The 207,493-nt window shown below is 71.4% G+C and carries 174 protein-coding genes, 2 tRNA genes and 1 pseudogene (1 of these 177 only partly in view); 103 read left to right on the forward strand and 74 right to left on the reverse strand.

What is annotated here, in order from left to right; all coding sequences use genetic code 11:
• Positions 1 to 696, forward strand: partial view of a CCA tRNA nucleotidyltransferase gene (locus tag ACFT2C_RS00780; protein WP_377205093.1) — the 3' end only. The gene continues 741 nt to the left of window position 1, outside the view; the window shows 696 of its 1,437 coding nt (coding positions 742–1,437); the start codon falls outside the window, past its left edge; it ends in the stop codon at positions 694 to 696.
• On the opposite strand, the gene ACFT2C_RS00785 is transcribed toward ACFT2C_RS00780, so the two are convergent.
• A complete protein-coding gene (locus tag ACFT2C_RS00785; RefSeq protein WP_377205094.1) occupies positions 697 to 1,647 on the reverse strand; it encodes a ribose-phosphate diphosphokinase in 951 nt (316 codons plus the stop codon).
• Between the two features lie 61 nt (positions 1,648 to 1,708).
• Here ACFT2C_RS00785 and ACFT2C_RS00790 point away from each other — a divergent pair, with 61 nt between their 5' ends.
• Positions 1,709 to 3,016, forward strand: a complete 1,308-nt coding sequence (locus ACFT2C_RS00790) for an SMI1/KNR4 family protein (protein WP_377205095.1) — start codon at positions 1,709 to 1,711, stop codon at positions 3,014 to 3,016.
• Positions 3,017 to 3,103: 87 nt separating this feature from the next.
• Here ACFT2C_RS00790 and ACFT2C_RS00795 read toward each other — a convergent pair whose 3' ends face one another.
• The 9 genes from ACFT2C_RS00795 to ACFT2C_RS00835 all read right to left on the reverse strand — a co-directional run bounded on the left by ACFT2C_RS00795 (position 3,104) and on the right by ACFT2C_RS00835 (position 13,819).
• Positions 3,104 to 4,552: an MDR family MFS transporter gene (locus ACFT2C_RS00795; RefSeq protein WP_377205096.1), complete on the reverse strand. Its 1,449-nt coding sequence runs from the start codon at positions 4,550 to 4,552 to the stop codon at positions 3,104 to 3,106.
• A 243-nt stretch (positions 4,553 to 4,795) separates the two neighbouring features.
• Positions 4,796 to 6,097 carry a M23 family metallopeptidase gene (locus tag ACFT2C_RS00800; RefSeq protein WP_377205097.1) on the reverse strand — a complete coding sequence of 434 codons (1,302 nt, stop codon included), beginning with the start codon at positions 6,095 to 6,097 and terminating at the stop codon, positions 4,796 to 4,798.
• Entirely contained in the window at positions 6,094 to 6,720 is a 627-nt protein-coding gene (locus tag ACFT2C_RS00805) for a hypothetical protein (protein WP_377205098.1), read from the reverse strand. Before ACFT2C_RS00805 ends, ACFT2C_RS00800 begins: the two co-directional genes overlap by 4 nt.
• Positions 6,720 to 8,684 (reverse strand): hypothetical protein, encoded by a 1,965-nt coding sequence (locus ACFT2C_RS00810; RefSeq protein ID WP_377205099.1) that lies wholly within the window; start codon positions 8,682 to 8,684, stop codon positions 6,720 to 6,722. Before ACFT2C_RS00810 ends, ACFT2C_RS00805 begins: the two co-directional genes overlap by 1 nt.
• On the reverse strand, positions 8,681 to 11,212 hold the full coding sequence (locus tag ACFT2C_RS00815; protein ID WP_377205100.1) for an ATP-binding protein: 2,532 nt from the start codon (positions 11,210 to 11,212) through the stop codon (positions 8,681 to 8,683). Before ACFT2C_RS00815 ends, ACFT2C_RS00810 begins: the two co-directional genes overlap by 4 nt.
• Positions 11,213 to 11,218: 6 nt before the next feature.
• Complete coding sequence (locus ACFT2C_RS00820; protein ID WP_377205101.1) at positions 11,219 to 11,944, reverse strand: hypothetical protein; 726 nt, start codon at positions 11,942 to 11,944, stop codon at positions 11,219 to 11,221.
• A gap of 113 nt (positions 11,945 to 12,057) precedes the next feature.
• Positions 12,058 to 12,342, reverse strand: coding sequence for a hypothetical protein (locus ACFT2C_RS00825; protein WP_285100538.1), 285 nt, complete (start codon positions 12,340 to 12,342; stop codon positions 12,058 to 12,060).
• Positions 12,343 to 12,356: 14 nt separating this feature from the next.
• Positions 12,357 to 13,493 carry a hypothetical protein gene (locus ACFT2C_RS00830; RefSeq protein WP_377205102.1) on the reverse strand — a complete coding sequence of 379 codons (1,137 nt, stop codon included), beginning with the start codon at positions 13,491 to 13,493 and terminating at the stop codon, positions 12,357 to 12,359.
• Entirely contained in the window at positions 13,490 to 13,819 is a 330-nt protein-coding gene (locus ACFT2C_RS00835) for a hypothetical protein (RefSeq protein WP_377205103.1), read from the reverse strand. Before ACFT2C_RS00835 ends, ACFT2C_RS00830 begins: the two co-directional genes overlap by 4 nt.
• A gap of 229 nt (positions 13,820 to 14,048) precedes the next feature.
• On the opposite strand from ACFT2C_RS00835, the gene ACFT2C_RS00840 reads away from it, so the two are divergent.
• The 11 genes from ACFT2C_RS00840 (at position 14,049) to ACFT2C_RS00890 (ending at position 26,848) form a co-directional block, all read left to right on the forward strand.
• Positions 14,049 to 14,906, forward strand: a complete 858-nt coding sequence (locus ACFT2C_RS00840) for a sigma factor (RefSeq protein WP_377205104.1) — start codon at positions 14,049 to 14,051, stop codon at positions 14,904 to 14,906.
• Positions 14,907 to 15,371: 465 nt separating this feature from the next.
• Positions 15,372 to 16,136 carry an SAF domain-containing protein gene (locus tag ACFT2C_RS00845; protein ID WP_377205105.1) on the forward strand — a complete coding sequence of 255 codons (765 nt, stop codon included), beginning with the start codon at positions 15,372 to 15,374 and terminating at the stop codon, positions 16,134 to 16,136.
• A 5-nt stretch (positions 16,137 to 16,141) separates the two neighbouring features.
• A complete protein-coding gene (locus ACFT2C_RS00850) occupies positions 16,142 to 17,050 on the forward strand; it encodes a hypothetical protein (protein WP_377205106.1) in 909 nt (302 codons plus the stop codon).
• Positions 17,047 to 18,687: a CpaF family protein gene (locus ACFT2C_RS00855; RefSeq protein WP_377205107.1), complete on the forward strand. Its 1,641-nt coding sequence runs from the start codon at positions 17,047 to 17,049 to the stop codon at positions 18,685 to 18,687. The genes ACFT2C_RS00850 and ACFT2C_RS00855 overlap by 4 nt, the downstream gene beginning before the upstream one ends.
• Positions 18,684 to 19,562 carry a type II secretion system F family protein gene (locus tag ACFT2C_RS00860; RefSeq protein ID WP_377205108.1) on the forward strand — a complete coding sequence of 293 codons (879 nt, stop codon included), beginning with the start codon at positions 18,684 to 18,686 and terminating at the stop codon, positions 19,560 to 19,562. Before ACFT2C_RS00855 ends, ACFT2C_RS00860 begins: the two co-directional genes overlap by 4 nt.
• 1 nt (position 19,563) lies before the next feature.
• Positions 19,564 to 20,484: a TadC protein gene (locus ACFT2C_RS00865; RefSeq protein WP_377205109.1), complete on the forward strand. Its 921-nt coding sequence runs from the start codon at positions 19,564 to 19,566 to the stop codon at positions 20,482 to 20,484.
• An 86-nt stretch (positions 20,485 to 20,570) separates the two neighbouring features.
• Positions 20,571 to 20,870 (forward strand): hypothetical protein, encoded by a 300-nt coding sequence (locus tag ACFT2C_RS00870; RefSeq protein WP_377205110.1) that lies wholly within the window; start codon positions 20,571 to 20,573, stop codon positions 20,868 to 20,870.
• 11 nt (positions 20,871 to 20,881) lie between these two features.
• On the forward strand, positions 20,882 to 21,256 hold the full coding sequence (locus ACFT2C_RS00875; RefSeq protein WP_377205111.1) for a TadE/TadG family type IV pilus assembly protein: 375 nt from the start codon (positions 20,882 to 20,884) through the stop codon (positions 21,254 to 21,256).
• Positions 21,256 to 21,690 carry a TadE/TadG family type IV pilus assembly protein gene (locus ACFT2C_RS00880; protein ID WP_377205112.1) on the forward strand — a complete coding sequence of 145 codons (435 nt, stop codon included), beginning with the start codon at positions 21,256 to 21,258 and terminating at the stop codon, positions 21,688 to 21,690. Before ACFT2C_RS00875 ends, ACFT2C_RS00880 begins: the two co-directional genes overlap by 1 nt.
• Complete coding sequence (locus ACFT2C_RS00885) at positions 21,687 to 22,169, forward strand: pilus assembly protein TadG-related protein (RefSeq protein ID WP_377205113.1); 483 nt, start codon at positions 21,687 to 21,689, stop codon at positions 22,167 to 22,169. The genes ACFT2C_RS00880 and ACFT2C_RS00885 overlap by 4 nt, the downstream gene beginning before the upstream one ends.
• A complete protein-coding gene (locus tag ACFT2C_RS00890; protein WP_377205114.1) occupies positions 22,169 to 26,848 on the forward strand; it encodes a LysM peptidoglycan-binding domain-containing protein in 4,680 nt (1,559 codons plus the stop codon). The genes ACFT2C_RS00885 and ACFT2C_RS00890 overlap by 1 nt, the downstream gene beginning before the upstream one ends.
• Positions 26,849 to 27,036: 188 nt before the next feature.
• Here the strand turns inward: ACFT2C_RS00890 and ACFT2C_RS00895 are convergent, their stop codons facing one another.
• The gene (locus tag ACFT2C_RS00895; RefSeq protein ID WP_377205115.1) at positions 27,037 to 28,281 is read right to left on the reverse strand and encodes an asparaginase; all 1,245 of its coding nucleotides are present in this window, start codon (positions 28,279 to 28,281) and stop codon (positions 27,037 to 27,039) included.
• A gap of 269 nt (positions 28,282 to 28,550) precedes the next feature.
• Between ACFT2C_RS00895 and ACFT2C_RS00900 the strand changes: the two genes are divergently transcribed.
• Together ACFT2C_RS00900 and ACFT2C_RS00905 are read left to right on the forward strand one after the other, a co-directional pair.
• On the forward strand, positions 28,551 to 29,060 hold the full coding sequence (locus ACFT2C_RS00900; protein ID WP_377205116.1) for a DUF6318 family protein: 510 nt from the start codon (positions 28,551 to 28,553) through the stop codon (positions 29,058 to 29,060).
• On the forward strand, positions 29,057 to 29,938 hold the full coding sequence (locus ACFT2C_RS00905) for a PKD domain-containing protein (protein WP_377205117.1): 882 nt from the start codon (positions 29,057 to 29,059) through the stop codon (positions 29,936 to 29,938). Before ACFT2C_RS00900 ends, ACFT2C_RS00905 begins: the two co-directional genes overlap by 4 nt.
• A gap of 20 nt (positions 29,939 to 29,958) precedes the next feature.
• Here ACFT2C_RS00905 and ACFT2C_RS00910 read toward each other — a convergent pair whose 3' ends face one another.
• Positions 29,959 to 30,486, reverse strand: a complete 528-nt coding sequence (locus ACFT2C_RS00910) for a PDDEXK nuclease domain-containing protein (protein WP_377205118.1) — start codon at positions 30,484 to 30,486, stop codon at positions 29,959 to 29,961.
• The gene (locus tag ACFT2C_RS00915; protein ID WP_377205119.1) at positions 30,483 to 30,704 is read right to left on the reverse strand and encodes a hypothetical protein; all 222 of its coding nucleotides are present in this window, start codon (positions 30,702 to 30,704) and stop codon (positions 30,483 to 30,485) included. Before ACFT2C_RS00915 ends, ACFT2C_RS00910 begins: the two co-directional genes overlap by 4 nt.
• A gap of 239 nt (positions 30,705 to 30,943) precedes the next feature.
• Between ACFT2C_RS00915 and ACFT2C_RS00920 the strand changes: the two genes are divergently transcribed.
• The gene (locus ACFT2C_RS00920; RefSeq protein ID WP_377205120.1) at positions 30,944 to 31,615 is read left to right on the forward strand and encodes a hypothetical protein; all 672 of its coding nucleotides are present in this window, start codon (positions 30,944 to 30,946) and stop codon (positions 31,613 to 31,615) included.
• Positions 31,609 to 32,601, forward strand: a complete 993-nt coding sequence (locus ACFT2C_RS00925) for a hypothetical protein (protein WP_377205121.1) — start codon at positions 31,609 to 31,611, stop codon at positions 32,599 to 32,601. Before ACFT2C_RS00920 ends, ACFT2C_RS00925 begins: the two co-directional genes overlap by 7 nt.
• A 52-nt stretch (positions 32,602 to 32,653) precedes the next feature.
• Here ACFT2C_RS00925 and ACFT2C_RS00930 read toward each other — a convergent pair whose 3' ends face one another.
• Positions 32,654 to 33,556, reverse strand: a complete 903-nt coding sequence (locus ACFT2C_RS00930; protein WP_377205122.1) for an HNH endonuclease — start codon at positions 33,554 to 33,556, stop codon at positions 32,654 to 32,656.
• 114 nt (positions 33,557 to 33,670) lie between these two features.
• On the opposite strand from ACFT2C_RS00930, the gene ACFT2C_RS00935 reads away from it, so the two are divergent.
• Both ACFT2C_RS00935 and ACFT2C_RS00940 read left to right on the forward strand, forming a co-directional pair.
• Positions 33,671 to 34,066 (forward strand): hypothetical protein, encoded by a 396-nt coding sequence (locus tag ACFT2C_RS00935; protein ID WP_377205123.1) that lies wholly within the window; start codon positions 33,671 to 33,673, stop codon positions 34,064 to 34,066.
• Between the two features lie 107 nt (positions 34,067 to 34,173).
• Positions 34,174 to 34,509: a hypothetical protein gene (locus ACFT2C_RS00940; RefSeq protein WP_377205124.1), complete on the forward strand. Its 336-nt coding sequence runs from the start codon at positions 34,174 to 34,176 to the stop codon at positions 34,507 to 34,509.
• Between the two features lie 38 nt (positions 34,510 to 34,547).
• Here ACFT2C_RS00940 and ACFT2C_RS00945 read toward each other — a convergent pair whose 3' ends face one another.
• The 3 genes from ACFT2C_RS00945 to ACFT2C_RS00955 all read right to left on the reverse strand — a co-directional run bounded on the left by ACFT2C_RS00945 (position 34,548) and on the right by ACFT2C_RS00955 (position 41,449).
• Positions 34,548 to 35,339 carry a response regulator gene (locus ACFT2C_RS00945; protein WP_377205125.1) on the reverse strand — a complete coding sequence of 264 codons (792 nt, stop codon included), beginning with the start codon at positions 35,337 to 35,339 and terminating at the stop codon, positions 34,548 to 34,550.
• A gap of 115 nt (positions 35,340 to 35,454) precedes the next feature.
• Positions 35,455 to 38,079: a helicase-associated domain-containing protein gene (locus ACFT2C_RS00950; protein ID WP_377205126.1), complete on the reverse strand. Its 2,625-nt coding sequence runs from the start codon at positions 38,077 to 38,079 to the stop codon at positions 35,455 to 35,457.
• A 94-nt stretch (positions 38,080 to 38,173) separates the two neighbouring features.
• Complete coding sequence (locus ACFT2C_RS00955; RefSeq protein ID WP_377205127.1) at positions 38,174 to 41,449, reverse strand: SNF2-related protein; 3,276 nt, start codon at positions 41,447 to 41,449, stop codon at positions 38,174 to 38,176.
• Between the two features lie 115 nt (positions 41,450 to 41,564).
• Between ACFT2C_RS00955 and ACFT2C_RS00960 the strand changes: the two genes are divergently transcribed.
• On the forward strand, positions 41,565 to 42,407 hold the full coding sequence (locus ACFT2C_RS00960; RefSeq protein WP_377205128.1) for a hypothetical protein: 843 nt from the start codon (positions 41,565 to 41,567) through the stop codon (positions 42,405 to 42,407).
• A 22-nt stretch (positions 42,408 to 42,429) separates the two neighbouring features.
• Here the strand turns inward: ACFT2C_RS00960 and ACFT2C_RS00965 are convergent, their stop codons facing one another.
• Both ACFT2C_RS00965 and ACFT2C_RS00970 read right to left on the reverse strand, forming a co-directional pair.
• On the reverse strand, positions 42,430 to 42,834 hold the full coding sequence (locus ACFT2C_RS00965; RefSeq protein ID WP_377205129.1) for a hypothetical protein: 405 nt from the start codon (positions 42,832 to 42,834) through the stop codon (positions 42,430 to 42,432).
• 107 nt (positions 42,835 to 42,941) lie between these two features.
• Positions 42,942 to 44,243, reverse strand: a complete 1,302-nt coding sequence (locus ACFT2C_RS00970) for an MFS transporter (RefSeq protein ID WP_377205130.1) — start codon at positions 44,241 to 44,243, stop codon at positions 42,942 to 42,944.
• A 182-nt stretch (positions 44,244 to 44,425) separates the two neighbouring features.
• On the opposite strand from ACFT2C_RS00970, the gene ACFT2C_RS00975 reads away from it, so the two are divergent.
• From ACFT2C_RS00975 to ACFT2C_RS00990, 4 genes are all read left to right on the forward strand, one after another.
• Entirely contained in the window at positions 44,426 to 46,072 is a 1,647-nt protein-coding gene (locus tag ACFT2C_RS00975; protein ID WP_377205131.1) for a polymorphic toxin-type HINT domain-containing protein, read from the forward strand.
• The gene (locus ACFT2C_RS00980; RefSeq protein ID WP_377205132.1) at positions 46,069 to 46,464 is read left to right on the forward strand and encodes a hypothetical protein; all 396 of its coding nucleotides are present in this window, start codon (positions 46,069 to 46,071) and stop codon (positions 46,462 to 46,464) included. The genes ACFT2C_RS00975 and ACFT2C_RS00980 overlap by 4 nt, the downstream gene beginning before the upstream one ends.
• A gap of 130 nt (positions 46,465 to 46,594) precedes the next feature.
• Positions 46,595 to 46,978: a hypothetical protein gene (locus tag ACFT2C_RS00985; protein ID WP_377205133.1), complete on the forward strand. Its 384-nt coding sequence runs from the start codon at positions 46,595 to 46,597 to the stop codon at positions 46,976 to 46,978.
• Positions 46,975 to 47,424: a hypothetical protein gene (locus ACFT2C_RS00990; protein ID WP_377205134.1), complete on the forward strand. Its 450-nt coding sequence runs from the start codon at positions 46,975 to 46,977 to the stop codon at positions 47,422 to 47,424. The genes ACFT2C_RS00985 and ACFT2C_RS00990 overlap by 4 nt, the downstream gene beginning before the upstream one ends.
• A gap of 383 nt (positions 47,425 to 47,807) precedes the next feature.
• Here ACFT2C_RS00990 and ACFT2C_RS00995 read toward each other — a convergent pair whose 3' ends face one another.
• From ACFT2C_RS00995 to ACFT2C_RS01005, 3 genes are all read right to left on the reverse strand, one after another.
• Complete coding sequence (locus ACFT2C_RS00995) at positions 47,808 to 49,247, reverse strand: alpha-amylase family protein (protein WP_377205135.1); 1,440 nt, start codon at positions 49,245 to 49,247, stop codon at positions 47,808 to 47,810.
• 154 nt (positions 49,248 to 49,401) lie between these two features.
• A complete protein-coding gene (locus ACFT2C_RS01000) occupies positions 49,402 to 49,590 on the reverse strand; it encodes a PspC domain-containing protein (RefSeq protein WP_377205136.1) in 189 nt (62 codons plus the stop codon).
• A gap of 90 nt (positions 49,591 to 49,680) precedes the next feature.
• Positions 49,681 to 49,878, reverse strand: coding sequence for a PspC domain-containing protein (locus ACFT2C_RS01005; protein WP_377205137.1), 198 nt, complete (start codon positions 49,876 to 49,878; stop codon positions 49,681 to 49,683).
• A gap of 671 nt (positions 49,879 to 50,549) precedes the next feature.
• Here ACFT2C_RS01005 and ACFT2C_RS01010 point away from each other — a divergent pair.
• Complete coding sequence (locus tag ACFT2C_RS01010) at positions 50,550 to 52,484, forward strand: hypothetical protein (protein WP_377205138.1); 1,935 nt, start codon at positions 50,550 to 50,552, stop codon at positions 52,482 to 52,484.
• A gap of 53 nt (positions 52,485 to 52,537) precedes the next feature.
• Here ACFT2C_RS01010 and ACFT2C_RS01015 read toward each other — a convergent pair whose 3' ends face one another.
• Positions 52,538 to 57,274, reverse strand: a complete 4,737-nt coding sequence (locus tag ACFT2C_RS01015) for a DUF3418 domain-containing protein (RefSeq protein ID WP_377205139.1) — start codon at positions 57,272 to 57,274, stop codon at positions 52,538 to 52,540.
• A gap of 123 nt (positions 57,275 to 57,397) precedes the next feature.
• Positions 57,398 to 59,047, reverse strand: a complete 1,650-nt coding sequence (locus ACFT2C_RS01020; protein WP_377205140.1) for a glycoside hydrolase family 76 protein — start codon at positions 59,045 to 59,047, stop codon at positions 57,398 to 57,400.
• Positions 59,048 to 59,333: 286 nt separating this feature from the next.
• Between ACFT2C_RS01020 and ACFT2C_RS01025 the strand changes: the two genes are divergently transcribed.
• Positions 59,334 to 59,876: a hypothetical protein gene (locus ACFT2C_RS01025; RefSeq protein WP_377205141.1), complete on the forward strand. Its 543-nt coding sequence runs from the start codon at positions 59,334 to 59,336 to the stop codon at positions 59,874 to 59,876.
• Between the two features lie 131 nt (positions 59,877 to 60,007).
• On the opposite strand, the gene ACFT2C_RS01030 is transcribed toward ACFT2C_RS01025, so the two are convergent.
• Positions 60,008 to 60,541 (reverse strand): hypothetical protein, encoded by a 534-nt coding sequence (locus ACFT2C_RS01030; protein WP_377205142.1) that lies wholly within the window; start codon positions 60,539 to 60,541, stop codon positions 60,008 to 60,010.
• A gap of 184 nt (positions 60,542 to 60,725) precedes the next feature.
• Positions 60,726 to 60,998, reverse strand: coding sequence for a hypothetical protein (locus ACFT2C_RS01035; protein WP_377205143.1), 273 nt, complete (start codon positions 60,996 to 60,998; stop codon positions 60,726 to 60,728).
• Positions 60,999 to 61,315: 317 nt separating this feature from the next.
• On the opposite strand from ACFT2C_RS01035, the gene ACFT2C_RS01040 reads away from it, so the two are divergent.
• From ACFT2C_RS01040 to ACFT2C_RS01095, 12 genes are all read left to right on the forward strand, one after another.
• Positions 61,316 to 63,343, forward strand: coding sequence for a D-alanyl-D-alanine carboxypeptidase family protein (locus ACFT2C_RS01040; protein ID WP_377205144.1), 2,028 nt, complete (start codon positions 61,316 to 61,318; stop codon positions 63,341 to 63,343).
• Positions 63,344 to 63,445: 102 nt separating this feature from the next.
• Positions 63,446 to 63,673, forward strand: a complete 228-nt coding sequence (locus ACFT2C_RS01045) for a DUF2087 domain-containing protein (protein WP_377205264.1) — start codon at positions 63,446 to 63,448, stop codon at positions 63,671 to 63,673.
• 86 nt (positions 63,674 to 63,759) lie between these two features.
• Positions 63,760 to 64,227: an aminoacyl-tRNA deacylase gene (locus ACFT2C_RS01050; protein WP_377205145.1), complete on the forward strand. Its 468-nt coding sequence runs from the start codon at positions 63,760 to 63,762 to the stop codon at positions 64,225 to 64,227.
• 297 nt (positions 64,228 to 64,524) lie between these two features.
• A complete protein-coding gene (locus ACFT2C_RS01055; protein WP_377205146.1) occupies positions 64,525 to 64,872 on the forward strand; it encodes an STAS domain-containing protein in 348 nt (115 codons plus the stop codon).
• A 62-nt stretch (positions 64,873 to 64,934) separates the two neighbouring features.
• Complete coding sequence (locus ACFT2C_RS01060) at positions 64,935 to 66,194, forward strand: FAD-binding protein (protein ID WP_377205147.1); 1,260 nt, start codon at positions 64,935 to 64,937, stop codon at positions 66,192 to 66,194.
• Positions 66,195 to 66,429: 235 nt separating this feature from the next.
• A complete protein-coding gene (locus tag ACFT2C_RS01065; protein ID WP_377205148.1) occupies positions 66,430 to 67,356 on the forward strand; it encodes an ABC transporter substrate-binding protein in 927 nt (308 codons plus the stop codon).
• Entirely contained in the window at positions 67,356 to 68,342 is a 987-nt protein-coding gene (locus ACFT2C_RS01070; protein WP_377205149.1) for an amino acid ABC transporter permease, read from the forward strand. The genes ACFT2C_RS01065 and ACFT2C_RS01070 overlap by 1 nt, the downstream gene beginning before the upstream one ends.
• Entirely contained in the window at positions 68,339 to 69,154 is an 816-nt protein-coding gene (locus tag ACFT2C_RS01075; protein ID WP_377205150.1) for an amino acid ABC transporter ATP-binding protein, read from the forward strand. The genes ACFT2C_RS01070 and ACFT2C_RS01075 overlap by 4 nt, the downstream gene beginning before the upstream one ends.
• A gap of 198 nt (positions 69,155 to 69,352) precedes the next feature.
• A complete protein-coding gene (locus ACFT2C_RS01080; RefSeq protein WP_377205151.1) occupies positions 69,353 to 69,928 on the forward strand; it encodes a SigE family RNA polymerase sigma factor in 576 nt (191 codons plus the stop codon).
• Positions 69,925 to 71,334: a hypothetical protein gene (locus ACFT2C_RS01085; RefSeq protein WP_377205152.1), complete on the forward strand. Its 1,410-nt coding sequence runs from the start codon at positions 69,925 to 69,927 to the stop codon at positions 71,332 to 71,334. The genes ACFT2C_RS01080 and ACFT2C_RS01085 overlap by 4 nt, the downstream gene beginning before the upstream one ends.
• A gap of 208 nt (positions 71,335 to 71,542) precedes the next feature.
• Positions 71,543 to 72,430 (forward strand): SigE family RNA polymerase sigma factor, encoded by an 888-nt coding sequence (locus ACFT2C_RS01090; protein WP_377205153.1) that lies wholly within the window; start codon positions 71,543 to 71,545, stop codon positions 72,428 to 72,430.
• Positions 72,431 to 72,432: 2 nt separating this feature from the next.
• Positions 72,433 to 73,779 carry a hypothetical protein gene (locus tag ACFT2C_RS01095; protein ID WP_377205154.1) on the forward strand — a complete coding sequence of 449 codons (1,347 nt, stop codon included), beginning with the start codon at positions 72,433 to 72,435 and terminating at the stop codon, positions 73,777 to 73,779.
• 138 nt (positions 73,780 to 73,917) lie between these two features.
• Here the strand turns inward: ACFT2C_RS01095 and ACFT2C_RS01100 are convergent, their stop codons facing one another.
• The gene (locus ACFT2C_RS01100; protein WP_377205155.1) at positions 73,918 to 75,090 is read right to left on the reverse strand and encodes an excalibur calcium-binding domain-containing protein; all 1,173 of its coding nucleotides are present in this window, start codon (positions 75,088 to 75,090) and stop codon (positions 73,918 to 73,920) included.
• Positions 75,091 to 75,235: 145 nt separating this feature from the next.
• Here ACFT2C_RS01100 and ACFT2C_RS01105 point away from each other — a divergent pair, with 145 nt between their 5' ends.
• Positions 75,236 to 79,300: a TM0106 family RecB-like putative nuclease gene (locus ACFT2C_RS01105; RefSeq protein WP_377205156.1), complete on the forward strand. Its 4,065-nt coding sequence runs from the start codon at positions 75,236 to 75,238 to the stop codon at positions 79,298 to 79,300.
• A 109-nt stretch (positions 79,301 to 79,409) separates the two neighbouring features.
• On the opposite strand, the gene ACFT2C_RS01110 is transcribed toward ACFT2C_RS01105, so the two are convergent.
• Together ACFT2C_RS01110 and ACFT2C_RS01115 are read right to left on the reverse strand one after the other, a co-directional pair.
• Positions 79,410 to 80,186: a hypothetical protein gene (locus tag ACFT2C_RS01110; RefSeq protein ID WP_377205157.1), complete on the reverse strand. Its 777-nt coding sequence runs from the start codon at positions 80,184 to 80,186 to the stop codon at positions 79,410 to 79,412.
• Positions 80,187 to 80,380: 194 nt separating this feature from the next.
• Positions 80,381 to 80,584 (reverse strand): cold-shock protein, encoded by a 204-nt coding sequence (locus ACFT2C_RS01115; RefSeq protein ID WP_036971009.1) that lies wholly within the window; start codon positions 80,582 to 80,584, stop codon positions 80,381 to 80,383.
• 225 nt (positions 80,585 to 80,809) lie between these two features.
• On the opposite strand from ACFT2C_RS01115, the gene ACFT2C_RS01120 reads away from it, so the two are divergent.
• The 8 genes from ACFT2C_RS01120 to ACFT2C_RS01155 all read left to right on the forward strand — a co-directional run bounded on the left by ACFT2C_RS01120 (position 80,810) and on the right by ACFT2C_RS01155 (position 90,320).
• Positions 80,810 to 81,664: an aldo/keto reductase gene (locus ACFT2C_RS01120; RefSeq protein ID WP_377205158.1), complete on the forward strand. Its 855-nt coding sequence runs from the start codon at positions 80,810 to 80,812 to the stop codon at positions 81,662 to 81,664.
• A gap of 257 nt (positions 81,665 to 81,921) precedes the next feature.
• Positions 81,922 to 83,202: an ABC transporter substrate-binding protein gene (locus ACFT2C_RS01125; protein ID WP_377205159.1), complete on the forward strand. Its 1,281-nt coding sequence runs from the start codon at positions 81,922 to 81,924 to the stop codon at positions 83,200 to 83,202.
• A gap of 367 nt (positions 83,203 to 83,569) precedes the next feature.
• Positions 83,570 to 84,976 (forward strand): branched-chain amino acid ABC transporter permease, encoded by a 1,407-nt coding sequence (locus ACFT2C_RS01130; RefSeq protein WP_377205160.1) that lies wholly within the window; start codon positions 83,570 to 83,572, stop codon positions 84,974 to 84,976.
• Positions 84,977 to 84,989: 13 nt separating this feature from the next.
• Positions 84,990 to 85,976 (forward strand): branched-chain amino acid ABC transporter permease, encoded by a 987-nt coding sequence (locus ACFT2C_RS01135; protein ID WP_377205161.1) that lies wholly within the window; start codon positions 84,990 to 84,992, stop codon positions 85,974 to 85,976.
• Complete coding sequence (locus tag ACFT2C_RS01140) at positions 85,966 to 86,958, forward strand: ABC transporter ATP-binding protein (RefSeq protein ID WP_377205162.1); 993 nt, start codon at positions 85,966 to 85,968, stop codon at positions 86,956 to 86,958. Before ACFT2C_RS01135 ends, ACFT2C_RS01140 begins: the two co-directional genes overlap by 11 nt.
• A complete protein-coding gene (locus ACFT2C_RS01145; protein WP_377205163.1) occupies positions 86,955 to 87,755 on the forward strand; it encodes an ABC transporter ATP-binding protein in 801 nt (266 codons plus the stop codon). The genes ACFT2C_RS01140 and ACFT2C_RS01145 overlap by 4 nt, the downstream gene beginning before the upstream one ends.
• Positions 87,756 to 87,821: 66 nt before the next feature.
• On the forward strand, positions 87,822 to 88,982 hold the full coding sequence (locus ACFT2C_RS01150; RefSeq protein WP_377205164.1) for a threonine aldolase family protein: 1,161 nt from the start codon (positions 87,822 to 87,824) through the stop codon (positions 88,980 to 88,982).
• 60 nt (positions 88,983 to 89,042) lie between these two features.
• Positions 89,043 to 90,320 (forward strand): glycoside hydrolase family 3 N-terminal domain-containing protein, encoded by a 1,278-nt coding sequence (locus tag ACFT2C_RS01155; protein WP_377205165.1) that lies wholly within the window; start codon positions 89,043 to 89,045, stop codon positions 90,318 to 90,320.
• A 75-nt stretch (positions 90,321 to 90,395) separates the two neighbouring features.
• Here ACFT2C_RS01155 and ACFT2C_RS01160 read toward each other — a convergent pair whose 3' ends face one another.
• Together ACFT2C_RS01160 and ACFT2C_RS01165 are read right to left on the reverse strand one after the other, a co-directional pair.
• Positions 90,396 to 92,705 (reverse strand): S9 family peptidase, encoded by a 2,310-nt coding sequence (locus ACFT2C_RS01160; protein WP_377205166.1) that lies wholly within the window; start codon positions 92,703 to 92,705, stop codon positions 90,396 to 90,398.
• Between the two features lie 100 nt (positions 92,706 to 92,805).
• Entirely contained in the window at positions 92,806 to 94,059 is a 1,254-nt protein-coding gene (locus ACFT2C_RS01165) for an endonuclease/exonuclease/phosphatase family protein (protein ID WP_377205167.1), read from the reverse strand.
• 300 nt (positions 94,060 to 94,359) lie between these two features.
• On the opposite strand from ACFT2C_RS01165, the gene ACFT2C_RS01170 reads away from it, so the two are divergent.
• Positions 94,360 to 94,908 carry a septum formation family protein gene (locus ACFT2C_RS01170; RefSeq protein WP_377205168.1) on the forward strand — a complete coding sequence of 183 codons (549 nt, stop codon included), beginning with the start codon at positions 94,360 to 94,362 and terminating at the stop codon, positions 94,906 to 94,908.
• On the opposite strand, the gene ACFT2C_RS01175 is transcribed toward ACFT2C_RS01170, so the two are convergent.
• Positions 94,889 to 96,121 carry an MFS transporter gene (locus ACFT2C_RS01175; RefSeq protein WP_377205169.1) on the reverse strand — a complete coding sequence of 411 codons (1,233 nt, stop codon included), beginning with the start codon at positions 96,119 to 96,121 and terminating at the stop codon, positions 94,889 to 94,891. The two genes, ACFT2C_RS01170 and ACFT2C_RS01175, sit on opposite strands and share 20 nt — an antisense overlap.
• 258 nt (positions 96,122 to 96,379) lie before the next feature.
• Here ACFT2C_RS01175 and ACFT2C_RS01180 point away from each other — a divergent pair, with 258 nt between their 5' ends.
• The gene (locus ACFT2C_RS01180) at positions 96,380 to 98,686 is read left to right on the forward strand and encodes an immune inhibitor A domain-containing protein (RefSeq protein WP_377205170.1); all 2,307 of its coding nucleotides are present in this window, start codon (positions 96,380 to 96,382) and stop codon (positions 98,684 to 98,686) included.
• Positions 98,687 to 98,813: 127 nt separating this feature from the next.
• Positions 98,814 to 99,794: a Gfo/Idh/MocA family protein gene (locus ACFT2C_RS01185; RefSeq protein ID WP_377205171.1), complete on the forward strand. Its 981-nt coding sequence runs from the start codon at positions 98,814 to 98,816 to the stop codon at positions 99,792 to 99,794.
• Between the two features lie 6 nt (positions 99,795 to 99,800).
• On the opposite strand, the gene ACFT2C_RS01190 is transcribed toward ACFT2C_RS01185, so the two are convergent.
• Positions 99,801 to 100,124: an ArsR/SmtB family transcription factor gene (locus tag ACFT2C_RS01190; protein WP_377205172.1), complete on the reverse strand. Its 324-nt coding sequence runs from the start codon at positions 100,122 to 100,124 to the stop codon at positions 99,801 to 99,803.
• Between the two features lie 64 nt (positions 100,125 to 100,188).
• Between ACFT2C_RS01190 and ACFT2C_RS01195 the strand changes: the two genes are divergently transcribed.
• Complete coding sequence (locus ACFT2C_RS01195) at positions 100,189 to 101,379, forward strand: MFS transporter (RefSeq protein WP_377205173.1); 1,191 nt, start codon at positions 100,189 to 100,191, stop codon at positions 101,377 to 101,379.
• On the opposite strand, the gene ACFT2C_RS01200 is transcribed toward ACFT2C_RS01195, so the two are convergent.
• The 5 genes from ACFT2C_RS01200 to ACFT2C_RS01220 all read right to left on the reverse strand — a co-directional run bounded on the left by ACFT2C_RS01200 (position 101,376) and on the right by ACFT2C_RS01220 (position 105,653).
• Complete coding sequence (locus ACFT2C_RS01200; protein WP_377205174.1) at positions 101,376 to 102,224, reverse strand: amino acid ABC transporter ATP-binding protein; 849 nt, start codon at positions 102,222 to 102,224, stop codon at positions 101,376 to 101,378. The genes ACFT2C_RS01195 and ACFT2C_RS01200 overlap by 4 nt on opposite strands.
• Positions 102,211 to 102,870 (reverse strand): amino acid ABC transporter permease, encoded by a 660-nt coding sequence (locus tag ACFT2C_RS01205; protein WP_377205175.1) that lies wholly within the window; start codon positions 102,868 to 102,870, stop codon positions 102,211 to 102,213. The genes ACFT2C_RS01200 and ACFT2C_RS01205 overlap by 14 nt, the downstream gene beginning before the upstream one ends.
• A 41-nt stretch (positions 102,871 to 102,911) precedes the next feature.
• The gene (locus ACFT2C_RS01210) at positions 102,912 to 103,709 is read right to left on the reverse strand and encodes an amino acid ABC transporter substrate-binding protein (protein WP_377205176.1); all 798 of its coding nucleotides are present in this window, start codon (positions 103,707 to 103,709) and stop codon (positions 102,912 to 102,914) included.
• Between the two features lie 80 nt (positions 103,710 to 103,789).
• Positions 103,790 to 104,728 (reverse strand): helix-turn-helix domain-containing protein, encoded by a 939-nt coding sequence (locus ACFT2C_RS01215; RefSeq protein WP_377205177.1) that lies wholly within the window; start codon positions 104,726 to 104,728, stop codon positions 103,790 to 103,792.
• A 1-nt stretch (position 104,729) separates the two neighbouring features.
• The gene (locus ACFT2C_RS01220) at positions 104,730 to 105,653 is read right to left on the reverse strand and encodes a cation diffusion facilitator family transporter (protein ID WP_377205178.1); all 924 of its coding nucleotides are present in this window, start codon (positions 105,651 to 105,653) and stop codon (positions 104,730 to 104,732) included.
• 222 nt (positions 105,654 to 105,875) lie between these two features.
• On the opposite strand from ACFT2C_RS01220, the gene ACFT2C_RS01225 reads away from it, so the two are divergent.
• Positions 105,876 to 106,589, forward strand: a complete 714-nt coding sequence (locus ACFT2C_RS01225) for a class I SAM-dependent methyltransferase (RefSeq protein WP_377205179.1) — start codon at positions 105,876 to 105,878, stop codon at positions 106,587 to 106,589.
• Between the two features lie 31 nt (positions 106,590 to 106,620).
• Here ACFT2C_RS01225 and ACFT2C_RS01230 read toward each other — a convergent pair whose 3' ends face one another.
• Positions 106,621 to 110,070 carry a S41 family peptidase gene (locus ACFT2C_RS01230; protein ID WP_377205180.1) on the reverse strand — a complete coding sequence of 1,150 codons (3,450 nt, stop codon included), beginning with the start codon at positions 110,068 to 110,070 and terminating at the stop codon, positions 106,621 to 106,623.
• 273 nt (positions 110,071 to 110,343) lie between these two features.
• Here ACFT2C_RS01230 and ACFT2C_RS01235 point away from each other — a divergent pair, with 273 nt between their 5' ends.
• Together ACFT2C_RS01235 and ACFT2C_RS01240 are read left to right on the forward strand one after the other, a co-directional pair.
• A complete protein-coding gene (locus ACFT2C_RS01235; RefSeq protein WP_377205181.1) occupies positions 110,344 to 111,669 on the forward strand; it encodes an O-acetylhomoserine aminocarboxypropyltransferase/cysteine synthase family protein in 1,326 nt (441 codons plus the stop codon).
• Positions 111,666 to 112,148: a CoA-binding protein gene (locus ACFT2C_RS01240; RefSeq protein ID WP_377205182.1), complete on the forward strand. Its 483-nt coding sequence runs from the start codon at positions 111,666 to 111,668 to the stop codon at positions 112,146 to 112,148. The genes ACFT2C_RS01235 and ACFT2C_RS01240 overlap by 4 nt, the downstream gene beginning before the upstream one ends.
• On the opposite strand, the gene ACFT2C_RS01245 is transcribed toward ACFT2C_RS01240, so the two are convergent.
• Positions 112,123 to 112,806, reverse strand: coding sequence for a hypothetical protein (locus ACFT2C_RS01245; protein ID WP_377205183.1), 684 nt, complete (start codon positions 112,804 to 112,806; stop codon positions 112,123 to 112,125). The genes ACFT2C_RS01240 and ACFT2C_RS01245 overlap by 26 nt on opposite strands.
• Before the next feature lie 305 nt (positions 112,807 to 113,111).
• Between ACFT2C_RS01245 and ACFT2C_RS01250 the strand changes: the two genes are divergently transcribed.
• Together ACFT2C_RS01250 and ACFT2C_RS01255 are read left to right on the forward strand one after the other, a co-directional pair.
• Positions 113,112 to 114,719: an RNA-guided endonuclease InsQ/TnpB family protein gene (locus ACFT2C_RS01250; protein WP_377205184.1), complete on the forward strand. Its 1,608-nt coding sequence runs from the start codon at positions 113,112 to 113,114 to the stop codon at positions 114,717 to 114,719.
• 31 nt (positions 114,720 to 114,750) lie between these two features.
• On the forward strand, positions 114,751 to 115,416 hold the full coding sequence (locus ACFT2C_RS01255) for a uridine kinase (RefSeq protein WP_377205185.1): 666 nt from the start codon (positions 114,751 to 114,753) through the stop codon (positions 115,414 to 115,416).
• A 56-nt stretch (positions 115,417 to 115,472) separates the two neighbouring features.
• Here ACFT2C_RS01255 and ACFT2C_RS01260 read toward each other — a convergent pair whose 3' ends face one another.
• Both ACFT2C_RS01260 and ACFT2C_RS01265 read right to left on the reverse strand, forming a co-directional pair.
• Positions 115,473 to 116,210, reverse strand: a complete 738-nt coding sequence (locus ACFT2C_RS01260; protein WP_377205186.1) for a VOC family protein — start codon at positions 116,208 to 116,210, stop codon at positions 115,473 to 115,475.
• Positions 116,211 to 116,446: 236 nt separating this feature from the next.
• Positions 116,447 to 116,812 (reverse strand): ArsR/SmtB family transcription factor, encoded by a 366-nt coding sequence (locus tag ACFT2C_RS01265; protein WP_377205187.1) that lies wholly within the window; start codon positions 116,810 to 116,812, stop codon positions 116,447 to 116,449.
• A 103-nt stretch (positions 116,813 to 116,915) separates the two neighbouring features.
• Here ACFT2C_RS01265 and ACFT2C_RS01270 point away from each other — a divergent pair, with 103 nt between their 5' ends.
• A complete protein-coding gene (locus ACFT2C_RS01270; RefSeq protein ID WP_377205188.1) occupies positions 116,916 to 118,532 on the forward strand; it encodes an FAD-dependent oxidoreductase in 1,617 nt (538 codons plus the stop codon).
• A gap of 140 nt (positions 118,533 to 118,672) precedes the next feature.
• Here ACFT2C_RS01270 and ACFT2C_RS01275 read toward each other — a convergent pair whose 3' ends face one another.
• The 6 genes and pseudogenes from ACFT2C_RS01275 to ACFT2C_RS01300 form a co-directional block, all read right to left on the reverse strand.
• Complete coding sequence (locus tag ACFT2C_RS01275; RefSeq protein ID WP_377205265.1) at positions 118,673 to 119,344, reverse strand: aquaporin; 672 nt, start codon at positions 119,342 to 119,344, stop codon at positions 118,673 to 118,675.
• A gap of 119 nt (positions 119,345 to 119,463) precedes the next feature.
• The gene (locus ACFT2C_RS01280) at positions 119,464 to 119,922 is read right to left on the reverse strand and encodes an arsenate reductase ArsC (RefSeq protein WP_377205266.1); all 459 of its coding nucleotides are present in this window, start codon (positions 119,920 to 119,922) and stop codon (positions 119,464 to 119,466) included.
• 39 nt (positions 119,923 to 119,961) lie between these two features.
• Positions 119,962 to 121,659, reverse strand: a pseudogene (locus ACFT2C_RS01285) (FAD-dependent oxidoreductase); the annotation flags it as partial.
• 16 nt (positions 121,660 to 121,675) lie between these two features.
• Positions 121,676 to 122,800 (reverse strand): metalloregulator ArsR/SmtB family transcription factor, encoded by a 1,125-nt coding sequence (locus ACFT2C_RS01290; RefSeq protein ID WP_377205189.1) that lies wholly within the window; start codon positions 122,798 to 122,800, stop codon positions 121,676 to 121,678.
• Positions 122,801 to 122,837: 37 nt separating this feature from the next.
• Positions 122,838 to 123,872, reverse strand: a complete 1,035-nt coding sequence (locus ACFT2C_RS01295; RefSeq protein WP_377205190.1) for a glycoside hydrolase family 5 protein — start codon at positions 123,870 to 123,872, stop codon at positions 122,838 to 122,840.
• An 84-nt stretch (positions 123,873 to 123,956) separates the two neighbouring features.
• Complete coding sequence (locus tag ACFT2C_RS01300; RefSeq protein ID WP_377205191.1) at positions 123,957 to 125,318, reverse strand: NAD(P)/FAD-dependent oxidoreductase; 1,362 nt, start codon at positions 125,316 to 125,318, stop codon at positions 123,957 to 123,959.
• Between the two features lie 158 nt (positions 125,319 to 125,476).
• Between ACFT2C_RS01300 and ACFT2C_RS01305 the strand changes: the two genes are divergently transcribed.
• Positions 125,477 to 126,718 carry a metallophosphoesterase family protein gene (locus ACFT2C_RS01305; protein ID WP_377205192.1) on the forward strand — a complete coding sequence of 414 codons (1,242 nt, stop codon included), beginning with the start codon at positions 125,477 to 125,479 and terminating at the stop codon, positions 126,716 to 126,718.
• Positions 126,719 to 126,757: 39 nt separating this feature from the next.
• Complete coding sequence (locus tag ACFT2C_RS01310; RefSeq protein ID WP_377205193.1) at positions 126,758 to 127,534, forward strand: MOSC domain-containing protein; 777 nt, start codon at positions 126,758 to 126,760, stop codon at positions 127,532 to 127,534.
• 38 nt (positions 127,535 to 127,572) lie between these two features.
• Here the strand turns inward: ACFT2C_RS01310 and ACFT2C_RS01315 are convergent, their stop codons facing one another.
• Positions 127,573 to 128,037: a DUF6194 family protein gene (locus ACFT2C_RS01315; RefSeq protein WP_377205194.1), complete on the reverse strand. Its 465-nt coding sequence runs from the start codon at positions 128,035 to 128,037 to the stop codon at positions 127,573 to 127,575.
• A 42-nt stretch (positions 128,038 to 128,079) separates the two neighbouring features.
• Between ACFT2C_RS01315 and ACFT2C_RS01320 the strand changes: the two genes are divergently transcribed.
• A complete protein-coding gene (locus tag ACFT2C_RS01320; protein WP_377205195.1) occupies positions 128,080 to 128,967 on the forward strand; it encodes a MerR family transcriptional regulator in 888 nt (295 codons plus the stop codon).
• Here ACFT2C_RS01320 and ACFT2C_RS01325 read toward each other — a convergent pair.
• Genes ACFT2C_RS01325 through ACFT2C_RS01335 form a run of 3 tightly spaced genes read right to left on the reverse strand, consistent with a single transcriptional unit; the run spans position 128,954 to position 130,852 of the window.
• Positions 128,954 to 129,445 (reverse strand): PH domain-containing protein, encoded by a 492-nt coding sequence (locus ACFT2C_RS01325; protein ID WP_377205196.1) that lies wholly within the window; start codon positions 129,443 to 129,445, stop codon positions 128,954 to 128,956. The genes ACFT2C_RS01320 and ACFT2C_RS01325 overlap by 14 nt on opposite strands.
• A gap of 33 nt (positions 129,446 to 129,478) precedes the next feature.
• Positions 129,479 to 130,219, reverse strand: a complete 741-nt coding sequence (locus ACFT2C_RS01330) for a histidine phosphatase family protein (RefSeq protein ID WP_377205197.1) — start codon at positions 130,217 to 130,219, stop codon at positions 129,479 to 129,481.
• Between the two features lie 45 nt (positions 130,220 to 130,264).
• Positions 130,265 to 130,852: a hypothetical protein gene (locus ACFT2C_RS01335; protein ID WP_377205198.1), complete on the reverse strand. Its 588-nt coding sequence runs from the start codon at positions 130,850 to 130,852 to the stop codon at positions 130,265 to 130,267.
• A 162-nt stretch (positions 130,853 to 131,014) separates the two neighbouring features.
• Between ACFT2C_RS01335 and ACFT2C_RS01340 the strand changes: the two genes are divergently transcribed.
• From ACFT2C_RS01340 to ACFT2C_RS01360, 5 genes are all read left to right on the forward strand, one after another.
• Positions 131,015 to 132,079, forward strand: a complete 1,065-nt coding sequence (locus ACFT2C_RS01340; RefSeq protein ID WP_377205199.1) for an AraC family transcriptional regulator — start codon at positions 131,015 to 131,017, stop codon at positions 132,077 to 132,079.
• 81 nt (positions 132,080 to 132,160) lie between these two features.
• Positions 132,161 to 133,990 (forward strand): FAD-dependent oxidoreductase, encoded by a 1,830-nt coding sequence (locus tag ACFT2C_RS01345; RefSeq protein ID WP_377205200.1) that lies wholly within the window; start codon positions 132,161 to 132,163, stop codon positions 133,988 to 133,990.
• Positions 133,983 to 134,882 carry a dioxygenase gene (locus tag ACFT2C_RS01350; protein WP_377205201.1) on the forward strand — a complete coding sequence of 300 codons (900 nt, stop codon included), beginning with the start codon at positions 133,983 to 133,985 and terminating at the stop codon, positions 134,880 to 134,882. Before ACFT2C_RS01345 ends, ACFT2C_RS01350 begins: the two co-directional genes overlap by 8 nt.
• Positions 134,883 to 135,099: 217 nt before the next feature.
• Positions 135,100 to 135,240 carry a hypothetical protein gene (locus tag ACFT2C_RS01355; RefSeq protein ID WP_377205202.1) on the forward strand — a complete coding sequence of 47 codons (141 nt, stop codon included), beginning with the start codon at positions 135,100 to 135,102 and terminating at the stop codon, positions 135,238 to 135,240.
• A gap of 522 nt (positions 135,241 to 135,762) precedes the next feature.
• Entirely contained in the window at positions 135,763 to 137,262 is a 1,500-nt protein-coding gene (locus tag ACFT2C_RS01360; protein ID WP_377205203.1) for an adenylosuccinate lyase family protein, read from the forward strand.
• Positions 137,263 to 137,347: 85 nt separating this feature from the next.
• On the opposite strand, the gene ACFT2C_RS01365 is transcribed toward ACFT2C_RS01360, so the two are convergent.
• Positions 137,348 to 137,956 carry a ribonuclease H gene (locus ACFT2C_RS01365; RefSeq protein WP_377205204.1) on the reverse strand — a complete coding sequence of 203 codons (609 nt, stop codon included), beginning with the start codon at positions 137,954 to 137,956 and terminating at the stop codon, positions 137,348 to 137,350.
• A 144-nt stretch (positions 137,957 to 138,100) separates the two neighbouring features.
• Between ACFT2C_RS01365 and ACFT2C_RS01370 the strand changes: the two genes are divergently transcribed.
• The 4 genes from ACFT2C_RS01370 (at position 138,101) to ACFT2C_RS01385 (ending at position 143,902) form a co-directional block, all read left to right on the forward strand.
• A complete protein-coding gene (locus ACFT2C_RS01370) occupies positions 138,101 to 139,327 on the forward strand; it encodes a VIT1/CCC1 family protein (RefSeq protein ID WP_377205205.1) in 1,227 nt (408 codons plus the stop codon).
• Positions 139,328 to 139,552: 225 nt separating this feature from the next.
• Positions 139,553 to 140,995, forward strand: a complete 1,443-nt coding sequence (locus ACFT2C_RS01375; protein WP_377205206.1) for a hypothetical protein — start codon at positions 139,553 to 139,555, stop codon at positions 140,993 to 140,995.
• An 81-nt stretch (positions 140,996 to 141,076) separates the two neighbouring features.
• A complete protein-coding gene (locus ACFT2C_RS01380; protein WP_377205207.1) occupies positions 141,077 to 142,309 on the forward strand; it encodes a hypothetical protein in 1,233 nt (410 codons plus the stop codon).
• A gap of 288 nt (positions 142,310 to 142,597) precedes the next feature.
• The gene (locus ACFT2C_RS01385; protein WP_377205208.1) at positions 142,598 to 143,902 is read left to right on the forward strand and encodes an MFS transporter; all 1,305 of its coding nucleotides are present in this window, start codon (positions 142,598 to 142,600) and stop codon (positions 143,900 to 143,902) included.
• Between the two features lie 146 nt (positions 143,903 to 144,048).
• Here ACFT2C_RS01385 and ACFT2C_RS01390 read toward each other — a convergent pair whose 3' ends face one another.
• Positions 144,049 to 145,266 (reverse strand): MFS transporter, encoded by a 1,218-nt coding sequence (locus ACFT2C_RS01390; protein ID WP_377205209.1) that lies wholly within the window; start codon positions 145,264 to 145,266, stop codon positions 144,049 to 144,051.
• A gap of 108 nt (positions 145,267 to 145,374) precedes the next feature.
• Between ACFT2C_RS01390 and ACFT2C_RS01395 the strand changes: the two genes are divergently transcribed.
• Together ACFT2C_RS01395 and ACFT2C_RS01400 are read left to right on the forward strand one after the other, a co-directional pair.
• Entirely contained in the window at positions 145,375 to 145,683 is a 309-nt protein-coding gene (locus ACFT2C_RS01395) for a GNAT family N-acetyltransferase (RefSeq protein ID WP_377205210.1), read from the forward strand.
• Positions 145,684 to 145,955: 272 nt separating this feature from the next.
• Positions 145,956 to 147,623 carry a glycoside hydrolase family 10 protein gene (locus ACFT2C_RS01400; RefSeq protein ID WP_377205211.1) on the forward strand — a complete coding sequence of 556 codons (1,668 nt, stop codon included), beginning with the start codon at positions 145,956 to 145,958 and terminating at the stop codon, positions 147,621 to 147,623.
• Between the two features lie 3 nt (positions 147,624 to 147,626).
• On the opposite strand, the gene ACFT2C_RS01405 is transcribed toward ACFT2C_RS01400, so the two are convergent.
• Positions 147,627 to 147,962, reverse strand: coding sequence for a rhodanese-like domain-containing protein (locus ACFT2C_RS01405; protein WP_377205212.1), 336 nt, complete (start codon positions 147,960 to 147,962; stop codon positions 147,627 to 147,629).
• 72 nt (positions 147,963 to 148,034) lie between these two features.
• Here ACFT2C_RS01405 and pgm point away from each other — a divergent pair, with 72 nt between their 5' ends.
• Complete coding sequence (gene pgm, locus ACFT2C_RS01410; RefSeq protein ID WP_377205213.1) at positions 148,035 to 149,726, forward strand: phosphoglucomutase (alpha-D-glucose-1,6-bisphosphate-dependent); 1,692 nt, start codon at positions 148,035 to 148,037, stop codon at positions 149,724 to 149,726.
• Positions 149,727 to 149,919: 193 nt separating this feature from the next.
• The gene (locus ACFT2C_RS01415; RefSeq protein ID WP_377205214.1) at positions 149,920 to 150,888 is read left to right on the forward strand and encodes a glycoside hydrolase family 6 protein; all 969 of its coding nucleotides are present in this window, start codon (positions 149,920 to 149,922) and stop codon (positions 150,886 to 150,888) included.
• A 15-nt stretch (positions 150,889 to 150,903) separates the two neighbouring features.
• Here the strand turns inward: ACFT2C_RS01415 and ACFT2C_RS01420 are convergent, their stop codons facing one another.
• A complete protein-coding gene (locus ACFT2C_RS01420) occupies positions 150,904 to 151,599 on the reverse strand; it encodes a TetR/AcrR family transcriptional regulator (RefSeq protein WP_377205215.1) in 696 nt (231 codons plus the stop codon).
• 126 nt (positions 151,600 to 151,725) lie between these two features.
• Here ACFT2C_RS01420 and ACFT2C_RS01425 point away from each other — a divergent pair, with 126 nt between their 5' ends.
• Together ACFT2C_RS01425 and ACFT2C_RS01430 are read left to right on the forward strand one after the other, a co-directional pair.
• Complete coding sequence (locus ACFT2C_RS01425) at positions 151,726 to 154,560, forward strand: MMPL family transporter (protein WP_377205216.1); 2,835 nt, start codon at positions 151,726 to 151,728, stop codon at positions 154,558 to 154,560.
• Complete coding sequence (locus ACFT2C_RS01430) at positions 154,557 to 156,812, forward strand: hypothetical protein (protein ID WP_377205217.1); 2,256 nt, start codon at positions 154,557 to 154,559, stop codon at positions 156,810 to 156,812. Before ACFT2C_RS01425 ends, ACFT2C_RS01430 begins: the two co-directional genes overlap by 4 nt.
• A gap of 59 nt (positions 156,813 to 156,871) precedes the next feature.
• On the opposite strand, the gene ACFT2C_RS01435 is transcribed toward ACFT2C_RS01430, so the two are convergent.
• The 3 genes from ACFT2C_RS01435 to purB all read right to left on the reverse strand — a co-directional run bounded on the left by ACFT2C_RS01435 (position 156,872) and on the right by purB (position 160,225).
• On the reverse strand, positions 156,872 to 157,246 hold the full coding sequence (locus tag ACFT2C_RS01435) for a hypothetical protein (RefSeq protein WP_377205218.1): 375 nt from the start codon (positions 157,244 to 157,246) through the stop codon (positions 156,872 to 156,874).
• 83 nt (positions 157,247 to 157,329) lie between these two features.
• A complete protein-coding gene (locus ACFT2C_RS01440; protein ID WP_377205219.1) occupies positions 157,330 to 158,700 on the reverse strand; it encodes a M20 family metallopeptidase in 1,371 nt (456 codons plus the stop codon).
• 37 nt (positions 158,701 to 158,737) lie between these two features.
• Positions 158,738 to 160,225, reverse strand: a complete 1,488-nt coding sequence (purB, locus tag ACFT2C_RS01445) for an adenylosuccinate lyase (protein ID WP_377205220.1) — start codon at positions 160,223 to 160,225, stop codon at positions 158,738 to 158,740.
• Positions 160,226 to 160,563: 338 nt separating this feature from the next.
• Between purB and ACFT2C_RS01450 the strand changes: the two genes are divergently transcribed.
• Positions 160,564 to 160,731 carry a hypothetical protein gene (locus tag ACFT2C_RS01450; protein ID WP_377205221.1) on the forward strand — a complete coding sequence of 56 codons (168 nt, stop codon included), beginning with the start codon at positions 160,564 to 160,566 and terminating at the stop codon, positions 160,729 to 160,731.
• On the forward strand, positions 160,728 to 162,431 hold the full coding sequence (locus ACFT2C_RS01455) for a hypothetical protein (protein ID WP_377205222.1): 1,704 nt from the start codon (positions 160,728 to 160,730) through the stop codon (positions 162,429 to 162,431). The genes ACFT2C_RS01450 and ACFT2C_RS01455 overlap by 4 nt, the downstream gene beginning before the upstream one ends.
• A gap of 11 nt (positions 162,432 to 162,442) precedes the next feature.
• Here the strand turns inward: ACFT2C_RS01455 and ACFT2C_RS01460 are convergent, their stop codons facing one another.
• Positions 162,443 to 162,850 carry a phage holin family protein gene (locus ACFT2C_RS01460; protein ID WP_377205223.1) on the reverse strand — a complete coding sequence of 136 codons (408 nt, stop codon included), beginning with the start codon at positions 162,848 to 162,850 and terminating at the stop codon, positions 162,443 to 162,445.
• A 14-nt stretch (positions 162,851 to 162,864) separates the two neighbouring features.
• Here ACFT2C_RS01460 and hisC point away from each other — a divergent pair, with 14 nt between their 5' ends.
• Positions 162,865 to 163,953, forward strand: coding sequence for a histidinol-phosphate transaminase (gene hisC / locus ACFT2C_RS01465; RefSeq protein ID WP_377205224.1), 1,089 nt, complete (start codon positions 162,865 to 162,867; stop codon positions 163,951 to 163,953).
• Between the two features lie 86 nt (positions 163,954 to 164,039).
• On the opposite strand, the gene ACFT2C_RS01470 is transcribed toward hisC, so the two are convergent.
• Positions 164,040 to 164,936, reverse strand: a complete 897-nt coding sequence (locus tag ACFT2C_RS01470) for a helix-turn-helix transcriptional regulator (protein WP_377205225.1) — start codon at positions 164,934 to 164,936, stop codon at positions 164,040 to 164,042.
• A 101-nt stretch (positions 164,937 to 165,037) separates the two neighbouring features.
• Between ACFT2C_RS01470 and ACFT2C_RS01475 the strand changes: the two genes are divergently transcribed.
• A complete protein-coding gene (locus ACFT2C_RS01475) occupies positions 165,038 to 166,597 on the forward strand; it encodes an MFS transporter (RefSeq protein WP_377205226.1) in 1,560 nt (519 codons plus the stop codon).
• A gap of 10 nt (positions 166,598 to 166,607) precedes the next feature.
• Here ACFT2C_RS01475 and ACFT2C_RS01480 read toward each other — a convergent pair whose 3' ends face one another.
• Positions 166,608 to 167,591 (reverse strand): acetylxylan esterase, encoded by a 984-nt coding sequence (locus tag ACFT2C_RS01480; RefSeq protein WP_377205227.1) that lies wholly within the window; start codon positions 167,589 to 167,591, stop codon positions 166,608 to 166,610.
• A 303-nt stretch (positions 167,592 to 167,894) separates the two neighbouring features.
• Between ACFT2C_RS01480 and pdhA the strand changes: the two genes are divergently transcribed.
• From pdhA to ACFT2C_RS01495, 3 genes are all read left to right on the forward strand, one after another.
• Positions 167,895 to 169,064 carry a pyruvate dehydrogenase (acetyl-transferring) E1 component subunit alpha gene (gene pdhA / locus ACFT2C_RS01485; RefSeq protein ID WP_377205228.1) on the forward strand — a complete coding sequence of 390 codons (1,170 nt, stop codon included), beginning with the start codon at positions 167,895 to 167,897 and terminating at the stop codon, positions 169,062 to 169,064.
• Positions 169,065 to 169,069: 5 nt separating this feature from the next.
• Complete coding sequence (locus ACFT2C_RS01490) at positions 169,070 to 170,101, forward strand: alpha-ketoacid dehydrogenase subunit beta (protein WP_377205229.1); 1,032 nt, start codon at positions 169,070 to 169,072, stop codon at positions 170,099 to 170,101.
• A 64-nt stretch (positions 170,102 to 170,165) separates the two neighbouring features.
• On the forward strand, positions 170,166 to 171,614 hold the full coding sequence (locus tag ACFT2C_RS01495; RefSeq protein WP_377205230.1) for a dihydrolipoamide acetyltransferase family protein: 1,449 nt from the start codon (positions 170,166 to 170,168) through the stop codon (positions 171,612 to 171,614).
• A 195-nt stretch (positions 171,615 to 171,809) separates the two neighbouring features.
• On the opposite strand, the gene ACFT2C_RS01500 is transcribed toward ACFT2C_RS01495, so the two are convergent.
• Entirely contained in the window at positions 171,810 to 172,091 is a 282-nt protein-coding gene (locus ACFT2C_RS01500) for a WhiB family transcriptional regulator (protein ID WP_377205231.1), read from the reverse strand.
• Positions 172,092 to 172,249: 158 nt separating this feature from the next.
• On the opposite strand from ACFT2C_RS01500, the gene ACFT2C_RS01505 reads away from it, so the two are divergent.
• Positions 172,250 to 174,298, forward strand: a complete 2,049-nt coding sequence (locus tag ACFT2C_RS01505; RefSeq protein ID WP_377205232.1) for a cytochrome c oxidase assembly protein — start codon at positions 172,250 to 172,252, stop codon at positions 174,296 to 174,298.
• A gap of 96 nt (positions 174,299 to 174,394) precedes the next feature.
• Positions 174,395 to 176,578, forward strand: coding sequence for a prolyl oligopeptidase family serine peptidase (locus ACFT2C_RS01510; protein WP_377205233.1), 2,184 nt, complete (start codon positions 174,395 to 174,397; stop codon positions 176,576 to 176,578).
• A gap of 87 nt (positions 176,579 to 176,665) precedes the next feature.
• Here the strand turns inward: ACFT2C_RS01510 and ACFT2C_RS01515 are convergent, their stop codons facing one another.
• Entirely contained in the window at positions 176,666 to 177,010 is a 345-nt protein-coding gene (locus ACFT2C_RS01515; protein WP_377205234.1) for a hypothetical protein, read from the reverse strand.
• A gap of 274 nt (positions 177,011 to 177,284) precedes the next feature.
• Positions 177,285 to 178,343: a hypothetical protein gene (locus ACFT2C_RS01520; RefSeq protein WP_377205235.1), complete on the reverse strand. Its 1,059-nt coding sequence runs from the start codon at positions 178,341 to 178,343 to the stop codon at positions 177,285 to 177,287.
• Between the two features lie 259 nt (positions 178,344 to 178,602).
• Here ACFT2C_RS01520 and ACFT2C_RS01525 point away from each other — a divergent pair, with 259 nt between their 5' ends.
• Together ACFT2C_RS01525 and ACFT2C_RS01530 are read left to right on the forward strand one after the other, a co-directional pair.
• Positions 178,603 to 178,818, forward strand: coding sequence for a hypothetical protein (locus tag ACFT2C_RS01525; protein WP_377205236.1), 216 nt, complete (start codon positions 178,603 to 178,605; stop codon positions 178,816 to 178,818).
• 10 nt (positions 178,819 to 178,828) lie between these two features.
• Positions 178,829 to 180,799 carry an NHL domain-containing thioredoxin family protein gene (locus ACFT2C_RS01530; protein WP_377205237.1) on the forward strand — a complete coding sequence of 657 codons (1,971 nt, stop codon included), beginning with the start codon at positions 178,829 to 178,831 and terminating at the stop codon, positions 180,797 to 180,799.
• 94 nt (positions 180,800 to 180,893) lie between these two features.
• On the opposite strand, the gene ACFT2C_RS01535 is transcribed toward ACFT2C_RS01530, so the two are convergent.
• Together ACFT2C_RS01535 and ACFT2C_RS01540 are read right to left on the reverse strand one after the other, a co-directional pair.
• The gene (locus ACFT2C_RS01535) at positions 180,894 to 181,538 is read right to left on the reverse strand and encodes an HAD family hydrolase (protein ID WP_377205238.1); all 645 of its coding nucleotides are present in this window, start codon (positions 181,536 to 181,538) and stop codon (positions 180,894 to 180,896) included.
• A 62-nt stretch (positions 181,539 to 181,600) separates the two neighbouring features.
• The gene (locus ACFT2C_RS01540; protein WP_377205239.1) at positions 181,601 to 182,296 is read right to left on the reverse strand and encodes a hypothetical protein; all 696 of its coding nucleotides are present in this window, start codon (positions 182,294 to 182,296) and stop codon (positions 181,601 to 181,603) included.
• A 60-nt stretch (positions 182,297 to 182,356) separates the two neighbouring features.
• Here ACFT2C_RS01540 and ACFT2C_RS01545 point away from each other — a divergent pair, with 60 nt between their 5' ends.
• Positions 182,357 to 182,524, forward strand: a complete 168-nt coding sequence (locus tag ACFT2C_RS01545) for a hypothetical protein (protein WP_377205240.1) — start codon at positions 182,357 to 182,359, stop codon at positions 182,522 to 182,524.
• Between the two features lie 267 nt (positions 182,525 to 182,791).
• On the opposite strand, the gene ACFT2C_RS01550 is transcribed toward ACFT2C_RS01545, so the two are convergent.
• Entirely contained in the window at positions 182,792 to 183,313 is a 522-nt protein-coding gene (locus tag ACFT2C_RS01550) for a PTS glucose transporter subunit IIA (protein ID WP_377205241.1), read from the reverse strand.
• A gap of 170 nt (positions 183,314 to 183,483) precedes the next feature.
• On the opposite strand from ACFT2C_RS01550, the gene ptsP reads away from it, so the two are divergent.
• From ptsP to ACFT2C_RS01565, 3 genes are all read left to right on the forward strand, one after another.
• Positions 183,484 to 185,133 (forward strand): phosphoenolpyruvate--protein phosphotransferase, encoded by a 1,650-nt coding sequence (ptsP, locus tag ACFT2C_RS01555; protein WP_377205242.1) that lies wholly within the window; start codon positions 183,484 to 183,486, stop codon positions 185,131 to 185,133.
• Between the two features lie 58 nt (positions 185,134 to 185,191).
• Complete coding sequence (locus tag ACFT2C_RS01560) at positions 185,192 to 186,070, forward strand: sugar phosphate isomerase/epimerase family protein (RefSeq protein ID WP_377205243.1); 879 nt, start codon at positions 185,192 to 185,194, stop codon at positions 186,068 to 186,070.
• 344 nt (positions 186,071 to 186,414) lie between these two features.
• Positions 186,415 to 187,551: a magnesium and cobalt transport protein CorA gene (locus ACFT2C_RS01565; RefSeq protein ID WP_377205244.1), complete on the forward strand. Its 1,137-nt coding sequence runs from the start codon at positions 186,415 to 186,417 to the stop codon at positions 187,549 to 187,551.
• Between the two features lie 75 nt (positions 187,552 to 187,626).
• Here the strand turns inward: ACFT2C_RS01565 and ACFT2C_RS01570 are convergent, their stop codons facing one another.
• Both ACFT2C_RS01570 and ACFT2C_RS01575 read right to left on the reverse strand, forming a co-directional pair.
• A complete protein-coding gene (locus ACFT2C_RS01570) occupies positions 187,627 to 189,012 on the reverse strand; it encodes an MFS transporter (protein WP_377205245.1) in 1,386 nt (461 codons plus the stop codon).
• A gap of 68 nt (positions 189,013 to 189,080) precedes the next feature.
• Positions 189,081 to 189,692 (reverse strand): TetR/AcrR family transcriptional regulator, encoded by a 612-nt coding sequence (locus ACFT2C_RS01575; protein WP_377205246.1) that lies wholly within the window; start codon positions 189,690 to 189,692, stop codon positions 189,081 to 189,083.
• Positions 189,693 to 189,961: 269 nt separating this feature from the next.
• Here ACFT2C_RS01575 and ACFT2C_RS01580 point away from each other — a divergent pair, with 269 nt between their 5' ends.
• The 3 genes from ACFT2C_RS01580 to ACFT2C_RS01590 all read left to right on the forward strand — a co-directional run bounded on the left by ACFT2C_RS01580 (position 189,962) and on the right by ACFT2C_RS01590 (position 195,231).
• Entirely contained in the window at positions 189,962 to 190,975 is a 1,014-nt protein-coding gene (locus ACFT2C_RS01580) for a hypothetical protein (RefSeq protein WP_377205247.1), read from the forward strand.
• A gap of 508 nt (positions 190,976 to 191,483) precedes the next feature.
• The gene (locus ACFT2C_RS01585; RefSeq protein ID WP_377205248.1) at positions 191,484 to 192,536 is read left to right on the forward strand and encodes a pirin family protein; all 1,053 of its coding nucleotides are present in this window, start codon (positions 191,484 to 191,486) and stop codon (positions 192,534 to 192,536) included.
• A gap of 94 nt (positions 192,537 to 192,630) precedes the next feature.
• Positions 192,631 to 195,231, forward strand: a complete 2,601-nt coding sequence (locus tag ACFT2C_RS01590; protein ID WP_377205249.1) for a hypothetical protein — start codon at positions 192,631 to 192,633, stop codon at positions 195,229 to 195,231.
• Positions 195,232 to 195,315: 84 nt separating this feature from the next.
• On the opposite strand, the gene ACFT2C_RS01595 is transcribed toward ACFT2C_RS01590, so the two are convergent.
• A complete protein-coding gene (locus tag ACFT2C_RS01595) occupies positions 195,316 to 196,065 on the reverse strand; it encodes a GntR family transcriptional regulator (protein ID WP_377205250.1) in 750 nt (249 codons plus the stop codon).
• A gap of 113 nt (positions 196,066 to 196,178) precedes the next feature.
• Here ACFT2C_RS01595 and ACFT2C_RS01600 point away from each other — a divergent pair, with 113 nt between their 5' ends.
• Both ACFT2C_RS01600 and ACFT2C_RS01605 read left to right on the forward strand, forming a co-directional pair.
• Positions 196,179 to 196,478: a hypothetical protein gene (locus ACFT2C_RS01600; protein WP_377205251.1), complete on the forward strand. Its 300-nt coding sequence runs from the start codon at positions 196,179 to 196,181 to the stop codon at positions 196,476 to 196,478.
• Entirely contained in the window at positions 196,466 to 196,843 is a 378-nt protein-coding gene (locus tag ACFT2C_RS01605) for a hypothetical protein (RefSeq protein WP_377205252.1), read from the forward strand. Before ACFT2C_RS01600 ends, ACFT2C_RS01605 begins: the two co-directional genes overlap by 13 nt.
• Positions 196,844 to 196,914: 71 nt before the next feature.
• Here ACFT2C_RS01605 and ACFT2C_RS01610 read toward each other — a convergent pair.
• Positions 196,915 to 196,988: transfer RNA gene (locus ACFT2C_RS01610), tRNA-Gly, on the reverse strand.
• Positions 196,989 to 197,143: 155 nt separating this feature from the next.
• Here ACFT2C_RS01610 and ACFT2C_RS01615 point away from each other — a divergent pair.
• From ACFT2C_RS01615 to ACFT2C_RS01625, 3 genes are all read left to right on the forward strand, one after another.
• Positions 197,144 to 197,599 carry a TM2 domain-containing protein gene (locus ACFT2C_RS01615; protein ID WP_377205253.1) on the forward strand — a complete coding sequence of 152 codons (456 nt, stop codon included), beginning with the start codon at positions 197,144 to 197,146 and terminating at the stop codon, positions 197,597 to 197,599.
• Between the two features lie 70 nt (positions 197,600 to 197,669).
• Positions 197,670 to 198,245, forward strand: a complete 576-nt coding sequence (gene dcd, locus ACFT2C_RS01620; RefSeq protein WP_377205254.1) for a dCTP deaminase — start codon at positions 197,670 to 197,672, stop codon at positions 198,243 to 198,245.
• Positions 198,246 to 198,343: 98 nt separating this feature from the next.
• Complete coding sequence (locus ACFT2C_RS01625; protein ID WP_377205255.1) at positions 198,344 to 199,462, forward strand: hypothetical protein; 1,119 nt, start codon at positions 198,344 to 198,346, stop codon at positions 199,460 to 199,462.
• Positions 199,463 to 199,479: 17 nt separating this feature from the next.
• Here the strand turns inward: ACFT2C_RS01625 and ACFT2C_RS01630 are convergent, their stop codons facing one another.
• Complete coding sequence (locus ACFT2C_RS01630) at positions 199,480 to 200,139, reverse strand: bacterial proteasome activator family protein (RefSeq protein ID WP_377205256.1); 660 nt, start codon at positions 200,137 to 200,139, stop codon at positions 199,480 to 199,482.
• 94 nt (positions 200,140 to 200,233) lie between these two features.
• Complete coding sequence (locus ACFT2C_RS01635; protein WP_377205257.1) at positions 200,234 to 201,211, reverse strand: NAD(P)H-quinone oxidoreductase; 978 nt, start codon at positions 201,209 to 201,211, stop codon at positions 200,234 to 200,236.
• Between the two features lie 142 nt (positions 201,212 to 201,353).
• Between ACFT2C_RS01635 and ACFT2C_RS01640 the strand changes: the two genes are divergently transcribed.
• The 5 genes from ACFT2C_RS01640 to ACFT2C_RS01660 all read left to right on the forward strand — a co-directional run bounded on the left by ACFT2C_RS01640 (position 201,354) and on the right by ACFT2C_RS01660 (position 207,439).
• Positions 201,354 to 205,505, forward strand: a complete 4,152-nt coding sequence (locus ACFT2C_RS01640; RefSeq protein ID WP_377205258.1) for an ATP-binding protein — start codon at positions 201,354 to 201,356, stop codon at positions 205,503 to 205,505.
• Positions 205,506 to 205,547: 42 nt separating this feature from the next.
• Positions 205,548 to 205,997 carry a roadblock/LC7 domain-containing protein gene (locus ACFT2C_RS01645; RefSeq protein ID WP_020017525.1) on the forward strand — a complete coding sequence of 150 codons (450 nt, stop codon included), beginning with the start codon at positions 205,548 to 205,550 and terminating at the stop codon, positions 205,995 to 205,997.
• 10 nt (positions 205,998 to 206,007) lie between these two features.
• On the forward strand, positions 206,008 to 206,418 hold the full coding sequence (locus ACFT2C_RS01650; protein ID WP_020017526.1) for a DUF742 domain-containing protein: 411 nt from the start codon (positions 206,008 to 206,010) through the stop codon (positions 206,416 to 206,418).
• Between the two features lie 172 nt (positions 206,419 to 206,590).
• Positions 206,591 to 207,229 (forward strand): ATP/GTP-binding protein, encoded by a 639-nt coding sequence (locus ACFT2C_RS01655; protein ID WP_377205267.1) that lies wholly within the window; start codon positions 206,591 to 206,593, stop codon positions 207,227 to 207,229.
• A 125-nt stretch (positions 207,230 to 207,354) separates the two neighbouring features.
• Positions 207,355 to 207,439, forward strand: a tRNA-Ser gene (locus ACFT2C_RS01660).
• Positions 207,440 to 207,493 lie beyond the last annotated feature (54 nt).

The following is a 207,493-nucleotide window of genomic DNA, read 5'->3' on the forward strand; positions in this document are numbered from 1 at the left end:
CCCGCGCTCCAGCTCGAGATCGACGAGCACCACCGGCACAAGGACGTCTACCAGCACTCGCTCACCGTGCTGGAGCAGGCCATCGCCCAGGAGACCGGGCCCGACGGCGCAGTGCCCGCGCCGGACCTGGTGCTGCGCCTAGCGTCGCTGCTGCACGACATCGGCAAGCCGGCGACGCGCCGCTTCGAGCCCGGTGGCGGAGTGAGCTTCCACCACCACGAGGTGGTCGGGGCCAAGCTCACCGCCAAGCGGCTCCGGGCGCTGAAGTACGAGAAGCAGGTGGTGAAGGACGTGTCGCGGCTCGTCGAGCTGCACCTGCGGTTCCACGGGTACGGCGAGGGTGCGTGGACGGACTCCGCCGTCCGCCGCTACGTGACCGACGCCGGCCCGCTCCTCGAGCGGCTGCACCGGCTCACCCGCGCCGACTCGACGACGCGCAACAAGCGGAAGGCCAAGCGGCTGTCCGACGCGTACACCGACCTGGAGAACCGCATCGCCACACTGCGCGAGCAGGAGGAGATCGACGCGATCCGGCCCGATCTGGACGGCACGCAGATCATGGCGATCCTCGGGATCTCGCCGTCGCGCGAGGTCGGCGAGGCCTACAAGTATCTGCTGGGCCTGCGGATGGAACGTGGCCCTCTGGGCGAGGACGCGGCGACGGAGGAACTGAAGAAGTGGTGGGCTGAGCGGTAGTCAGACGTGGGTCGGGTCGAAGAGGGCGCTGACCGACTCGCCGCTGTGGATGCGGCGTACAGCCTCGGCGAACGCGGGAGCGACGCTGATCACCGTCAGCTTGTCGTGCGCCAGCAGCCCCGCCGTCGGCACCGTGTTGGTGGTGACGATCTCGAGCACGTCCGGGTCGGCGGCGATGCGGTGGACGGCGTCGTCGGCGAAGATGCCGTGCGTGCAGGCGATCCGCACGGTGCGCGCGCCGTGCTCGCGGAGCAGGTCGAGGATGGCGATGATCGTGGACCCGTGGGCGATCTCGTCGTCGAGCACGATGATGTCGCGGCCCGCGACATCACCGATCAGCGACGTGATCTCGACGCGGTCGCCGTCGAACCGCTCCTTCGCGGCCGCAGCCACCGGGACCCCGAGCATCTTGGCGAACGCCGACGCGCTCTTCGCGTTGCCGAGGTCGGGGGAGACCACCGTGGCCTTGGAGAGGTCGCTCGGCAGGAAGTGCGCGGCCAGCTCACGCAGCGCGTTGAGCTGATCGGTCGGCACCCGGAAGAACGAGTGCACCTGCGGGGCGTGCAGCGTCATCGTCAGGATGCGATTCACGCCCGCCGTCTCCAGCAGGTCCGCGACGAGGCGGCCGCCGAGCGAGATGCGCGGCGCGTCCTTCTTGTCCGAGCGGGCGTACGCGAAGTGGGGCATGACGGCGGTGATCCGGGCCGCCGAGGCGCCCTTGGCGGCGTCGATCATCAGCAGGAGCTCCATCAGGCTCTCCTGCGCGGGACGCACCACGGACTGCACCAGGTAGACGTCGCGCTCGCGGCAGTTCTCGAGAAGCTGGACCTGCAGGCAGTCGTTCGCGAAGCGCTGGATCTTGATCGGGCTCAACGGAACGTCGAGATCAGCGCACATCTCGTGAGCGAAGCGCTGACCTCCGGTACCAGCAAAGACCCGCACCTCGGCCATGCCCGAAGTCTACGGAACGTCCGGCCGACATGCCTAGCCATGAACCGGCATCATGTGAACCGTGAGCCTCACCGATTGGCAGTCCTGGAAACCGTACGTCAAGGCGTTGCGCCGGTCCGCGCCGCCCGGGACGGAGGTCAGCGAGTTCGTCGGTACGGTCGGTCGCGGCGCCTGGCAGGGCACCTACCTGGACGACGGCGACGCCGACGTCCGCCGCGAACACTTCCGCACGCTCGCGCGCGAGGCGGCGAAGACAGGCGAACGCGGTCCGAGGGCCGAGCTCGACGACGCGCTGCGGGCGATCGCCGAGCTCTCTCCCGACGCCGAGCAGCTGGTGCGGGTCCGCGCGGGCGCCCGGTCGGACGACGACGTGGTCGAGCTGATCGCCCTGCCGCCCGCCGTCGTCTCGGGCCCGTCCGCCCCGGTGCTCGAGGTCGTGCTGGAGCCCGGGGCACTTCCCGCGCAGTATCGGGCGACGATAGCGCCGGCACCCGGCGTGGCCCCGGCGCCGTCGGCCGACGCGGACGCGGTGCGTCAGGTGATCGCGGACCGGATGCCCGACGCGGTCGGCGCGGCACCCGAGGAGATCGTCGCTGCCGAGGCCGCGCTGCCCGACAGGGCCCGGCTGCCGGACGAGGTACGCGCCCTGTATACCGCGGCCGGGTCGGGCAATCTGAAGCTCGCCGCCAGGGACGGCCAGTTCGGCGGGTTCGAGATAGTGCCGCTGAGCGGCAGCTTCCTCCGGGAGGCGTTCCTGCCCGGCGCGCGCTTCAGCACCTGGACCGCCGACGCCGGGACGTTCGCTCCGGAGGATCCCGCCGGCCGGGTGCAGGCCGCGATCGGCTCGCCGCTCTGGTTCCCCGTCGGGACCGATGGCGCCGGGAACGTCTACGCCGTCGACCTCGCGCCGGGGGCGAACGGGAACCTCGGACAGGTCGTGTTCCTGGACCACGAGCTGCGCGCGGGGGCGGTGTACCGGGCGGAGAGCCTGGCCGCGCTGCTCGCCGGGCGGACGGCGGGCTCGTCGGAACCGTCGCGTGGGCTGCCCGTCGACCAGCCCGGGGCTTCCTCGTCCGAACCGGGTCTCGACAGGCTCGACCAGGGGGACGACCAGCTCAACCAACGGAGCGACCCGGAGTTCCTGAACCTTCTACCCGCCGCCTGGGCGGAGCTGCTCGACGCCGGGACGGTCCCGACAACCCTCAAGGCGGCCGGCCTGCTGCCCGACCGCGCGAACCCGCCGGCGCTGCCCGACGCGATCTCGGTGGCGAACCGGCTGCTCGAGCTCCGCGGCCTGCCGTTGATCACGGTGTCCCGGTTGACCCGTCCCGAAGGCAAGGGACTGCTCGGCCGCCTCTTCGACAAGTAGGGGTCCGCGAAGTAGAGCGCCTGTCCGGTCTCGCTGGTGACACCAGGAAGACCGGACAGGCGCTCTACTTCGCGGACCCTTGTGCGGCTAGTGGCCGCCGTCGGGCGCCGTGTCGACCCGCTTGATCAGCATGGCGAGGACAACCGCGACGACCAGCACGCCCGCGGCCACGGTGAACGCGAGCCGGGCTCCGCCGGTCAGGGCGTCGGCGGCCCCCGCACCGGCGTCCGCCAGCGACGTGGAGCGGATGGTGAGCAGCGCGACGAACAGTGCGGTGCCGGCGGCGCCCGCCACCTGCTGCACCGTGTTGATCGTGGCGGAGCCGTGCGAGAACAGATGCGGCGCGAGCTCGCCCATCGCTGCGCTGAACAACGGAGTGAACGTGCAGCTCAGGCCGAGCATCAGCAGGAACTGGGCGACGACGATCACGTACCAGGGCATCGCCGGGTTGAGGAACGCCAGCATGGCCGTGCCCGCGACGACGCCGATCAGGCCGGGGACCATGATCGGCCGCGGGCCGTGCCGGTCGTACAGCCGCCCGACGATGGGACCGGACAGGCCCATAGCCAGCCCGCCCGGCAGGATGACCAGGCCGGACTGAGTAGGTGTGTAGCCAAGGGCATCCTGCAGCACCAGCGGGAGCATGACCAGGGTGCCGAGCATCGACAGCATCGCGATCGCCATGATCCCGATCGACAGGCTGAAGTTCCTGGAGCGGAACGTGCGCAGGTCGAGCAGGGCGGAGTCGGTGCGCTGCCGCGCGAGCTGGCGCCACACGAACAGGCCGAGAACCAGCACGCCGACGCCCAGCGGCACCCACGGGTTGACCGCCGCCTCGCCGCGCGCGGACTCGCCGAGCTCGGACAGGCCCCACACCACGCCGCCGAAGGCGACGAGCGCGAGGAGCAGGGACAGGGGGTCGAGCGGGTGGTTGTCCTTCTCGGACACGTCCCTGATCCACAGCACCCCCGCGACGAGTGCAGCGAGGGCGATCGGCAGGACGATGCCGAACACGTACCGCCAGCCCAGCGCGTCGCCGATGATCCCGGACACGGTCGGGCCCAAGGCCGGGGCGAGCGCGATGACCAGGGTGATGTTGCCCATGATCCGGCCGCGCAGGTGCGGCGGCACGATTGTCATGATCGTCGTCATGAGCAGCGGCATCATGATCGCGGTGCCGGTCGCCTGCACCACGCGCCCCGTGACGAGGAAGCCGAACGACGGGGACAGGAGCGCGATCAGCGTCCCCGTGCTGAACAGCGTCATGGCGGCGAGGTACGCCCACCGCGTGCCCAGCCGGTTGATGAGGAAGCCCGTCGCCGGGATCACGACCGCCATGGTGAGCAGGAACGCCGTCGTCAGCCACTGGCCGACGGTGGCGGTGATGCCAAGGTCCTCCATGATCAGCGGAAGGGCCACGCCCATGGTGGTCTCATTGAGGATTACCGTGAACGCGCTCGCCATGAGCAGCGCGATGACGCGGAAGTGGGCGGGGCTGAGCTTGTTGGTGCGTTCCTCGACTGCATCGCTCGGCACGGCGCCTGGTTGCGGTGGGGTATGTGGTGGGTCGTTGAGCTGATCAGAAGTGTCAATGGTTTCGGTACTCATAACCTTGCCCTCTCGGTACGGTGCGCGCGGGCCGAGATCGGGGGCGACGCTGCACACGACCTACGTCTAACGACGCCGGACCATCGTCGGGTATTCCCGGTGACGATCGCGACCTGTTTTTATCGACGTCTGCGGTGAGCAGAAATCATCGGTCCGGGGGAATACGGGCGGTCAGTTCCCCGTCGCGTCCGCGGGTTCCACGTCGTCCGTCGCGTCGCCGGGGGAGACCGACTCCATGACCTGCGCGGCCACGCCGAGCGTCACGCCCTGCCCGGCCATGAACGGCTCAGGGTCCACCGCCTGCCCGTTCATCCGCACCTCGTAGTGCAGGTGGCAGCCCGACGACGTGCCCGCGCCCGCCGGGTCGATCCGCGAGTCGCCGCCCATCGAGGCGATCTGCTGCCCGGCCTGCACCGTGTCGCCGACCCGCACCAGGTTGGTGCCGGTGAGCAGGTGACCGTACAGCGAGTCGAGACCCATGCCGTGATCGATGCGGATCGTGTTGCCGGTGCCCCAGCCGGTCGCGCCGGAGATCACCACGCGCCCCGCGGCGGCCGCGTACACCGGGGTGCCGCACGACGCCGCGATGTCCTGGCCCAGGTGGTAGGTCGACGCCCCGGCGATGCCGGTGCTGCGCGGCCCGAAGCCCGACGCCTTGGTCCCGACGGCCGGGTTGGCCCATCCGCCGGCGCCGACGGCGGCGTGGCCGATCGATCCGGTCAGGCAGGGCGCGCCTGCCGCGGCGCCCTGGATGGACTGGGACAGTGCCGCGAGGTCCTCGTCGTCCGCCCCGCTGACGAGCTGCATCACCTGCAGCGCCTGGTCCCAGTACTGCTGATAGTGGTACGGGTCGGCGTTCCGCTGCGCCTTGTGTGCGGCGATGGTCGGCTCGAGCGTCTCCCAGCCGGTGATCGCGAGCAGCCGGTCGTAGAACCGGCCCGACGACTGCACCGGGTCGAGGCGCTCCTCGACCGTGCCGTACCACTTCTGCTCCTGGAACATGCCGATCGACGAGGTCAGTGTGCCGTCGGGGTTGCGCACGCCGAACCGGTCGTCGCCGTAGGACAGGTTGCGCATGCCCGACTCGCCCAGGGCTGTCATCACGGCGATGGCCTGGGCCCGGCCCGGGACGCCACGCTCCTGCCCGACCTGCAGGATCACCGAGGCGTTCTGCAGCTGCTCGCCGGTGAAGCCGCCCGCCGCGGCGGCCTGGCCGCCCGCGGGCACCACCGACGCCGACATGCTGCAGTCGTTCTGCGACTGGTTCTCGCTCACGGCGCCGCCGACCAGCACGACCATCGCGATCACCGCGGCGGGCACCGCCAGGACGGCGGCGGCCAGCACGGCCAGCACGAGCACCGCGCGCCTGGTCGAGTCGTCCTTCTTCCTGCCGTTGCCTGGCCGCCCTCCTCGGGACCGGACGGCCTGCGCGGCGACGCGCGTCGCGATCCCGGCGGCGCCTCGCCCGCTCACGACCCCTCCGGCGGCCTGATCTGCTCGGCCAGCCAGGGCGCCGCGCCGTCGGCCCGGGTCAGGAGGACCGTGTAGGGGCCGATGTCGGTGGGCACCGCCACCTCGGCGAGCAGCGTGGACGTCTCGTCGGTGACCTTCGGGTCGCCGGTCACCTCGGTGACGGGCACGAGCCGCGGGTCGACGTCCTGGTAGACCGGCTGCGCCTGCGGCGTGAGCAGGGGCTTGAGGCCGTCCCACCAGGCCGCCGCCGTCTGGTCGGTGGCGGCGAACGCCAGCATGGTCGCGCGGGCGGCGTCGCGCGCGGCCGTGCGGACGGCGTCGTCCCACGTCGCCTCGACCGGCTCGCTGGGAGCCGTCTCGTCGAACTCCGGCTCGGCCGTCACCTCGACGGCGGGCTCGCCGGCCTCCGGCCGGCCCTCGACCTCCTCGGTGGCCGTCGCACCGTCCGTGTCGCCGTCCGGCGTGCCCACGGGATTGCCGAAGTCGTCCTGCCCCCGCGGGGTGACGACGCCGGAGCCCCCCTGCGCGGTGGGATCGACCGGACCGCCCTCGCGGGGCCAGCCGATCCAGGTCCCGATCGCGAGGGCGACCACCGTGATCGCCACGATGACTGCACGTTTCATCAGCGGCCCAGCCCTCGCATCTGTCGCCGTCCCGGGTTGTGCACGATGGCGGACGGCTGCGGCGCGCCGGCCTGCGGCGCCCCACTCCGGCGTGCGGCGTTGAGCGACTCGGCCAGGCGGGCCGCGCTCTGCGACCGCTCGCCGCGCCGGCCGAGGCCGCGTACCGCGCCGAGCATCTGCTGGGCCTGCTTGGCCTTGCGCACCGCGCCGAGCGCCTTGGAGGCACCGGCCGCCGCCGCGGACGTGCCGCTGCTCGCGACCATGGCGCCCGCCTGCAGCGCTATCGACGTCCCCGCCCGGCGCGCGCTGCCCAGCCGGTCGCTGAGACGCTCGCCGGCCGTGGGCGGCAGATGAGGGCTCGGCTCGTTCGACGTCTTCTCGCCGGCGTTCGTCCCGTCCGCCAATGGCTCGGTGCCCGCGCGCCCGACGTCGGGCGAACCGTCCTGGACCGTGCGGGCCGCCGCCGTCCAGGCGTTGCCGCCGCCGCCCGGGGTGCCGTCGGACCCGGCGGGACCGCCGGAGCTGTCGACCGGGATGGGCATGGTGCGGTTGCCGTCGCCTCCCGTGCCGCCGGTGGTGCTGCCGACCGAGCCGCCGCCCGGCGTCCCGTCCATCGTGGACGGGCCCGCGGCGGGCAGGTCGTCGCGGTCGACGTCGACGGCGTTGCCGTGCGGCTGCACGGGTGCCGGGCCGAGGCCGACGCCGGCCCACTCCCTGGCCTTGTTGTAGCGGTCGCGCCACTTCGCGGTGCCGTCCCACGGCATCGCGGCCGGCTCGCCCACCTGGGAGGGGACGCCGGCGGCCGCGAGCTTGTCGGCCAGCGCCCGTAGGCCCTGCCGCACGCTCGCCCCCATGAGCACGTAGAAGACGGCGCCCGCGATGACGAGCGTATTGAAGAGGTACAGGCGCACGAGGAACGGCAGGCCGCTCGTGGCGTCGTAGAAGCCGAGCAGCATCTTCATCCACGCGACCAGGAACATCGTGGCCATCGCGACGAGGACAGCGCCGAAAGCGACGCTCGCGAACGTGCGGAACAGCTGGGCCCGCGTGCCGCTGGAGATGACGCCGACGGGCAGCTGCCACAACAGCTTAATCGCCGACCAGCCCAGCAGCAGCACCGCGAAGATGGTGCCGCCCACGATCACCACGGACAGCAGCAGGAACACGAACCCGGTGGTGAGCAGGCTCAGCGTGGAGACGACGGTGCCGGCGTCGACCGTGGAGGCCGCCTCCTGGTACGCCTCGTCGCAGCCCCCTATCGCGTCGACGGCGTTCTCCCGGCCGACGTTCTCGGTGTACGTGTCCTCGCAGCCCGTGCCGTCGATGACCGAGCCGTAGTTGATGATTTGGTGCGGCGAGCGCAGGAGGGTGTCCACGAGCTGGCCCTTGAGCCCGTCGCGGATTGCCGTGGAGTCCCGCTCGAACGACGCGCCCTCGGTGGCGAAGCCGGTGGCGATGTCCATGCCGGCGTTGCGCGACTGCATGATGACGCCCTGCTCGCCGCCGATGGTCGCCATCGGGTTCGCGAGGAACGTGGTGGCCAGGGCAGCGATCAGGCAGCCGATGAGCAGCTCCATGAACCCGCCCGCGAACCGGCCCTTGAGCAGCCAGAAGCCCACGACGAACGCCAGGATGATGAGCATCAGGTTGAGCAGGCCGATCTGCGCGATCATGCCCTGCACGATGATGCTCAGCCCGGCCAGCGGCGCCAGGATGTAGCCCAGCCAGTCCATGCCGAGCACCCAGTCGAGCACCCAGATCTGGACCGCGACCATGTCCCGGTACCAGACCCAGAACATGCCGGCGAGAGTCGAGAAGATCTCGGAGTCGACGTTCAGCGGGTTCCACGGCGAGCCCGTGTCCCACTGGAGCGTGAACCGGTTGTAGTCCACGCCCTGGGTGTCCTGCAGGTTCAGCCCGCCCTGCGGATCGGCTGCCGTCAGGAGGGGTCCCAGCCGGATCATGACCCGATCACCGCACCGGTAGAGCTGGTCGGGGTGGTCTTCACGGTCTCGGCGCGCTTCTCCACCAGCGGCGCCATGACCTTGGCGCGGCCGTACCGGGCTTGGAAGTCCCGGATCAGGCACTCGCCGCGGCGCTCCTCGACCACGCCGACGGCGGCGTCCGTCACCGGGGCGGTGCCCTCGGTGATGAGCTTGACCAGGCCCTCGTCGACCGGCGCGTCGTGCGACAGGCCGTGCAGCCAGCGCAGGCCGCGGCGGGCCAGGTTCGCGTCGCGGTGGCGCAGCAGCACCCGGAACGGGATCAGCCCGCGCACCACCTCGTTGCCGAAGTCCTCCTCGGCGTCGTGGCTGCCGAGCAGGAGCGCCGCCTTGTGCTTACGGCCGTCCCGGATGAACATGCCGATCTCCTCGGCCGCCTCGGGCGACGACATCGTCTTGGACGCCTCGTCGGCGGCGAAGATGTCGAGCCGCGAGCGGTCCGCGAAGCAGCGGTATCTGGCCAGGGCCGCGATGAGCGCGAACGTGGCACGGCCGAAGACCTTCTCGGCCTTGAGCTCGGCGAACAGGTGGCCGTGCTCCAGGTCGGCCCTCGACGGCAGCTGCATCTTGTGCGTGTGCAGCACTATCGCTGGAGATCTGAGGTCGAGCGGCGGCAGCGTGTCGTCGAAGAGAGCCCGCCCGAAGTCGAGCTCGGAGAAGATCCGCATCTCGTCGGCGAGCAGCTTGGCGCCCGCGTACTCGCAGTCCGTCTCGAGGTGCCGCGCGAGTGAGCCGAGCGAGGTGATCTCGTGCCGCCACATGTACTCGGTCTGCAGCACCTTGGACAGCAGCACGTTCTGCTCGGACTTGGTCTGCACCGACAGCAGCACCGTCAGGAACGAGCGGGCCACGCGTGGCGCCTGCGCGGGCGGCAGGATCCGCAGCGGGTCCATGGAGACTGTGGCGTCCTCGGAGATCTCCACGACCGCTGAGCCGGGGATCTCGGACACGGCGATGCCCCACTCGCCCATCTCGGTGTGGTCCACCGCCATGAGCGTGGCGCCCATGTCGACGTTGTCCATGGCCACGGTCTTCATGGAGACGCTCTTGCCGGAGCCCAGCTCGCCCACAAAGCCCATCGCAAGAGCGACGTCCAGCTTGTCCGTAGCGCCCGCCAGGTTCACGAATACCGGGTTCGGCCGGGCCGCCCCGTTCGAGATCTCCAGGGCGAACAGCGCGCCCGAGGTGTCGCCCAGCTCCGTCGTCGCGAACGGCACGGCCGCCGAGAACGCCCGCGCCGTCGTGATCTGCGAGTACTCCCGCACGGCGCGCGGCGTCGGCATGCCGGGAAGGGTGGCCTCGAAGAGGGTGGGCTGGATCGTGGGGTCCGTGCGCAGCGAGAACTGCATGGCCGCGAAGTACTTGGTCAGGTCGCGGGCGTCGTCGAGCGCCTGCTCCGGGGTGCTGCCCGAGACCGTGAACATCGTGGTTGCGTCGACCTCGACCTCGAGCTCGTCGGCGTCCATCACCGCCTGGTACTCGCCCAGGGCGCGCGCCGTCGTGTCCAAGGACGACCCGGCGCGCTCCTCCTCGGAGCGCTGGTCGAACTGGTCGTTCAGGGTGCGCACCGCGCGCCGGTTGCGGTTGGTCACCTCGTCGCGCGAGCGCACGGTCATGCGGATCGCCCAGTCGCAGGGCACTCCCGACTCGTCGACACGCCCGATCCACTCGCACCCCGGGTAGATGATCCCGCCCGACGGCGTGTCGCTCACCACGAGCGTCGTCTGGTACGAGGCGAGATCGGGGCTGGTGGGGTCGAGGACCTTCACGTAGGGCCGCTTCAGGATCTGCAGCGGGCCCAGCTTCTTCTCCGAGTCGGTCTGCCCGGCCGGGTCCACCAGCGAGGACGGCAGCACGGACGGCCCCGACAGGTGCATCTCCGCGTCCAGCGACCCGTCGACGGGAACCGCCGTGTCCAGCCCGAGGCCGCGCTGCATTGCGTGGCCGAACATCCAGGCCATCTCGGCCACCGTCGCAGGCTGCGGGTCGAACGCCGAGGGCATCTCCTTGCGGAGCGCCTCCGCCTGCGCCGCACGCTCGCCGATCGCGTGCCGGCCCGGCACGGAGCGGGGCATCATCAGGGTGTCCTGGAGCGTGGTCCAGCTCGCGTGCAGCGGCTCCATGAACGCCTTTGCGCCCGGATTGGCCAGGGGAGCGGCGATCCAGTGGACGCGCCGTCCGATCGGGATCTGCTCCAGGAAGTCGAGTGTGGCCTCGCACTCCGCGGCCCACGCCTCGCGCTCGGTCAGGTCGACGCCCTCGATCATCGAGAGCACCACCGACGCCGGGTCGGTCGCCGCCGTCAGGCCGAGGTGCAACGACTCGCCGCGCAGCGCGCGGTACAGCGCGGTGTGGTGGCGCCGGGCGGCGTGCTTCTTGTCGTCGGGCTGGAATGCGTAGGGCACAGGTGACACGCGCCAGACCGCCCACACGGTCCCGGTGCGGGTCCACATGAGGCCGTCGGTCAGGGCCGAGATGTGGCTCAGCATTGGGGCTCAGTCCTCTCGCGGGGTGGTGGGTGGTGCGGTGTCGGTGGTGTGGTCGGTCTTCTGCAGGTTGCCGGCGAGCAGCTGCCCGACGCCGGTCAGTTCGGCGCCCTTGCGGTCCGGCGCGGTGGCCGCCACCTTGGCGGCTGCCGCAGCCCAGTCCGCGGGCGAGCGCTTGTCCGGAGCCGGCTGGGGTTGCGGCTCGGGTGTCGGCTGGAGCTGTCTGCCCTCGTAGGTGGCGTCCGCGGGGCCGCGACCGGTCAGCTCCGGCAGGAGCTCGGTCGGGATCGGCCGGATCTCGGCGGGGCGCGGTGGCCCGGCCGCCGGGCCCGTGGGCGACGTCGGGCCGGGCGACGGCGGAAGGACGACCATGACCCGGTGGGTCATCAGGCGCGGCTTGGGCAGGGCGACCTGCCCGCCGGACAGGCGGCCCGGGCTGGAGGTCAGGTTCATCGCGTCCATGACGAACGCGACGGGGTTGCGGCCGCTGCTCGGGAGCTTGCCCGTGGCCCAGACGACGCCGACGACCACGCCGACGGCGACCACGATGTTCATGAAACCGCCCAGCTGCGCCCACAGCGGAGCCGTCTTCCACAGCGCGAACGCCACCACGGCGCCCGCTCCCACCTGGGTGATCGTGTACGGGCCGCCCCAGATGCGCCCGCCGCTGGGTAGCTTCCCCACCAGCATGGGGATGCGTCGGGCCTTCGTGTAGAACTTCGCGGTCTCGGTCACCGGACACCCTCCTCACCACATGCCGGGCGCGCGAGCGCGCCCACCTGACCAGCCCTGTGTCGTGCCCTCGGCGTCATGCCCATCTGCCTGGCCCTGTCGGCCCCAGCGCTCCGTCAGAGAACTGTCTGCGTGTTCACGATCGCCGGAGCCGAGTCGAACTCGTCCCGTGCAAGCTCGGACGTCACGTTGATACCGCCGTTCACGAGCCACAGGACGATGCCGCCGACGATCGCGGACATCAGGATCGCCGCGATCGACATCTTGGTCTTCACCGCCGTGATGACGACCATGAGGATGACGACCACGAAGGTCACCGACTCGATGGCACTCTTCACCTCCTCCGACTTCACGGTGATGAGGTCGAGGAAGCCGTCGGCCATAACGATCTCGCTGATCATGGTTCTCTCCTTCGCTACTCCCCGGCGGTGCCGGAGTCGATGGTGCCGGGTGGCGTCGTGTCGATACGGACGGCCGGCTCGAGGCCGGCAACCTCCCAGCGGCCGTCACGCCCACGGAGCGTGAGGACGTACTGGGCGGTGGTCTTGTTGCCGTCGAGCCGCGTGAGCTCGGCGGTGATCAGGGCGTGCGTACCGGCGTCGTCGGCCGGGTCCTCCGTGACCTCGTGCGAGCCCTTGATGCCCGTCACGGCCACAGCCGAGTACGGGGCGGGGGTGATCGCCGAGATGGAGGTACCGGGGCGCAGGTAGCGCGAGATCTCGCCGTCGCCCGCGACCAGGGCCGCGAGGAACCCGGCGGCGGACTGGCCCGCGGCCGACGTCGGAGAGATGGTCTCGGGGTAGTCGAGGTCTGGCGGCTCGGCGGCGGCGGGGCCCGGCACGGGGGCGGGCAGTGCGAGAGCGGTCACGGCCAGCTCCGGCCCGGAATACTCGGTGTCCGTGCGGTCCACCAGCACCGGCACCTGGAAGTAGCGGCGCACCCACACGAGCGGCACCTCCGCCTCTTCGCCCGCCTTGCCCGTGCCCGACGGCGCCGGCGTCGAGCCGGGTGCCGGCTCGGCGACGTCGACGCCGACCGTCACCGACCACACGTCGTCCTCCGCAGGCTCGACCTGTGCCACCTTCGAGTCGCGGATGGTCAGACCCTCCTGGGGGAGAGAGCCGACCGGGGCGCTCGTCAGGGACGCGATGAGCTGCTGGTCGTCGCTGTCGGCCCGCAGCCAGGTCTCGACGAGCTCGACGGCTCGCTCACTGGCGGCGGCGGTCTCGGCCGTGTCCGCCGCGTCGGCGGACGCGGAGACCGGGGCGGGCTCGGGCCGCAGCGCGGTCCACACCAGCGCGGCGGGACCGGCCAGCAGGGCCAGCGCGAGCAGGGCGCCCCAGGCCTTGGTCACCAGGGCCGGCCCGTTGGACCACTCCACCACCTGCGGGGGCGGGTTCTCGCCGTCGCCACCGCCGCCCGACGACGGGGGCGTCGCGGGCTGGTCGGGTCCGCCGGCCCAGGGCGCCGCGGGGCCGGAGGCGCCCGGGGCGGGCAGCTCGGCCGGCTTGGCCGCCTTCTTGCCGCGCCGACGGACGAGGAGCGAGCTCATCGCGTACGCACCTCGTTCTGCAGGTCTGCGCGGATGCGCGCGCGGGCCTCGCGGGCGCTGCGCACCCGGGGGCTGTCGAGCGCCTCGGTCAGGCGGACGGTCGTGTCCTCCTCGCCGAGCGGATCCTCGGAGAGGGAGGCGATGAGGTCGGCGACCATGGGCGCCACCTCGCCGCGGGCCGCGTGCACCTCGGCGGTATCTCGGAGCAGGGACCACGTGCGGTCGAAGTCCGGGGCATCGGGATCCGCACTGCGGACGCCCGCGCTGCCGAGGTCGGTGCTGCCGAGTCCGGCGCCGGGCGCCTGGTCGAGCTCGTCCTTGCTCATCTCGCCTCTCCCGTTTCTCCGTCTCTTGCGTCTGCTGAGCACAAATGGCAGGTCCGGAGTTCGTGTGACATCGGTCTGTCCCGGGTTTTGGCCGACTGTGACGCAGGTCACACATGGCTCGACAGAGCGGGCAACAGTGGCGGGCAACACCTCCTCGGTGGACTCGGGGCTGACGGAGGGGGGAATCGCCATGCCTGCACGAACACCTGTACCGGCATCAGGAACGCTGATGCGAGAGCTCGACCATGACTGGGCCGACCTGGTCCGCACGCGGTCGTTCGCGATGGAGATCGGGCGCCTCGTCGGACGGTTCCCGCAGCTCGCCGGCCTGCGCACGGGTGGCACCGTACGGCTCGCCCCGGACGAGGCCGACAAGGTGCTGTACGCGCTCATCGTGGAGCATGCGAGCGGCAGCTTCGCCGCCGGCCGCGCGGTGCTGCAGTGCATGCTCCCCGCGGTGCGCACCATCGTCCGCCGGTCGCGGCGGCACTATCCCGACGTGCAGGACCTCGAGCAGGAGGCCGCCGCCGCGATGTGGGACGCGATCACCCACTACGACCTCGAGCGCAGCAGCCGGGTCGCGATGTGGCTGCAGGGGCACACGCTGACGCGCGTCGTCGGCGATCGCGCCCCGCACGCGCAGGGCGGCCGGGCCAGCCGCGGACCCCGGGTCGCGGAGATCCCCACCGACACGGACACGCTGAGCGTCCTCGAACGGCCGACGACGCCCGAGCCCGGACCCGACGCGGTCTACTCGCTCGCGAGCATGTCGCTCGGCACCACGGGCGAGGTCCTCGACGTCATCGCGTGGGGGCTCGACCAGGGCGTCCTGACGCAGGACGAGTCAGCTCTTCTGGCGCGGCTGTACGCGCCGGACCCCGATCTCCCGGAGTACGCCGAGCTCGGCTCGGGTCGCGGGAACTATCAGCGGCGGGTGGCCCACGAGCTGGGCATCTCGCACGCAGCCTTGCGCCAGCGGGCGAGTCGCGCAGTGCGACGGCTGGCGGAAGCCGTTCAGTCCGGTGGTCTGTCTGGGGGACAGCCGGGCGAACGGGACGGTGAGGGACGACGACGGCCGGCGGGCTGAGCACTGGGGGGTGCGTGACGCCCTGAAGTCGTCGGAAGTTCACCTCATCGCGAGAGGGCCCCACCGCCAGCGGGGCCCTCTCGTTCTACCCGGAGACCCGCGTCGTGCCGGTGCCTCTCCTGGTCACACGGGGAACGTAAAGGCCGTCCCCGGACCGCACGCACGCGCGCCGCGCGATGTGGGAGTCTTTTCTCACGGCTGACCTGCGAAGTCAACACCACAGCTGTGGTTCTGACGCGTAAGGGCCAGATGGTTTGAGGGTCACTCAATATTCAAGCCATCTCCACAACTTTGAAGTCTCCTTGACCTAGCGGGCATCATGAACCCTGATTAGCGTTCAACCTGCCGGGTCCGCCCGCGTAGTCGAGGATTACCTGCGGTGTCACATGCACGACGCCCCGCAGGACATCCTCGGTCAGCACGGGCAGGAGCACGGTGGAGACAGACGCACGCAATGGAACCTCGATGGGTCCCGCACCGGGGGAGCCCGAGGCGGACTCCGCCGACGGGCTCGGAGGAGACGGCACGGTGAGCAGTGGTACGAAGGTCGCGAACCAGGACCAGCACGCCCGGTCCGCGACAAGACCCCAGCGACCCGCACCCCCCGGGCCGCTCAAGCCGACGCGCGCCCGACGCCGCCCGGCGCTCATCGCCCTGGGCCTCGCGCTCGTGGCCCTGAGCGTGCTCGCCTCCGTGTACCTGGCCAGCTCGCTCGGCCGGACCCACCAGGTCCTCGCGATCAAGGCCAACGTCGCGCGCGGCGCCGTGATCACCGCCGCCGACCTCGCGTCCGTGGACCTGCCCACCGGGCCGACCCTGCTCAAGCCGATCGAGGCTGAGCAGCTCGACCAGATCGCCGAGCTCAAGGTCGCGACGGTCGACCTCAAAGCGGGCCAGCTCCTGACGCAGGACAGCATCGCGGACGAGCTCCAGCCCGCCGCGGGACAGTCGATAGTCGGTGTCGCGCTCGCGCCCAACCAGATGCCCGCCACGGGAGACCTCCGGGCCGGCGACGCCGTGCGCGTGGTCGAGACGCCCGCGACCGGCGGAGAGCCGCCCGCCGGGACGCCGTTCACCATCGCCGCCACCGTGGTCGGCACGAAGTTGTCCCCCATCGGCGACCAGACGATCGTCGACGTGCAGGTCACCTCGGCGAACGCCGCGGCGCTCGCGGCCCGCGCCGCGACCGGCCGCGTCGCCATCGTGATCGACTCCGCCGGGCAGGGGTGATTCGCGTGGCCCTCGTCGCTCTCGCCAACGCGAAGGGCTCGCCGGGAACCACGACGGCGGCCCTCGTGCTCGCGCTCCAGTGGCCCCGCCCGGTGCTCCTCGTGGAGGCCGACCTCGCCGGATCGTCGATCCTCGCCGGGTACTTCCGCGGGCAGCTCCCGCACGACCGCGGCCTGCAGCCGCTCGCCATCGCGCACTCGCACGGCGACCTCGAAGCCTCGTTCTGGGAGCAGACCATTCCGCTCGTGCGAAACGATCCGGACAAGAAGCTGCTGCCCGGGATCGTCAGCCCGCACACCGCGCCCGCCGTCGCGAACCTCTGGGCGCCGCTCGCCAACCAGCTCGTCGCGCTCGAGCGCGGCGGCGTCGACGTCCTGGTCGACCTCGGCCGGCTCGGCACGGGCGGCGTCGTCCGCGAGGACCGGGAGCCGATAGTCCGGCTCGCGGACCAGGTGCTGATCACCACCGGATCGCGCCTGCCCGACATCGCGGTGACGCGGGAGCTCGTCAAGTCCCGCACGTCCGTGATCGACGCCGCGGCCCGCGATCTCACCAACCTGACCGCCCTGACCATCGGCCCCGGGCGGCCGTACGACGCCAACGAGATAGCCCGCACGCTGGGCCTCGGGACCGTGGGCTCGCTGGCCTGGGACCCCGTGAACGCCGAGGTGCTGTCCGTGGGCGCGCCCGCGGGGCGCCGGTACTCGACGTCGCCGCTGGTGCGGTCGGCCGGGCCCGTGATCTCGCGGCTCCAGGACCGCACCGAGAAGCGGCGCGCCCGGTTCTCCACCGGCCCTCGTGACATCGGCCCCGGGTCCGGCCCACGGCGTCCGCCTGCGCAGTGGGGCGCCGACGCCGGCCCGCGCCCGGTGCAGGCCGGACCGTGGCGCGGCGACAGCAGGGGAGACGCATGAGCACGCCGGAATTCCCCGACCTGTCCTCACTGCCGATCTTCCACGAGTCGGGTGCCCAGGCGCCCGCACCGCCGAAGCGGACCCCCGGAACCGGGGCCGGGCCCGACCGCCGTCCGGCGTCACCGCAGCGCACCTGGGCGCCGCCGGCCGAGCCGGCCGAACAGGGCAACGGCGCGCCGCGCACCACCGGTTCCGGCGCGCCAGGGGGGCGCGGCGGCACGCCGTCGGGCAACGGGGCCTCGCCGTGGGTCGGGGCCGTAGCCCGGGCCGGCCGGGAGTACCACGGTCAGCCCGGCAACCCGCGGCTGCGCGACTCCGAGTTCTGGCGCCAGGTCAACAGCCTGCGCGGCGAGGTCTCCTCGCGGCTGACGACGGCGCTCGCGACCCGGGAGCTGGACGAGGAGCAGCGCGAGGCGCTGGGTCAGGAGCTCATCCAGCAGGTGGTGCGCGACCACAACGACGCCCTGCTCTCCGGCGGCCAGCGCAACTGGACCACGGAATACCAGGTCGAGGTCACGCGCGCGCTGTTCGACGCCCTGTTCCGGCTCGGCCGGCTGCAGCCGCTCATCGACACCCCGGACGTGGAGAACATCGAGATCACGGGCACCGCGCCCGTGCTCATGCTGATGGGCGACGGACGCCGCACGTACGCGGAGCCGATCGCGGACTCCGACGCCGAGCTCATCGACTTCCTGCAGTTCCTCGCGGCGCGCGACCCCGCCAACGAGCGGTCGTTCACGCGCGCCAACCCGTTCCTCAACCTGGACCTGCCCGGCCGGGTGCGGCTCGCCGCCGTGGGCTGGGTGGTGCCGTGGCCGCGCGTCACGATCCGGCTGCAGCGCCTGCAGTCGGTGGACCTGGAGCTGCTCCGCCGGAACAACACCATCGACGCGGTGCTGGCCGAGTTCCTGACGGCGGCGGTCCGGGCGCGCAAGTCCATCGTCGTCTCGGGGCAGGGCCAGGGATCTGGAAAAACCACACTGTTGCGGGCGCTCTGCGCCGGCCTGGATCCCTGGGAATCCATCGCCACCATCGAGACCGACTACGAGCTCTACCTGCACCTCGAGCCCGAGAAGCACAAGCGTGTCGTGGCGCTGCGCACCCGCGAGGGCTCCGGCGAGATGAACACGTCGGGCCGCCGCGTGGGCGAGATCAACACGAACGTCAACGTGTACGAGTCGCTGCGGCACAACATCTCCCGCGTCATCGTGGGCGAGGTGCGCGGGCCCGAGATCGTGTCCATGTTCCAGGCGATGCAGATGGGCAACGGCTCGCTGTCGACGGTGCACGCCGACGGCGCGCGCGACGTCGTCGAGCGACTGGTCGGTATGGCCGTGCAGGACTCGACGCTCTCCGAGACCTACGCGTACCGGCAGGTGGCGCAGTCGGTCGACCTCATCGTCTTCCTCCGGGTCGATTCCGAGGCCGACGGCCGCCGCAGCCGGTACGTCTCCGAGGTGATCGAGGTGACGCGCGGCGAGGCCGGCAACCCGGTGGCGATCACCGACGTGTTCGAGCCGGGCCCGAACGGCCGCGCGGTACCGAAGACGACGCCGTCCTTCCTCGCCGACCTGGAGGACGTGGGCTTCGACGCAAGCCTGCTGAACTACCGGGACGGGCTCTGGGGGCACGCATGACCACGCTGATCGCGGTGCTGACGGGGCTCGGCCTGGGCCTGGGGGTGTGGTTCGTCGTCGTCGGCGCGCAGAAGTACGAGCCAACGCCGAAGCCCGTGCGCTCCACACCGCCCTTCCACGGGCTGCTCCGCCTGCTGGGGCTGACCAAGGGCGGGCCGCTCTACGCGCAGCGCCGGATGCTGGGGATCGGCGCGGCCGCGGGTCTCGTCGTTGGGCTCGTGACGGGCTGGTGGTCCCTCATCCTGATCGTCCCGGTGCTGATCGTGGGCCTGCCGTCGCTGTTCCGTACCACCACGCAGTCCAACGAGGTGGAGAAGCTGACCGACCTGACCGCCTGGGTGCGCTCGCTGATCGGCGTGCTGTCCGGCGGAGCCGTCGGTTTGGAGCAGGGAATCGCGGCAACCCTGCACAGCGCGGCACCGTCCGTTCGGCCGTCGCTCGCCCGGCTCGTGGCGCGCCTGGAGGCGCGCCAGCCGATCAAGCCGGCCCTGTACCGGTGGGCGGAGGAGATGGACGACTACTCGGCGGACATGATCGCCTCGGCGATGATCCTCGAGTCCGACAACCGCACCGGGGCCGTGGCGCCCGCGCTGCGGCAGCTCGCCGAGTCGCTGTCGGCGCAGGCCAAGGCGCGGCGCGAGATCGAGACCGAGCGCTCGACCGGCCGCGCGACGGTGCGCTGGGTGACGATCGTGACGCTCGTGGTGCTGGCCGCCACGGCGATGTCCGGCTACCTCAGCGGGTACGACTCGCCGCTCGGCCAGGTCATCGCGGTGGTCCTGTTCTGCGCGTACGTGATCTGCCTGCTGTGGATGCGCAAGATCAGCCTCGGGCAGCCCATCCCGCGGTTCCTGCCCGACGAGCGGGGGGCCTGACATGTGGCCATGGGCAGTGGGCAGCGGCCTGGTCGCCGGGCTCGGCCTGTTCCTCGTCGTGCGCGAGCTCCTGCCGTCGACGCCGCGGCTCCAGTCCGCGCTGGACCGGCTCAGCGGTGACGACAAGGTGGAGCCCATCACCGTGTCCGACGGCGGTGAGCTCACCTCCACCCAGCGGTACACGCAGGTGTTCGGGGCCTGGGCGCAGCGCCGTCTGCCCGTCGCGGTGCTGGGCCGCGGGGGCCCGAGCCACGCGGACCTCGATCTCATCGGCAAGACCGCCACCGACCACTACGGCGAGAAGGCCCTGGGCGCGGTCATCATGCTGGTCGCGGTGCCGTTCCTGGGACTGTGCGTGGGGCTGCTGAACCTCGGCATGCCCGTGTCGGTGCCGCTCGGGGGTGCCCTCGTGCTCGCCCTCGGTGCGTGGTTCCTGCCCGACCTCGACGCGAAGACCAAGGCCAAGCGCGCCCGGCAGGAGTTCTCCCGGGCCGTGTCGACGTACCTGGAGCTGCTGGCGATCGAGCGCATCTCCGGCGCCGGCGCCACGCAGGCCACGTTCGCCGCGGCGCAGGTCGCCGGTTCGTGGCCGTTCCGGCGGATCGCCGCGGCGCTCGAGCGCAGCCGGTGGGAGGGGCAGGCGCCGTGGGTGGCGCTGCGCGAGCTCGGCGAGGAGGTCGAGGTGGACGCGCTCGGCGAGGTCGCCGCGATCGTGGAGCTCGCGGGCACCCAGGGCTCGGCCATCCACGACCAGCTGCAGTCGAAGGCGGCGGCGATGCGCGACGCGCAGCTCGACGTCGAGCAGCAGCTTGCCCACGATGCGACGGTTCGCATGACGGTGCCCGGAACCCTTACAGTCTTTGTGTACTTTTTGATGCTTATATTCCCCATCGGGGTCACTATGTTTCAGACTGCACCCTGAACCGGCTCGCCCCCAGTGGCACCCGGATGTCACACGAGCCGCTTCTTACCCATTTGTTGAAGTCGACAGCACCCCCAGGAGTCAACATGAACCAGCACCTGAGCCAGGGCCGGTCGGCGGCGTCGCACGCCGCCGCACGGGCGTCGTTGCGCGTGGCTGCGGCACGCGGTCGCGTCGACGCCCTGAACGCCCGCTTCGCCGAGCGTTCGGCCGAGCTCCGCCGTCGGCTGGCCGCGGGGCGCGACGGCGAGCCCGACGAGGCCGGACTGGAGTCCATCGAGGTGGTCGTGCTGTCCGTGATCGGCCTCGGCATCGCCATCGCGCTCGGGGCCGCGATCCAGGGTCTGGTCAGGCGCTACATGGCGCAGCTCGGCGAAGGCGGCTAGGGGACGATGGGATGAACGAACGCGGTGCCGCCTCGCTTCAGACCGTCCTGACGTACCCGATCGTTCTGATGCTCATCTTCGCGATGGTGCAGGGCGTGCTCTACTTCCACGCGCAGAACACGGCCCAGTCCGTGGCCAACGGGGCAGTCCAGGCCGCGCGCGTCGAGGGCGGCAGCATCGACTCGGGATACGCGGAGGCGGCAGCGCGCCTCGCGCGCGGGGGCGACGCGTTCGCGTCGGTCAACGTGTCGGTGACCCGTGGGGAAGAGACGGCCACCGCGCGGGTGGTCGGGCTGGCGCCGTCGATCGTGCCGGGGTTCCGGGGGCTGCGCGTGGAGCAGTCGGCCACCGGGCCGGTGGAGCGGTTCACATCGGGGGCGGGCTGATGAACGGCTCCGAGAACGGTTCCGAGGGCGGCAATGTCGCCATCAACACCGCGGTCGTCTTCCCGATGCTGCTGCTCATCGGGCTGCTGCTCGTGATGGCGGGGCGGCTCGTGCTGGCCGAGGGCGTGGTGCAGTCGGCGGCGAACGAGGCCGCGCGGGCGGCGTCGATCAGCCGGACGGCGACAGTGGCCGGCGCGCAGGCGACGTCGACCGCCACCTCGACCCTGCTGAACTCCGGGGTGCGCTGCGCGCAGACGTCGGTCACGCCGATGACCGACGCGTTCGACCTGCCGCTCGGGACCGTCGGGACCATCACGGTCGAGGTGGAGTGCGTGGTGCCGCTGCGCGATCTCGGCTTGCCGGGTGCACCCGGCTCGCGGACGATCAGCGCGACGGGGACGTCGGTGCTCGACGCCTATCGGGGGCGGTCATGACCAGGGGGGCTGGGCGGATGTGGGTGCGGCGCGGGCGGACGGCGGGGTCGCCGCCGCGTGCCCGGAGGCTCCGGGAGCGCGGCGAGGTCAACATCCTCGCGGCGGGCATGGTGCCCGCGCTCATCATCGCCATCGGCCTGGTGGTCGACGGCGGCGGGCGGCTGCACGCCGAGGACGAGGCCGAGTACGCGGCCGACCAGGCCGCACGGGCCGCCGCGCAACAGATCCGGATCGATCGCGCGCAGCTGGGACTGCCCCCTGAGGTGGATCCCGCGCGCGCGACACAGGCTGCCGCCGACACCCTCGGCGCGCTGGGCGTGCAGGGCGGCGTGACCGCCGTCAACGGCGCCACCGTCGACGTGGGTACCGAAGTCACCTACGAGACCACGTTCCTCACGTTGATCGGAATCAGCTCGCTCACCGTCACGGCCGACGCCGAGGCGCGAGCAGTCCGCGGGATAGGACAGGAGGAATCCTGATGAGCACCTCGACAGTCCAGGGCCGTGCGGTGACCGGTGAGCCGGGTGGACCGCAGCGGGGCACGGGCGCACGCGTGGCGAAGGGGCTGGGCGCGGCGTTGCTGCTGGTCGCGCTCGTCGTCGGGATTCCGATCGGCCTGTGGATCCTCGGCGGGCCGGTGTGGACAGGCCCGGTCAGCCTGAACCGGGTCATCTCGACGCTGAGCAGCCCCGACGTGACGGGTTCCGTGCTCCTCGGGCTGGTCAAGGCCGTGGGCTGGATCGCGTGGCTGACGTTCGCGATCGCCGTGGTGATCGAGGTGGTCGCGGCGCTCCGCGGCCGCCGCTCGCCTCACGTGCGCGGGCTCGGGGCGCAGCAGCGTGCCGCGGCGGTGCTGGTCGGAGCGGTGATCACGATGCTGGTCGCCGCGCCCGCGGCGACGCCCGCGATGGCGGCGCCGTCGCCGGTCGAGGCCGGTCAGACCGGGACGGTCGCGGCCGCGGCGGTCCTGCCGGGTGCCTCCGTGGTGGCGGGTGCGCCCACCGAGAAGGTGGGCAGGCACGCCCAGGCGGACGAGGCGCCGTCGGCCACCTATACGGTGCAGCCGGGCGACTCCCTGTGGCGGATCGCCGAGCGGACCCTGGGGGACGGCGCGCGGTTCAAGCAGATCGCCGACCTCAACTACGGCGTCCCGCAGGCCGACGGCGGTGCGCTCGACGCCGGGAACTGGATCGAGCCGGGCTGGGTCTTGCGGCTGCCGGCGGCGTCGGGCGCCTCGGGGGCGTCGGGGGTCGACCAGGCCGGCTCCGGCGACTCGGACGGCACGGTGAACGTGCGCAACCGCGGAGGAGCGACGGAGTCCGCCGAGGTCGTCGTCGAGTCGGGCGACACCCTGTGGGGCATCGCCGAGGAGGAGCTCGGTGACGGGACCAAGTACCCGGAGATCTACGAGGCGTCGCGCGCCACGGAGCAGCCGGGCGGGGATCGGCTCACCGATCCCGACCTTATCTACCCGGGCTGGACCGTGACGGTTCCCGGTGCGGGGGAGTCGACGTCGGACGCCGGTTCGCGCGCCGACGATGCGGCGCAGCGCACGCCGGACGCCGACAAGCCGGCGGAGGAGCCTGGCGATTCCGCTGGGTCGGACGCGTCGGCGGGTTCGGATGCGTCAGACGAGGTGACGCCGGACGCCGGGGCCGAGAAGCCGGACGCCGAGAAGCCGGACGCCGAGGAGCCGAGCGCCGTGGAGTCCGCGGCCGGTGCCGCCGGTGCCGCCGGGGCGGCGGGAAGGCCTGACGAGTCGGCTCCCGCGGAGTCGGCGCCGGAGGAGACCGCGCCGTCCACCGAGGTGACGCCCGGGGGCGCCGCCGAGGTCGAGCCGGACGACATCGACGCGCAGGGCGGCTCGGGCAACGACGTCGTGGAGCAGCGGACGCCGGCGGGCGAGCAGCCTTCCGGCGAGCAGCCGGCGGGGTCACCCGCGGCGCCGGAGCCGAATCGGGCGGCGCAGAACGCGCCGCCGAAGGAGCGCGCTGACCAGGGCGGGGCCGGTCGGGGCGGCGAGCAGCAGGGCAGCGGTACGCCCGACCCTGCCGACGTCGGGACCGGAGCCGCCGGCATCGGCGGGCCCGATGCCGAGGACGACAAGGAGCCCGCGCCCGAAGCGACCGCGGACGGCAACCTCGTCCCGGAGGCGCCGCCCGCCCCGCGGGAGACGGCCGAGCCCGAGTACGACGAGGTCACGCCCGAGGACCTCCGGAACGATCCCGACCTCGCGCCGGACGAGTCGGCGGGGCAGGGCGGCTCGACGGAGACGATCCCCGGGGAAGGCCTGATCGCAGACGAGCTCCTGCCGCAGGACGAGCCGGATCAGCCCGCCAAGGAGACGGCGTCCGGCAGCGGCACGATGTGGGGCAGCGACCCGGCGTCGGACCGCGTCGCCGAGAACGGCGCGGAGGGGCTTACCGGGGACCTGAGCGGGATCGTCCCGGACTCCGACGTGACCGCGACGCGGGGCGGCGCGGTGACCGAGGAGGTCCTGCCTGACGAGCTGGCTGGGGACGAGCCGGTCGTCGGAGAGAGCGCGCCGGAGGTCGCCGTCGAGGCGTCGGCGCCAGTGGAGGAGCCGGCGCCGGTCGCGTCGGGGTCCGAGTCAGCCGAGGGGGCTGCTCGCGCCGAGGAGTCGGCTCGCGCCGAGGGTTCCGCTCGCGCAGACGGACCTGCGGAGGCGGGGGCCGCAGCCGAGACCCGGCCGGGATCCGATCCCGTCGAGGTGGCAGGCGCCACGACTGCTGCCACCGCAGCGGCGGGTACGACGGCCGGCGGCGCGTCCCTGCTGGACTCGGCGACCGACGTCGTCTCCGAGGTGGTCGACGATCTCGACGAGTCGGTGGGCGTCCGGACGGCGTCCGGCGTCGGCGGACTGCTCGCCGCGGGGCTGCTCGCGCTGGTCGCCGTGAAGCGGCGCCGGGCGCGCAAGGGCCGGGTGCCCGGCGAGACTGTCGTCGTGCCGGGACCGGAGACGCCGGCGGGCGCGCTCGAGCGCGACCTGCACACCGTCGAGGACCCGTTCGGGCGCAACCAGGTCGACCGCGCGCTGCGCAGCCTCGCGCAGTGGCACCGCGAACGCGGCCTGCCGCTGCCCGGGGTGCGCGTCGCGCGGCTGAAGAGCGGCGAGTTCGTCGAGCTCTACCTCGACCGGGCCGCCGACCTGCCCGAGCCCTGGGCCAGCACGACCGACCGGTTCGTCTGGCAGCTTGCGGCGGCCGACGCCGACGCGGCGTCGCAGGTCGCGCCGGTTGAGCCTGTCGAAACCGGTGAGCCTGTCGAAACCAGGGTCTCGACGAGCTCGACCACCGGATCGGGGGCCGAGCCCGTCGAGACCGACGGCGAGGCGCCCTACCCGGCCCTCGTCACCGTCGGGCACGACGACGAGGACACCCACCTCATGCTCGACCTCGAGAACCTCGCGTGCCTCGACATCCGCGGCTCGGACGCCGCGGCGCAGGCCACGCTTGCGGCGCTCGCGATCGAGCTGGCGACGAGCCTCTGGGCGGACGACCTGCAGGTGACGGTCGTCGGCACCCTCGGCGAGCTGCCCGGCGTCGTCGACACCGGCCGGGTCCGGCACGTGCCCAGCCTGGCGGGCATCATCCGCGAGCTGGAGGCGCGCGCCGCCGACGTCGACCGCACGCTCGCGCAGGTGGGCGCCACGTCCGTCGCCGACGCGCGCGGCCGCGGGCTGGCGACCGACGCCTGGACGCCCGAGATCCTGCTCGTGGGGGAGCGGCTCGGCGTGGTCGAGCGCGCCACGCTGGAGGGCCTGGTCGAGCGGGTGCCCGGCGTGGGCATCGCCGCCGTGACCTCCAGCGCGGAGGTCGGCGACTGGGTGCTCGACCTCACCGGCGACCTCACCAACGGCGACACCACCCGCGGCATCCTCATGCCCGCCTACATCGCCGTGCGTCCGCAACAGCTCGACGGCGCCACGTACGCGCAAGCCCTGGCCTTGCTGGCCGACCCCGAGACCGCACCCGGCCCCGCCTGGAGCCGTTCGATCAACCGCACCGAACCGACGCTGGAGGAGATCCCGATGGATGTTGTCCGCGCTGGTGCCGCGGATTCGGACGTCGCGGCGAGCGAGGCGGCGGGCCTCGCGCCGTCGGCCGGCTACGCGACGGGGACGGCGGTCGGCGGCCCGACGTCGGGCACCCTGCCCGGGAGCTTCGCGCCGTGGGCGAACGCCGCGGTGAGCGTGGCGACGCCGCCGCTGGGCACGCCGGTCGTCCCGGGGAGCTCCGGGCGCGGGTCCATGGTCGGGACCGTCGAGCCGGGTTCGCCGGTCGAGCCGGGCACGCCGGGTGCGCCTGGGTCGCTGGTCGAGCCTGTCGAGGCCCCGCGCCTCGAAGCCCCGGTCGTGCGCGTGCTGGGGAACGTGGAGCTCGCCGGGACGACGGGCGTCGAGCTGCCGTCCACGCACCAGCGGCAGGCCACCGAGCTGATCGCGTTCCTGGCGTTCAACCCGGGCTCGCGCGGTTCGGACATCTCGAACGCTCTCTGGCCCTCGCGCGAGCCGAACCTGGCGACGCGGCGCTCCGCGGTCTCGCGGGCCCGGCGCTGGCTCGGCACCGACGCGAGCGGCCACGAGTACCTGCCGCGCTACTGGTCCACGGACGACGGCGGCCAGGCCGACCTCGAGTCCGCCGGCTACCGGCTGCGCGGGGTCCGCACGGACTGGCACCTGTTCTGCGACCTGGTCGGCGCGGACCTCTCGCAGACGCCGACGCCGGACCTGCTCGCCGCGCTCGACCTGGTGCGCGGCCGGCCGTTCGAGGGCGTGCCGCTGCGCAAGTACGCGTGGGCGGAGCAGCTGATGCACACCATCTCGTCCGGGGTGGTGGACGTGTCCCACGAGGTGGCGCGGCGCGCGCTCCTGGCGGGAGACGTCGCGATGGCCCGGCACGCCTCCCAGGTGGGGCGGCTCGCCGACCCGGTGGACGAGCGGTCGTGGCGCAACGGCATCCGCGCGGAGATCGCGTCGGGACGCCGGGACGCCGTCGGGCGGCTCGTCGACCGCCTGCGCGACCACCTGGAGCAGCTCGCCATGGAGCCCGAGCCGGACACCGAGGAGCTGCTGGCCCAGGTGGACGAGCAGGACCGCCGCCGCGCGGCGGACGCGGGAAGGGCGCCGCGCGGCTGACGCCGTCGGGCCGCCGCTGGTCGGGCGGCTTCGCTGGTCGAGCTGCTCCGCTGGTCGAGCCTGTCGAGACCTGGTTCCCGCTGGTCGAGCCCTCCCACGCTGGTCGAGCCCGTCTCGCTGGTCGAGCTTGTCGAGACCCTGGAACGGGCCTCGACAAGCTCGACCAACGAAGCGGGCAACCGACCCCGTCAGTCCCGGGCGAACGTCGGCGTCCCGTAGTCCACGAACCAGTCGCGCGCCTCGTCGATGTCGTCGGTGAAGGCGCGCGACAGCAGGAGCATCAGCCGGGCCTTGACCGGGGTGAGGTCGCCGCCCGCGATCACGCCGTCGCCGGTCCCGTACGAGCCGCCGGAGCCGGTGCGCGTCGTCGAGACGAACCAGACGCCGTCGGCCACGGCGGCCGAACGGGCGGTGCCCATCGCGCGCGAGATGCCGCCCGCCCCGGTGCCCGCCGTGACGATGCCGGTAGCCCCGGCCTCGTGGAACCCGGTGATCGCCTCGCTGCCGGCGCCCTGGTAGGACATGGCGATCTCGACCTTCGGCAGGTCCTCGGGAGCGACGTCGGACAGGTCGAAGGGCGTGTACCAGCGGCGGCTGTCGCAGTCGAGCACACGGGCGGGCGCCCGGCCGAGGGTGATGGTGTCGCCGTCGATCCAGCCGAGGACGCCGTACTCGCGCGACTGGAAGGTGTCCGTGCGGTAGGAGTTGGTCTTGGTGACGTCGCGGGCGGCCTGGATCTCGTCGTTCAGCATGAGGACCGTGCCGAAGCAGTAGGTCTGCTGTGAGGCCGCGATCTTGATCGCGTTGTAGAGGTTGGCGGGCGCGTCTGTGCCGAACACGAGGTCGGAGTCCGGGCCGTCACCCGCGCCCCAGGGGCGCATGGAGCCCGACGTGATGACGGGCTTCTTGGACCGGACCGTCAGGTCGAGCCAGTAGGCGAACTCCTCCTGGGTGTCGGTTCCGGTGGTGACGACGACGGCGTCCGCGTCCTCCAGCGCCTCCTCGACCGTGAGCGTGAGCTCGTGGAACTGGGCGATCGTGTAGCCGGACGAGCCAGCGTTTCCGAACTGGATCGCCGAGACGTCGGCGACGGCGTCGAGCTCGGGGCGCAGGGTATCGAGCATGTCCTCCATGAGATAGGTCCCGGCCCGGTAGTCGGTGAAGGTGTCGCGGCCCGCCGCCTTCCCGGCCATCGTGCCGCCCGTCGCGACGACGACCACCTTGGGCGTGCGACTCTTCGGCGCCGTGGCCTGCTCATACGCCGCGGACTGGATCCCAAGCGGATTGGTCCCCGCGGCCTGGATGCTGACGGGCGCGGGCGCGCGGTCCGCGGCGATATTCCAGCCGACGGCGCCGGCGAGCGTCGCTGTCCCGACGACAGCGGCAGTGGCGAACGCGATGGTGCGCCTGGTCAGGGCGATGACTGTGGGCATGGGTACTTCCCCTTCGGTCGGCTTGCGGCCGACGCTAAGGGCCGGGAGTTTCGAGGGGATTGCCCGGATGTTGACAGTTATCCACAGGACCCACTTTCCGGATCCGCTGGGCCGGGCTAGCGTCATTCTCGGCCGTTGCGGATACGCAACGGTGGGGCGTGAGCGGCAGGGGGACGCGGATGAGTGGCGCGGCGATGCGCGTGGCGGGGCTGATCGTGGCGGTCGGCTTCGCGCTTTCTGCTTGCACGGGCTCGACGCCGGATCCTGGCGTGAGCGAGTCCTCGGGTGATGAGTCGACGCCGGTGGCGTCCGAGTCCGCGAGCCCGACGCCGTCGGCGCCGGCCAAGCCGGAGCGGCCCGAGGCGATGAAGCGGGACGACGCGGAGGGTGCGGCGGCGGCGGCGGAGTACTTCTTGTCTCTGTACGCCTACACAAGATCTACCGGCGACACCAAGGACTGGGACGCGATGTCGCATCGAGCCTGCGACTTTTGCAAGGACGGGAGTAACCGGGCCAAGGAGATGGCGGCAAACGGTGAGTCCCTCCGTGGCGGCGGACTCGAGGTGGAGATCCTGCAGGCATACCAGCGAGACGACTTGACAGGCATCTACCCGCTGGATGCTCGAGTTACGCAGCAGGCTTACGAGACTCGAGACGCAGGGGGTGACGTGACCGACTCTGGTGAGCGTGAAGTCGTCGATCGTCGAATTGAGATGGGGCGCCGCGACGGTGACTGGGTTGTCGTGACAATCGCGCCGATCCCTGGAGGGGAAGGGTGATCGGCCCTTTCGCGCTGGTCCTGGCGAGCCAGCTTCTATTGGCGGGTCCCGAGATGTGCGGCGAGAACTTCGCCTGTCAGACGGCATCCGACGCAGTTCATGTCACGGCAGAACTGCCAGCTAGCTCGCCCGTCCCGCCGAAGGCCGACGTGGCTGGTGTGCGTGGGTACTCACCCCAGAATCCGCCCGTACGCCAATGGCGTGTCACACCTGCGATGTGTTTTCTCCGAGATATTGGCGGTGCCACAGCGTTTGCCCAGTCCTGCCAGGAGGGTCGCCAGCTCGCCTACGCCGGCATCGAATGCGAGGAGGACGAGCAGGCTGTCGGTGCCCTGTTCGAACAGCGTCGAGAGTCGGGCGGCTGGTCGGACGCCGCGATGGTCGAGGAGGAGTCCTGCCTGGCCGAGCAGCGGCAGCAGGTCGACATCCCCGCGGCCGCGGCGCGGGCGTTCCAGGAGATGCAGATCGCACCGTCGGAGGTGAACGTCCAGCCGCCAGACGGTTGGACCCTCGTGAACGTCGACACGATCGCCTTCACCGAGAACCAGCCACGCACGATGAGCACGAGCCTGTTCGGTATGCCCGTAGAGATCCGGGCTCTGCCGACCAATTACTCGTGGAACTTCGGCGACGGATCGACTCCGTTGGTCACCACGGATCCCGGCGCGCCGTACCCAGCACACACGGTGGCCCACGCCTACGCGAAGCCGGGATCAGCAACCATCTCGCTCACGACGACCTGGCACGGCCAGTTCCGGCTGGCCGGCGAACCGACCTGGCATGACGTGGCGGGAGAGGGGACCACGGTGTCGTCGTCGGGCAGCCTGGAGATCCTGGAAGCGCGAGCGCGACTGGTGGAAGACCTGTACGGCGGCTGACCCTCGACGGGCCTGCGCAATCAGGGTGTCTGGCTCCTGACGGCGGTGGTGTCGAGGCAGCGATCGATCAGGCCGGTCAGCTCCAGCGAGAGCGGGAGCTCTGCCTGCTGGGCGGGACTTACGCCGTCGTAGAGCGTGATGGCGACCGGGCCGGGTTCCTGGTCGGCAGCGGCATCCGTGCAGAGCAGGATGCCCACGCTGGGGGCGTGGACCGCGGGCACGCGGACCAAGTCGTCCACGAGGTCGAGGGTGTAGCGGGCGCGGGCGACGAGCGCTGGGTCGAAGCGGCCGGCCTGGACCTGGATGGCGATGTAGCGCATCTGGGTGACGTGGAAGAGCAAGAGGTCGACGGTGTAGTCGCGATCGTCCTCGGTCATGGTCACGTGGCGATCGACCAGGCACATGTGGCGATGTGGCACAGCCAGCAGGTCCTCGAGATGGTCCACGACGATGCCCGTGAAGGACCGCCGGATCGAGTCGACGAGCTCGCCGACCACGTCTTCGAAGCCCTCAGGCTGGAACTCTTCGGTGCGCTGGAAGAAACTCATGAGTCGATCCTCGCGATCTCGTCGGTAATGACGGCTTGACGTTCGGTCGCGCTGGGTAGTCCTACAGCTTGTTGGACGAACTCGGGCCGGAGCGGCTCGGTGTCGACGATGCGGGTTGTGCGGAACTGGGCAGCGCCGACGCGTGACTTGAGAGCCGTGATGAACTCGGTGTGGCCAACCGGCTCTGCATCTGAGGGCGGAGTAGCGGGATCGCTCATGGCTCAACCCTGTAGAGGGATTCCAACATCCGCCACCCGAGTTGCGTATACGCAACGAAACCGCACGAGCATCCGCTGCAACTAGGTGATCTCATGGCGAGATCCAGGACCATCGTTGTCCTAGTTTGGCGGGATGTTGTGAATTATCACGGAGGCGCCTTGCTGCGAAGACGGATATAGCGCACCCTTGCTTACGGCCGTGTTCACTGAGTTCTGCCCGAAGTTGAGGGAGTCGCCCGATGGTCTCGTCCGCCATCACGCCCACGCGCACCATCGCCGTCCTCATCGGGATCGCAGTCGTTGCGGTGGCCGGGTTCGCGGTCGTGCGCTCGGGAGTGTTCGAGCCGGAGACGGTCCAAGGCGCGATCCCCGGTCCGGGTGCGTCGTCGCCCTCGGCGTCGATCTCAGAGTCGGCGAGTCCTTCGGCTTCGTCGTCGCCGAAGGCGTCTCCCAAGCCGACGACGCCGGAGCAGATCAAGGCGAAGAACATCGCTGACGCGAAGGCGCGGCTCGTGGGGTACTACGAGACGACGGCGTCGGTCGCTAACAATGGATACGCGGATTGGGAGAGCGACTTGCTGCCGTTCTGGGGCAATCCCGATATCTGGGGCCCCACAGGCGATGCGTTTGAGCAACTTGCTGTTGAAGGTAGGTATACGACTGGTGCTGCCGAGGTGGTCACTTCAAGAGTGACCGAGTACAAGCCGAATGAGAATGGGTTTGAATCCGTCGGGTTGGAAGCCTGCATAGACTTCAGCGGCGTCACAAATTTCGACAAAAGCGGGGATCGAATCGACCGGCAAGAGGGCGCGCCCAGTCGATATCGGTTCTCATACCTTATCCGGCATCAAGGCCCGAACACGGCTTGGACGATCAATGTTGAGACTCCGCATCCGGAGCAGGCATGCTGACGGGCCGAGTTAATTTGAGCACCAGAAGGGCCCTGGCGGCAGTGGTGCTGGCAGCAGTGATGGCACTCATTGCGCTGGTCCAGGTACCAGCCGCTATCGCGGACGAATGCATCCCGGTAACTTTGCCGGACGGTGTAGTGATCCCTTGTGAAGGTGGCGGTGGTGGTGGCGACGAAGGAGGCGGGGGTGGAGATAACCCTGGCGGTGGCGGCGCCGAAGGCCCGCAAACCTGCGAGTTTAAGGGCGAGGAGATTCCTTGTTCCTCACCGTATGGTTCTTGGAATGGCCGCTGTTATGAGCGTGTATTTTCTGACAACCCTCAGGACGGCAACGACTGGGAGGGCCACGACGACGGGTTCCTAGTGGAATGCACCCCGCCGGAATGTGCACAGAACAATACGCCCCCTGACAACTGTGACGGTTACGCCGTCTACTGGCGTCCAAGTGCACCGGCAGCAGCCGGTCCGTCCGCCGAAGAACTCGCCCGGCGCGCCGTCGCCGCGATGAACCTCACGATGGGCCAAATCGGTTCCACACCGCCGGCAACCACGAGCAACCCGAACGCCGTCGGTGCCATCGGCTTGCCGATTTGGCTGTGGATTGCCAACCGCGCGGAGAACACCATCGGCCCGATCACGCGCACCGCGGGCGGCGGTGGTCTGTCGGTCAGCGCCACAGGAACACTCGACCGAGTTGAGTGGACCCTGACCTCAGCGAACGGCACAACGGTGGGCGCGATTACCTGCGACGGTGCCAACGCACCGGGCACGCCGTATGACGGCCGCGACAGTGCGGAGCCGTCCCCCACCTGTGGATTCGGGCCCGACCTGAACAACAGCCCGGGCAACCTCACTCTTACCGGCACGGCCTACTGGGTCGTCGAGTGGCAGAGCAGTGGGGGGCAGGGCGGCCAGATCCCCTTTACCTCACCGCCCAACAGCACCCAGATTCGTATTGGTGAACTTCAGGCACTCGTGCGGGATTGACCGACTCGCGCCGCCTCGGCCAGGTGGACGCCACGGCGCTCAAGGAATCCGCTTAACACTGCGTAGAGGTCACTTTCCCGAATCGCTCGTGTCTCCAGGCGAGAAATTCCGAGCTTGGGCGATCGGCCCGTCGTGTCGGGAGCTGGATTGAACGACCGTGCATCTCTTGGAGCCCATGCTTGAGCATCGGTCCGTCAATTCCCTCGAGCAGTTCATTTGCGATCCGCACCTGAAAGTCTGGTGTAATACCAAGCATGTTCTGGTCGTATGCAGCGTGGTGAATCTTGCATAAGGCGAGGCCATTGTTCACCGTGGGAACACCGAGTTCATCCGAGTCTGGAACAATATGCGCCGCATCGAGCAGGGATCCGTATCGGAGCTCACACACGGCGCACCGGGTCTCGTATGCAACCAGCACGCGTGTGCGGAACGCCGGCTGATGCAGCCGCTGCTTCGCAAGGCGACGTGCATACTCGCGCTCAGGCTCCGGCATGTTCTTGATGTCCTGAACGAGGCCGAATGACTCGTCGAGGGCGATGATGAATGTACGGTCCTCTGGGTAGTCCTCCACCACGTACACAGGCGCCACTGGCGTGTAGATATTGGGTACTTCCTTCCGAAAGAGAATCAGAGGCGCGCCAGTCGCCATTGCGTTGCGGAGCTTTCGATTGTCCCCGGACCATGGGTCACCATCACGGTAGGCGTAGTGGAGTAGGCCATCCTCCGATTCTGTGTCGTCATATGGTCCATGAGTTGCGCTCACGATCGACAAGGTTGACTCGAAGGCGGCGGGGTTACGGATCCCGCGGGAGTAATCGATGATCGGAAGCTTCTGGTCGTCGATCCTGAAGCCCAGGAGTTCATCTCGGCGAAGATAGCCCCCATTGGCTTCGGCCTGGTTCTGAACCCAGGAGATGATGCGGGTACGCAGGGCACGCTCAACGGCAGAGTCCATGAGTACACCTCATCAGATGCAGTCCGTTCGTGATACCCCCGAGGGAGTGAGTTGCGCGAGGCATCGATCTGGTGACCAGGAAGACCTTCTGCCAGCTGGAGCATGATGGACCTCATGGCGACCACCGGAAGCATCATCCGCGGCATCGGCCAAGTGGCCCTTGGCGCCTTCCTCCTCACCGCGGGCATCGGCCACATGACTCGGTCCCGCAAGGAGTTCCGGGCTCAAGTCCCCACCTGGGTCCCGGTCGATCCTGACATCGTCGTGGTCGGGTCGGGGATCGTCGAGATCAGCCTCGGGACTGCGCTCGTCGCCACCTGGAAACAGCCCGCGCGACGCCGGCTGGGTGCTCTCGTCGCAGCGTTCTTCGTCGCGGTCTTCCCTGGGAACATTGCACAGCTTGTGGAGCACCGGGACGCGTTCGGTCTGGACACGGATCGGAAGCGCACGCTGCGGCTACTGGGTCAGCCGGTGTTGGTCGCTTGGGCGTGGGCTACTACGCGTCGGTAGGGGTCTCGACAAGCTCGACCAGCGGGTCTCGACAAGCTCGACCACCGGAGTGGCTCGGTCAGTAAAGCTTTGTTGGACAGAGGGTCGCCGTCCACCATCCTTCTCCCATGCCGTTCTTCCGCTGGTTCCTCCGCGCCGTCCGCATCCTTGCGGGGATCCTCGCCATCCCGTTCGGACTCCTCGCGATCCTCAGCCTGGTCTGCGCGGTGGTCGGCGCCGTCATGGTGTTCACGCGCGACGAGTCGTGGTCGACGACAGGCATCTTCGCGGTCGTCGGCATTGTCTCGGCGCTCACCACCTGGGGTCTGCTCGCAGCGACGACCCCGGGCACCCGGGACAAGCTCAGCGGCGTGCTCGACATCCTGGAGCTGCTGCACGCCATCGGCAGCCTTGGCAGCTGGATCTTCCGCGGTGTCGGCATGCTCTTCCGCGTGTTCGACTGACGAGAAGCGGGCAGGATCACAGGCCACCGCCCAGCCACTCACACCCCGTCGAGCAGCCCCAGCCCGGTAGCGAAGTCCACCAGCTCGAACGTCGAGTCAGTCACCTTCGTGGCACCAGCCGCTCGCACGTCGTCCGCGAACGACCCGGTGTTCCCGTACAGCACGAACGGCAGCACCGGGTTCGTCTCGCGGACCTTCGTCAGCAGCCGGAGGCCGGCGTCCGGCACGTCGACGTCGGCCTCTCGTCGTCCCACGTCTGAGATGACCAGGCCGTACGTCCGTCCGCCGAGCATGCGAAGCGCCTCGCTGGTCGAGCGCGCGGTCTCGATCTCGACGCCGTCACGCCGCCAGGACTCCGCGAGCATCGCGTTGTTCTCGGGGTGGTCGTCGACCCAGAGTATGGAGCGGGGCGCAGGCACCGAGATCCGCCTCTCCTGTTCCTCCTGCATCCAGGAGGTGTCCGAGGAACGTGGAACGGCGCCACCAACAAACTCCTCAGACGTCGCCCCGGGATCGTCCCCCGACATCGCGCGCTCGGCCTCTCCGGACTCAGGCCGCCGGACGGCGCCGTCCCCCCACGGCACGCTGTCCACGTAGTCCAGCCGCCGCTTCAGCGACGCCACCTCGCGCTGCAGGTCAGTGATCATGTCCGATTGCTGATCCGTCGCCTGCTTGAAGTTGAGCCGCTGCCCACCGATCTCCAGGGTGACGTCGTCAGAATTACGAAGCTTCGACAGCAGTTGCCGCCCGAACACCAGCAGCACGACGATCACGAGCAGGGGCCACAGGAGGCTGGCGACAGCCCCGATCAGGTCAGCGACGGCAGGCACGGGAGCAAACGTACAGGTCAGCGCGTGCGGGGTGAATCGCGCGAGACTCACTCAAGCAGCACGTCGACTACCGAACCGCGCGCCATACTCCCGCAGCACCACCGACCCCCGAGCCTCACTCCCGCAGCACGTCCACTACCGACCGGATCGGGATCTCCACGGCCGTGTGGTCCTCGTCGGAGCACCCGTACAGCGCGTCCTCGTCCACGTTGGCGCTGTGCAGCCCGGTCTGCCGCACCGCGCCGACCCCGCTCACGTGCCTGACGAGCACCGGGCCGTCATCCTGGACCGCGTCCGCCAGGACGACGGCGGCGTCCGGCGTGAGCCGCGGTGCCACGGCTCGGATCAGGGCGATCAGCGCCCCACGGTCGGGCCCGACCGGCCCGTCCCAGGCCTCCGGCTCGTCCGACCATTCCCCGCCCAACACGGCCGATATTCCGTCGGGCCGCGGCCGGGGGCGTTCCGTCATCCCCGCCGGCCGCACCCCGGCGACCAGGCGCGCAGCCGCCTCATGCACGGGTTCGTCCCGGGACTCGTGGAACGCGAGCTCGTCCACGCCCACCCCGTCGAGCCCCGCCAGATCCAGGCTGTCCGACGCCGCCAGCTCACCCCCCGCAGGAATGCCCGCCCGGGCGACGCTCACGACGGGCTCCCCAGCGTCGTCGTGCGAGATCGGCATGAATCCCGCCGCGCGCAGCGCGGCGAGCACGCCCTCCCGTCCCTGCGCGGCCGAGACCAGCACGGTCGGAGCGACCGCGCGCAGCCCCAGCTTCTTCAAGGCTTTGTGCGCCAGGATCTCGGCGAGCAGCGCCAGGTCGTCGCTCGTGATCACCGCCAGCGCAGGAGCGACGGCCGCGCGGCCGTGCCTGCGTGCCACGTCGCCGATCAGGTAGTCCATCGCCTGCGGGATCTTCCCGCCCGACACCTCGTGGAGGGCGGAGCGGATCGTGTCGGCCGCCCAGCCGTCGTCGAACGCCTGCCGCAGTGACTCCGGTGTCAGGCGCCACGTGCTCGCGACGCCCCGGGCCTCGCGGCCGGCGATCGCGTCCAGCACGTCCACCAGGGCCGCGGACGGGCTCCCCGTCACCATGGCGGTGAGGTCGCTGCCCAGCAGCACCGACCCCTGCTCGCTCGGCACGAACGACTCGGCGGTGTCGCGCACGCGCGAACCGTCGCCCGTGCTGAGCGAACGTCCGAGGTCGGTCTGCGCGCCCAGCGCCACCAGACCGAGGTGCTCGGCCTCCGTCACCAGGTGCGGCACCACCGCGTGGGCGTCGCCGGCCAGCGGGGAGGCCCAGGCAACGGCGTCGGCGAGGGACTCGGCAGAGGTGACCCCGGCGTCGTCGGGCAGGGCGCGGAGCATGGCCATGGTGACGCCCCGCAATACCGCGGGCAGCTCGATGGACCCGTACGACTGGGGCCGGTCCGGGCGGGCCGCCGGGAGGGTCTTGCCGTCATGCCCGACGGTGCGCAGCGGGACGATCGGGATCTCCAGCCACCACGCCACGAGGTCGGTCGCGCGCTCCGCGGGCGTGCGGCGCCGCCACGGATCGAGGTAGGGCGTGGCTTCGAGGTGGCCGGCGTCGTGCTGCGCCTCGTCGTCGTAGGCGACGAGCTCGCCGTAGGCCGCGAGGTCCAGGGCGAAGCGGGCCAGCTCGGCCGACACACCCGTGCGCTTCGCCAGCCGGGTCAGCTCGCGGACGCCCACGCCGCCCGCCTTGAGCAGCGGGACCGGCGTCCGGGCCACCTGCTCGAGGACCGACATGACCGCCGACAGGGTCTCCGTCAGCGCGGCCGCCGCCGTGCGTTCCACCTGTTCGGGCGCCACCGGCGCCGTCATCGGGCGGGGGAGGACGACGTCGAGCGGCACGACGGCATCGGGGTCGGCCAGCGCGAGGATCACTTCGCGCGGGATGAACGCCTGCTGCGACCCGTAGACGCTGCGCACGGGCAGGACCAGTCCGCTCCGCAGCACCCAGGCGGCGTCCGCCCTGCTCAGCGACTCGATGCCGGAAAGGATGGCGCCCACCTTCCACGGGCCGGGCCGGTCCTCCGGGTTGAAGCGCTCCGGCAGGGTCTCGGAGAGCCCCTCGGTGAGGGCCAGGCCGGACATCCGCAGCATGTGCCGCAGGACGGCGTCCGGCGCGTCCGCGAGAACCCGGCGCACCTGGTCCGGGCTGTTGATCCCGTCCCGGACGGCGACCAGGAGGTCCTCGTTCTTCCTGGGCACCGCGACCTGCCACGTCGTCAGGATCGCGCGGAGCGTGGTCGTGTCGACCGAGGGGACGAGGCGCCCGGCCTCGGCTCCCAGGCCGAGGGGGTTCGCGAGCAGCATGAGCACCGCCGGCGCCGTCACCAGCGGTGCCGTCGCGCGGTCGCGCAGCCAGACGGTCGGGTCGAGCGGCCAGGCGAGCCCACCCGCGACGAGCCGGTCGACGACGTCGGCCACCTGCTCGGCCGTGCCCGACATCCGGTGGGCGACCTCCTGCTCGGTCGCCGCGTGTCCCAGGGCGACGACCACCTCGAGCACCTGCAGCTGCGCCAGGTCGGACTGCAGCAGCACCTCGCCGACGCTCGACGGCTGCAGCAGCCGAGCGGCCAGGTCCTCCAGGTCGAACAGCGGGACGTCGTCGTTGACGTCCGGGCGACGCAGCAGGAGCTCTTCGAGGGCACCCGAGTCGAGGGTGCGCAGGTGGTCGTGAAGGCTGGATACGGCGGGATCTGCGGCCGGCGAAGTCACCGCACCATACTTGCGCACACCGGGCGTGGGACAAACCGGAGGGTCTCGACAAGCTCGACCAGCGAGGGCCAGCTCGACCAACGGCGGGAAGCGGCTACCCCTCCAGCAGCCCTCGGATGTCGTCCGCCCCCAGCGCCCCCGCGAACGCACCGGCGTCATCGCTGAGCACGGCGTCGAAGAGCCGTGCCTTGCGGGCCTTGAGCGCCATCACCTTGTCCTCGATGGTGTTCTCCGAGACCATCCGGGACACCATCACGTTCCGCGTCTGCCCGATGCGGTGGGTCCGGTCGATCGCCTGCGCCTCCGTCGCCGGGTTCCACCAGGGATCGAGCAGGTAGACGTAGTCGGCCTCGGTCAGGTTGAGTCCGAACCCGCCGGCCTTGAGGCTGATCAGGAACACGGGAGCCTTGCCGTCCTTGAACCGGCCGATCACGTCGGACCGCTTGCGCGTGGACCCATCGAGGTATTCGTACGGGATCCCGAGGTCCGTGCACACCTCGGCTGCCTTGGCCAGGAACGACGTGAACTGGGAGAACACGAGCGCGCGGTGTCCCTCGGCCGCGACCTCCGCAAGCTGCTCGGCGAGCAGGCTCAGCTTCGCCGACGGAACCCCCTCGTACTCCGGGTCCACCAGGGAGGCGTCCAGAGCCATCCGCCGCAGCGTGGTCAGCGCCCGGAAGACGGCGACCCGGTTCTCGTCGAAGCTCTCCAGCAGCCCCAGGAGCCGAGAGCGCTCGCGCTGCAGGTGCGTGTCGTAGATGCGGCGGTGCTGGGCGCCCAGGGTCACCCGGAGCACCTGCTCCTGCCGCTCGGGCAGCTCGGGCGCCACCTGTTCCTTGGTGCGGCGCAGCAGCAGCGGCTTGATCCGACGGCGGAGCCGGGCCAGCAGCGGCGTCGAGTCGCCCTCGCCGGCGACCGGCTTGACGTAGTCCTCCCGGAACTTGGTCGCCGACCCGTACAGCCCCGGCGCCACGATCGCGAGCATCGCCCACAGCTCCATGAGGTTGTTCTCCATGGGCGTGCCCGTGATGGCCAGCTTGAATGGCGTCTTCAGGCGGCGGGCAGACTCGTTGGCGCGCGTCTGGTGGTTCTTCGCGAACTGCGCCTCGTCCAGGATCAGGCCGCTCCACCCGACGTCGGCGAACGCCTCGAAGTCCAGCCGGAAGATCGCGTACGACGTCACGACGATGTCCGATCCGGCCGCGACCTCGGCGACCGAGGTGCCCGCCTTGCGCGCCGTGGTCGTCAGTGTCGCGACCCTCAGGTCAGGCGTGAACTTCGCCGCCTCCGCCGCCCAGTTGCTCACCACGGAGGCTGGCGCGATGACCAGGAACGGCGGCCGGTCGCCGTCGGGCATCTCCTGCCGGGCCTGCGCGACGAACGCGAGGGTCTGCACGGTCTTGCCGAGGCCCATGTCGTCGGCGAGGATCCCGCCCAGCCCGTGCCGCCACAGGAAGGTGAGCCACTCGAAACCGTGCTGCTGGTACGGGCGCAGCTCGGCCTTCAGGCCCACGGGCGGCGGCAGCGGCTCCGGCCCGCCGACACCCTCCGCGGTCAGGGAGACCAGGTCGCTCACCGAGCGCCGCCACCGGTCCGACTGCTCGACGACGTCGGCGACCTGCTCCAGCTCCGCCCACAGGCCGGCGTTGAACCGGCTGATCCGCAGCTTGCCCGGCTGGTCGGACAGCCGCTGCGCCTCCTCGATCAGGGTCCGGAGCTGGGCGAACACCGGCAGGTCCGTGCGCAGCCAGGTGCCGTCGGTCAGCATGAACCGCTTCTTGCCCCGGGCGAGGGCGTCGAACAGCGGCCCGAACGGGATCTCGCGCCCGTTGACCGTGACCAGGACGCCCAGGTCGAACCAGTCCAGGTCGCCGCTGTCGGACGCGCGCATGCTGACCACAGGCGTGGCCTCGAGACCGGGGTACTCGGGCAGCTCGTCGCCCTCGACGCGCACGTCCGGCAGCTCCCTGAGCACGGGCAGCACGGTGGTCGCGAAGTCCATGGCCTGCAGCCCGCGGAACACCTCGGGCACCACCCGGAAGTGCCCGAAGCCCGGCACGTCGCGCACGGCGGTGACGGCCCGGCCGAGGGTCGCGGCCTCCGCCGCGAGGTCGCGCAGGTCCGCACCCGTCTCCAGGTCCGTGGTCAGCGGGTATTCCTTGTCGGACGGCGGGTACGCCCACCGCCACGCCACGCTGATCTCCGCGGGCGACGCGGCGTCGACGGTCGCGACGAGCTCCGGCCGGGGCAGCTCGGGCAGCTCGACGCCGGCGTCGGCGCGGACCTGCACCTCGCGGCGCAGCAGCGGCAGGTAGTCCGCCATGAACTCGTCGACGGCGTCGGCCGGGATGGCGACGTCGGCCAGGTGGACCGCCGCGTGCTCCTGGTCGGTGAGCGGCGCCGCCGTCGGGCCCAGGGCGATGGTGCGGCCGGAGGGAGAGTCCTCGACCGCGAACAGGCCGTGATGGCCCAGCGCGCCCACGGAGGTCGCGAGGGTGACCGTGCCGTCGAAGGCGACCGTCCGCTCGAGGCGCGCGCCGCCGTCGGGCAGGGAGAGGTCCAGGGCGATGGACGCCTCGCCCGCCAGGCGGAGCGACTCGCGCTTGGACTTGCCCACGAGCTCGATGCCGAGGCTCGCGGCGTCGGCGAGATGGCGCCAGAACGGGCGGGGGAGCACGTCGTCCAGCCCGATCCAGTCGCCCGTGCTGAGGTATCCGTAGCCGTGCGGGCTGGTGGCGCGCAGGGCGTCGAGCGTGGTGAACCACTCTCGGACGCTCGGGTCGAGGCCGCGTAGGAACCCGTTGCGGATGTAGTTCCACGACGCCGAGCCGCCGACCCACGTGCCACGGTCGTTGCGCTGGACCGGCCGGATCGACAGGGACAGGCTGTTCGCCGGCGCCGCGCCGTCCACCCGGAACTGCAGCGCGAGCTCCGGCTGGGTGTCGGACGCCGACGGGGCCGCGGCGGGCGCCGTCGGGACGAGCTGCTGCACCGCCGCCTTCCACTCCGGGACCTGCGGCGCACGCTTCAGCGACGACGCGGGCCGGACCAGCGAGGCCAGCCCGTCCGACCCGGCCTCGATCAGCGTCGCGGCGATGTGCTTGCAGGCTGACCTGACCGGGCACGTGCAGTCCGAGCCGACGACGACGGGCGGGCCGGGCACGTTGGTCTTGAACTCGATGGAGCACGAATACGTGCTGCGACCGCTGCCGCGCACCCACGAGACGAGCAGGAGATCGTCCGGCAACCACTCCCACGAGATGACCCGGCCCTGCTTCTGGTAGTCCTCGCCGCGCAGGAACGCGCCGCTACCCACCAAGAGCTTGATGGCCGCGGGGTGGACGCGCGGGGCGGGGATCGACGTGGGCACGGCTCCTATCGTTCCACGCCCCACCGACACGCCCGCGGAGTTATCCACAGTGTGCCGTCATTCCCACGGTGCCGTTCATTCACACGGTGTCGGTGACCTCTGGGAGAGTGTCCGCATGAAAAGCCTCCCCGACGCCGGACGGCGGCCCGCCGCGCTCAGCATCCTCGCCCTCGCTGTCGCCGCGTGGATGTCGGTGCCGTTGCGCCTGCTGATCCCCGGCATCGAGCTCAACTTCGGCTTCACGATGGACAACGCGATCTTCGTGATCGAGAACGCGGCGATGGCGGGGACTGTCGTGCTCGCGGTCGGCGCCACGGCGCTCCGGGGTCGGCGGGTCCTGACCGCGGCGATCGTCGTGGCCGGGCTGCACCTGGTGTTCCAGCTCGGCACGGTCGTCGTGCAGCTGGCGAACGGGGCCCGGCCCGAACTGGTCCTCGGCACCCTCGTCGCGCTCCTCGTGCTGACTGCGGTCCTCGGAGGTGCCGTGCTCGGTCGCGTCCTGCACGCTCCGGCGTCCGCGCGCCGCACCGGCGTCATCACCGTGCTGGTCGGCGCGTTCATCCACACCCTGTGGACAAACGTGCTGCTCCCGATGGTCGCGATCCTGCCCTACGGCGGTCCGCCGCCCGGCATGGCCGGTTCCTTGGTGCTGACCATGGCGCTGAGCCTGATCGTTATCGCCGTGCCGGTGCTGTGCGGCTGGGCCTCACCGACGACGCGGCGGATCGGCGCGTTGCTGGGCGCCGTCGTCGGCGTGCTCGGGATCGCCTCGGTGACCGGCACGCTCGGCGCCTACGGCGGCGCGTACGCGGCGGTGCAGGTCGTGCAGGGGCTGGTGACACTCGCCGCTGTGGCGCTCGCGGCGGTCGCGGGCCGACGGCTGGCGGCGTCCCGGCAGGCCACGAGCCCTGCGGACGCTCAGCCCCAGGCGGAGGCACAGCCCTCTGCAGAGGCCTGAGCCCGGGGCCGACGTGTCGGCGCTACTTCGCGGAGCTCGCCCGGATCTCCTCGAGCGCGACGATCTCGAGGATCTGCTTCACGATGATCGGACCGACCGACTCCCAGGAGAGCATCTCGGCGATCACCATGTAGGACAGGTCGTCCCCGGTGAAGCAGCCGCCGCGGTGCAATGCGTTGAGTAGCCGGTGCTTGGGCCAGTTGAGCTCGTCGAGGCGCTCGACCCGCCGCACTGCGGGAAAGAGGCGGCCGACGGGCAACGCCTTGAGGCGTGTCACAGCGGCGTCCGCGAGGCGGGCCAGGCCGACGTCGGTCTTGTTGTCGACCTGGCCGACGTACCAGGCGTCGTCCTCGGCCATGACCTCGCGGAACCATGGGAACACCTCGCCCCAGGTGGGTGTCGGGGTGACGGCGGGTGCGTCGGACATGAACGGATACCTCCAGTCCCTGTGTAGGTAAGTGCATCAATCCTTGCACCGTTCTACCTGGGAAAACAGGCACGATAGGTATCAGGGACCCGACCTCATCCAGAACTTCACCCGCCCTGCGTTTGCACCATGAGCCTTGCTGTGCGACTGCCCCGCGTACCGAACAGGATCGCGGCCGCTACGTATCCGACGGAGAGGGCGGCGAAGAGCCCGGGGGACCAACCGGCGTCGGGCACGAGGTAGGCGGCGAGAGCCGCTGCGCCCACGAACGCAGCGTTGTAGAGGACGTCGTAGAAGGCGAATGCGCGACCCCGGTAGGCGTCCTCCGAGTCGCGCTGCACGATCGTGTCGACGGCGATCTTCGCCCCCTGCGCCGCCATGCCCAGCAGCGCCGACGCCGTGACGACGCTGACGAGGCCCGGCTCCGGCACGAGGATGAGCTGCGAGATCCCCGCCACCGTGAGCATCATGGCGATCCAGGACTGCGGGGCCATGCGCCGGGCGAGCACGGCGGTGAACACGATCGCGAGCAGGCCGCCGACGCCGGTAGCGCCGATGACCGTGGCGAAGGTCGCGAGGCCGGCGGTGCGGTCGCCCGGTGCGGCCAGCAGGTTGCGCGACATCAGGATCGCCGCGATGAATACGACCCCGTAGAGGAAGCGGTGCGTCGCCATCACCAGCAACGCCTGGCCGGGCGTGCGGCGGGCGGCGAGGTAGCGGGCGCCGTCGACGAGGCCACGGGTCACCACCACCAGCTCGTTGCCGATCGAGCCCACGGCTGGGCACACGGGGCCCAGCAGCGTGCGCGACATCCGCAGCCCCAGGAGCGCGGCGCAGCCCATGACCACGCACGCGCAGGCCAGCGCCGTGGCGTCCTGGATGCGGCCGGCCGGCATCGCGAGGCTCAGCACGAAGCTGAGGCCGCCCCCGAGGAACGCGGCGCCCGCGCCGAGTGTCGGCGTGAGCGCGTTCGCGGTGAGCAGCAGGTCGCCCTGGACCACGCGGGGCAGCCCCGCCGACAGGCCCGCGAGGAGGAACCGGTTGATGCTCAGGGCGGCGAGCCCGAGCACGTAGATCGCCGGGGTGACGCCCTGGGTGAGCATGAGCACCGCCATCGTGGCGGTGATGAGCACGCGCACCGCGTTGCCGTACACCAGGACCTGGCGTCGCTGCCACCGGTCCAGGAAAACGCCCGCGAAGGGACCTACCACGGTGAACGGCGCGAGCATGATGGCGAACGCGCCGGCGATCGCCGCGGCCGACCCCTGCGACTCCGGACTGAAGAACAAGAGGTTGGCGAGGCCCACCTGGAACATGCCGTCGCCGGCCTGGGAGACGAGGCGCACCGTGAACAGCTTGCGGAACCCGGGAAGGCGCAGCAGGGCGCGTAGTTCGGCAAGGACTGTCACTCGTTCACAGTAGTTGTGCGGCGCGCTGCGGGTGCGGTGGGACGACGACCGCGGGCTGGGTGCCATGGGGAGTGCTATCCATCGCGGGGGCGGAACCTGTTGGATATTCTGCCTGGTCAGGGGAGTCACTGTCCGTTTTGCGAAGGGGTGCGCCGATGTCGAGGCCGTCTGATTGGTCGCCCGTGGGGTTGGATTCCGACCCGACGCCGGGTGATCCGGTGCTGGTGCTGTCGGGTGGGCAGGAGTATCAGGAGGTCGCCCGGTCGATCGACAACGCGGCGTCGGCGATGTCCCGGTTGGATGTGGACGGGACGATCTCGCAGGCCGTGGATTCCCTGATGGAGGCCAAGGAAGACACCATCGGTGAGATCCGCAAGGCGCACTCCCGGTACGTCGCGGCGGGTGACGCCTTGATCGGGTATGCGTCGGCGTTGGAGCGGGTGCAGGGCGAGACGTTGGCGGCGTTGGAGCGGGCGCGGGATGCGCAGGACGCAGCGCAGTCGGCGTCGGGGTCCAAGGACCGGTGGCAGGAGCTGGCCGACTCGGCGAAGGACGAGACGGAGAAGCAGGAGTACCAGCAGAAGGCTGATCAGGCGGGTGGGGACGCCGACGAGGCGGCCGGGACGATCTCCAGCGCGAAGGGCACGGTCGAGTCGGCTGTCTCGGACCGGGACCGTGCCGCCGAGCATGCGGTCGACCGCATCGAGGAGATCACGTCCTCGGATGATCTGAACGATGGCTGGTGGGACAACTGGGGTTCCAAGCTTGTCGCCGCGATCGCGGACATCGCCGACATGATCTCCACCATCGCCGGCATCCTCGCGATCGTGGTCGCGTTCATCCCCGTGGTGGGTACGGCCCTGGCCGGGGTGTTGATCGTGATTGCGGCGGTGGCGGCGATAGTCAGTGCGGTAGCGAACATCACCCTGGCGGCGACCGGCGAGCGCTCGTGGGCGGAGGCCGGGATCGCGGTCGCCGGCGCCGCGTTGTCGCTCATTGGTTTGGGTGGTGCGGCCAAGGCTGCGACCGGACTGGCCAAGGGAATCGGCAAGGGCGCGTTCAAGCAGGGCATGAAGAAGGGGTGGTGCAAGTTCGGGTTCGGCAAGTGCTTCGTCGCCGGCACCCTGATCCACACCCCCGACGGACCGCGGCCGATCGAGGACATCCGGATCGGCGACAAGGTCTGGGCGCACGACCTGGCGACCGGCAGGGATGAGCTGCAGCTGGTGGTCGAGACGTTCGTCCGGCGCACCACCGAGCTGTTCCACCTCACCGTCAACGGCGTGGTCGTGTCCACGACGGCGGAGCACCCGTTCATGGTCCAGGGTCGTGGCTGGCTGGATGCCGCGTTCCTGAATGTGGGCGACCTGCTGGTCACCCCCGAGGGCACCACGACCCCGGTCGAGGCCATCGAGACCGAGCAGCGTGACGAGGCGGACGCGGAGACGGTCTACAACTTCCACGTCGAGACCCGCTCCAACTACTACGTCTTTGCCGGCGACACCCCGGTCCTGGTGCACAATGCCGACCACACGCACGGAGGACTGACGGACTCGGACCGTATCGAGGATGCTATGGACATCGCCCGCGGTCACGCGGACAGCAAGCATGCCTCGGAGTTTCCTGGGATGTCGGCCGATGACCTCGGGAGACATGTCGAGGACGTCATGACGAATCCTGCACGATCTAAGGACCTGAGCCGCTTGCGCAGGGCCTTTCAGGGCAGCGACGGGTCGACCGTCGTGGTCCACGACCCGATGCACGCCGACGGCGGGACGGTCTTCAACCGCAGCAACGACATCGATGATTACTGGGAGACGCTGACGTGACAGATTCTGGACCGGTTGCACCCCGCAGCCTGCTCGAGCAGAACGAGATCGGGCTGCTCGTTCGCGCATTGCTTGAGTGGGGCGGTCCGGCCCATGCCAGCGACGAGCTTGCCCGCGGTATGGGATTTACTGGAGCTGACGGGCTTCTGGAACGGGGCCGCTCGTACAGGAATGACCTCAAGAACGATGTGCCGATCGGGGGCGCCGATTGGGCACGCATCCTCCTGGCGACCGAGATCGTGTTCGCCAGCGACCTCATGGGCTCGGGCACTGAATGGCGCACCACGACCGGTATGACCGACGAGGAAACCATCAAGCTGCTCCGAGGAATCCAGCGGAAGCTCGGAGGGGTATTGCGTCCCTATTACGGTCGGACTCCCACGAGCTCCTGAGGCGAAGGTTTCCTCGAGCGCGCGCCGTCGTCTCGACCTCGGCGGAGCACCTGTTCATGGTCCATGGCCGAGGCGTGGACCTGGTGGACCGAGCCGAACAGCCGCCTCGTTATTTGGGGAGCGCATCAGGATGAACGGCGCCTTCATCGTCTCTGAGGACGACGATCTGTTCCAGCAGATCGAACGATTTCTCGTGGCGCGCGGCGGATCGTCCGGCGACAGCGTCGCGCAGGTCAGCAGTTTGGATGGAACGCTGTTCACCGTGTACGGGGACCTGGGCAAGGAGTTCGAGTACGACCTGAGCGAGGAACCCGAAGAGGTCAAGGGCGACGTCGCTGGCGTTCCCGAGTTCAGCACGGCCACGTCGTGCTGGGCCGAGTGCCGCTCTGTGGAGAAGTTCGTGGAGTGGGTGCGGGTGATCGCAGAGGCACGGTCGAGCACGACGTGGGTACTGGACGGGAACGGTGTTCTGTGGCCGGATGCCGCTCTTGACGCGGCCCAGGTGTCCTTGTGAGTGACGACCTGCCTCGCTCCGCGCCCAAACCGATTGAGCTGATTGATCGGGCCGGGCTTACCCGGCTCGGCGAATTCGGCACGCCCGAGGACGTTCAGTCAGCGTGGAAGGCGTTCTCCTCCGTGAGCACCGCGCCTCTCGAGCGGATCTCGGATGCGCTGGAGGAGGTCTCGCTCTCGACCCTGGAACAGGCGTGGAATGCGCTGGCGGCTGAGCTGGGCGTCATCTCCAGCACCGGGGACTTTCTGCTCACTGTCAGCGGCGAGGGGACATTCGGGCTGCCCTGGTTCCACGTCCGCACCGCGGGACGCCTCGCCATCCGTGATCTGGGCATGTACCCCGGCGAGCCGGAGTTCATCGCATCCAGCTTGGACCGCTCGGCCAGCATCGCCGTCAGCACCGAGGAATCCGACTACTGGATTCTCGTGGCACGGAACGAGGCATAACCGGTGTGATTCACGTGGCTGGAAGGCGTGCGTAGCCTTGAGGCTTGTCCGTATGCGAGGGGGTCGCTGATGGCTGGTCTGTGGGGTAGAAAGTCTCGCGCGAAGAGCTGGAAGCGCGGCCTGTGGGGAAGTACGACGAAGGGTCGTAGCAAGAACCTGGCCAAGAGATTGTGGGGGAGCAGCAAGCGGCGCAAGGGCGGCGGCCTGTGGTGAACGCATGCGGGTCCAAGGGACGGCCGGCCGCGCACACCGGGCTCAACCTAACGCTGCTCCAGGGACCGGCGGGGTGACCGCAGGTCCGCGGGGTGGGTTGCTGCGAGTAGACAAGATCTACTCGCAGCAACCCACCCCCGCGGACGTGTAGTCGCTCCGAGGAAGTGCACTCAGCCCCGGGCTCCGACGTGGAGCGCCAGCGCGCCGTATGCCGGGATCGACGCCGTGAACCAGCCGTCGCTGCCGACGGTCCGGGTCACCGAGCAGTCCGCGGCCGCGACGACGTCGCAGTACGTGCCCGCCGGGAGCGACGTCTGGAACGAGCGCTGCACGGCCGACGACGTGTTGTTCAGCACCACGTACCCCCGGCTGCCGCGACCGTACGCGACGAGGTTGCCGCCGTCGTCCCACCAGTTCGTGACCTCCGTGCCGGACACGGCGTTGTGAAAGCCGACCATGCCGCGGACCTCCGTCCAGCGTTGGGTGCAGGTCCAGCGGCCGGCGCCGCAGGTCGCGTCGGGGACCGTGGTCTCGGTGGCGCCGGGCGCACCGGCGTCGGCGCTGGAGAACTCGTAGCCCGAGTACACGGTCGGCGACCCGTACGGCCACGACAGCAGGAACGTGTTGGCCAGCACGTACTTGGCGCCCCATTTGTAGTTCATCGACTCGCCGTTGCGCTCGGTGTCGTGGTTGTCGACGAACACGCCCGCCCGGTCCGACTGCAGCTTGCCGTCGCCGATGAACCGCAGGTTCTTGATCTGCCCGTCGAAGTCGCTCTTGAGCTGCCGCGCGTAGTTGAACTCGTGCGAGTCGCCGCTGCCCAGGTACTCGGACGGCTGGATCGGCTCGCCCGCGCCGCCGATCACCTCGTGCACCCAGAACACGTTCGGGTTGCTCATCCGCGACTTGATCGCCTCCAGGTCCGACGCCGGGATGTGCTTCGCGGCGTCGATCCGGAACCCGTCGACGCCGAGGGAGACCAGGTCGTCGAAGTAGGCGGCGAGCCGGCCGCGCACGTAGTCGGAGCCGGTGCGCAGGTCCTGGAGCGCGACCAGGCGGCAGTTCTGGACCTCGTAGCGGTTGGTGTAGTCCGCGATGTTCGTCCGGCAGTCGTTGAAGTCCTGCGCGCCGTACGTGCCGGTGAAGTTGTCCTCCGAGTACGCGGTCCCGGCGACGCCGGTCCCCGACTGGCCGGCGCCCGCCATGTGGTTCACGACGGCGTCGGCGATCACGCCCACCCCGGCGGCGTCGCAGGTGGCGACCATGTTCGCGAACTCGGCGCGGGTGCCCAGCTTGGACTCGATCCGATAGCTCACGGGTTGGTACGACGTCCACCACTGGGAGCCGCGGATGTGCTCCATCGGCGGGGAGACCTGCACGTAGCCGAACCCGGCCTGGCCGATCACGGAGGAGCACTCGGCGGCCACGGAGTCCCAGGTCCACTGGAACATGTTCAGGATGACGTCCCCGTCGCCGTGCGCCGGGGTCGCGGCCCGGGCCGGTTCGGCGGTAGGGGTGGCTGTGGTCGCGACCAGGCCCAGGGCGAGGGCGGTGGCGAACGTCGTCAGGGTGGTGAGCAGGCGTCGGGGCACGTTCGGATGGCGCGTCATGGCGGCTCCTTGCGGCGTCGTCCCGGGCTGAGGCGCGTGCGGCATTGCGCGGCCGTTTCCGGATCTTGCTGCAAGAGTTGCAGAGCCGTACGACGACACGCCAGGGGCCCGGGTGAAAAAGTCCGGGGCCCTGGCGTGTCGGAGCTATATGGACTCAGTCCTCGTTGGGCATGAGGACCCAGAATGCGATGTACGCGAGAAACTGCGGACCCGGGATGAGGAACGAAGCGACGGTGAGGACCCGGACCAGCGTGGGGTCCCAACCGAATCGGCGAGCGATTCCGGCACAGACGCCGGCGATCATGCGCCCCTGACGCGGACGAGAGAGTGTCTGTGTGCTCATGTCATTGACAGTACGTGCGTCCCTGACCCCGCGGCATCCGGTGATGCCCGGGCCGGCCCCTGATCCTGCCCTGGGAGATGCCAGGGTCGGTCAGGCCGCCTGGCGCTCGTTCGGGATGACGACCCAGCAGATCAGGTAGGCAAGGACCTGCGGTCCCGGGATGAGGATCGAGGCGACGGCGACCACCCGCACGGTCGTGGGGTTCCAGCCGAAGCGGCGGGCGATGCCGGCGCAGACGCCGCCGATCATGCGGCCCTGACGAGGGCGGGAGATTGTCTGTGTGCTCATGCACTCGACAGTATTTCCATCGCCAACCGGCAGCCATCCGGTAAACCCCCGGGCCGGCCCTGATCCTGCCCCCGGGACGTCCCGGACAGGTGACCACCGAAAGGCCAGGAAAGAACCCGGGTGAACTTCGCCGGAATGGTCCGCCGGCGTATTCGGGGCCTCCTAATCTTGGTCCGCTCGTACGACGACCGGAGGCCGCTGTGGTTGCAGTTCCATCCCTTTCCGCACGGCTCCGGAGCAGGGTGATCCGCGCCGGCGCTGCGCTCGCACGCGGCGCGCTCGTGACGTCCTTGGCGCTGGTGCCAGCGGCCCCGGCGGTCGCTGATGTTGCGGAACTGCCGCCGCCGTCGGGCATCGCGATCGAAGACCAGGCCTGCGGCGCGGACCCGATCACAGTCGTCGTGGAACGGGAAGACTCGGTGCAGATGCGCTTCAGTGCCACATTCGACGACCCGACTGTTACGCAGGCGAGGGTCGAGACTCTCAACGCCGCAGGCGAGCTACGCAGCACGCAAGTCTTGCCAGTGGTGGACGGTGCACTGAGCAGTGTCGCCAGGGCGGACTCGCTCACTGACAATGAGGCGAACACGCTCGCCATCCGTGCCCAGAGTGCGGACCGAGCTGAGGCGGGGCCCGCGGTCGCGTGCCAGTTCCTCCTCCACCAGGCACCGATGGCCAGTCTTTCGATCCTCCCGGTGCTCGGCGCGGAGGCGGTCTATCCCAGCAGCATTCTTCCGCGCGGTGGTGTCGGGGTGCCTGGCGCGTTCGTAGTCGAGTCTGCGCCGACCGCCGATACGGTCTCGTTCTCCTACGGCTATTCAGCCACCGTCGGTTTGGAGCCCACCGAGTGGACGACCGTGCCCGCGGCGGAGAATGTCGTGATCCCGTTCGTCCCGACCTCGACAGGGGTGCAGTACCTCTGGGTGGTAGAGGTAGACGGGACCGGACTTATGGGAGTGGCTGCGACTCGCTCCATGAACGTTGCCGAACCGGGCACCGCCCTGAAGGCCCCGCCGGTCGTGTCGGTTATGGAGCCGGAGGACGCGCTACCCAACGACGGGATGATCCCGCTCAAGCTCACCCTGACGGAAGACCTCCGTAAGCGGAATGGGTGGCCGGTGCCCAGAGGCGCTGTCACACTGTTCGACGGCACCACGGAACTCGCCCGCGTGTCATTCGACATCCGGGTGAAGGACGTGCTGGTGCCACAGAGCCAGATCGGGACCGGCTATCGCGACCTCCGCGTCGAATACGTTCAGTACCCCGGCGCAGGCACCATCACGGAGACCGCGCGGATCTGCGCCGCATCATGCACGTTTTCGGGCGGCTCCGCGAAGGTCGTCTCGTTGTGGTGGGGCGGCAACCGGAGTCACCCGAGCTACAACAGCAGCTACCGCGTGGAATACTCGGGCTTCTCGCCCACTCCATTGTCGTACACGTACCAGTGGCTCCGGGACGGCGCCGCTATCAGGGGCGCGACGAGCGTGGAGTACCTGAGCTCGTGGGTCGACGTCGGGCGCCAGGTCTCCGTCCGGGTGACGGCACACGGGGCACGCATGAACCCCCGGTCGGTGACCTCGACGCCGTTCACGGTCAGGGAACGGGATGCGATGCACGTCGACTACGGGCTCAGCAGCGTGGGTTCAAGCTGGGAGAGCAGCGCCTGCTACTGCGACACGAAGGACGGGGACACAGCCGGTACGACGGACAGTGGGCGCGTCGTGGAGGCGTTGATCGCCTTTCCGGCCTCGAGCTCGTACATCACCCGTGTGGCCCCGGCGACCGATGCCGATAACGACACAACCTCGGTTCTCTGGTTCGAGATGGAGGGCTTCGTCCAGGGCCGCGGCTGGGAGGGCCTGAAGGAAAAGTCGCACACCTACTACGTCGGCAGCGTCGGCGAGAACCGCCGCCTCGAAGCCTTCCGCGTCAAGCCCGCCGGGCCGCACGCCTCGTTCTACGACGTCTGGTACCGCGCCTACGTCCCGAAGTACGGGTGGCTCGGCTGGGCGAAGAACGGCGAGGGCGCGGGCACCACCGGATTCGGCTACCGCATCGAGGCGGTCCAGATGCGGGTGCTACCTAAGGGCACGCGGCCTTCGGCGTCGGGCACGGGGAACGCGCCCTTCTACAACAAGGCGACCCAGAACCAGGTGACCGTGCAGGCGTACCTGCGGCCCACGGGCTGGAAGTCGTTGGTCCACGGCGGCTCCACGGCCGGTCTGACCGACACCTCGCAGCGGCTGAACGCAGTGCGCGTCGACGTCGACGGCGTGCGGTACTCGGGTGGTGTCCAGGTGTCGGCGAAGGTCGAGGGCGACGGCTGGCGACCCTACGTGAGCGACACAAAGGTCGCGGGCACGTACGACGGCACCGACCGCACGTCCGCCTACCGGATGCGGCTCACCGGCGAGATGGCGCAGCAGTACGACATCTACTACCGCGTCCACGTGGCGGGCACCGGCTGGCTCGGCTGGGCGAGGAACGGTGCAGGCGCAGGCACGGAGTCGTACACGTACCGCAACACGGCCGTGCAGGTGGTGCTGGTCAAGAAGGGTGAGCGCCCGCTGATGAGCGGCTACGGCCGAGCGGCGTACAAGCGCTGAGTGCCCGACGGCAGGGCGGGCCGTCACCGGCCCGCCCTGCCGTATCGGCCGCCTCACCAGCCGTTCGGCACCAGCACCTTGCGGATCCGCTTCTCGCTGACCGGTCCGTCCGTGCCGAGCTGCTGCGCGAACAGTGAGACGCGCAGCTCCTCGAGCATCCAGCGGACGTCGGCCAGCTCGGCGGCGCGCGCCGGGTCGGGGGAGCCGGCGGCGTAGGTCGCCTGCGCCTTCTCGTACGCCGCGGTCACGTCACCGATCCGCCAGGCGAGGTCGGAGTCCCGCGCAGGGTTCTCCGTGGCCTTCGTCAGGCGGTGTGAGTCCGCGCGCAGGTAGCGCGCCAGGTGCGGCAGACGCCGCGGCGGCGTCGCCGACACGAACCCGTCGTGGATCAGGGACGCGCGGTGCTCGCGGAGGTCCTGCAACGTATTCAGCAGCGCCAGGCTGCCCGACGCGCGGATCTCGGCCTCGAGCGTCCGGCTCGCCGACAGTGCGGCCACCACGTGCCCGACGACGCGGTACACCTCGTCCTCCAGATGCCGCCGGACGAACGCCAGCGCGTCGGCGTAGGCACCAGCAGAACGGATCGACGCAGCGTCCGGCCCGCCGGCGGGCGTGTCGTACCGCGCGGAGTCACCACCAGAGGTCAGCGAGACAACGGCCGCCAGCTGCAGATCGGCCACCAGCGCCTCGGTGTTCGGATGCGGCGACGCCGCCATCGTCAGCGACTGCGTCCCCGTCCACCGCGACGTGACCCGCCCCGTACCGAGCGCGGCCTCGGACACCAGCAACCGCCGCACCCCAGCAGCGTGCGCGGACGCCTGAGCGTTCTCATCAGCCAGAATCCGAAGAGAGACCCCAACAGACCGAGCCTGCCCCTTCACCTTCGGCCCGACCTCCTCCACCAGCGCCGGGAACCCCCGAACCACCACCCCGGCCCCCACATCAGTAGAAACCGACGCCGGCAACCCCCCGCCGTCGCCCAGCCCGGCAGGCCACGACGTCAGGCCAGTCTGTTCCCCGACAACGACGCCGTCGGCACCAGCAGAACCCCCAACGCCAGCCCTCCCGCCAACCACCCCCCGACTGGAGCTGCCGCCCACCCCCTCAGGCGACGGACCTACGGAGGGCGCGGAAGGCGAAGACCCTCGCGCGGACGTATTCCTTCCCGAAGTGGAGGGCCCCCTGGGGCCCGTGAACGCGTCCGCGCGAGGGTCTTCGCCTTCCGCGCCCGCCCCAGCCGAGGCAACCCGAGCCTCTGCGAGAGCCCGACCGACCGCGCCCTTCACCGCTGAACGCACAGCAGCTTCAGCGCGCCCCGCCAACTTCCGCTGCAACAGCAACAGATCCTTCGACTCGTCCAGCACGATCGACGACGCGTCACGCCCCCGCCCGCGCTCCTCGACGACCCGGAACGTCATCCGGAGATGCCCCGGCATGCGCGAGACCCGCTCGTCGTCCCAGACCTCGGGCGGCACCACGACGTCGCGGAGCGCGCGGACGGCCCGCGTGAACACGGCGACGTAGGGCTCCGCCATGTCGCCGGCCCGGACGACGTCCTCCCAGGCCGGGCACTCGGCCCGGATCCAGGCGACGATCTCGCGGGCGACGTCGGGCGCCGGCACGAGCTCGCGCCGCACCACCTTGGGCAGCGACTTGATGGTCGCGATGGTCAGCTCTTCGAGGAGCCCCGGCACCATCCAGTCGAACCCGTCCGGCACGACGCGCAAGAGCACGGCGATGGGGAGGTGCACGGTGACGCCGTCGGCGTCGGACCCGGGCTGGAACTGGTAGGTGAGCGGCAGGGAGAGCTCGCCCTGGGGCCACTTCTCGGGGAACTCGGAGGTGTCGACCGACGCGTCGCCGACGAGCTGCTCCATCGTGAACGTGAGCAGGTCCGGCGTCTCCTTGCGGGCGCGCGACCACCAGCGGTCGAAGTGCGCGGCGGACACCACGGAGTCGGGGACGCGCTCGTCGTAGAAGGCGAAGAGGTCGTCCTCGTCCGCGACCAGGCCGCGCTGCCGGGAGCGGGCCTCGAGCTCGCCGGCCTCCTCCAGGAGCGCGCGGTTGTCGTGGAAGAACCGGTGGTGCGTGGTCCACTCGCCCTCCACGAGCGCGTGCCGCACGAACATCTCGCGCGCCGCCTCGGGGTCGACCTTCGCGTACAGCACGCGCCGGTCGGACACGATCGGTACCCCGTACAGCAGCACCTTCTCGGTGCACATCGCCGCGCCCTGCTTGGACGACCAGTGCGGCTCCGAGTAGGTGCGCTTCGCGAGCGGGCCGGCGAGGTCCTCGGCCCACTCCGGCTGGATGCGGGCGACGTCGCGCGCCCACAGGCGGCTGGTCTCGACGAGCTCGCCCGCCATGATCCATACGGGCGGCTTCTTCGACAGCGGCGACCCGGGGAAGATCGCGAAACGCGCCCCCCGGGCACCCACGTACTCGTTCCGCGCCTGCTTCTTCGCCCGCTTCAGCGCGATCTCGCGCTGCGCCCCACGCAGGTGCGCGACGGCGGATGCTTTGACCTCGCCTGTGTCCTGCATCCCGATCTGCGACAACAGCCCGGCGAGCAGCGACCGGTGAATCGTGTCGTCGTCCCAGGTCTGGCGGTACGACGTCGCCTCGACCTCCGCGGGTGAGCTGTCGGTGGTCGAGCCATCGCTGGTCGAGCCATCGCTGGTCGAGCTTGTCGAGACCTCGCCTGGTCTCGACAAGCTCGACCCGCGGGAGTCGTTCGACCCGCGGGTGCGCGGCTGGAACGACATCTCGATGCCCAGGGGCTTCGACATCTCGCGGAGCTGGGCCACGACGTCCTGCCACTCGCGGATCCGCAGGAAGTTCAGGTACTCGGACTTGCACAGCCGCCGGAAGGCCGAGCTGCCCATCAGGTGCTGCTGCTCCCGCACGTACTCCCAGAGGTTCAGGTACGTGAGGAAGTCGGAGCGCGGGTCGGCGAAGCGGGCGTGCAGCTGGTCGGCCTGCGCCCGCTGCTCGGCCGGGCGCTCGCGGGGGTCCTGGATCGACAGCGCGGCCGCGACGATCGCTACCTCGCGGGCGACGCCGTGCCGCGAGCCCTCGATGACCATGCGGGCCAGGCGGGGGTCCATGGGGAGCTGGGCGAGCGTGCGGCCGACGTCGGTGAGCTGCGTGACCGTCTCGCTGGTCGAGCCTGTCGAGACCTCCTCCAGCGCGCCGAGCTCCGTGAGGAGCTGGACGCCGTCGCGGATCGCGCGCGTGTCCGGGGGCTCGACAAAGGGGAAGCGGGCGACGTCGTCGGGCGTGCTGACCACGCCCACCGAAATCATCTGCAGCAGCACCGACGCCAGGGACGTGCGCAGGATCTCGGGCTCGGTGAACTCGGGGCGCCCGTCGAAGTCCTCCTCCGCGTAGAGGCGGATCGCTATGCCGTCCGCGACACGGCCGGAGCGGCCGCTGCGCTGGTTGGCGGACGCCTGCGACACCGGCTCGATCGGCAGCCGCTGCACCTTGGTCTGCTTGGAGTAGCGGCTGATGCGTGCCGTCCCCGGGTCGACGACGTAGTGGATGCCGGGGACGGTCAGCGACGTCTCGGCGACGTTCGTAGCGAGCACGATGCGCCGGGAGCCGTGCTGCTGGAAGACCCGGTGCTGCTCGGCGCTCGACAGCCGCGCGTACAGCGGCAGGATCTCGACGTGCTGGGGGTGCTTCGGGTCGCGGGCGCGTTCCTTGAGGTGGCCGGCGAGCCCGTCGGCGGTGTCGTGGATCTCGCGCTCGCCCGAGAGGAACACGAGGATGTCGCCGGTGCCCTCGCGCATCAGCTCGTCGCACGCCTCGATGATGCCGGTGACGAGGTCCTTCTCCTCGCTGCCCCGCGCCCTGCCCTTCTTGGTCCCCGTTGGTCGAGCCTGTCGAGACCCAGTGGTGGTCTCGACAGGCTCGACAGGCGAGGAGGGCTCGACCCGCGAGGAGGGCTCGACCCGCGACGGGTCGTCGTCCGGCGACAGCGGGCGGTACCGGATCTCCACCGGGTACGTCCGGCCCGTGACCTCGACGATCGGGGCCAGGCTCGGGAGGACGTCGCTGACGTACGCGGGCGCTCCGCCCCGCTCGGCCAGGGCCGCGGGGGAGAAGTGCGCGGCGAACCGCTCCGAGTCGATGGTCGCCGACGTGATGATCAGCTTGAGGTCGGGCCGCTGGGGGAGGAGCCGCGACAGGTAGCCGAGCAGGAAGTCGATGTTGAGGGACCGCTCGTGCGCCTCGTCGATGATGATCGTGTCGTAGGCGAGCAGCTGCGGGTCGCGCTGGATCTGGGCGAGCAGGATGCCGTCGGTCATCACCTTGACCAGCGTCTGGTCGCTGGACTGGTCGGTGAACCGGACCTGGTAGCCCACCACGCCGCCGAGCTGCGTGTCGAGCTCCTCGGCGATGCGCTCGGCGACCGTGCGCGCGGCCAGCCGCCGGGGCTGGGTATGCCCGATCTGGCCCTGCCGCCCGCGGCCCAGCTCGAGCGCGATCTTCGGGATCTGGGTGGTCTTGCCCGAGCCGGTCTCGCCGGCCACGATCACCACCTGGTGGTCGCGGATCGCCGCCGAGATGTCCGCGCGGCGTGCGGAGACGGGCAGCTGCGCCGGGTAGGTGATGGGCGGCACCTCGACCGCGGCGCGCTTGGCGGCCGCCGCCTCGAGCTGCGCCGTCGACACGCGCTGCGGCCCGTTGCGCCGGGGCCGGCGGTTCTGCCGGTCCGGCTGCCTGCCCGACCCGCGACGGCGGTTCCGGCCTCCGCCCGGGCGGCCGCGATCGCCGTCGGACACTGGGGTGGAAGAAGGCTCGGTACTCACAACCCCCCATTCTCCCAGGACCGGCAAGGTGTTTTGCCATGCCGTGTCAGACCCACAGGTCATCCGAGTGACCTGTGGGTCTGACACGGCGGGGAGTCAGCTGGCCTGTGCCGCGTTGAGCAGGTCCAGCGCGCCGTGCTGGCAGCCGTGCCCCGCGGTCACGGGAACCCGCGGGCCGTTCCAGTGCGGGCCGTACATGTCGAGCGAGTCACGGTCGTTGCCGTACGCGGTGTCGGCCTGCCGGTCGAGGTAGCCGCTGTACGGGCGGTCGCCCAGCGTGGAGTTGAGCTTGCCCAGGCCGCGGACGTAGGCGCCCTTGAAGGAGGCGCCGTCGCTGTTGCAGTCGTCGCCCTCGTTCACCTCCCGCAGCACCCCGCCGGGGTTGAGGTAGGTGGAGCTGGTCGAGGCGTTCGCCAGGTTCCGGGCGGTGGTGAGCAGCGTCGCGTCCCCCGTGGCCCGGTGCAGCTCGGTCAGGGCGCCAAGGATGACGCCCTGGTTGTAGGTCCACGTGGGCTCACCGTTGTTGACGCACGAGTCGTTGAGCCCGTCGTTGATCAGGTTGCCCGAGTTGATCATGCCGCTGGCCCGGAACCAGTCCCAGCCCTGCTGGGCGCGCTGGAGGTACGTGGTGTCGCCGGCGATGCGGTTGTGCAGCGCCGCGTTGAGCTGGATGTACAGCTCGTTGGTGATGGCGTTCTTGTAGGCGATGTCCGTGTTCCACTGCACGCCGCCGCCGCACTTGTCGGTCCAGTAGGCGCGCATGTGGTCGGCGTCGGCCCGCGCCGTGTTCAGGTACCGGCTGTCGCCGGTCAGGTCGTAGGCGGCGATCCAGGCGAGGCCCCACCAGCCGGTGTCGTCCAGGTACTCGTTCCGGAACTGGCCCTGGCGCGCGTCGACGTTCTTGTCGTAGGTCTGCGCGATCGCGTACCGGTAGCTGCCCATCCCGCTGATCCGGGCGTTGTCGATGACGGCGGTCAGCGCGTTCGCGCCCGTCCACCAGCCGTTGGTCTCGAACAGGCCGGTGTTGCGGTCCCACAGCATCATCAGGGCGGTGGCGGCCGCCGTCGAGCGGCTACCGGCGTTGCGGTCGTTGCGGGCCCAGCTGGTGCAGGCGATCTCGGGCCGGTCGCCGGCCTTGCCGCAAGCCCGCAGGGCGCCGACGCCAGCGGTGTTCCAGTCGTCCACGTTGTACATCTGGGTGCGCCAGCCGGTGGAGCCCGCCGGGATCCTCGTGACGCCGAGCCTGCTGCCCGACGCCCACGTCCGGCCGCCGTCGAACGACCGGTCGAGCCAGATCTCGTCGTCGGCCTGGCCGCCGTCGATCGAGCCCCAGCCCATGACGTCGGGGTCGGAGACGTGCAGCCGGATCGTGCGGCCGTAGATCGAGGCGCTCACCGGCACGCGGTCGCCGGCGGCGGTGCCCGGGTCCCGGGCGTCGCAGTAGATGTCGCAGATCTCGGCGGACAGCGAGGCGGGCGCAGCATCGGGCGTAGCGGCCGATCGTGGCGCAGCAGCGGTCAGGGAGGTGGCGGCGGTCCGGCTCGCTGGCTCGCCCGGAGCGGCGTCGGCCCGCGAGACCGGGGAGAGGGACGCTGCCAGCAGGCAGGCGACGGCGATGGCCGCCGCCGTGCCGACGGCGCGGGTCCTGCCTCGCGAACCGGGCCGGAGCCGTGGCCGGACGCGGGACTCGGCGCGCGTGCCGGTGCGTCGGCGAGGGTGGTCGGAGGGTGCTGACAGCGATGTCATCGGAACTCCCTGTGCTCGTCCTGGCTTCCGTCGTTGGAGTGGTGGAGCGATGGAGCGGGAACGCGGCCCGACCTGAGCCGCGGCCCGAACAGATTCACCCGGAAGAGTTCACCCGGAAGCGGCGGCGCGTCAAGGGGCTCGCTGGGCAGGCCCACAGCTCGACCCCTGCGCACGGCGCGGATCCCTCGGCGTGTCGCGTGCCGCGTGCAGGGGTCGAACTGCCGACGGAGCGACATGGGGATGGCTACCCATGTTGCGAACGGCGGCGCGTCCGTAGGCTCTCGGCATGACGTTCCGCGCGCTCATCGCTCTCTGCGAGAGCCGGATCAACGGCCTGAGCCGCATGCGCCAGGCGCTGGAGCACAGTGGCGCGCCGGAACACGTCGAGGGCCTGATCGACGACCTGCGCGGCGCGGCGTCGGACTGGGACGAGGCCGTCACCATCCGGCCCGACGGCGATCCCGTGGCGCTCCGCGCTGGTGCGCGGACGGTGCGGACCGGTACGCCGGGCTTCGGCGCCGTGGCCGATGCTCTCGACACCTACGCGGCAGCCCTCGCGGCGGGGCAGGGCCGGCACGCCTCCGGGGTGACGCAGCTCCGTGCCGCCCAGCAGTGCGCGGCTGGGCTCCCGGTCGCCGGCGACGTCGACCCGCACCGGGCGGAGGCCGCGTCCAGGGCCGCGGTCGCCGTGGTCGACGTCGCCTGCGCGGGCTACGCCGCCTGCCTGGACGCCTACGAGGAGGTCCGCGACGCGGAGGCGGCGCTCTACGCGACCCTGGCGTACGTCCAGGTCAGGCGCTCAGACCGCCCGAGCGACCTGAGCGCCTGACAGGGCGCGGGGTCAGTACGAGCAGGTGTCCAGGAGGTGCTGCCTCCGCGGAACCGGGAAGTGTCAGACCCTCAGGTCACCGGAGTGGCCTGAGGGTCTGACACGTCTGGGGTTTTCTGACAGGTGGGGCGTCAGGCCGTCAGCGTGCCCAGGTAGTAGCCGAGGCCGACCAGGGCGAGCGCGCCGACGGTCTCGATGATGGCGAGCGCGAGGCCCCAGCGGGCGAGCCACAGGTCGAAGCCCTCCTTGCCGGCGCGGGCGACGGCGATCGCGTTCAGGACGACGCCGATGACCGGCAGGGCGGCGAGGAAGAAGGTGAGGAGGCTGAAGACGGTGGTCTGCGGGTCCTCCTCCTCGGCGGCCGGAGCGGCGGCGGTCTCGGTGACCGCGGCGGCGACGACGGCGGTCTCGGTCACGACCTCGGCGGCGGGGGCTGCCTGCGCGGTCACCGCCGGAGTCTCGACGGCCGCTGCGGGCTCCGGCGCGGCCGGCGTCTCAGCGGCGGGGGCCTCGGGGGTGCTCGGGGCCTCGGGGGCCTCGGTCTCTGCCGGCGCCTCGGACGTCGCCTCCGGTGCGGCGGGCTCGGCCTCGGCGACCGCGGTGGCGGTCACGGCCGCGTTCTCGTCGGTCGTGGCCTCGGGAGTCGTGGTGTCGGGCGTGGTCATGGTGGTAGTGCTCCCCTGTTTGCAGGTTGTGGGAAATGTCAGGCCATATTGTGGAGTATCCGAATGGTCTTGGATAGACCGGTATCGCCGAATGAAGCGGCAGAGGCCGCCGCCCCGGGGAGCGACAGCCTCTGCGCTGCTGGTCATGCCGCGGCGCGCTGCGCGCGCCCCGTCCTGGCTCAGGTCACATGGTGGTCGGCACCGAGAGCGCCGCCCAGACGCCGAGCCCGACCAGCACCAGGTAGAGCACGGTGAAGATGATCGAGAGGGACAGGCCCCACTTCGTGAGCTTGCTGTCCAGACCCGCCTTGCCGGCCTTCGAGGCGGCGATCGCCGAGACGATGATCCCGATCGGGGGGACGACGAACGCGAGCACGAGGCCCACGATGGCCAGGGTGTTGGCCTGCGGGTCCTGGACCGCTCCCTCGACGGCGGGTGCGGTGGGGGTCTCGGTCATGAGGGACTTCCTTTCACGGCCACTGTTCCGGCCGTTCGACTGCGGGCGCGTCTGCGCCCGTACGGACCCGGGTCAGTGTGAAGCATCCTGAGATGTGCCTGGAAGACCTCATTGCGTAGTACGCCCGAATCGTTACTCTTGGCAACTGGAGCGTCACCGGCTCCGGAGTCTCGCGTCTTCCCCGGGGAGAGCGGTTCACCCGGGCGCCGATAATTCTCGTCCACTCGTCCTCACCTGAACGTGATAGTCCTGAAGGAACATCCGACCGGCACGTCCTGCGCACCGGAAAGCCGCGCACCGAACCGAGGGGGCGACACATGAACGACAAGGCGGAGAAGCTCGTTCCGCACTCCCCTCGCACTGGCCTGCGAAGCTTCCTCCGCACCGCCGGGACCGGGGCAGTCGCGGTGGTGATCGCCGTGGGCGTGCTGTTCATGGCCACGGCGAGCGTCCCCGCCGCACGCACGCCCGGGAACGACGGCGACCTCCCGATGCGGCTCAACGGGCTGATCGAGAGCGTCAGCGTCGGCGAGACCGACACCGCCCCCGACGGCGTCACGCTGGTCCAGATCGTGGCGGTCCTCGAACGCGCGGAGCAGCGGGCGCGGGAGGAAGGGCCGAACTTCAGCCCCACGATCGCGCAGGCCGCGGCCGAGCTCGGGATGCTCTACACCACGTACCAGATGCAGCAGCTCGCGTTCGGCGAGAACAACGAGGGCCTTCGTCCCGACGACGCCCCGGCCGCCTCCGGTTCCGGTTCCGGTTCCGAGGAGGACGGTGACGCCCCGGCGTCGGGCCCGGAGAAGGACGCCGGTTCCGGGGGGCGCGACGGCGCCGCGACGGGTGCCGACACGAAGGACGGTGCCGACAGGAACGGCGGCGCCAAGGATGCCGACGACGCCCCGGCCGGCGACAGCGCCGACGACAAGGACGACGTCGACCGGCCGCAGCCCGAGGAGGACACTCCGCCCGCGGTCGAGGTGTCGAACGAGCGCACCCCGGTGATCGACTCGCACGACGAGGACCCGCAGGCGGGTTATGTCACCTACGACCAGGTGGTGATCGCGGCCGTGCGGCTGGCGAACCTGCTGGACCCGTCGGTGCCCAACGCGCTGGTGGAGGTGAACGGCGTCGAGCAGGGCACGGGCAGGAGCGGCGTCTCGCTGCGCGAGAACCTGCTGGACGTCGTGAGCATGTTCGGCGCCACCACCACCGGATACGCCAACGGCCGCATCCCCGCCGACGTGCTGTGCCCGCTGTCGTTCGCCCCCGGGCACATGCTGCGCTGCGACGCCGCCGAACGGCTGACGGCGCTCAGCGCCGAGTTCGAGGCGGAGTTCGGCTACCCGATCCCGATCACCGACTCCTACCGGTCCTACGCGGCCCAGGTCGTCCTGGCCGGCGTCAAGCCGCTCCTCGCCGCGACCCCCGGCACCTCGAACCACGGCTGGGGGATCGCCGTGGACCTCGGCAACCCGATCGCGGGCGGCAGCTCCCCGCAGTACGTCTGGCTGCGGGTCCACGGCCCGGACTACGGCTGGGACAACCCGTCGTGGGCCCGCCTCGGCGGCGCGAAGCCGGAGCCGTGGCACTTCGAGTTCTTCGCCGCCGGTTCCATCCCGAACCGCGCCATCGACCCGTCCGACGTCGGCACCTGGTCGCCGTCCGACTCCGAGCCCCCGCGCTACAAGCCGGCGCTCGACCCCAAGCCCAGGGACGAGTCCTCGGGCAGTGTGCGCAAGCCGGGCACGAAGCCGTCGGACGACCCGGGCGACAACCCGCCGTCGCAGAAGCCGCCGGAGCCGACCCCGAAGCCGAGCGACCCGGGTGACGATCCGACGGACGAGCCGTCGCGGCCGACGCCGCCGACAGGCGGGACGCCGAGTAACCCGCCGCCCAGCGGGGACCCGTCAGACGAGCCCAGCGGGGACCCGTCGGACGAGCCCAGCGAGGACCCGTCGGACGAGCCCTCGGAGGAGCCGAGCGGGGATCCGTCAGAGCAACCGTCGGACGAGCCGAGCGAGGAGCCGAGTGAGGAGCCGTCGGAGGAGCCGAGCCCGGCGCCGGACCCCTCGGAGGAGCCGTCCGACGAGTGCCCGGTGACGGAACCCGAGACGGACCAGTCGCCCGCACCGAGCCCTGACGCCACTGACGACGCCACGGCTGGCAGCACCGCCACGGACGACGGCACCGCCAGCGGGTCGGAAGAGGATCCCTGCACCGTCCCGGACGAGGTCCCGGAGGGTGAGGCCGACGCGTCGTCGTCCGGCCTGCTCGCGGTCCTCCCCACGTCGACGAGCGTCGTCACCGCCAGCCGTCGTCCCCGCCCGCGAGGGCTGAGCTGACGGATGACAGCGGAACAGGCACCGAAGGGGCAGGCAGCGGGACCGGACGAAGGGTCTGCCGGAGATCCCCGGCGCTTCCTGCGGTCCGGGCGCCTGGAGTCGATGCCGCGCAGGTGGCGGGACAGGGTGGCGGTGACGCGCTACATGGCGGTGCAGGCGCTGCCGACGCTGCTCGAGCCCGTCACCGAGCGCGAGCTGACGGAGCGGCTGCGGGAGCTGGCCCACGACCCGGTCGGCGTCCGGCGTGCGATGGTGGACCACGGGCTCGTGAAGCGCACGCGGGACGGCGCCGAGTACTGGCGCACCGAACGCACCGAGTACGACGGCTGAGCGGCGACCACGTGCCCGTGCGACATAGAGTTCTTTGACCAGATTGCGAGACAACGAAGACTCGCGTTTTCAGGATAGGAAATGCCATGAGCGAAGAACGCGCGGTCGCGGCACTCGAGGCGACCGGCATCCCGTTCGAGATGACGCGGCACGGCCAGGTCGCCAGCCTCGCCGAGGCGGCGGCCGCGCGCGGCGTCGAACCAAACAAGCTGATCAAGACGATCGTCGTGCGCCGGGCCGACGACGACTTCCTGTTCGTGCTGGTCCCTGGCGACCGGCAGATCTCCTGGCCCAAGCTGCGTGCGCTGCTCGGCGTCTCGCGGCTGTCGATGCCGAGCAAGGAGGTGGCTTTCGAGGTCACCGGCTACGAGAGGGGAACCATCACTCCGTTCGGGTCGTTCCACAGGTGGCCCGTCGTCGCGGACTCCCGGCTCGGTGAGCCAGGGCCCGTGTCGATCGGCGGTGGCGCTCACGGAGTGGGTGCCACGGTCGATGCCGTCCACCTCACGACGGCGCTCGATGCCACGGTAGCGGACGTGACCGACCCTCTGTGAGCCCGGTCCTGGAAGGGTGTCGAGCAGTCCGCGAGGGTGCGGAGGCCGGCAGTTCTCCTTCGTGCAACGTGACCGTAACGCCTGGGGGGTGGACGGAAGCACTGTGCCGGGTGAACACTCGCCGTAGGCAATTCTTGCCCCTCCCGGCCAAGGAGTGGTCAGAGAGCACCAAGAAGCGTCCAAGTCAGCGTCCAAGCAAGTGTGTGGAAGTCAGTGTCTAACGAAGTCGAGGCCCGACCAATGCAGGACGGAGCGAATGACCCCATGGACCCTCTCCCGTCAGATTCAGCGCAGGACATGGCTCCCGGACGTCCGGGATCTGGTATCGCCTGCCGGAGCACCTACGAGGGCACGGTGCTGACCCTCTGGGGTGACATCGACGCGCTGCTGCGCGAGAACGCGAGCGAGGCGATGGCCACGCTCGCCGCACGACCCGATCCCGACCCCGTCATCGTCGACGCCCGGGATGTCACGTTCATCGACTCCTCCGGGGTGGCCTTCATCCTCCAGGTGTTCGTGCTCGGCGAGGAGACGGGTTCGCCCGTGCTGCTCCGTGAGCCGTCCGCCGTGGTGATGGAGGTCCTGGACATGGTCGGTATCAGCCAGCGGATCCCCGTGGTCCGCAACGCGGCGGCCAGCGCCTAGCCGTAGATCGAACAACCTGGTCGGCTCCGTTCGATCATTCGGGAGAGTGGCACTCTTGTCCGGTGAAGAACTGGGCAGCGAATCTCACCTACTCCTCCGCGCGCATCGAGCGCCCTCGGACCCTCGCGGAGCTCGCCGGCATCGTCGCCGGTGAGCCCCGCGTCCGGGCCCTCGGATCGCGCCACTCGTTCTGCGACGTCGCGGACACCACCGGCGTGCACGTCCAGCTCGACCTGCTGGACGACGGCCGCCCGCCCCTCGAGGTCGACCCCGGCACGGGCGTGGCGTCGGTCCGCGCGGGCCTGCGCTACGGCGAGGTAGCACCGGAGCTGCACGCCCGGGGCCGGGCGCTGCCCGCCATGGCGTCTCTGCCGCACATCTCGGTGGCGGGCGCCGTCGCCACGGGGACGCACGGCTCGGGTGACGGCACGCGCTCGCTGGCGGGCGACGTCGTCGGGGTGGAGCTCATGACCGCCTCCGGCGAGGTGCTGACCCTGCGCCGCGGCGACGCCGACTTTCCGGGCTCGGTCGTCGCGCTCGGGGCCCTCGGCGTCGTGACGCGCGTGGAGCTGGCGACCGTGCCGACGTTCGACGTGCGCCAGGACGTCTTCACCGGGCTGTCGTGGGAGGCGCTGTTCGAGAACCTCTCCGCTGTCATGGGCAGCGCGTACTCCGTCAGCGTCTTCACGAGCTGGTACGAGCCCGACGTGCGCCTGGTCTGGTGCAAGTCCCGGGTGCCGGCAGGCTCGGACGGCGCAGCGCCCGCGCTCCCCGTCGAGCTGGGCGCCGCCCCGGCGACCCGGCCGATGCACCCGCTGCCCGACGTCGCCGCCGTCGCGTGCACCGAGCAGGGCGGGGTGCCCGGGCCGTGGTTCGAGCGGCTGCCGCACTTCCGGCTGGACTTCACGCCGTCCCTCGGCGAGGAGCTGCAGTCGGAATACCTCCTGCCGCGCACCGCGGGGCCCGACGCCGTCCGCGCCCTGCGGGCCCTCGGGGACCGGATCGGGCCGCTGCTGCTGACGTCGGAGATCCGCACGGTCGCCGGCGACGACCAGTGGCTGAGCACCGCGCCGGAGGACAGCCTCGCGTTCCACTTCACGTGGCAGCAGGACTGGCCGGCCGTCCGGGCCGTGCTGCCGGAGCTGGAGGCGGCGCTCCTGCCGCTCGGCGCGCGGCCGCACTGGGGCAAGCTGTTCACGGTCCCGGTGGCGGACCTGCCGGGCCTGTACCCGCGGTTCGACGACTTCGCCGGGCTGGCCGCGCGGCTCGACCCGACGGGCAAGTTCCGCGGGGGCTACGTCGAGGCGCTGCTCGTCCGGTGAGCACGGCGGAATGCCCCTGCCGGGGTGAGCCTCGCCGGAGGCGCATGATTTCGCGCTCGCGGGGTTTATCTCGCAAGATCGAGGTATGAGCGACGCGCGGAGAGCGACCGCGGAGCTGCACTTCGGCAAGTCAGACATCAAGCGGCTTGCCGGAGTATTTGCACAGGCCAACCCGCAAGGAGGAGGATTAAACGTTCCTCGCGACACATCAACGATCCAACCCAGGAGACCCCTGATGCGCAGGCTTCCCGCCCTCACCGCTGCGGCGGCACTGACCGCCGCCGCCCTCGTCCTCACCGCGTGCACCAACGCGTCGCAGGAGCCCGCCGGCGGCGCCGCTTCCGGCAGCGCCAGCGCCGCGGCGTCGTTCGACCCGTCGACCGTCGAGGTCGACGAGGACATCGCGGCAATGCTGCCCGACGACGTCGCGGACAGCGGCACCCTCACCGTGGGCTCCGACACCACCTACGCGCCCAACGAGTTCATCGACGCCGACGGCCAGACGCCGGTCGGCTTCGACGTCGACATGGCGAAGGCCATCGGTGCGGTGCTCGGCCTGGAGACCAAGGTGGAGTCCGCGGCGTTCGACGGCATCATCCCCGCCATCGGCTCCAAGTACGACGTCGGCATCTCCAGCTTCACGATCAACCCCGAGCGCGTCGCCGAGGTAAACATGATCAGCTACTTCACCGCCGGCTCGCAGTACGCCGTCGCGGCGGGCAACCCGGACGACTTCGACTCCGAGAGCCTGTGCGGCGTCACTGTCGCCGTCCAGACGTCGACCATCCAGGACGACGAGCTCACAGCGCTCTCGAAGGACTGCGAGAAGGACGGCGACGACCCGATCGACGTGCTGCGCTACGAGTCGCAGGCCGACGCCACCACCAACCTCGTGGGCGGCAAGGCGCAGGCCATGTACGCCGACTCGCCGGTGATCGGCTACGCGGTGACGCAGACCGACGGCCAGATCGAGGCCTTCGGCGACATCCGCGACGCCGCGCCCTACGGCATCGTCGTGGCGAAGGACGACAAGGAGCTGACCGAGGCCGTCCAGGCCGCCGTGCAGAAGCTCATGGACGACGGCACGCTCAAGGAGGCCTTCGCCGTCTGGGGCTCCGACGACGGCGTGCTGGACGAGGCTGAGCTCAACCCGGCCGGCTGATGAGCGACTCCACGTCACCGACGCATGCTCCGGCGTCGGGCACGGATCCGGTACCCAACCGGATCCATGCCCGGCCGGTGCCCCGGCCCGGCCGCCTCGTGGCGGCCGTGGTCGTGCTGGTCCTGGCCGCCATGGCGGCCAACGCGCTGATCACGAACGACGCCTTCCGCTGGGACGTCGTGTGGCTGTACCTGCGCGACACCGTGGTGCTCCGCGGCGTCATGTGGACCCTGATCCTCACGTTCGGGTCCATGGCGCTCGCCATCGTGCTGGCCATCACGCTCGCGATGATGCGCCGGTCGGACAACCCGATCATGCGCTGGGTGAGCTGGGCCTGGATCTGGTTCTTCAGAGGCACGCCGATCTACACACAGCTCGTCTTCTGGGGTCTGCTCGCGGTGCTCTACCCGCGGCTGTCGCTGGGCATCCCGTTCGGTCCGGAGTTCTTCACGTTCCGTACCGACGACGTGATCACCGCGTTCTGGGCGGCGCTGCTGGGCCTCGCGCTCAACGAGTCCGCCTACCTCGCGGAGATCGTGCGAGCCGGCCTGACCTCAGTGGACCCAGGCCAGACCGAGGCCGCGAAGGCGCTCGGGATGAAGGACGGCAAGATCATGCGCCGCGTCGTGCTGCCGCAGGCCATGCGCGTCATCGTGCCGCCAACCGGCAACGAGACCATCTCGATGCTGAAGACCACGTCGCTGGTCATCGCAGTGCCCTTCACGCTCGAGCTGACCTACGCCACCAGCGCCATCGGCAACCGCATCTTCCTGCCCGTGCCGCTGCTCGTCATCGCGGCGCTCTGGTACCTGCTCATCACCTCGATCCTGATGGTGGGGCAGAGCTACCTGGAGCAGTACTACGGGCGCGGGTTCGGCACCGCCACCGGGGGGCGCGGGCGCGGCAAGGGGCCCCGTGGCAAGCAGGCGGCCATCGCGGCCGCCGGCACCGTGCCGGTGGACATCACCAAGGAGGTGACGCCATGAGCGTCGTCGCTGACTCCGCCGCGACTCCGGCGGACTCCTCGGACATGGTCTCCGTGCGGGCCGTGCACAAGGTCTTCGGTCACGGGCACGACGCCGTGCACGTCCTGAAGGGCGTCGACCTCGACGTCGCGCGGGGCGAGGTCACGGTGATCCTCGGCCCGTCCGGGTCCGGCAAGTCCACCCTCCTGCGCTGCATCAACGAGCTCGAGGAGATCACCGGCGGCTCCGTCGTCGTCGGCGGCGACCTCATGGGATACCGCGAGGACGCCAAGGGGACGCTGCACCGGCTGCACCCCAAGGTGGTCGCCAAGCAGCGCTCGCGGATCGGCATGGTGTTCCAACGGTTCCACCTGTTCCCGCACATGACGGCGCTCGAGAACATCATGGAGGCGCCCATCCAGGTGCGCGGGCTCTCCAAGAAGGCGGCCAAGCAGCGGGCGCTGGAGCTGATCGAGCGGGTCGGGCTGTCGGACCGGATGAACCACTACCCGGCGCAGCTCTCCGGCGGCCAGCAGCAGCGGGTCGCCATCGCCCGGGCGCTCGCGATGGACCCGGAGCTCATGCTGTTCGACGAGCCGACGTCGGCCCTCGACCCCGAGCTCGTGGGCGAGGTGCTGGCGGTGATGCAGGACCTGGCGCGGTCCGGCATGACGATGATCGTGGTGACGCACGAGATCGGGTTCGCACGTGGGGTCGCCGACCACGTCGTGTTCATGGACGACGGCGTGATCGTCGAGGCGGGGCCGCCCCTGGCGGTCCTGGACCACCCGAAGGAACAGCGCACGCGCGACTTCCTGGCCCACGTCCTCTAACCCCGCGCGTTGAGTGCTGGGTATTTGCGGCTCAGAGAGCTATTTCTCCGCAAATACCCAGCACTCAACGCGTTGAATGTGGAACCTCATACCTGGTCGGCTGCGTCTATGGGGCATGACGCACACGAAGCGACGCGTATGGCGCCGCGCAGCCCTGCCGGGACAGGACACCGGCCACAGCTCCGGGCGGTGTTCCGGATGAGCGAGGTAGCGGTGAGTCCGGAGGTACAGCCGAGCACGGACGAGATCGCCGTCGTCCGGAGCGGTCTGGACCCCGTCGCCGACTTCACGATGTTCGCGCAGGCCAACACCCCGGCGCTGTACCGGATCGCGTACCTGTTGTGCGGCGACCAGCACCGGGCGCAGGACCTGGTGCAGCTCGCGCTCGAGCGGACGTTCAAGGCCTGGAAGAAGGTGGGCGAGGGCGACCCGTTCGCCTACGCCCGCCGCGTCCTGGCGACGGCACGCATCGACACCTGGCGCCGCACCCGCCGCGAGGTGCTCACCGACGACCCGGGGGTCAACACCCAGGAGCTGGGCACCCCCGCGTCGGACGTCGATCTCGCCGAGCGGGACCGCCTGGTCCGCGCGCTCATGGTGCTGTCGGTCAAGCAGCGGCGCGTAGTGGTCCTGCGCTACCTCCTGGACCGCTCGGAGGCCGACACCGCAGCGGAGCTCGGCATCTCCGCCGGCACGGTCAAGTCCACAGCCTCGCGCGCCCTGGCGCGCCTGCGCACCCTCGTGGTGTCCGACGGCGAAGGGAGCCGGTCATGAACGTCCACGACATCCACGCGAAGCAGGACGCGGCACTGCTGGCCGGGCTCCGCGCGGCCGGCTCGACCATCGAGCCGCCGAGGTCCCTCGACCCGACGGCCATGGCGGTACGCGCAGTGCGCACCGTGCGGCGTCGGCGGGTGGTGGTCGCGGCGACGGCCGGCGTCGCCGCGCTCGTGCTCACCGGGGCGGGGATCGGCGCCGCGGGCGCGATCTACGCCGACCGGCAGCCGCTGCCGGGCACCGACAGGTCGACGGCCGAGGCGACCGAGGCGCCGTCGGCCGACCCGACGCCGGACCCGAGCCCGAGCGGCGACCCGGAGGTGGCACCCCCGGAATACCTGAAGACCGGTGGCGGGACCCTGCCGGTGCTGCCGGGCGTCGAGCGCGGCGTGGTCGACGGCGCCGGCAGCTCGCCGTACATCCTGGGCGGGCTCTGGTACGAGGTCCCGCCGGGTGGCTGGACGACGGTCGGCGACGTCAACGCGGGCGGGGTAGCCGGATGGCTGGAACCGGACCACCCGCTGGCGATGAGCTTCGAACCGAGCACGCTCGACATGAGCATCGACGACCTGGACGCGACGATCGAGCTGCGCAACGTGACCGACGTCGCCGGCTGGACGGCGCCCGCGAGGGACTCGGGCGCGACGACCCTCGACATCGAGGGCGCCGACCTCGTGGTCATCGAGCAGCACGAGCGCGAGGGCAAGGTCCGCCCCGCGACGATCCGGATCCGTAGCGGCGCCGAGGGCTGGGTCATCGAGACCCGGTTCGCGGCGAATGCGGACGGCGACAAGACGCTCCGCGACTTCGTGGGCAACCTGTGGCTCAAGGACGCGGGCGAGCCCGACTGGTACAAGCCGGCGTACGAGTACCCGACGCTCGACGCGATCGAGCAGGGCGTTCCCGCCGGCTGGCACCGGACTGAGCACAACGACCTGAAGTTCGCGGTGCCGAAGGGCTGGACGTCCCAGGCGACCGAGGGGCAGTTCTCACCGGGCGTCGAGTGGACGGGCACGACCGTCACGCACGCGGAGCCGGGCGTCGACATGGAGACGCTCGAGGGGTGGGTGGACGCCTCCGAGGAGGAGAAGGCGGAGGCCGCCCGGGAGACGGTGTCGCACGAACGCGTCTACGTGCAGGGCGGCAAGCCCGGCGGCAACTGGTGGGCGCAGACCATGACGGCGCCCCAGTCCCAGCTGATCGACGTCCCGGGCGCGGACTACGCCGAGGTCCAGCCGACGCTCCACAACAAGGACGGCGAGCCCGACTACTACACGGTGAACATCTACATCCACCAGGAGGACCAGGGCGAGAACCTGTTCCTCGTCATCGACTTCGACGGCGGCGAGCAGGGCTGGCAGGACCTGCACACCTTCCTGGGGACTCTCGACTTCCGGCGCTGACGCGCCCGTCCGCACCCCCAGCACGGGCCAGCCGTACAGGTCACCTCGGTGATCCGTACGGCTGGCCCGTGTCGTGTCGCCGGTGAGTGGCCCGGCTCACATCGACTCCGACGCGATTCTCTGAAACTCGATGGAACCTTCGTCCGGGCCGGCCCGTGTTCCGTTCGTGACAGTCACGAGTCCGCGCGTATTCGCGCCAGAGCCCCGGGTGCCCAAGCCCGTGGTCCTGCGTGTCGTGCGCGCCGACTCCAGCTCTGCGGACGACCTGGAGACCGTGACCACCGAGCCGAACACCCCAGACTCTCCATCCACCACGACGCCGGAGTCGGCGGCGGAGCTCGCGATCGTGCCGGTCGCGGACGACGTAGACACCGAACCGGAAGCCACGACGGAGCGCGGACCGAAGAACATGACCGCTGCCGCGTCGGACGGCACCCCCCGAAAGACCGAACCCGTCCCCGCGACCAGGCCACTCACGGTGGTCCGGGGTGGGGCGACGGGCGCCGATGACGTAGCCTCGCTGCCCGTGCGGACAGACCGGCCTACGGCCACTCATGCGCGCAGGAACGCACAGATCTCGAAGAACGAAGAGTTCACCGTGTTCATGCGAGAGGCCAAGGACCCACTCCACCGGATGGCCTTCCTCCTCAGCGGTGATGCGCACCGCGCGGAGGAGCTCACCCAGCAGACCTTCGAGCGGTGCTACCGGCACTGGCACAAGGCCCGGCAGGGCGACCCGCTGGTCTACGCCCGGCGGGTGCTGGCCAACCTGCGCATCGACGCCTGGCGCCGCACGCGGCGCGAGGTCCTGACCGGCCCCGACGAGCTGCCGCAGGACGACGTACGCGTCGCTCGCGCGGCGGCCCGCATGCCTACGCGCACCGTGGACGACCGCGACGCCGTCGTGCGCGCCCTCCTGCGCCTTCCCCTGAAGCAGCGCCGTGTCGTGGTGCTGCGTCATCTCCTGGACCTGTCGGAGTCCGAGGTCTCGAGCGAGCTCGGGATCCCCCTCGGCACCGTGAAGTCCACAGCCTCGCGCGGCCTCGCCCACCTGCGCGCGATCCTCGATATCGATTCTCTGGGCGGGACCCGATGAACATGAACCTCTCCCACGGCGCGCCCGACGATGATTTCATCGCCCGGGTCCGCGAGTCGGCGCACGCGGCGGTACCCGCATCGACGCTGGATCTCGACAGCGTGCTGCGGTCGAGCCGTCGCAAGCACGCCACGCGGCGCGCGAGCGTGACGCTGGCGGGCACGCTGGCGCTCGCGACGGTCGGGGCAGGGGCTGCCGGCGCGCTCCCGGGTATCCCGGGCCTGTGGGGCAACGCCCCGGTAGAGGTGGCGCCGAGCGCCCAGCCGCCGTCGATCATGGAGGGCGAGGTCGACGTCGACCCGCCCGCGCCGTCGCCCACCGACATCCCGTCGTCGGAGCCGGCGACGCGTCTCGCGTACCTCGCGCCCGGCGTGCGCACGGTGGCAGAGCCGGCGACGTACCGCGTCGACGCCGACACCGCGGTGCTGGACCTCGGCCTGGACGCCGGGGGAGGCGACCGCTATCTCGCGGTGGTGACCCTGGCGAAGATCGACGGGCGCCACAGCGCCACGGACCTGGAGGTCCTGGCGGGCGGCGACACCGCCCTCGAGAACCTCCGCGAGGGCAACCTCGGTGGCACGCTGCTCTGGCGCGGCGTCACGTCCGACGCGATGGTCCTGCCCTCCGACGGCGGTCCGGCGCTCGTGTTCGGCTTCTCTTCCGCGGCGACGGAGGGGACGCAGCACCTGGTCTTCGACGACCCGCAGACCGAGGGTGCCGCGGGCGCGCAGGGGGCGCCCGCGTCACCGGAGCCGGAGGATTCCGCTGCGCCCGAGGCGGGTGCCTCGATCCCGGTCACGCCGTTCGACGTGCTCGGCGACGGCAGCGTGTGGATGCGGGTCCTGCAGGTGGACCGCGACACGGCCGAGCCGCGCGGGTTCGTCTACTCGAAGCAGGGCACGTGGAGCGCCTCCTGGTGCCGCAGCACCTCGCCCGAGTGCGCGGTCATCCACGACGTCGCGGGCAGGACCGTGGACACGCCGCAGGCCGCGGCGCCCGCGCCCGTGGTCGCGAAGCTCGCTCCGATGCTGGTCGATAACGCGGAGGCGAACGAGGTCCCCGCGATGGAGACCTGCGTCGCGCAGCGCACCGGCACGGGCTGGACGGCCCCGCCCCAGTTCACCGGCAGGTCGTTCTGGCAGGCGCCGGAGGGCGTGAGTGCCGACGTCTGGCGCCTCTGCCTGATCGATCTGAGCGAGGCGTTGCAGCTCGCTTCGACGGGCGAGGTCCTGCCCGACGGCGCGGTGTCGCCCAAGCCGACGCCGAGCCCGAAGCCGACACAAGCTCCCGAGGACGGGTCTGACCCGCTCGGCCTCGGTGCACTCCTGGAGGAACTCTTCGGGGGTTAAAGACTTCCCGGTCCACGTCTCGTCTGGGGAGATGGCGTGGGCCGGGAACACACGAGCGGGCCGAGGCAGAGTCTGGGGATCTGCCTCGGCCCGTTCCATTTTCTCGTGAACCGAGTGGTTTCTCGTCGACTGAGTGGCTTACTCGCCGTCCTCGCAGGCGATGCCGTTCCCGTTCCCGTCGAGGTGCGGAAGGTAGCCCGGCTGCCCGTTCGCGAGCGGCGCGGCGCCGGCGGCACGCACGGCGTCACAGTTCCAGTAGAAGACGGTGCCGGGTCCGCCGTTCCCGTTGCCGTTGTCCTGCTGTTCCTGTTGCTGCTGCTCTTCCTGCTGCTGCTCCTGCTGCTCCAGCGCGGTCTCCCGCTCCTCGAGCTGAGCCTCGCGGTCGCCGAGCGCCTGTTCGCGTGCGGCTACCTCGTCACGCTGCTTCTCCACCTGTGCGCGGTCCGCCTCGATCTCGGCGCGCTGGTCGTCGGCCTGCGCCTGGATGTTCCGGGCGTCGGTGATCGCCTGGTTCGCGTCGGCCTGCTGCCCGGCGGTGACGACCACGCCGACGATCACGCCGAGGGCGAGGCCGGCCACACCGATGGCGACCATGAGACCCGCGCCCGGGCCGCGCCGGCGTCCCGGCGCGGGCCGCGGCCCCGCGGGCATGACTCCGGCGGGCGCGGGTCCGGGCATGTGCCCGTGCGGACCGGGCCGGTTCACGTCGTCGATGCTCAGCGGTCCGGGACCCGGTCGCGGTTCGGACGTCGGTGGCCCCACCGGCGTCGAACCCCTGCCGCCGAGGCCCTTGATGGCGGCGAGCACGCCCGTGGTCGGACCCTTCCGCGGCGCCTCGGGCGGCGGTGGTGGCGGCGCCATCCCGGGCGGCGGCGGGTAGACCGGCTGCGGGCCGGAGCCCGGCCGCGGCGGGCCGGGAGCCGGTGGGGCGCTGATCGGAGCCATGGTCATGGTCGAGCCCATCGCCTCGGCGGGCGACATGGCGGGCACGTTCTGCACCACGGTCGGAGCGGGTGCGGGGCGGCTGCCGCTGCCGGGGGCGTCGACCACCTGGATCGCGACGGTCCTCGTGTCCGCGTCCGGGTCGGCGCGGTCGGCGCCGGCCGGCGAGTGCGACGAGGCAGAGACGGGCGGCGCAGGTGGCGCGGCGGCGCGGTTTCCGGCGTCGGGCTGGGGAGTGTCGGGGCGGTCGACCCAGTAGTTCCACCCGGGCGGGGCCGGAGGCCACGACGGGTCCGGAGCCCAGTTGGAGTCGGGTCGGAATCCCGGGGGCACCTGCCAACCCGGAGGCGGGTTGAAGCGCACGGGCATGGTTGCTCCTTCGATACGGTCGGGCCCCACTATCGGCCATACAGGCGGGTTGACGCCAGAACGTGGGGCCGAACCGGACATATCTCTCGCCTGTGAGAGCGACAGTAACGCGCTTGTGTCAGGGGTCACTGGTAGACCTGGGGGCATGTTCCTCCTGGAGCGCGACGACGCAGGCACCCTCGTGCACTCGGCAAGCGATCTCGTGATCGCCGGCGAGTGCGAGTTCCGCCTGCTGAGACGGCTGGACGAGCTGCTCGGCCGCAGCCCACGCCGGCCGCGGGAGGAGGACGAGATGCTCGCCCGCACCGCAGCCCTGGGCGAGGACCACGAGCGCCGCGTCCTCGACGGTCACCTTCGCGCCCATGGTCCCGCCGACGCCGGACGCGCGGGCGGCGTGCTCGAGGTCGCGCCCGCGCGCCGGATGTCCCGCGACGAGCTGATCGACGCGCACGCGCGCACGCTGGCCGCGATGGAGCAGGGGGCCGACGTCGTCTACCAGGCGTCGTTCTTCGACGGGCGGTTCCACGGCCGGGCCGACTTCCTGGTGCGCGACCCGCTCGGCGAGATGGTGCACGCAGGCGTCCCGGGCGGCATCGTGCCGAGGTATGCCGTGCACGACTCCAAGCTCGCGCGCCGCACCAAGGTCCGCGCCCTGATCCAGCTCGCCGCGTACGCGGACCAGCTCATGGACGCGCGGATCGACCCGACCGACGAGGTCCACCTCGTGCTGGGCACGGGGGAGACCACGTCGCACCGGCTCGCCGACCTGCTGCCGGTCTTCCGCAAGCGACGCACGCGGCTCCTCGAGATCCTGGACACCCACGTGGCCGACGGTGCCCCGGTGAGCTGGGGCGACGACCGCTACCTGGCCTGCGGCAAGCTTCGGAACTGCCCCGACTGCGCGGACGCCGCCGCCCAGAGCCGCGACGTCCTGCTCGTCGGCGGGGTGTACGGGGCGCAGCGGGTGAAGCTGTCGGCGGCCGGGATCACCACCATCGACGCGCTGGCGACCGCGGACGAGCCGCCCGATGGCATGGCCGCCGGGCGCTTCGAGGGCCTGCGCGCCCAGGCGCGCCTCCAGCTCGGGCTCGACGACGGTGACGGCTCGGTGGCGCTCGACCACCTGCCCGACGGCGTCGACCCGGACGGGCCTGACGCGCGGCTGCGCTGGCAGCTCACCGCCACCGGGGCGATCGACCGGCTCCCGCCGCCGAGCCCCGGCGACGTGTTCTTCGACTTCGAGGGCGACCCCCTGTGGGAAGAGGCGCGCCTGCCCGGCGACGACCAGGCGCCGGCCATGGGCCTCGACTACCTCTTCGGCTGGGTCGAGCGCCCCGGCCCGGACGACGGGACCCCGCCCTTCTACGGGCTCTGGGCCGACGACATGGAGGGCGAGCGGGACGCGCTCGTCCGGTTCGTCGACTACCTCAACGCACGCCTGGTCACCTACCCCGACCTGCACGTCTACCACTACGCCGCCTACGAGAAGACGCACCTGCTGTCCATCGCCGCGCGGCACGGCGTGTACGAGGACGAGGTGGACCAGCTGCTGCGCGACGGCGTGCTGGTCGACCTGTACGCGGTGGTCCGGTCGTGCCTGCGCATCTCGAACCGGTCCAAGTCGATCAAGAAGCTCGAACCGCTCTACATGCAGGACGACCCCGCGCGGGAAGGGGTCACGAGCGCCACGGCGTCGGTCACCGAGTACGCGGAGTACGCGAAGCTCGCCGCCGAGGGCGAGGACGGGGCGGCGCCGCTCAAACAGCGGATCTTGGACTACAACGAGTACGACTGCCGGTCTACGTTGCGGTTGCTCGATTGGTTGAGGTTTGCGCGGTCGTCGGCGTCGTCGGCCTCGTTGGTCGAGCCTGTCGAGACCGCTGCGGTTGGGGCGGACGTGGGGAGCGAGAACGCGCGCGCGGATGCGTTCACGGGCCCCAAGGGGCCCTCCACTTCGGGAACAGATACATCCGCGCGCGCATTCTCGCTCCCCACGGCCTCCGCTGCCGACTCGCCGCTTGCGGGGGGTTCGCCTGGGTCGGGTGAGAGTGCGCACGAGGGTGCGGGTGGGGGTTTGCACGGGGGGGCTGTTTCGCGTGGCGTGCCCGGTGACGGTGCGGCGGCTCCCGGAGAGGTTGATGAAGCCGAATCGCCGCGGGGGGTGGCTCGGCGGGAGGGGCGGGCTCGGCGGTTGGAGCTGGCCGGGGAGATCTCCGCGCGGGTCGGCGAGAACCGGGGCGAGCGGTCGCTCGAGGTGCAGGCGCTCGCGCTGCTGGGGGCCGCCGTCGGGTACTACCAGCGGGAGGAGAAGCCGTTCTGGCTGGAGCACTACGCGCGGCTGGAGCTGCCGCTCGACGAATGGCCCGGCCGGAGGTCGACGTTCCACGTGGAACGTTCGACCGTGCTGCGGGACTGGAGCGTCGTGGGGCGGGACCGGCTGCCGTCCCGGGAGATCGAGCTGGTGGGGCGCATGCTCGACGGGTCGCGGATCGACGGGTCGGACCTCGGCGTCGGCGACGCCGTGCACGTGCTGTACGACCAGCCGGTGCCGCCCGTCGTGGGCGAGCTGGAGGCGCGGGCCGTGCGGGGCGAGCACTCCGGCGGCGTGATCCAGGGGGCCAGCGAGCCTGACGGCGAGCGCGACGACGTGCCGCACGGGCACGACGTCGTGATCCTGCGCGAGCGGCTCTCCGGGGGAGCCGAGCCGCACGACCAGGTGCCCGTCGCGCTAGCGCCGCAGCGCGGCCCGGCCCACGACGCGCAGGAGCAGGCGGTCGAGGAGGCGGCCCGCGCTGCTCTCGCCTCCTGGGACGCGAACCGCGCGCTGCCGGACGGCGCCGCCGTCGACCTCCTGCGCCGTCGGCCGCCCCGGCTGATCGACCCTTCGACAAACGCAGGACAGCGTCCTTCGGCGAGCCCAGGGCAGGGCGCTTGGACCGGTGCGGGACAGGGCGGCGGGGCATTGCCGGAGCTGGGCAGCAGCGACGGCGACGGTGGGCTCGACCTCGAGTCGGCGGTGCACGCGGCCGTCGAGCGGCTCGACCACTCCTACCTCGCGGTACAGGGCCCGCCCGGTACGGGCAAGACGCACGTCGGCTCGCACGTCATCGCCAAGCTGGTCGGCGCCGGATGGCGGGTCGGCGTGGTGGCCCAGTCGCACGCGGCCGTCGAGAACATGCTGAGCGCCGTCGTCGACAAGGCGGGGGTGCCCGCCGAGCTGGTGGCGAAGAAGCAGCGGGCGAAGGGCACCGAGCAGGGCGGCGGCATGCCGTGGCGGGAGCTGTCGAGCACGCAGCTCGCGGACTGCGCGGCGAACAGCACCGAGGGCTGCGTCGTCGGCGGCACCGCGTGGGACTTCGCGCACGAACGCTGGCCCGACGGCGGGCTCGACCTGCTGGTCATCGACGAGGCGGGCCAGTTCTCGCTCGCGGACACGATCGCCGTCGGGCGGGCCGCGCAGCGGCTGCTCCTGCTCGGCGACCCCCAGCAGCTCCCGCAGGTCAGCCAGGGCAGGCACCCCGAACCGGTGGACGAGTCGGCGCTCGCCTGGCTCGCCGCCGGCAGCTCCGTGCTGCCCGACGGCCTCGGCTACCTGCTGCCCGAGTCGTGGCGGATGCACCCCGCCGTGTGCTCCGCCGTGTCCGAGCTCGCCTACGCCGGCCGGCTCTCGGCCCATCCGGTCACCACCGCTCGGTCGCTCGACGGCGTGGAACCCGGGGTAGTGCACGTTCCGGTCACCCACGAGGGGCATTCGACGTCGTCCCCGGAGGAGGCGGCCGAGGTGGTTCGCCAGGTACAGGGTGTAATCGGGCGGACGTGGGTGCCAGGCGGCGGCCGCCCGCCCCGCCCCCTGGGCCCCGACGACGTCGTGGTGGTCGCCGCCTACAACGCCCAGGTCCACCTGGTGCGCCAGGCGCTCCGCGCGGCCGGTCTCGGCGGGGTGCCGGTCGGCACCGTCGACATGTTCCAGGGGCGGGAGGCGCCGGTCGCGATCCTGACGCTCGCCGCCTCGACGCCCGAGAACGTCTCCCGCGGCATGGGATTCCTGCTGTCGCGCAACCGCATCAACGTGGCGGTGTCCCGTGCGCAGTGGCGCGCAGTGGTCATCTCGTCGCCCCGGCTCACCGACTACCTCCCGGGAGACCTGGAGGCCGACGGCGTGCGCCACCTCATGGAGCTCGGCGGGTTCCTGCGCCTCACCGGCGCCTGACCCGACCCCCGCCCGGCGTAGTCATCTGGCGAGGCAGTCCTGCAGCGAGGTAGTCACCCAGCGCGAGCTGAGTGACTACCTCGCCAGATGACTGCCGCGGCAGAAGAGGTTAGAAGTCGCCGCCGCCGAAGTCTCCGCCGCCGAAGTCGCCCCCGCCGCCGAAGTCCCCGCCGCCACCGAACATGTCGCCGAAGAAACCGCCGCCACCGTCGCCACCCGCGTCACCGCCGGCGTCGCCACCGGAGGCCTCGACCGGCTCGGACCCGGCCTCGCCGCCCTGGTCGCCGCCCTCTGCGCCCGCTTCCTCAGCGCCGCCGGCCTCGCCACCCTCTTCGCCGCCGGCGAAGTCCTGCCCCGGGTCGCCGAACGAGCTGCCGAACATCATGTCCGCCACGGCCGATCCGATGACCATGCCGCCTATCGTGCCGAGCATGCTCGCGCCGAGCATCGAGCCGAAGCCCGGGCCGCGGCTCTGACCGAAGTTGCGCTCGAGCGTGCCGGGGTTGCGCATCTCCGCGCGGGTGGCCATGCGGGCCAGGTCGCGCGGGTCGTCCGACGTCGCGCGCTCGCTCGGCGGGACGGTCTCGCTGAGCTGGGCCAGCACCTGGTTCCGCTGCTCGGGCGTGAGCTGCGCGAACGCCTCGGCGTGCGCCTCCTCGACCCGGTCCGGCGGGGCCGTGCGGAGCAGGTAGCGATAGCGCTCGACGGCCACCTCGTCCTCACTGCGGCCCGTGCTCGCGGCGGAGCCGTAGACGGGCGCCGTGCCGTACTCGGGGGTCTGGCCCGACGTCTGCCGGTACTGCTGCTGCGGCACCCTGCCGCCCTGATACATGCCTGGGGTCTGCTCGCGCGGCTCGCGGCCAAGCAGTCGGTCGAGGAAGCCCATGATGTAGTCCTTCGTAGGTGACGGTCCACGTGGGGAACGCCCGGCACGGTCGCACGGTTCCAGGACGGACCGCCGGTTCCCCCTGATGACATGGCGAAGGCCCGGTCACCTCGAAAGGTGACCGGGCCGACGTCGTACAACCGGCGACGAACTCAGACGAGCTCAGCGCGGAGGTTGCGAAGATTCTGAAGGGATCAGATCGGGCGGATGTTCTCCGCCTGCAGGCCCTTGGGGCCCTGCTTCACGTCGAACTCGACGCGCTGGTTCTCCTCCAGCGAGCGGTAGCCGCTCGACTGGATCGCGCTGAAGTGGGCGAACACGTCCTGCCCACCGTCCTCGGGTGCAATGAACCCGAAGCCCTTCTCGGCGTTGAACCACTTGACGGTTCCGAATGCCATGTACTGCTCCTTGCATGAGGCGACGACCCCGACCGTCGGGATCGCATAATCACGGTGTCGTCGTCATCTCACGGAAGAACGATCGAGGCACTGCAACGCGTCCACTCTACCCGCCCGGGGCAAGGAAAGCCCGGTCAATCGCGAGTGACTTGCGCCGAGAGGCGTCCGGGCGGGTCGCAGGGGTGCCGTCGACGGGGTCAGGAGCCCGGTGTTAGAACGGTTGGCATGAACGCTGCGACCAGTATTCCGTCCGTCACTCTCAACAATGGCGTCGAGATCCCGCAGGTCGGTCTCGGCGTGTTCCAGGTGCCCGGCGACGGCACGCAGGCGTGCGTCGAGACCGCGCTCGAGCTCGGCTACCGGCACGTCGACACGGCCGCTGCCTACTACAACGAGGAAGGCGTCGGCGCGGCGGTCCGGGCGGCCGGTCTCCCGCCCGAGGAGATCTTCGTGACCACGAAGCTCCGCAACGGCGACCAGGGCTACGAGAGCGCCCTGCGCGCCTTCGAGAACAGCCGTCAGGCGCTCGGCCTCGACGTCGTCGACCTCTACCTCATCCACTGGCCCGTCCCCCGCCGCGACCTCTACGTCGAGACCTGGCGGGCGTTCGAGAAGCTGCTGGCCGACGGCGCGGTGCGGGCCATCGGCGTCTCCAACTTCCTGCCCGAGCACATGGATCGCCTGGTCAGCGAGTCGGACGTCGTGCCGGCGGTGAACCAGGTCGAGCTCCACCCGACCTTCCGGCAGCCGGCAACCGTCGAGCGCAGCCGGGCCCACGGCATCGTCCCTGAGGCGTACTCGCCGCTCGGGCGGGGCGCCGACCTGGAGGCGCCGACGGTGGTCCGCATCGCCGAAGAGCTCGGGGTGACTCCCGGCCAGGTGGTGCTGCGCTGGCACGTACAGCACGGGGTGATCCTGATTCCGAAGTCGGTGAATCCGGAGCGATTGGCCACAAATATCGACCTGTTCTCGTTCTCGCTCAGCGAGGCGCAGATGTCCGATATCAATGCGTTGCACGCCCCGGACGGCCGGATCGGCACGGACCCGGCGATCGCCGCGTTCACACAGTTCAGGAGCTGACCCAGGGCCCCGTGGCGGAGTGCGTGCGAGGCCCCGCAATGCGTTTCGCCCTCCGGTGAGTCGCAATTCCTTATGCTCGTTCAAGCCCTGTTTTCGCCCCGATTCTGGCGCGCCGTGTGCCTGGGTAACATCCTCGTAACGATCGGGTCCGTGTGGCGGACTAGTCACACCGGCGTCACACAAGGTGGCTACGTTCATCGCCACGACGAGGCAAGTCGCCGCGTCAGGTCTACTCCCGCTCGAAGGGGAACAGCAGAATGATTCGACGTTCCACGGCGGCGCGCGGTCTCGCGATCGCAGCTGTCCTCAGCGTGGGCCTCGCGGCCTGCTCCACCACCTCCGGAGGCGGCGAGGGGGAGGGCTCGACCGATCCACTGAAGATCGGAACCCTGCTCCCGCTCACCGGCAACCTCGCCTACCTGGGCCCGCCCGAGGTCGCGGGCGTCGGCCTCGCCGTTGCCGACATCAACGAGGCCGGCGGCGTTCTCGGTAAGGACGTGGAGATCGCGAGTGCGGACTCCGGCGACGGTGACAACCTTGCGGTCTCGACCAACTCGGCGACTGATCTGCTCGGCCAGGACGTCAACGCCATCATCGGCGCCGCCTCGTCGACGGTGACGCTCAACGTCGTCGACTCGGTGACGGAGGCCGGCGTCATCCAGGTGTCGCCCGCCAACACCTCGACCACGCTGTCGGGCTACTCGCCCCTCTTCGCGCGGACCGCCCCGCCGGACACCGTCCAGGGTCAGGCGCTCGGCTCGCTCATGCTCGACGACGGGCACCAGAAGGTCGCGTTCCTCACCATGCAGGACGACTACGCGACCGGTCTGCGCGACAACGTGCAGAAGGCCGTCGAGGCCGGCGGCGGTGAGGTCGTCTACGGCGGCACCGGCGACGGCACCGAGTTCGCCCAGGCCGAGACCAACTTCTCGAACGTGGTCTCGGACGCCCTGGCCACCAAGCCCGACGCGATCGCCATCTTCGCCTTCGAGGAGACCAAGGCGGCCATCGCCGAGCTGGTCACCCAGAAGTGGGACTTCGCCGGCAACACGTACCTGTGCGACGGCAACACCGCCGACTACTCGAAGGACTTCGACCCGGGCACGCTCGAGGGCGTCAAGGGCACCATCCCCGGTGCCGACGCTCCGGAGGACTTCAAGCAGCGCCTGAACGACTTTTACAAGGAGGACGCCGGCAAGGACCTGGCGGACTACGCCTACGGGCCTGAGTCGTACGACGCCGCCATCCTCGTCGCACTCGCCGCGGTACGCGGTGAGGCCACCGACGGCCAGACCATCGCGGACAACATCGCTGCGGTCTCCGGCTCGGAGGAAGGCGCCACCGAGGTCTCGACGTTCGAAGAGGGCGTCAAGGCGCTCGAGGCGGGCGACGAGATCGCCTACAAGGGTGTCTCGGGCATCGGGCCGCTGAACGAGGACAACGACCCGTCGTCCGCGTTCATCGGCGTGTACGAGTACGACGCCAAGAACAAGAACATCTGGACCAAGGTCGTCGAGGGCTCGGTCGTCGAGGGCTGACGAGCTGATCCTTGAGCACCGAACTGTGATCGGCCCGGCCACCCCACGGGGTGGCCGGGCCGATCGTTGTCGAACTGCGATGAAGACGGGTACCGAACCGGGACACGGCACTCATGGCCTGCCGCGCAATACCCGGCCTTCACTGATCCGCAACGGCGCGGATCGTTTCGATGGCGGGCCTGCGGCCTGCCGAAACTCCCTGTGACGCGACGCGTGTAATCCGTGACACACGGGGCGGCTACACTCGCGGCACGCTGATGCCATCAGTTTGGTGCAGACCTGGTTAAGCAGGGCTAAATCATCGTGGCGTCGTACGGCACCGAGACCTCGGAGCACCACACACCAGAACCGACGGAGGACCCGGCAGATGACAGCCGACCGACCGAACCTCGCGACGCCCGCGCGCAGGCTCATGGCCACGCTCGCGGTAGCGGCCTTCCCGGCCCTGCTCGCCGCGGCGCCAGCCATGGCAGCCGCGGCGCCCGTCGCGACAGACTGCACACCCGAAGCCTCGACGGCCTGCGTCGCGGCGATCGTCATGGACGAGGAGAACAACTTCGTCCCGGACGTCGGCGTCACCATCTCCGGCGCCGGGTTCGAGGCCGAAGTGACCACCACCCAGGAGGGCCCGGTCTCCGTGAAGGTGCCGGACGTCGGCACGTACACGATCACCCTCGACGAGGCGACGCTCCCTGACGGGCTCTTCCCCGACCCGCCCCAGATCGACGTGATTGCGCAGACGGGCTCCACCGCGCGCGGTGCGATCCACCTCGGCGACCAGCCGGCCGGCGCCACGCCGTCGGACGAGCCGGGAGCGGGCGCGAGCGAGGGCACCGAGACGCCCGCGGCCGGCGAGGAGGGGTCCGACGAAGCGACGGGCGGGTTCTCCTGGTCGAACGCCTGGCAGAAGTTCGGGCTGGGCATCCGGCTCGGCCTGCTGCTCGCGCTGGCGTCCGTGGGCATCAGCCTGATCTACGGCACCACCGGCCTGTCGACCTTCGCGCACGGCGAGCAGTTCACGCTCGGTGCCGTGTTCGCCTTCATGGGGATCCACATGTGGGGCCTGTCCTTCTGGCCGGCCGCGCTCCTCTCGCTAGCCCTCTGCACCGCCACCGGCTTCGTGCAGGACGTCGTGCTGTGGAAGCCGCTGCGACAGCGCGGGACACCGCTGACGCAGCTCATGATCATCACCATCGGGCTCTCGCTCACGCTCCAGTACACGATCCAGCTCATGATCGGCAACGGCTCGGAGCGCATCCTGAGCACGAACCCGACGTCGATGACGATCGCCGGGATCACGCTCTCGTCGTGGTCCTGGGCGTCGATGGCGGTCGCGGTCGTGGCGATCCTGTTCATCGGCTGGTTCCTTACCCGCACGCGCATCGGCCGAGCCACTCGCGCCGTGTCGGACAACCCCGCGCTCGCCTCCGCGACCGGCATCAACCCGGACAAGATCGTCCGCATCGTCTGGACCATGTCGACCGGCTTCGCCGGCCTGGCGGGCCTGATGTACGGCCTGTCCGTGGGCACCTTCGGCTGGAACACGGGCATGCAGATGCTCCTGCTGATGTTCGCCGCCGTGACGCTGGGTGGCCTCGGCACGGCATTCGGCGCACTGCTCGGGTCGCTGGTCATCGGCATCGTCGTCGAGATGTCGCCGCTCATCCCCGGCATGCCGAACGACCTTCGCTACGCCACCGCGCTCGCGATCCTGATTCTCGTCCTGTTGCTGCGGCCGCAAGGCCTGCTCGGCCGGCGCGAGCGGATCGGCTGAAAGGACAACTCCCATGGAAGAACTGAGCCGAATCCTCACGCAAGCGGCCGGCGAGCTGATCGCGCCGACCACGGCTGCCTACGTCCTGGCCGCGATCGGCCTCAACCTGCACTTCGGGTACACCGGTCTGCTCAACATGGGCCAGGCAGGCTTCATGCTGCTCGGCGCCTACGGCTTCGCGATCTCGACGATCGCCGGCGCTCCCGTCTGGCTCGCCCTGATCGTCGCGCTGGTCGCGAGCATCCTGTTCGCGCTGATCCTGGGTATGCCCACCCTGAAGCTGCGCGGTGACTACCTGGCGATCGTCACCATCGCGGCCGCCGAGATCGTGCGCATGCTCGGCCGCTCCAGCGGCCTCGCCGAGTGGACCGGCGGCCAGGCGGGCCTGCGCGGCAACGAGTTCAAGGACACGTTCGCCGCGCTCTCGCCCCTGCCCGACGGGCGCACCGCCATCGGCCCGTTCGAGTACCTCAACAACGGGTCGGACTCCTGGTGGGTCCGGATCGTTGGCTGGGGCCTCGTCGCGCTGGCACTCGTCCTCGTCTGGCTGCTCACCCGCAGCCCGTGGGGCCGCCTCCTGAAGGGGGTCCGCGAGGACGAGGACGCCGTGCGCGCGCTCGGCAAGAACGTCTACGCCATCAAGATGCAGGCCCTCATCCTGGGCGGCGTGTTCGGATCCCTCGGCGGCGTGCTGTACGTGCTGCCGCGCGCCGTCCAGCCCGACGGCATGGCCCGGTCGATGACGTTCTTCGTCTGGACCGTGCTCCTGCTCGGCGGTGCGGCGACCCTGTTCGGGCCCGTGGTGGGCGCGATGCTCTTCTGGGCGGTCTTCATGCTCCTGCGCGCCGGCATGCGCGAGGGCATGGCCGGTACCCTCGCCCCGGACCAGGTGGAGAACATCGGTGGTCTCGTCGTGGGCGTGGCCCTGATGCTGCTGGTGATCTTCCGCCCGCAAGGAATATTGGGGAACAAGAAGGAGCTGGCCTTCGATGCCCGATGAGACGACGGAGAACACAGTGACTGAGGTGACCGAGCCCGTAAGCACCGTGGAGGCGCTGGACGCCGTCGAGCGCAGCGACTCCGAGGCGGCCAGGGCAGCTGAGCACGTGCTGGCCGCCGTCGAGCCGACGGTGGGGGTCAGCAAGCCCGACACGATCCTGGTTGCCGACGGCGTGCAGCGCCGGTTCGGTGGCATGACCGCCGTCGACGTCGAGCACCTGGAGGTCCAACGGGGCGTCATCACCGCCCTGATCGGCCCCAACGGCGCGGGCAAGACGACGTTCTTCAACCTGCTCACCGGGTTCGACAAGCCCAACCAGGGCTCGTGGTCCTTCGAGGGCAGGTCGCTGGCCGGGACGAGCGCCGCCAAGATGGCGCGCAACGGCATGGTCCGCACGTTCCAGCTCACCAAGGCGCTGTCGCGCCTCACGGTGATGCAGAACATGCTGCTCGCCGCGATGGACAACCCGGGCGAGAACCTGTTCGGCTCGCTGATGCGACCCCTGTGGTCCGGCACGGAGAAGCGGAACACCGAGAAGGCGCTCGAGATCCTCTCGCGGTTCAAGCTCGACACCAAGAAGGACGACTTCGCGGGGTCGCTCTCCGGCGGCCAGCGCAAGCTGCTCGAGATGGCCAGGGCCCTGATGACGGACCCGACCATGATCATGCTCGACGAGCCGATGGCGGGCGTGAACCCCGCCCTGGTGCAGTCCCTGCTCCACCACGTCCAGGCGCTGCGCGACGACGGCATGACCGTGCTGTTCGTCGAGCACGACATGCACGCCGTCCGGCACATCTCGGACTGGGTGGTGGTGATGGCCGAGGGCCGGATCGTGGCCGAGGGCCCGCCCGCCGCCGTCATGCAGGACCAGGCAGTCGTGGACGCCTACCTCGGCGCCCACCACGACACCGACCTCGGGGACGACTCGCTGCTCGACCCCGCAGTGCTGGCCCGGCTCGAGGCCGAGGAGGAGAAGCGATGAGCGAGACGACCACGCAGGCGGCGGAGACCCCTGAGGTGAAGGCTCCCGAGGTGAAGGCGCGCGAGACGCTGCTGCGCGCCGAGCACCTGGTGGCCGGCTACATCCCCGGCGTCAACATCCTCCAGGACTGCTCCATCGAGGTGGGCAAGGGCGAGCTCGTCGGCATCATCGGCCCCAACGGGGCCGGCAAGTCCACGCTGCTCAAGGCGCTGTTCGGGCTGGTGAAGATCCACTCGGGCCAGGTGCTGCTCGAGGGCGAGGAGATCACCGGCATGAAGGCGAACGCGCTCGTGGCGCGCGGAGTCGGGTTCGTGCCGCAGAACAACAACGTGTTCCCCTCGCTCACCGTCGAGGAGAACATGCGCATGGGCGTGTACCTGCGGCCCAAGACGTTCGACGAGCGGTTCGAGTTCATCACCGACCTGTTCCCCACGCTGGGCGAGCGGCGCTCGCAGCGGGCGGGCGCGATGTCGGGCGGTGAGCGGCAGATGGTCGCCATGGCCCGCGCGCTGATGATGAACCCGTCGGTGCTGCTGCTCGACGAGCCGTCCGCGGGCCTGTCGCCGGTGCGGCAGGACGAGACGTTCCTGCGCACGCGCATGATCAACAAGGCGGGCGTGTCCGTCGTCATGGTGGAGCAGAACGCGCGCCGCTGTCTGCAGATCTGCGACCGCGGCTACGTGCTCGACCAGGGCAAGGACGCGCACACCGGGACCGGCCGCGAGCTGCAGGCCGACCCCAAGGTGATCTCGCTCTACCTGGGCACCCTGGCGGAGGACGTGGACAAGGCCTCCTGACCCCTCTCTGCCGAGGTAGTCCTCTGGCGAGGACTACCTCGGCGCAGGACGGGGGAGGATTGGGGGGTGCTGCATTTTGCGTCCGACAACTACGCCCCCGTCCATCCCGAGGTCATGGCCGCCATCGGCGCGGCGAACGACGGCGCCGCCGTCTCGTACGGCGACGATCCCGTGTCCGCCCGGCTGCAGGAGCGGGCCACCGAGGTGTTCGGGGAGCACGCCCGCATCTTCCCGGTGCTGACCGGCACGGGCGCGAACGTCATCAGCCTCATGGCCGCCGCCCCGCGGTGGGGCGGCGTGATCGCGAGCGACGTCGCGCACGTGCACACCGACGAGAACGGCGCCCCCGAGCGGGTGGGCGGCCTCAAGGTCCTCGCCGTCCCAAGCGTGGCGGGCCGCATCGGGCCCGACGCCGTGGACCGCTACGCCGGCGACGTCGGCGACGTGCACCGCGCGCAGCCCGCCGTGCTCAGCCTGACGCAGGTCACCGAGCGCGGCACCGTCTACCCGGTCGCGGACCTCAAGCTGCTCGCCGACGCCGCCCACGCGGCGGGCCTGCTCGTGCACGTCGACGGGTCGCGGCTGGCGAACGCCGCGGCCACGCTCGGCGTCGGGCTGCGGGAGATCACCACCGACGTCGGAGTCGACATCGTGTCCCTCGGCGCCGCGAAAAACGGCGGCATGCTGGGCGAGGCGGTGGTCGTACTGTCGGGCGGTGCGGGCGGCGCCGGGGCCAGCCTGGCCGAAGCCGTGCCGTACCTGCGCAAGGCCACCATGCAGCTCGCGTCGAAGACCCGGTTCCTGTCGGCGCAGCTCCTGGCGCTGCTCGGCGAGCCCGGCGCGCCGACGCCCGGCACCGGGGAGAGCGCGCCCCTGTGGCTGCGCAACGCGGCCCACTCCAACGCGATGGCCGCGCGCCTGCGCGCGGGGCTCGAGGCGGCGGGGCTGACGGGGACCGGCGGATCCGGCGGGCTCGACGTGCCGGGCCCGAGGTCGTCGGACGGCGACCAGCGGCGCCTGGTCCGCATCACCAGCCCCACCGAGGCGAACACGGTGCTCGCGACGCTGCCGCGCGCAGCGGCGGACCGCGTCCGGGCCCGCGCGCGGTTCTACGACTGGGCGCCCGGCGAGAAGGCCGACCGCGTCGAGGTGCGCTGGATGTGCGCGTGGGACACGGCGGAGGCGGACGTCGACGAGCTCGTGCGAGCGGTCGCCGACGCCCTCTGACCAGGCGCGCCGCACGACCCGATTGCACGGGAGGGCGGTAGGTGGGTGAGACTGAGCCCCATGACTCGTTTCCGCCCGCTCGGCCTGGTCACGGCCGCGGTTCTCGCGGTGGCGACCCTGGCCGGCGGTTGCACCGGTCCGACGAGGGAGCCCGAGCCGACAGCACTGCCCGGGCCCGCTCAGTCGAACACCCAGTCGAGCAACCAGGGCTCGCCGTCGCCGAGCGGTACGCCGTCCGCCAGCGCGTCGCCCGCGGAACCCACCGGCCCCACCACCGAGCCCACCGAACCGACGGCGTCGCCCGAGCCGACCCCCGGGCAGCCGGACCTGTCGCTCGTGGCCGGCTGGACGGTGGAGGAGAAGGTCGGCCAGATCGTCATGGTGGGCCTCCCCGTGGCCGGCCCGTTCCAGCCGACGTTCGACATGCTCCACGACCAGCAGATCGGCGGCGTGTTCCTGCACGGCCGCACCCAGGCCGGCCGGCAGCCGGTCCGGAACCTGGTCGACGCCGCCGTCGGCTTCGCGGCACACGACAGGGAGCCGCTCTTCGTGGCGACCGACCAGGAGGGCGGCGCGGTGCAGGTGCTGCGCGGCGCGGGGTTCAGCGACATCCCGAGCGCGCTCGACCAGGCCGAGCTGGACCCGGCCGACCTGCGGTCCCGGTCCCGGAACTGGGGACGCGAGCTCGCCGCCGCGGGCGTGAACCTCAACCTCGCGCCGGTGCTGGACCTCGTGCCGCCCGAGACGGCGTCGTCGAACGCGCCGATCGGCGTCTTCGGGCGGAACTACGGGTACACGCCGGAATCCGTGATTGCGCACGGCAACGCGTTCGCCCAGGGGCAGCACGACGCGGGCGTGGAGACGTCGATCAAGCACTTCCCCGGGCTGGGCCGCGTCACCGGCAACACCGACACCACGGCCGGGGTCACCGACACGGTCACCGGCCCGGACGCGCCGTCGGTGGACGTGTTCGACGCCGGCATCGAGTCGGGCACCGGGCTGGTCATGATGTCGTCGGCGATCTACACGCAGATCGACGCGAACGCACCGGCCGTGTTCAGCCCCCGCGCGGTCGGCCTGGTGCGCGAGCTCGGGTTCGACGGCGTCATCATCTCCGACGACCTGTCCGGGGCGGTGCAGGTCGAGAGCGTGCCCGCGGGGGAGCGCGCGGTCCGCGCCGTCGACGCCGGGGTGGACCTGGTGCTCGCGTCAGCGAAACCGTCGGTCACCCCGGCGATGGTGAACGCGCTGGTCAAGGCCGCGCGCGACGACCCGGCGTTCGCCGCGAAGGTGGACGCGGCGGCGGCGCGGGTCGTCGCGGCCAAGGCCGGCCTCTGAAACCTCGCTGGTCGAGCATCTCGCTGGTCGAGCTTGTCGAGACCTGGTTTCGACAAGCTCAACCAGCGCGTCGGATCAGTGGTCGGCGAGGCCCAGCACGTCCAGCACCCACGCGTGCTCGAACGCGATCTGCTCCCACGCGGAGTAGCGCCCCGAGACGCCGCCGTGCCCGGCCGACATCTCGATCTTCAGCATCGCGGGCGCCCCGGCGGCCTGCAGCCGGGCCACCCACTTCGCCGGCTCCACGTACAGGACGCGGGTGTCGTTGAAGCTTGTGGTGGCGAGGATCCGGGGGTAGCGCGAGGCGTCGTCGGCCACGTTCTCGTACGGCGTGTACGAGCGCATGTACGCGTAGACCTCGGGGTCGTCCAGGGGGTCGCCCCACTCGTCCCGCTCAGTGACGGTCAGGGGGAGCGTCGGGTCGAGCATCGACGTCAGCGCGTCCACGAACGGGACCCCCGCCAGTACTCCCGCGAACAGCTCGGGCGCCAGGTTGGTGGCGGCACCGACGAGCAGGCCGCCGGCGCTGCCGCCGTCGGCCACCAGGCGGTCCGACGCCGTCCAGCCCGTGCCGACGAGGTGCCGGCCGCAGGCCACGAAGTCGGTGAACGTGTTGCGCTTGGCGGCCAGCTTGCCGTCGTCGTACCAGGCGCGGCCCATCTCGCCGCCGCCCCGCACGTGCGCGACGGCGAAGACGATGCCGCGGTCCAGCAGGCTCAGGCGCGGCACCGAGAAGTACGGGTCGATCGAGGACTCGTACGCGCCGTACCCGTACAGGAGGAGGGGCGCGGGCTCGGCGGGCGCGCCGCCGTCGGCGGTCGAGCTCTCGGGGTTCGTGCCCCCTTCGCTGGTCGAGCCTGTCGAGACCCCGAACCGCACCTTGTCCTTGCGCCACACGAGGGAGATCGGGACGCGCGTCCCGTCCTCGGCCACCGCCCATTCCCGGCGCTGGTCGTAGTCGCCCGGGTCGTAGCCGCCGAGCACGGGCTGCTGCTTGAGCAGGGTGCGCTCGCCGGAGGCGACGTCGTACAGGTAGAGCGACGACGGCGTGACGAACGACGTGTAGCCGACCTTGAGGTTGGGCTGCTCCCAGACGCCCACTCCGGCGCCGACCGACTCCAGCGACTGGCCGAACGAGATCTCCTGGAAGTCCCAGGCAACCCGCGGGTCGAGCCTGTCGAGACCGGTCTCGACAGGCTCGACCAGCGAAAGCACGGCCGACCGGGAGATCGCCTCGCGCCGGTAGTACAGCACCAGGTAGCGCTCGCTCGCGCTCACACCCTCCAGCCGCACCGCCGGGTCGTGCGGGACGACGACGGTGGCCGCCTCCGGGGGCACGGTCTCGCCGGGCGCGGGGACCGGGGAGCTGACGAGCTCGAAGTTCAGTGCGTCCTTGTTGTGCAGGATCAGCAGCACATCGTGGGTTGAGCTTGTCGAAACCGGGGCCTCGACAGGCTCGACCAGCGACGGCGGCAGCACCGCGTGCTCCACCGTGTACTCGACGCCCTCGCGCCGGGGCCACACGACACGGAACTCGCCGGTCGGGTCGTCGGACTCCAGCAGCCACGACTCGCTCGTCACCTTGGAGCCGAGCTCGATCTGCAGGTACTTCTTGGACCTGGACAGCCCGACGCCGACCCAGTACCGCTCGTCCGGCTCCTCGAACACGACCACGTCGTCGGACCCGGTGGTGCCGAGCCGGTGCCGCCAGACCCGCCAGGGGCGCCAGGCCTCGTCGACGGTCAGGTAGAAGATGTGCTCGCCGTCGGGCGCGAACATGGCTCCGGGGGCGGTGTCCCGCACCTCGTCGCGGAGGTCCTCGCCCGTGGCCAGGTCGCGGACGCGCAGCGTGTAGCGCTCGTCGCCGGCCGTGTCGGTGGCGTAGAGCAGTCGGGCGCCGTCGTCGGACACGTCGAGCGAGCCCAGCGCGAAGAAGTCGTAGCCCTCGGCCTCGGCGTTCTGGTCCAGCAGGACCTGTTCGCCCGGCACCGGCTCGCCCGGCTCGAGCACGCGGGGCGTCCAGTCATCGGGCCCCGCGACGGGGTAGCGCGCGTGGATCGGGTACTGCTGGCCCTCGACGGTGCGGGCGTAGTACCACCAGTCGCCGTCGCGCGAGGGCACCGAGAGGTCGGTCTCGAGGGTGCGGCCCTTGATCTCGTCGAACAGGGTCTGCCGCAGGGGCGCCAGGTGCTCCTGGCGGGCCAGGGTCCAGGAGTTCTGCGCCTCCAGGTGCGCGACGACCTCGGGGTCCTCCTTCTTGCGGAGCCACTCGTAGTCGTCGATGAAGGTGTCGCCGTGGAAGGTGCGCTCGGCCGGGCGGCGCGCCGTGCTGGGGGACTCTGTCGTCGAGGGGGCGGTCTCTGGGTGAGTCAGTGCGTCGGACACCGCGTAAGCGTATCCGCGTACGTGTCAGAAACTCACGGAAGTGTCAGAAGCACAGGTCACTCCGGTGACCTGTGCTTCTGACACTCGGGGAGGGACCGGGTCAGAACTTCAGGTCGGTCCAGGTCAGGCGGTGGTCGCTGCTCGGGAACGGGTAGACGCCCGTGAGCCGGGACAGCGGGTCGGCGGCGGCCGGCCAGAACACGCCGGCGCCACGGAGGCGCAGGTCGCGCGACGGCAGCACGTAGTCCACGCGCAGGTTGCCGGGCGTTGTGTCGGCGAAGTCGGCGGTGTCGAGCGCCGGGTCACCCTGGTGATCGAGGTTCGCGCCGGCCTGCAGTGCGGACGCCTCGGGTGCCCCGGCCGACGTCGGCCGCGGGTCCGTGATCCGCGGGTGGTGCAGCAGCTGGTCGATCGCCGCGGCCACGGAGTCTCCGTCGACCGGGTCGGCGTTGTAGTCGCCCACGATCACGAACGACGAGCCGGGTCGCAGCCCGCCGCGCCGGCCCTCGTCGTCGTACTGGTAGCGGGCGGCCCAGCCGCCGCGCACGTAGTCGGCCCAGAACCGGATCTCGTCGTGGTTGCGCCGGCCGTTGCGGTCCTCGGCGCCGTCGAACGACGGCGGGGTCGGGTGCGCGGCCAGCACGTGGATCGTCTCGTGGCCGACCCGCACCGGCACGTCCCAGTGGGACTTGCTCGACAGCGGCAGCACCGCGAGCTCCTCGGCCGAGTACCAGTCGGCAGGGGCGGCGGTGGCGGGGTCGTCCGGCAGGAGCGCGCCCGGCATGTCCTGCCACTTGAAGTGCTGGAACGTACGCACGCGGTCGCGCTGGATGGGGTACTTCGACAGCACGACCATGCCGTACTGCCCCGGGAACAGGCCGAAGCCGAGCGCGTCGTCGCCTCCGACCACGGTGCCGTTGTTGTTCAGGTCGAACCCGCTCGGGATCCCCGTGTTCGACGGCGCGACGAACGCGTACGGGTACTCGACCGGCTCGCCGGTGCCCTGCGGCACCTCGAGGTAGTTCTCGCGGAACAGGTCCGCGGCGGCGTACGGGTCGGCGTCGCCGGAGTAGTCGAACTCGTTGAGCAGCACGACGTCGGGGTTCGCGTGCTGGATGACCTCGGCCACCGTCGCGGCCTGGGCGTCGTCGCCCGTGGACAGGTCGGCGACGAGCTCGCCCTCGGTCGCCCGGTTGAGCGACAGGTTGTAGGTGGCGACGCGCAGGGTCCGGTGGCCGACGTCGGGCCGGCCCGTGCCTGCCGAGGCCGCGCCCGCCGAGGCCACGAAGGCCCCGGCCAGCAGGGCCGCTGCCGCGGCGGCGCCGGTCAGGCGCACGGGGGTACTGGCTCGCATGACTGCTCCTTGTTCTTCGGTGCCGTGCTCTGGGGTGGTGCGACGTGCCGTCCGGGTTGCCGTGCGTTGGTGCGCCGCGCGGACGGTCCGCGTCAGCAACCGTAGGGCGGCGTCGGTTCTCCGGGGTGAACGGCGTATGAACAGCCTTGCACCGGGGAGTCCCAGGCCCCTCCCAGGGTCGTGATCGAATCGTTGCGCGCTGGTGACCAGCGCGGACGCTCGTGACTGTAGTTTTCCGGAGCGGCCGCGTTGGCCGCGACGTCGGCGTCCGCCGACGCGCAGAAACTGAAGGAAGTGTCGATGAACCGCTCCATCCGTCCCGCCCGCCTGCTGGCGGCCGCGGCCGCCGTCACGGTCTCGCTGACCATGCTCACCGGCTGCGGTGCGATCTTCGACGAGATCATGTCGGGCGACGACGCGCCGCGCGACGAGCCGGGCGGCGAGATCACCGCCTCGGCCGACGCCGACGCATTCCAGATCCTGAAGGGCGACTGCATCGACCTGGAGGCCCTCGACGGGTACGGCGACGCCGCGGAGGGCGAGGAGTACGAGGTCGAGACCGTGCCCGTGGTGCCCTGCGCCGAGGAGCACACCGGGGAGGTCTACGCCGAGCTGGTCATGAAGACGGACAAGTACCCGGGCGACGAGGGCATGTCGAAGAAGTTCGACGAGTGGTGCTACGGCGAGTTCGAGAAGTTCGTGGGCCTCTCCTACGACGAGTCGAAGTTCGGCTACACCGGCTTCTACCCGACGCAGGACACCTGGGAGCAGCTCGACGACCGCACGCTCCAGTGCATCGTCAGCTCCGAGGAGCCGGTCAAGGGCAGCCTCAAGGGCGTAGCGCAGTAGGTCGTGGCGCGGCCGCGCGCCGCGCCGTCGTCCACAGGTGGATCGTGAGAACCGCCAGGGCGGCCAGCACGAACACCGCCCCGAACAAGGGCACCGTGCTGACGCCCGCCCTGGCGACCACCAGCGCCCCGAGCGCCGCCCCGCCGCCTATCCCGAGGTTGAACACGGAGCTCGATATCGCGCTCGCCGACTCGGTGGAGCCCGGGGCGACCTGCATGGACAGGAACGACAGGGCGGGCGGGATCGCGCTCAGCGCGACGCCGAACATGGCCAGCCCGACCAGGGCGAGCGCCGGGACGTGCCCCAGCCCCCAGAGCCACACGAGCGTGCCGGTCAGCAGCGTGAGCGCGACGAGCACCGCCTGCCACGGCCGCTTGTCGAGGACCTGACCGATCAGGACCGTGGTGAGCACACCCACCGTTCCCTGCCCGAGCAGCAGCACGCTGAGGTACCTGGCGGGGAACCCGGCGGTCTCCACCAGGAACTGCGTGACGAACGTGATCATCATGAAGCTGCCGGTCACGGCCAGCACCGTGACCAGCAGGAGCACCAGGAAGCGGCCCATGCTGGGGTGCGTGCCACGGGCGGTCCCGCCCTGCTCCAGGGTGACGTCGGGCATCGCGACGGCCATCGTGATGCACGCGGCGACGCTGACCACAGCGAACAGCAGGAACGCGGCGCGCCAGTTCGTCTGCTGGCCCACCCAGGTGCCGAGCGGGACGCCGAGCACCGGCCCCAGCGAGCTGCCGACCGTGACGCGGGCGATCATCTTGCCGCGCACCGCGGGCGCGAACAGGGCCGCGGCCGCCGGCATGACGATCGCCCAGAACAGTGCCTGCCCCAGCGCGGTGACCATGCGCGCGGCCATGAGGTCCGCATAGCCGATGGCGAACGCCGACCACAGCGAGCCGGCGGCGCAGACGGCGGTGGTCGCCGCCAGCACGTAGCGGCGCGAGAACCTGCGCGTGACCTGCGCGAGAGGCAGCGACGCGACGACGACGACGGCAGCGTAGGCCGTGACGAGCAGCCCGATCTCGGACGTGCTGCGGCCCAGGTCGGGGGCGATGAGGGTGAGCAGGCCGCCCGGCAGGTTCTCCGTGGCGACAAAGGTGAAGGCGCTGACGGCGAGGGCGACGAGCGCGATGACCGCGCGGCGCTGGTCCACCGGGGGCGCGGCGAGGCCCGCTGCTGCGGCAGGCGTGCTGGCGGTCATGGTGTTCTCCGGTCGGTCGGCGGGGATGGCTTCACCCGGACGACGAACGGGTCCGGCGGACACGACAAAAGTACGCGGCCTCGAAACGATTCTACGAGCGCATTTCCGACATGCACCGTGAGCAAATCGTGTGTCGTATGCAACATTGTCGTAATATTTCCCTGGTTTCCTCCTTCGGGGACAAAGGTGTCCCGCAGGTCCGGCGACCAGAATCACCACCTCCTCGTCCCGGACGCCGCAACTCTTCACGGAGGAACAATGAACCCACGCATCTGTGCTGTCGGTGCGGGAGCTGCCCTGCTGCTCTCCGCCGCCGTCGTACCGATCACCGCTTCGGCAGCGCCCCCGGCCGAGGAGCCGCCGCAGCAGGCGGCGCCCGCCAAGGAGGACGACCGGCCGGACGCCCTCGCCGAGAAGCAGACCGAGAAGCGGCAGACCGCCGTCGACATGGTCGCCACCGGCGAGGCGAAGGTCGAGACCCGGGGCACTGGCGACCGCGCCTCGAAGGTCGTGGAGATCTCCCCGCGCCAGTACGTCGAGTACGGCGTCGAGGAGACGGCGCAGCTGTTCAGCATCCTCGTGGACTTCGGCGACGGCGTCGACGAGCGCTACCCGGACGCCACGGCGGGCCCGGCGCACAACGAGATCCCGGAGCCGGCGGCCGACGACAACTCCACCTACTGGGAGCCCGACTTCTCCAGCGAGCACTTCAAGGAGATGTTCTTCACCGGCCTGGAGGACCAGGGCGGCGAGTCGTTCCACGACGTGTACGACGAGATGTCGTCGGGCCGGTTCGACCTGCAGGGCGACGTGTCCGACTGGGTCACCGTGCCGTACAGCACGGCCTCCTACGGCACCACCGAGTCGGGCACGGACATGACGCGGTTCATCCAGGACACCGCCGACGCCTGGTACGAGCAGCAGGTCGCCGCGGGCAAGACCGCCGAGGAGATCGACGCGTACCTCAAGTCGTTCGACGTCTGGGACCGCTACGACATGGACGGCGACGGCATCACGTCGGAGCCGGACGGCTACATCGACCACTTCCAGGCGATCCACGCCGGCGAGGGCGAGGAGGCCGGAGCGCCCGAGTCGGCGATCTGGTCGCACCGCTGGGCGGTGAACCAGGGTGGCCTGGGCTCGGACGGCCCTGCCGACTTCGAGAAGCTCGGCGGCATCAAGATCGGTGACTCCGACCTCTGGATCCGCGACTACACGACGGAGCCGGAGAACGGGGGCCTCGGCGTGTTCTCGCACGAGTTCGGCCACGACCTCGGCCTGCCGGACTACTACGACACCAACGGCGGCGAGAACGGCACCGGCTTCTGGAACCTCATGAGCTCCGGCTCGTGGATGGGCCACGGCGACGGCACCATCGGCACCACGCCGAACCACATGGGCGCCACCGAGAAGCTGTTCCTGGGCTGGCTCGACTACGAGGTGGTGGAGCCGGGCGAGCGGGAGCGTGTGAAGCTCGGCCCGTCGTATCACGCCACGACGCGCGATCAGGCGGCGGTCGTGAACCTGCCGGACGGCGTCGAGCAGGTCGATCTGGAGGTCGCGCCGTTCGACGGCCAGTTCGTCTACTCCAACACGGGCAACGACCTGAACAACACGATCACGTCGCCGTCGTTCACCGTTCCTGCGGGCGGCTCGCTGGCCGCCAAGGTCCAGTACGCCATCGAGGCGGACTACGACTACGCGTTCGTGGAGGTCTCCACGGACGGCGGCAGCTCGTGGACCGCGGTGCCGACCAACCTCTCGACGAACGACGACCCGAATGGCACCAACCCGGGCGCCGGCATCACCGGTAGCTCCGAGGGCGCATGGGTCGACCTGACGGCCGACCTCGCCGACTACGCGGGCCAGACGGCGTCGGTCCGCTTCCGCTACGCGAGCGACGGCGGCACCAACGAGAAGGGCTTCATGGTCGACGACGTCGCCGTGGGCACCGCGCTGACCGAGGACTTCTCGGACTTCGCCGACTGGACCGTCGACGGCTTCCAGACGGTCGGTGCCGACGGCACCTACGAGGTCACGTACACCCACTACTACGTGGCGGAGAACCGCGTGTACGGCGGCTACGACGCGACGCTGAAGACGGGGCCGTACAACTTCGGCTGGAGCTTCAGCAACAGCAACCGGGTGGAGCACTACCCCTACCAGGACGGCCTGCTGATCTGGTACGTGAACAGCCTCTACGGCGACAACAACGTGTCCCAGCACCCGGGCCACGGCCAGGCGCTCCCGGTCGACGCGCACCCGAAGACCATGAAGTGGTCGGACGGCACGATCGCCCGTAACCGGATCCAGTCCTTCGACGCCACGTTCGGCCTGCAGAAGACGGACCCGCTCTCGCTGCACCGTGAGGTGTCGGAGACCGAGCTGACCCGCCTGTTCAAGGGCAAGCGGGCGGCGGTGTCTATCTTCGACGACACCGACCCGGCGGCGTACTACGACCCGGCCAACCCCGGTAGCTCCGTGCTGGTCGGCGGCACCGGCACCACCATCAAGGTGCTCACGCAGGACGCCCGCACGGGCAACATGACCATCCAGGTCAACTGATCCCCGGCTGCGCGAAGTAGAGCGCCTGTCCGAGTCTCCCCGGCAATGGCCGAGAAGACTCGGACAGGCGCTCTACTTCGCGGAACCGTGCTTCGGCGATCTCAGGGCGGGCATTACGCTCGAACGCATGACACACCTGCGATGGGGCATCCTGGCGGCCGGCGGGATCGCCGCGGCCTTCACATCAGACCTGAACGACAACGGCTTCACCGTGCAGGCGGTGGGGTCCCGCTCCCTGGAGAAGGCGCGCACGTTCGCCGACCGCTTCGGCATCCCGACGGCGCACGGCTCGTACGAGAACCTCGTGAACGACCCCGAGGTCGACATCGTCTACGTCGCCACTCCGCACCCGATGCACGCCGAGGCCGCGAAGCTGGCGCTGGAGGCCGGCAAGCACGTGCTGGTCGAGAAGCCGTTCACGGTCAACGCCGTCGAGGCCCGCGAGGTCATGGAGCTCGCCGAGGCCAAGGGGCTCGTGGCCCTGGAGGCCATGTGGACCCGGTTCCTGCCGCACATGGCGCGCGTCCGCGAGATCATCGAGTCGGGCGCGCTCGGCGAGGTGCGGACCCTGCTGGTGGACCACACCCAGGACCTGCCCGACGACCCCACGCACCGTATCAACGACCTCGCCCTCGGCGGCGGCTCCCTGCTCGACCTGGGCATCTACCCGGTCTCGTTCGCCTGGGACGTGTTCGGCGAGCCCCTCACCGTGCAGTCGCACGCGACGTTCAAGGAGACGGGCGCGGACGCGACCATCGCCACGATCTTCGGGTACGACGGCGCCCGGGTCGCCACCACGCTCTCGGCGTCCGACACCCGTGGGCCCAACCGGGCCTCGATCCTCGGCACCGAGGGCCGCATCGAGATCGACGCGACCTGGTACAACCCGACCACGGTCCACGTGTACGACGCCGCGGGCACCGAGACCGAGACGTTCACGGTCGAGGTGACCGGCCGCGGCATGCAGTTCCAGGCCGCCGAGGCGGAGCGCCTGGTCGCGGCCGGCGAGCTGGACAGCCCGCTGCTGCCGCGCGCCGAGACCGTGGCGATCATGGGCACGCTGGACACGATCCGCGAGCAGATCGGCCTCAAGTACCCGGGGGAGTAACCGAGGTCAGCTCTCGGCGCGAACCGTCTCGCCGAGGACTGCCTCGATGAGGCCCGGGAACTTCTCGTCGAGCTCTTCGCGCCGTAGCTGGATGGTGTGCGTGCGGCCGTGCACGACGGTGCGTGTGACCCCGGCCTCCCGCAGAGTGCGGAAGTGGTGCGACATGGTCGACTTCGAGAGGTTCAGGTCCCCCCAGACCTCGGGCGTCTTGGGGCACGGCATGCCGTCGCCCAGCCTGTGCACGATCTGCAGGCGTACCGGGTCGCTCAGGGCTCTGAGCACGTCGACGAGCTCTACCTCGGACATGTCCGGGCTGGGGAAGTCGGTCATGGCTCAACAGATCCCGAGCACAAACCGTTCGACATGTATCGAACCGTCGGCTACGCTCGACTGTATGACGTTCATCGAACAATCATACTCGCTGCGCGGCGCCTATCTCCGGATCGCCCTGATCGCCGCAGCGCTGTTCGTCGTCGGCACCAATGCCTTCGTCATCGCGGGCGTGCTCCCGCAGATCGCCACCGGGCTGGGCGCGACCACCAGCTCGGTCAGCTACTCCATCACCTGGTACGCCATCATCGTCGCGGTCCTCGCTCCGGCGATCTCCGTCCTGTTCGCCCGAACGTCCCGGGCGACCCTCATGGGCGTCGGCCTGGCGCTCATCGCCGCGGGGATCGCCCTCTCGGCGATCGCCGGCGACCTCGCGATCTTCACGGCCGGCCGGATCGTCGCCGCGTTCGGCGGGGCCGCGCTCATGCCCGCGGCGATGGCGGTCGCCCCCAGCCTCGTGCCCGCTGAGCAGCGCGGACGCGCGCTCGGCGTCGTCGGCCTCGGGTTCATGCTCGCCACCGCCGTCGGCTCACCGCTGGGGACGGCGCTCGCGGCCCTCGGTAGCTGGCGGCTCGCCCTCGGCATCCTCGCGGCGCTCGCGGCGCTGCTGGCCGTGGCCGTCGTACTCCTGACGCGTGCCGTGCCGACCGGGGCCGTGCCCGGGGTCGCCGCCCGGTTCGCCGTGCTGCGCGACTCCCGGATCGGGCTCGCCCTGATGACGGCGCTGCTGTTCACCGCGGCGTTCAACATGGTCTACATCTTCAGCTCCGCCGTGACGCGGAGCGCGACGGGCGGCAGCGGGACCGCGCTCGCGACGCTCCTGCTGGTCTTCGGCGCCGCCGGCCTCGTCGGCAACTGGCTGGGCGGTTCCTTCACCGACCGGTTCGGGGCGCGGCCCACCGCGCTCATCGCGCTCGCCGTGGAGGTCGTGTCCCTCGTCGCGCTGTTCTGGGCGGACGGGTCGTACCTGGGCACCGCCGTCCTGTTCGGCGTCTGGGGCCTGGCGACGGCCACGGCCCTCGTGCCCATCCAGCACCGTCTGGTCGACGTCGATCCGGTCGTCGCCGGCGTGTCCCTGTCCTGGTACTCGACCGCGATGTACATCGGGATCGCGCTCGCGCCGGTCGTCGGGGCGTCGGTGCTGCCCTACGGCGCGGCGTGGCTCGACCTCGTCGGCGCCGTCGCGGCGGCCGCCGCCCTGGCAGTCTTCGCGCTCGGCTACGCCGTCCGCCGCCGGGTGGCGGTCGTGGCTTAGTCCAGCGGGTGGAGGATCCGGTCGAGGAAGCGGCGCGTGCGCTCCTCGGCCGGGTTGCTGAAGATCTGTGCGGGCGCGCCCCGCTCGACCACCACGCCGCCGTCGAGGAACAGCACCTCGGTCGCGACCTGACGCGCGAACTGCAGCTCGTGCGTCACCACGACCATCGTCCAGCCCTCCTCGGCGAGCTCCTTCATCACGCTCAGCACCTCGCCCACGAGCTCGGGGTCCAGGGCCGACGTCGGCTCGTCGAACAGCAGGAGGTCAGGCTGGAGCGCGAGCGCGCGCACGATCCCGACGCGCTGCTGCTGGCCGCCGGACAGCTCGTGCGGGTAGGCGTCGCGCTTGTCGAGCAGCCCGACGCGGACCAGCAGCTCCTCGGCCCGGCCGATCGCCGTCGCGCGCGGGATCCCCTGGACCTGCGTGGGGCCCTCGATCACGTTCTCCAGCACCGTGCGGTGCGGGAACAGGTTGTGGTGCTGGAATACCATGGCGGACCGGTCGCGCAGCGCGGCACGGTTCGCCCTCGCCAGGCGCGCGGCGGCACGCCGTCCGGCAACGGGCCCGACGGCGGCCGCCTGGGCGCCGAAGTCGACGACCGGGCCGCCGTCGAGCTCCACGATCCCGGCGTCGGGCGTCTCGAGGCCGTTGAGCGAGCGCAGCACCGTCGTCTTGCCGCTCCCGGACGGGCCGATCAGGGCGACGACCTCGCCGCGCCGGACCTCCAGGTCCACCCCGCGCAGCACGTGGTTGGTGCCGAACGACTTCTGGATGCCGCGGACCGTCAGGAGGTTCCCGGAACCGGGCCCGGCGTCGGACGCGTCGGTGCGGTCAGTGGGCGACATACCGGTCCAGCCTCTTCTCGAGTGCGTCCTGCCCGGCCGCGAGCACCGTGCAGAACAGCCAGTAGATCAGGGCCGCCTCCATGTAGACCGTCATGAACTCGTTCGAGCCCGCCGCGATCTCCTGCGCCTTGCGGAACATCTCGGTGACCAGGATGGTCGACGCGAGCGACGTGTCCTTGACCAGCGAGATGAAGGTGTTGGACAGCGGCGGCACCGACACGCGCGCGGCCTGCGGCAGGATGATCCGGCGCAGCGACCGGGCGGGGGACATGCCGACCGTCCAGCCCGCCTCCCACTGGCCCTTGGGCACCGACAGGATCGCGGCACGGACCACCTCGGCGGCATAGCCACCCACGTTCATCGACAACGCGATGATGGCGGCGGGCCACGGCTCGAGGACGATCCCCAGCTTCGGCATGCCGTAGAAGATCACGAAGAGCTGCACCAGCAGCGGCGTGCCGCGGATGGCCGACACGTACGCCCGGCCGATCCACGACAGCACGCGGTTCGGCGAGAGGCGCAGCAGCGCGACGACCAGCGCGAGCACCAGCCCGATCGCGAACGACGCCAGGGCGAGCGGGATCGTGGCGGTGAGGCCACCCCGCAGGAGCGGCCAGAACGAGTCGGCGATGAGCTGCCAGTCCATGTATCCCTTTCCCCGCAATCAGCGGAGAAGCGTCGCTCGTTCTACTCGGAGACGTCCTCGCCGAAGTACTTCTCGCCCAGCTCGGCGAGGGTACCGTCGGCGCGCAGGTCCTCGAGGGCGCCGTCCACCGCCTGGGCGAGGGCCTTGCGCTCCGGCGTCACCACGAACGCCGACTGCGACTCGTCCTCGGTCTCCGCGGCCACCTTGATGCTGGAGGCGTCCTCGGTGTTGGCGTAGTCGAGGTAGGTCAGGCTGTCGTTGATCGTGGCGTCCACGCGGCCTTGCTCCAGCAGCGCCACGGCCTGCGCCCAGCCCTCGACGGCCTCGACCTTGGCGCCGCTCTCCTTGGCGAGCTCGTTCCAGTTGCTCGTGAGCGACTGGGCAGTCGTCTTGCCATCGAGGTCGTCGAAGCTCTTGATGTCGGTGTTGTCCGCGGCCACCACGAGCACGCCGGTCGACACGGTGTACGGCGTCGAGAAGACGTAGTCCGCCTCGCGCTCCGGGGTGATGGTCACCTGGTTCGCGATCGTGTCGAAGCGGCCGGCGTCCAGACCGGCGAAGATCGCGTCCCACTGGGTCTCCTGGAACTTGATCTCGACGCCCAGGTTCTCGGCGACGGCCTCCGCCACCTCGACGTCGTAACCGACCAGCTCGCCGGACTCGTCGTGGTAGCTGAACGGCTTGTACGTGCCCTCCGTGGCGACCGTCAGCGTGTCACCCGAGATCAGCCCGAGCTCCTCGCCGGCGCCGCCGGGCTCGCCGGAGCTGCCGCAGCCGGTCAGGGCCAGGAGGGCAGCGGAGGCTGCGGTGGCCGTGAGGAGGGCGCGGTTGCGAGACATGGTGAGGGCTCCGTTCGATGGTGGGCGCACATCGAAATTGCCGATGTGCGCCCCAAAAATAGCCGATAGTCGGTGCGAACTCACGCACGCTCGCTGCGGCGCCACCGGTCCGGCGTCGTCCCGTACCGGTCCTTGAACCGCCGGACCAGGTAGGTCGCGTCCCGCAGGCCCGTCCTCGCGGCCACTACGCCGAGCGGCAGGTCCGTGTCGCGGAGCATCCGGCGCACCTCGGTCATGCGGCGTTCGGTGATCCATTCGAGCAGCGTGCGGCCCGTGCGCTCGCGGACCACCGTGGTCAGGTAGCCGGGCGTGTAGCCCAGCGCGCCGGCGACGTCGGCCGCCGAGACCGGGTCGCGGAACGTCGCCTCGACCTCGTCGAAGACGCGCGTCACGAGCGGGTCGGGCGGCTGGGGGGCGGACGGCGCGAGGCGCGCCGCCCCGATCAGGATCCGGGTCAGCAGGGCCGACGCCGCGTCGCGCGCCCCGAGCCGGCCCGGCTCCGACAGCTCCTCCGCGAGCTCCGTCAGCCACGCCGACCAGTGCGGACGCTCCGCCACCGGGACGTTCGCGCTCCCGCCAGAGGGCGCGACCCCGAACAGCGCCAGGAGCGGATGGTGCGCCCAGGCGAGGGGCGACACGGACGCGAGCGAGGGGACGGCGTCGGGCGAGAAGGCGACGCTCCAGGCCCGGCAGTGCCTGAGGTCCGCGATCTGCGCGGCGCCGATCGTCTGGCCGGGCGGGACGGCGTGCACGTCGCCGTCGTGCAGCGGGGTGTCCTGGCCGCCCCGGGTGAACGCGCCCCCGCCGCGCTCCACGTAGACCAGCACGAGGAAGTCGTGCGCGTGCCGGTGGTCGGGCGGCAGGTGCGCGTGGTCGACGTCGAAGTCGATCCGCGTGACCTGCACCGGCGCCATGCCCGGACGGGTCGGGTGCCAGTAGACGGGCGTGCCGTCCGGGCGCACGGTCCGCAGCCGGGCGCGGCTGCGCGGATCGGTCGGTGTGCTTTCCGCGGCCCGCACGTCAGTGGTCCTCCGGCACCGCGGGCGTGAGGACGGCGTCGACGATCTGCGGCATGCGTTCGAGCTGCTGCTCGAGGTCCCGCAGCCGGACCGCCACGTGCGACTCGGACTCGTCGCCCGGCAGGTCGATGCTGGCGACCAGCAGGATCTGCCGCGGCCCGACGAACTCCAGGCGCAGGTGGCCCACCCGGTGGACCCCCGGCAGGGCCTCGATCTGCTCGCGGACCGCCTGGTGGATCCGCTCGTCGGCCACCTCGCCCGTGAGGAACCGCCGGTTCCGGTCGAAGAGCACCGCCGCCACCACGCACAGCAGCGCGCCCACCAGGATCGAGCCGGCCGCGTCGTACCGGCCGTCCCCGGTGACCTGGTGCAACGCCATCCCGCCGCCCGCGATGACCAGGCCGGCCAAAGCCGCGGAGTCCTCGGCGAGCACCGCGCGCAGGGTCGGGTCCGACGTGGCCATCGCGTGGCCGAGGAGGTCCCGGCCGAGTGCCCGCGCCTCGGCCCGGGTACGCCGATAGGCCTGCAGGAACGACACCCCCTCCAGGCAGAAGGCGACGGCCAGCACGATGTAGCCGACCGTGTACGACTCGGCCTCGCCCGTCGCGTCGAACTCCTGGATGCCGTGATAGACCGACACCACGCCGCCGACCACGAAGAGCCCGATCGCGGCCAGCATCGACCAGACGTACGCCTCCCGGCCGTAGCCGAGCGGGCGGTCCTCGTCCGGCGCCCGCGCCGCCTTGCGCTCGGCGACCAGCAGGAAGACCTCGTTGCCCGTGTCTGCCCAGGAGTGGGCGGACTCCGCCACCATCGACGCCGAGCCGGTCATGACCGCCGCCACCGTCTTGGCCGTCGCCACCGCGAGATTGGCGCCGAAGGCGACAGCCACCGTCAGCGCCGAGCCAGCCCGATCCCGCGCCATGTGTCCTCCTCCGTCGTGACGCGCTCGACGCTACCGCCGCCAGGCCACGGATGCGCGCCCCCTGGGCGCGTCCCCGCACACTCGCCGAACCGAGAATCGTCCCATCACCACCGAGTTCCGTACGGTCCGTGCACCGCAGGACGTCCAATGCTGGTGAACAGCGGGGCCCGCGCCGCGGGTCCTGGACGACCACCGCATCATCGCCGGACGGAAGGCACTTCGATGAACGACAGGACGACCGTGCAGATCCACGATCACCGCACCCCCGAGGAACGCGACCGCGAGTTCCTGCCGGGCATGGGCAAGCCGTGGCTCCTGCCGTTCTACGACGTGTTCTCGCGCCTCTCCGGCGCGCGCGTCCTGCACGACCGGGCCGCGGCGCTCGCGGACATCGCGCCCGGCGAGACCGTGCTCGACGTCGGCTGCGGCACCGCGAACCTGTCCCTCGCCGTGCTGCGCGCCCAGCCGGCGGCTCGGGTCACCGGCCTGGACCCGGACGCCGCCGCCCTGCGCATCGCCGCCCGCAAGGCGGCCCGACGCCGGGTCCCGCTGACGCTCGCCCAGGGCTTCGCCGACCGGCTGCCCACGGGCGACGGCTCGCTGGACCACATCGTGTCGTCGCTCGCGCTGCACCACGTACCGGACGAGGGCCGGATCCTCTTCGGGCGCGAGGCCTTCCGGGCGCTGCGCCCGGGCGGGAGGGTGACGATCGTGGACTTCGGAAGCTCGGGTGGTGCGCACGGTTCGGACGGGCATGGGCACCGTGGCGCGGCCCGGGGTCATTCCGCTGTCGCGGCGAACCCGCACACCGCCCGGAACCTCGAGGGCGGACTGGTGCGCCTCCTCACGGACGCCGGGTTCGCCGACGCCCGCGAGGTCGCCCACCTGGAGCACCGCTACGGCCCGATCACGTTCGTGCAGGCCACCCGCCCCTGACCCAGATGACTACTTCGGCAGGGCGCGGGGGTCAGCGGTGGACCTTTGGCTCCGGCAGGGCGGGGGGCGTCGCCGCGGGGCGCTCCGCCAGCCGGCGGAACGCCTCGGCCATGCCGGCGTCGAGCTGCGGGTCGACGTCGGAGAAGTAGTCCGCCGGCGTGTGCCGCACCTCGATGTCCGGGTCGACGCCGTAGTTCTCCACGTCGAAACCCTTGCCGTCGAGCCAGAAGGCGTACCGCGGCTGGGTGATGCCGGTGCCGTCCACCAGCTCGAAGCGGCCGTCGATGCCGACCACGCCGCCCCAGGTCCGCACACCGACGACCGGTCCGACGTCGAGCGCCTGCGCCGCCGCGTTCACGATGTCGCCGTCGGACCCGGCGTACTCGTTGGTGACGAGCACGACCGGGCCGCGGGGCGCGCGGTCCGGGTACGGGCTGGGCCGGTCGTAGTGCCGGTTCAGGCCCCAGCCGGCGACGCGCGCGGCGAGGCGCGCGATCACGAGCTGCGAGGTGTGGCCGCCGCCGTTGAACCGGACGTCCACGACGATGCCCTCGCAGTCGGTGGCGAGCCGCAGGTCGCGGTGCAGCTGCGCCCACCCGGTGCTCATCATGTCCGGGACGTGCACGTAGCCGAGCCGCCCGCCGGACTTCTCGGCGACGTACTCGCGGCGCGACCGCACCCAGTCCTGGTAGCGCAGGTCGGACTCGTTGGCGAGCGGCACGACGACGACGCGGCGGTCGACAGGGGCGGTCTCACTGCCGGCCGCGTCGCCGTCCGTGGCCGCGGGCCGCCGCAACGTGAGCTCGACCGGGATGTCTGCCGCCCCGACCAGGTTCGCCGAGGGGCCGGACACGGGATCGACCGGCCGCCCGTCCACGGCGACGATCAGGTCCCCGGGCCGCGCGTCGACACCCGCCGCACGCAGCGGCGAGCGTGCCCCCGGGTCGGACGACTCGCTCGGCAGCACCCGCTCGATCCGCCAGCCCGCAGCAGTCCGGGTGAGGTCGGCGCCGAGCAGGCCGAGCTTGCGGGACGTGTCGCCCGGCTCGTGCGGCCGGCGTACGTACGCGTGCGACGTGTTGAGCTCGCCGACCGTCTCCCAGAGCACGTCCTCGAGATCGTCGTGCGTGGCGACCCGCTCGATCAGCGGACGCCACCGCTCCACGACGCCGGCCCAGTCGACCCCGTTCATGTCCGCGCGCCAGTAGTGGTCGCGCATGATGCGGGCGTTCTCGTCGAACATCTGGTGCCACTGCGCGCGCGGGTCCACCTCGTAGCGGACGCGGGACAGGTCGATGTCGAACGCGCCGGGGTCGTCGTCGCCGGGCTTGCTCGTCGCCGACTGCGTGCTGAGCCCGTACCCGGAGCGGATGACCACGCGCTCGCCGTCGCCCGAGACGGCGTAGGCGCTCACCTTCTCCGCGACGTCCGTGGCCTTGCGTGCCTCGAACGACCAGAACTGCAGCACGTTGGGCGCCGGGTCCTCCTCGGTCCCGGCGTGCCGGGAGCCGAGCACGCCGGCGTCGTCCGTCTCGCGCACCCAGAGCACGCCGCCCTTGGCCGCGCGCAGGTCGCGGTAGCGGCCCGACGTCACCGGGAACGGCACCACGCGCTCCTCGGCGCCGTCGAGGTCGAGGTCGGGCGAGGCGTCGTCGTGCTCGTGATCGTCGTGCGCGGCGTCCGCTGCGGAGCCGGTCTCGCCGCCGTGCGCGTCTTCCTTGCCGCCGTGCTTCTCGCCGTCCTTGCCGTCGTGCTTGTCCTCCGGCTTGGCCAGGCGCCATCCGTCCGCGCTCGGCCCGAACGGTGCGGGCTCGGTGGCGGCCAGCGGGATGAGCCAGGGCCGGGTGGCGGCGCTGAACGACAGGGCGAACTCGTGGGTGTCGTAGGACGGGTCGAACGTGCGGTCCGAGAGGAACACGACGTACTTGCCGTCGTCGCTGAACGCCGGGGAGAAGTCGTGGAACCGGCCCGACGTCAGCGGTCTCGCCGCCGGGCTCTCGGCATGCAGGTCCGCCACGACGATCTGATGGTGGTCGCCCTCGTTGCCGGTAGGGCTCGACCAGGCGAGATACCGTCCGTCCGGAGAGAACGTCGGCGACTCCGCCTCGCCGTTCGCCGACCGGCCGAGCAACGTGACGGTGCCGGGCGGGACGGTGCCCGCGTCGCCGTCGGCGTCGCTCGCCGGGGGCACCGCGACCAGGCTGACACGGCCGTCGTGCGAGATGGCCGCGAGCTTGTCTCCGGCGGGGCTGGCCGCGAGGTGGAGCACCCGGCCCAGCTCGCCGCCCGCGAGGCGCTGCGGCGAGGCATCGGCGGCGCCGTCGGACGCGCCGGGCAGGGCGTGGATCTCGAGCGCGTCCTCCCTGCTCTCGCCGTCCGCGGTGCTGCGCGGCGCGTCCGTCACGACGACGGCGCGACCCGTGTCGCCGAGCAGCACGGGCTCGCGCACGCGGACCGACGGGTCGGCGACGAGCGCCCGGGCCGGTCCCGCACGATGGGTGACCCAGAACGCGGTGCCCAACCAGCCCACGACGCTGGCGTCGCCGGTCTTGTCGACGGCCAGGCCGTCGACGGTGACGCGGGTCGACTCGGGCTCGGCCGAGTACGGCTGCGGCAGCGCGCCCGTGAGCGTGATGTCGAGGCGGCGCGGCGTGCCGTCCAGCCCGTCGAGCAGCCAGAGGTCGCCGCGGCTGTGCCACACGATGCGTGAGCCGTCCGAGGCCGCGTCGCGGACGTAGCCCTCGGCCGCGGTCTGGGCGGTGAGCTGCCGCGGTTCGAGGGTCTCCGTGCCGGTCGCGAGGCCGTCGAGCGCCCACAGGTTGGCCTGCTCGTCGGCGTGGTCCGGGAAGGTGGCGCCGCGGTCGGACGTGAACACCAGCGTGTCGCCGATCCAGATCGGGTCGTAGACACCGGCGGTGTCGTCGGGCAGTGGGCGCTGCCAGTCGTTGGTCCCCCGGTCGATCCACAGCACGGAGGCCGTCCCGCCGCGGTACCGCTTCCAGTGGGCCGGGGTGCGGTAGCCCGCCGAGACGAGCGCCGTCGTGTCCGCCCCGTCCGGACCCCGGTGCTCGGCCACGCCCCAGGCGGGCCCGTAGCGCGGGGTCTCGACGACGCCGTCGAGACCGACCGCGCGCACCACGGTCAGCGAGCGCTCGTGCGTGCCCGCGTTCGACGAGACGAGCACCCGGCCGGCGTCGTCCCAGCCGAGCACCGTCGTGGCGGTTCCGCCGAGCCAGGTGAGGCGCCGCGTGGCGCCGTCGGCCAGCTCGACCACGTAGGCCTCGGGGTGGCCGTCCTTGTGGGACACGTAGGCGAGCCGCGTGCCGTCGGGGGAGAAGCGGGGTGTCGTCGCAGGCGCGTGATCGCTGGTCAGGCGCCATGCGCGGCCGCCAGACACCGGAGCGAGCCAGACGTCGTCGTCGGCGACGAAGGCCACCTGGTCGCCATGGATATGGGGGAACCGGAGATAGGGCTGGGTCACCGGCTCAACGTACTCGGGGCGTCGGACACGCGTCATCGGAAATCGCTGACAGCAGCCGGCAGCGTCCACACCGCCGTCCATATCGTGGTCCCACATCATGAAACGGTCTGGTGGGGCCCATGCGTCGTCCTGTTCCATGAGCCCATCGATGACGTCCGACCAACGTTGGCTCACGTCTCCCTCGAGCTCGCCGCCCGGAACGGCCCCGGCCGGGGCGGTGCACTGCGACAGCCCCACCGCGCGGACCGACCGCAAGGGCCGGAAGGCAGGACGATGACCGAGCACACCTTCGGGTTCCGCACGCGGGCCCTGCACGCCGGGGCCATCCCCGACGCGGCGACCGGGGCCCGGGCGGTGCCGATCTACCAGACCACGTCGTTCGTCTTCCAGGACACCGACGACGCCGCGAACCTCTTCGCGCTGCAGAAGTACGGCAACATCTACTCGCGCATCGGCAACCCGACGGTCGCGGCGCTCGAGGAGCGGATCGCGTCGCTGGAGGGCGGCATCGGTGCGGTGGCGACGGCGTCGGGCATGTCGGCCGAGTTCATCACCTTCGCCGCGCTCGTCGGGGCCGGGGACCACGTGGTCGCCTCCGCGCAGCTCTACGGCGGGACGGTGACCCAGCTCGACGTGACGCTGCGCCGGTTCGGGGTCGAGACCACCTTCGTGCCGGGCACCGACCCCGATGACTACGCCGCGGCGATCACGCCCGAGACCAAGGTGCTGTACACCGAGGTCGTGGCCAACCCGTCGGGCGAGGTCGCCGACCTCGAAGGGCTCGCCGAGGTGGCACACGCGGCGGGCATCCCGCTGGTCGTGGACGCGACGCTCGCGACGCCGTACCTCGTGCGGCCGATCGAGCACGGCGCCGACATCGTGATCCACTCCGTGACGAAGTTCCTCGGTGGGCACGGCACCACGCTCGGCGGCGTCGTCGTGGAGTCCGGCCGGTTCGACTGGGGCAACGGGAAGTTCCCGCAGATGACGGAGCCCGTCCCGTCCTACGGGGACGTGCGCTGGTGGGCGAACTTCGGCGAGTACGGGTTCCTCACCAAGCTGCGGTCCGAGCAGCTGCGCGACATCGGCCCCGCGCTCTCGGCACAGTCCGCGTTCCAGCTGCTGCAGGGCATCGAGACGCTCCCGCACCGCCTGGACGCGCACCTCGCGAACGCCCGCGTCGTGGCCGAGTGGCTCGACGCCGACCAGCGCGTCTCCTACGTGCTCTGGGCGGGCCTTCCGTCGCACCCGCACCACGATCGGGCGCAGAAGTACCTGCCGCTGGGGCCGGGTTCGGTCTTCGCGTTCGGCCTGCGAGTCCCGGCGGACGGCGGCGCTCCCGCGCTCGACGGCCGCGACGCCGGACGGCTGTTCATCGAGTCGCTGCAGCTCGCGTCGCACCTGGCGAACGTCGGCGACTCCCGCACGCTGGTGATCCACCCGGCGTCGACCACGCACCAGCAGCTTTCCGCCGAGCAGCTCGAGGCGGCAGGGGTGCCGGAGGACCTCGTCCGCATCTCCGTGGGCCTGGAGGACGTCGAGGACATCCTCTGGGACCTCGACCAGGCCCTGACCAAGGCGACCGGGGTGAACCGATGAGCGAGACCTGGCGGGGCCCGAGCGCCCAGGAGCGGCTGCGGATCCTGCGTTCGACGACGTCCATCGCGGTCGTCGGGGCATCGGCGAACCCGGCGCGCGCGAGCTACTTCGTGGCGACATACCTGCTCTCCTCCTCTCCGTACGACGTGTACTTCGTGAACCCGCGGGCGACCGAGATCCTGGGGCACCCCGTGTACCCGAGCCTGGCCGACCTGCCCGTGGTGCCCGACCTCGTCGACGTCTTCCGGCGGCACGAGGACCTGCCGAGCGTGCTGGACGAGACGCTGGCGGTGGGCGCCAGGACGCTGTGGCTGCAGCTCGGGTCGTGGCACGAGGAGGTCGCGCGGAAGGCCGAGGCCGCAGGCCTGAACGTGGCGATGGACCGCTGCGTGAAGATCGAGCACGCGCGGTTTCACGGCGGCCTGCACCTGGCTGGCTTCGACACGGGAGTGATCAGCTCTCGCCGTCCGGAGCGGTAGGGCCGGATCTCGGCGGCCGGGCGTACGGCGTGCGCGATGGGCCCCACCGCAGCCGCCACCAGGTGCCGGGCTCGCGTACGTCCGTGCTGTCCGCGGCGATCTCGTCGGGCTCCGGCCAGGGCGGGCCGTCGCCGTCGTCGGGCACAAGACTGTCGGATGCACGGCCGTCGCGTGTGAGCCGAGCCGTCACCCATGCCCAGAGCGCGGGGTGCCGCCCGCCCCGCGCGTCGGCGTCGGACCGGTCGCCCTCGAACCGCACGTAGACGGCCGCGACGGTGATCCCCTCGTCCGGGCTTCCGTAGCCGCCGACCCAGACACGCGCCTTGACCCGCCGCGGCTCACGGGTGATGGCCAGCGCCACCTGCCCGAGCGTCGGCCCGCCGCAGAAGCTACGGGCCAAGGCGTCCGGCGGGAACCTGGTGAGCATCAGGTGGGCGTCGATCGGGTCGCCGAGCAGGGCGGCGAAGCTGCCGCCGTCGGCGATGCCCGCCCAGGGCGCGAGGCTCTCCACGACCCGGTAGGCGGGGGGACGCAGCAGCCAGCCGGGAGAGTCCTCCCGAGCGGCGGCGCCCGCGACCGGCCTGGCCCGTCCGGTGGCGCGGCGATGCGCGTCCAGGTCGATGACCCGTGCTCCCTGGACTCCTGGTGCTCGTGGCATGTGTCCCCCTTCCGGACGGCGTGTCGGCTCGTGCCTGGCGACGATCCTGAACCGGTCCGCGGCAGCTGGGGGGACGGCGATGGGCGATCTGTGGACGGAGCACCGAGAACACTGCCTGTGGTCGCGCTCGTTCCGCTGGGACGCCGTCGGGAGGGTCTGGAACGTCCTAGGCCGTGTTTCGGAACTCCTCGGCGTCCGGGAGTGGGCCGGTGAGTCTCCGGGTCTACGAACGGATGTCCGTACAGATCAGTGGTTGAAGGTATGGTCGCGGATCTTTGTCAGTGGTGGATGGCAGGATGGTCGGCATGCCCAGGCACACGTCGTTCCGGTTCTGTCTCGACCCGTCGGTCGAGCAGGAACGGGTGCTGTCCCGGCATGTGGGTGCGGCGCGGTTCGCGTTCAACCAGGCCCTGCGCCTGCACAAGGACGCGTGCGCGGCCGCCGGTCACGGGCAGTCTCCAGGGGTGGGGTCCAACGGTGACCACGGTGGGGTCGGTGATGCCCCTGTAGTTCGGGTGCCGTGGACGGGGTTCGACCTGATCAACGCGTTCAACGCCTGGAAGCGGTCCGAGGCCGCCTGGCGCCGGTTCCTCGTAGACACGACCGGGACGGCGCGGGTGGAGGTGACGGGTCTGGTCTGGCGGGACAGGGTGCTGGCGCAGGTGTTCGAAGAAGCCGCCGTCGACCTCGGCCGGGGACTGAAGGCGGCCACCGACTCCCACACTGGTGCTCGGAAGGGGCCGAAGATCCGGTTCCCACGCTTCAAGAAGAAGAGTCCGACGGGTGGGTCGTTCCGGATCCGGAACCAGACCAGCAAGGGGCGTGCCAGCATCCGCCTTGGGGATGGGGAGCGTGTCCGGTCGGTGCGCCTGCCGAAGATCGGCGTGCTGCGGGTGCGGAAATGCACGCGGCGGTTGCGTCGGATGATCGCCACCGGTCGGGCCCGGATCCTGCATGTGACCGTGTCCCGTGGTGCGGAGCGGTGGTGGATCTCCATCACGGTCGAGGCCGCGGACCTGCACCCAGCACACCGGCACCCCGCACCTGAGCGCGCGTCCCTGCCTGCTGAGGTCGAGGCGGATAACGGCGACGCCCCGCCGATCGGGCACCGTGAGAAGGGATGGGTGGGTGTGGATCGTGGTCTGCATGCCCTGGTCGTCGCCGGTTCGTCCGACGGCGCCGAGGTCCTGCGGGTCACCAACGTGCGCGCCTTCCGGCGTGGGCTGAAGCGTCTGCGTCGCCTGTCCAAGGCGGTGTCCCGGAAGAAGAGGGGATCGAAGAACCGGAAGAAGGCTGTCGTGCGTCTGGTACGGCAGCATGCCCGGATCCGTGACCGTCGTCGCCATGTGCTGCATCAGGTGTCCAACCAGCTGGTCAAGAACCACGACAGGCTGGTCCTGGAAGACCTGAACATCACCGGCATGCGATCCAACCGGTCTCTGTCCCGCGCCATCTCCGATGCCGCGTGGGGCGAGCTCGCGAGGCAGGTCACGTACAAGCAGGCCTGGCGCGGCGGACAAGTCGTGTTCGCGGACCGGTGGTTCCCGTCGTCCAAGACCTGCTCCTCCTGCGGGACCCTGCGTAAGGACCTGACGCTCAAGGACCGAGTCTTCGAGTGCCGCGAGTGCGGGTACAAGTTGGACCGGGATCTGAATGCCGCAGTGAATCTCGCCGCCTGGGCCGAGAACCACACTCCCACCGTTACCGACGGTGCGGGGTGTGGTGTTGCCCGGGTCGGGGACCGTCAGGCAGTCGGCCCCGTCAAAGACGCCCACCGACAGGACACCCCCACCCACCCGGCTCTCGCGGTCGTGGTGGGGAGGGACTGGATGACGTGGGAACCAATCCTCAGACCGCACCCGCAGCCTGAACCCTGGACGCCCGAGAAGGGCGGTGGCTCAGAAGCCCTCTGACTTCTGAAACACGCCGTAGAGTCAGTTCACGATGAGTACACGCGTGGAACCGGTCAGTGCGGCGCTCCTCGTCGACCGGGTCGTCGGCCTCGTCCTCGCCCGCGCGGAAGAGCCGGCCCGCCTGCACGCCGGCGCGCCCGACCGGCAGAAGTCAGGCGTACCGGTCCGGCTGCTCGTCGACGGACACCCCTCCACGCATCCCGAGCAGCTCGCCGACGCCCTCGTCGCGCCGTTCGAGGCCGCCGGGCGGCCTGCAGTGCGCGTCAGCGTCCGCGACTTCCTGCGGCCGCGGTCCCTCCGCCTCGAACGGGGACGCGAGGACCCGGACAGCCTGCTCGACGACCGGATCGACGTCGGCGCGCTGAACCGCGAGGTGCTGACCCGCGTCGTCGACCGGCAGGAGTACCTACCGAGCCTGCGCGACCCCGACACCGACCGCGCCACCCGGGCCGGCTATCGGAGCACGGCGCCGGGCACCGTCGTCGTGCTCGACGGCGCGCTCGCCATCGGCCGGGGCCTCGACCTCGACCTCGCCGTGCACCTCGCGCTCAAGCCGGCGACGCTCCGGCGTCGGACGCCGCCCGAGGAAACCTGGGCCGTGCCCGCCTACGAGCGCTACGCCCGGGAGATCGAAGGCGCGCCGGACCTGGTGGTCCGCGTCGACCACCCGGACCACCCGGCCCTCGTGCGCGCCTGAGCAAGTGCACCCGAGTCAGTGCACCCGAGTCAGTGCACCGGGGTCAGCGGACCGAGTCAGTGCACCAGGCAGAACGGGTGTCCCGCCGGGTCGGCGAACACCCGGAACCCCGCACTTCCGCCCGGCAGGCGGCTAGCGCCCAGTGCCAGGACCGCGGCCTCGCCGGCGTCGAGGTCCGGCACCTCGATATCGAGGTGGAGCTGCTGCGGGTACGCGGGATCCGGCCACCGCGGCGCGTTGTACCCCTCGACGGACTGGAACAGCATCGGCCGAGAGCCACCGAGCATGGCGACGCCGTCGGCGTCGTAGGTCACCGGCTCGCCCACCACGCCCGACCAGAACCGGGCGAGCGCGGACGCGTCGGCGCAGTCGAACGTGGTGCCCATGACGGTGACGCCGTCCGCCCCCTCCTTCAGGCACACGTCGAAGGGGTGCCCGGCCGGGTCGGCGAGCGTGATCCACTGCTCGTTCTCCCGCAGCACGGTCGCCCCGAGCTCGACCGCACGGGCGCTCGCGGCCGCCAGGTCCGGGACGTACAGGTCGAGGTGCGCCTGCTGCGGGTGCTCCTGCCCGGGCCACTGCGGCGCGATGAGATCCGGTGCGAGCTGGAAGGCGATGCCCCACCGGTCGGGGGTCACGACGGTGATCCAGTCGTCGTCGGCCTGCGACACGGTGCCGTCGGTCAGTGCCTTCCAGAAGTCCGCCTCGGCATGCAGGTCCGGGACGTCCAGGATCACGGAGTCCAGCGTGCCCACTCCGCCGGAAGCGGGCCCGGCGGAAGTTGATTCGGTCATGACTCAGCCCTTCAGGAGGTCGTCTCACGAAGAAGAGTGCTTCGCACGACTACCTTGCACCGAGCCACTGACACTCCCCACCGGGGGAGCCCGTCCACATGGTTATCCACAGACGTTGTCCACAGACCTGTGAATACATTGGCCGGCCCGGACGGGCCGCGGGCACACTGACCCACCATGGCCGACGCCGCGGCCTGGGCGCTCGAGACCTGGGGACTCGACGTCGAGCCGACCGCCTACCGCGCTGCTTCGCTGAGCAGCGCACCGAGCTTGTCGAGCGAGCCGGGCACCACCGAGTAGTAGGCCCACTTACCGCGCTGCTCCCGGGCGAGCAGGCCGGCGTCGACCAGGATCTTCAGGTGGTGGCTCACAGTGGGCTGGCTCAGGCCGACCGGCTCGGTGAGATCGCACACGCAGGCCTCACCGCCGTCGTGCGCCGCGACGATCGACAGGAGCCGTACGCGCGTGGCGTCACCCAGGGCCTTGAAGGAGCGGGCAAGGTCGGCCGCGGCGGCCGGGTCGGCGGCCTCGCGGACCAGGGGAGCGCAGCACGGGCCGGACGTCGGAGCAGCCGGCTGGACCTCGAGCGCAATCGTCGTCATGCCCTCATCTTGCCACGCATCGAAGTTTCTGGATATGTTCGCCCTAGCAATACATCGAAGACCTTCGATCTGACTCGGGACTACAGAGAAGATGGTGACGGGAATGACCACAGCGCAGAACCTTCCGGTCGTGGTGATCGGCGCGGGACCCGTGGGCCTGGCCGCCGCGGCGCACCTCGCCGAGCGCGGGCTCGAACCCCTGGTCCTGGAGGCCGGCGACGGCCCGGGCGCCGCCGTCGCGCGGTGGGGCCACGTCCGCCTCTTCTCCCCGTGGCGGTACGACGTCGACGCCGCCGCGCGCCGCCTGCTCATGGCCGGCGCCGTCGGGTGGTCCGAGCCCAACCCGGACGCACTGCCCACGGGCGCGGACCTCGTCGAGCAGTACCTCGCGCCGCTGGCCGAGAGGCTCGTGGACCGTGCGGGCGCACAGATCCGGTACGGGACGCGCGTGCTGGCCGTGACCAAGGACGGCGCCGACCGGTCCCGGTCGCTCGGGCGCGAACGCCTGCCGTACCTGGTCCGGACGGCGACCACGGGCGCGGACGGTTCCCGCGCCATCGAGGAGATCCGCGCGCAGGCGGTGATCGACGCCTCCGGGACGTATCTGCAGCCCAACCCCCTGGGGACGTCGGGCCTGCCGACGCTCGGCGAGGAGGAATCGGCCCGCTTCCTCGCGGGCGGCCTGCCGGACGTGCTCGGCCGGGACCGGGAGCGGTTCGCCGGGCGGCACACCCTGGTCGTCGGCATGGGCCACTCCGCGGCGAACACCCTGCTGAGCCTGGTCGAGCTCGCCGAGCAGGACGGCGGGCCGGACGTGCCCGGGACCCGGATCACGTGGGCCATCCGGGGCGGGTCGCCGCGTCGGCTGTACGGCGGCGGTGCCGACGACGAGCTTCCGGCGCGCGGGCTGCTCGGCAGCCGCCTGCGCGACGCGGTGGAGGCCGGCCGGATCGAGCTGCTCACCCGGGTGGCGATCGACCGGCTGGCTCCTTTGCCGGCCGGCGCCGCTGACGCCGTCGGCACCGCTGGCGCCGCTGACGCCGCCGGCACCGCCGACGGCGACACCGTGCGGGTCCTTGGTACCGCTCGACGGGACGGCGAAGACGGCGTGCTCGACCTGACCGTGCACAACATCGCCGCCGCGACCGGCTTCCGGCCCGACCTGGCGATGCTGCGGGAGGTCCGCCTCGACCTCGACCCGGTGGTGGAGGCGCCGCGCCAGATCGCGTCGCTCATCGACCCGAACTTCCACTCGTGCGGCACCGTTCCCGCACACGGCGAGGCCCAGCTCACCCACCCGGACGCCGGGTTCTACCTGGTCGGCATGAAGTCCTACGGCCGGGCCCCGACGTTCCTCCTGGCCACGGGCTACGAGCAGGTCCGTTCCATCGCCGCGGCACTGGCCGGCGACCGGACGGCGGCCGACGCCGTCGAGCTGAACCTCCCGGAGACCGGCGTCTGCTCGTCCGACCTCGCCCTGGCCGCCGACGCAGACGGCGTGGTCTCGCCGAAGGAGCTCGCCGCGTCCGCCGCGAGCTCGTGCTGCGCCGTCCCCGCAGGCCCGCAGCAGATCTCGATCGGGCTCGCGCCGGCTGAGCCTGCACCGGTTGCCGCAGCGCCCGCCGACGCCGAGCCCGCCGACGCCGAGCCCGCCGCCCCGGTACCAGCGGGCTCTGTCGGTTTCAGCACCGGCGTCGTGCACGGCCGCTCCGGGGATTAGGCATCGACTCCAGAGTTCGTCGGCACGCCGGTCGGCGACTGCAGACTTGGTTGCGGTTTGCGGCCCCCAACCGCAACCAAGTCTGCAGTCGGCGCCGGCGCCTGCTACCAAGTCTGCAGTCGAGCCGTTGAGTCCGGCCGTCAGGCCGGGCGGGGCGGGTACAGGATCATTGCCAGCCCGAGGCCGAGCGCCCCGCCGACCAGCTGCGCCAGAACGAACGGCAGTACCGAGCCCGGGGCGATCCCCGCGAAGGTGTCGCTGAACACGCGGCCCACGGTGACCGCGGGGTTGGCGAACGACGTCGAGCTGGTGAACCAGTACGCAGCGCCGATGTAGGCGCCGACGGCCGGCGCGACCAGCGCGCCGCGGCCGGAACGTAGCAGACCGAGGATCACGAGAACCAGGCCCGCCGTGGCGACGACCTCGGCGAGGAACGTGGCGCCGGACGCCCGCGCGGTGGTCGCGACAGCCGCAGGCTCGCCGAACATCGCGTTGGCCAGCAGCGCGCCGCCGATCCCGCCCGCCACCTGCGCGGCGATGTACGCGCCCGCGTCGCCGAGCCGCGGCCCGGCGGGCTCGCGCCGTCCGAGGACCCAGTCGACGAGCGTCACCACGGGATTGAAGTGCGCCCCGCTCAGCGGTCCGAGCACGGCGATCAGCACGGCAAGGCCGAGCGCCGTGGCCGTCGAGTTCTCCAGGAGCTGCAGCCCGGCGTCGTCGGGGGACAGTTTCGTCGCGGCGATCCCGGAGCCGACGACCACCGCGACGAGCAGGCCCGTCCCGAGGAGCTCGCCGAGCGCCCGCCGCCACAGCTCGGCGCGCACGCCCGCGTCCGCGCCGGCGGGTGCGTCCCGCGGCCTGACGGGCGCACCGTCCGACGCGCGCACCGACCCGCCGTCCGAAGCACCCACGGCCCTACCCACCGACACGCTCACGCGACAGCCTGCACACCGAGCTCGGCCAACAGCCCCCGGACGCGCCGCTCGATCTCGTCGCGGATCGGTCGGACGGCGTCGAGACCCTGGCCCGCGGGATCGTCGAGCTCCCAGTCCTGGTAGTTCTTCCCGGGGTAGTAGGGGCAGGCGTCACCGCAGCCCATCGTGATGACGGCGTCGGACGCCTCGACCGCGTCGTTCGTCAGGATCTTGGGCTTCTCGTCGCGGATGTCGATGCCCACCTCGAGCATGGCCTCCACTGCCATGGGATTGATCTGGTCGGCGGGCATCGACCCGGCGGAGCGCACCTCGACGGCGCCGTCGGACAGCGCCCGGAGGAACCCGGCGGCCATCTGCGAGCGGCCCGCGTTGTGCACGCAGACGAACAGGGCGGACGGCTTGGTGGACGGCTTGGTGGACTGCGGGGCCGCGTTCGGCGACGAGGTCTCGGGCATGTGGCTCTCCAGGTGGTTCTGTCGAAGCTGGTAGTTCTGGTTGCCGCCCGACAGGTTCGCGACGTCCGCGAACCCGAGGTTGCGCAGCACGTTCTGGCCCGCGTTCCCGGTGACGCCCTTGTTGCAGTACGTCACCGTGGGCAGCCCGGGGTCGAGCTCGCGCGCCCGCTGCCGCAGCTCCGCCAGCGGGATGTGCACCGAGTCGGGCACGGCGGACTTCGCGCGGTCCTTCGCGGACCGCACGTCCACCACCTGGAGCCCCTCGCCCTCGGCCCGACGACGGTCCAGCTCGGCCGGGGTGACGAGCGGCGCCTGCCCGTGGATCGCGTTGGTCAACGCCATGCCGGTGTAGTGGACCGGGTCCTTGGTGGTGGCGTAGGTAGGGGAGTAGGCGAGGTCGAGGTGGAACAGGTCGGCGACGTCGGCCCCGTAGGTGATCGCCGTGGCCAGCACGTCGATGCGCTTGTCCGCCCCCGACGCCCCGATCGCCTGCGCGCCCAGCAGCCGGCCGGTGGCCCGGTCCGCCACTGCCTTGATGACCAGCGGCGTGCCGCCCAGGTACTCCGGCCGGTCGGGCTTGATGTTGTGCAGCACCTCGACGTCGTACCCGGCGGCGCGTGCCTGCTTCTCGGTGAAACCGGTCTGCGCGACGCCGACGTCGAAGACCCGGACTATCGACGTGCCGAGGATGCCGCGGTGCTCCAGCGGCCCGCCGGTCATCGCGTCCCCTGCGATGCGCCCCATCTTGTTCGCCGTCGAGCCGAGCGGCACCCAGACGGGCTCGCCGGTGATGACGTGGAACGACTCCGCGACGTCCCCGACCGCCCACACGTGGTCCACGCTGGTGCGCATCCGGCGGTCGACGGCGACGGCGCCCGTCGGGCCGAGCCGCACGCCGGCCTGCACGGCCAGGTCGGTACTCGGGCGAACGCCGACCGAGACGATCACGAGCTCGGCGTCGATGTGCTCGGCCGTGGCTGCTCCTACCCCGCCACCCACCCCGTCGACCTCCACGCCGCTCACCTCGTCGTCGTCCGACGCGATACCCACAACCTTCGTAGCGAGCCGCAGGTCCACGCCGTGCTTGCGGAGCTCGGAGTCCACCCGGGCGGACATGTCCGCGTCCATGCGGGGCATGGCGTGGTCGAGCGCCTCGACGACCGTCACGGTCAGGCCGCGGGCCACGAGCTGCTCGGTCATCTCGAGTCCGATGTAGCCGGCCCCGACGACCACGACGTGCCGCACGGGCCTGCCCCGCGACTCGCTGTCCTCGATCCAGGCCCGGATGGCGCGGGCGTCGGTGGGGTTGCGGACGGAGAACACGCCGGTCGCGTCCACGCCCGCGATCGGCGGGACGACGGCGCGCACGCCGGTCGCCAGCACCAGCTCGTCGTAGCTGTCGACGAAAGCGCGGCCGGTGGCCAGGTCGCGCACCGTCACGGTGCGGTCGTCGGGGTCGACGGCGAGGACCTCGTGCCCGGTGCGCACGTCGACGTCGTACCGGGCTTTGAACCAGGCCGGGTCGCGCGGGGTGAGCTCGTCGATGTCGGCGACCTCGCCGCCCACGAAGTACGGCAGGCCGCAGCCCGAGTAGGAGATGTCGTGGTCGCGCTCGTACACGGTGATCTGCGCGCTCTCGGTGTTACGGCGGGCCTTCGCGGCCGCCGAGGTGCCGGCCGCCACCGACCCGACGATGACGATCTTCGGCGAGGCGCTCGCCAGGGGCAGGGCGTTCATCGGTTTCCTTCGGTCGTCAGCGAGTCTTGGCGGACGGCGTTCCGCCCGCCGGGAGAGCGTCTTCGGTAGGCAGCAGGGAGGCGAGCAGCTCGCGCACCCGCCGGTCGAGCTCGTCGCGGATGGCGGCCACGCCGGCGGGGGAGGCGAGGGCGGGGTCGCCCACCGTCCAGTCCTCGTACCGCGTGTCCGGCAGCACCGGGCACGAGTCGCCGCAGCCCATGGTCACGACGACGTCGGCCGCGCGGACGGCGTCGTCGGTCAGCGGTTTGGGATAGAAGCGGGCGACGTCGTCGACGGCTTCCGCGGCGGCGGTGTCGCCGAGCTCGTCGAGGATGCTGCGCACCGCGGCGTGCACGTCGCTCGCGGGCGCGGAGCCGGCGGAGCGGACCACCACGCGTTCGCCGGCGTAGTGCTGCAGCAGGGCCGCCGCGAGCTGCGACCGCCCGGCATTGGCGACGCAGACGAAGAGCACCTGCGGCTTGTGCCCGACGTCGGCCGCGCGCGCCTTCTCGGCGTCGATGATGCGCTGCCGTGCGAAGTGCTCGGTGAGCGGGACCAGGTAGGCGGCGTTCCCGCCGCGCCGGGCGAGCGCGGTGTACGACTCCCGGACCAAGCGGTAGCACTCCTGCTCCGGGGTGCCCGGGAAGCGCTCGGCGAGCGACGTCGCGAGCCGGTCGAGCGCGGGGTCCACGTTCTCGAGCCCGGACCCCTCACCGTGGCCGGGGCCGCCGTGCCGTGCGCCCGCCTGGCCAACGCGCGCGCGTCCGGCCTGGGCACCGCGCACCTCGACGGCCGCCGGCGCGAACCGGTCCAGCAGCGTGGTGACCGCGCCCCGGTAGCCCGGCGCTATGCGGTACCAGACCCAGGTGCCGCGCCGGTCCGCGGTGAGCAGGCCGACGTCGCGCAGCACCTTGAGGTGGTGGGACACGGTCGGCTGGGAGACGGCGGTCAGCGTCGCGAGGTCGCCCGCCGTCGTCTCGCCGGTCGGAGAGGTCGCGATGGCCGACAGCATGCGCAGCCGGGCCGGGTCCGCGATGGCCTTGAGCGTCGCGGCGAGGTCGGCCGCGGTGTCGGCCCCGATCGCGTGGGCCTCCGCCGAGGTGGCCACGGGCCGCTCGCCGCTCCCGCTCTGTATCGACATGCCTCTATGTTTACATCTGTCGATACAGGACGCAAGGTCAGCCGAAGATGCCCGCGCGCACCGAGGTCTCGGCGAGCCCGTCCGGCCCTGTGATGACCCGGTGGCCCCAGGTGGTCCGCTGCGCGGGATCGAAGCCCGTCACCATGTCGAGGTACTCGACGCCCCCACCGTTGCCGCTCCAGGACCAGGCGAACCAGCCGATCCCCTGGGACCGCGTGTACGTCATGATCGTGTCCTCGTCGGGGTTGCCGTCGGAGTGGTCGTGCCCGAACTCGCCCACGATGATCGGCAGCCCCCGGCTCGTGAAGGCGTCGAGGTAGGCCGTGATCTCGGCCGCGGTGTCGTACACGCCGTACATGTGCACCGAGAACACGGTGTTGCCGTCGGGGTCGGCCGCGAGGACGTCGGCGGCGGAGTCCCGCATGACGCCCTGCCAGTCCTGACCCCAGGACGGCGCGTCCACGACGATCGTGTGCTCGAACCCGGCGTCGCGCAGGCGCTGGATCGCAGCGCTCGTGTCGGCGGCCCAGCCCGCGTTGACCGCCGCGTTGTTGCCGTACGGCTCGTTGCCGAGGTTGATGAGGACCCGGTCCTCGGTGCCCTGGAGCGTGGGCAGCAGCGAGATCCAATAGCTGGCCGCGGTGTCGAGCGTGCTGGCGGCAGCCTCCTCGCCGTAGCCGGTGGTGTCGTGGTCCTCCAGCACGCAGACCAGCCGGTTCTCCCCGCACAGGCCGACGACGTCGGCGACGTCCGCGGCCCCGTTCCGCGTCCAGCGGGTCCCGTCGCTGAGCACGACGCGGACCGAGTTGGCCCCGGCGTCGGCGATGTCGGCGAACGAACCGGTCCGCGACGCGTACCAGGTGTGCGCGTGGCTGACGCCGCGCAGCAGGAGCGGCGATCCGTCGCTCTCGACGAGCCGTCCGCCGCTGACATGGATGCCGACGACGTCCGCGCCGCCGTCGGGCGCAGCCGGGGTCGCGGCGCCGGCCGGCTGGCCGAGCGCCGGGGCGAGCAGCAGGCCGAACAGTGCGGCCGCTGCGGTACCGGACATGGTCGCGCGCGTGGGTCTCATGGATCGCTCCCCTTCGAGGTGTACGGCGAGTACGGCCCTCGAAGGGTCTCCCACGCGGGTGGGGCGGGACAGGAGGTGGAACGCTTAAGTTCCGGAGCCGGCGGGCTTGGGCGGCCGCACCGTCGGCACGTCGCCCACGATCGGGATCGGACGCCGGTGGAACGGGAACCCGTAGCGCGTGACCAGGCCCGCGAGCGTCGTGACCCGGTTGCGGGGCCCGACCAGCGACATGATGTGCACGAACAGCCAGACCAGCCACGCCGTGCCCTTGGTGAGCCGCAGCGGCGTGCCGCCCGGCAGGTTGATCTCGGCGATCGCCGCGCGGCGCCCGATCACCGCCATCGTGCCCTTGTCGACGTAGCGAAGCTCCCGCAGGGGGCGGCCCGCGAGCAGCGCCTCGATGTTCCGGCCGATCAGGGTGCCGCCCTGGATGGCGGGCTGGGCGAGCTGCGGCAGGTCCGACGGCGACACCGCGATGTCGCCGGCGGCGAACACGCCCGGCAGCCCCTCGACCTGCATGTCGTCGCCGATCTTGATGCGGCCGCCCTCGTCCTGCGGCATGCCCCACTCGACGACCTCCTCGTGCGGGCGCACGCCCGCCGACCAGACGGTGAGGTCGGCGTGGATGCGCTTGCCGTCGGTGAGCACCACGGCGTCGCGCTCAACGGCGGCGACACCTGCCCCCAGGTGCAGCGAGACCCCGCGCCGGGACAGCTCCTTGGCGGCGTATTTGCGCAGCTTGGGCGCGAACGACTTGAGGATCTCGCCGCCGCGCTGCACCACCTTGACCTCGAACGCGTCGCCGTGGATCTCCGGGTAGGCGGGCGCCAGACCGGCGGTGCGCAGCTCGGCGAGTGCGCCCGCCACCTCGACCCCCGTGGCGCCCCCGCCCACGACGACGACGCGCAGCCCCTCGTCGAGCCGTTTGGACTTCGCGGCCTTCTCCAGGCGGATGAAGAGGTTGTCGCGGATCCGGAGCGCCTGGGACCGGGAGTACATCGGGAACGCGTATTCCTTGGCGCCTGGCGTCCCGAAGAAGTTGGTGGTCACGCCCGCCGTCACCACGAGGTAGTCGTAGCTGATCCAGTGGTCGTTGAGCAGGCGGATCTTCTTCGCCTCGTGGTCGGCCTCCACGAGGTGCTCGTGCACCACGTGCACGTTCTTCTGCTTCAGCCGCAGGCCGCGCAGGAAGTACGTGACGTCGCCCGGGTTCAGCCCGCCCGTCGCCACCTGGTACAGCAGCGGCTGGAACGTGTTGTAGACCCGGCGGTCGATCAGCGTGATCCGCACCGGCGCGTCCTTCAGGGCCTTCACGGCGGCCATGCCGGCGAATCCTCCGCCGACCACCACCACGTGCGGCAGCGGTTCCGGGTGTCCGGCCAGGGGTGTCTCGAGGCCGTAGTCCTCGTCCTCAGGATGCACGGGGATGTGTGCGGATTCGGTCACGTGACGAAGTCTCTCACCGGAGTGTTAACGGCGCGGTCGGTCGTGAACACAGTGCGTGAACACAGGTCGTGAGCCGGCAGGAGGCGTTCAGCAGACCGTCATCGTGGGTCCACCCTCTGGTCGGGCGGACGCCAGCCCGGCCTCCGATCGTCGTCGGCATGAGTGAGCACACAGCCGGCGTCACGCCGAGCGAGACCAGCACGGCCGAGACCAGCACGGCCGAGAGTCCCACCGGCGGCGTCGACCGCCGGACGTTCCTGTCCCTGAGCAGCCTCGGCGCGGCCGGCGTCGCGACCGTGGCAGCCGCCGGGGCGGCCGTGCCCGCCGCCGCGACCGAGCTCGCCCGGCACCCGCAGCGCTCGCTGCGGTTCGGGCGGGACGGCACGTTCAAGATCGTCCAGTTCAACGACACGCAGGACGACGAGAAGATCGACCGCCGCACGTTGGAGCTCATGCGCGCGGTGCTCGACGACGAGCGGCCGGACTTCGTGATCCTCAACGGCGACAACATCACCGGCGGCTGCGACACCCCGCTCGAGATGCGCCAGGCGATGAACAACGTGGTGCAGCCCATGGAAGAGCGGGCCGTGCCGTGGGCCATCACCTTCGGCAACCACGACGAGGACTCGACGCCGAACAGCGGCGTCGACGAGGCCGACATGCTCGCCTTCTACCGGTCCTACCGCTACAACGTGAACGGCCCGACGGCGCCCGGCGTCACCGGCCAGGGCAACTCGAACCTGCTGATCGAGGGCACGAACGGCCGGCCGGCGTTCAACCTCTGGCTGCTCGACTCCGGTCGGTACGCCCCCGACCTGCTGGCCGGCCAGGACTTCGACGGGTACCCCCACTGGGACTGGCTGCGCATGGACCAGGTCAAGTGGTACTACGACACGTCGGTGCAGATCGAGCGTCAGGCCGGCCACGTGGTCCCGGCGCTGATGTTCATCCACATCCCGCTGTGGGAGTACCGCTTCATGTGGTTCGGCTCGGTCGACGGCCGGACGGACGCCGACCACGAGCGCGGCAAGGCGCGGCACCGTATCGACGGCGAGCGGAACGAGGAGGAGTGCCCCGGGCCCTTCAACTCCGGCATGTTCTCGGCGATCCAGCACCGCGGCGACGTGCGCGGCGTGTTCTGCGGCCACGACCACGTGAACACCTACTCCGGTGACTACTACGGCGTGCTGCTCGGCTACGCCGGGAACACCGGGTTCGGCACCTACGGCCTGTCGGGCGCCGAGCGCAACCGGCTGCGCGGGGCGCGCGTCTACGACCTCGACGAGTCGGCGGACGGCGTCCTGACCGGCACGCGCATGCGGTTCGCCGGCGAGTTCGGCATCGACCTCACCGCGAACGACCAATGGATGGAGCCGCTCCCGCTGCCGACGGGCAAGTGACGCACGGGCGGGACGCGGCACGGGTGAGAGCATGGGCGCATGGCTGAGCTCCTCGCGGTCTGCCGCGTCCACGTCCTGCATCCCGACGCCGGGACCGTCGGGGTCACGGCTATCGACAAGCGTCCGGTCGACGGGCGGGTCAAGGTCCGGCCGCTCGGGCTGTACGCGGACGTGCAGGCGGACCGCGCCAACCACGGCGGCCGTGACCAGGCCGTTTATGCCTACGCGCAGGAAGACGCCGACTTCTGGTCCGCCGAGCTGGGCCGCGAGGTCACGCCCGGCCTGTTTGGCGAGAACCTGCGCACGCGCGGCCTGGACGTGAACCACGCCGTGATCGGCGAGCGGTGGCGGGTCGGAACGGCGCTGCTCGAGGTGACGCAGCCGCGCGTGCCCTGCCAGACGTTCGGACGCCGGCTCGGCGAGCAGCGCTGGGTGCGCCGGTTCACGCAGGCCAACCGCACGGGCGCCTACCTGCGCGTGATCGAGAACGGCGAGATCGGCGCGGGCGACACCGTCGAGGTCGTGCAGAAGCCCGCGCACGGGGTGACGGTCGCGGACTGGTTCGCCGGCCGCTACGGCGTCGCGCGCGGCGAGGGCCCGACGACGGGCGTCGTCCCGGAGCGCGCGGCGGACCTCGCACCCGTCGTCGGAGACGCCGCCACGCTCGTGCCCGACGAGAAGGGCGCCCCCGACCCCGACACCCTGGAGGCGCTCGCGCAGCGGCTGCTGAACGCGCACGCCGCCGGCGACATCCGGCTCAGCGTCGACATGCTGCGCCGCACTGAACAGGCAGCAGGCCGAGCGGTCGTGGACTGACCCCTGCGGCCCGGCGCCGCTCACCTGACACAGGAGGCTCAGCCCTCCGCCGCGTGCCGCCTCTCGAACCGTGCGCGGGCGGCGTCGTGGGCCTCGCGCAGGAGCCGGAGGACCGTGTCACCGGTCTCGCGCCCGGGATTGACGACGGCGATCCAGCCGGCCGACCCGTAGACCGGGTGCGGCAGCACGAGGTCGGGTGTGGCGGGATCGGCCTGATCACCGGTGAGCTCCCGGAACGTCGCCCGGTCGACGTGGATGTTCACGCGCCAGCGGTCCGGCCCGTCGAGATCGGAGGCCGTGTCGTCGGGGTAGTTCTTGGTGACGATCGTCCCGTAGGGCTGGACGGTCCGGGGCATCACGCCGTCGGGGGCGTAGTAGAAGAACGCGTCGCCCCAGGCCAGCTCTGGAAAGTCCGGGTCGCCGACGGCGGGCGCCACGACGAGCGAGCCCTCGAGGTCGCGCACGGTGCCGATGATCTGGTCGATACTCAGGTGGGTGCTCATGGTTCAAGCATCACCTTCAAGTGCTTATGTGGGGTTGGGCGAGTGACACGAGACGACAACCGTCCGCTCCGCACGGCCGACGTCGCGCGGGAGTCGGGATACTCCGTGCAGCAGGTCCGGGACCTGGAGCGGCTGGGCGTCATCCCGCCCGCCGTCCGCGGGGCGAACGGGTATCGCGCCTACACGACGACGCACGTCCAGGCGCTGCGCGCCTATCGGGGCCTCGCGAGCGCCGCTGGACCAGTCGAGGCCCGCCGTCTGCTCGCCGACCTGTTCGCTGCGCCGCCGGTCGCCGGCCTTTCGACTGACGCGAAAGCGACCGACGGACCTTCGACTGATTGGCTTCCGACTGACAGGCGGCAGACTCCACGCTTCGCCGATGCCGCCGCCGCGATCGGTGCCGTGTACGTGCGGCTGGCGCGCGAGCGCGACGAGGCACTCCGTGCGCGGGCCGCGCTGCACGCCATCCAGAGCGAGGCGGCCGTTTCCGGCGCTGCCCCGCTCGGCAGCGACACCACCGCCGACACCATGACCATCACCGAGCTCGCCGCAGCCCTCGGCGTGCGCACGTCCACGCTCCGGTTCTGGGAGCAGGAGGGACTCGCGGTCCCGGAGCGCGTGACCACCCTGCGCGCCCGCCAGTACGGGACCGGGGCGATCCGCGAGGCGCGGATCGTGGCCGCCCTGCGCAGCAGCGGGTACGGCGTCCCCGCCGTGCGCGACGTCGTCGCGACGCTGCGGCAGGTCGACGGAATCGCGGAGGGGATCGCCGAGGCCGGGCGGATCCTCGACGGTCGTCTCGAGCAGATCGCGGTCCGGACCGTCGCCCTGCTGCGGGCCGGTGCCGACGTCGCCGCCGTCCTGGAGTCCACTCCTCTGGCGGGACCTCCCGGGAGGTCCCCGCACGCCCCAGCGGTCAGTCGTCGCTGAGCTGCTTGCCCTGGCGGACCAGGTCCTGCAGGGTGCGCTGCACCTTCTCGACGTCGGGCACGTCGTCGAGCACCATGCCCGGCTGGTCCGTGCCGTCGGAGATCACGAGGGTGCCGCAGCCGAAGAACCGGTCGCTGAGCTGCTTCTCGAAGGTGACGTTGTTGATCCGGTAGAGCGGGATGTCCCGGCCGGTCTGCGTCAGGATGCCCGTGCGCAGCGCGACCCGCTGGTTCGTGATGATGTAGCGGGTGGTGCGCCAGCGCAGGAACGGCCCGATGGCGGCGGCCAGGCCGAGCACCACGAGCACGAGCGTCGCGAACCAGAGCACTATCCCGTCCACCGGCAGCGGCACGATCCACAGGGCGATGAGGATCGCGAGGAGCAGCACGAGCAGCAGGATCGGCTTCACGACCTTCTTCGGGTGGGTGCGAAGCTGCATCACGATGGTCTCGCCCTCAGCGAGGTGCTCTTCCCTCATTCCGCGAATACTGCCCTACTGCGCCAGCGGGATCTACTGTGCTGCCAGGTTCCATCCCTCGATGGTGCGCAGGCTGTGCCCGTAGCCCAGCAGACAGACGGCGGCGGTGCCCAGCTCGAACCGGGCCCCCAGGCGCGGGTCGACGCCCAGCCAGACGGTCGTGAGCACCCGCAGCAGGTGGCCGTGCGCGACGAGCAGCACGTCACCGCCCGAACCTGCGCCGGGCCCCGGACCGGCACCGGCCTGACCGGCGAGCACCCGCTCCGCCCGGGCCACTACCCGCGTCGCCCGCGCGGCGACCTCCTCCAGCGTCTCCCCGAGCCGCCCGTCGCCGTGCTCGGCCGACGGCGGCAGCACGCGGACGCCGTCGTCGAAGATCTGGAACTCGCGCCCCAGGTCCTCGGAGACGTCGTGCGAGGTGCGGCCGTCGACGGGCCCGTAGTCCCACTCGGCGAGGTCCTCGTCGACGACGGCGTCGGGGTACCCCGCGAGCTCCGCCGTCACTCGCGCCCGGGCGAGCGGCGAGGTGTAGACGGCGGCGAACGCGTAGTCGGCGAGCGTCGCCCCGGCGGACCGAGCCTGCTCCTCGCCGGCCGCGGTGAGCGGGATGTCAGTGCGTCCGGTGTGCTGCCCGCTCGCGCTCCACTCGGTCTCGCCGTGCCGGAGCAGCACGAGCTGCGGGTCGCGCGAGGGCTTCAGGGCGGGCGGCCGAGAGCCGCTCTGAGGATTGGGCTGAGAGGTGTGCTGGGTCGCGGGCGTCGTCTCCTCGGGCATGGCTGGAGCATCCCGCGCCCTACGACGGAGCGCACCCCCTGAGGGCTACTCGCTTGCGATCTCTTCCATGAAGTTCTCCACGAAATCCTCTTCGTCCCAGAAGCGCGCGACCCAGCGCGCGAACTGGGCTCCCACCTCCTGCTCCGCGGCGCGCACGAGGTCGTAGGGGTCGTCGGGCGGGGTGAGCCCGAAGTGCTGGCTCAGCCAGTCGAGGTACTCGTCGTGGCGGTCGTACTGCTCGTGTTCCGCGTCCTTGTCGTCCTTGTCGCCGAACCCGGCCGAGTAGTCCCCGACGTAGAGCGTCCGGTCGCAGCCGAGCTGCAGGAACAGCTCTCGGAGATTCCGCGCGACGACAGCGATCCCGCCTTCGTCCCCGAACACCACGACGGGCAGGGTCGCCATGTCGGCGCGGTCGTCGATGCGCCAAAGGGCGTAGATGGAACCGGACTTGTTGGCGTCCGCGAAGGAGAGAAGGCCGTCGAGGAACTCGGGATCTTCCGACCAGGTGTCGATTCCGGATGCGTGTCCGAACTCCGTCAGGAAGAACCCGCGCGAGATGTTCCCTCCCGAGATGCGGTCTTCCAGCTCCTTGAGCAGGTTCAGTTCCGGGATCGGGGAGTAAGGGTCGCCCATGAGGTCCTCCAAGGTCTCTGGTCCAGTGCGGGAAGCTGCCCGCGCGCGGCATCCTCTCGTGTTGTCGCTCCCTGACCTGCCCAAACACGCCCGGTCCGACACGCGGGCCTATCGCGCAAGGAATCCTGGTGCGCGCCGCACCCTGCACCTACGCTGAGCAGCGTGACCCGTGCCACTCCGGCGTCGCACGGCGCCGTGGACCGCTTCTCCACGCGTGGCCTGCCCGCAGCGCGGCGGATCGAGCTGTGGGAGGAGCACAACGCCGACGCCCTGGTGGCGTTGCGGTGCCGCATGCGCGAGGGTGCGGCGCTCGAGGCGTCCGAGGCGAACCTGCAGGTGGACCGGCTGCACCTGGCGCACGTCGAGGCCAACCCGCACGCCGTCGAGCGCACGGCCCGCACGGTCCGCACCCGCCCCACCGGATCGGTGGCCCTGTACTTCACGCTCGTGGGCGACGCGGTCTTCCACCACGACGACGGCGTGCGGATGCTGCGCCCCGGCCAGCTCCTGGTGTGCGACGCCGACCGGCCGTTCCTGCGGGGGTTCTCCCACGGCCTGGAGGAGCTCGCGATCAAGGTCCCGTACGACGTGTTCCGCTCTGTCGGCGGCACCGTGCCGCGCACCGCCCGGGTCATCGACTTCGGCGCACTGCGCCCGACCCTGAGGTCGGGAGCCGGTTCGGGAACGGCCTCGGGAGCGGGGCCGGGAAGAGCATCGGCCATAGGCGCGCCCTGGGCATCGGGCACCAACACGTACGCGGCGGCCTTGGCCGCACTGGTCGCGCGCGCGGTGGGCCCCCGCGGCGACGGTGCCGTCGACGAGGCCACCGCGCTCGAGCTGGTCGCTGCGGTGGTGGCGCGGCCGGCGGCGTCCGGGGCGCAGGCGGCGAGCGCGCACTTCGCCGCGGCCGAGCAGTACGTGCGGCAGTGGCTGCGCGACCCCACGCTGTCCGCCCGCCGGATCGCCGACGCGATCGGCCTGAGCGAGCGGCAGCTCTCGCGCGTGTTCGCCGAGCGGGGCACGAGCGTGCCGCGGTTCGTCGCCCGGCGTCGCGTGGAGCTGGCGGGTCGGCTGCTGCGGATGTCGTCGTACGCGGAGCAGACCGTCGAGGCGATCGGCCTGCGCTGCGGGTTCTCGTCGGCCGCGCAGTTCTCGCGCGTGTTCCGGGAGCAGGCGGGCATGCCGCCGTCGGAGGTGCGCCGGCACGCCTTCTCCGCACGCGCCTGAGCCAGTCTCGTCTTGAGATTTTCCGCCGACTTTCATGGCCTGCCCTTTTCGAGGAGGCGGGCCTGCGCCACCCTCGTGCGCATGCCTGATTTCGACGACGGTCAGACCGAGACCGAACTCCCCAGCAGCACGGACACCAGCGCCGGCAGCGACATAGTCGTCGAGACCGACGTGCTGGTCGTCGGCTCCGGCCCGGCGGGTGCGTCGGCCGCCCTGTTCCTGTCCAGCCTGGGGATCAGCACCATCATGATCACCAAGTACCGCTGGACGGCGAACACGCCCCGCGCGCACATCACCAACCAGCGGACCATGGAGATCTTCCGCGACCTGGGCATCGAGGACCAGGTGCTCGCCGATGCCACGCCGCACGAGCTGGTCGGCGACACCGTGTTCTGCACGACGATCGCTGGCGAGGAGATCGGCCGCATCCTCACCTGGGAGACGCACCCCGCCCGGGAGGCGGACGCGCGCCTCGCCTCGCCGTCGCTCACGGTGGACATCCCGCAGACCTACCTCGAGCCGATCCTGGTGAAGAACGCCACCCAGCGCGGCACGCAGTCGCGGTTCTCCACGGAGTACCTGAGCCACACCCAGGACGACGACGGCGTCAGCACCCGCGTGCTCGACCGCGTCACCGGCACCGAGTACACGATCCGGTCGAAGTACCTGATCGGCGGCGACGGCGCCCGCTCCCAGGTGGCCGCCGACATCGGCCTGCCCATGGAGGGCGCGATGGACATCGCCGGCTCCATGAACATCACGTTCAAGGCCGACCTCACGCACCTCGTGGGCCACCGCCCGTCGGTCCTGTACTGGGTGCTGCAGCCGGGGTCCGACGTCGGCGGCATCGGCGCGGGCCTGGTCCGCATGGTCCGGCCGTGGAACGAGTGGCTCATCGTCTGGGGGTACGACATCGCCGGCGACCCGCCGCAGCTCGACGACGCCGCGGCGACCGAGATCGTGCGCCAGCTTGTCGGCGTCGACGACCTCGACGTCGAGATCACCGGCTACTCGCTGTGGGGCAACAACCAGATGTACGCGACGCACCTGCAGAAGGGGCGCGTCTTCTGCGCCGGCGACGCCGTGCACCGGCACCCGCCGAGCAACGGCCTCGGCTCCAACACGTCGGTGCAGGACTCGTACAACTTGGCGTGGAAGATCGCCGCGGTGCTGAACGGCCAGGCTGCGCCGTCCCTGCTGGACACCTACTCGACCGAGCGCGCGCCGATCGCCGAGCAGATAGTGCTGCGGGCCAACAAGTCGGGCGGCGAGTTCCGGTTCATGGAGGTGCTCGGCGTGCTCGACGCCGAGACCCCGGAGGCGATGCAGGCCGCCATCGACGAGCGCAAGGCGAACACGCCCGCGGGCGAGGCCAAGCGCAAGGCGCTCGTGGAGGCCATGGACCTGAAGCACTACGAGTTCAACGCGCACGGCGTGGACATGGGCCAGTTCTACGAGTCCGCCGCCGTCGTCCCGGACGGTTCGCCCCAGCCGCTGGACGAGCGCGATCCCGAGCTCTACTACAAGCAGTCCACGGTCCCGGGCGCGCGGTTCCCGCACGTGTGGGTGGCCGACGTCGACGGCCACAAGCGCTCGACCCACGACCTCGTGCCGTACGGGCAGTTCACGCTGGTGACGGGCATCGCGGGCGAGGCCTGGGCCGACGCCGCCGACAAGGTCGCCGAGGAGCTCGGCCTGCCGCTCGGGGCGGTCGTCATCGGGCCGGGCCGCGAGGTCATCGACACCTACTACGACTGGGCGAAGATGCGGGGCGTCGAGGAGTCGGGCGCGATCCTCGTCCGCCCGGACGCGCACGTCGCGTGGCGCGCGCAGACGCTCGCCGACGACCCGGCGCAGGCGCTGGGCGACGCGCTGCGGGCGGTGCTCGGCCGGGGCGAGCAGGATGGCTGAGCCGGGCCGGGACGCCGCCGTCGCCGACGAGCAGGCCGCCCGCGAGCGGGAGCTCATCGACCGGGTCGTGGCGTCGTTCGACGGCGCCGCCGACGAGCGGCTGAAGACCGTCCTGCAGTCCCTGACCCGGCACCTGCACGCGTTCCTGCGGGAGGTGCGCCTCACCGAGGACGAGTGGACCACAGGCATCGGGTTCCTCACGGCCGCCGGGCACCTCACCGACGACAAGAGGCAGGAGTTCATCCTGCTGTCCGACGTGCTGGGCGCCTCCATGCAGACGATCGCCATCAACAACGAGGCCTACGCCAACGCGACGGAGGCCACGGTGTTCGGCCCGTTCTTCGTGGACGACGCCCCGCGCATCGACAACGGCGGCGACATCTCCGGCGGCGCCGCGGGGCAGCCGTGCTGGGTGGCGGGCACGGTCACCGACACGTCGGGCAACCCGGTCCCGGGCGCCCGGATCGAGGTGTGGGAGGCGGACGAGGACGGCTTCTACGACGTCCAGTACGGCGACGACCGCACGGCTGGCCGCGCCCATCTCTTCTCCGAGGCCGACGGCGCCTACCGGTTCTGGGCCATCACGCCGACGCCGTACCCCATCCCGCACGACGGGCCGGTCGGCGCGCTGCTCGCGGCGTCGGGCCGCTCGCCCCTGCGCGCCGCGCACCTGCACTTCATGGTGACGGCCCCAGGGCTGCGGACCCTCGTGACCCACATCTTCGTGCGGGGCGACGAGCTGCTCGACGCCGACTCCGTGTTCGGCGTCAAGGACTCGCTCGTCATGGACTTCGAGGAGCAGCCGGCGGGTACCCCGACGCCGGACGGCCGCCCGGTCGGCGACACCTGGTCGCGCACCCGGTTCGACATAGTCCTCGCCCCCGCCACCTGATCCGCGGGCCCGGACCAGCAGTGCGCGGCGCGGTGGCAGTCGCCCTGGTGAGCAGCCACAACGATCGCGCCCGCAACAAAGTTGCGACCGCGCGGTGAGGCTGATGTCACAGCCCCTTCAGTCGCGCGGCGACTCGGTACCAACCAAAATGGTGAATCCGCACATCAGCGGTGAACCACGTGCACCGTAGCCGTACGCCTGCACCGGAGGAGGACATATGACGGACGCCGACGACGCCCAGAACCACTCCATCGCCAACCCTCGCCGGACCACGCTCCTGCATCGGAGCGCCACCGAGGCCTTCGTTCCCCAGCACGAGGAACGCGATGCCCCGGCCGACCAAGCCGCTGCGGGCTGACCCGCGCCGCGCTCGCGCCGACCAGCGCTCGCGCCGACCAGTCCTGGTGCCTCGACGGAAGGCCCGGCCGCACGCCACCCGGTGGCACGTGCGGCCGGGCCTTCTGCGTTCCCCGTTCCACGATGCGAGACGCGGCCCGATCGTTCTCGAATTCACCCACTCAGTGCGGACCAGAGCTGAAACAGCAGGTCTGAGGCGGTATCCCAGCCCAACTTCTGTGACAGACGTCACTCCCGTTACATTCTGGAAACATATCCGGTAGTCTCGACGCGGCATCTTCTTCCACAATTCGGTACAGCAGGTCGATGCAAACAGCCAGATGGCACAGCGAGTTCGGCACGGTCAGCCAGGCGGGCAAGGTCTCGCGGCGACCGGTACGACGTGGAGAAGGAACTCGCCGGCGGCCATGCCCCAGCACGGGGCAGGCCGGCCAGAGAACGTCCAGTCACGTACGGCGACAAGAACTGAGTGGGGAACCCAGGGATGAATGGCGAATCGATTCGACACTTTACTGACGGACGCGTGCCCGACGCCGGGATCGCGCACCTCTTCAGCGTCGAGAACCGATTCCAGGCGCGCCTCGACGTCGAGGCCGCACTCGCACTGGCAGAGGCCGAGGTCGGGCTGATCCCGGAGCCGGCCGGCGAGGCGATCGCGCAGGCCGCGCAGATCGAGAAGCTGGACCTCGCCCGGGTCGCGGCCGCGACGGTGTCGGCGAGCCACCCGCTGATGCCACTCATCGAGGAGTTCGCCCGCGTGGTCGGGCGGGAGCACGGCGGCTGGGTGCACTGGGGCGCTACCACGCAGAACATCACGCAGACTGCCGACGTCCTCGTCCTGCGCGACGCGCACCGCGCCGTCAAGGACCTGCTCGCGAAGGTGCTCCGGGGGATGTCGAAGCAGGCGGAGGCGTCCGCCGCGGTGCCGATGGCGGGCCGCACGCACAGCCAGCACGCGGTGCCGGTCACCTTCGGCTTCAAGGTCGCCGTCTGGATCGACGAGCTGACCGCCCACACGGACCGGCTCGAGCGGCTCGAGGACCGGCTGTTCCGGGTCCTCATGGGCGGCGCCGTCGGTACGTTCGCGTCGTTCGGGCCCGCGGGGCGCGAGGTCGAGCGCCGGGTCGCCAACCACCTCGGGCTGGGCACCATGCCGGTCCCGTCGCGCGCGATCAACGACGGCATCGTCGAGCTCGTCCTCGTCCTCGGCCAGGTCGCCGGGACCGCCGGCAAGATCGGCAAGGACATCTACTCGATGATGCAGCCGGAGTTCGGCGAGGCGTTCGAGCCCATCCCGGACGGGACCGTCGGCAGCTCGACCATGCCGCACAAGCGCAACCCGCAGCTCGCCCTCGACCTTCTGTCGATGAGCGCCCAGCTCCGCGCGCTCGCCGCGCCGGCGCTCGAGTCGATGCAGCACGACCACGAGGCGAACGGCGGCATGACCGACCTTCTGGAGGAGACGGTCAAGCGCGCCACCGTGCTCGGCGGCGACATCCTGACCCGCCTCGACGTCATCCTCGACGGCCTCGAGCTGAACGAGCAGCGCATGCGCGCCAACCTGGCGCTGAGCGAGGGCCTCATCGGCTCGGAGTCGCTCATGATGGAGCTGGGCGAGCGCATCGGTCGCCAGAAGGCGCACGAGGTCGTGTACGAGGTGGCGCAGGAGTCGGCGTGCGGCGACGCGCAGTTCCTCGACCTGCTGGTCCGGAACGCGACGGTGAGCGCGTACTTCGACCGCGACGAGATCCGCCGCCTGATCGACCCGCGCGCGTACCTGGGCGAGAGCATCACGATCGCGCACGAGATGGCGCAGCACGCCCGCGCCGTCGCCGACCGGCTCGAGTTCAGCGCCCGCACGGCCAGGCCCGTGCCGCTCTTCCTGCGTGAGACCTCCAGGAACGACGACGCCGACGACGCCGACCCGGTCACCACCGGTCACGTCGCGGCCGACCGGGTGGCCGCGGATCGAGTCGCCGCGGACGCGCGCGCGGCGGACGAGCTGCTCCTCGTCGGTCTCTGACCGACCGGGCCTCGGGTTCAGAACGAGGACTGCGGCCCTGACTCGGCGTACCACCTACGCCGAGTCAGGGCCGCAGACCTTTGAATCAGAAGAGCGTGCCCGACTCCCACGTCCGCCCCGCCGAGGTCCCGACCGGAGTCGGCGCCGTCACGGGGGCGGGGACCTCGGGCGGCTCCGCGGCGAAACCGGTGCGGCGCAGCTCGGCGTCGGGAATCATCCCGGCGTCCGGGACGAGCATCTCGCCGACGCCGCCGCGTCCGGCCGCCCACTCCTCGGCGGCGAAGCCGGCGAGCTGGTCGACCCGCTCGTTGTACGGGTTGCCCACGTGCCCCCGCACCCAGTGGAAGCGGACCGGCCCGCTGCGTTCCGCGACGGCGCGGTCGATGCCCTGCACCAGGTCGAGGTTCGGCACGGGGTCGCCCGACGGGGAGCGCCAGCCGTTGCGCTTCCATCCCTCGGACCATTCGGACACGGACCGGATGGCGTACTGGGAGCTCGACTCGACGAGCAGCGGCTCGTCGCCGGGGTGTGCCTCGATCGCGCGCAGCAACGCCGAGAGTGCGGCAACCTGGTCGTTCCCCCGGGCAGCGCCGCCCGAGTCGAACTGACCGCCCGCGTGGTTGATCCACGCCCATCCGATCGCGCCGCCGGGTGCGGCCGACCCGTGCGTGCTGACGATGATCACGGCGTCCATTGTGCCTCCTTCTGCCCGAGAACCCGTACGGCAGGCCGGGGCGCCGTGCGTTCGGAGCCCGGCCGATCGAGAGTTCGGTAGGGCGAATTTCGGGCCCCGGGCCCACGAAACCCGCGCCCGGCGATCCGTAGGCATGATGACGGTGTGCCTCATCTCCCCTCCGACCCGGCCCGTCGCCCGCCCGACGGCGCACCCACGCCCGCCGAGCGTGCGCACGAGCTGCACCCGTCCCGCCGTCGGACCGGCTCTGACATCCGGCGGTGGCGCAGGCTGCTCGCCGACGAGCGGGCCGAGGCCGCCGTCTACCGCGACCTCGCCGGACGGCGCACGGGCGAGGAGCGCGAGATCCTGCTCGCGCTCGCGCGCGCGGAGAAGAGGCACGAGTCGCACTGGCTCGAGCTCCTGGGTCCCGACGTCGGCGCGCCCGTGCGCGGCGACCTCCGCACGCAGGCGCTCGGGTTCCTCGCCCGCCGCTTCGGCGGCGTCTTCGTGCTGGCGCTCGCGCAGCGTGCCGAGGCCCGCTCGTCCTACGCGCACGACGCCGACGCCACCGTCACCATGGCGGCCGACGAGCAGATCCATGAAGAGGTGGTGCGCGCGCTGGCCACCCGGGGCCGGAACCGGCTGTCGGGCACGTTCCGTGCGGCGGTGTTCGGCGCGAACGACGGCCTCGTGTCGAACCTCGCGCTCGTGCTCGGCATCGGCGCGTCCGGCGTGGCGACGAGCACCGTCCTGCTGTCCGGGCTGGCCGGCCTCCTCGCGGGCGCGCTCTCGATGGGCGCGGGCGAGTTCGTGTCGGTCCGCTCGCAGCGGGAGCTGCTCGAGGCGTCGTCGCCGTCGCCCGACGCCGACGCCGCCCTGCCGTACCTCGACGTGGACGCGAACGAGCTCGCGCTCGTGTACCGGGCCCGGGGGATGAGCGTCGAGGGTGCGACGGCGCACGCCGACGCCGTCCTCGCCCGGCTCGCGGTCACTCCCGCGGAGCAGGGCGGCCCACTCCCGCAGCCGAGCGAGGCGTCCGGTGCGACGCGTCCCGCGGACCCCGGCACGGAGCTGGAGAGCGACCAGGCCGTGGTCGACGACCTCGAGACGCACGGGACGGCGTGGGGCGCCGCACTCTCCTCCTTCTGCTTCTTCGCGTCGGGTGCCGTGGTCCCGGTGCTGCCGTACCTGCTCGGCCTCGACGGCCTCGCGGCGGTACTGGTCTCGACGGCGCTCGTCGGGCTCGCGCTGCTCGTGACGGGCGCCGTCGTCGGCCTGCTGTCTGGCACCTCGCCGCTCACCCGGGCGCTGCGCCAGATCGCCATCGGCCTCGGCGCTGCGGGCGTCACCTATGTGCTCGGACTGATCTTCGGCGCTACCGTCGGGTGAATCGACAGTTCACCCACCGGCCTCCGGACCAGGTGGTGGATGGCCCCTGATGCCCTGAGATGCCCGAGATGGCGCGCCTCTCCTGACATGTCGCAGTTCCTAAGCACAAAATTCTCGATCCGCAAACCGCAGGTATGCAGTTGCCGATATGCGGAGCCGCCCGCAGATTGAATGTGTATACATGTCTGGTAGGCGGTCCACACCGGACCGGAGAGCGGGAGACCGATGTCGAAGGACGCGCAGACGAGCACGGGGGACACCCTCCGTCGCGTCGTCGTGCGCGCCGTCGGAACCTTCGCGCTCGGTGCCGCGGGCCTCGCGCTCGGCGTCACCCTCGCGGCACCCTCGGCCGCCGCCGAGCGTGACGCGCTCGGCTCCGTCGTCAGCGACACGCTGGAGGCGACTGCGCAGACGGTCACCTCGACGACCGACCTGCTCGGGCTGACCGCTGTCGCCGACCAGGCCGCGTCGGACGGCGGACAGGCGGCAACGACGCCGCCCGCGCCGGAGCCGGCGGCTCCCGCGCCCGAGCAGGCCGCCGAGCCAGCCGCGCAGGCCGCCGGGACCGGCACGACGTCGGCGGACGAGCCGGCCCCGCAGGGGGCCGAGCCGATCACGAAGACCGTCGAGGGCGTCGTCACCGCGGTCTCCGAGGGTCTGCTGCAGCCGGTGACGGAGCCGGTCCGGACGGCGGTGACGGAGCCCGTGGGCGACGTCGTCACGGAAGTCACCGAGAAGCCCGTCGCGGGCGTCGCCGAGGTCGTCGAGCAGGTCTCCGACCCGGTCCTCGAGCCCGTCACGGAGCAGGTCGGCGACGCCGTCAAGCCGGTGACGGAGTCCCTCGGCGAAGGACTCGCCCCGGTGACGGGCCTCGTCGGCGAGGTCGTCTCGCCGCTGACTCCGGTGCTCGGCGCCGTGACGGAGCCCCTCGCCCCGGTGACCGACGGCCTCCTGGAGCCCGTGGTCGGCCTCGTCTCCCCGGTGACCGACGTCGTGGGCGGCGTCACCAAGCCGATCCTGCGGGCGCTCGAACCCGCGACGGCACCCGTCACGGACGCGCTCGCGCCGATCCTGACGCCGGTCGTCGAGGTCGTCGCCCCCGTGGGGGAGGTGCTCGCTCCGATCGTCGAGCCCTTGGCCCCGATCGTGGAGCCGCTCGCCCCGGTGACCGGGGTGCTGGTGCCGGAGCTTCCCGCCGCGCCGTCGGCGCCGGGCGGGCCTTTGACTGTGATCCCGACCGACCTGGTCGTGGAGCACACTGAGCCGACGTCCCCGGGGTCGCTGCAGGCCTCCGGTGGCGCCGCGGGTGTCGTGGTCTGGACCTCAGCCGGGGTCCAGCACGCGATGCTCGACCTGATGCAGGTGGGCGCCCCCGCGGCGGACACCGCGCGTGCGCTGGGCTTCGCGACTGCCGGCGTCGTCCAGGCGGGCGGCCCCGGCCTCCTCGGCGGGGGCTTCCCGCTCGGGGGCGCCGGGAACGCGGTGCTGGCGAGCGCCGGTGGCTTCGTGGGCGGCGGCGCGCCGCAGCTGAAGCTGCTCGGCGGCGACCTCCTCGCGGTGCTCTCGGCACTGCTGGTCTTCCGGGCCCGCGCCTGGCGGGTCGCCGTCGACGAGTCGCGCGCCAAGTTCTCGAGCAGCTACACGGATATCCCTGTCTCTCCTGCCTGACCTGGCTGGGCCGCGCTCACGCGTGCGGCACCGTCCGACGGTGAATCTGCCGTCGGCTCCACGCCAGGCAAGGAGAGACCCATGGACAAAAACATCCGTCGGGCGCTGTACACGGCACTTGTCGCGGGTGGCCTCATGGTCGCCGGCGCCTCCGCTGCGCACGCCGCCGAGGAAGGTCTGCCGGAGCCAGTCACTCAGGGAACCACGGACACGATCGAGGGCTCTGCCGCCGCGCGCGGTGACCTCGACACGACGGCCGAGGTGCGTAAGCCGGAGGCCGGTGCCGACGGCGGCGCAGGCCTGCCCACGGGCGCCGGAGCCGGACGCGCGGCGGAGGACCTGACCGGCGCGGTCGAGGACGCTGCGGATGCTGCCGACGCCGACGGTGTGGTGGGCGACGTCGTCGGCCCGAAGGGAATTCTCGGATCGCTCGCGGCGGGCGACGTCGGGGGAGTCGTGGACGGCGCGCTGGGCGAGGGCGGCCTGGTCGACGCCCTCCTGGGCGGTCTCCCACCGAGCGAGGTTCCGGGTCCGGACGGTCCGGGTACTGAGGAGCCTGGTGCGGGTGAGCCGGGTGCTGATCCTGGTACTGACGGTCCTGGAACCGACGAGCCTGGAACCGACGAGCCTGGAACCGACGAGCCTGGAACCGACGAGCCTGGAACCGACGAGCCTGGAACCGACGAGCCTGGCACCGACGAGCCTGGCACCGACGAGCCTGGTGTCGAGGACCCCGGCGCAGAAGACCCGGGCACCGACAAGCCTGGAACGAGCAAGCCCGGAACCGACGGCGCCGAGCCCGGCGCCGGAACGAACGGTGCCGGAACGGATCGTCCCGCCGCGGATCGTCCCGGCACCGGCTCCGAATCGGCCGGACCCGAGCGCCCCGCACGGGTTGTGCTCACCGATGCGTTCCCGGGCGACAGCAGCCACGACTACGGCGTCGACACCCGGTACCTGGCCGCCACGGCCATCGACGGCCCGGAGGACGCCGACGCGCCCGCGGCCGAACGGGATGCCGAGCGAGGGCTCCCCGGGGGCGGCGTCGACATCAGCTGGGGCGACAAGGCCGAGGCCGTCCCGGAAGGCGAGTACGACGGGAGGATCCTGTCGGGCGATCGCGGAATTGGGCTCCTGGGCACGATGCCCGAGCCCGAAGCCGACCCCGAGGACCAGGCGGAGGTGAAACCGGCGGCTGCGCCCGGTGACACCGGCCCCTTGGTCCGGACGGGCCACATGTTTACGGGGCAGCTCTCGCTGATCTCGCTCCTGATGGGGCTGGGGATCGCGGTGCTCCGCATGCGTCGCCGTTGAAGCGTGGCTTGACCACGCTGTGACGGGCGACAACGATCCGGGCCCCGGTTCCCGGTCGTGAGCCATCAAGGTGACTCGCGATCGGGGGCCGAACCAGGCCCGGGTCGGCAGGTTCGAGGGGTCGGGGCGCCGCTGGGGGGCGCCCCGGCCCTCGGACCGGAAAGAAACGGAGCGGGAGCTCAGGACATCTGGGGGTGACCTGAGCGCCCGCTCTGTCATGTCCGGGAGGTGCACGTCACATCCCGGGCACCGACCGTGCGCCGGGCCGCCGCCTAGGATCGGAACATCATGCGCCAGCTGCTCGCCGACACCACGCCGCTGAAGGTGTCGCCGGACTACCGGCGTCTCTGGCTGGGCCTGTCGATCTCGAACATCGGCACGCAGGTGACCATCGTCGCGGTGGGCCTGCAGGTCTACGCGCTGACGGGATCCACGCTGGCCGTGGGCCTGCTGGGGCTGTTCTCGCTGGTCCCGCTGGTGGCTCTTGGCCTGTACGGCGGGGCGCTCGTGGACCACTACGACCGGCGCACGGTGTCGCTCCTGTCGTCGCTGGTGCTGTGGGTCGTCGTGGCGGGCATCGCGGCGCAGGCATGGTTCGGGCTGGAGTCGGTGCCCCTCCTGTACGGCCTGGTCGCCGTGCAAAGCGCGGCCTTCGCGATCAACAACCCGGCCCGGTCGGCGATCATCCCGCGGCTGCTCCCCAAGGAGCTCATGCCGGCGGCCAACGCGCTGGCCACGCTCTCCATGAACGTCGCGCTGACCGGTGGGCCGCTGTTCGGGGCCCTGCTGGTGGCCCAGCTCGGCTACGCCTGGGCGTACACGCTGGACATGGTGCTCTTCCTCGCCGCCCTCTGGGCAGTGTTCCGCCTGCCGCCCGTGCCGCCGGAGGGCACAGAGGGCGCCGTGCTGAACAGCAGGGGCCGGGTGGGCGCCGTCGGGCTGCGGTCCGTCCTGGACGGCCTGCGCTACCTCGCCACCCAGCCCAACGTGCGCACCACGTTCCTCGTCGACATCTGCGCGATGGTCCTCTCCTTCCCGCGCGTCCTGTGGCCCGCCGCCGGCGTCATCTACCTGGGTGGCGGCGAGACGACGACGGGCGTGCTCGCCGCGGCCTTCGCCATCGGCGGCATCCTCGCGAGCGTGTTCTCCGGTGGGCTGACGCGCATGCGCAAGCAGGGACAGGTGATCGTCTGGGCGATCACCGCATGGGGCCTGTCGATCGCGGCCTTCGGGCTGGTCCTCGTGCTCGTGGGCCGGGACTCGCCCGACGGCGCGGTCGTCGGGGCCGTCATCGCGGCGGGGATCGCGCTCGCGTTCGCCGGGGGATCCGACAGCATCTCGTCGGTGTTCCGGCAGAGCATCCTGCAGACGGCGACGCCGGACCACATGCGCGGGCGCCTGCAGGGCGTGTTCATCGTGGTGGTGGCCGGCGGGCCGCGCCTCGGGGAGATGGTCCTCGGCGCCGAGGCGACGTGGTTCGGCGAGGGCTGGGCCGCCGTCGTCGGAGGCCTCACGTGCGTGGTGCTGCTCTGGCTGATAGTCCGCCTCACGCCGCGCTTCTGGCGCTACGACTCCCGCCACCCGGAACCCTGACCCCCGCCCCCGTTGAGTGCTGGGTATTTGTTTGGTGGAAACGTTTTGACGCCCCAAAATAACCCGACAAAACAGGGCCGGGGTATTTGTTGGCTCGAAACGTTTCGAGCCAACAAATACCCAGCACTCAACAGGTCCGGGGCGGACTAGCGCGCCGATTGGCGGTGCAGCGTACGGGCGGCGGCGAGCGTCAGCAGGGTGGCGAACCAGCCGGCGCCGACTGTGACGATGAAGCCCGCGTCCGCCCCGGCGGCGTCCACCCGCGCCCCGGCGATCGACGCGCCGAGCGAGGCGCCGATGCCGATCGACGTGCCCACCCAGGTCAGGGCCTCGGTGAGCTGATGCCTGCCGACCATGTCCTGCACCAGCCCGTTGCCGGTGATGATGGTCGGCGCGCAAGCGAGCCCGGCCACGAACATCACGATGCCCAGCACCCAGAGCGACGGCGCCAGGAGGTACAGGGACACGCCGGGGCCGAGCGTCGCCATCCCGATCACGAACCTGCGCGACGCCGGGCTGGTGAAGTGCCGGGCCCCGTAGGTGAGGCCGGCGAGCATCGAGCCGAGCGCGAAGACCGCGAGCACCACGCCCGACAAGCCCTTGCTGCCGAGCTCCTCGGCGAACGCGACGGTGGCGACCTCCATCGAGCCGAAGATCATGCCCATCGCCACGAAGACGAGCACCATCACCGGCATGCCGGTGATGAGGATGACCGGGCGATGCCGCACCTCGGCGTCGGGCACGACGACGGGCGGCTCGGTGGCCCGCTGCACCACGAACAGCAGTCCGCCCACCACCGCTGCAGTCCCCGCGACGACCATGGCCGACGGCGGTGCGACGGCGGTCGCGAGCGTCGTGGCGAGCACCGGGCCCACGATGAAGACGAGCTCGTCGATCGAGGACTCCAGCGAGTACGCCGTGTGCAGGCGGCGTGGGTCGTCGAGCGCGTGGTTCCACCGTGCGCGGACCATGGAGCCGTACGAGCCCTGGCTGCCGCCGGCGAGCACGGCGAACGGCCACAGCACCCACTCCGGAGCGCCGAGCACGGCCGCGGTGATCAGGCCGCCCAGCCCGACGGCGGACACGATGAGCGCTGGCAGGAGCACCGTCCGCTGGCCGCGACGGTCGACCCAGCGCCCGATCTGCGGGGCGAGGAACGCCTGCGCCAGACCCAGCACCGCCGCCACCCGGCCCGCCATGGCGTAGCTGCCGTAGAGGCCCTGGACCATGAGGACGGCGCCGATCCCGACCATCGACATCGGCATCCGGGCGAGCGCGCCGGCCGCGGAGAACTTGAGCGCGCCCGGCGTGCTGAGCACCGCCAGGTAGGGATTGGAGCGGGGCGAAGCGGCGGTCTCGGGCACGGATCGAGTGTCCCACCGACCACTGACACTGGTCCTGCTGTTTCCGGTGGGCAACGTCACTGAGGCGACGGTGGCAGTCGGCGGCGCGGAGGGCCCACGATGGTCCCCATGACCGATGAACCGCAGGTGACAGTGGTCGACAACCCCGAGGAGTCCCGCTTCGAGGTGCGCGTCGACGGCACTCTCGCCGGCTTCGCCGCCTACGAGACCGACCCGGGAGTCGTCATCTTCGTGCACACCGAGGTGTTCGAGGAGTACGAGGGCCGCGGCCTGGCGGGCCGGCTCGCCAGGACGGCGCTCAGCATGGTGCGCGAGGCGGGCGCCACGATCGTGCCGCTGTGCCCGTTCATCCGCTCCTACGTGCGCAAGCACGCTCCCGAGTACGACGACCTGCTGCGGGCTCCGCTGGCCGACTGAGGCCACTGGCGGCCGTGAAACAAAATTTCGCAAACTCGATTGCTCGGTAAACTTCACATCCGGGACAACATGTGCGAGAGTTTCCCCACGGCGCCGCCCGGTGGCATTGTTCGTCACCTCAGTGTTCACCGGATCGGCGCCGGCCAACTTAGCACCAGCACGCGGCACGACGATGTGACATCACAACACAGAGCACCACGGCACCAACCCCCAGCAGCCGTTTACCGGAGGTCAAGCACGTGAGGCAACCCGCCAGCCATGAGGCGACACCCATGCCCGCCTATGCGCGCACGAGGTCGCTTCCGCCGGCGAAGCTGTCGGGGTTGCTGTCGGGCATCGGTCGCCGTGAGTTCCTCACGATGGCGACGGCGGGCACTGCGGCGGCCGCGATCGGCATCACCATCGCGGCGCTCGACCCGGCTACCGCGCTCGGTGCCCCCGCGATGACGGGCAACGCAACGCCGGAGCCGTCGTCGGACCTCGGCCTCAAGCGCGAGCTGCGCGCCATGTGGATAGCCTCCGTGGTCAACATCGACTGGCCCTCGACGAGCGGCCTGGACGCGGAGACGCAGCGGGCCGAGTTCCTGCACTGGCTCGACGTCGCGGAGGAGAACCGGCTGAACGCCGTGTTCGTGCAGGTCCGGCCCACGGCGGACGCCTTCTACGAGAGCCCGTACGAGCCGTGGTCGCAGTACCTGACGGGCACTCAGGGGCAGGACCCGGGCTACGACCCGCTGGCGTTCATGGTCGAGGAGGCGCACAAGCGCAACATCGAGCTGCACGCCTGGTTCAACCCGTACCGCGTGTCGATGCAGACCGACCCGGCACAGCTCGTCGCGGACCACCCGGCGCGGCAGCACCCCGACTGGGTCTGGGCATACGGCGGCAAGCTCTACTTCGACCCGGGCATCCCCGAGGCGCAGGAGCACATCCAGCGGGCGATCCTGCACGCGGTCGAGAACTACGACATCGACGGCGTGCACTTCGACGACTACTTCTACCCATACCCGGTGGTCGGCCAGACGCTGCCCGACGCCGCGACCTACGAGCGGTACGGCGCGGACTTCGACACCATCGAGGACTGGCGCCGGGGCAACGTGGACCGCTTCGTCGAGACGATGAGCGTCCGCATCAAGGAGGCCAAGCCCTGGGTGAAGTTCGGGATCAGCCCGTTCGGCATCTGGCGCAACTCATCCACCGACCCGCTTGGCTCGGACACGGGCGGGTCGGAGTCGTACGACGACCAGTTCGCCGACACCCGCAAGTGGGTGCTCGAGGGCTGGCTCGACTACATCAACCCGCAGATCTACTGGCAGATCGGGCTGGCGATCGCCGACTACGCCACCCTCGTCCCGTGGTGGGCCGAGGTCGCCGCGCAGTCCGGCACGCAGCTCTACGTGGGCGAGGCCCTGTACAAGACGACGAGCGGCGTCTTCACCGACCCCGACGAGCTCACGAACCACCTCGACCTGTGCCGTGAGGTCAGCCGCGACGCCGGCCCGATCCACGGCAACGTGTACTACTCGGCGAAGCACCTGCCCCTCGACGCGCAGGGCGGGATGTCGAAGGTCGTCGCCGACCACTACCAGTACCCGGCCCTGATCCCGCCGATGCCGCACCTGCCCGCGGAGCCCGTGGTCACGCCGGTCCTCACCAAGGCGAGGCGGGAGTCCGGCGGCGTCCGGATCCACGTCGCCGACATCGGCGCCAAGATCGCCCGGGCGACGTCGTTCGCGGTGTACCGCGTGACCGGCGCCACCGACGTCGTGGACACGGACGAGCCCGCGAACCTCGTGGGGACCTTCCGCTCCATGGGCGGGCGCATCCAGTCGTGGCTGGACGCCTCGGCCGCGTCCGGCACCGACTACACCTACGCCGTCACCGCGCTCGACCGGGTCTGGAACGAGACCGACCCGAGCCTGCCGCGCGTCGCCGAGTAGGCGTCAGCGCTCGACGGGCAGCCCGGCACCCTGCCAGGCGACGATGCCGCCGTCGAGGTTGGTCGCCTCGAAGCCCACCGCCTCGTTGAGCCACTGGGCGGCGCGCGCCGAGCGGCCGCCGGAGTGGCACATGACCAGGACCTGCGCGTCGGCGTCGAGCTCGCCGAAGCGGGCGGGCAGGTCGCTCAGCGGGATGTGCACGGCGCCGGGTGCGTGGCCGGCGTCCCACTCGTCCTGCTCGCGCACGTCCAGCAGGACGGAACCGCCGGGGACGGGGGACGACGGGTCGAGCTCGCTGGGGTGGACCGAGGGGACCTCGGGCTGCATCGGCGGGAACATGTGTCCAGCCTACGACGGCTCGGCGGCGGTCCTCGGCGACGGACACGCGTCGCACCTGGCAGTATCGGCACCATGGATGCGCGTGCCGGAACCCCCGCCCAGCCCAGCGACCTGATCGACGTCGACCAGGTGGTCGGCGCCTACTACGACCTCTCGCCGGACCCTGACGACCCTGGCCAGCAGGTCGCCTTCGGCACCTCTGGTCACCGTGGGTCGAGCCTGGACCATGCCTTCAACGAGGCCCACATCGTCGCGATCACCGCGGCGATCGTGGAGTACCGGCGCGGCCAGGGCACTGACGGACCCCTGTTCATCGGCCGGGACACGCACGCGCTGTCCCGCCCGGCCTGGCAGACGGCGCTGGAGGTGCTCGCCGCGGCCGACGTCGACGTGATGGTCGACGCGCGCGACTCGTGGACGCCCACGCCCGCCGTCAGCCAGTCGATCCTGCTGCACAACCAGACGCGGTTCGCCGAGGGGATCCCCGGTCGCGAGGCGCCGGGGTCCGGCCTGGCCGACGGGATAGTGGTGACGCCGTCGCACAACCCGCCGCGCGACGGCGGTTTCAAGTACAACCCGCCGCACGGCGGCCCCGCGGACTCCGACGCCACCGGCTGGATCGCGGACCGGGCCAACGAGATCCTGCGCACCGGCGTCGGGCAGGTGAAGCGGGTGTCCCTCGACGCCGCGCTCGCCGCCGACCTGACCCACCGCCACGACTACCTGTCGACGTACGTGGACGACCTGGCCAACGTGCTCGACCTGGACATCATCCGCGCGTCCGGCGTGCGGATCGGCGCCGACCCGCTGGGCGGTGCGTCCGTCGAGTACTGGGGCGCCATCGCCGAGCGGTACGACCTCGACCTGACCGTCGTCAACCCGCAGGTCGACCCCCGCTGGGCGTTCATGACGCTCGACTGGGACGGCAAGATCCGCATGGACTGCAGCTCCCCGTACGCCATGGCGTCGCTGGTGCAGCGGATGACGGGCGGCGCACCCGGCGAGCCTGCGCCCTTCGACCTCGCCACCGGCAACGACGCCGACTCGGACCGGCACGGCATCGTCACGGCCGACGGCCTCATGAACCCCAACCACTTCCTCGCGGTCGCCATCGAGTACCTCTACGGCGGCAACCGGCCGAGCTGGCCGACCGGCGCCGCGATCGGCAAGACCCTCGTCTCGTCGGCGCTGGTCGACCGGGTCGCGGGCGGGCTGAACCGGCGCCTCCTGGAGGTGCCGGTCGGCTTCAAGTGGTTCGTCCCTGGCCTGCTGTCGGGCGACGTCGGGTTCGGCGGCGAGGAGTCGGCGGGCGCCTCGTTCCTGCGCAAGGACGGCCGGGTCTGGTCCACGGACAAGGACGGTCTCCTGCTCGCGCTGCTCGCCTCGGAGATCCTGGCGGTGACGGGCAAGTCGCCGTCCGAGCACCACGCGTCGCAGGTCGAGCGCTACGGGGAGAGCTGGTACGCCCGCGTCGACGCCGCGGCCACCCGGGACCAGAAGGCCCGGCTCGCCGCGCTGTCGCCGTCTGACGTCACCTCCACGACGCTCGCCGGGCAGGAGATCACGGCGAAGCTCACCGAGGCGCCCGGCAACGGCGCGAAGATCGGCGGGCTCAAGGTCACGACGGCGGACGCGTGGTTCGCCGCGCGGCCGAGCGGCACCGAGGACGTGTACAAGATCTACGCGGAGTCGTTCGTGTCGGCCGAGCACCTCACCGAGGTGCAGGACGCCGCGAAGACCCTGGTCGACGAGGCGCTCGCCTGAAAACCCGCTGGTCGAGCTTGTCGAGACCCGGTCGCCGGCGGTCGAGCGTGTCGAGGCCCAGGTCTCGACACGCTCGACCACCGGCGTGGCTAAACGTTTCGTGGTGTTCCCGGGCACCGGCGTTCTTTCTAGCGTCACGTGGGTACGCCTCGGTCGAACCGGCCGGGGTGAACCCGACTGAACGGAGAGCGCCATGCCTCGTGTACGACGTCGTACCCGAACGGCGGCCCTGGCCGCAGCACTCGCACTCATGACCGCCGGCACCGTCGCGGTGTCGCAGAGTGCCGCGGCCGGGGTGACCAGCCTCGGGGTGGCGCCCGCGGCGTCGGACCTTTACGTGGACCCCACCACCCAGGCGTACGCCGCGTGGGAGGCGGCCAGCGGTACCGACAAGGACCTGCTGGCGAAGATCGCCCTGACGCCGCAGGCGTACTGGGTGGGCGACTGGGCGGACGCCGACGAGACCCGCGAGCAGGTCGCCGACTACACAGGCCGCGCCGCGACCGCCGGGCAGACCGGCATGCTGACCGTGTACGCGATCCCGGGCCGGGACTGCGGCAACCACTCCGGGGGAGGCGTCCCCGAGAGCGAGTACGCGCGGTGGGTGGACACCGTGGCGTCGGGGATCCAGGGCAACCCGATGGTGGTCCTCGAACCGGACGCGCTGGCCCAGCTCGGCGACTGCGACGGCCAGGGCGACCGCGTCGGCTACCTGCGGTACGCGGCGGCCTCGCTGACCGACGCCGGCGCACGGGTCTACATCGACGCCGGGCACTCGGCATGGCTGAGCCCGGGCGAGGCCGCGCGGCGGCTGCAGCTCGTCGGTTTCACGGACGCCGTCGGGTTCGCGCTCAACACGTCGAACTACCAGACGACCGCGGACACCCAGGCGTACGCCGAGCAGGTGTCGTCGCAGGTGGGCGGCCGCCCATACGTGATAGACACCTCGCGCAACGGCAACGGTTCCAACGGCGAGTGGTGCAACCCGCGCGGCCGCGCCCTGGGCGAGCAGCCGCGGTTCGTGGACGACGCGACGGCGCTCGACGCGCTGCTCTGGGTCAAGCTCCCGGGCGAGTCGGACGGCGCGTGCAACGGCGGCCCCGCGGCCGGCCAGTGGTGGCAGGAGATCGCGCTGGAGCTGGCGGCCAACGCCCACTGGTGATCAGCCGGTACCGGGTCAGTCGGCCGGCGTCATCAGGAGCTTGATCAGCCGGCTCAGGACGGCGGTGTCCGGCGAGGCATCGCCGTCCTCCGGCGTGGGGTTCGCGACCACGGCGGCCCGGGCAGACGACTCGTAGACGCCGAGCAGCAGGTCGACCGCCGTCCGCTCGTCGACCGTGAACCGTAGACCGCAGCTGTCGAGGATCCGGCGGATCGCGGCGCCGAGCTCGGCGCGGAGCTTCTCCTCCTGGGCAAGGAACGGCCGGCCGACGGCGGGGTCGCGCATCGCGAGCAGCTCCAGCTCGGCGCGCATCAGCGCCCACTGCCGGGCGTCCCCGGGGTCGGTGATCACCACCGAGAGGACGGTGCGGATCGCCTCGTAGTCCACGACGCCGTCATGGACGAAGTCCAGCTCCAGCTCGTCCCCGATGGACTCCAGCGAGGTGAGCTGCCGGCGCATCGCACGTTCGGCGAGCGCGAGGAACAGCTCTTCCTTGCTGCTGAAGTTCGAGTAGAAGGCGCCGCGGGTGAATCCCGCGGCCTCGCAGACGGCCTCGATGGACGCGCCGCGGATGCCGTGGTGCGCGAAGACGGTGAAGGCGGCGTCGAGCAGGCGCTCGCGGGTGCGTTCACGTCGCGGGGTCAGGGCCGTGGCGAGCGCACGCTCGACGGACGACCCGGAGCCGACGTCGGTGGCGGGCTCAGTGGTCACAACTACTCCTCGGGGTGTCAAGTGACCCAGTCTATCAATACGCTCGTGTATCGGATGCACTCGTGTATCGGATACAGTGGTGCATCGAACCGCCGTCGTCGTTCCCCGCCTCGCACTGGAGTCTGCGTGTCCTCCGTTCTCTATTCACTCGGCCGATGGGCCGTCCGCGCCCGCCGGCTCGTCGTCGCCGTCTGGGTCGTGGTGCTCGTCCTCGTGGGCGGTGCGGCCGGGCTGTTGCAGCAGGGCCTCAGCAACGAGGTGACCATCCCGGGCACCGAGTCCCAGGCGGCGCTCGACCGCCTCGCGGCGACGTTCCCGCAGGTCAGTGGCGCCTCCGCCCAGGTGATAGTGGTCGCGCCCGAGGGTGAGTCGATCAAGGACGAGCCCATGCGCTCGGCCATCACCGACGGCGTCGAGGCACTCGGCGACGTCTCCCAGGTCGCCGCGGTCACGTCGCCGTACGACAAGCAGATGCCGGCCTCGATCTCCGACGACGAGCGCGCGACGCTCCTCACGATCCAGCTCGACGGCGACCAGGGGTCGATCACCGACGCGACCAAGGACGCACTGGGCGAAGAGGCCGACGCGCTGGCGCAGGCCCTGCCCGAGGGCGCGCAGGCCGAGCTGGGCGGGCAGCTGTTCTCGTCGGAGCTCCCCAAGATGACGCTGACCGAGGGCATCGGCCTGCTGGTCGCGCTCGTGGTGCTGGTGCTGACGCTCGGCTCGCTCGTGGGCGCGGGCCTGCCGCTGCTCAACGCGCTGCTCGGCGTCGGCGCCTCGATGGGGCTGCTGTTCGCGGCCACCGCGCTCGGCCCGATCAACTCGACGACGCCGCTCCTGGCCGTGATGCTCGGCCTGGCGGTCGGTATCGACTACGCGCTGTTCATCGTGTCCCGGCATCGGGAACAGCTCGGCAAGGGCCTGACGGTCAACGAATCGATAGCGCGGGCGACCGGGACCGCGGGTTCCGCCGTCGTGTTCGCGGGCCTCACCGTGATGATCGCGCTGGTCGGCCTCGGTGTGGCGGGTATCCCGTTCCTCACCACCATGGGTGTGGCGGCGGCCGTGACGGTCGGCATCACCGTGCTGGTGTCGCTCACGCTGCTGCCGGCGCTGCTCGGGTTCGCGGGGGAGCGGCTGCGGCCCAAGCCGTCGCGGAAGGTGCGGCGCGCTGCCGCCAGGGCGGCCGCTGCCGCCGTCGCCGCCGGCGACGAGCCCGAGGTGACCCGCCGGCGCGCGGCCGTCGCGGCCACTCCCGAGCGGAAGCCGAACCGCTTCTTCGCAGGCTGGGTCCGGCTCGTGACGAAGATCCCGGCGCTGACCGTCGCGCTGGTCATCGTGGCCATGGGGGCGCTGAGCTACCCCGCGCTGGACCTGCGCCTCGCGCTCCCGGACGCGGGCGTGATGGCCAAGGAGGACCCGGCGCGCATCACGTACGACCTGGTCTCCGAGCACTTCGGCGACGGCTTCAACGGACCGCTGATCGTGACCGGTTCCATCGTGACCAGCACCGACCCGGTGGCGCTGATGGACGACCTCGGGGACGAGATCGCGGACCTGCCCGGGGTGGCCGACGTGCCGCTGGCGACGCCGAACCAGACCGCGGACACCGGCATCATCCAGGTGGTTCCCGAGGGCGGCCCGACGTCCGCCGAGACGGAGGACCTGGTGCGCGAGATCCGCGCGCAGCACGACCACTTCCTCGACGAGTACGGCGTTGACCTGTCCGTCACCGGCTTCACGGCGGTCGGTATCGACGTGTCGGACAAGCTGGGCGACGCGCTGCTGCCGTTCGCGCTCGTCGTCGTCGGGCTGTCGCTGATCCTGCTGACCATGGTGTTCCGCTCCATCGCGGTGCCGATCAAGGCGACGGTGGGCTACCTGTTCTCCGTGGGCGCGGCGTTCGGCGTGGTCTCGCTCGTGTTCGAGCACGGCGTCTTCGCCGAGGCGCTCAACGTGACCCGCACCGGGCCCGTGATCAGCTTCATGCCGATTGTGCTCATGGGCATCCTGTTCGGCCTCGCGATGGACTACGAGGTGTTCCTCGTGTCCCGCATGCGCGAGGACTACGTCCACGGGGGCAGCGCGAAGCACGCGATCAGCACCGGGTTCCAGGGCTCCGCCAAGGTCGTCACCGCCGCGGCGATCATCATGATCGCGGTCTTCGTCGCGTTCGTCCCGCACGGCGACATGAACCTCAAGCCGATCGCCCTCGGTCTCGCCGTCGGCGTGGCCGTGGACGCCTTCGTGGTGCGCATGGTCTTCGTCCCGGCGGTGCTCGCGCTGCTGGGCGAGAAGGCCTGGTACATGCCGAAGTGGCTCGACCGGGTGCTGCCGTCGTTCGACGTCGAGGGCGAGGGCCTGGCTCGCGAGCTGTCCCTCGCGGACTGGCCGGAGCCCGGAGCCACCGACGCGGTGGCCACCGGAGACCTCGAGGTTCGTGGCCGGTCCGGCGTGATCGTCGGCCCGGTGAGCGTGCGGGTGCCCGACGGCGGCACGCTGCTCGTCCGCGGAGACGCCGCCGCGCCGGTGAGCGCGTTCGTGCTCGCCGTGGCCGGCCGGCTCCGCATGACGGGCGGCGTGGCCAAGACCGCCGGGCTCGTGCTGCCCGAACGCGCGTCGTCGGTGCGGCACCAAGTGGCGGTCGTCGACTCGGCCGCCGAGGGCGGGCACCCCGCCGAAGCGGTCCGCCGGGCGCTGCGCGACAAGCCCACGGTGCTCGTCGTGGACGCCACCGAGACGGTGGGCGACCTGTCGGCGCGGGCCGAGCTGGCCCAGGCCGTGGCGGGCGCGCAGCGTGCGGGCGTCGCAGTGCTGCTCGGCTCGACGGGCTCCGCGGCGACCGACCTGGCGCCGTCCGGCACCCCGGTGCTGGACGTCAGCCCGGGCGCGCGCGCCGATTCCTTCAGTACAGAACGTGACCAGCCGACCGACGTGACCGAGCAGGAGGTGCGGGCATGAGCACCGCAACGAGATGGCTGCGGCCCGAGCCCTTCCGCAACCCGTGGCGCGCCGTGGCCGTGGCGCTCCTACCCCTGATGATCCTGGGGCTGCTGATCTCGGCCCTGTGGAACCCGCAGGAGCGCCTCGACACCGTCAAGGCGGCGATCGTGAACCTCGACGAGCCTGTCAAGGTCAACGGGCAGACGGTGCCGCTCGGGCGCCAGCTCGCCGCGGGCCTCGTGAGCGGCGGCGAGACCGCCGACGCGCCGGTGGGCGAGGCAACGGCGGTCCCCGCCTCGGACGCGAGCTACGACTGGGAGATCAGTGACGAGGCGAGTGCTGCCGACGGACTCGCCGACGGCACGTACGCCGCTGTCGTGACCATCCCGGAGGGCTTCTCCGCCGCGGCGACGTCCTTCAGCGGCGACGACCCGAACAAGGCACGTCAGGCGACCATCGACGTCGCGACGCCGGCCAACGGCCGCGTGCTCGACGACGCCCTGGCGCAGATAGTGGCGCAGACCGCCACCGGCGTGCTCGGCGGCACCCTGACGGAGACGTACGTGGACAACGTCCTCGTCGGCTTCTCGACGCTCTCGGAGGAGCTGGGCAAGGCCGCCGACGGCGCCGACCAGCTCGCCGACGGAGCGACCGAAGCGGGCGACGGCGCCAAGGAGCTGGCCAGCGGCGCACGCCAGACCTCGGTCGGTGTATCCGGGGTCGGCGACGGCGTGACGAGTCTGGCCGGCGGCGCCGGCGAGTGGGCGTCAGGCGCGGGGCAGTGGGCTGCGGGCGCGGACCAGATGGCGGCGGGCGTGGGCCAGCTGGCGGACGGCGCTGGACAGTCGGCGTCGGGTGCGGCCGACTTGGCCAATGGCGCTGACCAGCTCGCGACGGGAACCGAGGACGTGGCGACGGGTGCGAAGAACCTGGCTGGCGGGCTGGCGGAGACGTCGGCCAAGCTTGAGGGAGCCGGTGGTGCTCCAGGTCCTGCGGAGGCGTCGACGGCGCTCGCGTCGGGCGCGACGTATGTCTCGGGCGGAGTAACTCAACTGGTAGAGGGCATGGAGAAGGCTTGCGCCGTACCCTCGCTCGATCCTCGGCTCACTGCTCTGTGCGACCAGCTGCCCGAGCTCAAGAAGCTTGATGAAGGCGCCAAGCAGGTTGCGGGCGGCGCATCTGGGCTCGCCGGTACCCCTGGTACCTCTGATACCAAGCCCACGGGCCTCTACGAGCTGACCGCCGGTATCGGCGGTCTCTCCCAGGGCGCCAACCAGCTCGCAGGCGGAGCGGAGCAGGTCTCGGGTGGCGCCTCGGAGCTCGCCGGCGGCGCGCACCAGCTCTCGGATGGCCTCACGCAGCTGCAGGCCGGCGCGGACGAAGCGGCAACCGGAGCGTCCGGCCTGGCCGACGGCGCCCGCGAGCTCTCCGGCGGCGCCGGTGGCCTCGCCTCAGGCGCTACGGAGCTCGCCAACGGCGTCGGCGAGCTCGAGACGGGCACCACCCAGCTCGCGACCGGCGTCGACGGGCTGGCCGACGGCGTCGGCGAGCTGGCCGGCGGCGCGAAGGACCTGTCCAACGGTCTGGGCAAGGCCACGAAGGAGATCCCGTCCTACACGGAGCACGAGCGCAAGTCGCTCGCTTCCGTGGTGGCCGACCCGGTCGCCACCAGCGGCGAGGTCACCGACCTCGACACCGGCGCGACGGGCCCGATGTTCGCGGTCCTCGCGCTCTGGCTCGGCGCGCTCGCGCTGATGATCGTGTTCTCGCCGGTCCCGTTGCACGCTCGCGGGTCGACGCGCGGCGCGCTGCGGCTCACGCTGGAGACGATCGCCGTCCCGGCAGTGATCGGCCTGGTCACCGGCCTGGCGACGGGCGCCGTCCTGGCCGGTATCGAGGATCTCGACACCGGCGGATGGATCGCGGCCATGGGCTTCGGCGCGCTGGTCTCGGTCGCCTTCGTCGCCGCCAACCAGGCGCTGGCGGCCGCGCTCGGCCACGTGGGCCGGGGGGTGAGCCTGCTGATCGCGGTCCTCGTCATCGCGACGGGCGTCGTGTCGACGGTGCCGGCCGTCCTCGAAGGGCTGTCGGCGTTCCTGCCGGTCGGCCCCGCGACCGTCGGGCTTGGCCGCCTCGTCGAACCGGGCACGGGAAGCGCCGGGATGGCGATCGCCTCGGTGGTCCTGTGGGGCATCGCCGGCCTCGCCGTCACGACGATCATGGTGGCGCGCCAGCGCACGGTCCGAATCGGAGACCTCCGCACGGCCTGACCAGATCGCTCCGTTGAGTGCGGGATATTCGCCCTTCGCAAAGGGCGAATATCTCGCGCTCAACGACGGGCTGTGCGGCGGAGGCGGCGGTTCGTGTCCGGCCACTCGACGTGCACCCGCTTCGTGGGCGACAGCGCCTTGGACAGGAACGCGTCGCGCAGCACGATCCCGTCGGGAGAGAGCTCGATGACGGTGAGCTCCGGGCCTTCGCCGTCGAGCACCCAATACTCCGCGAGCTCGCGCAGGCCGCGACCGAGCACCAGCTCTTCGGCCGCGTGATAGTCGCCCACCTCGCCGACGGCGTGGCCCAGCCGGTTGCGCGGGATCACGTCGGCGTAGTCGTCGGTCACGGGTTCGAGGTAGCCAACGGTCTCGCCGTCCTCCCGCGTGACGGCGAGCCAGGTGTCGACAGGGGCGATCTCCGGCGTCGTCATGGCCTGACCATACGATCGGCCGTCGTCTCGGGGCGCGCTGATTTCCCGCCGGGAGCCTCGCCCACGAACCAACGCCCGCGGAGTCAGTCGAAGTACTTTTCGACGTCGACCGCGCCGCCCTCCTCGGCGAACTCGTCGTGGACGGCGGTGCGCAGCCCGGCGTCGTACAGGTAGTCCAGGGCCGTCGAGGCGAGCCCGGCCGCGCTGTCGACGGCGGCGGACACCGCCGCCGGGGTCGCGGCCGCGGCGGCGAACTCGGCGGTGTGCAGCGCGATGTCCGGGTCCGAGACCTGCACGAGCGGGTGGATGCCGGGGATCCGGAACGAGAAGTTGCCGAAGTCGGTGGACGCGGCGAGCGTCTCCGACAGCACGCCGGCGGGCAGGGGGTCGCGCCCACGACGGCGCTGCGCGGAGACCCAGCGGTCGGTGAGCGCCCGGTTGGTGCGCACCGGGAGGCTGGGGTGGGCGCCGTCGTCCCAGGTGATCTCGACGTCGGTGCCCGTCATCAGCGCCGCGCCGTGCGCGATGTCGTCGAGGCGGCGCGAGAGGTCGCGCAGGGTGTCCGCGTACTTCGACCGCGCGTACAGGTGCACGACTGCCCGCTCCGTGATGATGCTCGGCCGCGTACCACCCTCCGCGATCGTCGCGTGCACCCGGTCCACCGGCGGCATCTGCTGCCGCAGCAGGCCGATGCCCTGGTAGGCGAGGCTTGCGGCGTCCAGCGCGTTGCGGCCCATGTACGGCTGCGCGGACGCGTGCGCGGGGCGCCCGGTGAAGGTCCAGGTCAGCAGACGGCGGCCGAGCCAGACCTGGTCGGCGACGTCGAGCCCGTACGGGTGCACCATGATCGCTGCGTCGATGCCCTTGAGCGCGCCGTTGCGGGCCAGGACCTCCTTGCCCGTGTGCCCCTCCTCGGCGGGCGTGCCGAGCAGGACCACCCGTCCCGCCGGGGCGTCGGCCGAGGCCATGACCTCGTGCAGCGCGAGGAAGGCGCCGACGCCGGACGCCGCTATGACGTTGTGGCCGCAGGCGTGACCGATGCCGGGCAGGGCGTCGTACTCGGCGCAGATCGCGATGGTAGGCCCCGCGGGATCGCCGACCTCGGCCCGGAACGCCGTCGGCACGCCGTGCGCGCCGAGCTGGGCCTCGACGCCGTGCCGCGCCAGCACCTCGACCAGCGTCGCCGCGCTGCGGTGCTCCTCGAAAGCCGTCTCCGGGTGCTCGTGCAGGCGCCGGACGATCTCCGCGAGCTCCGGTTCGAGCCGCTCGGCCGCCCGCTCGACGGCGGCCACCAGGGCGGCCGGCGCGCCGCCGTCTGGCAGATTTGCGTTGGGCCGGCCGGCGCCGCCCGCTGGGATCGTGCCGGTCAGGGCGTCGCGCCGTCCGGCGGTCTCGGCGACCAGATGGTCGAGGTACGCGGTGCTGGGCGGGATGGCGCGGCTCATGCGGTCCATCGTATGGAAACCGTGACGCGCCCCAGACGCGGGTAGTTCAGTCCAGGTAGTCCTTCACCAGCTGCTCGGCGAGCCCCGTGTACGTGGCGGGGGTCAGCGCGGCGAGGCGGGCGGCGACGTCGTCGGGCAGGCCCAGGCCCGCCACGAACTCGCGCATGCGCGCCCCGTCCACGCGCTGGCCGCGCGTCAGGTCCTTGAGGCGCTCGTACGGGTTCTCCATGCCGGGCACGCCCGCGACGGAGGCCGCGCGCATCGCGGACTGGACGGGCTCGCCCAGCACCTCCCAGTTGGCGTCGAGGTCCTCGCGCAGCAGCGTCTCGTTCACGGCCAGCCGGTCCAGGCCGCGCGCCACGTTGTCGATGGCGAGCAGGCTGTGCCCGAACGCGGGGCCGATGTTCCGCTGGGTCGTCGAGTCCGTGAGGTCGCGCTGCAGGCGGCTCGTCACCAGCGTCGCCGACAGGGTGTCGAGCAGCGAGCACGAGATCTCGAGGTTGGCCTCGGCGTTCTCGAACCGGATCGGGTTCACCTTGTGCGGCATCGTGGACGAGCCGGTGGCGCCCTCGACCGGGATCTGCGTGAAGAACCCGAGCGAGATGTAGGTCCAGACGTCGGTCGCGAGGTTGTGCAGGATCCGGTTGAACCGGGCCATGTCGGCGTAGACCTCGGCCTGCCAGTCGTGCGACTCGATCTGCGTGGTCAGCGGGTTCCAGTCCAGCCCGAGGCCCTCGACGAACGCCTTCGACACGGCCGGCCAGTCCGCCGTCGGGACGGCGACCGTGTGCGCGCCGTAGGTGCCGGTGGCACCGTTCAGCTTGCCCAGGAACTCGGCGCCCTCGATGCGGCGCAGCTGACGCCGCAGGCGGTGGGCCAGGACGGCGACCTCCTTGCCCAGGGTGGACGGCGTGGCGGGCTGGCCGTGCGTCCTCGACAGCAGGGGCGCCGCGGCGTGCTCGCGCGCCATGCTCGCGAGCTGGTCGACGACGGCGGTCGCGGCCGGCAGCCACACCTCACGCACCGCGCCCCGGACCATGAGCGCGTACGACAGGTTGTTGATGTCCTCGCTGGTGCAGGCGAAGTGCACCAGCTCGCTCGCGGCGGGGAGGCTCGTCGTGCCCAGGGCCTCCGGAGCTGCGGCGATGCGGCGCTTGATGAAGTACTCGACGGCCTTGACGTCGTGCACCGTCTCGCGCTCGATCTCGGCCAGCTCGGCGATCTGGTCCGCGCCGAACGTCGCAGGGATCGCGCGCAGGTAGTCGATCTCCTGCGGCGAGAGCGTGGGCGCCCCGGGCACCACTGGCGCGCCGACGCCGGGCGCGCCGTTGCACAGCGTGATCAGCCACTCCACCTCGACGTGGATCCGCTCGCGGTTCAGCGCGGCCTCGCTCAGGTGGTCCACGAGCGGGGCGACGGCCTTGCGATACCGGCCGTCCAGGGGGCCGAGCGCGATGGCCGGGCTCACGTCGGCGAGAGCGACGCGGGTGACGGGGCCGGTGGTCGGGGTGGTGGTCTCAGGCACGTCCCTCATTCTCCCACGCGAGCCGCGTGCGGCCGCTGCGCGATCCCTCCGCGAGACTCGTCGCGACCCGCACCGACCCTCGCGACGGCGTTCCGCGGGCGCGAGCCCGACCACAGCACGGCTTCTCAGCCACTTGTGCACAGGTGGGCGTTCGCGGCCGACGGCGGTGCCCGCTCCGCGCCTAGCGTCGTCGAAGGAGGGACAGCGGAGAGAGGAACACGAGAGATGTACACAGCCGAACGAGCAGTGCGGAAGAGCCCGTGAAGGGCGCATGTGTGCCGCCCGCACACGGAGCAGGGGACCCGACGATTGCGTTCGCGGCCGCGGTGGAGATGTTGGTGCGGGCGGTGGACCAGCTGAGGGCCGCCGTCGTCGAGGCAGACTGGGAGGCACCCGCGGCGCGGCTGTACCGGGAGGAGGTGGCCGAGGCGGGGCTCGCCGTCGCGCAGGATCTGTTCTTGCTGAGGGAGGCGATGGCGCGGGCCGATCTCATTCGCACTACGGATATGCCGTGACGACGCCGTTTGGGACAACGTCGCCCGAGATCGCGCCGCCGGCCGGTCCGCGCGCCCCGGCTGACACCGTCACGGTGTTCGGGGGCGTGGGCGTCACCGCCGTCGAGTCTGACTCGGTGCGCCGGGCAGCCGCCCGGGCGGCCGGCGCTGCGGACGACCTGCGGGCCGCCGCCGCGCAGTGCCTTGCGGCGGCCGGCGACATCGTCCTGGCCGGGGCCGTCGGAGTGGCCGGGACTCCCTGGCGGTCCGACGTCGGCCACGGCGTGGCGGGCGGATCCGGTCTGGCGGGCGGTGCAGGCCTGGCCGGCGGCCACGGCCTGGCTGGCGGTTCGGGTCTAGCTGGCGGCCCCAGTCTGGCGGTCGGCGCCGCGTTGGCGGGTAGCGCCGCGCTGCCGGGCGGTGCCGCGCTCGCCCCGGCGGCGCTGGCGCTGGAGGCGGCAGCGCACGACGCGGCGCGGCGCCTCACGGACCACGCCGACCGGTGCGACCTGCTGGGCTGGCGCCTTCTGCGGGCGGCCGGCCTGTACGAGGAGGCCGAGTCGACGGCCGAGCGGCTGGTCGGCACGCTCGTCACCGCCGGGACGTTCGGCATCGGGGCGGCGTTCGGCGTCCTGGGCTGGGCGGGCCTCGCGGGCGCCGGCGTCCTGGGCGCCGGAGAAGTGGCGGGGCGGCTCGGTGGGGGAGTGCTCACCGGCGGGGCCTCCTCGGCGATCGCCGGCCGGGCGGCATCCGCCGCGACACGGGGCCTGGCCCCGTACTCGGACGAGGCGTTCGCCGGCCTGGGCGGCGGCGTCGCGCTGGCGCAGCCGGGACTCGCCCGGGGCCGCCCGGGTGTCCCCGGAGGAGCGGGCGTGCTCGCGCACGTGGCCCGCGAGCTCCCGGTGCTCGGGAACGACGATCGCGGGGTCCGGGTTACGCGGCTCGCCCCCGAGGACTTCGCGGCCGGCTCGGCCCCTGCCTGGTCCGACGCCGGGGCCTGGTCGGTCCAGGAGGCGCTGGCCAGGATCGACAGCCTCTACCCGGGTGCGGGCGGCGTGCCGGCCGGCACGGTGGCGGTCCAGAAGGTGATCGGGTCCGACGGCGCGGTGTCCTGGACGGTCCTGGTCCCCGGCACCCAGTCGACGCTGCCCGCCGACCATCCCTGGGACGGCCGGACCGACCTCGAGCTGATGGCGGGCCAGGCCAACGGCGCGACGGCGGCGATCGAGCAGGCGCTCGCCGACTCCGGCGTCGGACCCGACGAGCCGGTCACCCTCGTGGGACACAGCCTGGGCGGGATCGCGGCCACCGCGCTGGTGGCGCGGGCCGGCTTCGCGGAGCGCTACCGCGTGGGCGGGCTGGTCACCGCCGGGTCACCGACGGGCCTGCTGGCCACGCCACCCGGCGTCCCGGTGCTGCACCTGGAGACCCCGGAGGAGCTGGTCTCCCACACCGACGGCCGCTCCGCCGCGGAGAACCCCCGGACGCGGGACCGGGTCACCGTGGTCCGGTCTCTCCGGGACTCGACCTACGCGGGCGACCGCGCGGCCTCGGGCAACGTGTCCCTGGCGCACGCCGTCACCACGCACGTCCGCACACTGGACCTCGCGATCGGGTCGGGCGACGCTCGGGTGACCGAGGTTGCCGACCGGATCGGCTCGCGGCTGGGCGGAACGGCGGCGAGCACCACGTTCTACCGGGCCGAACGGGTCGACCGATGACGCCGGCCCCGTTAGTCGGAGATCCGGTTGGGCAGAAGCGCCAGCAGGATCACCTGCACCACCGAGATCACGAGTGCCGCCAGCACGTACCACCAGAAGCCGCCGGTCACCTCGAGGCCCCAGTTCGGGGTGTCGGAGAACCACGACTGGTTGGTGATGAGCGTGGTGATCCACAGCATGAGTGTGTTGACCAGCAGCGACACCAGGCCGAGCGTGAGGATGTAGAGCGGGAGCGAGATGAGCTGGACTATCGGCTTCACGATCATGTGGACCAGGCCGTAGACGACGGCGACCACCACGGTCGCGAGGATCGTGCCGAAGATGGTGTCGTCGCTCACGATCTCCATGTGGGAGCCGAGGATCAGAGCCGACAGCCCGATTGCCAGTGCGGTGATGAGGATGCGCGCCACGAGCTTCATCTGGTCATCGTGGCATGCTGACCCTCGTGGAAGAAGCATCAGTACCGCTCCGCCCTGCCGTGTCGGCCCTGCCCGCCTACGTTCCCGGCGCGCGCGCCGGCGCGGGCGCCCCGGCGTGGAAGCTCTCGTCGAACGAGAATCCGTACGCGCCGCTGCCGTCGGTCCAGGCCGCCATCACGCGTGCCGCGGCCGAGGTGAACCGGTATCCCGACATGTATGCCGAGGAGCTGGTCGCGGCGCTCGCCGCGCACAGCGGCGTGAGCGTCGAGAACGTGGTGGTCGGCAACGGCTCCGTCGCGGTTCTGTCGCACATCCTGAACGCCGTCGTCGACCACGGGGACGAGATCGTGTTCCCGTGGCGATCGTTCGAGGCCTACCCGATCGCGGCCGCGGTGTCCGGCGGCACGGCCGTGACCGTCCCGCTCGAGGAGGGCACGGGCCGGCTCGACCTGCCCGCCATGGCGGCCGCCGTCACGCCGCGCACGCGCGTGGTGCTGGTCTGCTCGCCCAACAACCCGACCGGACCCGCGGTGCACGCCGCCGAGCTGGAGACGTTCCTGGCAGCGGTGCCGAAGAACGTCCTGGTGGTGCTGGACGAGGCGTACCTCGAGTTCGTGCGCGACCCGGATGTACCCGACGGCGTCGACGTGTTCACGCGAAACCCGAACGTGGTGCTGCTGCGCACCCTCTCCAAGGCGCATGGCCTGGCCGGGCTCCGCGTCGGCTACGCGATCGCCGAGCCGCGCCTCGCTGCCGGGATCCGCGCCGTGTCCACGCCGTTCGGCGTCTCGCACGTCGCGCAGGTCGCCGCACTGGCCTCGCTGGAGCCGGCGGCGCAGAGCCAGCTCATGGCCCAGGTCGAGGCGCTGGTCGGCGAGCGTGACCGCGTCGTCGAGGGCCTGCGCGACCAGGGCTGGGTGCTTCCGGAGACGCACGCGAACTTCGTCTGGTTCGACCTGGGCGAGCGGACCATGGAGCGCGCCGCCGAGGCGAAGGCCGCGGGCGTCCTGGTGCGCCCGTTCGCCGGTCAAGGCATCCGCGTGAGCATCGGTTCCCCGGAGGCGAACGACGCGTTCCTCAAGGTTGCGTCGTCCTGGCGCTGACGCGGTGCGGATGGTCGGTAAAAGGTCAGGTGATCGGCAACCCGAGCTGCCGATGGACCTGACCTTTTGCCGACCACCCGGAACCTTCAGCTGATCAGCGCGTTCGTCAGGACGCCGTCCCGGGCGGTCCACGTCGGTGCCGCGCCGACCAGCGAGTCGAGCCGCTCGAGCCGGCGGGCAGAGACGGCGTCTGCGGCGGTCAGCACGACTATGCGCTCGCCGCGCTCGCGGTCGAGCCACAGGCTCTGGAAGATCGTGTCGAGCCTGCCGACCCGCGACGACTGGTAGCGCCGCAGTTGCGTCCGGTCGCCGCGCACCTCGTACTCGTCCCAGTACCGCACGAACTCGGGCGAGTGCTCGCGCAGGCTGGCCAGCAGGCCGGGCCATCGCGGATCCTGCGGGAACTCGGTCTCCCGGGCGCGCAGTCGCGCGGCGAGGTCGCGCAGCACGGCCTCGGGCTCCACGAGGCAGTCGCGCCACTCGTCGTGCGTGAACAGCAGCCACGCGCAGTTCCGGTCGACGGGGTCGACCGAGTCGAGGTCGCCGAAGAAGAACCGGTAGCTGCGGTTGGCCGCGACGAGGTCGTAGGCGGCGGTCTGGATCGCGGCGGGGAAGGGCAGGAGCCGCTCCAGGATCGCCACGTGCTCCGGTCGCACCTCCGTGAGGGGTGCCGGGGCGTGGGGCCCGGCGTCGGTGGTCCGCCCAGCCAGGAGCATGAGGTGCCGCCGCTCGTCCGCCCGCAGGCGCAGCGCCCGCGCCACGGCGTCGAGCACCTGGTCCGACGGGTTGGGCGCGCGCCCCTGCTCGAGCCACGTGTACCAGGTGACGCCGACCCCGGCGAGCTGCGCCACCTCCTCGCGCCGCAGCCCGGGTGTGCGCCGTCGGCCGGCCTGCGGCAGCCCGACGTCGGCCGGGGTCACCCGCCCACGACGCTCGCGCAGGAAGGCGCCGAGCGCCTGGTGCTGCGGTGTCGTTCTGGTCACCGGACCAGTGTCACCCTGTCGCGCTCGCGTAACCAGGTGGTGCCAGTACCCGTATGAACAGGCTCCTGGTACCAGGATGCCGGTACCCGCATCGTCGGAGCATGACGCCATCCCTCCCCGCGGCCGTCGACCAGGGCATGCCCCCGGCCACCACGGCAGGCACGCCAGAAGCCACCCCGCCCGCCGCCACCCCGCCAGTTGACAGCCCGCCCGCCGACAGCCAGGCACGAGCCCTGACCGCCGGCGGCCTCGCCGTCCTCCTGCTGGGCTTCCTCCCGGTGAACTTCACGTTCGGCGCGGTGAACCTGCTGGTCCCCGCCATCACCGCCGACCTGGGCACCGGGCCGTCGGGCGGCCAGCTCGTGCTCTCCGCCTACACGACGACGTTCGCGGCGGGCCTGGTCGTCTCCGGCCGGCTGGGCGACCGGTACGGCCGGCGACGGCTGCTCATGATCGGGCTGATCTCCTTCGGGACGCTGGCCGTCCTGACCGGTCTCGCCCAGAGTCTGGTCGCCCTCGTGGCCCTGCGCGCGGCGCTCGGCCTGGCCGCGGGGCTGTTCACGCCCCAGGTCCTCACCAGCATCCAGGCCACAGCGCCCGACGCGCTGCGCACCCGCGGCATCATCCTGTTCACGGCGGCCGGGGCGGTCGCCTCGATCGCGGGCCAGGTCGTGGCGGGTGCGATAGCCGTCTCGATGCCCGAGCACCTGGCCTGGCGGGCGGTCCAGGTGGTCACCGGTGCCATCGCCCTGCTGGCGCTGCCCGGCCTGCGTGCCGTCCCGGAGTCGCGCTCGCCGGCGCCGCTCGGGCTCGACCTGCGGGGCGCGGCGCTCCTCGGGGGCGGGTTGGTGGCCCTGGTGGTACCGCTGACGCTCGGCCCGACGGCGGGGTGGCCGGCCTGGTCCCTCGGCCTGCTGGGCGCGGCCGCGGTGACCCTGACGGCGTTCGCGTTCGCCCAGCGCGCCACCGAGCGACGGGGTGGGCTGCCCGTCGTGCCGCCCAGCGTGCTGCGGGTCCCGGTGGTGCGGATCGGCCTGCTCATGACGCTGCTCTTCTTCGTGTCCTACGGCGCGTTCCTGTACGAGATCTCGCAGTACGCGCGGACCGCCTGGGGCGCCGACGGCTGGGACGTCGCGATGGTGACTCTCGGCTTCGGCGGCGGATTCCTCGTCGCGGCGCTGCTGCTCCCGGGCATCCTCGGCCGGGTGGGCCCGCGGATCATGGTCTACGCCGCGTCCGGCCAGGCACTGGCGCTGGTGGGCATCGCCCTGGTGGTAGGGCTCGACGGCGGTCGCGCCGCCCCGCCGGCGTTGCAGCCGCTGCTCGTCGTGCTCGGTGCGGTCCAGGCACTCATGTACGGGCCCGCACTCCAGACGGTGCTCTCGCGCACGCCGGACTGGGCGGCCGGCGTGGCGGGCGGGCTGCTGACCACGCTGCAGCAGCTCGGGATCGGGCTGGGCGTCGCGCTCGTGGGCGGCCTCTTCCACGCGGTGTCCGACGCCGCGGGCGGCCCCGCCGGCGGAACGGCCGCGGCGGACGCCACCGGCTCCGGTTCGGGCCTCGCGGTCGGCCTGGCGGCCGCACTCACGGTCCAGGCCGCGTGCGCGGTCGTGTTCGCGCTGCTGGCCCACCGCGTCGCACGGCACAGCGCCGCGCGCTGACGCCGGCCGGTCAGCCCCCCAGGCAGCGCGCGATGTGCGCCCGGGTCGCCGCGGCGGCCCGGGCGGCGTCGTCCTCCTTGCCGGGGTACTCCGCGTGCCCGGCCGGCAGCTCGTGCAGCTCCAGCGAGATGCCGACCCGCGCCACCGCGTTCGCCACGGCGAACTGCCCGGGCGGCGGCACCGTCGTGTCCCACAGGGCGCACTCGCAGCGCACGGGGATCCGGAGGTAGCCGGCCGCCGTCGACGTGTCGAAGTAGCGCAGCACGTCCCGCGCCTCCGGATGCTCGGCGACGTACCGCCGCACGGCCTCCCCGCTGCCTGTGCACTCCAGTCCGAGGCGCACGTCGTACTGCCCGAAGCTGGGCACCACGAAGGTCGCGCCCACGAACCGCCGGTCCCACGGCACCGCCAGCGCCCCGATCCCGCCGAAGCTCTCGCCCACGTAGTACAGCGGCAGGTCGCCCGCGACCTCGGCCAGGGCATCGGCCGCATGCCACAGGTCGACGGCGCAGCGGCCCAGCGAGTACGTCTCCACCGAGCCGATCCCGTGCAGCACGTGCTCGGCCGCCGTGGCCGGGGCGCCGACGCCGGTGTTCAGCGCGCCGAGCCCGCGGGCGACGGGGAAGACGACGGCGGCGTCGTCGGGCACGCGGTCGAAGGTGGGCGCCTCCCGCCCGCCGTACCCGTGGCTGCGCACGACGCCGACCCGGGCGGCGCCGTCGGACGGCAGCGCGAGCCAGCCCCGCAGCCGCAGCCCGCCGGCGCCGGTGTGCTCCACCTCGTAGACGTCGTGCGCGCCCCGCCGGCCGAGCGACGTCAGCCGCGGGTCGGGGCGCACGCCGCGGGAGGCGGCGAACCAGCCGTGCCACAGGTCGCCGAAGCCGGCGGGCGGCGGGACCGGCTCGACCGCGCGCAGGTCAGCGCGGTCGTACCCGTAGGTGCCGTCGATGGGCGCGTCCGGAAACCAGCTGTCGTACGGCTCGGGCAGGGGCACCGGACCAGTATCGGCCGCGGGCCCGAACGAGACCCAGGCGCCGCGCGGCGGGCACCGAGGCCGGGTCGCCGAGACTCCGTCGCGCGTCTTGGTGGGTTCCGACAAACGGTCCCGCGAGAGATTGGGTGACATCGCGGCAGACCTACCTACGGAGCCGTAGCCTACGCTTGCGTAGGCTACGAGAGCGTAGGTTGCGGATCGGCCAAATTCCGGCTGGACCCGTGCCAGGATGGAAAGGTCCCCGGAACGGACCGGGCGTCTCCGCAACAGCGGGCGCTCGCGTCCGCAGTTGAAGGAGGAAGCGTGACTACGACCAACGGCTCCAACGAGGCGATCCCGACGTTGCAGCTACTCGATCCCCAAGGGAACCGCGTCACGACACGCGGGTCCAAGGGCTATCGTGACCGCGCCGCGGCTCTGACCACGGAAGACCTCCGTGGCATGTATCGCGACATGGTCCTGACTCGTCGGTTCGACGACGAGGCGACCTCTCTCCAGCGGCAGGGCGAGCTCGCCCTGTTCGCGCCGGCTCGTGGCCAGGAGGCCGCGCAGGTCGGCAGTGCCTACGCCCTGCGTCCGCAGGACTTCGTCTTCCCGTCCTATCGGGAGCACGGCGTGCTGCAGGTCCGGGGCCTGGACCCTGTCGACCGGCTGCGGTTCTTCCGCGGTTCGGACCACGGTGGGTGGAACCCGACCGAGCACAACGCGGCCGTCTACACCATCGTGATCGGTGCCCACACCCTGCACGCCACCGGCTACGCCATGGGCGTCCAGCGGGACGGCACCCCGCACGACAAGCACGACGGCACCGCCGTGATCACCTACTTCGGCGACGGCGCCACCTCGCAGGGCGACGTCAACGAGTCCATGGTGTTCGCCGCGGTGAACAACGCGCCCGTCGTGTTCTTCCTGCAGAACAACCAGTGGGCCATCTCCGAGCCCACCGCCAAGCAGTCGAAGACCCCCCTGTACCGGCGGGGCGAGGCGTTCGGCCTGCCCAGCCTGCGGGTCGACGGCAACGACGTGCTCGCCGTGTACGCCGCGACGCAGGAAGCGCTCGAGCGCGCCCGCGCCGGCGAGGGGCCCAGCTTCATCGAGGCGTTCACGTACCGCATGGGCGCACACACGACGTCGGACGACCCGACCCGCTACCGCACCTCCGAGCAGGAGGAGCAGTGGCGACGCCGCGACCCGATCGACCGCCTGGGCGCCCTGCTGCGCGCCGAGGGCGCGCTCGACGCGGACTTCGAGGCGGAGATCAAGGCCGCGGGGGACGAGCTGGGCGCGAAGCTGCGCACCGGCGTCCGCGCCCTCGACGGCGGACCCGTCGTCTCGAGCATGTTCGACGACGTGTACGCCACCCCCCACGGCACCCTCGCCGCCGACCGGGCCTGGTACGAGGCCTACGACGCCGGTGACCCGCCGGCCCCGCAGTATGCGATCGCGGACTCAGCGCAGGGAGGCGCACGATGACAACCATGGCGGAACGTACGCAGACCACATCCGGCGCCCCTGAGCCGGCGTCGGGCACCCAGACGCTCTCGCTCGGCAAGGCGATCAACGAGGGTCTGCGCGCCGCGATGCGGCACGACGACAAGGTCATGATCATGGGCGAGGACATCGGCCCGCTGGGCGGCGTCTTCCGCGTGACCGACGGCCTGCAGGCGGAGTTCGGCGAGCAGCGGGTGGTGGACACGCCGCTGGCGGAGTCCGGCATCGTGGGCACCGCCATCGGCCTGGCCATGCGCGGCTACCGGCCGGTCTGCGAGATCCAGTTCGACGGGTTCGTCTTCCCGGCGTTCAACCAGATCACCACGCAGCTCTCGAAGATCCACAACCGGACCCGCGGCGCCGTGCAGATGCCCGTCGTGATCCGCATCCCGTACGGCGGCGGCATCGGCGGCGTCGAGCACCACGGGGAGAGCCCGGAGGCGCTGTTCGCGCACACCGCAGGCCTGCGCGTGGTCTCGCCGAGCAACCCGCAGGACGCCTACACGATGATCCAGGAGGCCATCGCCTCCCCGGACCCCGTGCTGTACTTCGAGCCCAAGAGCCGTTACTGGGGCAAGGGCGCTGTCGACCTGGACGCGCCGGTCGGCACCGACACGCTGAACGCGGCGACCGTGGTCCGCCAGGGCACCGACGTCACCCTCGTGGCCTACGGCCCGTCCGTCGCGACCGCGGTCAAGACCGCCGAGGCGCTGGCCGAGGAGGGCCGCTCCGCCGAGGTGCTCGACCTGCGCACCATCTCCCCGCTCGACACGGCAGCCGTGGTGGCGAGCGTGCGCAAGACCGGGCGCTGCGTGGTCATCCATGAGGCGCCTGTGTTCTTCGGGGCGGGCGCCGAGATCGCGGCACGGGTCACCGAGGAGTGCTTCTACGCGCTCGAGGCGCCGGTGCTCCGCGTGGGCGGCTTCCACACGCCGTATCCGGTGGCGAAGCACGAGCACGAGTACCTGCCGAGCGTGGATCGCGTGCTCGACGCCGTCGACCGTGCCTTCGCGCACTGAGCCGTGAGCGAGAGATGAACCAGCCACGGATGAGCTGTTTGAATGATTTGAGAGTGAGCCGAGAGTGAGTTCGAAGAACCAGAGGTTCCCGCTCCCCGACGTCGGTGAGGGCCTCACCGAGGCCGAGATCGTCGAGTGGCAGGTCGCCGTCGGCGACACCGTCGAGGTGAACCAGACGATCGTCGAGATCGAGACGGCGAAGTCGCTCGTCGACCTGCCGTCGCCGTGGAACGGGACCGTGTCCGCCCTGCTCGTCGAGGCGGGCAGCACGGTCGACGTGGGCACTCCGATCATCGAGATCACCGTGTCCGACGACGCGGTCGGCCCGGCCGGGTCGACCCCGAACGGCACAGCATCCGGTGCCGCCCCGGACGCCGGCTCCGCGCCCGCGGCCGGCGGTGCTCAGGACGAGAGCTCCGGATCGGTGCTCGTCGGCTACGGCACGGCCGAGGCGAAGGCCAGCGGACGGCGTCGCCGGCACCAGGCGGCCCCGGCCGCGGCGCCGTCGGCCTCGGTGGCGGCGGCGGTCGAGCCTGTCGCGCCTCCCGCACCCGTCGCGCCGAAGCCGGCCACCCCGCCGTCTGACACCGGGACCACCACCGCAGCGCGGGCCCGCGTGCTGGCGAAGCCGCCGGTCCGCAAGCTCGCCAAGGACCTGGGGGTGGACCTCGCGGGCGTGCACGCGTCGGGCCCGGGCGGCATCGTGACGCGCGAGGACGTGGTCGCCCACGCCGAGCGCTCGTCGGTGCGGACGCTGACGAACTACCCGGACGACGAGCCCTGGCTCGCCTCGGGCGTGGTCACACCGGACGGGCGCCAGACGCGCGTCCCGGTGCGGTCCGTGCGCAAGCGCACGGCCGAGGCGATGGTCGCCAGCGCTTTCACCGCGCCCCACGTGACAGTCCTGCACACCGTCGACGTCACGAAGACCATGAAGCTCGTGGCGACCCTCAAGGAGGACCGCGACTTCACGGACGTCAAGGTGACGCCCCTGCTGGTGGCGGCCAAGGCGGTGCTGCTCGCCGTGAAGCGGCACCCGCAGATCAACGCCTCCTGGGACGACGCGGCACAGGAGATCATCTACAAGCACTACGTGAACCTGGGCATCGCTGCGGCGACACCGCGCGGGCTCGTGGTGCCGAACATCAAGGACGCGCACACGCTCGACCTGCTCGGCATCGCGAAGGCGCTGGCCGGGCTGACGGCGACCGCGCGGGCCGGGCGCACCTCGGTCACCGACATGTCCGACGGCACCATCACGATCACCAACCTCGGTGTCTTTGGTATCGACACGGGTACGCCGATCCTCAACCCGGGGGAGGCGGGGATCCTCGCCTTCGGCGCGATCCGCAAGCAGCCGTGGGTGCACAAGGGCAAGGTGAAGCCGCGGTGGGTCACCACCCTGAGCTTCAGCTTCGACCACCGGCTGGCCGACGGCGAGCTCGGCGCCCGGTTCCTCTCCGACGTCGCGCGGGTGCTCGAGGAGCCGGCCCAGGGCCTCGTCTGGGGCTGAGCTGCTGCGAATGTGTCAGGCCCCCAGGTCACCACGGTGACCTGGGGGCCTGACACATGAAACGACCGGGGCAGTGCGCCCGTCAGGATCGGTCTGGGAGATCCTCGGTGCGGAGGGCGCACTGCCCCGGACTCTCACGGCGACTGGACTCGGTCTCGCCGTGCCTCGGGCAACGTTTCTTGGGACACGTGGCCGTCAGGCCACGCGCATGCCACCGATCGACCGCGGCCGGCCGCGACGACGCTTGCGGCTCCGCACCGTGCCGTCGACGACGATCTCGCCGCCCCAGACGCCCCACGGCTCGCGGCGGGCTAGCGCGCCCGCGAGGCACTGCGCCTTCAGCGGGCAGACCGCACACGCGCGCTTCGCCTCTTCAAGGTCCGCGGGGTGTTCCGCGAACCAGAGCTCGGGCTGCTCCGAGCACGGCACTGAGTCGTCGGTCTCGGTGATGATGTAAGCGAGGTCCACACTGGTCACAACGCAGAAGAGGGCCAAAGGGTTGGGTTTGGTGCATAATCCGGCCGAACTTTTCCTGGACTTCGTCGAAATGCCCGGTTCCGGGGCGCTCCCGGCGTGGTCAACCGGACATCCGCGGACGGTCAGAGCCGCCCCGCGGCGCGCCTAGGCTGGACTGTGTGACCCCGACCGACGCCCGGAACAGGCCCAGCGAACCTGCTCGGACGAGCACCGCGACCGGCCCCACGAGCCCCTCCTGGCTCGTCGCCGCCCTGCCCGCCGCGGGCCTCGTCGCGCTCGCGGCTCTCGTCGCGGCCGGCGCCTTCTCCGGTGCGTTCACCGCGTTCGCGAACTTCACCGACCCGGGTGCCGTCGTGCGCTGGGGCGCGCCCGTCGCGACGGTGGCCACCGAGCTGTCCCTCGCGGTGACCGTGGGCGCGCTCGCGCTGGCCGCCTGCGTGCTGCCGCGCGGGCCGCTGGTGGACCGCGCGCTCGGGGTGGCGGGCGTCGCCGCCGGCGTGTGGACCCTCGCGGCGCTGGTGCAGCTCGTCCTGCGGTTCTCGTGGTCCACGTACCTGCCGCTGGACGCGGACGGGTTCGGCCCGGCGCTGATGGAGTACATATCGACCATCCCTGTCGGGCGCACGTACCTGGGGATCGTCATCGTCGCCGCGCTGACGGCGGCGGTCGCGCTCCTGGTGCGCGGCGCGGTCGGCGCCCTGTGCGCGCTCGCGCTGCCGCTGGTCGCCCTCGGCATGCAGTCCTCGACCGGCCACGCCGCCGGCGCCGCCAGCCACGACGTCGCCGTCTCGGCGCTGTTCCTGCACCTCGGCGGCGCGGCCCTCTGGATCGGCGGCCTCGGCGCGATTGCCCTCGTGGGCCTGCGGTACGCCGCGACCGCCGACGTGATCCGGCGCTACTCCGCGATCGCCCTGTGGTGCTTCGCCGCCGTGGCCGTCTCGGGCCTGGTCAGCGCCTGGATCCGGATCGGCTCGCTCGACGGGCTGAGCACCGACTACGGGATCCTGCTGGTGGTCAAGGCGGCACTGCTGATCGTCCTGGGCAGCTTGGGCTGGCTGCACCGCAGCACCGTCGTCGCCCGGCTCTCCGCCGGGACCGCCACCAGGAACGCGGCGATCGGCCTGTTCTGGCGGCTCGCCGCCGTCGAGGTCGGGGTGATGGGCGCGGTGTCCGGCGTGGCGGTCGCCCTCGGCTCCACGGCGCCCCCCGTGCCCGACGACCAGATCGTCGACCCCACCCCGGCCGAGATCGTCACCGGCCACCCGCTGCCGCCCGAGCCGACACTGCTGCGCTGGTTCACCGAGTTCCAGTGGGACGTCATCCTCGCGTTCGCCTGCGCGGCCGCCCTCTTCGTGTACGTGCGGTGGGCGCTGCGGCTACGACGTCGTGGGGACGACTGGCCCGTGGGCCGCACCATCTCCTGGTGCCTCGGCATCCTGGTCCTGTTCTGGGCCACCAACGGCGGCGCCGCCGCCTACGGGCACGTCCTGTTCAGCGCGCACATGGTGCAGCACATGGTCCTCGCGATGGTCGTGCCGTTGTTCCTCGTGCTGGCGGCGCCCGTCACCCTGCTCCTCCGGGCCGTCCCGGCGCGCAAGGACGGCTCGCGCGGCCCTCGCGAGTGGGTCCTGGCGCTCGTGCACTCCGCCTTCGGCCGGTTCCTGGCGAACCCGGTAGTGGCCGCCGTCCTCTTCGCGGGCGGGATGATCGTCTTCTACTTCACGCCCCTGTTCGAGCTGGCGCTGACCACCTACGCGGGCCACCTGTGGATGATCGCCCACTTCACGCTCGTGGGGTACCTCTTCGCGAACGCCCTGATCGGCGTCGACCCCGGGCCCTCCCGCCCCGGCTACCCGCTGCGGCTCGTGCTCCTGTTCGCCACCATGGCGTTCCACGCCTTCTTCGGCGTCACGCTCACCTCGGGCACCGCGCTCCTCGTGCCCGACTGGTTCGGCCTCATGGGCCGCCCGTGGGGGCCCAGCGCCATCGTGGACCAGCAGAAGGGCGGCGCTGTCGCGTGGGGCATCGGCGAGCTGCCTACCCTGCTGCTCGCGATCGGCGTCGCCATCTCGTGGACCCAGTCCGACGCGCGCGAGGCAAGGCGGAGCGACCGCCAGGCGGAACGGGACGACGACGCCGAGCTCGAGGCGTACAACAAGATGCTGGCCGACAAGGCGGAGCAGGAGCGCAAGTACGGCGAACACTGACCCCCCTGGTTGTGGGCGCGATCGTCGCGCCCACAACAGGCGCGTAGCCGCAAAAATCGCGCCCACAACCACAGGTGCGCGTGGTAGACGTGTCCGGTGAGCGAATCCCCGCAGACCCCGTTCCACGACCTCGACCACTACGTCGCGATCCCGCGGCTCACCGGCCTGACGGCCAGCCACGACGGCACCCGCCTCGTCGTCGGAGTCCAGACGCTCGACGGCGAGCGCACCGCCTACCGCACCGCCCTGTGGGAGGTGGATCCGGCGGGCGAGGCACCGGCACGGCGGCTGACCCGCTCCGCGAAGGGCGAGTCGTCCGCCGTCTTCGCCCGCTCCGGCGACCTGCTGTTCACCTCCGCCCGGCCCGACCCGGACGGCAAGGCGGGGGACGACCCGACGTCCGCCCTCTGGCTCCTGCCGGCGCGCGGCGGCGAGGCCCGCGTGATCGCGGCCCCGCCCGGCGGCGCCTCCGCCCCGCTCACGGCCCGCGCCGCCGACACCGTGAGCGTCGCCGCGGGCCTCCTGCCCTCCGCGAAGGACCTGGCGCAGGACGCCGAGCTGCGCAAGGCGCGCAAGGACCAGAAGGTCTCCGCGATCCTGCACACCGGCTACCCCGTCCGGTTCTGGGACCACGACCTCGGCCCCGACCAGGAGCGCCGCTTCGTGGGCGACGTCGCGGCGCTCGCGGACGAGCCCGCGGCGCCGCTGCCGGGGGCCCCGGCAGCCGAGGGCGAGACGCCGGACCAGGATCCGGCGTCGGGCAAGCACCTCGACCTGCGCGACCTCACGGGCGCCGGCCGGCACCTCGTCGAGCACACGGCGGACCTGTCCGCGGACGGCACGACGCTGGTCTCGACCTGGTCCGTGCCCGACGCCGGTGCCGCCGTCCGCAGCATGCTCGTCGCGATCGACACGGCGACCGGCGACCGCCGGGTGCTCGTGGACGACCCGGACGCCGACGCCGGCGCGCCCCGCGTCTCGCCCGACGGCTCCTGGGTGGCCTACGTGACCGAGTCCATCTCGTCCCCGACCGAGTCCCCGGTGATCCGCCTCGCCCTGGTGCCGACGGACGGCTCCGCGGAGCCGGTGGTCCTCGCCGACGACTGGGACCGCTGGCCCGGCCGTCCCACCTGGCTCCCGGACGGCAGCGGCCTGCTGGTCCAGGCCGACGACGACGGCCGGGGCCCGGTCTTCCTGCTCACGTTCTCGGGGGCGCTCCCGGGCGCCGAGGTGGTCGTCGAGAAGGTGACCGCCGACGACGCGGTCTTCTCCGACCTCGCGATCACGCCCGACGGCGCCACCCTGTTCGCGCTGCGCACCTCCTACGCGGCCCCCGCGGAGCCGGTCCGGATCGACCTGGCGGCGTTCCTGGGCTCGGGCGCACCGGGGGAGCGGACGCCGCTGCCGGCGACCCTGCTGCGCTCGCCGGTGCCCGCCCCGGAGCTGCCGGGCACGCTCACCGAGATCGAGACCACCACCGAGGACGGCGTGCGCGTGCGCGCGTGGCTGGCGCTGCCCGCCGCCCTTCGACAGGCTCAGGAACCGAGCCCCGAGGCCAAGGCCCCGCTCCTGCTGTGGATCCACGGCGGCCCGCTGGGCTCGTGGAACGCCTGGAGCTGGCGCTGGAACCCGTGGCTGATGGTCGCCCAGGGGTACGCCGTGCTGCTGCCTGACCCGGCGCTGTCGACCGGGTACGGGCAGGAGTTCGTCCAGCGCGGCTGGGGCGCCTGGGGCGGGGCGCCGTTCACCGACCTCATGGCGATCACGGACGCCGCGGAGGCGCTGCCGGAGATCGACGAGACCCGCACGGCGGCGATGGGCGGCTCGTTCGGCGGCTACATGGCGAACTGGGTGGCCGGGCACACCGACCGCTTCAAGGCGGTGGTGACGCACGCGAGCCTGTGGGCGCTCGACCAGTTCGGCCCCACCACGGACGCCGGTTTCTACTGGGCGCGCGAGATGACGCCGGAGATGGCGCTGGAGAACAGCCCACACCTGGCCGTGGGCGAGATCCGCACGCCGATGCTCGTGATCCACGGCGACAAGGACTACCGCGTCCCGATCGGCGAGGGCCTGCGCCTGTGGTTCGAGCTGCTGACGAAGTCGGGTCTCCCGGCGTCCGACGACGGCGAGACCGCGCACCGGTTCCTGTACTTCCCGGACGAGAACCACTGGGTGCTCACACCGCAGAACGCCAAGGTCTGGTACCAGGTGGTCTCGGCCTTCCTCGCCGAGCGGGTGCTGGGCGAGAAGCCGAACCTGCCGACAACCCTCGGCTGAGTACCGGCACACCGAAGTAGAGCGCCTGTCCGGACGCACGCTGCGCGGCCGGACAGACGCTCTACTTCGGTGTGATGGGGTTCAGCCTCAGCCCGCCCGGACGGCGCCCACGACGCGCACGCGCACCGCGACGTCGTCGATCTCCTCGGGAACCTTGTCCACGAGGCTGGGGTCAGTCACGTTGACCTGCAGCACCCAGCTTCCGCCGGGTCCTGTCACCTGCTCCACCGAGACCTCCTCGGCGAGCACCTCGACCGGTGATCCACCGGACGTGCCGGGCTCCGCGTGCTTCCGTGCTGAGTACTCGCGAAGTGGCTGCCTGAGGGACGTCGTGAACTCAGGGGCGACGCCAACTCCGATCACACCGTCGAGCCCGGTCACTTTTGCCCGCAATGCGGCTTTTGCGGACCGAGCCTCGTCGAGCGTTGCCATCCCGATCACCTCCTGGTCATCCATTGTGTCCCCCGTGTCTACCCCCTCGCACAGTCTTCGGCAGGAGGCGAAGGTCACTTTTTCGGACCAGTGCAGCGCCGCAGGTCAGCGGGCTGCGGCTGGCGACGCGCCGGACGGACACGCCAGCGCTCCCGGACGCCGGAACCGACACGCCCGGCGTGGGAAACGCTGGTGCGCATGCCGAACAGACGCGAACTGGTGCACTTCTCGCTCCGCGTGTGCGTGCCCACCTGAATTCTGCCGGGTGCGGATCTCACCCGAAGGGGTGCGCCGGCTCGCCGGCCAGCTCGACCTCCAGGATGTCGAGGACCTGGTCGATCGGGTTGGCGTAGGTGAGCCCCTTCCCGCTGTGCCCGCCGGACTCCGAACCGGCGAACAGCAGACCGAGCGCCACGCCGTCCTCCCGGTACACGAGGGCCCCCGAGTCGCCGCCCCGGGAGAACGGCCCGTCGTCGAGGCTCTCGATCTCGATCTGGTCGTCGAAGCTGAGCGCGCCGAGGTCCTCGTAACCCACTATGACGTCGTCCAGCTCGATGGCGGTGACCCGCCCGCGCGTGATCGCCGTCGTGCGGCCGACCTTGCCGACGATCTCGCCGCCGAGGGCCCGTGCGGTCTTCACGACGCGCCCCACCGGGTACTCGAAATCGACGGGTACCCGGTCGAGCCGTGCGATGGCGGCGTCGGTGTAGGCCGGTTCGAGCGCGTCCAGGTTCACCACCTGCGTCAGCTCGCCGATCCGGTCGCCGGGCGCCAGGCCCCCGTCCGCCGGCCCGGGCTGCAGGACGGCGTCGCCGGGCCGCGCCTCGGGGGAACCCGCCAGCACGTGGTAGTTCGAGAGCGCGTACAGCCGGCCGTCGCCCCGAGAGCTCGCGCGGGTCACGAACGCCCCGAGGGTGCCCGCCGTGACCCCGACGTGGCCGATGGAGATGCCCGGCCGCAGCGGACGGCGCCGGTCCGTGTCGCCGTCCGCCTGCGACGTCGGTGCGGGCGGGCGCGGGCCCAGCTCGCTCACGGGGCGGATGCGGCCGGTGCGCCGGATGTCGACGTCGGGCCCCACCTCCGCCGAGACCTTGCGCACTATCGAGCGGGCCCGGGGGACCCCGAGCCGGTAGCGGACGGCGATGCCGAACCTGCCCTCGGCCTGGGGTATCAGCCCGAGCGCGATCGTCGGGGCGCGGACGACGTCGGCCGCCCCCGATGCGGACTGCCTTCTCCATGACCGCGGCGTTGCCACGACTCCATGCTTCTCGGCGAGCTCTCGGGCGAAGGCTGCGAGCTGCTCCTTCATCTTTCTGGCCTGGTCGCGGTCCATGCCCTGATCCTCTCCTCACCCACCAACACGACACGGCACACGCCGTGGCGACACGCCGGTCTGTCCTACAAAGTCATCCGATAGACGGATATCGCCTAGCCAGGTTTGCGCGGTACGTTCCTCTGCTACACCCAACCATGGCCGGGTGAAAGCCAGGAAGTCCTGTGATGTCACAAAACATCACGGAACTCCTCCTGAATCGATAGCGGCGCCCGCTCAGGGCGCCGGTGAACACGGAACGGCGAGAATGATCGGGACGATGGACGAGACGCGGAGCGCGCGGGTAACCCGCGCCGACGTGCGCGAGGCCCTGATGTGGGCCCTCGAGCTGGACCGCGCCGCACTGCTCGCGCACAGGGCGGCCGTGCACTCCAGCAAGAGCGACCTCACACGCCGCCGGGCCGACAAGGCACTGGTCGAGCAGTGGCGTGCCCGCAGGCCGGACAACGGGAAGGGCACCGTGCCCCGGGAGTGACAATGGCCGGGTGAGCACAGGAGTCCAGAACCTTCCCCGGGTCCGCGCGTCCGAGCTCGTCGGCCGCGGCTGGCTGAACACCGGCGGGCGTGACATCACGCTCGCCGAGCTGCGCGGCAAGGTCGTCGTCCTCGACTTCTGGACCTTCTGCTGCATCAACTGCCTGCACGTCCTCGACGAGCTGCGCGAGGTTGAGGAGCAGCACCGCGACGAGTTCGTGATCGTGGGCGTGCACTCGCCGAAGTTCGAGCACGAGGCCGATCCGGAGGCGCTCGCCGCCGCCGTCGAGCGGTACGAGGTGCGGCACGCCGTCCTGGACGACCCGGAGCTGGTGACCTGGGGCGCGTACACCGCGCGGGCCTGGCCCACGCTCGTGGTCATCGACCCCGAGGGGTACATCGTGGCGCAGATGGCGGGCGAGGGGCACGGCTCCGCGATCGCCGCGCTCGTCACCGACCTGATCGCCGAGCACGCCGCGAAGGGCACCCTGCACCGCGGCTCCGGTCCGTACGTGCCGCCCGCCCCGGCGTCGGGCACGCTGCGGTTCCCCGCGAAGGCCCTCGCGCTGCCGAACGGGAACCTCCTGGTCGCGGACGCCGGGCACCACTCCCTCGCGGAGCTCGCGCCCGACGGCGAGACGCTCGTGCGGCGCATCGGCTCGGGCGAGCGCGGGCTGCTGGACGGGGGGCCGGGCGAGGCGCGGTTCTCGGAGCCGAACGGGTTGTGCCTGGTGCCGGACGAGCTGCGCCCCCACGTCGGCTACGACGTCCTGGTCGCCGACACCGTCAACCACGCCCTGCGCGGCGTGCGCCTCGCGGACGGCGTCGTCACGACCGTGGCGGGTACCGGCGAGCAGTTCATGGTCGGCGGGCAGGAGAACGTCCGCGGGCGCGACGGCGAGCCGCTGGGCGCCTACGAGCCAGGCACGGCCGTCGCGCCGCTCGACCTGCGCCTGAGCTCCCCGTGGGACGTCGCGTGGTCGACGGTGCGCGGCACCTTCGTTGTCGCCATGGCGGGCAACCACACCCTGTGGGAGGTCGACCTCCTGCAGGGCTCGGCGTCCCTGCTCGCCGGCACGATGAACGAGGGCCTGGAGGACGGGCCGGGCGAGGGTGCCTGGTTCGCCCAGACGTCCGGCATCACGCCGTCGGTCGACGTCGCGGGCCGGCCGGACGGTCACCTCTGGATCGCGGACTCCGAGACGTCGTCGCTGCGCCGCGTCGAGCTGTCCCACGGCGCGGACGGGTCCCCGGCCGCGACGGTCCGGACCGCGGTGGGCCAGGGCTTGTTCGACTTCGGGCACCGCGACGGCGCCGCCGACCAGGCGCTGCTGCAGCACCCGCTCGGCGTGGCCACGCTGCCCGACGGCTCCGTCGTCGTCGCCGACACCTACAACGGGGCGCTGCGCCGGTACGACCCGGAGTCGGGCGAGGTGACGACCCTGGCGAAGGACCTGGCCGAGCCCTCGGACGTGCTCGTCGAGGTCGCGGACGGCGCCGTGCACCTGCTCGTCGTGGAGTCGGCCGCGCACCGGCTCACCCGGGTCGCGCTCCCGGCGACCCTGGCGGGCGAGGTGCTCGACGGCGGCGCGCACCGCGTCGCCCGGCCCGCCACCGACGTCGGCGCGGGGCCGCTCCGGCTGGACGTGCCGTTCGTGCCCGCACCCGGCCAGAAGCTCGACGATCGCTGGGGCCCGTCGACGTCGCTCCAGGTCAGCGCGACTCCGCCGGAGCTGCTGGTGTCCGGGGCGGGGGACGGCACCGACCTGTTCCGCGACCTCGTGATCAACCCCGAGGTGACCGAGGGCGTGCTGCACGTGACCGCGAAGGCGGCGTCGTGCGACGAGGTGCCCCTGCTGCCGAACGGCGAGCCGGACCCGGACGTGTTCCCGGCCTGCCACCTGGCGCAGCAGGACTGGGGCGTCCCGGTCCGGGTGGTGCCCGACGGCGACGCGGACCTCACGCTCCCGCTCCGCGGCTGACCCTGTCAGAAGCCCGCGCACGTGTCAGACCCTCAAGTCACCCGGGTGATCTGTGTGTCTGACACGTGCGCGGGCTTCTGACAGGTCAGGCGGCTCATGCAGCCAGCACCCCGGGCAGCTCGGCCAGCGAGTCGATGACCGTCGTGCGCGTCGCCTCGGGGCGCAGCGCGTGCAAGTAGCCCCACGGGCCCCTGCGGAGCAGGATCGGCCGCATCCCGGCCTCGGCCGCGGGGAGGACGTCGTTGTCGAGCCGGTCGCCGACGTAGGCGATCTCCTCGGGCGCGACCCCCGAGAGCTCGGCGACGCGCGCGAAGAACCCGGGCTCCGGCTTCTGCACGCCCCACTCGTCCGAGGTGCGGATCGCGCTCGCGGGCAGGTCCATCGCTTCCAGCGCGGCGCGTGCCTCGGGCGGCTGGTTCCCTGCGATGACGACGTCGAAGCCCGCCTCGCGCAGCGCGGTCAGGGCGGGCCGGACGTCGGGATACAGGTCGTCCGCGTCGAACCCGTTGCGCAGGCCGTCCGGCTCGTCCAGCGCCCAGCGGGCGATCTCGGCCTCGAAGTCCAGGCCCGGCCGCACCATCTCGAACGCGTCCCGGTGCGGCAGGTCGAGTGCGGCACAGCCGCCGAGCACACCGAGGAACGTGAGCGGCGGGACGCCGAGCCGCTCCGCCCAGCGCAGCCAGATCCGGGACTCGTCGATGAGCGTCTCTCCGACGTCGAACACCACAGTGCGCACCATGACCCCGACCCTAGGACGTGTCAGACCCACAGGTCATCCGAGTGACCTGTGGGTCTGACACGTCAGGGGGATTGCAGGTGACGGGACAAGATCGCGAGGACGCGTTCCGGTTCGGTCCTTGCCGCGGACGCCGGTAGACGGAGGTGGATCGTTCCGTCGCCGGTGCTCAGCTCGGCGTCTCGCAGGAGATCGTCGTACCAGCGGGCCGCGTTCATGTGCCCGATCCCGTCGATCTCCACCACGACCCGTCGTCCGCCGTTGAGAATCCACTCGGCGTCGAGGAAGCGATGCTTGCCCCGGGAATCGACGCGATGCTCCTGACGCTTGGGCTCGGGCAGGCCGTTTCGACGGCACAACCGGACGAAGTCGATCTCGCTGAGCGCGTCCGATCCACCCCGGATGTCGGCGACGCTGCGGCGCATGAGGTCGCGGAAACGCACCTGCCCCACACGTTCGAGCTGGTCCCACAACTGCTCAGGCGAGGTCTTTCGCTGTTGCACTACCGCGGCGAGCAGCCCGACGGCGGTCCGTGGCGACTCCTGCCAGGCTGCCGCATCGACAGCGCATCGCTCCACCGTGTGTACAGGCAATCGGTCCAGACGCACGATGTCTTCGGGCGCGGGCCGGCGTGACTCGTGCACGACGACGCCGGAGAGTCGCCGCGTCTTGGCGCCCCGTGGCACCACGATGTGCGTTCCCGGCCGGTCCCAGCCGCGCAGCCCGTGCTTGGCGAGGCCGGTCCAGGAACCGAGCGCCACCGGTGGTTCGGCGTCGAGGATCGCTACCCACAGTTCTGCCTCGCGCGGCAGAGGGCCGGCATGCAGTACGACGACGTCACTCGTCACCGCGCGCCATCGTCGGGCAGCGAGCTGGCTGGCGACATGCCGGGCGGTGATGCCGACTCCGGCGAGCTGGGCGCGAGTGACTACCGCGTGCTGCCGCCGAGCGAGCTGCGCCAGACCGTGCGTCCGCTCGAAGTTTCGTGATCCCGTCATGCAGCGATCCTGCGTCGCCGAAGTTCGCCGTCGTCTGGTCCACTGGGCTGCCTGTGGACGGAACCTCGTCACCGGCCCCTGTGGTCACGCTCGAAGCCTTGCAACCGCTGAAAGATGGTCTGCTGCGGCAGCGGAGAGGTTCCCGCCTCATGCACTTGTCAGACCCGAACAGACCTGTCAGACCCACAGGTCACCGGGGTGACCTGTGGGTCTGACACGTGCCGGAGCGTCTGACAGGTCGACCAGGTCGACCTCGACTCACGCCAGGCGGAACAGCGCATCCCCCGCCTGGACCTGCGTGCCCGGCCGGGCCAGCTCCTCGAGGCCACGCGGCCCCAGGTCCAGGGCGACGACCGGCACCAGGGGCGAGCGGCCGCCGTCGGACACCACGGTGGGGGACCAGACGATGAGCTCCTGGCCGGCCGCGACGGCGTCGCCCTCGGCGACGAGCAGGGTGAAGCCCCCGCCCCCCAGCTGGACGGTGTCGATGCCGAGGTGCACCAGGACGCCCCGGCCGGCCACCGGGGCGGCAGGCGCCGCGGGAGCGCCCTCGGCGTCCGCCGGCTCGTCCGCGGGCGGCGCCAGGAGCACGAACGCGTGCGGGTGCAGCTTCACCACCACCCCGGCACACGGCGCGACGACGCGTCCGCCGAGCTCGGGGTCGGGGTCGACGGCGAGCCCCGGGCCGACGATGCTCTCTGCGAAGACGGGATCGGGCACGTCGCGCATCGCGACCACCCGTCCTGCGACGGGGGATCCGACGATCAGGGCCTCGGCCATGGGGTCATCTTGTCAGATCGCGGACTACTACGAGAGCGGTCCTTTGCCGGAGGGCGGTCCCGGGAAGTCCCGGAGCGAGGACCGACCCGCGCAACGGAGTCTCGCTCGCCGGGGCGCTCGCGTGTAACGTTCCGAGCGCACTCGACGACGAGCCTTGAGGGAGCGTACGGATGACGAGCGAGAGGCTCACGGGGGTCCCGGCGAGCCCGGGTCGCGCGGTGGGGGTCGTGGTGCGCATGCCTGCCCGCGTCCCCGAGCCGAGGACGACCCGCCTGTCCGGCTCGGCCGACGACGCCGTCCGCGCCGTCGAGGAGGCCGCGGCCCGCGTGGAGGCGGACCTGGCGGAGCGGGCGGGCCGCGCGTCGGGCACGGCCGCCGACGTGCTCGCGGTCACCGCGGCCATGGCCGCGGACCCGACCCTGGCGGCCGGTGCCGCGCGCCGGGTCCGGGAGGACCGGCTCACCCCGGAGCGCGCCGTGTGGGACGCCGCGGGGTCCGTGGCGGCACAGCTCGAAGCGCTGGGCCCGCCCATGTCGGAGCGGGCCCGCGACGTGCGCGACGTGCGCGACCGCATAGTCGCCGCCCTCACCGGGGCGGTCCCGCCCGGCGTACCCGATCCGGGCCACCCGTTCGTGCTGGTCGCGAGCGATCTCGCCCCGGCGGACACCGCGATGCTCGACCCGGCGGTGGTCACCGCGGTCGTGACGGCGCGTGGCGGCCCCACCTCGCACATGGCGATCCTGGCCCGGGCCCTCGGCATCCCGGCCGTGGTGGCGCTGCCCGGCGCGGGCGACCTCGTCGACGACGAGGAGGTGGTGGTCGACGGCACCATCGGCACAGTCCTGCGTTCCCCGTCCGCGGCGGACGTCGAGGGCGCCCGGCGGCGGATCACGGCCGCCACCTTCGACGGCCGGGGCGTCACCCGCGACGGGTCCGAGGTGGAGCTCGTCGCGAACGTCGCCGACCCGGCCGCGGCGGCGGCCGCGGCGGCCGCTGGCGCCCGGGGCGTGGGCCTGTTCCGCACCGAGTTCTGCTTCCTGGGCCGGGGCGAGGAGCCCAGCGTCGAGGAGCAGGTGACCGCCTACCGGGCCGTACTGTCTCACTTCCCGGGCCGCCGCGTGGTCGTGCGCACGCTCGACGCCGGCGCCGACAAGCCGCTGCGCTTCCTCACGCCGGAGCACGAGGACAACCCCGCACTCGGCGTGCGCGGGCTGCGCACCGCCGTCGCGCACCCGGACGTGCTGGACCGCCAGCTCGACGCGATAGCACAGGCCGCCGCCGCGGAGACGGCGGAGGTCTGGGTGATGGCGCCGATGGTCGCGACCGTGGACGAGGCCCGCGACTTCGCCGCCGCGTGCTCCGCGCACGGCTTGGAGCGGTCAGGCGTGATGATCGAGACGCCGGCGGCCGCGCTGCAGGCGCGGCACGTGCTGGCCGAGGTGTCGTTCGCGAGCCTCGGCACCAACGACCTCACGCAGTACACGATGGCGGCCGACCGCGACCTGGCCGGTGTGGCGGCCTTGTCGACCCCGTGGCAGCCCGCCGTCCTGCAGCTTGTCCGGATAGCGTGCGAAGGTGGTGCGGTGCATGGTGCTCCCGTGGGCGTGTGCGGCGAGGCGGCGGCTGATCCGCTCCTCGCCCCCGTGCTGGTGGGACTCGGCGTAACGTCATTGTCAATGACCCCCCGTGCGCTGGCCGACGTCGCGAGCACCCTGGCAGGCGTGTCCCGCGACGAGTGCGCGGAGCTGGCACGCACAGTCCTCGAGTGCCCGACGGCGCAGGCGGCGCGCGACGCGGTACGGGAACGTCTTCTCCCCTGAACTTCATCTGAACCTACTGGTCACATCCCAGTCACGTAGGCGCTTTAAGGTGGCCCGCATGCCCGAACCGATCCGGACCGATCCGCCGGAGCCCGCTGCACCAGACGTGCAGGTCACGCTCTCGACGGCGTCGGTCTTCCCACGCCGTGTGCCGCTGGCCTTCGAGTCGGCGGCCGAGCTCGGCTACGACGGTGTCGAGGTCATGATCTGGTCCGAGGAGGTCACCCAGAACCCGCGCTCGTTGGCGAAGCTGGCGGCCGACACGGGCATGCCGGTGCGCTCGGTGCACGCTCCGACGCTGCTGGTGAGCCAGCGGGTCTGGGGCCGCTCCCCGGTAGCCAAGCTGGAGCGGACGGCGGACATGGCCCTCGAGCTCGGGGCCGGCACGGTGGTGGTGCACCCGCCGTTCCGCTGGCAGTACAAGTACGCGCGGCAGTTCCAGGACCAGGTGCGCGCGCTCAGCGAGACGACCGGCATCACCATCGCCGTCGAGAACATGTACCCGTGGCGCGGCGGCAAGCGCGAGTTCCAGGCCTACCTGCCAGGCTGGGACCCCGCCGAGCACGACTACGACGCCGTCACGCTCGACCTGTCGCACGCGAGCGTGGCGCAGCAGGACGCGCTGACGCTGCTCCACACCTTCGGCGACCGGCTGCGGCACGTGCACCTCGCGGACGGCAACCACGGCGCACGGGACGAGCACCTCGTGCCCGGCCGGGGCAGCATGCAGGCCGAGAAGGTGCTGGAGGAGCTGGTGGCGCGCCGCTGGAGCGGCGACGTCTGCGTGGAGATCTCGACGCGTGCGGCGCGCACGGCCGCCGAGCGGCACGACGACCTGGCGGCCTCGCTGCAGTTCGCGCGGGCCTACCTGTCGCCCACCCCGCACGAGTTCCACACCCCGCCCGGTGCGCACCACCGGCCCCACGACGCCTGGTAACGAGGCAGGAGCGCCGTCGCGGTCCCCGGTCTGTCGAGGGTGATCTTGGTCTCGAATGGGTTCGATCGGGCGCCTGGTCGGGGCTAGACTGAGCGCCGTCGAGGACGTATGGCGCGACTCCGCGCCACAAAGGGACGAAGGAGGTGGCGCGCATGACCCGTAGCGAGCCTCCGAGTAGTCCGAACCGCAGCTGAGCTGACGGTTCCCCGCCCGCCTCTCCGCGGGCACTCGCGCGCCGGTGCGCTCCGCCCTTCTCGGGCGTGAGGTCCACCGGCCGTTCGGCCGTCCCTGTTGCGGTGTCCGTTCGCAGTCCTTTTTCCTGCGCTCGACCCCAGGAGTTCCCCATGGCCACGTTCCTGCCTTCCCGCCCCTCTCGTCCGCTGCTGGGTGCGCTGCGCCAGCGCCGCGCCGTCGACGTCGTGCCCGACGTCGCCCCGCGCCCCGCCGCGCCCGCGCCCCGCTCGTCGGTGGTCGCCGCCGCGATCTACGACGACGGCGTCCGCACCGCCGCCTACGACAACCTCGCGGAGACATTCAGCGCGCTCCGCTCGCGCCCGGGCGGCATGGCCTGGATCGGGCTCGAGCGGCCGGACGAGGCGGAGCTGACCTCGCTCGCGCGCGAGTTCGACCTGCACCCCCTCGCGATCGAGGACGCGATCCAGGCGCACCAGCGCCCCAAGATCGAGCGGTACGGCGACACCCTGTTCGTGGTGCTGCGCGCCGCGCGCTACCTGGACGACGCCGAGGAGGTCGAGTTCGGCGAGCTGCACGTCTTCGTGGGGCCCGACTTCGTCGTGACCGTACGGCACGGCGCCTCGCCGGACCTGGCCGCGGTGCGCGGCCGCCTGGAGGCCGACCGCGAGATGCTCGCCCGAGGTCCCGAAGCCGTCCTGTACGCGATCCTCGACAGCGTCGTGGACGGGTACGCGCCTGTGGTCGCCGGCCTGGACCACGACATCGACGAGATCGAGTCCGACGTCTGGGGCGGCGCCCCCGACGTGTCGCGGCGCATCTACGAGCTGTCGCGCGAGGTCATCGACTTCCAGCGGGCGGTCCGGCCCGAGCAGGGCCTCTGCGCCTCGCTCGCCAAGGGCGCCGACAAGTACGGCGTGCACCCGGAGCTGCAGGCCTACCTGCGCGACGTCGCCGACCACCTCACCGAGGCCGCCGACCGCATCGAGGTCTTCCGGGCGGCGCTCCGCGACATCCTGACGGTTGCCGCGACACTCGTCGCGCAGCGGCAGAACGAGGAGATGAAGCACCTGTCGGAGGTCAGCATCCGGCAGGGCGAGGAGGTCAAGAAGATCTCGGGCTGGGCGGCCATCCTGTTCGCCCCGACCCTCGTCGGCACGGTCTACGGCATGAACTTCGACGTCATGCCCGAGCTCGGCTGGGCGTACGGCTACCCGGTGGCTCTCGTCGCGATGCTCGCCGTCAGCGTCGGCCTGTTCGGCGTCTTCCGCTGGAAGCGCTGGATCTGACCCCTCTGTTGTGGGCGTGACCGTTGCGCCTAAAACGGGCACATAGTCGCAACGATCCCGCCCATCACCAAGAGGTCAGGCGGGGTCGAGCGACTCCGGGTCGGGCAGGGACACGATGTACCGGTGCCCGACGGCGGAGACCATCAGGCCCGCGATCGCCCCGACGAGCAGCGGCGTGCTGTAGCCGCCGCGCGCCAGCAGGCCGCCGATCAGCGACCCGAGCGGCATGGTGCCCCATAGCGCTGTGCGCCACGTGCCGTGCACCCGGCCCAGCAGCTCGTTCGGCACCGCCGCCTGCCGCAGCGACATCACCAGCACGTTCCACGCTGTCGTGCAGCCGAACGACACGAAGATGGCGACCGCCCCCACCCAGGCCAGCGGGAACGCGCCGGCCAGGAACCACGCCCCGAGGCCGACGGCGTTCGCGACGGCCATGACCGGACCGGTCCCGAAACGCGTCTTGAGCCGGTTGGTGAGGGCGGCAGCGGTCAGCGAGCCCGTGGCGCCGGCCAGCAGGAAGGTGCCGTACCAGGCCTCGGGCACGTCGAGCCGCTCCAGGATGAAGAGCACGAGCGTGGACGTGATGGCGGCGTGGCAGAGGCCGATGAGCACGCTCACGATCCACAGCGGCCGCAGCATCGCGCTGTCCCAGATGAAGCGGAAGCCGGCGGCCAGCTCGGCGCGCCAGCCGGTCACCATCGAGGCGGCCCGGGAACGCTGCGCGCCGTCGGAGGCCTCAGGCGCCTCGGGTGGCGCCGGTGGCTCGGCGTCCGACCCCGGCACCGCATCCCGCACCGGCTCGGCGTCCCGCCCCGCGGTCGCGCGTCCGTATCGGCGTCCGGCCATACCGGACGCCACAGCGGGCAGGGTCAGCGCCAGCCCGCCCGCGACGGCGTAGGCGCCGGTGTTCAGCCCGAGCGCCCAGACCGCCGAGAACGCGAGGAGCCACGACGTCAGCGGCTGGGAGAGGAACTGCTGCACCACGATCTCGGTGGCCTCGATGCGCGAGTTCGCCCGCGGCAGGTCGCCCCGGCCGACGAGGGACGGGACGACGGCGCGGATGGCGCCGTCGTACACCGTCTCGAGCATGCCGTAGACGAACACGACCAGCAAGAGCCACCAGATGGTGAGCGTGCCGGTGACGTGCAGCGCGAGCAGCCCCGCCGCCACGAGCGCGCGGACGCCTCCCGCGAGACCCAGCGCGAGCCGCCGGTCGATCCGGTCCACGAGCACGCCCGCCGGGATGGCGAACAGGAGCCAGGGGAGCAGCGACGCTACCGCGACGAGCGAGACGAGCAGCGGGTCGTTCGTGAGCTGCACGGCCAGGAGCGGCGCGGCGACTCGCGCGATGCCGTCACCGAGGCTCGAGCTGAGGTTGGCCGCGACGACCCGGGCGAACGAACCCCCGAGCGCCCCGGGACGGGTGTCGGGGACGGGTGCGGGACGGGCGGCGGAGGACACGGCCAGAGGCTACCGCGTCGCCCCCGCCAACTTTCACCCACGACGACTACCTCGGCGTACGTCCCGGATCAGGCGGGGACGCGCTCCGGTATCCGGGCGCCGACCGCGCGCAGCACGAACGACTCGGCGGCGCGGATGGTGCGCTCGCGCGCGACGGGCTCGTCGGGGATCAGCCGGCCGGACAGGCACGCGTTGACGAGGTGCACAGTCGGTTCGATGTCCTGGGGCGGGAACGTCCCGGCGTCGATCCCCGCGGTGAGGATCCGGCGCAGGATCGCCTCCACGATGTCGGCGTGCTCGCGCAGGCGCTGCTGCGTGGCGCGGGACAGGACCGTCCGTAGGTCCGGGCCGGGGGCGAGGTGGAAGACACGGGTGAGCTGAGCCTGCTGGCGGATGTAGGTACGCAGCTGTTCCACGGGGTCGCTCACGCCGTCGAGCGCGCGCTCCAGCGTGTGGGCGTACTGCTCCGTCTCGTGGGTGATGAACCCGAGGAGCAGCGCTTCCTTGTCGTGGAAGTGGTTGTAGACAGCGGTCCGGCCGACGTGCGCCGCTGCGGCGATGTCGGCCAGGGTGATGGTGTCGAACCCGCGCTCCGCCATGAGGGTGGACAGAGCGGTGAACAGCTTGTGCCTCGTCATCTGGCGGTGCTCGTGCAGGCTCTTGCCGATGATCTTGGGCATGCTGACATCATATGCCCGCCACGTCAGGTAACTGGAACGCCGGATCGGTCCCCGACGGCATGCGGAAGCGGGCCCCAGCGCCAAGATGGCGTTAAGTCCTGATACGCGGTCTTTGCGGTACTTGAACCACCAATATTTCACCCTTTTGAACTGAGACTCAGTCGCCAGAAACATTCATAGGCATACAGTGCGCGTGCTGTCACGAGCGTGTTTCCTCTCTGTAACATGCTCGCATCATCGAGGAAAGTGCCCGGCAGTAAAGTTCCCGCATGACATTTCTGGCGGGTGTGATTCCAGCGGAACACGCCTCGGGTCACCTTCTGATCCTGCCCAGCACGAACGGACCCGTCGCCGTCAGTCAGCTCGCAGCCGCGTGGTTCTCCGATATCGCATGGCTCCGGGAGCCGTCCCGCGCCTCGGGCGGCGCGCGGCGGATGTCCGGTGCCCGATTCCGGGGAATGGCCCAGCCCGACTCGCTCATCCCCGGCGCCATGCGCCTGGGGGAGGGGCACGTCGCCACCGGCCCTTTTGAGGTCGGCGAGGCGCACCTCGCCGAGCTCAAGATCCCCGCGGCCCAGGCGGAGGCTTACTCGGTAGCGCGCGGCGACGGCCTGCGGGACGTCCGCGGCGCGGCACCGACGTCGTACGACGATCGGGACGGCATCGCCCGCACCTTCCCCCACGCGCTCCCGCAGGGGGAGGAGCTGCGCATCGTGCAGTGGATGGTCGCGGCGGCCCGCAAGACGGGGGGCGGCGTGCTCGCCGACGGCCGGCAGCCCCTCGTTCCCGACCATGCCGCGTCCGTCAACCTGGCCCTCTACTCGGCGCACCCGCTCCAGCCGGGCGACGTGCTGCCGATGCTGCGGTCGCTCATCGCCACCGCCGACGTGTCCGCCGACCAGGTCACGCCCGACGGGTCGCCGCGTTACACGCTGGTCGGCAGCACCGCGTACGACGGGTCGATAGTGATCGACGTCGAGCGCGTCGACCGCGTGCCGCGCGCGCTCGGGTCGCTGGACTGGCGCAGCTACGGGCCGTTCGCCTACCGCCTGAGCTGGATGCCCGCCGACCCGTACGAGCTCGAGCTGGAGACCGCGTCCGGCCTGCACGTCATCGCCCGGGCGCGCATGCGCGTCTCGCTCGCCCGCCTCGCGGTGGCGCTCCAGAGCCGCATCGCGGGGATCCTCGTGGACGACGGCGGCTTCATCGCCACTCCCGAAGAGCTGGAGGGGCGCAACGACTCGGCCGCGGGCGGCGCGCCCGGCACTCGTGCCTGGGTCTGACGCCGTTCCAGTTATCCACAGATTTTGTCCACAGGCCTGTGTACGGTGCGGGAAATCCGGGGCTGCACCTGTGGACAGAGCTGTGGGTGAAAACAGGGTGAAAATTACAACGGTGGAGCGGTTGCCGCGTGCACGGCACGCGGATAGAAACGTCGCAATGGTTCGACGATTCGGGTGCAGATGCGGTGCGCTGCAGCAGTACCGACCGGCCCGAGCATCGGACACATGGTCGACCGGAGAACGACAGGACGTCCCGTACCGCGGTGCGGGCTGTGGATGACGCCACAGGTGCCTGTACGGGGCCGGAAGACCGCCCGCGTCCGAAGCATCCGTGGAGAACAGGCCCGGCGGTCCGGGCCTGACGGATGTCTCGGGGTCGTGACGTCGACACGACGCTCTGGTCCTCGACCAAGGCGGACCACGGGTACGCGGTGATGCCAGGGCCCCCGGCCTGCCCCGGGGGCCCTGGCTTGCGCCTGCTTCCGGGCTCCCGATCTAGGCTCAGTCCATGAGCAACCTCGAGACCCAACCGGCCGAGCAGGTCTGCACCGCGGGTGAGCAGGGTGAGGGCATCGAGCTCCTCACGCCCCGCGACGTGCCCCTCGGCGGGCCCCGGGCGATGAACGTGCGGCGCACCATCCCGCAGCGCGCGCGGTCTCTCGTGGGGGCGTGGTGCTTCAGCGACCACTACGGTCCGGACGACGTGTCGTCCAGCGCCGGCATGCAGGTCCCGCCGCACCCGCACACCGGGTTGCAGACGGTGAGCTGGCTCTTCGAGGGCGAGATCCTGCACCGCGACTCCGTGGGGTCGCTCCAGACGGTCCGGCCGGGCGAGCTCAACCTCATGACGGCGGGCGTGGGCATCTCGCACTCGGAGGAGTCGCCCGCGCAGGCGCGCCCGCCCCGGCTGCACGGCGTCCAGCTGTGGACGGCGCTGCCCGGCTCGGCGCTCGGCATCGACCCGCACTTCGAGCACCATGGCGACCTCCCGGTCCTGCGGGCCGACGGCGCCGTCGTGCAGGTGTTCATCGGGCGCCTCGCCGTGGGCGGGCAGCACCTGGACTCGCCCGCGACGACCTACACGCCGCTCGTGGGCGCGCAGATCGACCTGGAGCCGGGCGCCGAGGTGCGGCTGGACGTCGACCCGGCGCACGAGCACGCCCTGCTCGTCGACGCCGGGGACGTGTCGTTCGAAGGGAGCGCGGTTCCGCCGTCGAACCTCGGTTACGCGGCGCCGGGGCGGCCCGCGCTCGTGGTGCGGGCCGGTGCCGGCGCGCCCGCGCGGGCGGTTCTGATCGGCGGGCTGCCGTTCGCCGAGGACGTCATCATGTGGTGGAACTTCATGGGCCGCACGCACGAGGACATCGTCCGGGCCCGCGACGACTGGATGGCGCAGATCGCTGAGCTCGACCCGTCAGGGCACGGCGGGGCGACCGGGTACGCCGACGGCGCCGCCGGACGCCGGTTCGGCCAGGTGGACGGCTATCCGAGCGGGCCGCTGCGCGCGCCGGCGCTGCCGGACCTGCGCCTCAAGCCGAGGGCGCGGCCGGGGCAGAGCTGACGCGTCGCGCCGGCAGGCCGCGGGTGAAACCGGGCTGTCAGTGGCTGCCCCTATGGTCGGGGCCATGAACCTGCGGGGTACCTCAATTGTCCTGATGGGACGGTTCCACAACCTGTCTCACGCCACGGCGAAGGCCGGGCTCGAGGCGCTGGGTGCGCGCGTGTCGGCTTCGGTCTCCGAGAGAACGGACCTGGTCTTCGCCGCGCGTGACGTGGACGGTCGCAAGGTCGGCAAGGCGAGCACGCTCGGCATCCCGATCTATGACGGGACGGCGCTGCGGGCCGCGGTCAAGAGCGCCGCCGAGCTCTCGGCCGGTGAGGAGTCCGCCGGCGAGGCAGAGGCCTTCGTGGACCACTCGTCGTTGGCATCGGCCGCCGACCCGGCCGCGCTGCTGAACGTTCTCCAGGAAGCGGACTGGTCCGCCTTCGTGGCCCAGCGGGACCTGGTGCCGCTTCGGACCCGGTTGCTGGAGCTCGAGCGGACGCACGGAGTCACCGAGGCCCACCGGGTCGCCACCGCCCGGATCTGCGATCTTGACGGCACGCGGTTGCTGCATCCCTACGGCCACATCACGGAGATCGAGTCGGCCGTCGGCAGCCCGTGCGGGCGTTATCTGGCCACCGGAAGCTGGGTCGGCGACAACTACCACCGCGGTGGTGCGTTGCAGATCTGGGAGGTCGCCAGCGGCCGCTGCGTCAATGTGCTCGACCGCATCGAGGGCGGCGTCGGCTGGCCTGACCACGACGACGTCATCCAGTGGTCGGCAGACAGCACCCGCGTCGGGCTCGCCTACGACACGAACCAGGTGGGGGTCTTCGATCCCTTCGACGCTCACAGCGCTCACACGTATCCCCTCGCCAGCGCGTCGGTGACCGACGGGGCCAGCAGGCCTCCGGCATGGGACCTGGCGCCTGACGGCCGGAGTGCGTACGTCTTGACAGGGTCCCCATGCTCGATCAAGGGCTGTGTCGTCCCGCTCGAGGCAGGCGACCTGTTCTGGCTGCCCGACTACGCGCCGCCATCGCACCCTTACCTGCTGGGTGGGACGCTTCCCGAGGAGCTCGGGGACCGCGAGCTGTGGCTGGACGGTGGGGTCAGCTGGTCGCAGGACGGCACCAAGCTCTACGCGAAGGATGCCGAGCTCAAGAGGGACCTCGTCATCGACCTCGCCACCAAGGAGGTCACGTGGTCGACCGACAAGGGCAAACGGAAATACGCCGGCGCGACGATCGATGGCTCGGGTGGAGTGCGGTTCTCCGTGGACTCGAACCGGGTGACCTTCCGCCGGCCCGACACCGGCGGGATGCTGGGCGACTTCACGTTCCTCCGCGAACCTGCAGGGCCTCGCGTCTTCGAGGACGAATACCTGTTCGAAGACGCCAACTTCGCGCTGGATGACGACACCTGGTGCGCAGCCTTCGAGGAGGGCGTGGTCATCGCACCGCCGGACCGCAGGGACGAGCTCGAGGCGGTGCTGGCCTGGTCGGTCGACCGGCGGTTCGCGTGGCCGGCGCGGTGGGGCGGGCTCGAGATCGTGCCGGACGTGCGGGCCGCCGCGGAGCGGCTGGGGGAGGACGGCCTCGGCTACTTCGTCCGGGAGTACGCCGAGCAACTTGAAGCCGCCGAAGCTGCACAGGCCACGGGGAACGCGAGGGTCGAGGGGGACGGGGCATGGCCGCCGCCCAACACCGCGACGATGGATGACCTGTTCTCGGCGGTGAGGGACTCCGTATCCGCGCTCGGGAGCAACTGGAACTTCGCTGTGAGCCCGGGCCTCCGCTACGCGGCCCGGCTCCAGGCTCGGCGCGGGGAGGCCGAAGGGGCAGTTGAGCTCGTCGAGGCGATCCCCGATGTGGACCAGCGAGTCGCGGCGTCGGCTGAGGTAGCCATGATCCTGGCCCGTGGCGGGCTGACCGAACAGGCGCGAGCTGCTTTCGCCTTCGCCGAGGCCCGCGCGGAATTCGTAGCCCTCGAAACTTACGACGTCGCGGGCGTCACCTCCTCGGTGGCCGGCGCCTACCAGGCGCTGGGTGACAAGGCTGCCGCCGATGTGTGGTTCGCCCGCGCACAGGAGGCCCTCAGGCTGGAAACCGCGTCATGGGACAACCGGCTCGCGGTCCTCTGGGCGCTCACGGAGTGCGGGCGCGTGGACGAGGCCAGGTCGACCTGGGCGTCCCTGGGGGACGGGACCAAGCGGCCCAGCGGCTGGACCTGCGAGCCGTGGCTGCTCTACCTGCTGAGCACCGACCGGGTCGGCCTGGCCGAAGAGTTCCTCGACGCGTGGGTCCCGCGCGGCATGGACCGGCCGTCGAGCATGATCAAGGCACTGGTCGAGCTCGGCCAGCCAGACTTGCTTCGCTCGGGGCTCGCCGGCTCCTGGTACATCAAGGACGAGGACTACGAGCGCGCCCAGGCGATCGCCGACGGCGCCCCGAGGCGGTCCCTGCCGCCGACGCCGACCGAGGACGAGGTCGCGGCTCTGGCTGAAGCACACGCCGAGCTGCTCAAGATCCCACGCGCCAAGCGTGAGATGCCGACCACGGAACTCATCGAGCGAGCAGCGGACTGCGGGCACCTCAGCGCCGCGCTGGACCTGCTCGGCAACCTCGGGGCCGACGACTTCAACGACCGGCCGAAGGCCGCGTTCTCCGCCCTGTGGCGCGCCGCCACAGGGCACTACGTCGCTCCGTGGTGACACCCGCCGGGCGGCTCCTCGCGGAGTCCGCCCGGCTCTCGCTCGAGCAGCGCCCGGGCAAGAGCCGGCCCACCGCGGCGTCGTTCAGCCGTCGATGTCGTACCGGAGCATGAACTCGCCCGCGTCGAGCACCACGTAGCTGACCTCGACCGGCGTGCCGTCCTTCGTGAACGCGGTCCGCGTGACCGACAGCACCGGCGTACCGGGCTCGATCCGCAGCTCCTCGATCTCCTCGATGGTCGGCATGCGGGCCACGACGTCCTCGCGGAACCGCACCGGCGCGTGCCCGGTCTCGGTCAGGCGTGCGTGCGTGCCGCCCGGCCCCACCTCCTGGTCCGCGATCGGCGTGCCCGCCGCGATCGACGCGGGCAGGTACGACGTCGCGAACAGCACGGGCTTGCGTTCTCGCAGGTGCAGACGCTCGCGCACGGTGACCTTGTCGCCCTCGGCGAGACCCAGCGTGGTGCGGATCTTCTCGGAGGGCTCGGCCTCCGCCGTGACGGCGAGCGTGCGGACCACGAGCCCGGCACCGGTCTCGTCGATCTCGGCGGTCACCGTGGACTCGTCGACCTTTCCGCCGGTGCTGTCCCGCACTATCGGCTCGAAGGCGCGGACGAACACACCGGAGCCGTGCCGGGTGACGGTCAGGCCCTCGTCCTTGAGCATGGACAGGCCGTGGCGCGCGGTCATGCGCGCCACGCCGTAGTTCGACATGAGCGCTGCTTCGCTCGGAAGACGATCGCCCGGTTTGTAGGTTCCGGAGCGGATCGCGGCACGAAGATCTTTGGCGATGCTTGCGGCAGTCACACGTCCCTCTCTAGACACGGAACCCACCTAACCCGCAGCCAGTGCGTATACGCAACTTTTCGGCGTAGCGGTTGCGCCCTCAAGTTAACCCGCAAGAGGCTGTCTATGCGCCTAGAGGTAGGTGCAGAGAGGCGGGAGAGATGGCAACGATTGCGGGAAGCCTGGCCGATTCTGCGGCCGGTGCGTCGGACCTGCTGGCGGAGGTGGGGGACGCGAGGGTCAAGTGGGTCGAAGTGTTCCGCGATCATCTGGTCGTGCATCCGGCACGACTGACCGAGGGCGCGGACATCGCCGCCCAGCTCGGGATCACCGTGGCGACGGACTACCCGGCCACGAAGCCGGGCTTCACGATCTGGTCCGGCCGCTGGAAGGGCATGGAGATGTTCGTCTACGGCGAGCTCCGCGGGGCCGCGCGGCCGGTCCGGGCGTGGCCGACGTGACGGCCGGGTCCTGCGACGCGGGCCCCGGCGCCGACGACTGCCCGATGCCGGGCGCGCACCTCGCGGAGCTGGTCGGGGTCACCGCGCTGATCGCCCACATCTTCGACATCCAGACCCTGGACGTCCGGGCGGGGGTCGATCACCTCGATCTCGAGGACGACGTCGTGGGCGTGCTGACCGTCGACGTCGTCGCCGCGCGGGTGCGGGACGCGATGAAGCTCGCCGGGCTGCTCCACCTGACCGAGCGTCTGGGGCACCACGGCGGCGAAAGGCCGTCGGTGTGGCGGTGCTGGAGCGGCTGGGTGCCTGCCGCCGAACGCGGACTGCCCGTCTCGCTGCACGTGACGGCGCCGCTCCGGGGCTGAGCTGGCCACCGCAAGCCCCTGGGTACGAGCGACGCCCCTGGTCGGATCCTTCTGACCAGGGGCGTTCATGCTGGAGCGGGTGACGGGAATCGAACCCGCGCTATCAGCTTGGGAAGCTGAAGTTCTACCATTGAACTACACCCGCATCGTCCGGTTCTGCCCGGGTATCTGCTGTTTGCGAATCCCGCTAGGGTTCCGCAACAGCGCCCGTGAACCTGGCGCGCGACCCGATCATACCCAACCTCGCCCGGATGCCCGAACCGGGTTTCGAGCGAGTGTCGCCGAGCAGCCGGAGCAGCCGTGACCGACCACCCCAGCGAGAAGCCGACCGAGCCGATCTACCAGGAGACGAAGCCGCTGCCCCCGCGCCCGCCGCAGCCTCCGCGCCCGCCGCGCGAGACGCGTGCGCTGCAGACGCCGAAGGCCGGGGGAAGGCCTCCGTCGGGCGCCGGCCCGGCGAACTACCAGCAGCAGTACGACTACGACCGTCCCACGCCGCCCGCCGAGCACGTGCCGGGGCGCAAGTCCCGCGTGACGGCAGGTCTGCTCGGGATCCTGCTCGGCGTGGTCGGCGCGCACCGGTTCTACCTGGGCTACAAGGGCCTGGGCTGGATCATGCTGCTCATCACGGCGGTGTCGCTCGGGAACGCCTGGTTCGTGCCGGCGATCTGGGGCGCCATCGAGGGCATCCTGTACCTCGTGATGCGCAAGGGCTACTGGTCGGTGGACTCGAAGCACAAGCCGTTGCAGTGGTGACGGCCGCCCGGTAGAGCCACCACCCCGGGACGGATCGGCGCCGTCCCGCGCGGCCCAGTACCGTATCGGGGTGCTCCTCTCCGACCGCGATATCCGTGCCGAGCTCGAGGCCGACCGCGTAGTCCTCGACCCGTACGAACCGTCGATGCTGCAGCCGTCGAGCATCGACGTGCGCCTCGACAAGTACTTCCGGCTGTTCGACAACCACAAGTACCCGTTCATCGATCCGGCGGAGGACCAGCCCGAGCTGACCCGTCTCGTCGAGGCCGACAACGGCGAGGCGTTCGTGCTGCACCCGGGGGAGTTCGTGCTGGGCAGCACCTTCGAGGCCGTCACCCTGCCCGACGACATCGCCGCACGCCTCGAGGGCAAGTCCTCCCTGGGCCGCCTGGGCCTACTGACGCACTCGACAGCCGGCTTCATCGACCCCGGGTTCAGCGGGCACGTGACGCTGGAGCTGAGCAACGTCGCTACCCTGCCGATCAAGCTGTGGCCAGGCATGAAGATCGGGCAGATGTGCTTCTTCCGGCTGTCGTCGGCGTCGGAGCACCCGTACGGGTCGGACCTGTACGGGTCCCGCTACCAGGGCCAGCGCGGCCCCACGGCGTCCCGCTCCTCGAAGAACTTTCACCGCACCGCGGTGTGACCGGCGGGGGCCGGACGGCGCCCTTCGGGCCCGGTGCCGGACGGTAGGCTCCGGGTGCCCGGCGCGGACCGGGCACCCGGACGTCAGAAGGGACCCCGATGGCCTCTCCCCAGCTCCCGCTCTTGCCACGCACGGTTGCGCAGGCACACCAGGCGCGGCACATCCTGACAGTGCCTGGCGACGTGGAGCTGGACGAGATCGAGGTCCTCGCGCTCTCCCGCTTCTCCGCCACGCGCTGGGACGTGGTCCCCGCAGGCATCCTCCCGGGCAACGTGGCCGGCGCCCCGCAGGGCCGCCGGGCGCAGGGCAAGGAGGTGGGTGTGCTGCGGATCTCCCGGCACGCCGTGATCAACGGGCCGTACCTGCCCTCGGGCGACGGGTTCGACCTCGGCGTCCCGCCGGGCGCGGCGCTGGCGTTCGACGTCGTCTGCCACCGGGAGCGCGGCGAGGTGCCGTTCCCGGCGGGCGACCGCGACGGCATCGGGCGCGCCTTCGCCGCCGGGATACCCGAGCGGGAGGAACGCCGCCTCGTCGAGTGGCTGGTCGCCGTCGCGCGCCGCCTGGGCGGTTCCCTCCGCCTGGACGTCGGCGGCCTGTGGGACGCCCCTGGCGGCCCGACGGCGAAGCCCGGCGCCGGCGTGGTGCTCACCCCGGACGCCGGGGCCGCCATCGACATGACCGTCTACTCCGACGTCTGGCTCGACCCGCAGGCCGCGCACACGATCCTGCAGAAAGTTCACCCGCGCGCCCGCCTCCACATGGAGGGCCAGGAGTGGGGCGGGCCGCCGAAGGGCATCGCGGACAAGCCGCTGTACCCGGGCGACCCTCTCGACCCCGAGCTGCGCAAGAGGCTGCATGCGGCCGCCGACGACTACGACATCAAGGCCCTCACCGGCCCGCGCGTCCTGGACGGCTACGGCCTGATCGTGGAGCTCGGCGTCGACGGCGTCGTGTCGGTCGAGATCAGCGGCGAGGAGAAGCTCCCGCGCCTGCTGCGCGGCCTGCCGTGGGCCGAGCAGGGCGCGGTGCGCTACTGGGTGCACTGGGAGCCGCAGGACCTCGTGGAGTCGCAGCGGGAGTTCCCCGCCATGGAGCTACGCGTCGCGCGGAAGCGTGCGGCGGAGCTGGTGGCCCGGCTCGCCGGCGCCATCCACGCCGCCGCTGGAGGCGAGATCGCCGACGAGGATGGCTTTCTGGTAGACCCGACCGACCTCTGAACGACCGCGCCAGGCGGTCAGAGGTACTGGCCGGGGGTCCGGCGCTCGCCGCCGTCGTCCTGCCCGCCGGGCATGGTGGGTCCGCCGGGACCGGCGGGACCGAATGCCGCGGTGCCCGGCGGCAGGGCGCGGCGCATCTGCGAGAGCTGCGCCTGGGCCGCCATCTGCTGCGCCACGAGCGCCGTCTGGATGCCGTGGAACAGGCCCTCGAGCCAGCCCACGAGCTGCGCCTGGGCCACGCGGAGCTCGGCCTCGGACGGCGTGGAGTCGTCCGAGAACGGCAGCGTGATGCGGTGCAGCTCGTCGACCAGGTCGGGGGAGAGACCGTCCTCGAGCTCATGGATCGAGCGCTCGTGGATCTCGGCCAGGCGCGTGCGGGCAGCCTCGTCCAGCGGGGCGTCGCGCACCTCGTCGAGCAGCCGCTTGATCATGCCGCCGATGCGCATGACCTTGGCCGGCTCCTCGACCTGGCCCACGACGGCCTCGGCCTCGTCGATCTCGTGGTCCTCGCCGGAGCCGCCGGGCTCGCGCTCGGGCGGCACCGCTGCGCCGTCGGGCGTCACCACTTGGGGGTGGAGGGTGGACGGGCCGTCGGCGGGACGGCTGGGCCCCTCGCGGCGGTCGGGGGTGTCGTCGCGTCGCTCGTCGGGCTGGGAGGTCGCTCGGTCGTCGGTCATGGGTCCAGTCTTGCCCGAATCGTCTGTCGGCCGCATGGCAGCCCGAGCCTGGGAACGAAATTGTCGGCCATGCCTATATATAGGCACGAGATGATCAGGGGATCAGCAGCACTTTGCCGAAGGCCTCGCCCGACTCCAGGAGATCGTGCGCCGACTGCGCCTCGGCGAACGGGATGCGGGCGTGCACTACCGGCCGCACCCGTCCGTCGGCGATCATCGGCCACACGTGCTGCTCGGTGTCGGCGACGATGCGCGCCTTCTCGTCAGGCGGCCGCGGCCTGAGCGTCGTGCCCGTGACCGTCCCGAGCCTGGCGAGGAGGCTGCTGAGGTCGAGCTCGCCGCGCCGCCCCTGCTGCATGCCGATGACGACCAGGCGCCCGCCGCGCGCCAGGGCGCGGACGTTGTCGTTCAGGGCGCCCCCGCCGAGCAGGTCGAGCACGACGTCGGCGCCCCGGCCGTCCGTCGCCCGCAGGACCTCCTCGACGAAGTCCTGCTCCCGGTGGTCGATGACCAGGTCGGCCCCGAGCTCGGCGCATCGCGCCGCGCGCTCCGGCCCGCCGGCGGTCGTGGCCACGTGCGCGCCCAGCGCCCGCGCGACCTGGATGGCGAACGTGCCGATGCCGCCCGACCCGCCGTGGACCAGCACCCACTCGCCGGGACGCAGCCGGCCCACGTCGACAAGGTTGTTCCAGACGGTGCATGCTGCCTCGGGAAGGGCGGCGGCATCGACCAGGTCGACGCCGTCCGGCACCGGGAGAACCTGCGTCTCGCGGACTGCCACCTCTTCCGCGTAACCGCCGCCTTCGAGCAGCGCCACCACGCGGTCTCCGGCGCGCCAACGCGACACGCCGAGTCCGACACGCTTCACAGTTCCGGATATCTCGAGGCCTGGCCAGTCGGGAGCGTTCGGCGGAGGGGGGTAGTATCCGGCCCGTTGGAGCAGGTCAGCGCGATTCACGCCGGCAGCGGCGACGGTGATCACAACGTCGCTTTGGCCAGCATTCGGGTGATTCAGGGATGAAAGGGAGAGTTTCCCTGAGGGGCCTGGTCCGGATATCGTGACGGCTCGCACATCGATGAAGCCTACTTCCGTGTGGCCTCACGAGGGTCGCCAGCGGAAACCGGGTGCCGGTAACTTGTACGCAGCACCGAGGGATGCACGGCGGGCACAACGCACGCCACCCCTTCCGGATCAGTGATGGAGAGAGGTACGCATGTTCCGCAGGTTGGGAGTGCGCGGGAAAGTTCTTGCGACACTGGTCACGCCTGCCATCGTCCTGGTCATCGCAGCGGCGTACATCATCGGCCTGTCTGTGGTCGACGCGATGCGCGCGCAGCAGACGAGCGATCTCGTCGCCGCGCTGGAGTACCAGGACGCGGCAGGAACGACTTTCGCGCAGGAGCGGTCGTACAACATCGTCGCCATGATCGACGACGGCCCGGACGGTGACGCCGCCCGTGTCGCTCTGCTGCAGGGCACGCCGAAGCTGGACGAGAACGGCAAGCCGGTCGTCAAGGACGGCAACCCCGTGTGGGCCGCCCCGGCGGCCCAGGCGCAGACGATCACCGCCCTCGACAAGCGTGACGAAGCGCTGCTCGACATCGACATCTCGATGCTGGACCAGCGCGTCAAGACCGCCGTGCAGGAGACCATCGAGGACCGCGCGGCCATCACCGACGTGCAGAAGAAGGTCGCGACCGGGCGCCTTACCGAGAAGGTAGCGACCGAGGCGTACGGCACCTACATCGACGGCGCCCTCGAGGTGTTGGACGCCATCGCCGACACCTCCGAGGACCGCGAGCTGGGTACCCGCCTCGAGGCGTACCAGTCGATGGACCAGCTGATGCTGACGAACACCTACGAGCGCCCGGTGGTCGCCCTGACCCTCGCCATCGCAGCGAAGTCCCCGGACGCGGCCACGAACATGGCGCTGCGCGCCGCGGACCTGGTGAACCTGGGTGACCGCGAGTGGGACTCCACGCAGGACCTCTTCGACCGGATCCCCGGCGACTACCAGGTGCCCGGCATGGACGGCGTCTACGGCACCGTCCGCGGCGCCGTCGCGCGGGGCGATCTCGCGTCGATCCAGCCGGCCCAGGGCGCGGCGTTCCCGGCGGAGTCCGCCAAGTGGGTCGAGGAGGGCCGCATCGTCCGTGACGCGGTCCGCGAGGACTCCGCGGCCTTCGCGCAGGAGCAGGCCGACATCGCCGCGAACCGCGCCTACCTCACCGGTGGCATCGCGATCGCGGCCCTGGGCTTCTCGATCATCACCGCGCTCGTCATCGCCCGCCGCCTGGTCTCCCCGCTGCGCCGCCTCACCCAGGCCGCCGGTGTGGTCCGTGACCGCCTCCCCACCCTGGTGGAGCAGGTGTCGGTGCCGGGTCAGGGACCGAGCATCGACCTCGACCCGATCAGCGTCGAGTCGTCCGACGAGATCGGCCAGCTCGCCGCGGCGTTCAACGACGTCAACCGAACGACTATCGACGTCGCCCGCGAACAGGCGGCCCTCCGAGGCTCGATCGCCGAGATGTTCGTCAACGTGGCCCGCCGCGACCAGGTGCTCCTCAACCGGCAGCTCGCGTTCCTCGACGACCTCGAGCGTTCCGAGGAAGACCCGTCGACGCTGTCGAACCTGTTCCGGCTCGACCACCTCGCGACCCGGATGCGCCGCAACGCGGAGTCGCTCCTGGTCCTCGCGGGCATCGACTCCGGTCGTCGCGTCCGGCAGCCCATGCCGGTCTCCGACGTCATCCGTACGGCGTCCTCCGAGATCGAGCTGTACGACCGGGTGCGCCTGAACCTCGTCGTCGACCCGATGATGCTGGGCCACAACGCGCTGAACGCGGCTCACCTGCTGGCCGAGCTCCTCGAGAACGCGACGATGTTCTCCGAGCCGCACACGCCGGTCGAGGTCACCACGGCCCGCGACGAGCAGTTCGTGACCGTCGTGGTCCGCGACCACGGCCTCGGGATGAACCCGGACGAGGTGGCAGAGGCGAACCGCAAGGTGCTCAGCCACGCCGCGTCGGACGCCGTCGGCGCCCAGCGCCTCGGCCTCTACGTGGTCGGCCGCCTGTCGGACCGGCTTGGCGCCCAGGTGGCGTTCGGCGTGGGCGAGGGCGGCACGGGCACCGAGGTGACGGTCCGCTTCCCGGCGGTGCTGTTCATGCCGGACAACGCGATGCCGCTGCCGATGCCCACGGACCCGCTGGAGGCGAACACGCAGGCGGCCGCCTCGCAGTTCAACGGCGGCCTGGCCACGGGCCCGGGTACCGGTGCGATGCGCGGTGCGGGCGGTTTCGGCTCGCCCGGCATCACGGCGGCCTCGCCGGCCACGACGTCCGTCCCGCAGCAGGGCGGTATGCCGGTCCCGACCGGCACCTCGCAGATCGCGGCCGCCGCGTTCGCGGCCCAGCCGGCTCCCGCCGCCCAGCAGGTCGACATCAACGCCCTGACGGACGGCACGACGGCGCTCGGCCTGGCCCGGCGCCGCAGCTCGACCGCCGCCCAGCCGATGGCGGAGATGACGCCGACCGGCTCGATCGTCCTGCCGGAGATCCAGACGCCGTCGCTCCCGCAGGAGTACCAGGGCGACGACAACGCCTGGGCCCCGCCGGCGAACGTCTCCGAGGGCAGCTCCCTCCCGAGCCGCCAGCGCGCGCCGAAGGTGGAGGAGCCGGTCTCCCCGGTCTTCGAGGACACCACGCCGGCCGCGGTGGACGTGGACCAGCGCAGCGCGCTCTTCTCGAGCTTCCGCTCCCTGAACACGATCGACCCGGTCGACGGCGGTGGCACCCAGTCGCTGCAGCTCGACCCGGTCACCCAGGACCCGGCCGCGCTGCCGGGGATGTCCGACACCGACGTGATGCGGTTCCCGGCGGCGGGTGGCGTCCAGCCTGCCCTGGCCCAGAGCTTCGGCGGCGGACGGCCGGAAGGCCTCGGCGGACCGAGCCAGGGTGACGGCGAACAGTCGCAGGGCTTCGGGGCGGAGGCCCTGGAGGGTCCCGACTCGTCGTTCGAGGCGCTGCCCGCGTTCGAGGAGCTCATGGCGGACCTGCCGAGCCGCCGCTCCACCGCCGCGGCTCAGCAGGGTGGCAAGCCGGCCCAGCAGAAGCGCGGCCTGTTCGGCCGTCGTCCGGGCCAGCCGGCGACCGGTGAGCTGCGCGCCTACCAGCCGCAGGAGCGCCCCGCATCGCGTTCGATCCAGACGGTGGGCGGCCCCGTGGCCGGCGTGCCGACCTTCGGTGCACCGACGACGCCCGCGCCGGGCACCGAGACGCAGAGCTTCCAGACGCCGAGCTTCCAGGCGCCGCCCCAGCTGCCGCAGGACTTCCGACAGGACTTCCAGCAGCAGGACTTCCAGCCGGAGCAGGATTTCCAGCCCCAGCAGGACTTCCGTCCGCTGGACTTCCAGGCGCCGAGCACCCCGCAGCGGAGCATTCCCGCCCCGCAGCAGGCAGCTCCGATGACCGGTGCCTTCCCGGCCCAGGCCCCGCAGCCGACCGTGGAGGACCCGACCTATCAGCGGGGCTACCAGGAGGGTTACCAGCGGGCGGTCCAGGAGTCGCTGACGTCGGCGCTGCCGGCAGTGCCGAACACCGCCCCGGCGGGCGGCACGGTTCCGGTGCCCAACGCGCAGACGCCGGCTCCGGCTCCCGCGCACGGCACGAACCCGTTCGTCGACGCCGCACCGCGTGCCGCGGCGGCCGCGCCTGCCCCGGCGCCCGCTCCCGAGCGGGCACCCACCTCGTTCGCGTCGAGCCCGGCCACTCAGGCCGTGCCGATGGCGACCGCGCAGCAGTCCTTCGAGGCACCGGCCCGCGAGTTCAGCGAGCCGTACCCGACCGGCGCTGTGTACGACCCGACGTACGGCTCGCCGGCACCGCTCGCCAAGCGGGCCGCCGGCACCGACGGTGACGGCAAGGACCCACTGGACCCGGAGTACGTGCGGGACTCGGTGGAGGCTCGGTCGGAGTGGACGGCCTCGGCAGTCCTCTACGAGGAGATGACGAGCCTTCTGCGCCGCGGGGCATTCCAGGAAGATGACGTGAAAGAGAACGACTCATACCGTCCGGCAGCCGTCAACACCGAGGTTGCCAACGTCGGTCTGACCCGCCGCACTCGCGGTGCCTCCGGCACCGGGGCGGACCCCACCGTCGAGCGTCTCTCAGCTCGCATCGACCGTGATCCCGAGCAGCTTCGCTCACGTCTCTCGGCATTCCAGTCGGCCACCGCGCGTGGCCGGTCGGAGTCCGTCGACGGGGGCGAATCCGAGCACGAGAACGGCAAGAAGGCCGATGGGGACTCGACGTGGGCACCCTCGACCGTGAATCATGTCCCTGACTCAGCGCCGCAGTCGCGGTGACAAGCAAGCGCGTCTGTGGATTCTGACTAGGAGGAACAGAGAGTGACCCTCAGCACCGAAGCAACGAATTTCGGGTGGCTGCTCGACAACTTCGTGCGTACCGTTCCCGGCAGCCGGCACACGCTCGTCGTGTCGGCGGACGGCCTGCTCATGGCGATGTCCGACCAGCTCGACCGCACCAGCGGTGACCAGCTCGCGGCGATCGTTTCGGGTATGTCAAGCCTTACGCGTGGAGCTTCTCGGCAGCTCAATGGCGGTAATGTCCGTCAGGCGATCATCGAGATGGACAACGGGTTCCTTTTCCTGATGAATGTCTCGAACGGGTCCGTGCTCGGCGTGGTCGCGGAGGCCACCTGCGATATCGGTCTCATCGGTTACGAGATGGCTCTTCTGGTGTCCCGCACCGAGGCCACGCTCACGCCTCAGCTGATCTCGGAGATGCGTGGCAGCCTCCCGGTCGACGGGCAGACCCGAGCCGCCAGCGTGGGATGAGGACTCGACCATGACGTACGCACCTTTCGGTTCCCAGGGGCAGGGGGATGTTCGTGAGACGTCCACCGTGCGCCCCTACGCGGTCACCGGAGGCCGGGTGCGGTCGGAGCTGTCCGACCTGCCGCTCGAGGCCCTCGTGGAGGTTCTGCCCGGCGCGGTCAGCAGTTTCGGGTTGCCACCCGAGAAGCGCGCGATCCTCCAGCACGCCGCGCACACGTACGTGTCGATCGCCGAGCTCTCGGCCCTTCTGCGGCTGCCCCTGGGTGTCGTCCGGATCCTTGTGGCGGACATGCAGGAGGAAGGCCACGTCACCGTGCACACCTCGACACCGGTTAACGTCCACACAGGCCACGGCAGCTCGAACTCGGGCCTGTCGCTGAGCGTCTTGGAGAGTGTTCTGAATGGCATTTCCGCCCTCTGACGGCGGGGCCCGCAGCGGTCCCAACTGGGCCCCGGTGTCGGGTAACGCCGGCACTGCGACCGCTTCATCAACTGCGCCCGCGCGCCAGAGCGTGCTGGGTGGCGGCGGTGGCGCTCCGGCGCCCACCGCACAAGCTTCTCGTCCGGCGCAGGCACAGCCTGCCCCGCCGGTGATGCAGCAGGCGCCCGCCGGCAATGCCGCGGCGCAGGCGGCACCGGGCGCACAGCCCGCGGCCGAGCGCACCGCACCGACGGTCGTCAAGATCGTCGTCGCGGGTGGCTTCGCGGTAGGTAAGACGACGTTCATCGGTTCGATCTCCGACGTCGAGCCGCTGAACACCGAGGCCGCCATGACCGAGCACTCGGTGGGCGTGGACGACGCCGGTGGCGTCACCGACCGCAAGACCACCACCACGGTGGCCATGGACTTCGGTCGTGTGGAGCTCCCGGGCAACCTGTGGCTGTACCTGTTCGGCACCCCGGGCCAGGACCGCTTCCTCTTCATGTGGGACGACCTGGTGCGCGGCGCGATCGGTGCGGTCGTCCTGGTCGACACCGACCGCCTGGAGCAGTGCTTCCCGGCCATCGACTACTTCGAGTCGCGCAACATCCCGTTCGTCGTGGGCGTGAACTGCTTCGACGGCGTCGCCAAGCACCGGCTCGAGGACGTGCGCGAGGCGCTGCAGATCCCCGCCCACGTGCCGATGCTCTACACGGACGCACGGTCCCGTGCGGCGACGAAGCAGACGCTCATCGCGCTGGTCCAGCTCGCGATGCGTCAGCTCCGCTCCGGCGCACAGGCGCAGGGCTGAGCGAACTCTCCAGCACTCCGCGGACGGCGGGCCACCTGAGGGCGGCCCGCCGTCGCTGTTCCGGCGGACGCTAGACTGTGTGGCTGCGCCGTCCTGCCTGTCGGACGGCGGGCGCGGGTGCGCGAGGAGGGCTGACAGAGCGGCCTAATGTGACGGTCTTGAAAACCGTTGTGCGGCAACGCACCGGGGGTTCGAATCCCTCGCCCTCCGCCCATGGCGTGTTGTCGAAGTAGAGCGCTTGTCCGGCCTGGACCCGCTGAAATG

The sequence above is a fragment of the Promicromonospora sp. NPDC057138 genome, from assembly GCF_042670845.1.
Classification (GTDB): domain Bacteria; phylum Actinomycetota; class Actinomycetes; order Actinomycetales; family Cellulomonadaceae; genus Promicromonospora.

What these genes read in the sequence shown, in the direction of transcription:
- ACFT2C_RS00785 (WP_377205094.1), bottom strand. Translation starts at nt 1,647, where the DNA reads ATGGCCGAGGTGCGGGTCTTTGCTGGTACCGGAGGTCAGCGCTTCGCT.
- ACFT2C_RS00805 (WP_377205098.1), bottom strand. Translation starts at nt 6,720, where the DNA reads ATGAAACGTGCAGTCATCGTGGCGATCACGGTGGTCGCCCTCGCGATC.
- ACFT2C_RS00810 (WP_377205099.1), bottom strand. Translation starts at nt 8,684, where the DNA reads ATGATCCGGCTGGGACCCCTCCTGACGGCAGCCGATCCGCAGGGCGGG.
- ACFT2C_RS00815 (WP_377205100.1), bottom strand. Translation starts at nt 11,212, where the DNA reads ATGCTGAGCCACATCTCGGCCCTGACCGACGGCCTCATGTGGACCCGC.
- ACFT2C_RS00825 (WP_285100538.1), bottom strand. Translation starts at nt 12,342, where the DNA reads ATGATCAGCGAGATCGTTATGGCCGACGGCTTCCTCGACCTCATCACC.
- ACFT2C_RS00830 (WP_377205102.1), bottom strand. Translation starts at nt 13,493, where the DNA reads ATGAGCTCGCTCCTCGTCCGTCGGCGCGGCAAGAAGGCGGCCAAGCCG.
- ACFT2C_RS00835 (WP_377205103.1), bottom strand. Translation starts at nt 13,819, where the DNA reads ATGAGCAAGGACGAGCTCGACCAGGCGCCCGGCGCCGGACTCGGCAGC.
- ACFT2C_RS00840 (WP_377205104.1), top strand. Translation starts at nt 14,049, where the DNA reads ATGCGAGAGCTCGACCATGACTGGGCCGACCTGGTCCGCACGCGGTCG.
- ACFT2C_RS00845 (WP_377205105.1), top strand. Translation starts at nt 15,372, where the DNA reads ATGGGTCCCGCACCGGGGGAGCCCGAGGCGGACTCCGCCGACGGGCTC.
- ACFT2C_RS00855 (WP_377205107.1), top strand. Translation starts at nt 17,047, where the DNA reads ATGAGCACGCCGGAATTCCCCGACCTGTCCTCACTGCCGATCTTCCAC.
- ACFT2C_RS00860 (WP_377205108.1), top strand. Translation starts at nt 18,684, where the DNA reads ATGACCACGCTGATCGCGGTGCTGACGGGGCTCGGCCTGGGCCTGGGG.
- ACFT2C_RS00865 (WP_377205109.1), top strand. Translation starts at nt 19,564, where the DNA reads ATGTGGCCATGGGCAGTGGGCAGCGGCCTGGTCGCCGGGCTCGGCCTG.
- ACFT2C_RS00870 (WP_377205110.1), top strand. Translation starts at nt 20,571, where the DNA reads ATGAACCAGCACCTGAGCCAGGGCCGGTCGGCGGCGTCGCACGCCGCC.
- ACFT2C_RS00875 (WP_377205111.1), top strand. Translation starts at nt 20,882, where the DNA reads ATGAACGAACGCGGTGCCGCCTCGCTTCAGACCGTCCTGACGTACCCG.
- ACFT2C_RS00880 (WP_377205112.1), top strand. Translation starts at nt 21,256, where the DNA reads ATGAACGGCTCCGAGAACGGTTCCGAGGGCGGCAATGTCGCCATCAAC.
- ACFT2C_RS00885 (WP_377205113.1), top strand. Translation starts at nt 21,687, where the DNA reads ATGACCAGGGGGGCTGGGCGGATGTGGGTGCGGCGCGGGCGGACGGCG.
- ACFT2C_RS00890 (WP_377205114.1), top strand. Translation starts at nt 22,169, where the DNA reads ATGAGCACCTCGACAGTCCAGGGCCGTGCGGTGACCGGTGAGCCGGGT.
- ACFT2C_RS00895 (WP_377205115.1), bottom strand. Translation starts at nt 28,281, where the DNA reads ATGCCCACAGTCATCGCCCTGACCAGGCGCACCATCGCGTTCGCCACT.
- ACFT2C_RS00910 (WP_377205118.1), bottom strand. Translation starts at nt 30,486, where the DNA reads ATGAGTTTCTTCCAGCGCACCGAAGAGTTCCAGCCTGAGGGCTTCGAA.
- ACFT2C_RS00915 (WP_377205119.1), bottom strand. Translation starts at nt 30,704, where the DNA reads ATGAGCGATCCCGCTACTCCGCCCTCAGATGCAGAGCCGGTTGGCCAC.
- ACFT2C_RS00920 (WP_377205120.1), top strand. Translation starts at nt 30,944, where the DNA reads ATGGTCTCGTCCGCCATCACGCCCACGCGCACCATCGCCGTCCTCATC.
- ACFT2C_RS00925 (WP_377205121.1), top strand. Translation starts at nt 31,609, where the DNA reads ATGCTGACGGGCCGAGTTAATTTGAGCACCAGAAGGGCCCTGGCGGCA.
- ACFT2C_RS00930 (WP_377205122.1), bottom strand. Translation starts at nt 33,556, where the DNA reads ATGGACTCTGCCGTTGAGCGTGCCCTGCGTACCCGCATCATCTCCTGG.
- ACFT2C_RS00935 (WP_377205123.1), top strand. Translation starts at nt 33,671, where the DNA reads ATGGCGACCACCGGAAGCATCATCCGCGGCATCGGCCAAGTGGCCCTT.
- ACFT2C_RS00940 (WP_377205124.1), top strand. Translation starts at nt 34,174, where the DNA reads ATGCCGTTCTTCCGCTGGTTCCTCCGCGCCGTCCGCATCCTTGCGGGG.
- ACFT2C_RS00960 (WP_377205128.1), top strand. Translation starts at nt 41,565, where the DNA reads ATGAAAAGCCTCCCCGACGCCGGACGGCGGCCCGCCGCGCTCAGCATC.
- ACFT2C_RS00965 (WP_377205129.1), bottom strand. Translation starts at nt 42,834, where the DNA reads ATGTCCGACGCACCCGCCGTCACCCCGACACCCACCTGGGGCGAGGTG.
- ACFT2C_RS00985 (WP_377205133.1), top strand. Translation starts at nt 46,595, where the DNA reads ATGAACGGCGCCTTCATCGTCTCTGAGGACGACGATCTGTTCCAGCAG.
- ACFT2C_RS00995 (WP_377205135.1), bottom strand. Translation starts at nt 49,247, where the DNA reads ATGACGCGCCATCCGAACGTGCCCCGACGCCTGCTCACCACCCTGACG.
- ACFT2C_RS01000 (WP_377205136.1), bottom strand. Translation starts at nt 49,590, where the DNA reads ATGAGCACACAGACACTCTCTCGTCCGCGTCAGGGGCGCATGATCGCC.
- ACFT2C_RS01005 (WP_377205137.1), bottom strand. Translation starts at nt 49,878, where the DNA reads ATGAGCACACAGACAATCTCCCGCCCTCGTCAGGGCCGCATGATCGGC.
- ACFT2C_RS01010 (WP_377205138.1), top strand. Translation starts at nt 50,550, where the DNA reads ATGGCCAGTCTTTCGATCCTCCCGGTGCTCGGCGCGGAGGCGGTCTAT.
- ACFT2C_RS01020 (WP_377205140.1), bottom strand. Translation starts at nt 59,047, where the DNA reads ATGACATCGCTGTCAGCACCCTCCGACCACCCTCGCCGACGCACCGGC.
- ACFT2C_RS01025 (WP_377205141.1), top strand. Translation starts at nt 59,334, where the DNA reads ATGACGTTCCGCGCGCTCATCGCTCTCTGCGAGAGCCGGATCAACGGC.
- ACFT2C_RS01030 (WP_377205142.1), bottom strand. Translation starts at nt 60,541, where the DNA reads ATGACCACGCCCGACACCACGACTCCCGAGGCCACGACCGACGAGAAC.
- ACFT2C_RS01035 (WP_377205143.1), bottom strand. Translation starts at nt 60,998, where the DNA reads ATGACCGAGACCCCCACCGCACCCGCCGTCGAGGGAGCGGTCCAGGAC.
- ACFT2C_RS01040 (WP_377205144.1), top strand. Translation starts at nt 61,316, where the DNA reads ATGAACGACAAGGCGGAGAAGCTCGTTCCGCACTCCCCTCGCACTGGC.
- ACFT2C_RS01045 (WP_377205264.1), top strand. Translation starts at nt 63,446, where the DNA reads ATGCCGCGCAGGTGGCGGGACAGGGTGGCGGTGACGCGCTACATGGCG.
- ACFT2C_RS01050 (WP_377205145.1), top strand. Translation starts at nt 63,760, where the DNA reads ATGAGCGAAGAACGCGCGGTCGCGGCACTCGAGGCGACCGGCATCCCG.
- ACFT2C_RS01055 (WP_377205146.1), top strand. Translation starts at nt 64,525, where the DNA reads ATGGCTCCCGGACGTCCGGGATCTGGTATCGCCTGCCGGAGCACCTAC.
- ACFT2C_RS01065 (WP_377205148.1), top strand. Translation starts at nt 66,430, where the DNA reads ATGCGCAGGCTTCCCGCCCTCACCGCTGCGGCGGCACTGACCGCCGCC.
- ACFT2C_RS01070 (WP_377205149.1), top strand. Translation starts at nt 67,356, where the DNA reads ATGAGCGACTCCACGTCACCGACGCATGCTCCGGCGTCGGGCACGGAT.
- ACFT2C_RS01075 (WP_377205150.1), top strand. Translation starts at nt 68,339, where the DNA reads ATGAGCGTCGTCGCTGACTCCGCCGCGACTCCGGCGGACTCCTCGGAC.
- ACFT2C_RS01080 (WP_377205151.1), top strand. Translation starts at nt 69,353, where the DNA reads ATGAGCGAGGTAGCGGTGAGTCCGGAGGTACAGCCGAGCACGGACGAG.
- ACFT2C_RS01085 (WP_377205152.1), top strand. Translation starts at nt 69,925, where the DNA reads ATGAACGTCCACGACATCCACGCGAAGCAGGACGCGGCACTGCTGGCC.
- ACFT2C_RS01095 (WP_377205154.1), top strand. Translation starts at nt 72,433, where the DNA reads ATGAACCTCTCCCACGGCGCGCCCGACGATGATTTCATCGCCCGGGTC.
- ACFT2C_RS01100 (WP_377205155.1), bottom strand. Translation starts at nt 75,090, where the DNA reads ATGCCCGTGCGCTTCAACCCGCCTCCGGGTTGGCAGGTGCCCCCGGGA.
- ACFT2C_RS01105 (WP_377205156.1), top strand. Translation starts at nt 75,236, where the DNA reads ATGTTCCTCCTGGAGCGCGACGACGCAGGCACCCTCGTGCACTCGGCA.
- ACFT2C_RS01110 (WP_377205157.1), bottom strand. Translation starts at nt 80,186, where the DNA reads ATGGGCTTCCTCGACCGACTGCTTGGCCGCGAGCCGCGCGAGCAGACC.
- ACFT2C_RS01115 (WP_036971009.1), bottom strand. Translation starts at nt 80,584, where the DNA reads ATGGCATTCGGAACCGTCAAGTGGTTCAACGCCGAGAAGGGCTTCGGG.
- ACFT2C_RS01120 (WP_377205158.1), top strand. Translation starts at nt 80,810, where the DNA reads ATGAACGCTGCGACCAGTATTCCGTCCGTCACTCTCAACAATGGCGTC.
- ACFT2C_RS01125 (WP_377205159.1), top strand. Translation starts at nt 81,922, where the DNA reads ATGATTCGACGTTCCACGGCGGCGCGCGGTCTCGCGATCGCAGCTGTC.
- ACFT2C_RS01130 (WP_377205160.1), top strand. Translation starts at nt 83,570, where the DNA reads ATGACAGCCGACCGACCGAACCTCGCGACGCCCGCGCGCAGGCTCATG.
- ACFT2C_RS01135 (WP_377205161.1), top strand. Translation starts at nt 84,990, where the DNA reads ATGGAAGAACTGAGCCGAATCCTCACGCAAGCGGCCGGCGAGCTGATC.
- ACFT2C_RS01140 (WP_377205162.1), top strand. Translation starts at nt 85,966, where the DNA reads ATGCCCGATGAGACGACGGAGAACACAGTGACTGAGGTGACCGAGCCC.
- ACFT2C_RS01145 (WP_377205163.1), top strand. Translation starts at nt 86,955, where the DNA reads ATGAGCGAGACGACCACGCAGGCGGCGGAGACCCCTGAGGTGAAGGCT.
- ACFT2C_RS01155 (WP_377205165.1), top strand. Translation starts at nt 89,043, where the DNA reads ATGACTCGTTTCCGCCCGCTCGGCCTGGTCACGGCCGCGGTTCTCGCG.
- ACFT2C_RS01165 (WP_377205167.1), bottom strand. Translation starts at nt 94,059, where the DNA reads ATGCGAGCCAGTACCCCCGTGCGCCTGACCGGCGCCGCCGCGGCAGCG.
- ACFT2C_RS01170 (WP_377205168.1), top strand. Translation starts at nt 94,360, where the DNA reads ATGAACCGCTCCATCCGTCCCGCCCGCCTGCTGGCGGCCGCGGCCGCC.
- ACFT2C_RS01175 (WP_377205169.1), bottom strand. Translation starts at nt 96,121, where the DNA reads ATGACCGCCAGCACGCCTGCCGCAGCAGCGGGCCTCGCCGCGCCCCCG.
- ACFT2C_RS01180 (WP_377205170.1), top strand. Translation starts at nt 96,380, where the DNA reads ATGAACCCACGCATCTGTGCTGTCGGTGCGGGAGCTGCCCTGCTGCTC.
- ACFT2C_RS01185 (WP_377205171.1), top strand. Translation starts at nt 98,814, where the DNA reads ATGACACACCTGCGATGGGGCATCCTGGCGGCCGGCGGGATCGCCGCG.
- ACFT2C_RS01190 (WP_377205172.1), bottom strand. Translation starts at nt 100,124, where the DNA reads ATGACCGACTTCCCCAGCCCGGACATGTCCGAGGTAGAGCTCGTCGAC.
- ACFT2C_RS01195 (WP_377205173.1), top strand. Translation starts at nt 100,189, where the DNA reads ATGACGTTCATCGAACAATCATACTCGCTGCGCGGCGCCTATCTCCGG.
- ACFT2C_RS01200 (WP_377205174.1), bottom strand. Translation starts at nt 102,224, where the DNA reads ATGTCGCCCACTGACCGCACCGACGCGTCCGACGCCGGGCCCGGTTCC.
- ACFT2C_RS01205 (WP_377205175.1), bottom strand. Translation starts at nt 102,870, where the DNA reads ATGGACTGGCAGCTCATCGCCGACTCGTTCTGGCCGCTCCTGCGGGGT.
- ACFT2C_RS01210 (WP_377205176.1), bottom strand. Translation starts at nt 103,709, where the DNA reads ATGTCTCGCAACCGCGCCCTCCTCACGGCCACCGCAGCCTCCGCTGCC.
- ACFT2C_RS01220 (WP_377205178.1), bottom strand. Translation starts at nt 105,653, where the DNA reads ATGGCGCGGGATCGGGCTGGCTCGGCGCTGACGGTGGCTGTCGCCTTC.
- ACFT2C_RS01225 (WP_377205179.1), top strand. Translation starts at nt 105,876, where the DNA reads ATGAACGACAGGACGACCGTGCAGATCCACGATCACCGCACCCCCGAG.
- ACFT2C_RS01235 (WP_377205181.1), top strand. Translation starts at nt 110,344, where the DNA reads ATGACCGAGCACACCTTCGGGTTCCGCACGCGGGCCCTGCACGCCGGG.
- ACFT2C_RS01240 (WP_377205182.1), top strand. Translation starts at nt 111,666, where the DNA reads ATGAGCGAGACCTGGCGGGGCCCGAGCGCCCAGGAGCGGCTGCGGATC.
- ACFT2C_RS01245 (WP_377205183.1), bottom strand. Translation starts at nt 112,806, where the DNA reads ATGCCACGAGCACCAGGAGTCCAGGGAGCACGGGTCATCGACCTGGAC.
- ACFT2C_RS01250 (WP_377205184.1), top strand. Translation starts at nt 113,112, where the DNA reads ATGCCCAGGCACACGTCGTTCCGGTTCTGTCTCGACCCGTCGGTCGAG.
- ACFT2C_RS01255 (WP_377205185.1), top strand. Translation starts at nt 114,751, where the DNA reads ATGAGTACACGCGTGGAACCGGTCAGTGCGGCGCTCCTCGTCGACCGG.
- ACFT2C_RS01260 (WP_377205186.1), bottom strand. Translation starts at nt 116,210, where the DNA reads ATGACCGAATCAACTTCCGCCGGGCCCGCTTCCGGCGGAGTGGGCACG.
- ACFT2C_RS01265 (WP_377205187.1), bottom strand. Translation starts at nt 116,812, where the DNA reads ATGACGACGATTGCGCTCGAGGTCCAGCCGGCTGCTCCGACGTCCGGC.
- ACFT2C_RS01270 (WP_377205188.1), top strand. Translation starts at nt 116,916, where the DNA reads ATGACCACAGCGCAGAACCTTCCGGTCGTGGTGATCGGCGCGGGACCC.
- ACFT2C_RS01280 (WP_377205266.1), bottom strand. Translation starts at nt 119,922, where the DNA reads ATGCCCGAGACCTCGTCGCCGAACGCGGCCCCGCAGTCCACCAAGCCG.
- ACFT2C_RS01290 (WP_377205189.1), bottom strand. Translation starts at nt 122,800, where the DNA reads ATGTCGATACAGAGCGGGAGCGGCGAGCGGCCCGTGGCCACCTCGGCG.
- ACFT2C_RS01295 (WP_377205190.1), bottom strand. Translation starts at nt 123,872, where the DNA reads ATGAGACCCACGCGCGCGACCATGTCCGGTACCGCAGCGGCCGCACTG.
- ACFT2C_RS01305 (WP_377205192.1), top strand. Translation starts at nt 125,477, where the DNA reads ATGAGTGAGCACACAGCCGGCGTCACGCCGAGCGAGACCAGCACGGCC.
- ACFT2C_RS01310 (WP_377205193.1), top strand. Translation starts at nt 126,758, where the DNA reads ATGGCTGAGCTCCTCGCGGTCTGCCGCGTCCACGTCCTGCATCCCGAC.
- ACFT2C_RS01315 (WP_377205194.1), bottom strand. Translation starts at nt 128,037, where the DNA reads ATGAGCACCCACCTGAGTATCGACCAGATCATCGGCACCGTGCGCGAC.
- ACFT2C_RS01325 (WP_377205196.1), bottom strand. Translation starts at nt 129,445, where the DNA reads ATGAGGGAAGAGCACCTCGCTGAGGGCGAGACCATCGTGATGCAGCTT.
- ACFT2C_RS01330 (WP_377205197.1), bottom strand. Translation starts at nt 130,219, where the DNA reads ATGCCCGAGGAGACGACGCCCGCGACCCAGCACACCTCTCAGCCCAAT.
- ACFT2C_RS01335 (WP_377205198.1), bottom strand. Translation starts at nt 130,852, where the DNA reads ATGGGCGACCCTTACTCCCCGATCCCGGAACTGAACCTGCTCAAGGAG.
- ACFT2C_RS01345 (WP_377205200.1), top strand. Translation starts at nt 132,161, where the DNA reads ATGCCTGATTTCGACGACGGTCAGACCGAGACCGAACTCCCCAGCAGC.
- ACFT2C_RS01350 (WP_377205201.1), top strand. Translation starts at nt 133,983, where the DNA reads ATGGCTGAGCCGGGCCGGGACGCCGCCGTCGCCGACGAGCAGGCCGCC.
- ACFT2C_RS01355 (WP_377205202.1), top strand. Translation starts at nt 135,100, where the DNA reads ATGACGGACGCCGACGACGCCCAGAACCACTCCATCGCCAACCCTCGC.
- ACFT2C_RS01365 (WP_377205204.1), bottom strand. Translation starts at nt 137,956, where the DNA reads ATGGACGCCGTGATCATCGTCAGCACGCACGGGTCGGCCGCACCCGGC.
- ACFT2C_RS01375 (WP_377205206.1), top strand. Translation starts at nt 139,553, where the DNA reads ATGTCGAAGGACGCGCAGACGAGCACGGGGGACACCCTCCGTCGCGTC.
- ACFT2C_RS01380 (WP_377205207.1), top strand. Translation starts at nt 141,077, where the DNA reads ATGGACAAAAACATCCGTCGGGCGCTGTACACGGCACTTGTCGCGGGT.
- ACFT2C_RS01385 (WP_377205208.1), top strand. Translation starts at nt 142,598, where the DNA reads ATGCGCCAGCTGCTCGCCGACACCACGCCGCTGAAGGTGTCGCCGGAC.
- ACFT2C_RS01395 (WP_377205210.1), top strand. Translation starts at nt 145,375, where the DNA reads ATGACCGATGAACCGCAGGTGACAGTGGTCGACAACCCCGAGGAGTCC.
- ACFT2C_RS01400 (WP_377205211.1), top strand. Translation starts at nt 145,956, where the DNA reads ATGCCCGCCTATGCGCGCACGAGGTCGCTTCCGCCGGCGAAGCTGTCG.
- ACFT2C_RS01405 (WP_377205212.1), bottom strand. Translation starts at nt 147,962, where the DNA reads ATGTTCCCGCCGATGCAGCCCGAGGTCCCCTCGGTCCACCCCAGCGAG.
- pgm (WP_377205213.1), top strand. Translation starts at nt 148,035, where the DNA reads ATGGATGCGCGTGCCGGAACCCCCGCCCAGCCCAGCGACCTGATCGAC.
- ACFT2C_RS01415 (WP_377205214.1), top strand. Translation starts at nt 149,920, where the DNA reads ATGCCTCGTGTACGACGTCGTACCCGAACGGCGGCCCTGGCCGCAGCA.
- ACFT2C_RS01430 (WP_377205217.1), top strand. Translation starts at nt 154,557, where the DNA reads ATGAGCACCGCAACGAGATGGCTGCGGCCCGAGCCCTTCCGCAACCCG.
- ACFT2C_RS01435 (WP_377205218.1), bottom strand. Translation starts at nt 157,246, where the DNA reads ATGACGACGCCGGAGATCGCCCCTGTCGACACCTGGCTCGCCGTCACG.
- ACFT2C_RS01440 (WP_377205219.1), bottom strand. Translation starts at nt 158,700, where the DNA reads ATGGACCGCATGAGCCGCGCCATCCCGCCCAGCACCGCGTACCTCGAC.
- purB (WP_377205220.1), bottom strand. Translation starts at nt 160,225, where the DNA reads ATGAGGGACGTGCCTGAGACCACCACCCCGACCACCGGCCCCGTCACC.
- ACFT2C_RS01460 (WP_377205223.1), bottom strand. Translation starts at nt 162,850, where the DNA reads ATGAAGCTCGTGGCGCGCATCCTCATCACCGCACTGGCAATCGGGCTG.
- hisC (WP_377205224.1), top strand. Translation starts at nt 162,865, where the DNA reads ATGCTGACCCTCGTGGAAGAAGCATCAGTACCGCTCCGCCCTGCCGTG.
- ACFT2C_RS01475 (WP_377205226.1), top strand. Translation starts at nt 165,038, where the DNA reads ATGACGCCATCCCTCCCCGCGGCCGTCGACCAGGGCATGCCCCCGGCC.
- ACFT2C_RS01490 (WP_377205229.1), top strand. Translation starts at nt 169,070, where the DNA reads ATGGCGGAACGTACGCAGACCACATCCGGCGCCCCTGAGCCGGCGTCG.
- ACFT2C_RS01515 (WP_377205234.1), bottom strand. Translation starts at nt 177,010, where the DNA reads ATGGCAACGCTCGACGAGGCTCGGTCCGCAAAAGCCGCATTGCGGGCA.
- ACFT2C_RS01520 (WP_377205235.1), bottom strand. Translation starts at nt 178,343, where the DNA reads ATGGACCGCGACCAGGCCAGAAAGATGAAGGAGCAGCTCGCAGCCTTC.
- ACFT2C_RS01525 (WP_377205236.1), top strand. Translation starts at nt 178,603, where the DNA reads ATGGACGAGACGCGGAGCGCGCGGGTAACCCGCGCCGACGTGCGCGAG.
- ACFT2C_RS01535 (WP_377205238.1), bottom strand. Translation starts at nt 181,538, where the DNA reads ATGGTGCGCACTGTGGTGTTCGACGTCGGAGAGACGCTCATCGACGAG.
- ACFT2C_RS01545 (WP_377205240.1), top strand. Translation starts at nt 182,357, where the DNA reads ATGCAGTACGACGACGTCACTCGTCACCGCGCGCCATCGTCGGGCAGC.
- ACFT2C_RS01550 (WP_377205241.1), bottom strand. Translation starts at nt 183,313, where the DNA reads ATGGCCGAGGCCCTGATCGTCGGATCCCCCGTCGCAGGACGGGTGGTC.
- ptsP (WP_377205242.1), top strand. Translation starts at nt 183,484, where the DNA reads ATGACGAGCGAGAGGCTCACGGGGGTCCCGGCGAGCCCGGGTCGCGCG.
- ACFT2C_RS01560 (WP_377205243.1), top strand. Translation starts at nt 185,192, where the DNA reads ATGCCCGAACCGATCCGGACCGATCCGCCGGAGCCCGCTGCACCAGAC.
- ACFT2C_RS01565 (WP_377205244.1), top strand. Translation starts at nt 186,415, where the DNA reads ATGGCCACGTTCCTGCCTTCCCGCCCCTCTCGTCCGCTGCTGGGTGCG.
- ACFT2C_RS01575 (WP_377205246.1), bottom strand. Translation starts at nt 189,692, where the DNA reads ATGCCCAAGATCATCGGCAAGAGCCTGCACGAGCACCGCCAGATGACG.
- ACFT2C_RS01580 (WP_377205247.1), top strand. Translation starts at nt 189,962, where the DNA reads ATGACATTTCTGGCGGGTGTGATTCCAGCGGAACACGCCTCGGGTCAC.
- ACFT2C_RS01585 (WP_377205248.1), top strand. Translation starts at nt 191,484, where the DNA reads ATGAGCAACCTCGAGACCCAACCGGCCGAGCAGGTCTGCACCGCGGGT.
- ACFT2C_RS01590 (WP_377205249.1), top strand. Translation starts at nt 192,631, where the DNA reads ATGGGACGGTTCCACAACCTGTCTCACGCCACGGCGAAGGCCGGGCTC.
- ACFT2C_RS01600 (WP_377205251.1), top strand. Translation starts at nt 196,179, where the DNA reads ATGGCAACGATTGCGGGAAGCCTGGCCGATTCTGCGGCCGGTGCGTCG.
- ACFT2C_RS01625 (WP_377205255.1), top strand. Translation starts at nt 198,344, where the DNA reads ATGGCCTCTCCCCAGCTCCCGCTCTTGCCACGCACGGTTGCGCAGGCA.
- ACFT2C_RS01630 (WP_377205256.1), bottom strand. Translation starts at nt 200,139, where the DNA reads ATGACCGACGACCGAGCGACCTCCCAGCCCGACGAGCGACGCGACGAC.
- ACFT2C_RS01640 (WP_377205258.1), top strand. Translation starts at nt 201,354, where the DNA reads ATGTTCCGCAGGTTGGGAGTGCGCGGGAAAGTTCTTGCGACACTGGTC.
- ACFT2C_RS01650 (WP_020017526.1), top strand. Translation starts at nt 206,008, where the DNA reads ATGACGTACGCACCTTTCGGTTCCCAGGGGCAGGGGGATGTTCGTGAG.
- ACFT2C_RS01655 (WP_377205267.1), top strand. Translation starts at nt 206,591, where the DNA reads ATGCAGCAGGCGCCCGCCGGCAATGCCGCGGCGCAGGCGGCACCGGGC.